Origin of the sequence: Bacillus sp. FDAARGOS_1420 (assembly GCF_019344915.1) — a bacterium.
Classification (GTDB): domain Bacteria; phylum Bacillota; class Bacilli; order Bacillales; family Bacillaceae_G; genus Bacillus_A; species Bacillus_A mycoides.
In genome coordinates this window covers 57,672-288,357 of the sequence record NZ_JAHWJB010000002.1, presented here as the reverse complement: position 1 = coordinate 288,357, position 230,686 = coordinate 57,672, and the positions used below count along the sequence as shown (strand labels likewise).

General features: G+C 35.4%; 223 protein-coding genes, 14 pseudogenes and 2 riboswitches (1 of these 239 running past the window's edge). Of the genes and pseudogenes, 60 read left to right on the top strand and 177 right to left on the bottom strand.

Going from position 1 to position 230,686, the window contains the following annotated elements; translation table 11 throughout:
- Positions 1 to 304: 304 nt before the first annotated feature.
- From I6L50_RS35845 to I6L50_RS11655, 8 genes are all read right to left on the bottom strand, one after another.
- On the bottom strand, positions 305 to 517 hold the full coding sequence (locus tag I6L50_RS35845; RefSeq protein WP_219301607.1) for an S-layer homology domain-containing protein: 213 nt from the start codon (positions 515 to 517) through the stop codon (positions 305 to 307).
- An 85-nt stretch (positions 518 to 602) separates the two neighbouring features.
- A complete protein-coding gene (locus I6L50_RS11685; protein ID WP_219301605.1) occupies positions 603 to 1,280 on the bottom strand; it encodes an S-layer homology domain-containing protein in 678 nt (225 codons plus the stop codon).
- Positions 1,281 to 1,357: 77 nt separating this feature from the next.
- The gene (locus I6L50_RS11680; RefSeq protein ID WP_219301603.1) at positions 1,358 to 2,266 is read right to left on the bottom strand and encodes a DMT family transporter; all 909 of its coding nucleotides are present in this window, start codon (positions 2,264 to 2,266) and stop codon (positions 1,358 to 1,360) included.
- 219 nt (positions 2,267 to 2,485) lie between these two features.
- Positions 2,486 to 4,213: a methyl-accepting chemotaxis protein gene (locus I6L50_RS11675; RefSeq protein WP_219301601.1), complete on the bottom strand. Its 1,728-nt coding sequence runs from the start codon at positions 4,211 to 4,213 to the stop codon at positions 2,486 to 2,488.
- Positions 4,214 to 4,351: 138 nt separating this feature from the next.
- A complete protein-coding gene (locus I6L50_RS11670) occupies positions 4,352 to 5,626 on the bottom strand; it encodes a M48 family metallopeptidase (protein WP_113937638.1) in 1,275 nt (424 codons plus the stop codon).
- 232 nt (positions 5,627 to 5,858) lie between these two features.
- The gene (locus I6L50_RS11665) at positions 5,859 to 6,158 is read right to left on the bottom strand and encodes a hypothetical protein (RefSeq protein WP_219301599.1); all 300 of its coding nucleotides are present in this window, start codon (positions 6,156 to 6,158) and stop codon (positions 5,859 to 5,861) included.
- Between the two features lie 31 nt (positions 6,159 to 6,189).
- Positions 6,190 to 6,546, bottom strand: a complete 357-nt coding sequence (locus I6L50_RS11660) for a hypothetical protein (protein ID WP_219301597.1) — start codon at positions 6,544 to 6,546, stop codon at positions 6,190 to 6,192.
- Position 6,547: 1 nt separating this feature from the next.
- A complete protein-coding gene (locus I6L50_RS11655; RefSeq protein ID WP_219301595.1) occupies positions 6,548 to 7,396 on the bottom strand; it encodes a CPBP family intramembrane glutamic endopeptidase in 849 nt (282 codons plus the stop codon).
- A gap of 139 nt (positions 7,397 to 7,535) precedes the next feature.
- Between I6L50_RS11655 and I6L50_RS11650 the strand changes: the two genes are divergently transcribed.
- Positions 7,536 to 8,237: a response regulator transcription factor gene (locus tag I6L50_RS11650; protein ID WP_219301593.1), complete on the top strand. Its 702-nt coding sequence runs from the start codon at positions 7,536 to 7,538 to the stop codon at positions 8,235 to 8,237.
- A 9-nt stretch (positions 8,238 to 8,246) separates the two neighbouring features.
- A complete protein-coding gene (locus I6L50_RS11645) occupies positions 8,247 to 9,992 on the top strand; it encodes an ATP-binding response regulator (protein WP_219301591.1) in 1,746 nt (581 codons plus the stop codon).
- Between the two features lie 309 nt (positions 9,993 to 10,301).
- Here the strand turns inward: I6L50_RS11645 and I6L50_RS11640 are convergent, their stop codons facing one another.
- On the bottom strand, positions 10,302 to 11,204 hold the full coding sequence (locus I6L50_RS11640; protein WP_219301589.1) for an AraC family transcriptional regulator: 903 nt from the start codon (positions 11,202 to 11,204) through the stop codon (positions 10,302 to 10,304).
- Between the two features lie 137 nt (positions 11,205 to 11,341).
- Here I6L50_RS11640 and I6L50_RS11635 point away from each other — a divergent pair, with 137 nt between their 5' ends.
- Positions 11,342 to 11,827 (top strand): RNA polymerase sigma factor, encoded by a 486-nt coding sequence (locus tag I6L50_RS11635; protein WP_002168921.1) that lies wholly within the window; start codon positions 11,342 to 11,344, stop codon positions 11,825 to 11,827.
- A 5-nt stretch (positions 11,828 to 11,832) separates the two neighbouring features.
- Positions 11,833 to 12,954 carry an anti-sigma factor gene (locus I6L50_RS11630; RefSeq protein WP_219301587.1) on the top strand — a complete coding sequence of 374 codons (1,122 nt, stop codon included), beginning with the start codon at positions 11,833 to 11,835 and terminating at the stop codon, positions 12,952 to 12,954.
- Between the two features lie 67 nt (positions 12,955 to 13,021).
- On the opposite strand, the gene I6L50_RS11625 is transcribed toward I6L50_RS11630, so the two are convergent.
- The 3 genes from I6L50_RS11625 to I6L50_RS11615 all read right to left on the bottom strand — a co-directional run bounded on the left by I6L50_RS11625 (position 13,022) and on the right by I6L50_RS11615 (position 16,330).
- Complete coding sequence (locus I6L50_RS11625) at positions 13,022 to 13,633, bottom strand: hypothetical protein (RefSeq protein ID WP_219301585.1); 612 nt, start codon at positions 13,631 to 13,633, stop codon at positions 13,022 to 13,024.
- A 484-nt stretch (positions 13,634 to 14,117) separates the two neighbouring features.
- The gene (locus I6L50_RS11620) at positions 14,118 to 15,095 is read right to left on the bottom strand and encodes an HD domain-containing protein (protein WP_219301583.1); all 978 of its coding nucleotides are present in this window, start codon (positions 15,093 to 15,095) and stop codon (positions 14,118 to 14,120) included.
- A gap of 128 nt (positions 15,096 to 15,223) precedes the next feature.
- Positions 15,224 to 16,330, bottom strand: coding sequence for a metallophosphoesterase (locus I6L50_RS11615; protein WP_219301581.1), 1,107 nt, complete (start codon positions 16,328 to 16,330; stop codon positions 15,224 to 15,226).
- A gap of 297 nt (positions 16,331 to 16,627) precedes the next feature.
- Here I6L50_RS11615 and I6L50_RS11610 point away from each other — a divergent pair, with 297 nt between their 5' ends.
- A complete protein-coding gene (locus tag I6L50_RS11610; RefSeq protein ID WP_219301579.1) occupies positions 16,628 to 17,173 on the top strand; it encodes a TetR/AcrR family transcriptional regulator in 546 nt (181 codons plus the stop codon).
- A 54-nt stretch (positions 17,174 to 17,227) separates the two neighbouring features.
- Here the strand turns inward: I6L50_RS11610 and I6L50_RS11605 are convergent, their stop codons facing one another.
- From I6L50_RS11605 to I6L50_RS11515, 20 genes and pseudogenes are all read right to left on the bottom strand, one after another.
- A complete protein-coding gene (locus I6L50_RS11605; protein ID WP_219303689.1) occupies positions 17,228 to 18,076 on the bottom strand; it encodes a hypothetical protein in 849 nt (282 codons plus the stop codon).
- Positions 18,077 to 18,230: 154 nt separating this feature from the next.
- The gene (locus I6L50_RS11600; RefSeq protein WP_219301577.1) at positions 18,231 to 18,668 is read right to left on the bottom strand and encodes a WapI family immunity protein; all 438 of its coding nucleotides are present in this window, start codon (positions 18,666 to 18,668) and stop codon (positions 18,231 to 18,233) included.
- Between the two features lie 254 nt (positions 18,669 to 18,922).
- Positions 18,923 to 19,852 carry a hypothetical protein gene (locus tag I6L50_RS11595; protein ID WP_219301575.1) on the bottom strand — a complete coding sequence of 310 codons (930 nt, stop codon included), beginning with the start codon at positions 19,850 to 19,852 and terminating at the stop codon, positions 18,923 to 18,925.
- A 67-nt stretch (positions 19,853 to 19,919) separates the two neighbouring features.
- A complete protein-coding gene (locus I6L50_RS11590) occupies positions 19,920 to 20,099 on the bottom strand; it encodes a Wall associated protein (protein ID WP_219301573.1) in 180 nt (59 codons plus the stop codon).
- A 315-nt stretch (positions 20,100 to 20,414) separates the two neighbouring features.
- A pseudogene (locus I6L50_RS11585) lies at positions 20,415 to 20,555 on the bottom strand (Imm44 family immunity protein); the annotation flags it as partial.
- The gene (locus I6L50_RS11580; protein ID WP_257475385.1) at positions 20,515 to 21,330 is read right to left on the bottom strand and encodes a hypothetical protein; all 816 of its coding nucleotides are present in this window, start codon (positions 21,328 to 21,330) and stop codon (positions 20,515 to 20,517) included. The gene I6L50_RS11580 and the pseudogene I6L50_RS11585, both read right to left, overlap by 41 nt.
- Positions 21,331 to 21,460: 130 nt before the next feature.
- Positions 21,461 to 23,128, bottom strand: a complete 1,668-nt coding sequence (locus I6L50_RS11575) for an outer membrane protein assembly factor BamB family protein (protein ID WP_219301571.1) — start codon at positions 23,126 to 23,128, stop codon at positions 21,461 to 21,463.
- Complete coding sequence (locus tag I6L50_RS34815; protein ID WP_257475415.1) at positions 23,116 to 23,187, bottom strand: HNH endonuclease; 72 nt, start codon at positions 23,185 to 23,187, stop codon at positions 23,116 to 23,118. Before I6L50_RS34815 ends, I6L50_RS11575 begins: the two co-directional genes overlap by 13 nt.
- 12 nt (positions 23,188 to 23,199) lie before the next feature.
- A pseudogene (locus I6L50_RS34810) lies at positions 23,200 to 23,268 on the bottom strand (HNH endonuclease); the annotation flags it as partial.
- A gap of 150 nt (positions 23,269 to 23,418) precedes the next feature.
- Positions 23,419 to 23,610: pseudogene (locus tag I6L50_RS11565) on the bottom strand (hypothetical protein); the annotation flags it as partial.
- 383 nt (positions 23,611 to 23,993) lie between these two features.
- Positions 23,994 to 25,067, bottom strand: coding sequence for a sulfate/molybdate ABC transporter ATP-binding protein (locus I6L50_RS11560; RefSeq protein ID WP_002125843.1), 1,074 nt, complete (start codon positions 25,065 to 25,067; stop codon positions 23,994 to 23,996).
- 12 nt (positions 25,068 to 25,079) lie between these two features.
- The gene (cysW, locus tag I6L50_RS11555; RefSeq protein WP_219301567.1) at positions 25,080 to 25,937 is read right to left on the bottom strand and encodes a sulfate ABC transporter permease subunit CysW; all 858 of its coding nucleotides are present in this window, start codon (positions 25,935 to 25,937) and stop codon (positions 25,080 to 25,082) included.
- Between the two features lie 11 nt (positions 25,938 to 25,948).
- Positions 25,949 to 26,776 carry a sulfate ABC transporter permease subunit CysT gene (gene cysT / locus I6L50_RS11550; RefSeq protein WP_002011198.1) on the bottom strand — a complete coding sequence of 276 codons (828 nt, stop codon included), beginning with the start codon at positions 26,774 to 26,776 and terminating at the stop codon, positions 25,949 to 25,951.
- A 21-nt stretch (positions 26,777 to 26,797) separates the two neighbouring features.
- Positions 26,798 to 27,853 (bottom strand): sulfate ABC transporter substrate-binding protein, encoded by a 1,056-nt coding sequence (locus tag I6L50_RS11545; RefSeq protein ID WP_002011197.1) that lies wholly within the window; start codon positions 27,851 to 27,853, stop codon positions 26,798 to 26,800.
- A gap of 223 nt (positions 27,854 to 28,076) precedes the next feature.
- The gene (locus I6L50_RS11540) at positions 28,077 to 29,111 is read right to left on the bottom strand and encodes an S-layer homology domain-containing protein (RefSeq protein ID WP_219301565.1); all 1,035 of its coding nucleotides are present in this window, start codon (positions 29,109 to 29,111) and stop codon (positions 28,077 to 28,079) included.
- Between the two features lie 96 nt (positions 29,112 to 29,207).
- Positions 29,208 to 29,459, bottom strand: coding sequence for a hypothetical protein (locus tag I6L50_RS11535; RefSeq protein WP_002134875.1), 252 nt, complete (start codon positions 29,457 to 29,459; stop codon positions 29,208 to 29,210).
- 184 nt (positions 29,460 to 29,643) lie between these two features.
- Positions 29,644 to 31,176, bottom strand: a complete 1,533-nt coding sequence (locus tag I6L50_RS11530) for a fatty acid--CoA ligase family protein (protein WP_219301563.1) — start codon at positions 31,174 to 31,176, stop codon at positions 29,644 to 29,646.
- A 177-nt stretch (positions 31,177 to 31,353) separates the two neighbouring features.
- Positions 31,354 to 31,779, bottom strand: a complete 426-nt coding sequence (locus I6L50_RS11525) for a hypothetical protein (RefSeq protein ID WP_219301561.1) — start codon at positions 31,777 to 31,779, stop codon at positions 31,354 to 31,356.
- A 252-nt stretch (positions 31,780 to 32,031) separates the two neighbouring features.
- The gene (gene lplA / locus I6L50_RS11520) at positions 32,032 to 33,021 is read right to left on the bottom strand and encodes a lipoate--protein ligase (RefSeq protein WP_219301560.1); all 990 of its coding nucleotides are present in this window, start codon (positions 33,019 to 33,021) and stop codon (positions 32,032 to 32,034) included.
- 9 nt (positions 33,022 to 33,030) lie between these two features.
- The gene (locus I6L50_RS11515; protein WP_219301558.1) at positions 33,031 to 33,765 is read right to left on the bottom strand and encodes an MBL fold metallo-hydrolase; all 735 of its coding nucleotides are present in this window, start codon (positions 33,763 to 33,765) and stop codon (positions 33,031 to 33,033) included.
- A 203-nt stretch (positions 33,766 to 33,968) separates the two neighbouring features.
- Between I6L50_RS11515 and yhfH the strand changes: the two genes are divergently transcribed.
- Positions 33,969 to 34,097: a protein YhfH gene (gene yhfH / locus I6L50_RS11510; RefSeq protein WP_000567010.1), complete on the top strand. Its 129-nt coding sequence runs from the start codon at positions 33,969 to 33,971 to the stop codon at positions 34,095 to 34,097.
- A 39-nt stretch (positions 34,098 to 34,136) separates the two neighbouring features.
- Here yhfH and I6L50_RS11505 read toward each other — a convergent pair whose 3' ends face one another.
- Positions 34,137 to 35,150, bottom strand: coding sequence for a LacI family DNA-binding transcriptional regulator (locus I6L50_RS11505; RefSeq protein WP_098167236.1), 1,014 nt, complete (start codon positions 35,148 to 35,150; stop codon positions 34,137 to 34,139).
- 194 nt (positions 35,151 to 35,344) lie between these two features.
- On the opposite strand from I6L50_RS11505, the gene I6L50_RS11500 reads away from it, so the two are divergent.
- Together I6L50_RS11500 and I6L50_RS11495 are read left to right on the top strand one after the other, a co-directional pair.
- A complete protein-coding gene (locus I6L50_RS11500; RefSeq protein WP_219301556.1) occupies positions 35,345 to 36,286 on the top strand; it encodes a helix-turn-helix transcriptional regulator in 942 nt (313 codons plus the stop codon).
- Positions 36,287 to 36,377: 91 nt separating this feature from the next.
- Positions 36,378 to 36,899 (top strand): DinB family protein, encoded by a 522-nt coding sequence (locus I6L50_RS11495; RefSeq protein WP_219301554.1) that lies wholly within the window; start codon positions 36,378 to 36,380, stop codon positions 36,897 to 36,899.
- Positions 36,900 to 36,976: 77 nt separating this feature from the next.
- On the opposite strand, the gene yknW is transcribed toward I6L50_RS11495, so the two are convergent.
- The 3 genes from yknW to I6L50_RS11480 are packed head-to-tail and all read right to left on the bottom strand — an operon-like array spanning position 36,977 to position 38,230.
- A complete protein-coding gene (yknW, locus tag I6L50_RS11490) occupies positions 36,977 to 37,654 on the bottom strand; it encodes a YknW family membrane protein (protein ID WP_219301552.1) in 678 nt (225 codons plus the stop codon).
- A gap of 24 nt (positions 37,655 to 37,678) precedes the next feature.
- Positions 37,679 to 37,981: a DUF2087 domain-containing protein gene (locus I6L50_RS11485; RefSeq protein WP_219301550.1), complete on the bottom strand. Its 303-nt coding sequence runs from the start codon at positions 37,979 to 37,981 to the stop codon at positions 37,679 to 37,681.
- Between the two features lie 36 nt (positions 37,982 to 38,017).
- Positions 38,018 to 38,230, bottom strand: a complete 213-nt coding sequence (locus I6L50_RS11480; RefSeq protein WP_088038801.1) for a hypothetical protein — start codon at positions 38,228 to 38,230, stop codon at positions 38,018 to 38,020.
- 343 nt (positions 38,231 to 38,573) lie between these two features.
- On the opposite strand from I6L50_RS11480, the gene I6L50_RS11475 reads away from it, so the two are divergent.
- Positions 38,574 to 39,293 (top strand): hypothetical protein, encoded by a 720-nt coding sequence (locus tag I6L50_RS11475; protein WP_257475384.1) that lies wholly within the window; start codon positions 38,574 to 38,576, stop codon positions 39,291 to 39,293.
- An 83-nt stretch (positions 39,294 to 39,376) separates the two neighbouring features.
- Here the strand turns inward: I6L50_RS11475 and I6L50_RS11470 are convergent.
- The 5 genes and pseudogenes from I6L50_RS11470 to I6L50_RS11455 all read right to left on the bottom strand — a co-directional run.
- Positions 39,377 to 41,887, bottom strand: a pseudogene (locus I6L50_RS11470) (YhgE/Pip family protein); the annotation flags it as partial.
- Positions 41,888 to 42,030: 143 nt separating this feature from the next.
- A pseudogene (locus I6L50_RS11465) lies at positions 42,031 to 43,161 on the bottom strand (RNA-guided endonuclease InsQ/TnpB family protein).
- Positions 43,161 to 43,289 carry a hypothetical protein gene (locus tag I6L50_RS34805; protein WP_257475345.1) on the bottom strand — a complete coding sequence of 43 codons (129 nt, stop codon included), beginning with the start codon at positions 43,287 to 43,289 and terminating at the stop codon, positions 43,161 to 43,163. Before I6L50_RS34805 ends, I6L50_RS11465 begins: the two are co-directional and overlap by 1 nt.
- A gap of 513 nt (positions 43,290 to 43,802) precedes the next feature.
- Positions 43,803 to 44,027, bottom strand: a pseudogene (locus I6L50_RS11460) (YhgE/Pip domain-containing protein); the annotation flags it as partial.
- A 206-nt stretch (positions 44,028 to 44,233) separates the two neighbouring features.
- Entirely contained in the window at positions 44,234 to 44,806 is a 573-nt protein-coding gene (locus tag I6L50_RS11455) for a TetR/AcrR family transcriptional regulator (protein ID WP_061688996.1), read from the bottom strand.
- Positions 44,807 to 45,239: 433 nt separating this feature from the next.
- On the opposite strand from I6L50_RS11455, the gene I6L50_RS11450 reads away from it, so the two are divergent.
- Positions 45,240 to 46,082 carry a hypothetical protein gene (locus I6L50_RS11450; RefSeq protein ID WP_219301546.1) on the top strand — a complete coding sequence of 281 codons (843 nt, stop codon included), beginning with the start codon at positions 45,240 to 45,242 and terminating at the stop codon, positions 46,080 to 46,082.
- Between the two features lie 48 nt (positions 46,083 to 46,130).
- On the opposite strand, the gene I6L50_RS11445 is transcribed toward I6L50_RS11450, so the two are convergent.
- The 6 genes from I6L50_RS11445 to I6L50_RS11420 form a co-directional block, all read right to left on the bottom strand.
- The gene (locus I6L50_RS11445) at positions 46,131 to 46,430 is read right to left on the bottom strand and encodes a hypothetical protein (protein ID WP_219301545.1); all 300 of its coding nucleotides are present in this window, start codon (positions 46,428 to 46,430) and stop codon (positions 46,131 to 46,133) included.
- A gap of 112 nt (positions 46,431 to 46,542) precedes the next feature.
- Positions 46,543 to 48,909 (bottom strand): DUF6359 domain-containing protein, encoded by a 2,367-nt coding sequence (locus tag I6L50_RS11440; protein ID WP_219301543.1) that lies wholly within the window; start codon positions 48,907 to 48,909, stop codon positions 46,543 to 46,545.
- Positions 48,910 to 49,126: 217 nt separating this feature from the next.
- On the bottom strand, positions 49,127 to 50,548 hold the full coding sequence (gene hemY / locus I6L50_RS11435) for a protoporphyrinogen oxidase (protein ID WP_219301541.1): 1,422 nt from the start codon (positions 50,546 to 50,548) through the stop codon (positions 49,127 to 49,129).
- Between the two features lie 19 nt (positions 50,549 to 50,567).
- Complete coding sequence (hemH, locus tag I6L50_RS11430) at positions 50,568 to 51,503, bottom strand: ferrochelatase (RefSeq protein WP_113936582.1); 936 nt, start codon at positions 51,501 to 51,503, stop codon at positions 50,568 to 50,570.
- A 14-nt stretch (positions 51,504 to 51,517) separates the two neighbouring features.
- Positions 51,518 to 52,564: a uroporphyrinogen decarboxylase gene (gene hemE, locus I6L50_RS11425; protein ID WP_219301539.1), complete on the bottom strand. Its 1,047-nt coding sequence runs from the start codon at positions 52,562 to 52,564 to the stop codon at positions 51,518 to 51,520.
- Positions 52,565 to 52,753: 189 nt separating this feature from the next.
- Positions 52,754 to 54,871 carry a transglycosylase domain-containing protein gene (locus I6L50_RS11420; protein ID WP_002011154.1) on the bottom strand — a complete coding sequence of 706 codons (2,118 nt, stop codon included), beginning with the start codon at positions 54,869 to 54,871 and terminating at the stop codon, positions 52,754 to 52,756.
- 127 nt (positions 54,872 to 54,998) lie between these two features.
- On the opposite strand from I6L50_RS11420, the gene hmoB reads away from it, so the two are divergent.
- Positions 54,999 to 55,502: a heme-degrading monooxygenase HmoB gene (gene hmoB, locus I6L50_RS11415; RefSeq protein WP_219301538.1), complete on the top strand. Its 504-nt coding sequence runs from the start codon at positions 54,999 to 55,001 to the stop codon at positions 55,500 to 55,502.
- Positions 55,503 to 55,601: 99 nt separating this feature from the next.
- Here the strand turns inward: hmoB and I6L50_RS11410 are convergent.
- From I6L50_RS11410 to I6L50_RS11355, 12 genes and pseudogenes are all read right to left on the bottom strand, one after another.
- Positions 55,602 to 57,013, bottom strand: a pseudogene (locus I6L50_RS11410) (PH domain-containing protein).
- The gene (locus I6L50_RS11405; RefSeq protein ID WP_219301536.1) at positions 57,006 to 57,482 is read right to left on the bottom strand and encodes a PH domain-containing protein; all 477 of its coding nucleotides are present in this window, start codon (positions 57,480 to 57,482) and stop codon (positions 57,006 to 57,008) included. The pseudogene I6L50_RS11410 and the gene I6L50_RS11405 overlap by 8 nt, the downstream one beginning before the upstream one ends.
- A gap of 74 nt (positions 57,483 to 57,556) precedes the next feature.
- The gene (locus I6L50_RS11400) at positions 57,557 to 57,853 is read right to left on the bottom strand and encodes a protoporphyrinogen oxidase (RefSeq protein WP_219301534.1); all 297 of its coding nucleotides are present in this window, start codon (positions 57,851 to 57,853) and stop codon (positions 57,557 to 57,559) included.
- A 249-nt stretch (positions 57,854 to 58,102) separates the two neighbouring features.
- Positions 58,103 to 63,016 carry a SpaA isopeptide-forming pilin-related protein gene (locus I6L50_RS11395; RefSeq protein WP_219301532.1) on the bottom strand — a complete coding sequence of 1,638 codons (4,914 nt, stop codon included), beginning with the start codon at positions 63,014 to 63,016 and terminating at the stop codon, positions 58,103 to 58,105.
- Positions 63,017 to 63,075: 59 nt separating this feature from the next.
- Positions 63,076 to 63,168: riboswitch (cyclic di-GMP riboswitch) on the bottom strand.
- Positions 63,169 to 63,339: 171 nt separating this feature from the next.
- A complete protein-coding gene (locus I6L50_RS11390; protein ID WP_219301530.1) occupies positions 63,340 to 63,876 on the bottom strand; it encodes a TetR/AcrR family transcriptional regulator in 537 nt (178 codons plus the stop codon).
- 417 nt (positions 63,877 to 64,293) lie between these two features.
- Positions 64,294 to 64,539: a CPCC family cysteine-rich protein gene (locus tag I6L50_RS11385; protein ID WP_219301528.1), complete on the bottom strand. Its 246-nt coding sequence runs from the start codon at positions 64,537 to 64,539 to the stop codon at positions 64,294 to 64,296.
- 170 nt (positions 64,540 to 64,709) lie between these two features.
- Positions 64,710 to 65,147 (bottom strand): hypothetical protein, encoded by a 438-nt coding sequence (locus I6L50_RS11380; protein WP_141531514.1) that lies wholly within the window; start codon positions 65,145 to 65,147, stop codon positions 64,710 to 64,712.
- A gap of 192 nt (positions 65,148 to 65,339) precedes the next feature.
- On the bottom strand, positions 65,340 to 65,993 hold the full coding sequence (locus tag I6L50_RS11375; protein WP_219301526.1) for a DUF975 family protein: 654 nt from the start codon (positions 65,991 to 65,993) through the stop codon (positions 65,340 to 65,342).
- Between the two features lie 202 nt (positions 65,994 to 66,195).
- Positions 66,196 to 67,635, bottom strand: coding sequence for a PH domain-containing protein (locus tag I6L50_RS11370; RefSeq protein WP_219301524.1), 1,440 nt, complete (start codon positions 67,633 to 67,635; stop codon positions 66,196 to 66,198).
- A complete protein-coding gene (locus I6L50_RS11365) occupies positions 67,628 to 68,104 on the bottom strand; it encodes a PH domain-containing protein (RefSeq protein WP_219301522.1) in 477 nt (158 codons plus the stop codon). The genes I6L50_RS11370 and I6L50_RS11365 overlap by 8 nt, the downstream gene beginning before the upstream one ends.
- A gap of 83 nt (positions 68,105 to 68,187) precedes the next feature.
- Positions 68,188 to 68,358, bottom strand: coding sequence for a hypothetical protein (locus I6L50_RS11360; RefSeq protein WP_002188645.1), 171 nt, complete (start codon positions 68,356 to 68,358; stop codon positions 68,188 to 68,190).
- 2 nt (positions 68,359 to 68,360) lie between these two features.
- Positions 68,361 to 68,945 carry a TetR/AcrR family transcriptional regulator gene (locus I6L50_RS11355; protein ID WP_113936596.1) on the bottom strand — a complete coding sequence of 195 codons (585 nt, stop codon included), beginning with the start codon at positions 68,943 to 68,945 and terminating at the stop codon, positions 68,361 to 68,363.
- Positions 68,946 to 69,044: 99 nt separating this feature from the next.
- Between I6L50_RS11355 and I6L50_RS11350 the strand changes: the two genes are divergently transcribed.
- A complete protein-coding gene (locus tag I6L50_RS11350) occupies positions 69,045 to 69,242 on the top strand; it encodes a sporulation protein YjcZ (protein WP_257475383.1) in 198 nt (65 codons plus the stop codon).
- Between the two features lie 197 nt (positions 69,243 to 69,439).
- Here the strand turns inward: I6L50_RS11350 and I6L50_RS11345 are convergent, their stop codons facing one another.
- The 6 genes from I6L50_RS11345 to ecsA all read right to left on the bottom strand — a co-directional run bounded on the left by I6L50_RS11345 (position 69,440) and on the right by ecsA (position 75,099).
- Entirely contained in the window at positions 69,440 to 70,141 is a 702-nt protein-coding gene (locus tag I6L50_RS11345) for a LutC/YkgG family protein (RefSeq protein WP_219301520.1), read from the bottom strand.
- Entirely contained in the window at positions 70,122 to 71,552 is a 1,431-nt protein-coding gene (locus I6L50_RS11340; protein WP_219301518.1) for a LutB/LldF family L-lactate oxidation iron-sulfur protein, read from the bottom strand. The genes I6L50_RS11345 and I6L50_RS11340 overlap by 20 nt, the downstream gene beginning before the upstream one ends.
- A gap of 15 nt (positions 71,553 to 71,567) precedes the next feature.
- Positions 71,568 to 72,293, bottom strand: coding sequence for a (Fe-S)-binding protein (locus tag I6L50_RS11335; RefSeq protein WP_219301516.1), 726 nt, complete (start codon positions 72,291 to 72,293; stop codon positions 71,568 to 71,570).
- Positions 72,294 to 72,430: 137 nt separating this feature from the next.
- Positions 72,431 to 73,138, bottom strand: a complete 708-nt coding sequence (gene ecsC / locus I6L50_RS11330; RefSeq protein WP_002011122.1) for an ecs operon protein EcsC — start codon at positions 73,136 to 73,138, stop codon at positions 72,431 to 72,433.
- 13 nt (positions 73,139 to 73,151) lie between these two features.
- On the bottom strand, positions 73,152 to 74,363 hold the full coding sequence (locus I6L50_RS11325; protein WP_219301514.1) for an ABC transporter permease: 1,212 nt from the start codon (positions 74,361 to 74,363) through the stop codon (positions 73,152 to 73,154).
- Complete coding sequence (gene ecsA, locus I6L50_RS11320; RefSeq protein WP_061674035.1) at positions 74,356 to 75,099, bottom strand: ABC transporter ATP-binding protein EcsA; 744 nt, start codon at positions 75,097 to 75,099, stop codon at positions 74,356 to 74,358. Before ecsA ends, I6L50_RS11325 begins: the two co-directional genes overlap by 8 nt.
- Before the next feature lie 700 nt (positions 75,100 to 75,799).
- On the opposite strand from ecsA, the gene I6L50_RS11315 reads away from it, so the two are divergent.
- The 3 genes from I6L50_RS11315 to I6L50_RS11305 all read left to right on the top strand — a co-directional run bounded on the left by I6L50_RS11315 (position 75,800) and on the right by I6L50_RS11305 (position 77,662).
- Entirely contained in the window at positions 75,800 to 76,234 is a 435-nt protein-coding gene (locus tag I6L50_RS11315; RefSeq protein WP_001016832.1) for an HIT family protein, read from the top strand.
- 208 nt (positions 76,235 to 76,442) lie between these two features.
- Positions 76,443 to 76,805 carry a YtxH domain-containing protein gene (locus tag I6L50_RS11310; RefSeq protein ID WP_002011120.1) on the top strand — a complete coding sequence of 121 codons (363 nt, stop codon included), beginning with the start codon at positions 76,443 to 76,445 and terminating at the stop codon, positions 76,803 to 76,805.
- Between the two features lie 299 nt (positions 76,806 to 77,104).
- Positions 77,105 to 77,662 carry an HTH-type transcriptional regulator Hpr gene (locus I6L50_RS11305; protein WP_002134805.1) on the top strand — a complete coding sequence of 186 codons (558 nt, stop codon included), beginning with the start codon at positions 77,105 to 77,107 and terminating at the stop codon, positions 77,660 to 77,662.
- A gap of 5 nt (positions 77,663 to 77,667) precedes the next feature.
- Here the strand turns inward: I6L50_RS11305 and I6L50_RS11300 are convergent, their stop codons facing one another.
- Positions 77,668 to 78,003 carry a DUF1878 family protein gene (locus I6L50_RS11300; RefSeq protein WP_002134804.1) on the bottom strand — a complete coding sequence of 112 codons (336 nt, stop codon included), beginning with the start codon at positions 78,001 to 78,003 and terminating at the stop codon, positions 77,668 to 77,670.
- 118 nt (positions 78,004 to 78,121) lie between these two features.
- Between I6L50_RS11300 and I6L50_RS11295 the strand changes: the two genes are divergently transcribed.
- The 4 genes from I6L50_RS11295 (at position 78,122) to I6L50_RS11280 (ending at position 82,913) form a co-directional block, all read left to right on the top strand.
- Positions 78,122 to 78,316: a hypothetical protein gene (locus I6L50_RS11295; protein WP_000172693.1), complete on the top strand. Its 195-nt coding sequence runs from the start codon at positions 78,122 to 78,124 to the stop codon at positions 78,314 to 78,316.
- Positions 78,317 to 78,763: 447 nt separating this feature from the next.
- Positions 78,764 to 79,633, top strand: coding sequence for a peptidylprolyl isomerase PrsA (gene prsA / locus I6L50_RS11290; RefSeq protein ID WP_219301512.1), 870 nt, complete (start codon positions 78,764 to 78,766; stop codon positions 79,631 to 79,633).
- A gap of 295 nt (positions 79,634 to 79,928) precedes the next feature.
- The gene (gene helD / locus I6L50_RS11285; protein WP_219301508.1) at positions 79,929 to 82,265 is read left to right on the top strand and encodes an RNA polymerase recycling motor HelD; all 2,337 of its coding nucleotides are present in this window, start codon (positions 79,929 to 79,931) and stop codon (positions 82,263 to 82,265) included.
- 84 nt (positions 82,266 to 82,349) lie between these two features.
- A complete protein-coding gene (locus tag I6L50_RS11280; RefSeq protein WP_219301506.1) occupies positions 82,350 to 82,913 on the top strand; it encodes a hypothetical protein in 564 nt (187 codons plus the stop codon).
- 102 nt (positions 82,914 to 83,015) lie between these two features.
- On the opposite strand, the gene I6L50_RS11275 is transcribed toward I6L50_RS11280, so the two are convergent.
- The 19 genes from I6L50_RS11275 to I6L50_RS11190 all read right to left on the bottom strand — a co-directional run bounded on the left by I6L50_RS11275 (position 83,016) and on the right by I6L50_RS11190 (position 98,354).
- Positions 83,016 to 84,272 (bottom strand): FtsW/RodA/SpoVE family cell cycle protein, encoded by a 1,257-nt coding sequence (locus tag I6L50_RS11275; protein WP_219301504.1) that lies wholly within the window; start codon positions 84,270 to 84,272, stop codon positions 83,016 to 83,018.
- A gap of 7 nt (positions 84,273 to 84,279) precedes the next feature.
- A complete protein-coding gene (locus I6L50_RS11270) occupies positions 84,280 to 84,687 on the bottom strand; it encodes a PadR family transcriptional regulator (RefSeq protein ID WP_016128876.1) in 408 nt (135 codons plus the stop codon).
- Between the two features lie 4 nt (positions 84,688 to 84,691).
- Positions 84,692 to 85,225, bottom strand: coding sequence for a sigma-70 family RNA polymerase sigma factor (locus I6L50_RS11265; protein WP_219301502.1), 534 nt, complete (start codon positions 85,223 to 85,225; stop codon positions 84,692 to 84,694).
- A gap of 105 nt (positions 85,226 to 85,330) precedes the next feature.
- A complete protein-coding gene (locus tag I6L50_RS34800; protein ID WP_257475382.1) occupies positions 85,331 to 85,522 on the bottom strand; it encodes a HEPN domain-containing protein in 192 nt (63 codons plus the stop codon).
- A gap of 13 nt (positions 85,523 to 85,535) precedes the next feature.
- Positions 85,536 to 85,634 (bottom strand): HEPN domain-containing protein, encoded by a 99-nt coding sequence (locus I6L50_RS34795; RefSeq protein WP_235661821.1) that lies wholly within the window; start codon positions 85,632 to 85,634, stop codon positions 85,536 to 85,538.
- Between the two features lie 64 nt (positions 85,635 to 85,698).
- Positions 85,699 to 86,034, bottom strand: coding sequence for a nucleotidyltransferase domain-containing protein (locus I6L50_RS11255; protein ID WP_002087180.1), 336 nt, complete (start codon positions 86,032 to 86,034; stop codon positions 85,699 to 85,701).
- A 526-nt stretch (positions 86,035 to 86,560) separates the two neighbouring features.
- On the bottom strand, positions 86,561 to 87,334 hold the full coding sequence (locus tag I6L50_RS11250; protein WP_219301500.1) for a VanZ family protein: 774 nt from the start codon (positions 87,332 to 87,334) through the stop codon (positions 86,561 to 86,563).
- Positions 87,327 to 87,659 carry a PadR family transcriptional regulator gene (locus I6L50_RS11245; protein WP_061674045.1) on the bottom strand — a complete coding sequence of 111 codons (333 nt, stop codon included), beginning with the start codon at positions 87,657 to 87,659 and terminating at the stop codon, positions 87,327 to 87,329. The genes I6L50_RS11250 and I6L50_RS11245 overlap by 8 nt, the downstream gene beginning before the upstream one ends.
- Positions 87,660 to 87,774: 115 nt before the next feature.
- Positions 87,775 to 89,457, bottom strand: a complete 1,683-nt coding sequence (gene glpD, locus I6L50_RS11240) for an aerobic glycerol-3-phosphate dehydrogenase (RefSeq protein ID WP_002064106.1) — start codon at positions 89,455 to 89,457, stop codon at positions 87,775 to 87,777.
- A gap of 133 nt (positions 89,458 to 89,590) precedes the next feature.
- The gene (glpK, locus tag I6L50_RS11235) at positions 89,591 to 91,081 is read right to left on the bottom strand and encodes a glycerol kinase GlpK (protein WP_219301498.1); all 1,491 of its coding nucleotides are present in this window, start codon (positions 91,079 to 91,081) and stop codon (positions 89,591 to 89,593) included.
- A 12-nt stretch (positions 91,082 to 91,093) separates the two neighbouring features.
- Positions 91,094 to 91,915, bottom strand: a complete 822-nt coding sequence (gene glpF, locus I6L50_RS11230) for a glycerol uptake facilitator protein GlpF (protein WP_070141165.1) — start codon at positions 91,913 to 91,915, stop codon at positions 91,094 to 91,096.
- Positions 91,916 to 92,142: 227 nt separating this feature from the next.
- Positions 92,143 to 92,703: a glycerol uptake operon antiterminator GlpP gene (gene glpP, locus I6L50_RS11225; protein WP_000394293.1), complete on the bottom strand. Its 561-nt coding sequence runs from the start codon at positions 92,701 to 92,703 to the stop codon at positions 92,143 to 92,145.
- An 80-nt stretch (positions 92,704 to 92,783) separates the two neighbouring features.
- Positions 92,784 to 93,233: a helix-turn-helix domain-containing protein gene (locus tag I6L50_RS11220; RefSeq protein ID WP_219301496.1), complete on the bottom strand. Its 450-nt coding sequence runs from the start codon at positions 93,231 to 93,233 to the stop codon at positions 92,784 to 92,786.
- Between the two features lie 221 nt (positions 93,234 to 93,454).
- Positions 93,455 to 93,655, bottom strand: a complete 201-nt coding sequence (locus I6L50_RS11215; protein ID WP_002087191.1) for a sporulation YhaL family protein — start codon at positions 93,653 to 93,655, stop codon at positions 93,455 to 93,457.
- Positions 93,656 to 93,732: 77 nt separating this feature from the next.
- Positions 93,733 to 94,605 (bottom strand): alpha/beta fold hydrolase, encoded by an 873-nt coding sequence (locus I6L50_RS11210; protein WP_219301494.1) that lies wholly within the window; start codon positions 94,603 to 94,605, stop codon positions 93,733 to 93,735.
- A gap of 239 nt (positions 94,606 to 94,844) precedes the next feature.
- Positions 94,845 to 95,036: a Phr family secreted Rap phosphatase inhibitor gene (locus I6L50_RS11205; RefSeq protein WP_219301493.1), complete on the bottom strand. Its 192-nt coding sequence runs from the start codon at positions 95,034 to 95,036 to the stop codon at positions 94,845 to 94,847.
- Positions 95,036 to 96,130: a response regulator aspartate phosphatase gene (locus I6L50_RS11200; protein WP_219301491.1), complete on the bottom strand. Its 1,095-nt coding sequence runs from the start codon at positions 96,128 to 96,130 to the stop codon at positions 95,036 to 95,038. The genes I6L50_RS11205 and I6L50_RS11200 overlap by 1 nt, the downstream gene beginning before the upstream one ends.
- Before the next feature lie 257 nt (positions 96,131 to 96,387).
- Positions 96,388 to 97,365 (bottom strand): ring-cleaving dioxygenase, encoded by a 978-nt coding sequence (locus I6L50_RS11195; RefSeq protein WP_219301489.1) that lies wholly within the window; start codon positions 97,363 to 97,365, stop codon positions 96,388 to 96,390.
- 44 nt (positions 97,366 to 97,409) lie between these two features.
- Positions 97,410 to 98,354 carry a ring-cleaving dioxygenase gene (locus I6L50_RS11190; protein WP_219301487.1) on the bottom strand — a complete coding sequence of 315 codons (945 nt, stop codon included), beginning with the start codon at positions 98,352 to 98,354 and terminating at the stop codon, positions 97,410 to 97,412.
- Between the two features lie 666 nt (positions 98,355 to 99,020).
- Between I6L50_RS11190 and I6L50_RS11185 the strand changes: the two genes are divergently transcribed.
- Complete coding sequence (locus I6L50_RS11185; protein ID WP_000272495.1) at positions 99,021 to 99,200, top strand: DUF4177 domain-containing protein; 180 nt, start codon at positions 99,021 to 99,023, stop codon at positions 99,198 to 99,200.
- 502 nt (positions 99,201 to 99,702) lie between these two features.
- On the opposite strand, the gene I6L50_RS11180 is transcribed toward I6L50_RS11185, so the two are convergent.
- The 4 genes from I6L50_RS11180 to I6L50_RS11165 form a co-directional block, all read right to left on the bottom strand.
- Positions 99,703 to 101,130, bottom strand: a complete 1,428-nt coding sequence (locus I6L50_RS11180; RefSeq protein WP_219301485.1) for a serine hydrolase domain-containing protein — start codon at positions 101,128 to 101,130, stop codon at positions 99,703 to 99,705.
- A 414-nt stretch (positions 101,131 to 101,544) separates the two neighbouring features.
- A complete protein-coding gene (gene yhaM / locus I6L50_RS11175; RefSeq protein WP_002011096.1) occupies positions 101,545 to 102,489 on the bottom strand; it encodes a 3'-5' exoribonuclease YhaM in 945 nt (314 codons plus the stop codon).
- Positions 102,490 to 102,530: 41 nt separating this feature from the next.
- Positions 102,531 to 105,455 carry an ATP-binding protein gene (locus I6L50_RS11170; RefSeq protein ID WP_219301483.1) on the bottom strand — a complete coding sequence of 975 codons (2,925 nt, stop codon included), beginning with the start codon at positions 105,453 to 105,455 and terminating at the stop codon, positions 102,531 to 102,533.
- Positions 105,452 to 106,693 carry a metallophosphoesterase family protein gene (locus tag I6L50_RS11165; RefSeq protein WP_219301481.1) on the bottom strand — a complete coding sequence of 414 codons (1,242 nt, stop codon included), beginning with the start codon at positions 106,691 to 106,693 and terminating at the stop codon, positions 105,452 to 105,454. Before I6L50_RS11165 ends, I6L50_RS11170 begins: the two co-directional genes overlap by 4 nt.
- A gap of 253 nt (positions 106,694 to 106,946) precedes the next feature.
- Between I6L50_RS11165 and I6L50_RS11160 the strand changes: the two genes are divergently transcribed.
- Positions 106,947 to 107,132, top strand: a complete 186-nt coding sequence (locus tag I6L50_RS11160; RefSeq protein WP_000539551.1) for a YhzD family protein — start codon at positions 106,947 to 106,949, stop codon at positions 107,130 to 107,132.
- Between the two features lie 27 nt (positions 107,133 to 107,159).
- On the opposite strand, the gene I6L50_RS11155 is transcribed toward I6L50_RS11160, so the two are convergent.
- Positions 107,160 to 107,522 (bottom strand): hypothetical protein, encoded by a 363-nt coding sequence (locus I6L50_RS11155; protein WP_002064091.1) that lies wholly within the window; start codon positions 107,520 to 107,522, stop codon positions 107,160 to 107,162.
- A gap of 154 nt (positions 107,523 to 107,676) precedes the next feature.
- On the opposite strand from I6L50_RS11155, the gene I6L50_RS11150 reads away from it, so the two are divergent.
- Positions 107,677 to 107,817, top strand: coding sequence for a YflJ family protein (locus I6L50_RS11150; RefSeq protein WP_000273535.1), 141 nt, complete (start codon positions 107,677 to 107,679; stop codon positions 107,815 to 107,817).
- Positions 107,818 to 107,890: 73 nt separating this feature from the next.
- On the opposite strand, the gene I6L50_RS11145 is transcribed toward I6L50_RS11150, so the two are convergent.
- The 4 genes from I6L50_RS11145 to I6L50_RS11130 form a co-directional block, all read right to left on the bottom strand.
- Positions 107,891 to 108,289, bottom strand: a complete 399-nt coding sequence (locus tag I6L50_RS11145) for an Ig-like domain-containing protein (protein ID WP_219301479.1) — start codon at positions 108,287 to 108,289, stop codon at positions 107,891 to 107,893.
- Between the two features lie 100 nt (positions 108,290 to 108,389).
- Positions 108,390 to 108,824, bottom strand: a complete 435-nt coding sequence (locus I6L50_RS11140; RefSeq protein WP_113936624.1) for a hypothetical protein — start codon at positions 108,822 to 108,824, stop codon at positions 108,390 to 108,392.
- 163 nt (positions 108,825 to 108,987) lie between these two features.
- Positions 108,988 to 109,632 carry a response regulator gene (locus I6L50_RS11135; RefSeq protein WP_113936625.1) on the bottom strand — a complete coding sequence of 215 codons (645 nt, stop codon included), beginning with the start codon at positions 109,630 to 109,632 and terminating at the stop codon, positions 108,988 to 108,990.
- On the bottom strand, positions 109,622 to 110,839 hold the full coding sequence (locus I6L50_RS11130) for a sensor histidine kinase (RefSeq protein WP_219301477.1): 1,218 nt from the start codon (positions 110,837 to 110,839) through the stop codon (positions 109,622 to 109,624). The genes I6L50_RS11135 and I6L50_RS11130 overlap by 11 nt, the downstream gene beginning before the upstream one ends.
- A 570-nt stretch (positions 110,840 to 111,409) precedes the next feature.
- Between I6L50_RS11130 and I6L50_RS11125 the strand changes: the two genes are divergently transcribed.
- The 4 genes from I6L50_RS11125 to I6L50_RS11110 all read left to right on the top strand — a co-directional run bounded on the left by I6L50_RS11125 (position 111,410) and on the right by I6L50_RS11110 (position 114,945).
- Positions 111,410 to 112,402, top strand: a complete 993-nt coding sequence (locus I6L50_RS11125; protein WP_219301475.1) for a zinc-dependent alcohol dehydrogenase family protein — start codon at positions 111,410 to 111,412, stop codon at positions 112,400 to 112,402.
- A 117-nt stretch (positions 112,403 to 112,519) separates the two neighbouring features.
- Entirely contained in the window at positions 112,520 to 112,825 is a 306-nt protein-coding gene (locus I6L50_RS11120) for a hypothetical protein (RefSeq protein ID WP_219301473.1), read from the top strand.
- Between the two features lie 181 nt (positions 112,826 to 113,006).
- Positions 113,007 to 113,687: a FadR/GntR family transcriptional regulator gene (locus I6L50_RS11115; protein ID WP_219301471.1), complete on the top strand. Its 681-nt coding sequence runs from the start codon at positions 113,007 to 113,009 to the stop codon at positions 113,685 to 113,687.
- Positions 113,688 to 113,757: 70 nt separating this feature from the next.
- On the top strand, positions 113,758 to 114,945 hold the full coding sequence (locus I6L50_RS11110) for an MFS transporter (RefSeq protein ID WP_219301469.1): 1,188 nt from the start codon (positions 113,758 to 113,760) through the stop codon (positions 114,943 to 114,945).
- Positions 114,946 to 115,064: 119 nt separating this feature from the next.
- Here the strand turns inward: I6L50_RS11110 and I6L50_RS11105 are convergent, their stop codons facing one another.
- Positions 115,065 to 115,376 carry a YbjQ family protein gene (locus tag I6L50_RS11105; RefSeq protein ID WP_000637510.1) on the bottom strand — a complete coding sequence of 104 codons (312 nt, stop codon included), beginning with the start codon at positions 115,374 to 115,376 and terminating at the stop codon, positions 115,065 to 115,067.
- A gap of 203 nt (positions 115,377 to 115,579) precedes the next feature.
- Between I6L50_RS11105 and I6L50_RS11100 the strand changes: the two genes are divergently transcribed.
- Positions 115,580 to 116,050: a hypothetical protein gene (locus I6L50_RS11100; protein WP_219301467.1), complete on the top strand. Its 471-nt coding sequence runs from the start codon at positions 115,580 to 115,582 to the stop codon at positions 116,048 to 116,050.
- A 268-nt stretch (positions 116,051 to 116,318) separates the two neighbouring features.
- A complete protein-coding gene (locus tag I6L50_RS11095; protein WP_113937363.1) occupies positions 116,319 to 116,432 on the top strand; it encodes a YjcZ family sporulation protein in 114 nt (37 codons plus the stop codon).
- A 163-nt stretch (positions 116,433 to 116,595) separates the two neighbouring features.
- On the opposite strand, the gene I6L50_RS11090 is transcribed toward I6L50_RS11095, so the two are convergent.
- From I6L50_RS11090 to I6L50_RS11055, 9 genes and pseudogenes are all read right to left on the bottom strand, one after another.
- Positions 116,596 to 117,447 carry a P-loop NTPase family protein gene (locus I6L50_RS11090; protein ID WP_113936632.1) on the bottom strand — a complete coding sequence of 284 codons (852 nt, stop codon included), beginning with the start codon at positions 117,445 to 117,447 and terminating at the stop codon, positions 116,596 to 116,598.
- A 461-nt stretch (positions 117,448 to 117,908) separates the two neighbouring features.
- Positions 117,909 to 118,346, bottom strand: coding sequence for an NUDIX hydrolase (locus I6L50_RS11085; RefSeq protein WP_001202613.1), 438 nt, complete (start codon positions 118,344 to 118,346; stop codon positions 117,909 to 117,911).
- A gap of 75 nt (positions 118,347 to 118,421) precedes the next feature.
- On the bottom strand, positions 118,422 to 119,078 hold the full coding sequence (locus tag I6L50_RS11080) for a uridine kinase family protein (RefSeq protein ID WP_219301465.1): 657 nt from the start codon (positions 119,076 to 119,078) through the stop codon (positions 118,422 to 118,424).
- 379 nt (positions 119,079 to 119,457) lie between these two features.
- Positions 119,458 to 120,227: pseudogene (locus I6L50_RS35840) on the bottom strand (collagen-like protein); the annotation flags it as partial.
- Positions 120,228 to 120,761: 534 nt separating this feature from the next.
- Positions 120,762 to 121,391: a collagen-like protein gene (locus I6L50_RS35835; RefSeq protein ID WP_374108421.1), complete on the bottom strand. Its 630-nt coding sequence runs from the start codon at positions 121,389 to 121,391 to the stop codon at positions 120,762 to 120,764.
- Between the two features lie 21 nt (positions 121,392 to 121,412).
- Positions 121,413 to 121,731: pseudogene (locus I6L50_RS36000) on the bottom strand (collagen-like protein); the annotation flags it as partial.
- A gap of 552 nt (positions 121,732 to 122,283) precedes the next feature.
- Positions 122,284 to 122,895: a DUF2812 domain-containing protein gene (locus I6L50_RS11065; RefSeq protein WP_219301463.1), complete on the bottom strand. Its 612-nt coding sequence runs from the start codon at positions 122,893 to 122,895 to the stop codon at positions 122,284 to 122,286.
- Positions 122,896 to 122,911: 16 nt separating this feature from the next.
- Positions 122,912 to 123,226 carry a PadR family transcriptional regulator gene (locus I6L50_RS11060; RefSeq protein WP_219301461.1) on the bottom strand — a complete coding sequence of 105 codons (315 nt, stop codon included), beginning with the start codon at positions 123,224 to 123,226 and terminating at the stop codon, positions 122,912 to 122,914.
- 141 nt (positions 123,227 to 123,367) lie between these two features.
- A pseudogene (locus tag I6L50_RS11055) lies at positions 123,368 to 125,107 on the bottom strand (S-layer homology domain-containing protein).
- Between the two features lie 822 nt (positions 125,108 to 125,929).
- Between I6L50_RS11055 and I6L50_RS11050 the strand changes: the two are divergent.
- Positions 125,930 to 126,760, top strand: a complete 831-nt coding sequence (locus I6L50_RS11050; RefSeq protein WP_044741177.1) for a VanW family protein — start codon at positions 125,930 to 125,932, stop codon at positions 126,758 to 126,760.
- A 391-nt stretch (positions 126,761 to 127,151) separates the two neighbouring features.
- On the opposite strand, the gene I6L50_RS11045 is transcribed toward I6L50_RS11050, so the two are convergent.
- The 3 genes and pseudogenes from I6L50_RS11045 to I6L50_RS11040 form a co-directional block, all read right to left on the bottom strand.
- The gene (locus tag I6L50_RS11045; protein ID WP_219301459.1) at positions 127,152 to 129,536 is read right to left on the bottom strand and encodes an immune inhibitor A domain-containing protein; all 2,385 of its coding nucleotides are present in this window, start codon (positions 129,534 to 129,536) and stop codon (positions 127,152 to 127,154) included.
- 419 nt (positions 129,537 to 129,955) lie between these two features.
- Positions 129,956 to 130,090: a hypothetical protein gene (locus tag I6L50_RS34770; protein ID WP_257475379.1), complete on the bottom strand. Its 135-nt coding sequence runs from the start codon at positions 130,088 to 130,090 to the stop codon at positions 129,956 to 129,958.
- Positions 130,087 to 131,199: pseudogene (locus tag I6L50_RS11040) on the bottom strand (response regulator aspartate phosphatase). The gene I6L50_RS34770 and the pseudogene I6L50_RS11040 overlap by 4 nt, the downstream one beginning before the upstream one ends.
- A 221-nt stretch (positions 131,200 to 131,420) precedes the next feature.
- Here I6L50_RS11040 and I6L50_RS11035 point away from each other — a divergent pair.
- Together I6L50_RS11035 and I6L50_RS11030 are read left to right on the top strand one after the other, a co-directional pair.
- Positions 131,421 to 131,756 (top strand): AbrB/MazE/SpoVT family DNA-binding domain-containing protein, encoded by a 336-nt coding sequence (locus tag I6L50_RS11035; RefSeq protein ID WP_061674074.1) that lies wholly within the window; start codon positions 131,421 to 131,423, stop codon positions 131,754 to 131,756.
- A complete protein-coding gene (locus I6L50_RS11030; RefSeq protein WP_061674075.1) occupies positions 131,756 to 132,139 on the top strand; it encodes a type II toxin-antitoxin system PemK/MazF family toxin in 384 nt (127 codons plus the stop codon). The genes I6L50_RS11035 and I6L50_RS11030 overlap by 1 nt, the downstream gene beginning before the upstream one ends.
- A 196-nt stretch (positions 132,140 to 132,335) precedes the next feature.
- Here I6L50_RS11030 and I6L50_RS11025 read toward each other — a convergent pair.
- Positions 132,336 to 133,136: pseudogene (locus I6L50_RS11025) on the bottom strand (LLM class flavin-dependent oxidoreductase); the annotation flags it as partial.
- Between the two features lie 81 nt (positions 133,137 to 133,217).
- A riboswitch (SAM riboswitch) is annotated at positions 133,218 to 133,324 on the bottom strand.
- Between the two features lie 255 nt (positions 133,325 to 133,579).
- Between I6L50_RS11025 and I6L50_RS11020 the strand changes: the two are divergent.
- Positions 133,580 to 133,786, top strand: coding sequence for a hypothetical protein (locus tag I6L50_RS11020; protein WP_219301457.1), 207 nt, complete (start codon positions 133,580 to 133,582; stop codon positions 133,784 to 133,786).
- Positions 133,787 to 134,014: 228 nt separating this feature from the next.
- A complete protein-coding gene (locus I6L50_RS11015) occupies positions 134,015 to 134,572 on the top strand; it encodes a DUF4352 domain-containing protein (RefSeq protein WP_219301455.1) in 558 nt (185 codons plus the stop codon).
- Positions 134,573 to 134,794: 222 nt separating this feature from the next.
- Here the strand turns inward: I6L50_RS11015 and I6L50_RS11010 are convergent, their stop codons facing one another.
- Positions 134,795 to 135,145 (bottom strand): SH3 domain-containing protein, encoded by a 351-nt coding sequence (locus I6L50_RS11010; RefSeq protein WP_219301453.1) that lies wholly within the window; start codon positions 135,143 to 135,145, stop codon positions 134,795 to 134,797.
- A 236-nt stretch (positions 135,146 to 135,381) separates the two neighbouring features.
- Positions 135,382 to 137,133 (bottom strand): dihydroxyacetone kinase subunit DhaK, encoded by a 1,752-nt coding sequence (dhaK, locus tag I6L50_RS11005; protein WP_219301452.1) that lies wholly within the window; start codon positions 137,131 to 137,133, stop codon positions 135,382 to 135,384.
- Positions 137,134 to 137,460: 327 nt separating this feature from the next.
- Here dhaK and dhaS point away from each other — a divergent pair, with 327 nt between their 5' ends.
- Complete coding sequence (gene dhaS, locus I6L50_RS11000) at positions 137,461 to 138,027, top strand: dihydroxyacetone kinase transcriptional activator DhaS (RefSeq protein ID WP_098324526.1); 567 nt, start codon at positions 137,461 to 137,463, stop codon at positions 138,025 to 138,027.
- A 19-nt stretch (positions 138,028 to 138,046) separates the two neighbouring features.
- Complete coding sequence (gene dhaQ, locus I6L50_RS10995) at positions 138,047 to 139,045, top strand: DhaKLM operon coactivator DhaQ (RefSeq protein WP_219301450.1); 999 nt, start codon at positions 138,047 to 138,049, stop codon at positions 139,043 to 139,045.
- A 335-nt stretch (positions 139,046 to 139,380) separates the two neighbouring features.
- Here the strand turns inward: dhaQ and I6L50_RS10990 are convergent, their stop codons facing one another.
- The 3 genes from I6L50_RS10990 to I6L50_RS10980 all read right to left on the bottom strand — a co-directional run bounded on the left by I6L50_RS10990 (position 139,381) and on the right by I6L50_RS10980 (position 141,599).
- Entirely contained in the window at positions 139,381 to 140,010 is a 630-nt protein-coding gene (locus I6L50_RS10990) for a LysE family translocator (RefSeq protein WP_219301448.1), read from the bottom strand.
- A gap of 181 nt (positions 140,011 to 140,191) precedes the next feature.
- Entirely contained in the window at positions 140,192 to 140,845 is a 654-nt protein-coding gene (locus I6L50_RS10985; protein ID WP_219301446.1) for a DUF2306 domain-containing protein, read from the bottom strand.
- 124 nt (positions 140,846 to 140,969) lie between these two features.
- A complete protein-coding gene (locus I6L50_RS10980) occupies positions 140,970 to 141,599 on the bottom strand; it encodes a VanZ family protein (protein WP_219301444.1) in 630 nt (209 codons plus the stop codon).
- Between the two features lie 244 nt (positions 141,600 to 141,843).
- Here I6L50_RS10980 and I6L50_RS10975 point away from each other — a divergent pair.
- The 4 genes and pseudogenes from I6L50_RS10975 to I6L50_RS10960 all read left to right on the top strand — a co-directional run.
- Positions 141,844 to 141,945 (top strand): annotated as a pseudogene (locus tag I6L50_RS10975) (TetR family transcriptional regulator); the annotation flags it as partial.
- Positions 141,946 to 142,139: 194 nt separating this feature from the next.
- Positions 142,140 to 142,451, top strand: coding sequence for an ArsR/SmtB family transcription factor (locus I6L50_RS10970; protein ID WP_002087249.1), 312 nt, complete (start codon positions 142,140 to 142,142; stop codon positions 142,449 to 142,451).
- 286 nt (positions 142,452 to 142,737) lie between these two features.
- Positions 142,738 to 143,913: an MFS transporter gene (locus I6L50_RS10965; protein ID WP_219301442.1), complete on the top strand. Its 1,176-nt coding sequence runs from the start codon at positions 142,738 to 142,740 to the stop codon at positions 143,911 to 143,913.
- A gap of 550 nt (positions 143,914 to 144,463) precedes the next feature.
- A complete protein-coding gene (locus I6L50_RS10960) occupies positions 144,464 to 144,565 on the top strand; it encodes a YjcZ family sporulation protein (RefSeq protein WP_000505688.1) in 102 nt (33 codons plus the stop codon).
- A 154-nt stretch (positions 144,566 to 144,719) separates the two neighbouring features.
- Here I6L50_RS10960 and I6L50_RS10955 read toward each other — a convergent pair whose 3' ends face one another.
- From I6L50_RS10955 to I6L50_RS10945, 3 genes are read right to left on the bottom strand one after another with little or no spacing between them, the layout of a single operon-like run.
- On the bottom strand, positions 144,720 to 145,091 hold the full coding sequence (locus I6L50_RS10955; RefSeq protein WP_219301440.1) for an ATP synthase subunit I: 372 nt from the start codon (positions 145,089 to 145,091) through the stop codon (positions 144,720 to 144,722).
- A gap of 22 nt (positions 145,092 to 145,113) precedes the next feature.
- Complete coding sequence (pssA, locus tag I6L50_RS10950) at positions 145,114 to 145,647, bottom strand: CDP-diacylglycerol--serine O-phosphatidyltransferase (protein WP_219301438.1); 534 nt, start codon at positions 145,645 to 145,647, stop codon at positions 145,114 to 145,116.
- 45 nt (positions 145,648 to 145,692) lie between these two features.
- Positions 145,693 to 146,151: a MarR family winged helix-turn-helix transcriptional regulator gene (locus I6L50_RS10945; RefSeq protein WP_219301436.1), complete on the bottom strand. Its 459-nt coding sequence runs from the start codon at positions 146,149 to 146,151 to the stop codon at positions 145,693 to 145,695.
- Between the two features lie 524 nt (positions 146,152 to 146,675).
- Between I6L50_RS10945 and I6L50_RS10940 the strand changes: the two genes are divergently transcribed.
- The gene (locus I6L50_RS10940) at positions 146,676 to 147,224 is read left to right on the top strand and encodes a DUF4352 domain-containing protein (protein WP_219301434.1); all 549 of its coding nucleotides are present in this window, start codon (positions 146,676 to 146,678) and stop codon (positions 147,222 to 147,224) included.
- 127 nt (positions 147,225 to 147,351) lie between these two features.
- On the opposite strand, the gene I6L50_RS10935 is transcribed toward I6L50_RS10940, so the two are convergent.
- Positions 147,352 to 147,588: a hypothetical protein gene (locus tag I6L50_RS10935; protein WP_002087264.1), complete on the bottom strand. Its 237-nt coding sequence runs from the start codon at positions 147,586 to 147,588 to the stop codon at positions 147,352 to 147,354.
- A 199-nt stretch (positions 147,589 to 147,787) separates the two neighbouring features.
- Between I6L50_RS10935 and I6L50_RS10930 the strand changes: the two genes are divergently transcribed.
- The 4 genes from I6L50_RS10930 to I6L50_RS10915 all read left to right on the top strand — a co-directional run bounded on the left by I6L50_RS10930 (position 147,788) and on the right by I6L50_RS10915 (position 149,564).
- A complete protein-coding gene (locus tag I6L50_RS10930; protein ID WP_000540380.1) occupies positions 147,788 to 147,934 on the top strand; it encodes a YjcZ family sporulation protein in 147 nt (48 codons plus the stop codon).
- A gap of 289 nt (positions 147,935 to 148,223) precedes the next feature.
- On the top strand, positions 148,224 to 148,565 hold the full coding sequence (locus tag I6L50_RS10925) for a PadR family transcriptional regulator (protein ID WP_113936656.1): 342 nt from the start codon (positions 148,224 to 148,226) through the stop codon (positions 148,563 to 148,565).
- Positions 148,558 to 149,040 (top strand): hypothetical protein, encoded by a 483-nt coding sequence (locus tag I6L50_RS10920; RefSeq protein WP_219301432.1) that lies wholly within the window; start codon positions 148,558 to 148,560, stop codon positions 149,038 to 149,040. Before I6L50_RS10925 ends, I6L50_RS10920 begins: the two co-directional genes overlap by 8 nt.
- Positions 149,037 to 149,564, top strand: coding sequence for a permease (locus I6L50_RS10915; protein ID WP_113733431.1), 528 nt, complete (start codon positions 149,037 to 149,039; stop codon positions 149,562 to 149,564). Before I6L50_RS10920 ends, I6L50_RS10915 begins: the two co-directional genes overlap by 4 nt.
- 42 nt (positions 149,565 to 149,606) lie before the next feature.
- Here I6L50_RS10915 and I6L50_RS10910 read toward each other — a convergent pair whose 3' ends face one another.
- Positions 149,607 to 151,082, bottom strand: coding sequence for an MDR family MFS transporter (locus I6L50_RS10910; RefSeq protein ID WP_219301430.1), 1,476 nt, complete (start codon positions 151,080 to 151,082; stop codon positions 149,607 to 149,609).
- Positions 151,083 to 151,224: 142 nt separating this feature from the next.
- Between I6L50_RS10910 and I6L50_RS10905 the strand changes: the two genes are divergently transcribed.
- On the top strand, positions 151,225 to 151,800 hold the full coding sequence (locus I6L50_RS10905; RefSeq protein ID WP_219301429.1) for a TetR/AcrR family transcriptional regulator: 576 nt from the start codon (positions 151,225 to 151,227) through the stop codon (positions 151,798 to 151,800).
- Between the two features lie 454 nt (positions 151,801 to 152,254).
- Here the strand turns inward: I6L50_RS10905 and I6L50_RS10900 are convergent, their stop codons facing one another.
- The 6 genes from I6L50_RS10900 to I6L50_RS10875 form a co-directional block, all read right to left on the bottom strand.
- On the bottom strand, positions 152,255 to 152,914 hold the full coding sequence (locus I6L50_RS10900) for a PspA/IM30 family protein (RefSeq protein ID WP_219301427.1): 660 nt from the start codon (positions 152,912 to 152,914) through the stop codon (positions 152,255 to 152,257).
- 2 nt (positions 152,915 to 152,916) lie between these two features.
- Positions 152,917 to 153,462 carry a hypothetical protein gene (locus I6L50_RS10895; protein ID WP_219301425.1) on the bottom strand — a complete coding sequence of 182 codons (546 nt, stop codon included), beginning with the start codon at positions 153,460 to 153,462 and terminating at the stop codon, positions 152,917 to 152,919.
- 238 nt (positions 153,463 to 153,700) lie between these two features.
- Positions 153,701 to 154,360: an NAD-dependent epimerase/dehydratase family protein gene (locus I6L50_RS10890; protein WP_219301423.1), complete on the bottom strand. Its 660-nt coding sequence runs from the start codon at positions 154,358 to 154,360 to the stop codon at positions 153,701 to 153,703.
- Positions 154,361 to 154,371: 11 nt separating this feature from the next.
- Positions 154,372 to 155,010 carry an SDR family oxidoreductase gene (locus tag I6L50_RS10885; RefSeq protein ID WP_219301421.1) on the bottom strand — a complete coding sequence of 213 codons (639 nt, stop codon included), beginning with the start codon at positions 155,008 to 155,010 and terminating at the stop codon, positions 154,372 to 154,374.
- Positions 155,011 to 155,079: 69 nt separating this feature from the next.
- Positions 155,080 to 155,988 carry an alpha/beta hydrolase gene (locus I6L50_RS10880; RefSeq protein ID WP_219301419.1) on the bottom strand — a complete coding sequence of 303 codons (909 nt, stop codon included), beginning with the start codon at positions 155,986 to 155,988 and terminating at the stop codon, positions 155,080 to 155,082.
- A gap of 54 nt (positions 155,989 to 156,042) precedes the next feature.
- Positions 156,043 to 157,176, bottom strand: coding sequence for an NADH-dependent flavin oxidoreductase (locus tag I6L50_RS10875; RefSeq protein ID WP_219301418.1), 1,134 nt, complete (start codon positions 157,174 to 157,176; stop codon positions 156,043 to 156,045).
- Between the two features lie 285 nt (positions 157,177 to 157,461).
- Here I6L50_RS10875 and I6L50_RS10870 point away from each other — a divergent pair, with 285 nt between their 5' ends.
- Complete coding sequence (locus tag I6L50_RS10870; RefSeq protein WP_219303687.1) at positions 157,462 to 158,007, top strand: TetR/AcrR family transcriptional regulator; 546 nt, start codon at positions 157,462 to 157,464, stop codon at positions 158,005 to 158,007.
- Positions 158,008 to 158,175: 168 nt separating this feature from the next.
- A complete protein-coding gene (locus I6L50_RS10865; RefSeq protein WP_219301416.1) occupies positions 158,176 to 159,063 on the top strand; it encodes a DMT family transporter in 888 nt (295 codons plus the stop codon).
- A 224-nt stretch (positions 159,064 to 159,287) separates the two neighbouring features.
- Here I6L50_RS10865 and I6L50_RS10860 read toward each other — a convergent pair whose 3' ends face one another.
- Positions 159,288 to 160,055 (bottom strand): TSUP family transporter, encoded by a 768-nt coding sequence (locus I6L50_RS10860; protein WP_219301414.1) that lies wholly within the window; start codon positions 160,053 to 160,055, stop codon positions 159,288 to 159,290.
- 110 nt (positions 160,056 to 160,165) lie between these two features.
- Here I6L50_RS10860 and I6L50_RS10855 point away from each other — a divergent pair, with 110 nt between their 5' ends.
- Positions 160,166 to 160,951 carry a TrmB family transcriptional regulator gene (locus tag I6L50_RS10855; RefSeq protein WP_219301412.1) on the top strand — a complete coding sequence of 262 codons (786 nt, stop codon included), beginning with the start codon at positions 160,166 to 160,168 and terminating at the stop codon, positions 160,949 to 160,951.
- Positions 160,952 to 161,114: 163 nt separating this feature from the next.
- Here the strand turns inward: I6L50_RS10855 and I6L50_RS10850 are convergent, their stop codons facing one another.
- The 8 genes from I6L50_RS10850 to I6L50_RS10815 all read right to left on the bottom strand — a co-directional run bounded on the left by I6L50_RS10850 (position 161,115) and on the right by I6L50_RS10815 (position 166,764).
- A complete protein-coding gene (locus I6L50_RS10850) occupies positions 161,115 to 161,282 on the bottom strand; it encodes a hypothetical protein (protein ID WP_000169779.1) in 168 nt (55 codons plus the stop codon).
- Between the two features lie 44 nt (positions 161,283 to 161,326).
- Positions 161,327 to 162,613, bottom strand: coding sequence for a replicative DNA helicase (gene dnaB / locus I6L50_RS10845; protein ID WP_219301410.1), 1,287 nt, complete (start codon positions 162,611 to 162,613; stop codon positions 161,327 to 161,329).
- The gene (locus I6L50_RS10840; protein ID WP_219301408.1) at positions 162,610 to 163,467 is read right to left on the bottom strand and encodes a DnaD domain-containing protein; all 858 of its coding nucleotides are present in this window, start codon (positions 163,465 to 163,467) and stop codon (positions 162,610 to 162,612) included. The genes dnaB and I6L50_RS10840 overlap by 4 nt, the downstream gene beginning before the upstream one ends.
- Positions 163,468 to 163,663: 196 nt before the next feature.
- Positions 163,664 to 163,990 (bottom strand): nucleoside triphosphate pyrophosphohydrolase, encoded by a 327-nt coding sequence (locus I6L50_RS10835; RefSeq protein WP_219301406.1) that lies wholly within the window; start codon positions 163,988 to 163,990, stop codon positions 163,664 to 163,666.
- 50 nt (positions 163,991 to 164,040) lie between these two features.
- Positions 164,041 to 164,784 (bottom strand): MerR family transcriptional regulator, encoded by a 744-nt coding sequence (locus I6L50_RS10830; RefSeq protein ID WP_016126637.1) that lies wholly within the window; start codon positions 164,782 to 164,784, stop codon positions 164,041 to 164,043.
- An 8-nt stretch (positions 164,785 to 164,792) separates the two neighbouring features.
- Entirely contained in the window at positions 164,793 to 165,044 is a 252-nt protein-coding gene (locus tag I6L50_RS10825) for a hypothetical protein (RefSeq protein ID WP_016126636.1), read from the bottom strand.
- A 3-nt stretch (positions 165,045 to 165,047) separates the two neighbouring features.
- Positions 165,048 to 165,386, bottom strand: a complete 339-nt coding sequence (locus tag I6L50_RS10820; protein WP_219301404.1) for a DUF4870 domain-containing protein — start codon at positions 165,384 to 165,386, stop codon at positions 165,048 to 165,050.
- 265 nt (positions 165,387 to 165,651) lie between these two features.
- Entirely contained in the window at positions 165,652 to 166,764 is a 1,113-nt protein-coding gene (locus I6L50_RS10815; protein WP_219301402.1) for a site-specific integrase, read from the bottom strand.
- Between the two features lie 690 nt (positions 166,765 to 167,454).
- Here I6L50_RS10815 and I6L50_RS10810 point away from each other — a divergent pair.
- Positions 167,455 to 167,799: a YopX family protein gene (locus tag I6L50_RS10810; protein WP_180233547.1), complete on the top strand. Its 345-nt coding sequence runs from the start codon at positions 167,455 to 167,457 to the stop codon at positions 167,797 to 167,799.
- A 70-nt stretch (positions 167,800 to 167,869) separates the two neighbouring features.
- On the opposite strand, the gene I6L50_RS10805 is transcribed toward I6L50_RS10810, so the two are convergent.
- From I6L50_RS10805 to I6L50_RS10730, 16 genes are all read right to left on the bottom strand, one after another.
- The gene (locus tag I6L50_RS10805) at positions 167,870 to 170,878 is read right to left on the bottom strand and encodes a TrlF family AAA-like ATPase (protein ID WP_219301400.1); all 3,009 of its coding nucleotides are present in this window, start codon (positions 170,876 to 170,878) and stop codon (positions 167,870 to 167,872) included.
- A gap of 252 nt (positions 170,879 to 171,130) precedes the next feature.
- Positions 171,131 to 171,895 (bottom strand): DUF6602 domain-containing protein, encoded by a 765-nt coding sequence (locus I6L50_RS10800; protein ID WP_180233548.1) that lies wholly within the window; start codon positions 171,893 to 171,895, stop codon positions 171,131 to 171,133.
- 183 nt (positions 171,896 to 172,078) lie between these two features.
- A complete protein-coding gene (locus I6L50_RS10795; RefSeq protein ID WP_219301398.1) occupies positions 172,079 to 173,326 on the bottom strand; it encodes a hypothetical protein in 1,248 nt (415 codons plus the stop codon).
- Positions 173,327 to 174,027: 701 nt separating this feature from the next.
- Positions 174,028 to 174,537 carry a hypothetical protein gene (locus I6L50_RS10790; RefSeq protein ID WP_142341562.1) on the bottom strand — a complete coding sequence of 170 codons (510 nt, stop codon included), beginning with the start codon at positions 174,535 to 174,537 and terminating at the stop codon, positions 174,028 to 174,030.
- Positions 174,538 to 175,206: 669 nt separating this feature from the next.
- Positions 175,207 to 175,983 (bottom strand): hypothetical protein, encoded by a 777-nt coding sequence (locus I6L50_RS10785; RefSeq protein ID WP_219301396.1) that lies wholly within the window; start codon positions 175,981 to 175,983, stop codon positions 175,207 to 175,209.
- A gap of 379 nt (positions 175,984 to 176,362) precedes the next feature.
- Positions 176,363 to 176,914, bottom strand: a complete 552-nt coding sequence (locus I6L50_RS10780) for a helix-turn-helix domain-containing protein (protein WP_219301394.1) — start codon at positions 176,912 to 176,914, stop codon at positions 176,363 to 176,365.
- Between the two features lie 312 nt (positions 176,915 to 177,226).
- Positions 177,227 to 177,601 (bottom strand): hypothetical protein, encoded by a 375-nt coding sequence (locus I6L50_RS10775; RefSeq protein WP_219301392.1) that lies wholly within the window; start codon positions 177,599 to 177,601, stop codon positions 177,227 to 177,229.
- A gap of 56 nt (positions 177,602 to 177,657) precedes the next feature.
- Entirely contained in the window at positions 177,658 to 178,047 is a 390-nt protein-coding gene (locus I6L50_RS10770) for an exonuclease domain-containing protein (RefSeq protein ID WP_219301391.1), read from the bottom strand.
- A gap of 253 nt (positions 178,048 to 178,300) precedes the next feature.
- The gene (locus I6L50_RS10765; protein ID WP_219301390.1) at positions 178,301 to 179,410 is read right to left on the bottom strand and encodes a P63C domain-containing protein; all 1,110 of its coding nucleotides are present in this window, start codon (positions 179,408 to 179,410) and stop codon (positions 178,301 to 178,303) included.
- A gap of 253 nt (positions 179,411 to 179,663) precedes the next feature.
- Positions 179,664 to 180,095 carry a hypothetical protein gene (locus I6L50_RS10760; RefSeq protein ID WP_219301388.1) on the bottom strand — a complete coding sequence of 144 codons (432 nt, stop codon included), beginning with the start codon at positions 180,093 to 180,095 and terminating at the stop codon, positions 179,664 to 179,666.
- Between the two features lie 26 nt (positions 180,096 to 180,121).
- Entirely contained in the window at positions 180,122 to 180,394 is a 273-nt protein-coding gene (locus I6L50_RS10755) for a hypothetical protein (RefSeq protein WP_219301387.1), read from the bottom strand.
- Positions 180,395 to 181,216: 822 nt separating this feature from the next.
- On the bottom strand, positions 181,217 to 183,661 hold the full coding sequence (locus tag I6L50_RS10750) for a restriction endonuclease-like protein (protein WP_219303686.1): 2,445 nt from the start codon (positions 183,659 to 183,661) through the stop codon (positions 181,217 to 181,219).
- The gene (locus tag I6L50_RS10745) at positions 183,636 to 186,176 is read right to left on the bottom strand and encodes an McrB family protein (protein ID WP_219301385.1); all 2,541 of its coding nucleotides are present in this window, start codon (positions 186,174 to 186,176) and stop codon (positions 183,636 to 183,638) included. Before I6L50_RS10745 ends, I6L50_RS10750 begins: the two co-directional genes overlap by 26 nt.
- 88 nt (positions 186,177 to 186,264) lie before the next feature.
- Positions 186,265 to 187,239 carry a tripartite tricarboxylate transporter substrate binding protein gene (locus I6L50_RS10740; RefSeq protein WP_219301383.1) on the bottom strand — a complete coding sequence of 325 codons (975 nt, stop codon included), beginning with the start codon at positions 187,237 to 187,239 and terminating at the stop codon, positions 186,265 to 186,267.
- Entirely contained in the window at positions 187,236 to 187,913 is a 678-nt protein-coding gene (locus I6L50_RS10735) for a response regulator (RefSeq protein WP_219301381.1), read from the bottom strand. The genes I6L50_RS10740 and I6L50_RS10735 overlap by 4 nt, the downstream gene beginning before the upstream one ends.
- 19 nt (positions 187,914 to 187,932) lie before the next feature.
- Entirely contained in the window at positions 187,933 to 189,522 is a 1,590-nt protein-coding gene (locus I6L50_RS10730) for an ATP-binding protein (RefSeq protein ID WP_219301379.1), read from the bottom strand.
- 225 nt (positions 189,523 to 189,747) lie between these two features.
- Between I6L50_RS10730 and I6L50_RS10725 the strand changes: the two genes are divergently transcribed.
- Entirely contained in the window at positions 189,748 to 191,070 is a 1,323-nt protein-coding gene (locus I6L50_RS10725; RefSeq protein ID WP_219301377.1) for an MFS transporter, read from the top strand.
- A 515-nt stretch (positions 191,071 to 191,585) separates the two neighbouring features.
- Complete coding sequence (blaIII, locus tag I6L50_RS10720; RefSeq protein WP_002016516.1) at positions 191,586 to 192,533, top strand: class A beta-lactamase BlaIII; 948 nt, start codon at positions 191,586 to 191,588, stop codon at positions 192,531 to 192,533.
- A gap of 120 nt (positions 192,534 to 192,653) precedes the next feature.
- Here blaIII and I6L50_RS10715 read toward each other — a convergent pair whose 3' ends face one another.
- From I6L50_RS10715 to I6L50_RS10680, 8 genes are all read right to left on the bottom strand, one after another.
- Positions 192,654 to 192,812 (bottom strand): hypothetical protein, encoded by a 159-nt coding sequence (locus I6L50_RS10715; RefSeq protein ID WP_002087303.1) that lies wholly within the window; start codon positions 192,810 to 192,812, stop codon positions 192,654 to 192,656.
- Between the two features lie 144 nt (positions 192,813 to 192,956).
- Positions 192,957 to 193,118, bottom strand: a complete 162-nt coding sequence (locus I6L50_RS10710) for a hypothetical protein (RefSeq protein WP_219301375.1) — start codon at positions 193,116 to 193,118, stop codon at positions 192,957 to 192,959.
- A gap of 287 nt (positions 193,119 to 193,405) precedes the next feature.
- On the bottom strand, positions 193,406 to 193,930 hold the full coding sequence (locus I6L50_RS10705; RefSeq protein WP_193652648.1) for a hypothetical protein: 525 nt from the start codon (positions 193,928 to 193,930) through the stop codon (positions 193,406 to 193,408).
- Positions 193,931 to 194,174: 244 nt separating this feature from the next.
- The gene (locus I6L50_RS10700; RefSeq protein ID WP_219301373.1) at positions 194,175 to 195,146 is read right to left on the bottom strand and encodes an ABC transporter ATP-binding protein; all 972 of its coding nucleotides are present in this window, start codon (positions 195,144 to 195,146) and stop codon (positions 194,175 to 194,177) included.
- Positions 195,139 to 196,131, bottom strand: coding sequence for an ABC transporter ATP-binding protein (locus I6L50_RS10695; protein ID WP_219301371.1), 993 nt, complete (start codon positions 196,129 to 196,131; stop codon positions 195,139 to 195,141). The genes I6L50_RS10700 and I6L50_RS10695 overlap by 8 nt, the downstream gene beginning before the upstream one ends.
- 27 nt (positions 196,132 to 196,158) lie before the next feature.
- Positions 196,159 to 197,010, bottom strand: coding sequence for an ABC transporter permease (locus tag I6L50_RS10690; protein ID WP_219301369.1), 852 nt, complete (start codon positions 197,008 to 197,010; stop codon positions 196,159 to 196,161).
- A 6-nt stretch (positions 197,011 to 197,016) separates the two neighbouring features.
- Positions 197,017 to 197,967, bottom strand: a complete 951-nt coding sequence (locus I6L50_RS10685; RefSeq protein WP_002125592.1) for an ABC transporter permease — start codon at positions 197,965 to 197,967, stop codon at positions 197,017 to 197,019.
- A 147-nt stretch (positions 197,968 to 198,114) separates the two neighbouring features.
- Positions 198,115 to 199,701: an ABC transporter substrate-binding protein gene (locus I6L50_RS10680; protein WP_219301367.1), complete on the bottom strand. Its 1,587-nt coding sequence runs from the start codon at positions 199,699 to 199,701 to the stop codon at positions 198,115 to 198,117.
- A 473-nt stretch (positions 199,702 to 200,174) separates the two neighbouring features.
- On the opposite strand from I6L50_RS10680, the gene I6L50_RS10675 reads away from it, so the two are divergent.
- Complete coding sequence (locus I6L50_RS10675; protein ID WP_219301366.1) at positions 200,175 to 200,513, top strand: hypothetical protein; 339 nt, start codon at positions 200,175 to 200,177, stop codon at positions 200,511 to 200,513.
- A 107-nt stretch (positions 200,514 to 200,620) separates the two neighbouring features.
- On the opposite strand, the gene I6L50_RS10670 is transcribed toward I6L50_RS10675, so the two are convergent.
- From I6L50_RS10670 to I6L50_RS10640, 7 genes are all read right to left on the bottom strand, one after another.
- On the bottom strand, positions 200,621 to 201,133 hold the full coding sequence (locus I6L50_RS10670) for a hypothetical protein (RefSeq protein ID WP_002030070.1): 513 nt from the start codon (positions 201,131 to 201,133) through the stop codon (positions 200,621 to 200,623).
- Between the two features lie 147 nt (positions 201,134 to 201,280).
- The gene (locus I6L50_RS10665; RefSeq protein WP_219301364.1) at positions 201,281 to 202,258 is read right to left on the bottom strand and encodes an ornithine cyclodeaminase family protein; all 978 of its coding nucleotides are present in this window, start codon (positions 202,256 to 202,258) and stop codon (positions 201,281 to 201,283) included.
- 168 nt (positions 202,259 to 202,426) lie between these two features.
- Positions 202,427 to 203,479, bottom strand: a complete 1,053-nt coding sequence (locus I6L50_RS10660) for a proline racemase family protein (RefSeq protein ID WP_219301362.1) — start codon at positions 203,477 to 203,479, stop codon at positions 202,427 to 202,429.
- A gap of 295 nt (positions 203,480 to 203,774) precedes the next feature.
- The gene (locus tag I6L50_RS10655; protein WP_078184551.1) at positions 203,775 to 204,236 is read right to left on the bottom strand and encodes a VOC family protein; all 462 of its coding nucleotides are present in this window, start codon (positions 204,234 to 204,236) and stop codon (positions 203,775 to 203,777) included.
- Between the two features lie 249 nt (positions 204,237 to 204,485).
- Positions 204,486 to 205,688 (bottom strand): L-2-hydroxyglutarate oxidase, encoded by a 1,203-nt coding sequence (lhgO, locus tag I6L50_RS10650; protein ID WP_219301360.1) that lies wholly within the window; start codon positions 205,686 to 205,688, stop codon positions 204,486 to 204,488.
- A gap of 57 nt (positions 205,689 to 205,745) precedes the next feature.
- Positions 205,746 to 206,684, bottom strand: coding sequence for a glutarate dioxygenase GlaH (gene glaH, locus I6L50_RS10645; protein ID WP_219301358.1), 939 nt, complete (start codon positions 206,682 to 206,684; stop codon positions 205,746 to 205,748).
- Between the two features lie 528 nt (positions 206,685 to 207,212).
- On the bottom strand, positions 207,213 to 207,566 hold the full coding sequence (locus I6L50_RS10640; protein ID WP_001225455.1) for a DUF3870 domain-containing protein: 354 nt from the start codon (positions 207,564 to 207,566) through the stop codon (positions 207,213 to 207,215).
- A gap of 308 nt (positions 207,567 to 207,874) precedes the next feature.
- On the opposite strand from I6L50_RS10640, the gene I6L50_RS10635 reads away from it, so the two are divergent.
- Positions 207,875 to 208,021, top strand: a complete 147-nt coding sequence (locus I6L50_RS10635) for a YflJ family protein (RefSeq protein WP_002010895.1) — start codon at positions 207,875 to 207,877, stop codon at positions 208,019 to 208,021.
- 153 nt (positions 208,022 to 208,174) lie between these two features.
- Here I6L50_RS10635 and I6L50_RS10630 read toward each other — a convergent pair whose 3' ends face one another.
- From I6L50_RS10630 to I6L50_RS10605, 6 genes are all read right to left on the bottom strand, one after another.
- Complete coding sequence (locus I6L50_RS10630) at positions 208,175 to 209,128, bottom strand: TRM11 family SAM-dependent methyltransferase (protein ID WP_219301356.1); 954 nt, start codon at positions 209,126 to 209,128, stop codon at positions 208,175 to 208,177.
- Between the two features lie 173 nt (positions 209,129 to 209,301).
- Positions 209,302 to 210,891 (bottom strand): N-acetylmuramoyl-L-alanine amidase, encoded by a 1,590-nt coding sequence (locus tag I6L50_RS10625; RefSeq protein ID WP_219301354.1) that lies wholly within the window; start codon positions 210,889 to 210,891, stop codon positions 209,302 to 209,304.
- Between the two features lie 220 nt (positions 210,892 to 211,111).
- Positions 211,112 to 212,161 (bottom strand): M42 family metallopeptidase, encoded by a 1,050-nt coding sequence (locus I6L50_RS10620; protein ID WP_219301353.1) that lies wholly within the window; start codon positions 212,159 to 212,161, stop codon positions 211,112 to 211,114.
- Positions 212,162 to 212,410: 249 nt separating this feature from the next.
- On the bottom strand, positions 212,411 to 212,737 hold the full coding sequence (locus tag I6L50_RS10615; protein ID WP_002125566.1) for a nucleoside triphosphate pyrophosphohydrolase: 327 nt from the start codon (positions 212,735 to 212,737) through the stop codon (positions 212,411 to 212,413).
- Between the two features lie 17 nt (positions 212,738 to 212,754).
- The gene (locus I6L50_RS10610; RefSeq protein WP_113936682.1) at positions 212,755 to 213,075 is read right to left on the bottom strand and encodes a hypothetical protein; all 321 of its coding nucleotides are present in this window, start codon (positions 213,073 to 213,075) and stop codon (positions 212,755 to 212,757) included.
- Between the two features lie 137 nt (positions 213,076 to 213,212).
- A complete protein-coding gene (locus I6L50_RS10605; RefSeq protein ID WP_219301351.1) occupies positions 213,213 to 214,001 on the bottom strand; it encodes an enoyl-CoA hydratase in 789 nt (262 codons plus the stop codon).
- Positions 214,002 to 214,330: 329 nt separating this feature from the next.
- Between I6L50_RS10605 and I6L50_RS10600 the strand changes: the two genes are divergently transcribed.
- A complete protein-coding gene (locus I6L50_RS10600; RefSeq protein ID WP_002186616.1) occupies positions 214,331 to 215,725 on the top strand; it encodes an O-antigen ligase family protein in 1,395 nt (464 codons plus the stop codon).
- A gap of 88 nt (positions 215,726 to 215,813) precedes the next feature.
- On the opposite strand, the gene I6L50_RS10595 is transcribed toward I6L50_RS10600, so the two are convergent.
- Positions 215,814 to 216,845, bottom strand: a complete 1,032-nt coding sequence (locus I6L50_RS10595; protein WP_113936684.1) for a hypothetical protein — start codon at positions 216,843 to 216,845, stop codon at positions 215,814 to 215,816.
- Positions 216,846 to 216,854: 9 nt separating this feature from the next.
- On the bottom strand, positions 216,855 to 218,312 hold the full coding sequence (locus tag I6L50_RS10590) for an MBOAT family O-acyltransferase (protein WP_060752223.1): 1,458 nt from the start codon (positions 218,310 to 218,312) through the stop codon (positions 216,855 to 216,857).
- Positions 218,313 to 218,538: 226 nt separating this feature from the next.
- Here I6L50_RS10590 and I6L50_RS10585 point away from each other — a divergent pair, with 226 nt between their 5' ends.
- Both I6L50_RS10585 and patB1 read left to right on the top strand, forming a co-directional pair.
- Positions 218,539 to 219,954 (top strand): MBOAT family O-acyltransferase, encoded by a 1,416-nt coding sequence (locus I6L50_RS10585; RefSeq protein ID WP_113936685.1) that lies wholly within the window; start codon positions 218,539 to 218,541, stop codon positions 219,952 to 219,954.
- A gap of 75 nt (positions 219,955 to 220,029) precedes the next feature.
- Complete coding sequence (gene patB1 / locus I6L50_RS10580) at positions 220,030 to 221,220, top strand: secondary cell wall polysaccharide O-acetyltransferase PatB1 (protein WP_219301350.1); 1,191 nt, start codon at positions 220,030 to 220,032, stop codon at positions 221,218 to 221,220.
- Between the two features lie 229 nt (positions 221,221 to 221,449).
- Here the strand turns inward: patB1 and csaB are convergent, their stop codons facing one another.
- Positions 221,450 to 222,553 (bottom strand): polysaccharide pyruvyl transferase CsaB, encoded by a 1,104-nt coding sequence (gene csaB / locus I6L50_RS10575; protein ID WP_219301348.1) that lies wholly within the window; start codon positions 222,551 to 222,553, stop codon positions 221,450 to 221,452.
- Between the two features lie 165 nt (positions 222,554 to 222,718).
- Positions 222,719 to 224,239 carry a putative polysaccharide biosynthesis protein gene (locus I6L50_RS10570; protein ID WP_219301346.1) on the bottom strand — a complete coding sequence of 507 codons (1,521 nt, stop codon included), beginning with the start codon at positions 224,237 to 224,239 and terminating at the stop codon, positions 222,719 to 222,721.
- Between the two features lie 274 nt (positions 224,240 to 224,513).
- Here I6L50_RS10570 and I6L50_RS34765 point away from each other — a divergent pair.
- A pseudogene (locus I6L50_RS34765) lies at positions 224,514 to 224,741 on the top strand (hypothetical protein); the annotation flags it as partial.
- Between the two features lie 88 nt (positions 224,742 to 224,829).
- Here the strand turns inward: I6L50_RS34765 and I6L50_RS10560 are convergent.
- A complete protein-coding gene (locus tag I6L50_RS10560) occupies positions 224,830 to 226,308 on the bottom strand; it encodes a SulP family inorganic anion transporter (RefSeq protein WP_219301344.1) in 1,479 nt (492 codons plus the stop codon).
- 233 nt (positions 226,309 to 226,541) lie between these two features.
- Here I6L50_RS10560 and I6L50_RS10555 point away from each other — a divergent pair, with 233 nt between their 5' ends.
- Positions 226,542 to 227,012: a hypothetical protein gene (locus I6L50_RS10555; protein ID WP_002087340.1), complete on the top strand. Its 471-nt coding sequence runs from the start codon at positions 226,542 to 226,544 to the stop codon at positions 227,010 to 227,012.
- Positions 227,013 to 227,162: 150 nt separating this feature from the next.
- On the opposite strand, the gene I6L50_RS10550 is transcribed toward I6L50_RS10555, so the two are convergent.
- A complete protein-coding gene (locus I6L50_RS10550) occupies positions 227,163 to 228,011 on the bottom strand; it encodes a MerR family transcriptional regulator (protein WP_219301342.1) in 849 nt (282 codons plus the stop codon).
- Positions 228,012 to 228,090: 79 nt separating this feature from the next.
- Between I6L50_RS10550 and I6L50_RS10545 the strand changes: the two genes are divergently transcribed.
- Both I6L50_RS10545 and I6L50_RS10540 read left to right on the top strand, forming a co-directional pair.
- The gene (locus I6L50_RS10545) at positions 228,091 to 228,723 is read left to right on the top strand and encodes a GNAT family N-acetyltransferase (RefSeq protein WP_113936693.1); all 633 of its coding nucleotides are present in this window, start codon (positions 228,091 to 228,093) and stop codon (positions 228,721 to 228,723) included.
- A 199-nt stretch (positions 228,724 to 228,922) separates the two neighbouring features.
- Complete coding sequence (locus I6L50_RS10540; RefSeq protein ID WP_219301340.1) at positions 228,923 to 229,528, top strand: DedA family protein; 606 nt, start codon at positions 228,923 to 228,925, stop codon at positions 229,526 to 229,528.
- Positions 229,529 to 229,685: 157 nt separating this feature from the next.
- Here the strand turns inward: I6L50_RS10540 and I6L50_RS10535 are convergent, their stop codons facing one another.
- Positions 229,686 to 230,686 carry the 3' portion of a fatty acid--CoA ligase gene (locus I6L50_RS10535; protein WP_219301339.1) on the bottom strand. It continues 556 nt past the right edge of the window, so the window shows 1,001 of its 1,557 coding nt (coding positions 557-1,557); its start codon lies off the right edge, out of view — the gene reads right to left on this strand; the stop codon is at positions 229,686 to 229,688.

Below are 230,686 nucleotides of genomic sequence, written 5' to 3'. Positions count from 1 at the left end.
GCTCTAGTTTCTCTGTTTGATTTTCAAAAAGGATAAACAAAAGCTTTTGCAAAGATGTTATATATACAATATTCTACTATCTACTAATCAAGTCCTTCACTTATAAAAATTTCACTTTATAGACAAAAAAAGCGCAAATATCATATTTGCGCTTTTTTCAATCTTCATAGATTAATCGTTTGCGTAGAATCTATGAATTGCATTATTTAAGAACTTCGCATACTGTTCACGGGTTACAAGTTTTTCTGGTTCAAATAAAGTGAAACTTTAATCAGTGGGGGTTTTGTTCATCCCCCATTGATTATTAGCTCTCACCAATCGGGCGTTTACGGGCAGCAGGGCTTCCACCTAACTTCTTTGCTCCATCTAAATTTTGAGGTGGGAGTTTTACTGCCCACAAATAGCGGGATAAACCATTACCAGTTCCAACTATAGCTTTATTAGATTGTAAAGTGCTTATCGTATCTTTAGCCCTATCGTTTTCTGGTATGTCAGTAAATGTATGTTTTTCTTTCACTTAGAAAACCTTTATTTCTAAAAACTTCACCTTTCAGACAAAAAAGTACAAGTATAATCTACTTGTACTTTTTTTATACTCTTATTTATTCCCATTTCCCTGGTGAATTATAAATTGCTTGTTGTAAAAACTTAGCGAATTGCCCACGTGTAACGAGCATTTCAGGCTCGAACTTACCATCTCCGGTTCCTACCACGACTTTATTAGACTGCAATGCACTAATTGCATCTCTTGCCCAATAGTTTTCTAGTATATCTGTAAATGTATGCGGATGCTTTGCTTTTAACGTATATGCTTTCGTTAGAATTTGTGCTAATTCTGCACGAGTCAATGTTGCTTTCGGACGGAAATTCCCATTTTCGTCTCCTTTAAAAATACCAAGGCTTGTTAAATGTAAAATTTCGTAAGGGAACATTGTTGATTTCCCACTAATATCTCCATATGGATTCTCTTCAAATGGACTTCTTTTTAAATTGAGTGCGCGATGTAGTACTGCTGCTGCTTGTTCACGTGTTATATTATCTTCTACCCCAAACTTACCGTTTCCATATCCATACATAATACGGTGATATACTAAATTCATAATTTCATTATAAGCCCAATGATCATTTGCTAAATCATCAAATTCTAGCATAATATCAGGTGGAGGTGGAGATTGTTGAATTCCATCTGTATTTGCTGAAACAATATTACAGCTAACAAATATCCCCCCTATTAAAGTTAATGATGTCGCTATCTTTAATAACTTTTTCATCTCTCTCATCCGCCTCTTCCTTTATTTTCCCACTTTTATATTGCACAAAAAATAAGAAAATTCTCAATACGATAGGAGGTAATTTTTCACACTTCATAATACGTATTTTCTTTTACCACCACTTTTTCATCCTTCGTTTTTCGAAAAGTAAATGCCATTCCTACAAATATAAGAATAATCCCTACAATTTGCATACTAGTCGGTCTAAAACCGGTAAAGATCGTATCTAACAAAATTGCAACAGCAGGATCTAAAAACACTAATACAGAAATAAGTCTCGTCGGTAAATCTCTTAAACTGTCAAAAAACAAGTAATATACAAACCCAGTATGTATAAGGCCTGTCGCTGTGATCATCATCCAGTTCATCTCTGTTAATCCTTGAAATTTCCCGAAATCTACGAATGGTAGCAATAAAAATATGCCTAAAAACGTTTGTAAAAAGGTCATCGCATATGCGCTCGTATGCTGAATCCCCTTTCCTAGTAACGTGGTAAAAGCATAAAATAAAGCCGCAAGAAGTGCCCATACCATTCCAGATGACATTAATTTCTCAAGCGACATACTACCGTCCACTCCAGCTACTAGCACTGTGCCGATAAAACAAATAACAATGGACATAACAGCAAATACTGTAAGTCTCTCTTTAAATACGATACTACCGATCATTAATACGATAATTGGAGCGAGATGATACACTGAAATCGCAATTGTAATCGACATGAGTTCAAACGCTTTAAATAAAAACACCCAGTTAAAAACGAGAAATACGCCACATGCTAATATTTGCACAATTTCTTTTTTATTCCATTTCTCATTTTTATATTGTCCTGTCGCAAACCAACATAGCGTTAAAAATAAAGTCGCACAAATACAACGAATAAATACTAATTCAAAAGATGGTAAACCCGTTTGGACAGAAAAAAATCCAATCGATCCGAAAATAGACATCGAAAGGATCATTTTTATAGCCGGCATTGATTTTGAATGAAACAATTTTCTCCTCCCCCTACAATCATCTCTTTATAAACTAAAAATTCTAAAAACATTACATATCATTATATATCACAATTGAAAAACTGTAAAAAAATAGAATGTAAAGAGTAGAATTCACACCAAATTTTCATAATAAAAAAATCATCCTTTATTTCTTATAAAGGATGATTTCTTTGCTATTTATTCAGAGGAATTTCACTATATACAAACTTAAATATACTATTTTTGAAGAGTAAATTGTGAAACAATCTGCTTTAATCCTCCTGCTACGCTATGCAGATGCTCAATTGAAACTGAGATTTCTTGAACTGATTTTTCTTGCTGATGAATAGACTCTTTTACCCTATCAGTTCGATCAGATGATCTTTGGGAAATTTGAGCCATGTCTTCTGCAGAAGCAGAAATCTCCTCACTACTCGCTGCAATTTCATCTGTAGACATAGATACAGTTTGAATTTGATTAGATACTTGCTGCACTTTTTCAGTGATTTTTCCAAATACTTTTTCTGTATTCATCACTACTTGTGTACCTGCCTGTACCTCATTATCTACTTTCCCCATCATGTCTACCGTATGGTTCGTTGTTCCCATAACTTGAATAATAAGTTTCTCAATTTGTTTTGCAGAATCACTAGATTGTTCTGCTAATTTTCTTACTTCATCTGCCACAATTGCAAATCCTCTACCACTTTCTCCAGCACGTGCAGCCTCAATTGCGGCATTTAATGCTAATAAGTTAATCTGAGAGGTAATACCTTGCATAACATCAATGATTTTAACAATCTCTTCTGATTGTTCCTTCATAGTCTCAACTTGTTTGACACCGCTATGTACTGAATTTTGGATTGTATCCATCTGTTGAATCATTTGTTTCATTAATTTGTTACCACTCTCTGCATCTAATGCTGATTGAGCAGACAATTCATTCACAGAGGATGATGTATTCACTATACTCTGCATTCCTTGTGTCAACTCTTCCATCGCACCCGCAGTTTGCTCCATTGCTTGCATTTGACTCTCTGCACCATTTGCAACTTCTTCAATATCTATAGTGATTTTCTTCGCTGCACCACTAGATACTTCCGATGCAGATACTACTCCGTCTGCATGTTGGAATAAAAGCTGAATATTATTATCTACTTCTTGCATATTTGCTCTTAGCCCTGCAATCATCTCGTTAAAATCACTTACTAATAAGCCCAATTCATCTTTAGCATTATAATCACCATATACAGTTAGATCCCCTTCTTTTGCTCTTTCCATCATACGACTAACCGTTTGTAAAGGAGCAACTATAAGCTTGCTAATAATATAACTTACTATACATATAACGATTGTAGTAACTACTGCAAGAATGATAAAAGTAATAACGGACTGATCTATCATTTTTTGAGAATCTTTAAATACTTGATCAGCTAAGTTTGAAACATATGCTTCTAGATCTACCGCATAACTAGCTAACTCTACTCCCTTTGGTTTTAATTCCTTATGAAATTCGTTTACCAGCTGGGGTTCGTTTGTCACCTTCGCTTTTTCAAACAACTTTTTATATGTATCCATATAACTTGGCAAAGATTTCTTCATCTTCTGAAACAGTTCATCCTCTTGCTTACTTAAATTAACGCCATCATCATATTCTTTTAATAAAGAATCATATTTCTTTAGATCCTTTTCAACATTACCAATAATCCCCTCTTTATTTGTCCCCTCATTTTGTGACACTGTAATTAATTCTAGTAAGTTATATTCTAGTGAATTTTGTGTACGAAGCATCCCTTCTAATAAAATTGCTGAATTTTGATAATCATCTACGACAATTTCCGTATCATACTTAATCTGATTAATTGAATTAACTGCTACACAACTCATAATTACCATGCCCAAAACTGCTAATGAGATAAGCGAGAGTAATTTATGTTTCACTTTTAAATTTTGTAAAAAATACATATTTCCACCTTTATTCCTTTATATATAGATTTTTAGAATTTTATAGCTTATTATTTACAAAATCACAATAAAAAGCAATGATAAATATTCCCATTCTCAAACTTATATTTTTATAGAAAGAAAGAAGTAGCATAATCGCTACTTCTTTCTTTCTTTTTTCTGTTTTTCATATTGTTCAAACGTATGAATTCTTTCGAAAATTGGTGGATGTGTATATAAGAAAAACTTCACTAACGCAGGCGGATTCACTTGGCTTAAACTTGTTTTTGATAAATATTGAAAAGTTTTCACACCTGATTTTCCATCTTTCGTCATGTCTAGAGCGTATTGATCTGCCGCCCGTTCCTCTATACGAGAAACGTAGTTTGTTGCTGGTTGTGCTGCAAAAGATAATAAAGAGGAAATTAAGAAAAATAAAGGTAAAATTGAGAAACATGCTAATTTTGGAATTTGCAGTGTATCTCCCCATTTTCGAATACACATATTTATAATACGACTAATTAAATACATACCTATAAACGATAGCAACACATAGCTCGCAACGCCCCAATATATATGTTTCATTACGTAATGTCCCATTTCATGAGCCATTATAAATAAAATCTCTTTATCTTTTAATTGCTTAAGCGTCGTATCCCACATTACAATGCGAGAGTTAAGGCCAATTCCCGTTACGTACGCATTTAACGAATTCGTTTTTTCCGACATATTTACTTCATATACGTGCTTAGCTGGAATATCAGCTTTATCTGCCATTGTCAAAATTTTCGTTTCTAATTCTTTATTTTTTAGCGTCGAGAAATCATTGTAAAGTGGATCAATAATAACAGGTTGCACGAACGTTAAAAAGATTGTAAATGGTACAGAGAGCGCCCATCCTGCTAACCACCATCTCTTCGGGAATTTACGGATAAGCCATAAAAGAACTGTAACAATGAGTAACATAGTCGCATAATTCACCCAAAAATCGATAACATGATCTTTTATCCAGCTTTGTGTACTTTGCGTGGAAATGCCGTAATCAACGGACACTTTACGCCCGATCCACTGCATCGGTAATGCAAGAACTGTTGTTAGTAGTGATAAATAAAAGAAATAAATCGCAACTTGTAAGACATTTATTTTGGTCGTTTCCTTCGACCATTTCTCAAACTTTTTTGAAATACCGAGCACGAGTACAAATAATAAAATAATCCATTCAAGAGGCGTCGCTAAAAAGAACAGTAAATTTTTCACACGCGAATAATCTTGACTTAGCGTAAGCTCCCTCGCATTCATAAAAGTTTCTGGATCTGCACTCGTTCCTTTATACATGTCCGGAATGAGTTCATGATTCCATCCAAATAAATACCAATATATAAGTAATGCAAACCCAACGTACAAAAAAAGCGACCACCCAATAACTTTCCTCACGCTATTCCCTCCTCTATGCTGCCTGTCTATTATTATTGTAAGTTCGTACTTTCAAAATTAGAACAAGCTAATCGTGATAATTGTTCTAGCTCGTTCAATTTACAAAAAAAAACTCTTCTATTACAAGAAGAGTTTCACCTATTTCCTTCGGCTCATAATCTAGTATAAGAAATGTACTTACAAACCAGTGCCTTTTACATATCGTATATATTCATAGTCCTTAAAATCCTTCTTAAGGAAGTACATCTATTAACAAACTAAAATCTTGCAAAGAAAATGAACTATATTTCATAATACCTTGTACAGTTAAAAGTAAAATAAGACCCATCACACACATATAATTAATACTTTCTTCATGCTTTTTCTCAGCAACTACTCCGCCCGTTATGCATAGAACCCCTAATAAATGGAGAGCTAAATACATAAAGAAATACGCTTCCTCCCAGCGAAAAATAACATTGACTGTCGTTATCAGCACTATACTAAGCACAATCAAATAAAAAAACTTATTTGATGATATTGTTTCATTCATATAATTTTATACATCCCTTTCAAATTTCGAATTAATGATGTTTCAAGGCTATAAAGTAAATGATTGCTTTCATGCCATAAAACAAAAGGAAAGCCACCATTACTTTCTCGAATACTTTATGAACCCACATATACTTCTCTTCATTTTTTTTGAAGATGCGCTTCATCATTTCTTCTACAATTAGACCAAATATTAGTAAAACCCCTAACACAATAAGAAGAGAAATAATATTTTCTTTTACATGAGTACTAGAAAATAAGTAATACTCTGGAAACACAATTGTATCTACTACAGGTTGCACCCAATGACAAACGCTTTTATCACACATATCTGTAAGAGACGTAGACTCTATAATGTCTTTCAATATTTTTTCAATCGTCTTCTTCATCTCATTTATCCCCCACTACGTCTGAAAAACGCTTTTCCTGCTCTACATATATAGCCGGCATTTCTTTATTCCAATATTTGCGGTTAACAAATAAAAAGATGAGTACTAAGTTTAATCCCGTTATAAAAATAATAAGTCCTGGAAAGAACGTCGTATAATTTGAGAAATCTGCAAAACTCATTATCTCTTCTTTATTTATTAGAAAAGAAACGCCGATTACAAGCGCATTGTTTAACATATGAATAGCAATTGGCATGAGTAAGCTTTTCGTACGAATATATACGATTGATAGTACGATGCTAAACACAACTGCACCAAGGAAATCAACATGTAAGCAAGCAAATAAAAGTGCTACAACGACCATTGCTATACTAGTACCCCATTTCGCTGCAAAACGCTGTAGTAAAAATCCTCGAAAAACAAATTCTCCGACAATAGGCGCGATAAATACAACCCTAATAAATTGAAATACATATCCCCCGGTACTATCTATAATCGGTTCATGCAAGGCATTCATAATAAAATCTGGTGTAATCCATGCAAAGCTGTACATATATAAAATAAGATAGCCGTAACTAAACATACAAAGCATAATCGCGATGTACAAAACTTGCACTAGGTTAAATGTTTCGTTTCTATTAATAAATAATGAAAATGAAACACGATGCTTTCTATATCCGTAAAAAATCCATATTATTGGAAGGATATAAAATATAAGCATATTTATAAAAGATGAATTTTGTATATGAAATGTACTTTCTAGCAATTCATTACTGCTTCGTGCTATTAAAATTAATAGTGCAAATACAATTAAAAAATATCTAGCTCGCATCGTTTGAAACGGATTCACATTCATCTCCTCCCCATGTTACTTTTATCATATCATTTGAATCTTAATTTTTTGTGAAAGAAAACCTTAAAATTTTCTTAAAAATTCCATAAGTTACAAAAAGATGATATGATATTCGAGGAAATTAGGAGGGATTCATATGTATCACGCAAATATTCTACTCATTGATGATGAAACAGCAATTTTACAATTACTAACTACCATTCTTGAAAAAGAAGGTTTTTCTCATATTACAACTGCAACATCTGCGGAAATAGCCTTATCTCTCACCGAGCAAAACAATTACGATTTAATTATTTTAGATGTAATGCTTCCTGGACAATCCGGTTTTGACATTTGTCCAATCATTCGCCAAAAAACGGATTGCCCTATCTTCTTCCTAACAGCAAAAACATCTGATGTAGATAAAATTTCCGGATTTTCATACGGTGCGGATGATTACATTACGAAACCATTTAATCCACTAGAAGTAGTCGCTCGTATGAGAGCTCAACTCCGAAGACATATGAAACAAAACATACAAGAACAAAGAATATACTCCTTTTCTTTTGGGAGATTTGAAATTGACCAACATTCTGCGGAACTAACAGTAGATGGAAATGTTGTCGAATGTTCCGCTCAACTCTTTCAACTACTACTATTCTTTTGTGAGAATCCGAACTACGTATTTTCGAAGGAAGAATTATATGAAAAAGTTTGGGGAGCACCTGCCTATAATGGAGATGATAATACTGTTATGGTTCACATTCGAAAACTACGTGAAAAAATTGAACAAGATCCAAGTAAACCAGAATACATAAAAACAGTTCGTGGACTTGGCTATAAGTTCATTACAAAGTAGGTTAAAGATATGAATTTTAATAAACGACTTATAATCCAGTTTATTTTACAACACGTTTTTGTCTTAGTTACGTTACTTATCGCAGTAATTGCTTCTTTTTCTTATTTAATTTTTCTTCTTAATAGTACTTTATATGAACCTAATATTTCTGATTATGATACCTTTACAATCTCCGAATATATTTCTTCTGAAGACAATAACATTACTTTAAAATCTGAGGTAAAAGATTTAATAACAGAAAAGAGTGATTGGCTTCAAATTGTAGATGAAGATGGAAAGGTCCTTTACAACTTTAATACGCCTAACGATGTTCCGACCTCTTACACAAAGACATCCTTACTTACGTATTTACAGAATAGTAACAACAACAATATTTATAAATTTAACTATTGGGAAATTAAATTAGAAAAGAAACCAGTGATCGTTATTTACGGTGCCAAACTAAAAAGTAATGCATTACTAAAAACGATACAACAAGGACACCCTTCTTTGTCATTAAATGAATTTGCATTAACTGAACAAGAAAAACACTTACTTTCTAAAGAAAAAGCAACACTGCAAATATTTAATAACAATGGCGAAGAAGTTTTTTCCTATCCAACTGGGAAGAAAAAAACATTTTCGGCTATAAAAACGGCTCTTAATGAAAAAGAACCGTGGAATTATAAAGAAAATATATCCAGTTTTTACGATTCAAATAGCGGTCATCTCGTCGTTGTATCCGCCCCAAACGCTCATTATTATCCAGATGATGAATTAGATGATATATTTACCAAGAAACTTCTAATCGGATGCAGCTTAATCCTCCTTATTGTGTTTGTTTATTTAGTCATTCTTTCAATTTGGTATGGAAATAAGTTTGGAAAGCCTTTATTACACACGATGCGCTGGCTTAAAAACATAGCCGGAGGAAAATATGAAGAACCTGTTAGTAAAAAAGGCAAACCAGTTCGGTTTCGGCGCTCCGGTAAAGAAAAATGGTCGTTCCGTATATTCAAAGACGTTACAAACTCACTAGAGCACCTTTCTATTACTTTGAAAAAGAACGATGCAATGAGAAAAGTACTGCAACAAACACGTGAAGAGTGGATTACCGGCCTGACGCATGATCTAAAAACACCGCTTAGCTCTATATACGGCTATGCATTATTACTAGAATCGAAGCAATATAATTGGACGGATCAAGACATTGAAAAATTTGGCCATGTAATGAAAGAAAAATCTCAATATATGACTACATTAATTGACGACTTAAGTTTAACATATCAATTAAAAAATGATACGCTTCCTGCGCAACACGTAAATGTTGAAATTAATCAGTTCGTCCGAAAAGTACTATTACAATTTATTAATAACCCGACACTACAAAATCAAAACATTGAATTCGTGCCAAGTTCAAGCAAAATCCAATATTTTATTGAAGAAAAATGGTTCCAACGTATTATCGAAAACCTACTCGCAAACGCTGTAAAACATAATAATGAAACGACAAACGTAATCGTAAAACTTTCGCAAAATGCAAATTCATTTACACTATCTATTTCAGATAATGGAAAAGGCATGGATGATAAAACGAAAGAACTTCTATTCGAGCGATATTACAGAGGAACGAATACAGAAGAAAGCAACATCGGAACTGGACTTGGTCTCGCCATTACAAAACAGCTCGTTCATGCCCATAACGGAACGATTTTCATTGATAGTGAACTTGGAAAAGGAACGACGATTATACTTGTGTTTCCGTTTAGTTCGTAGAAAAGGCGCTATATGGCGCCTTTTTTTCTTTTCTGGGGGAGTTCCACGGTAAATGAAATTATATCGGCGATTTTTTAAATATATCGGCGCAACTCAAAATATATCAGCGATTTTTCAAATATATCGACCGTAACTCGAAATATATCAGCGATTTTCAAGATATATCGATTTGTCGACAAAAATCGTCAAATGTAGCAATCTATATTATAAGAGGATCTGTGTTTCATACTCCTTACAAAAAACAATTCAATATTCCCCCCCCGTATTACGGATAAAAAAGCGAACCTCTCTGGCTCGCTTTTCCTCCTATTATTTCTTCTTCACTGGTATCCAAAGCTCAACTTGAGCGAACTCACTTTTATCTGCATGGCAACGCTCATCGTATTGTTCAAACTCTGTAACTCCGCAATGTTCATATCCTGAATGCGGAAACCATTCTGAGAATACTGCATTCCACGTTTGGTGAATAGACGATACCATTTCTTCATGAGGAACTTTTGGCGTTGTAAATACTGCATATGTCGCCGCAGGGAATGTACGCTTTGCAACTGCATTTGGTACATTTTCAAAGTCTGTAACTTCCATTCCGATAATATAAGTGAAGTCCCCTGTTTCTAAATTAAAATCAGTACATAATCCAAGTTCTACCCATTGGCTCGTATCTTTACGATTCGGAATCGTCGTTCCAAGATCTTTTTGTAAATATTCTTGCCAAAATACTGGGATATCTTGATGGTTTTTTCCTTCTTTACTTGTCGTCTTCAGCTCATAACCCGCCATTAAAAATTCTGGTTTATTTACAATACGATATTCCATTTGTATGCCCCCTAAATATGGATTTAATTTTCTTTGTTTTACATTCACTCTATAATACATTGGTGTTTCAATTTCTTGTTTTCGATATTCACTTGGTGTCATTTGAAATAATTTTTTAAAGGCTCTCGTGAACGTTTCGTGAGATTGAAAGCCATGCTCAAATGCGATATCAATAACTTTTTCATCCGTATGAGAAAGTTGATAAGCTGCCCGGGCTAACCTCCTCTTTCGAACATACTCCATTACTGTATCGCCTACTAACGCCTGGAATACACGATGAAAATGCGACTCAGAAAAACCTGCAACACGTGCTAAATTACGCAGCGTTTGTTTTTCCATTACATCTTCCTCAATATAATCAATTGACCTTTGAATTTGTGTTTCATAGCTTTCCATCTCTGTTCACCCGCCTTATATGTATTATGATAAAAGAGAATCCTATCCAATTCTTGACGTTTTTTACTATAATTCCATAAAAAAATGTAACTTTTTTATATGTATTTCGTTGTTATATATGAAGGGAGGGAAATGTAGTGAAACGCAAACAATCATTAGAAGAAATTTACTCAGAGCATATGCAAGATTTATTTCGCTATCTTCTCTCCCTAACCGGAGATTCTCATAGTGCTGAAGATCTCATGCAAGAAACATTTTACCGGATGCTCGTCCATATTGACTATTATAAAGGAGAAGAAATTAGGCCGTGGTTATTTACAATCGCCTACAACGCCTTTATCGATTGGTACCGAAAAGAAAAGAAGTATAAAACAACGCAAATTGAAGAATTCCATTTACCAAACGTGCCAAGTACAGAGCACTCTTATTTCGTAAAACATGAGATTACGAGTTGGTTACAAAGTATATCCTCTCTTCCGCTCGAAAGACGAAATGTGTTACTACTACGAGATTACTACGGATTCTCTTATAAGGAAATAGCAGAAATGACTGGTCTCTCGTTAGCAAAAGTAAAAATTGAGTTACACCGAGGAAGAAAAGAAACGAAAAGCATAAAGGAGTGATACAGATGGGTTGTGCAGAGTTTAAAAAACTGTGGAAGAAATATGAAAAAGGAACGCTCACACATGATGAACAAGAGCAGCTAGAAAGTCATATTGAGACTTGCGAAGAGTGTGAAGTGCATTTGGATGAATTACTTGCGAAGACCGAAGCCGTTAAGAAAAGGTTACCGCCAAAAGATCTTAAAGTTCCTTTTTGGAGAATTAAGTGGAAACATCGGTTACAAACGTTTGGTTTTATATTATCCATTTGCATCGTTATATATATAATCGGCGGGGTATTATCAGCCTTTTATTTTCAAGCTAATAATGATAAAAGGCTAGAAGAAATTAGAGAAGTTCCTTCGCTTGCACTTGAAGCAACTATCCCAAATAGCCGTGTTATGGGGGGCGGAACAAGTGTAGAAGCTTTTTTCCGTACGAACAGCAGCTTCGATTTAGTAAGAACCGTCGGTAAAAAAGAAATGCCACTCGGTACAGTAGAAACAAAAAGCTTCTTATCATCTGTAGATGTCACGAAACAAACTTGGATGAATCCGTTCTATCAACCAAAACTCTTCTTTGTTCATCCCAAAACAAAGCAGGGTGATTATTTAAAGGATTCCTCAAAAAAAGTATGGGATACACTTGCAAAAGTACATGATGGAACCGTTGCAGAAGTAGCAATTTCTTTTGATAAAACTTACACTTTAAAAGAATTAGAACCGCTTTTATATAGCATATTCGAAGCACAAGAACTCCCTCCAACTCCTGTATGGTACGCTTTAGATACGGGACAAGAAAAAACAAATGTAGAAGATTACATCCTACATGGCGGGGAAGCTATAGGATTTCCAGAACACGTAAGATTCCTTAATAGTGAAACAGACACGCAGAAAACACCAGAAGATAAAGTAATCGAAATGATGCGTATTCTTTCTACACATAAAAAAACGGTAAGCAAAATAGCTGCGTTTCCTGAGAAAGAACTAAACTTAGATAAACGTTATAAATATGTAAAAGATAACGGCGTAAAAGTATACGGCATTGTCATTACGGGGCCGTCGAAAGAATTATTAAAATTACAAAACTCCCCGCACGTACGTTATGCGACTCTTGGAGATATTGAGGTTTGGAATTGGTTTGATTAGTGAAAATGAAAAGGTTGCGTAGAAAATAGCAGCTATTTTCTACACAACCTTTTTAATAATTTAAAACCTATATTTCACTAACAGAATCCGTGAATAAAGCGTGGAATACGTTAACTTCCCCCATACGTAAACATTCCGTTTCTATATCAGGAATTGTAGTTCTAGCAACCTCTCGTTCTACTCTTACAAATCCTTTTGTATTCATTAGTTTTTCAAATTTACAAATGGTATCCATTTCTATATCAATGATTTCAAAAGCCCACTCTCTTAACTCTTCATCATATGTTGTTTTTAATACGTAGTAATAATAATATTTATCAAGTAAGCTAACAAAAACACCTAAATCAAGGCGCTCGCCTCTTGATTTTCTTATCCAATCAATATCATCATTTAACATCGGTTCTTTTCCGTTTAGTAACACATTATATTCTAGACAATTATATAGGTTTAAATCTGTATAGTCTGACACGTGATAATCACAAAATGTTGACTCGATTAAAGACAAAATTTCCTTTTGAGAGCTTTCGTTTTTTATAAAACTCTCTTTTAAGGATACAAACTTTTTATGCTCTTTGGACTCCTCGTACAATCCCTCTTCTTTCACAATATTTTTCGGAAAGAATTTGTAAACTGTTTCTTTTAATTCACTCATCATTTCAGGTTTTGCCGTTTTAACCATTCTGTAAATCCTCCTATGCTAAAAAGAATTCTCACCGCAATAAAGAATTATGACCTAAATATGTTATTAATTAACAAATAAATTATATTAAAATAAGCAATATGATTCAATTCTGTTTTTTTAAAATTTTTCTGTTATAATGGCTGATTCCGAACATTTTCTTTATCATAATATGAAAATTACAACAAAAAACGACAAAAAACTTTAAATTACCTTAAAAAATATAACAATCCATATATAAAGAACGAAAGATCCTAAAGCAATTATTGAAAAATATATTATTTTTGTCACATTAAAAATTAGTACTTTTTTCACAAATTATTTTTGGTGGAAAACTTTACAAGTTTTATTTTTTACTATAAAAGGAATTTGTCTGGTAAAATAAAGTAGTATCGTAAAAATGTAACACATTTCCGTACGAACAACCCTTTAAAGCGAAAAGGTGTCATCATAATTGATGACACCTTTTCCTATTACAAATAAACTAATTAGAAATCACTTTCACATACATCCCTCTTATCGCCTTTTCATAAGCGATATCGCTCATCTGTCTTATTTTTTCCGATATAACAGACGATCGAACAACTTCACCTTCACGAAGTAATGGAGGATCAATAAGACGCACTTTATTTTTCTGATGTAGATCATACTCATTTCTATTTTCTTTTACTTCTATACTTGGATGAACTTTTCTTAATAAAGCATCTACTTCTTGATCTTTACATAGCTGTAATTTCGTAATAAGCTCATGATCTTCAAGAAGAAAATCATCTGGATGGATTATCTTTTTATGAAGAGCTAATTTTAACGTTTTAGCTAACATATCGTTTCCATAAATATTCATTGGTTTCATAAAGAAATCAATTACTTCTTTGTAATACGTCTTCGTAAACCACTCTGCCATTTCGATACTTTGAAGAACCATTTTCCCATTAACTTCGATTAAATCATTTAAAAAGTCTTGAGCTTCTTCTAAAGAAATATATCCATATGTAAACATATCTCGTAATGTGTAATCCACTCGGTCTGCACATAATTCTGGCGCAGATCTTTCAAGTAATGTCCACTTCGAATCATCTAACAAAATATCTTCATAGTTATAACCATGTTTTGAAAGAATCGCCGAGATTTCCGAGTTTTTCACGACAGCACTAAATATTTCTTCATGATAACTTTCATTTTCGTTATCAAAAACATAATCAATCACATGAGAAAAAGCAGTATGCGATACGTCATGCAGTAAACCAGCAATCTGTTCTTCTACTGAACCACCAAGCTTTTTAATTAACAACATAGCACCAACTGAATGATCAAAACGTGTTACATTCCATTTCTCATTCATTAAGTAACTTGCTCCGGCTTGATGAACCCCTTTCAGCCTTTGAACAGGTTTACTTAAAATTAGTTCTTCTAACACTTTATCTACTTTAAACTCACCGTATATGACATCTGATATGATCACTTAAAATCCCCCTTTTTAAGCAGCGTCTTCTATTTGTTTTAATTCATTTGTTTTTATTGAGCGCTCCTTATATGGAGCCTTTTTTCATTTTTAAAAATAGAGAGCACTCAGCTCTCTATTTCACAATCCTATTCAAATGTAACTTCAACCTGCACAATCTCGGATCTACTTCCCAGTCTAAGCGGTGGTCCCCAGAATCCAAACCCAGAAGAAACAATCGCGTGGAATGCACCTTTTTGTGCGTATCCCCAGTCTAGTTCGTACATTCTTCTCGTCACAATATGGTTCGGCGCCATTTGTCCGCGATGCGTGTGACCGGATAGTAGTAAATCAACGCCAGCATCCGCTGCTTGTTTCAATTCAAATGGTTGGTGATCCATTGCGATAACAGGAAGCGATTTATCTACCGTACTCATTAGATTTTCAAAGCTTTGACGATCACGCTCTGTTTTATCCCTTCTTCCGACGAGATAAAAATCATCTTCAATTGTAATGACTTCATCTAAAAGAATACGAATATCAATCTTATCCATCTCTTGTAAAAACTCAGGAACAGCTCGTCCGTAATATTCATGATTTCCTAACACACCATATACGCCTAATGGAGCTTTCATCTGTTTCATGATTGGTCCCATATTTTTTTGAATGAACACACCTGGATGATCGTCGATAATATCACCAGGCAGTAAAATAATATCGGGTTTCATTTCATTTACATGACGAACGAGTCTCTTTAAATGAGCAACTCCAGACAGTTTACCGAAATGCATATCAGAGGCCATCGCAATGCGTAAACTTTTACGCCCTTCTACTCTTTTCGGTATGTGCACTTCGTACTTTCTTACTACTGGACTATATGCGTTGAATACTCCATATGCAAAGATAAAGATGAACACGAGTAAAACGACCGTTCCTGTCCAAATAATTGCCGTCTCTTTCTCCACTGAAAACTGTAATAATAAGACGGCAATATCGGCTAACGGCAATAACATAAGCGCGTATTGTATAACCGCAAACCAAATTGAACCGACCGTTCGCAGGAAAGGAAGGAATTTAAACACTTGTACGAGAATATACGCATATGAAATGAAGCCAACTACGAAAGCGTAATATCCCCAAGATTCCCAGCCGAACACCGCATGAAGCCAAACCCATCCGTTCCAGCCGATGTAAAACATAAGTAGTGTGTATACAATTAAAATAGTGAATATATTGAGATAACGAAAACTTTTCACAGCCAGCCTCCTTATTGATTTCTTCTATTATAACTTGTTATGTGCCTAGAACGTAAATAGTAAGCAAATCAAAGTTATTTTCCTCTTACTTGTAATCTTCCCGCATTATCATACGCTTCTCTTTGTAACCGCTATATTCAAAGCACCTTTATTTTTCAGTTTTACACTTGCGAGAGTTAATACTCACGTGTATATTTATAATAAAGTGAGCATGAATCCGTTTCAATGACCACATTTAATTATTCGAGTATTAATACACACATTACAAGATTTGTGTATTAAAGAACGGAGGAACATATGGAGAAAATCGATAGAAGAATTATAAAATCACAAACCGCCATTCAATCTGCATTTATAGAAATGTTAATTGAAGATGGCTTTGACGGAATTACAGTAAAAAACATTACCGAAAAGGCAAATATCGGGAGAAAAACTTTCTACCTACACTATCTAGATAAGTACAATTTATTAGATAAAATTGTCGATGATCATTTAGAACAATTAAGAGAAATATGCGATATAAAACAAACAAAAGGTTATATAGAAGGAACTGTCATATGGTTTGAATACTTCAGAGAACATAAACCATTTTTCGCAGCGTTATTTAGAAGCAACAGCACATTATTATTTCAGAAAAAGTTACTAACTTTTATCATGGGTGAACTAGAGAAAAAACTAAATACAAATACGTCAGTAAATCAAAACATTGATAAACACATCGTTTTAAAATTTTTAGGAACTGCTGTAATGGGCATTTTAGAATCTTACGTATTAGACGAAATTGATAATGATATTGAGTACGTTGCGACGCAGGTTGGAGAATTGATGAAGAGGAATATATAACGGTTATGAAAAAGTGCACCCAGATTGTTGGGTGCACTTTTTATATTTATCACCTCACATATTAATTGCATCAACAAAATACAGCCTATCATCCGTCTGAAAATACATAACAGATCCGCGGCTGTAATAATTAACAAATTGAATCGGCTCACCTAGTTCATTACAAGGATTACTATCATACACATGATTATTATTTAAATCATAAACAACCAACTTTTTATCTTGAGTAATGAATACTACTTTATCTTGAGCAACCGCAAAACTTTCTGACCATATTTCCATCGTTACATTTATTTCATTCCACAACATATGAAAATTTTTATCTTTCATTTGAACTAAAGGAAATTCTGAATAATAATAGAGCCAAACGTCTCCATCTATAACGTTCATTGCATAGCAATCATCTATAGGAGGTACATTAAACTTTTCTACATATTGATCATAATTATTAAAAATCAAGTGACCTGTAGAGTCAAAAGCAACTATCCCGTTTGCTCCAATCGAGGACTCTCCAAAAACTCCTTCATCACAATAACTAATCCATATATCTTCGTTCACATCAACCTGACAATCTTGAATCCCTTCTCCGGCATAAAACTTACAATGTTCACTTCCGTCCGCATTATAAATAACCGCATTATCCTCTTCATAATTAAATATAAGTAACCATTTCTCTCCGATTCGTTGCATACATCGCACAGATTCAACATCGATATCTACGTTTAAATTGAATTTACTTATATTCACATTATTTTTATCCAAATAAATAATACAAGGTTGATTCGTATTATCTTGTACTAGTAAAATCACATTTTGTTTATAATCCAAACTCACTTTTTTTAACTGATAAGCTTCAACAATATCCTTAAAACTTATTAACTCTTTACATACAATATCTTTCATATAGATGAAAATCCTCTCATTGATTCTAAACATAAAAATAAGCGTCAAACTTCTATACTTTTAATAAGTTTGACGTTCGCTCTCAATTATTATTTTAAATACTCCCCTTTCATTCTCCTAATCCCACTCCCAGATTGGTGCGGCAGAAAAACCTTCAAGACTCATTTCCATTGAATTTAAAAGTATTTAAAAATGAAGAAAGCTGACTTTTAATACTAAGTATATATTCATGGAATTCATATATATAACAACTTAGCGTGCTATCTCCTTCAAGCTCTTTAAAACTAACTGAAATTTTGAAAGATGTATCAATATCCAAGTGACAAGTTAAAGATAACTCATTTGATTCTGATTTAAAATGTACTGTCCCAGATCCCAAGGTATATATTTTTTGGAGGTCTTTGTAAAAGTGATATATATCATTATTGTCAAAATAAAATGATGTCGTTTTCACTTTGAAACCAGAACAGCCTAGTTCGCATTCTCCTTTGAAATAAGCTCCACCAAAATAACTATCTCCTTCACCTGAAAAGTCAGTTATAACAATCTTGATGAAATTATCATCCTGCTCGCCTATATGAAAACATTCCATTATTTACACCTCCCTATAATACGTATAACAGCTTGGCTAATAAATAACTAATCTAAAGTATAATTGTGGAAAATTTATATTTATAAGTTCATCTAATCTCTTATTGGTAATGAAGGTGTCTGACCTTTTTTTGCTTTAGAATTATAATGATAGTATAGCGTTTATCCTTATGTTTTTATAGCCAACAAAAATTAATGTGTACAAAAGAGAGAAAAATCTACATCAGCTTTTCTCTCTCTCAATCACTTCTCTATTTATTCTCCCTCTTCTAAAATCCCATATTGCTCCCAACAAAATATTCGTTTCCCTTTAACAGCATATATTGTTTGATCTCTTGAAAAAATATACTCAAATTGAATAGAATTTCCATCGCTATCTACTGTTAACGGAGTTGCTAATTTTTTATTTACAAGTGAATATGCATGTATTTGATTGTTATCGACACCAAAGATAATATTATTTTGCACTTTTAAATATAGTGATGTATGATTCAATGTTGTTTCATATAGAATAACTTGTTCGCATCGTTCTTTATTAATCTGTGTGAATGAATACGTTCCTTGCTCGTTATAGTAAGACATTAAAATATCACCTGTCTTCTGTATATGTATTGCTGTACAATCACAGGCAGATCTCTTTATTGAATTATTAAATTCATTAGTAATTAAATCGCCATTCTTAGAAAAAATAGCTAATCCGCTCTTTTCAAATTTATTAATATCATATATATTTTCCCAATCTATCGAATCAAACTCTTCATCTGAAATAAACAATTCCTCTACAGAAGTAAATATACCTTCTTCACTATACCCAACCAATAAATGTTCTTCTTCATCAACTTGAAAATATTTTATTCCATTTCCTAAGTAATATGAAGCAACGATGTTTCCTTTTTTATCAAAAATTGTAGCCGTTGTATCTTCCTTTTTCTCAACGAAACTTTTAACCAAAATCCAATTTTCTCCTAAAGGTTGAATGAAGTTAAAATATTGATTATTTTCTATAGTATATTGTTTCAAAACGCCAGATTTCAACGAGTGTATAATTTTATAATAATAAAGGTCTGTAACCTTTTTATCCAATACTAAAATTATAATATCTTGTTTATTTCCCGTTGTAATGTAGAGAATTTCTCCTTCTATATATGAAAAATCCATCTGCTTATTAAATACTAGTTTTTTCATAACTAACAGACCTCCAATGAATCAATAACAATCTAATTCCTATCACTCCTGGAAACCTTCTTTTTATTTATACTTTTACAATCGATCCAAGCTGCTTCCCATCACTGAATGTTGCTGTTACAGACTTTATTTCTTTTCCACTCTCTACAACTTTAACACTTGTACGGTTTCTAAAACTATCATATATGCAAGATTTACTTCTTCCCTCTTGTAATGTCGCGTTTAAAACGTTAGTGCATTGGATCATAATCCATAAAAAAAGAAGAACCTACGTCAGCTCTTCTTTCTAAAAATCATTTCTCTATTTATTTCCCCTCATACTTCACACCTTCTCATGAAAGTTCTCCAGTAAAGAATAAATAAACTATTATAACGCCTAAACCTATCGAAAATATTCTAAACAAATAATAACTTATAGTTAGAATAATTGGAAACGCGCTTGTCAAACTGAACAATGCAATAAACATACGATTTTCTTTATAACTCTTTTTATCTATTTTTAATCCTAACCATATAAAACTAATACCTATAAAAAAAGCACACAAATCTAAAAGAAAATCTATCATAATTCGAGAAAACTCGCTTTAATATCAAAAACTTGTAAAATATCTTGTTCTAACTTTATTGCATTAAAATCAGACTTCGCCTTTTCCCCTAGTATTCTAATAGATTGAATAATGCTTTTTAGTATCAATATACTCTTCCTTTGCAAACACAGCCCCTTCCATAATAGAAATATTCTGTGCTCCCTGTTCCATATCTATATTTAAAATACATTGATATAAAATATCCTCATCATTTAATACTAAGTCCGCTTTTATATGAACATCCGCATTCCCGAATTCAAATATATTTGTAACAACAGACGGGCGAACCCAAGTCTCGTCTTGATAGTCTACACTTTCATTCTCGTAATCCCACTCCCAGATTGGTGCGACCGAGAAATCTTCAAGACTTAACTCTTCTATCGGTTTTCCATTAGTTGAACCCACCAGTGATCCTGCCTCTTTAACTATTTTAGGAATAAGATTACTAAAGTACATATTTCTCTCATCCGTTATCGATTCCTTAATAAGGGGATATAAATATAAAGTAGCCATCGTTCTTAAACCATTACTCGCTCTTAATTCTAATTCCATTGCTATAGAAAAAGTCCTTATAGATAAATAGTCAATTTGAATATTCCCATTCAAAATCTCAAAGGATTGTCCTTCAATATTTATCTTTGATCCTTGAAAATCAAACTCTTTATAGTAATAACTTTGTTCCTTATGAATAAAATCAGGATACTTATTTAAATATATATCCAAAAAATCATCTTCTACTAAAGTCTTATATGTTGGACATACAATTTTAAACTGTAACTTTCGAGATTTAGAATCCACAACAATAAAGTTATCCTGTATTATACAATACACCCAAGGTATATAAAGTTGATTTCCCTCTATTATAAGCTTTGAAGGCTCTCGTTTTAGCATTGATACCACCTCTTAATCACCTTCCATTATTCACTATTTTCGATAGATATTAATTCCCACCGTTTTTTTTTGTAAAAAGAGAAGCTGCACAGTTTGAACTATACAGCTTCTCTTTTTTCTAAATACCTTGTTATTTTTCGCGTACTTCAAACACATTTCCACTAATACAAGTAAAATACAATAAGTTATTTGTTTTAATTACCTCATATATGGAATCAGAATCCAAAATAAACTTTGGTAAATATAATGTGAATTCTACCTTACCAGATTTTATGTCTAAGCATTTTACTTCAAGTTCATTTGAAGACATATAGATCTTACCCTCCACATATCTCGGAGCTCTTATCACGTCATGTTCAAACCTTGTTTCCCACTTAATTTGGTTATGTACTAAATCTATACAATATACTCTTCCATTATCCATAACTGCAACACACATATTATCAACTAAGTTAGGTTCAAGTTGTATTTCACCTGATAATAAACATTGATATATTTCCTTACCATCGTCTACTCCAAAGAATTGAAGACATATTTTCGTTTCTTCATCCTCCATATCATATATAGACCTAACCAAACCTATCTTTAAGTTATCAGCTATCACATATAAATAATCCTCTTCTTCAATCTCTATCTCAAAGATTAATTCTGGTGATTCTTTTTTCAAATCCCACCTTTGAACACGCTCCATTCCCACTATTAAAGCCATATGATTTTCTATATATGTAGGCGTATTGGGGCGACAATCAATATTTTCTCTCCATAAAATATTACTATTAAAGTCAACAGCTGTCATACAAACTATATAGGGATCAATTATTTCTCCGTCTTCATAACATTCTCCTATCAGAACATAATAATCAGAAAACAGTCGCACCTTCAAATTTTCTCCACCAATTCCAGTATATACAGTCTGTTTCTCTTTTCCTGTTTGAATATCTAATATGATGTTCAAACCATAATCCATCACAACCATTACGTCTAATACATTATTTGGTAGGAGATAAACCCCTTTTATTTCTCCTTCCAATTCTAACTCCCATAATTTCTTTCCATCTTTTGCAGACATGCACACAAGTTTTGATTCTTCTTCTTCTCTACTAATATCTGCTACAAAAACCTTATCATCTTGTTGACAAAATACAATTCCACTCTCAACAAAATTGAGATGTTCCGTCCAAAGTGTTTTTTTATTCAACGTGTCTATTTTACTAAACTTATGCTCTAGTCCATTTCCAACATATAAAAAGTCGTTGTCTCTTGAGAATTGAGGAAGAATTTCTATATTCCTTTCATTTTTTAGGTCACTCCAACTTATTTCATAACAACTTTCACTTGAATATTCCCGATAAACATTCAAGTTTCCAGTAGTAATGAAGTCCTCATCTAGCTTTTCTAAGTCAATTATCTGTTTATAAGCGGCATTCAACTTAAAATCTTCTGGTACTTTACTAATTAATTTCTCTATATGCTCCTTACAAAAATCAAATACAACATTAAAAAACTGTACTCTTTCAACTGAAATAATTTCTTTACTACTTCTAATATTGATCATATTTTCTTGCTGAATAAATCTTAAAGTCTTCTCATAGTTATCTAAGAATAATGTAGCCTCTTTATACTTTAAAAGATCTACCCACTCATCAAAAAATTGTATTAAGGGCTCTATAATATTAGTCTCTTCTTCATAAATGATTTTTTCATCTATGAGGAAAATTATTTTACCTCTTAGCATTTCCAACTCGTCTTCATTAAAATATTCCAGTTTTATATTAAATCCTTCTTTTATTTTCCCCATAATGCCCTACCTCCAGTATGGCCAGTTTTTTGATGTGTCCAAGTATTAACTAATTGCATGTCTCCTGGATTTTGATGGTGATGCCACGTATAACCTTTTGGATTTTTTCCAGACCGCATTAGTTTTAACTCAGCTTTATTAAACTTACTTTGATATTTCTTATATGCCTCTTTATTTAAATAATCAAATTGGGATGCATTACTTTTTTTCCATTAAGATTTTGGAAGGCTCATAGTAATTTTAGGCTTAAATTGAGGAAATCCTTTTTTATCAAATGTCACCTTCGTTACTGGATGTGGAGCAGGTAACCCTTTCTCTTCTTTCTTCTCCACTTGTGGACTTTGTTCTGAATTTGGAGATGGTGTAAACGGCGGTGCCGTTTCTGCCAATCCATTCAGCGGTATAGAAGTAACCATTAATGCAACTACCATGAGTTGTATTAAGTACCTATACCATCGTTTCTTTACTTGCTGTTTTTCCATACATTCGCATCAGTTTATTTCTTACCATTAAGAATTTAATGAATTTTAGAAAGAAACTCAATTGAAAAAATGGAAGATTTTAAAAAAAGATATCAATTCCAACTCTTTATCGACAATTTTCCATTTTCTATTCCATAATTCATTACATTGAATTAAAATATATTTATATACAAATGATCATTAAACAAGGTGTACTATCTACCTTATTTACGTTTAATAAATAAGGGGAATACAAGAAATTAAACCCATAAAATCTCTTTCCTTCATTACCTATTCCCCTTAATATACCAATCAGCAGCATCAATTTTTCCCTAAAAATCCTTATCCAAAAAACAAAAAAATGCAGCCCCTATACATACTCATATAGGGACTGCACCTTATTATTAAATAACAAAATCCTCTGGAATAAACACTTTCACTTCTCTCGGATGTACGTATACAAACTCACCTGTTTGAATGCCTAGTTGTCTAAACTGTTCTTTACTAATTTCTGCTTCTAGATACTCATCTGTTCCGTCGCGCTTCAATTCTACATATACGACAGGGCCAACTGCATGTGAGTATGTTACTTTCGCCGGGATGGCATCTATACTTTGTTTCGTACGATCGATTGATAAGTGATGTGGTCTTACGTATCCCACTCCGTCTACGTTTGAAACGTGCTTATGCTCTGGTGCTTCTAGCTCCACTGATCCTACATTTAGCTTACCTTTATGAACGCGGCCGTGAAATAAATTCACGTTTCCTAAAAAGTCGTATACGAACGGGCTTGCCGGTTTTTCATATACTTCTTCCGGTGTTCCCATTTGTTCAATGCGCCCTTCATTCATTACAACGATGCGGTCCGCAACGTCTAACGCTTCTTCTTGGTCATGCGTTACGAATACGCTCGTAATTTGAAATTCGTCATGTAGTTTCCGGAGCCATCTTCGCAATTCTTTCCGTACTTTTGCATCAAGTGCACCAAACGGTTCATCTAACAATAAAATTTTCGGTTCGACTGCAAGTGCCCGGGCTAGTGCGATACGTTGGCGTTGTCCGCCAGATAATTGCGCTGGATAACGTTTTGCGAAACCATCCATTTTTACTAGTTTCAATAGTTCTGTTACTTTTTCTTTTATTACTTCAGCTGAAGGTCGTAAGTTTTTCTTTCTTACTTTTAAACCGAAAGCGACATTTTCAAATACATTCATATGTTTAAAAAGTGCATAGTGCTGGAAGACGAAACCGACTTGCCTGTTTTTCACGTGAATATCAGTTAAATCTTCTCCATCAAATGAGATCGAACCTCCATCCGCTTCTTCTAGTCCTGCAATAATTCGTAATAACGTCGTTTTCCCAGAACCTGATGGGCCTAATAAGGCAACAAGTTCTCCTTTTGGAATATCCAAATGAATGTCTGTCAGCGCTTGAAATGTACCATATTGTTTTGATACATTTTGAATTTGAATACTCATCGCACTCACTCCTTATTGTCGTTTTTCCATTCTCCATTCAATCCAGTTTTTTATAACGAGCGTAAAAACTGCGATGAGTGACATTAAAGTCGCCACAGCAAACGCTGCTGAAAATTGATATTCATTGTACAAAATTTCAATATGAAGCGGCATCGTATTTGTCATGCCGCGCACGTGACCAGATACAACGGAAACGGCGCCGAATTCACCAATGGCCCGGGCATTACATAAAATCATGCCGTATAAAAGGCCCCATTTTATATTTGGCAATGTGACGCGCCAAAACATTTTCCATCCGCTTGCGCCAAGTGATAGAGCCGCTTCTTCTTCACTCTTCCCTTGCGCCTGCATAACCGGGATTAATTCACGCGCAACGAACGGAAACGTAACAAATATCGTCGCAATGATAATGCCAGGAACAGAGAAGATGAGCTTTATCCCGTGTTCCATTAACCATCCGCCAAGAGCAGCACGAGGTGTGAAAAGTAAAACGAATACTAATCCTGCAATGACTGGTGATACAGCAAACGGCAGTTCAATAAGAGATAATAATAGTTGCTTTCCTTTAAACTGAAACTTCGTAATAAGCCAAGCCGCTGCTATTCCGAATATCGTATTCAGCGGCACAACGATTAAAGCAACGAGAAGCGTTAACCTGATTGCCAAAAATGCTTCTTGATCTGTTACAGCGGCAATATATACATCAATTCCTCGTTCGAACGCTTTCATAAAAATTGTCACGAGCGGCAGTAATAGAAAGAGAGATAAAAATAAAATTGTTATCGTAATGAATAAAATGGGTACAAACTTAGATTCTTTTTTAACTGCTACGCTTTTTACTATTTTCTTTTCTAATAATGTTGGTTCCATTTTCTCCCCTCCTATTCGCTTTTCAATTCATGCCTTCTGCTCCAAGTTTGAATCATATTAATAAATAGTAGGAAAAGGAGAGAAATAATAAGCATCACAGCCGCTACAGCTGTTGCGCCTGCATAATCATATTGTTCTAGTTTTGTCATAATCATAAGCGGTGCGATTTCTGTTTTCATCGGCATATTACCTGCAATGAACACGACAGATCCATATTCCCCTAACGCCCGAGCAAAGGCGAGTGAAAAACCAGCAAGCAAGGCCGGGAATATTTCTGGCAAAATGATTTTTACAAATATTTGAAAGCGTGACGCCCCTAAGCTAGAAGCTGCTTCTTCTACTTCTTTATCAATACTTTGCAGCACTGGTTGCACCATTCGCACGACAAATGGTAAGCCAATAAACGTAAGCGCCACAATAATGCCGAGCTGGGTAAAAGCTACTTTTATATGAAACACACTAAATATTTTTCCAATAAATCCATTTTCCGCATAAAGCGTCGTAAGTGTAATACCAGCTACAGCAGTCGGAAGAGCGAATGGTAAATCGATTAGTCCGTCTAATAACCGCTTCCCTGGAAATGTGTAGCGAACGAGTACCCAAGCAATTAATAAACCAAAAATGGCATTTACGATTGCCGCTGCAAGTGAAGTTGTGAAACTTACTTGATACGAATGCAACACGCGCTCACTCGTTATAACCCCAGCAAACTTCTTCCAACCTAGCTGCGAAGTTTGAATAAATACGATAGAAAGTGGTATAAGTACGAATAAACTCATATATAGCATTGTAAATCCAAGAGATAATCCAAACCCTGGTAAGACACGCTTCTTCCTCATATAACGTCACCTCATCCCCCCTTATTTTTTATACATTTGATCGAATACGCCGCCATCATTAAAATGCTTTTCTTGTGCTTTTTTCCATCCTCCAAATAGTTCATCGACTGTAAATAATTGAACTTTCGGAAATTGTGATGCGTACTTTTCTGCTACTTTTTCATTACGAGGGCGATAAAAGTTTTTCGCCGCAATTTCTTGCCCCTTTTCTGAATACAAATATTCAAGATATCCTTCTGCTACTTTTTTCGTTCCTTTTTTATCAACGACTTTGTCTACAACTGCTACTGGCGGCTCGGCAAGTATACTAATCGAAGGTGTTACAATTTCGAATTTATCTTTTCCAAGTTCTTTTTGTGATAATAACGCTTCATTTTCCCAAGCGATTAACACATCACCAATTCCTTTTTCAACGAAAGTCGTCGTTGCCCCGCGTGCTCCTGAATCTAGTACTTCCACGTTTTTATAAATTTGACCGACAAACTCTTTCGCTTTATCTTCACTATTGTTATATTTCTTCAGTGCATATCCCCACGCACCTAAATAGTTCCACCGTGCTCCCCCAGATGTTTTCGGGTTTGGTGTAATGACAGACACACCTTTTTTCGTTAAATCATCCCAATCTTTAATTCCTTTCGGGTTTCCTTTTCTAACAAGAAATACAATCGTTGATGTATACGGAGTAGAATTATCCGCAAGTCGCTTCTGCCAATCTTCTGCTAGTTGTTTCTTCTTACTAATCGCGTCAATATCATAAGCGAGCGCTAGTGTTACAACGTCTGCTTCTAAGCCGTCAATAACGGAGCGTGCCTGACTTCCAGATCCCCCGTGTGATTGCTTTACATTTACTGTTTGACCATGCTTCTCTTTCCAATACTTCGCAAAGTCTTTATTGAAATCCTGATATAACTCACGCGTTGGATCATATGAAACATTTAAAAGTTCGACTGTCTTCTTATCTGCACTTCCTTCAGAATTGTTAGTGGATGTTGCCGAACCACACCCTGACAAAAGGACAAATGCTGATAATAAAACACCTGTACTTTTCATTAATGCTGTCTTACTCCACTGTTTCATATATAAAGCCCCCTTAGTTTGTACAATAGAAAAAGGCACACAATCTATTCACAAAAGTGAACGTTGTGCGCCTTCAGTTTCTCTGATGAGCTTCTATTGTATTCTGTTTGATTTCTTTCCATTTTAATTCCGTAATTCACATGTGTCAACTTGGAATTTAGAATTATTATATAAGAAACTTCCTACAAGCTAAAAATCAGCGGGAATGGAATCCCACTGATTTTTAGCTTGTAGGAAGTTTCTTTAACTTATCTGTCTTCGCAATAAATTGAGCTGCTTCTGCGCGGCTTACCGATTTATCTGGAGCCCAACCATTATCTGTTCCAACTGAAATATTTTCTTGGATTAAAATATTGGCATACTTCGCGCCCCAATGATTTTTTAAGTCCGCAAATTCTTTTGGTAATTTAATATTTTCATTTCTTTCTAATTTATATGCATTTACTAGCATAGTAGCCATTGATGCACGGTTAATTAGTCCACTCGGATTGAAGTTACCCTGCTCATCACCTTTTACAATACCAGCTTTTTCAACTGCTGCGATATAAGGTGTAGCCCAATGATTTTGAGCATCGCGGAATGATGGCTTCGCATCTTTATTAATTTCTAACCCTAAAACAGTAGCTAATATTTTTGCTGCTGAACCACGATCGATATTTTCAGCTGGTGCAAATGTACCATCTGGCTTACCGTGTACTGCCTCTTTGTCTACTAAATATTGAACTGACTCTTGTGCCCAAGTCGGTACATCTGAGAACTTAGATTTTTTTTCAATTGCACTCGCATCGATTTCAAACTGCACTTGATATTTATGATCATATTTAATTGCTGGAATTAATATATGCATTTGCATATTATATTTTTTCGAGAACTCATCGATTTCAAATTGAACAACTTTCGTACCATTATTTGTTTTATCTTCAGAGATCACTTTCACATCATGGAATGTCCCTAATTTATTAGTATCTTCTACTTTAAGATACTGGAAATAGCTACTATCTTGCACTGTTAACGTAACAATTTTTTTGTCACCTTGAATTGTTACTTTTGCATTTTTTAAATACGTAGAAGCAACAGATGTTTCATTCGTTTGATCTTTATACGTTTTTAAAATAACGTCATATGTACCATCTGCAAGTTTACTAGCTGCCTTCATTTCAATCACATCTGCTTTTGCAATTGGCGCCATAATACCGCTAAATGGAACTGCTAAAGTTGCGGCTATAACGAATGCATTAATATATTTTTTCTTAATCATTATCAACATGACATCTCCCTTTATATAAATATACCCAACATAACTATCATATTGATAATGATTATCAATATCAAATAAAAGATTAAACAAATACTCCTATTTATTACACAAATATGCTTTCCGATCATTTTTAAACAATAAATAATGAGCAGTATGCACTTTTCTCTCTAAATAATCTAATGAATACGTACCCGATGGATCCACTAAATCCCCAATTGCCCCTGAAAGGTGATCAATTACCTTTTGCAATGTTTCTAAGTTCTTCTTTTCATTCTTCATATTCATTTCATCCATAATGTCACAAATAAGATATTGTACTTTCCGTAAGCGTAATTCCTTCTGCTCCATACATATCTCCTCCTTATTAGTCATATTACGGTTTAAATATATGGGCTTATAGCTTAACCAATTCTAAAAAATAACGTGAAACTTTAATGAGTAGGGATTTTGTCCATCCAAACTAATCCAGCTTTTTTGGACAAAAAGATATCCATCTCTATACATGTAGTCATAGTGATGGATATCTTTATTTTTATACTTGCAATGCCTTCTCTCTCAAAGCTCTTCTTAACAATTTACCAGTTGTATTCTTCGGCAATTCTGTTAAAAACTCAATGCTCATTGGCACTTTATATTTCGCTAAATGTAACGTGCAGTAATGCATAAGCTCTTCTTCTGTTACGCTCGTTTGCTTCAGAACGACGTAAGCTCGCACTGCTTCTCCTAAGTTTTCATCCGGTACACCAATTACGACAACTTCAGCCACAGATTCGTGAGTATATAATACTTCTTCTACTTCACGAGGGTATACGTTATAACCACCAACTAGGACGATATCTTTTTTGCGATCGACGATATAGAAGTAACCTTCTTCATCCATTTTCGCTAAGTCACCTGTATATAGCCAGCCGTCTTTAAGTGTCGCAGCTGTATCTTCTGGCGCATTATAGTAACCCTTCATAACGTTAGGTCCGCGAACAATTAACTCCCCAACTGCACCAACAGGTACTTCTTCCCCAAGTTCGTTCACAATTTTATTTTCTACGTGCCAAATATTTGTACCAATCGAACCTGGTTTACGAGGACGATCTAATGGATTAAAACAAGTAACTGGTGATGCTTCTGATAAACCGTATCCTTCTGAAACGATAACGTCAAAACGTTTTTCAAAGTTTTGCAGAAGCGCAACAGGCATTGACGCACCACCTGAAATACAAAGACGAAGCGTCTTCACATCTTCTGCGCTTGCTTCTTCGAATAAATATAAATAATTGTACATTGTCGGTACACCAGCAAAAATCGTTGGTTCGTACGTGCGACAAATACGGAATACTTCTTTCGGACTAAATTTCGGTAACATTAAAATAGTCGCCCCGTTCACAATCGGCGCATTGACCGCCACTGTTAAGCAAAATACATGGAACATCGGCAGTGCCGCAACGACGCGATCGTCCGCAGTATATTGTAAATACGACGCCACATCGCTTGCATTACTATATAAATTTTTATGTGTTAACATAGCGCCTTTTGGCTTTCCAGTTGTACCTGAAGTGTATAAAATAACAGCTACATCTTCTTCATCTAGTTCAGGACCTTCGTAAGTTACATCTCCAGTTCCTACAAAACTAGTAAACGTTTTCATTTTTTCAGTTTCTGTATGAGTAAAATCTGATGAGGTTTCGCATATGATGATATTTTCAAGTGAAGGAAGTCTTGTTGTAAGAGATTGTATAACAGGTAGAAGGACGTCGAGTACGATGATTGTTTTTACATCTCCATTTTGTAATATGTAATGTATTTCGTCTGCTGTATAAATTGGATTAATCGGAATGACAGTTGCTCCAGCTTTCATCGTTCCGTATAAACCGACTAAAAAATGTGGTGAATTGCCTACAGCTAATGCGACATTGTCCCCTTTTCCAATGCCCATTTTTGCTAAATTGCTAGAAAACCTAGTGACCACTTTGTTTAATTGGTCATACGAGACCGACTGATCCATAAATATGTATGCCGGTTTATCCCCCTTATTTTTTGCCGTTTCAGCCAAAGATTGAACGAGATTCACACAAATCCCACCTTTATAAAATTTAGAATATTTAAAAATTCTAAATTAATTATATTAAAAGAAAATTAAAGTAGCAAGTGATATTCTATTAATCGAATATACATAAACCACTTTCTTCCAGAATACTTTAGTAAGATACGAGAATTATATGTAAAAAAAACAGGTACAAACATATAGTTAAACTATAGCTAAAATCATTTTAGGATAATATGCACTCATCTTCTCTCTAAGTTTTTCAACTTCCTCTTTATTTAAAGCCGTATACTCTCCATACAAATTGAGAGCGTCCGCTCCATTTTCATGCAAGTAGACTGTAACATATAATGTCGGCAATCCTTTATTGTCCCCATCTATCGACAAGACAAGATCTGGCGTTTTACAAACGGTACTAAACGTTTCATTTCTTTTCCATTTCTTATTTTGAAACATAGTTTGTATATCATCTATCTTTCGTTTTTTATCTGTATGCGTATAATATATGACATTATCCTTCGCTGGCTTTCCAATAGACAAAGTCGTACGGTTTGAAGAAGTTTCATCGTTACAAGCTGTCATTCCGACGACGAAGCTGAGCAGTAATACAACATACATTACCCTCTTCATTTCAATCCGCCTCCTTTTGAATATATATATGCCTTTATGAGGGGCAAATGTCCTGTGATTTTATGGTATATGAAATTATATCGGCGATTTTTCGAATATATCGAACGTAACTCGAAATATATCAGCGATTTTCCAAATATATCGACCGTAACTCAACTTATATCAGCGATTTTTAAAATATATCGACTTATCGACAAAACGCAACAATCTACGCAAAAAAGAGGCTGCCCGTTACGGCAGCCTCCCTCATTTTTAGAAGAATAAATGTAAGAAATCTTCTGTTGTAATATTACCGAAGTAGCGTACGATATCTACGCCTTCTAAAGCTACAGTGAATGTATCTTTATCAAATTGTACGCCTGTTAGACGCTCTTCAATGTCATGAACATCTAGTGATCCGAAGAAGTCACCGTAAATTTTACATTCTGTTACTGTTCCTTTTTTCACTTCAAGACGAACGTCAACTTGTCCAACTGGGAAGCGGTGTGAATGTTGTAAGTTGAACTTCGGAGATTTTCCGTAGTTCCAATCCCAATTTTGGTAGCGCTCTTCAGAAAGTTTATGGATTTCTTTCCAATCATTTTCTGTTAATTCGTACGTTGGAATTTCTGTTTCTCCTTCGAAAATTGTTTCTAGAAGAAGTTGTCTAAACTCTTCTGTCGTCATTTTTTCGTTTAAGAACTCTGTAATATTCGCAACGCGGCTACGGATTGATTTAATGCCTTTTGATTGAATTTTATCCATTTTCACTTTAAGTGCTGATACAACGTGATCGATTTCAGAGTCAAATAGTAACGTACCGTGACTAAACATACGACCTTTCGTTGAGAACTGCGCGTTACCTGAAATTTTTCTACCTTCAGCTAAAATATCGTTACGACCACTTAGTTCTGCATTTACGCCTAATTTACCAAGCGCTTTCGTTACAGGCTCTGTGAACTTTTTGAAGTTGCTGAAACTATCTCCGTCATCTTTCGTAATAAAGCTGAAGTTTAAGTTTCCTAAATCATGATATACTGCGCCTCCGCCTGATAGACGACGAACGACATGAATACCTTGTTCTTTTACGTAATCTGCATTAATTTCTTCTACTGTGTTTTGGTTTTTACCAATGATAATTGAAGGTTCGTTAATGTAGAACAATAAATATGTTTCGTTAATATCTAAATTCTTCACACAATATTCTTCAATCGCTAAGTTTATTCTAGGATCTGTAATCCCTTTATTATCAATAAATAACATCGTATCACCTCATGAATTCCAAACGTAGCCACTATGCGCAAGCGTAATATGGCCCCTGAAAATTTGTTTTACTTCTGTTACTAAATCAGATGGGTTGCCTGTATGCGGTAAATGCGTTAATAAAAGTTCTTTTACATTTGCATCTTTCGCAATACTTGCTACTTCTGTACTATTCATATGCCCTGCTTTTGCAGCCTCTTGATGTGCATACATATTACACTCACAAATGAAAAGATCAGCATCTTTTGTGAATGGAATAAATTCAGGAATATAACTGGAATCAGCGCTGTATACAACAACATCATCGCCAGCTATAATACGCATCGCAAAGCATGTAACAGGATGAACAGTTTTTAAGAATGAAATGGAGAACGGTCCAATTTGAAGTGTTTCTTCTGGATTGTACGCGATTCCTTTCGTATGCGGTTCATGCGTTAAAGAATGGAATCCATTCTCATCAAACGTATGACCGTATATTGGTAACTCCGGTAGTTGTCCTTTTGTCACACTCGTAATTAATCTTGCATATTGCAGCACCCCAATGTCTGCAACATGATCGTGATGATAGTGCGACAGTACAACTGCATCTATATGAGATGGTGTTATATATTTTTGAAGCTGTGCTAGTACACCACTACCACAGTCGACAAGTAAACGAAAACCATCGTGTTCAAACAAATACCCCGACGTTGCTTCTCCCGCTTCTGGAAAGCCGCCCCAAAAGCCGACAACAGTCATCTTCATATGTATCCATCCTTTCTAAAACCGCGTAGGAATGCCGTTTTTCTCCGTACTTGAGAAAGTTTTTTACTTACATCCTACATTGTTAACTATAATCCATTTCCTAAACTTTTTCATTAATTTTCACTTTTGTTATAAAACAGTTGTTGACTTTTGTTTTTTGTACTAATACAATGATAGTAAGAAATGGAAATGGAGGGATTGACATGATCGATCAACCAATGGAGTTTTTCCGAAATTTACCGACGAAAACTTGTGCTCATTGCGGGAAGGAAATTGATGAGCAGCACGAAGCATACCATAACAAATGTGACGATTGCGTTCACGAAGAATAGTAGTTTGTAAACATAAAAAAACCTAGCAGACATAGTCTACTAGGCTAATAACATCTTATCCTTCATCGTTGAACCTTTCACCAAGAGCTCCAGTTCAAACTCATATAATTCTTTTTGTCGATAATTTTTCGTATGGATTTTATCCATCATTAAGTCGACAACTTTTCGGGCCATCTCGTCGATTGGTTGTTCAATTGTCGTAATACCTGGCTCTGTAATCTGCGCTAAAATTTGATTATCAAAACCGATCACAGCGAGATCTTCTGGAATACTCCAACCATGGCGTTTCGCCTCTGAGATAATTCCAGCTGCAACCTCGTCGCCTCCTGCCAAAATCGCGGTAGGATTTTTTTTGTCCTTTAATACTTCATTGAATATTCGTTTTCCATCATCCCAAGAGAAAGCGTTTTCAAGAAAATCGATCGCTTCCACTTCTCTACTCTTTTCAGTAATAGCGCGTAAAAAGCCCATTTTTCGCTGTTGGCTCACTACTTTCGTTTCGTTGCCACGGCAAAAAATCAGATTACGATATCCTTGTTCTAATACATGATTGGCAGCTATGTATGCACCCTGTGCATGATCGAACTTCACTGTTGGAACATTTGCTTCCTCAATATATTCATTACATAACACGATTGGACCGTGTTGCAAGTATGGCTCCACATTCTCCCATGGATTTTCTAGTGAACATAGAATAATCCCATCTACTTGTTTCGTAGATAATAATTGTAAATACTCCATCTCTTTTTCCGGTAAATATCTTGTTTGACAAATAATCAGTTTATATTTATGTTCAGAAGCAGCAATCTCGATTGCTTCAATAAATCTACTAAAAAAAGGATTTGTAATCCTTGGAACAAGCACCGCAATTGTTTCTGTTTTTTGTTTACGAAGCCTTCTCGCCGCAGAATTAGGAACGAAGCCTAAATGCTTCATTGCTAATTGAACCCTTTTCTTCTTCTCATCTGAAACATATGGATGATTATTGATCACCCTAGAAACCGTTGTCCTTGATAACCCCGCTAATTTCGCCACGTCCTCGATAGTCGACACGAAATTTCCCCCTTTGCATGAAAACGTTTTCTTATCCTGATTATATAGTATATTATTGGAAACTGCAATATAGGTTCTTATGATTTTACTATATTAATATTATACATAGGGAAAAGTCTGTTAATGGCAGGGAATTACACACTACTTTTAGAATTTCACAATAAGAATATTTATAAAATAAAGGATGATATTTCATGAATCGGACGGATCGTTTATTAGCTATATTAATTGAATTACAAAGAAAACAAACTGTCACAGCACAAAGCTTAGCTGAAAAATTCGAGACAAGTATACGCACTATTTATCGAGATATGGACGCACTCAGCGAATCCGGTGTTCCCATTTTTTCAATGCCTGGTCACGGCTATTCATTAATGGATGGTTATTTCTTACCACCCATTCAGCTTACGCCAGAAGAGGCCGTTACTCTTTTATTGGGCGGTGATTATATTGAGAAAGCTTTCACCTCTTCTTTTTCTGTACATGCGCAATCAGCAAAAGAGAAACTTGAGATAGTCCTCCCTACTGATCAACAAAAGAAAATTGAGGAATTGCGAGGAACTTTCCGTTTCCTTTCTCCTATATTTTCAAACCAGCAAGCCGAGCAAGAAAAACTAGAGAGCCAACTTTTCTTGTTACAAGAAGCTATTCAAAGAGAGCAATCTATCTCTTTTTCGTATCGTAAACCGAGAGAAGCTACAAAAACAAAACGTACCGTTCATCCTTACGGTTTAGTCAACATTTCTGGAATTTGGTACATCGTTTCTCATTGTTTACTGCGAAAACAAATACGTAATTTTCGCTTAGACCGTATGGATACATTACAGCAAGAACAAGAATTTTTTACAAAACCGAAGGACTTTTCTTTACAAGACTATCAACCTGAAAACAATCGTACTGTTACGATCCATTTATTATTCCCAGCCCACATTGCACATAAAATTATTGAATCACGATACTTTTTTATAGATTCATACGAGCATAAAGATAATGATTTTCACGTCTTTTTGAAATCAAGAAGCATAGACGAAGTATTTCAATGGGTATTAAGCTGGGGAAGCCAAGTGCAAGTACTAGAGCCAAAAATTCTTTCTGAGAAAATATATGATGAAGTAAAAAAAATGTTAAAACTTTAATTTTTCATTTTACTACTGACATAATGTTGTCAGCATCCCTCCTTTATTGTAGGTATTAACAAATACATTTTCTTAAAAAGGGGATAACAATATGAACAGTACTGTTATGTTAGAGAAATTCGAAAGTTTAGCAACGTATTATGTGAAGGAATTAGACAAATATACGATTGAACAATTTAGAAAAAAACCTTCTGAAGAAGAATGGTCGCTCGGTCAAATGTATAACCATCTGCTAGCTGCTGCATATATGCAATTAGATGCAATCGAGAAATGTAAAACTGAAACACCATCTGTAGCTAACAAAAAAACGGATATGGGTGAAAAAGTATATATAATGGGGGCTTTTCCTGACATACAAATAAAAGTGCCAGATTATCCGGGATATACACCCGAAAATCGAACTACTAAAGAAGAAGTACAAGAACATTTTCTGGAGTTAATTACAATTGTTAAAGACATTAAACCAACACTTACTTCTATTCCAAATGATTGTAAAGTAGAGCATCCTGGGCTTGGTTACTTAAATGCGACAGAGTGGTTCCAGCTTATTTCTATGCATTTTGCACATCATCTTCGTCAGAAAGAAAGATTGGAGATAAAAGTTTTAGTGTAAAGAATGATAAAAGGTGGTTTGTCCATATCCAAACCACCTTTTTCATACAAGCTTATAATTATACTTCCCACCTATCCTTACGCTTTAGATATTTCCTGCATAAACCCAGCCATGCTCGCTAATAAACTAGTGAAAACGAAAAGTACAATAATAAGAGGGATAAGTTTGTCTTTATTTAAATTCGTTATCGTTTTTAAACCTATTCCTAATAAAACGTAATACCAAATATTAAATATATCTATTCTTTGAGCAATTGTATGCAAGATCATATTATCTGTCGCTATTGCACCTAAACCTGTATAAGATATCTCATACCCACTTAGAGAAAATGCAATTAATCCGTTTAAAATCATCCCTAATCTTAATACAAACGAAGCATAAATGATTATTGGGAATGTTTCTTTATAGTTAATATCAACTCCAAAGAAAATCATAATGTTCTTATAGAATATAGGTGCAAAAAGTATAGCTACGATTCCACTGACTGCTGAAAATCCAAATGTAGTAAAGAAAGTTATGTATTTCGGAGCAGTAAATCCCGTTTTATCATGAAACATACTGAGTGCAGGATTATTTAAAGAATTCCAAGACATTAAGGCACTTGAAATTATAATAAGCACAATTAAAAGAGCTAACGGGAAAAATATATTTCTTTGATTCTTCATCCTTTTGAATTGTAGTGTTGGTGAAGTGAATATCCCAATAATCGATGGTTTTCCCGAAATCTCTTCATGCATAAGACTACTAGCTTGCAAGAAAATTCCCCTTCCTTATTACACTTATAACTCCTCCCACTTCGTCCACACTTCTCTCCCGTTTATATGGTACATATTATCCTCACGATCCATAAATCCATGCACTATGAATTCTCGTCTAATCGTACAAAAATCATCATGATATTGTTTTATGAATGTATTAATTTCTTTTTCTGTATATTGATTTTCAGCGTTTAACTTGCTCACTAAATACTCTAACAATACTAGTTTTTTCTTCTTTTGACCTGGAATCGATTTTAAACGATCCTCTTTATCGAAAAAATTGCGAATGGTCGTATCACGAAATTTCATTTGGCTTTCGGTCATTTTGTTGTCCTCCATCAGTTTTTATGTAATAAAACTTTATTGTTTGTCCTTACTATTTTTCTTCATTCTTTTACTTACAACATCCATAAAGTAATACCCAATCATTAACACGTAGTAGAATGTAAGTATTCCAAATGTATCTTTCATACTTGTATATTCTTCTTTATGAAACAAGATAGGTGAAAGGGTGAAAACAAGAAAGAAGATTAGCGGATATAAGATAAAATAGTAAGTAAGGTTTCCTTTCATCGTATCATCTCCTCTATTCTAGTTTTCTCTGTAAATTGTTGTAATTCCTTTTCTTTTGTTTAGACTGCAATCAGAAGTTAAAAGCAATAGCTCCAAAGACAAATTGTTTGAGCCTCTAGAATAGCCGAATTAATGAAGAAAATAAAAAATCTATTTTCTAAAACATTGGTGTTATTGCAAAGGACTTTTGTATTATAAATGTATAGTAAAAAATTTATAGGAGTATAAGTAAATAGAATACGAAATTGTTGATGACGGAAAAATCCCAAGAAACATTCATTTCCATTTATGAAGAGGTTCAAATTTCGAGTTAGTTTTAAATATAATGAATGGAGAATACATAATGGACAATTTATTTAATCAAATTGCAACTTTTTTTAACATATCATTACCTCAAGAAATGATGAATGCTTTCAAAAATCCAATCTATTTGCAGCACAAGAATGACTTTTTAATACGCTTATTATCCTTTGAAGAAGCCATGGAAGTGTATTTATACCTACATGAAGATGTTACTATTTCAGAAGTTTTCCCATTATGGACAGATGATAACTCCAATTATGTAGGTGTTTACATGTTAGGGCCGCTATCAGGCAGAGTTTGTTTTATAGACCATGAAGAAATGGATTTGTCCCCAGTATATCCTAATGTACAAACGTTAATAAACACTCTATTAGAAAGTCCTGAAGTCGATTGGTATGAACTTCCAAAATATTATCCTTGTTCCAAAGAAAATACGGATGAATTGCAAATACAGCAAGATGTACACACCATTAAAGAATTGAAAAACCTTCTTAAACAACCTGAATTAACTGAAGAAAAAAGAGCTCACTATTTATTTTTAATTATGGCTTTAACTCCTTACGCGCAATTGCATGAAATACTTCCCCTCTTGGACGACCCGGATATGTGGGTACAAGAGAGAGCGGCTGAAATTCTAGGTTTCCATAGATACGTACCAGCTAGCGAAAAACTAAATTGGGTTAAAGAACATGGACAACATAACGGGAAATTGGCAGCTGAATTAGCATTAAAAAGAATAAAAATGGAATTAAAGAACTAAAATAAAAAGAAACACTAACATAGTAGACTGACCTATACAAACGATAAGTTAAAATAAAAAAGCACCGAAAAGGTGCTTTTTTTCTACGCTTCAATCGATTGATTCTCAGCAATATTTTTAAACTGTCGTTTGTGCATCCAAGTTAATGAAGCAATTGTTCCAAGTGATAATAAAACGATAAAGATCATTAATATCCCTATATTTTGCCACATGAAGTTAAAGTCTCCGCTTGATACGACTGCTTTCAATCCTGATACAGAATATGTCATCGGTAACCAAGCATTGAATGGTTGTAAATACTTTGGGATCAACTCTAGCGGGAATGTTCCAGCACTTGTTGTAAGCTGAATAATTAATGTGATGATTGCGATGAAACGCCCTGCATCACCGAATGCTGTTACTAAACATTGAATTAATGAAATAAACGCTAAGCTCGTAACAATACTAAAGAGTATAAAATATGGAATACTTTGTACTTCTACACCTAACCAGAATAGTAATATGACATCTGCTACTATTGCTTGAATAATACCGACTGATAGTAAAACACCAAACTTACTAATAAACCAGCTGAATCCTGATTTCGGAACGCCGACTGTATCGCGTAATGGGTATACGATAGATAATAGTAATGCCCCAACGAATAAACCGAGTGATAAGAAATACGGTGTGAATCCTGTTCCGTAGTTTGGAACTTCCGCCATTTTCTCCGTCTTCACTTTTACAGGGCTTGCAAACATATCATACGTTTTATCCGTTCCTTTCACTTCACCAGTTTTCTCTGCCCCTTCGCCAAGTTTCTCAGCAAGTTCACCTGAACCATCATTTACTTTTACGAGGCCATCTGTTACTTTCCCTGATCCATCTGCTAGTTTATTTACTCCGTCGATTAGCTGGGTTGAGCCAGTGGACATTTTATTTAGGCCACCATTTAGAGTACCTAAGCCAGTTGTTACTTGACTTGAGCCATCTGCTAATTTAGTTACTCCTACTGATAATGTGCCTAAACCACCTGTTACTTGACTTGAACCGTCCGCTAATTGATTTATTCCACCTGCCATTTGGTTTGCTCTTACAGATAACGTACCTAAACCGCCTGTTACTTGGTTTGAGCCATCTGCTAATTGATTTGCTCCTGCAGATAATTGACCTAATCCAGCTGTCACTTTTCCGGATCCGCTTTGTAATTGCGTTACTCCATCAATTAATTGAACCGATCCATCTTTTAATTTATCAGCACCTATTTTTACTTTATCTAATCCCTCACCAAACCCATGAAACTTACTAACAAATTCATTTTGTGCGTAAGTTAGTTTCTCAACACCAACTGCCAGAGTTTTCACCCCTGCTGGATTTGGTAATTTGTTTTGCAATCCATTTGTTGTTTGATGTATTTCGCCTGTTAATTGTTTTACTTCTTCATTTAATTTATTTGTTCCACCTGCTACTCCGGCAGCTTTTTGCTGAACTGTCGCTGTACTTTTTACAGCACTTGTTATGAATGGTTGTAACTGCTCTTGATATTCTTTTGGTAAACTTTCAATTTGCTTTTGTAAATTCGCTACCTCTTGCGCTGCATTTTTGGCATCTCCTGCTGTTGATTGTGTAAGTTCATTTAACTGATTTACATTCGCCCCAGCTCCATCTATTTTCTCATTTACTGTATTTAATATAGAAGGAACTTTCGACTGCATTTCCTCTAAGCCTGCGGCAGACTTTTGTACGTTACTATTTAACTCTTGCAATCCCTTTTGAATTTCTTGAGAACCTTCCTCTAATTGACTTTGCCTTTCAGCAAGTTTTCCCATACCATTTGATAGGTCAGTTGTTCCTGTTTGTAATTCACCAGATTTACTTACTAGTTTGTTCAAGCCACCAGTCACTTTCTCAGATCCATCACGCAATTCACCCGTTTTGCTATTTAACGTATTTAAACCGTTCGTTACTTTTCCTGATCCGTCTACTAATTTTCCTATACCTGTCTGCATTTCACCTGTTTTGCCATTTAGCGCATTTAAACCGTCTGTTACTTTTCCTGATCCATCTTGTAATTTTCCTATACCCGTTTTGCTATTTAATGTATTTAAACCTGCTGTCACTTTCTCGGATCCATCTTGTAATTTATTAGATCCATCTGCTAATTTCCCAACTCCATCTTTCATCTCTCCAGATTTCCCTTGAAGTGTATGGAGTCCATCCGTCACTTTACTTGATCCATCATGCAACTCACTAGCTCCATCATGTAACTTATTCGCTCCGTCCGCTCCATCTGCTAATCCTTTTGAGACGTCTTTAATGGAATCAAACATTTTCTCTGCATATGTTTTCGTTAACGTACTTGATACTTCACCTTTAATTTTTTCAATGGCTGTTCCGCCAATTTGTGAAGATAAGAAGTTCAAGCTTTCGTTTGGAATGTATTCTAAGTTTAATGGTTTGGGATCATCTTTTAATAACGTTGTAGCATTACTTGAGAAGTCATCTGGAATGCGTACTAACATGTAATACTTTCTACCTTCCATTCCTTTTTTCGCTTCTTTTTCACTTACAAATTCCCATTTGAAACTTGTATTATCTTTTAAGTTATCAACGAGCCGATACGATAAACTTAACTAAATCTATACAATTCAATCAAATTTACACAAGTTAGTGCTTCAAAGTGTTCTCGCAACCCCAAAGGGACGAGGGGTATAACACTCCACACGAGGCAGTATCGTTACCTCCTATTATCAAGCATTTATTTTACCCATCTTGATAAATTTATCGCAGCATTTAAATCTCTATCGTGGTGGCTATTGCATGAAGCACAACGCCACTCACGTATTTTTAAACTCCACTGTCCTTCTAGTTGAACTAAATGGTCGTATTTAACTCCGCAACATGAGCAAATCTTGCTTGAGGCGAACCATTTATCAGCTTTTACATACTCGATGCCATATTTCTCACACTTGTATGACAAACATTGAAAGAAGAAGTTTAATTTTTGAAATGAAAATGCTTTCGATAGTTTTTTGTTTTTTAACAGGTTTGAGATAGATAAGTCTTCCACAACAATCCTCATTGGTTTGGTTTTCACCAACTTAGCTGTTGCTTGATGGATATGGTTATTTCGGATATTCATAATTTTCCTAGATAACCGCAGGTGCTCCGCTTTCGCTTTTTCATATCCGGCAGATTGAATTTTTACACCTTTTTTAAATCTCCTAGACATATCTCTTTGCGCTGACTTTTTCCTTTTCAAAAGTTTTTTAACCTTAGCATCTTTATTTATATTTCGTTCTTTCATACCATTAGAAGCCACAAACAGCTCTTTTAAACCAACATCCACACCAATCGACTCATTCGTTAGCTCTTGTAATTCAAAGTCTTCTTGGAACCCTACACTAATCCACCAGTGACGACCGTCAAAGGTAACTCTTGGATTGGATGGCTTTTTGTTTCTTGGTAGTTGTTGGCTTGTTTTCACTTCTCCAATAGACTGAATATGAACTACTTTCTTTCCTATAATCAGTCTTTCATAATTGGCATAAAATCCTTGGATTAAATCTTTTTTGGATTTATAAGAAGTGTGATAACCATTTTGGTACTTTTCGAACGAATTTTTTCGCGCTTTGTCAAAATCTTTTGAAGCCTGTTTGGGAACTTGTGCGTTGATATTTTTTAACCACTCATATTACTTTCGCTTCTTGATCTTTGTAAATCGTTTCTGTAAAGCTAACTGTGAAACAGATTTTCCAAATAGCTTATAGTATCTATCACTCATTCTTTTACAATAGTTATAAGCAAATCTTGCAGCTCCAGCATGGTTTCTAAGCACTTTTTCTTGTTCAGGCGTTGGAATCAGTCTGACTTTCTTCGCTAATATCATCAGAATTTAACTTCTTTAATGAAAGATTTGTTCTTCTGAATAGTAGCGTGTTCCACCAGCATTCTCCTAAGACTACCAGGATACAAACCTGTTAATTCCGATACTTGACTAACTCGTGAAAATTTCATTATTATTCTCACCTCATTGAACCAAACATAGCACGTACGTTCGATAAATTCAATAAAGTTTGATAGATTCAATAAAATTTATCTTGTTCAACTAAGGGCGCAATTCCTTAGCCAGTTCTCTTATGAACTTCTCATGTTTTCACATGAGCGCAGACTATATGTTTATCTACTTAGAGATAGAGGATTTTTCCACCACCATAGGCTTGTGATGTACTCTCGTCAGTTATACGAGATAGTCGTTGAACGTTCATCTTATCCATTTTGACTTAGATGATTCGAGGCGGAAGACCCATTGTTCTAGTGTTTAGGATTTAACCTTGCACCATCTGATTGATTTTTTCTGCTTTCGCGACATTCACGCTCGCCATTTCTAGCCACGTTGTAGTTCAATCAGCTTTAGGGATTGCCCGCAGTTAACCCTCACTACTAGCCAATCACTTGACTAGCAGGGCTTACTGATATATTTAATTAACTTTAGTTTTAATTGGTTAAATAAATCGTAACAGTTAATTACCCTTTTCCGACCTCAATTGGTTTCCCATCAAATACTGCACCTTTATCTAAATTGACTACCGCTACTGGCAAATCATCTAACTGTTTATACGGATCCCAAAAGGCCCATAAAAACATACCTGCATATAAAATCGGTACAAATAAAACCGCAATGATTGGGATTAATATTTTTTTACTTTTTATAATCTCTGCAAATTCTTTACTAAGCAACTTATGCCATTTCATAATTTATCCCCCTTTTCAAAAATGACCAAAATGTATTTTTAGTCATTTTTACCCAAATAAAAAGGCTATATCTGTTCATACATATGCCTTATCCCCGAATTTATACTATGCACATTTTCATCTACATGATTATATTTAACCATCCTCCTTATACGATTGACCAATTTGTTCAATTGGTCAATTTTTATAATATTAAAAGGATTATCTTAATTTGACAATCCTTTTAGTAAATAAAGTTCGAATAATTCCGATATTTTTTCTTTTTCTAACGGTTCATGATTTTTTTCCCAATCAAAAATAAGCGATACGTATAAGCGAAGCATAATAAATGCTGTAATTTCTGGATCACATTTGCTAATTTCACCTTTTTCAATCGCAATCTTTAAATACGATTGAATGACAGAAACGATTTCCACATCTACTTGTTGCATCACTTCTTGTACTTCTTTCGTTCCCATATCACGCTCTTCTTGAATTAACTTAATCATGAGCTGATGTTCTTTTCTGAATTCTAATATGCTATATAATGCTCTATGTACATTTTCAAAAAATGAAATATCTGAACGAATTGCATTTTCTGCAACTTGCTTCATCTCTGTAATTAAATTAGAAATAATTTCACCAAATAGTTCTTCTTTATTTTTGAAAAAAGTATAAATTGTTCCTTTTCCTACATTCGCTAACTTCGCAACTTGATCCATCGTTGTTGCTTTATAACCGAACGCTGAAAAAGACTTTGTTGCAGCTTCAATAATAGAACGTTTTCGATCTATCGCCACATCGTCACCTCCAAAAATGACCAATTGGATAATATAGTCAATCAGTACATCTTTGATATTACCACACGCTTACATTCTATACAAGTTCTCTTTTTTATTATTCCCAGTATAAAAAAATTCCAGTCAATCTATATAATACTGTCATAGTGTATCAGAAAAAAAGGAGAAAGGAAAAGATGTTCTTCAGATATAATTTTTATGAATAACTTTTTCTTATTTCAGTTTAGAAAGCTTAATTTTGTCTAAACTAGAATTCAATATGTCCTTCCTTTTCCTTTCACTCTGACAATTTTCTTCTACAGTTAAACCTTACCTAACAACAACAAAATTCCTCTTTTTCTAATAAACAAATAAAAAAACAAGAAAATCCTTACATTTAATAGTAATATAGAAAGTAGACAGATTTATAAAAATAGTGGAGGCTTTTTCAGTCATGATGCGTGCGCTTCGTTTAAATATAAGGCAAGCTTTTTGTAATCGTGTTTCTTTAATTATTATGTTTAGTGGATTAGCTCTTATTTCTATTTATCATTATTATTATGTAATTCGTTATTTAGGAGACGCAACGAATGGGGCTATAGCAACTGCATTTAAATGGATCGGGTTTCGTAATAATGAAATGGATATTTATTTATTATTAATGCCTGTTATTGCAAGTTTACCATTTAGTACGAGTTATAATTCCGATAAATCCGATGGTTTCAAAACTTTTATAAGTAAGGAAATTTCCCTATTCTCGTATTCCTTTACAAAGTATATCGTTACATTTTTCTGCGGTGGATTTCTTTATACTTTACCGTTCATTCTTTCTTTATTACTTTGCAAATTAACAATTCCAAATGGAGATCCAACTGTCGGTACTAGCATGATAAATGGCAACGGAATGTTCGCAGAGTTATATTTCTCTTCTCCCATCACTTATGTTTATCTATATATTGGGATTAATTTTTTATTCGCTGGTTTAATGGCCCTCTTAGGTTTAGCAGCGTCCACATGGTCACAAAAGGATTACATGGCACTTCTATTCCCATTGGCAGTTACTTCCATTCCCTTCGTCCTGCTAAATACAATATTCCCTACAATAGGCGGAGCACCTATTCACTTATATGATCCAAAACAGCCATTACACGGGATGTCACCATACATTTTACAATGTACATTTTTCTTCCTTGTCAGCTTATTTATGTACATAAAAGGATTACAACGGGACAAAAAAAGATATATGAGAAGACTTCAAAAACGAGATCGATGTAGAAAAGCTTTTCAGCCATTGTAAAAACCTAATTTCCTCACGTTATCTTAGAAATTAGGTTTTTTTATTCATTTACGGCGTACCAGCCAATCCCCACAAAATAACAACAGCCGCAAAATAAATTGCTTTAATAGCTACCACTAAACATAATGCAATAATTGCATATTTACTTAATTCTCTTCTTGCACCGATTAAAGTAAAAATAATCGCCAAACTAAACGTTATATAGGAAGTTGCGGTATTTATTAAGTAATACATACTATCTAGATTCTGTGTAAGCCCTGTTACATCAGCTACAAATTGGAGCATGACGATCGTACTAAAAAAAATTGCAAGCTGATTCATTAATTTCCCGTTTATTCGGGCTACCATATGTCTACACCTCCTCGTATTAAAGAATGAATATTCAATCTATTTTATCATGAGAATTCCTAATAATGTAAAAGAACGCTTAGTATATTTCTAAGCGTTCTTTCTCGACTATTTAAGAAGCCTTCTTCAAATCAATTTGAACAAGTACTGGATCGTGGTCACTTACACGTCCATGTTCTTTCATAATGTTTGAGTTTAAGTGTACAGGGTCTACAATTGTGTGCGGTGCGATGTTGTTTGTTACTAAAATATGATCTAGCACTTGTGCATTACCTTCATGAATGTACGTGTAGCGGTTCTCTTTCGGCACTGTGTTTAACATATCTTTTAATATCGTTCCCTCTAGTGCTTCTAAAGGTTTAGAGAATTCAAAGTCATTCATATCACCTAATACAACAACTGGTGCATTTGTATTCTTTTTCTGAATACCTTGTACGAAATGATTCACTTCTTGTGCTAATTGAACTCGTTTTTCTTCACTCTTTAATACGAGCGGCTGCACTTTTCCAAATGGCGTTGCATCTCCTAGTTTTGAGTTTAAGTGATTTGCAACAACAACAACGTTTTGTCCTTGGAACGTAAATTCTGCCGCTAACGGTTTACGTGTACTTTCAAATAAAGGATTTTCGTCTCCAATACGAACTACATTTTTATCTAGTAACTTCGGTACTGTCGCTAATTTCACACGAGATGGGTTATAGAAGAAACCGACGCGAATATTCGCTCCAGGTGCCCCGCCGTCTTGATTGTTGTTCGGCGCAATTTCTACATACTCATACTTCGGTCCACGAATTTCTAATACAGCATCAATGATACGTTTTGCGCTTAAAGATGCATCAGTCGTACCGTCATTGATTGATCCATTATTATCTTGCATCTCTTGGACGCCGATAATATCAGGCATTTTTAAATTATATTTAATAGAATAAGCTAACGCTTTTACTTTTTCATCTGTTGTTTCTTTTTTGTTCGCTGAGAAGTTTTCAATGTTATATGTAGCAACTGTTAACTTATCAAGACGCGGCTGAATATTTGCCCCTACTTGCTTAAATCCGCCGTCCACTACAGATGGTAATTCCGTTACTGGCGAAATACGGAACGAACCGTAGTCATATCCTACTACGCCTGTTATATCTCCAGTGAACGTATCGCCTACTTTCGCGACATAATCACGAGGTACTTTTACAGAAAGGCGCTCTGGATTTAATTGCTCTTTATCTAATAAAGGTGTACCATACTTCGTTACTACTTTATCTCCGCCATTTTTTACTGTTACATATAAATTACCGTTTTTCTGCGGAGCGATAATTTTTGGCGTTGGCATCGTAACGCGCATGCCTTCTACACTTTCATAAAAGTCGATTGCATCTTCATTTGGATCAAATAGACCGAATGCATCATTATCGATAATTTGATCAGGGATTTTTACACCGTTTTCTCCTAATACAATCGGCGCTGGTAAAGGTTGATCTTTTGCGATTACTGCAACGCGACTCGCCTTAATTTCCGTCGTCGTTAAGTCTGTTTCAAATCGCTCTGCATATCCAGGCCCAACATATTCTTCTACTTCTCCATCAACTTGGACAAGATCTCCTATTGCTACATTCGTATCTTTTTTGTATACGTAAATACCTTCAGAAGTAGCTGGATCATTATCCGGCTGATTATCTTCTATATAAAAACCATTTTTATCAAGCGCTGTGACAACGCCTTCCACATTGTTTACTTTCTTCCCATTGTAAGGAGAAATATGTGATTTCCCTTGAATATCATGAATACGAACTGGTTCATTTGTTACGATAATAAATGAAAATGTTGAAACTGCTGAAGAAGTAAGCCCTTCTTTTTCTGCGATTGCTTTCACTACACTATTTTCATTCACTACAATTTGTCCGTTATAACGAACACTTTTATTTGTAGGATTAGAGCCATCCAACGTATAGTAGATTGTTGCTCCTTCTGTATTCGTTGTTAATGTTACCGCTGTTCCTTTTGCAACTTCCCCACCATTTGGTGATGCCACTACATCGCTAACGCGGTTTTGTTCTTCTCCTTGAAACTTATGAGCTGTTACTGATTTTAAACCTGGGCTACCGAAATATAACTCAAGCGTCCCTGTCAACCTAACTTTCTTCCCGATATTTTCAGGATGGTCTTTCACATTTACTGCCGATCTCACATCGCCTTTTGGCAATTGAACAGGCATGATTTTGTCTGGATTCGTTTCGTTTGGCGAATCGGCAATTGCCACGTTTGTGTCGTCAAACTTAGCCGGATCTTTCGTGTATTTAGAAGGACTTTGCGTATACCCAACGATATATCCTTCCACTATCCCCTTCGTTTTCCCTTGCTGCTTAAATACTTGAATTGCTTTCTCTACTGACATAGAAGTAGTTTCTTCCGCCTGCGCTAAAGTTCCAGTAAATGAAAGCAATAGCAATAATGATAAAAAGATACTTAACAATTTCTTCACAGCCATTTTCCTCTCCCTAATTCATATTTTCTCAGCATTTCTATCATATCAAATGATTCGTTATATAGAACTATATTTCGACAAGTTTTACACAAAATTTATTTAATTTACAAGTTTTCAAACTATAATACAAAATAACTTATATAGCTTTATTGACTAAAGGTATTTTATCCAATAAACAAAACGCCTTCAATATAATTGAAGGCGTTTTGTTTGAAATATTTTAATGTGCGACTAATTCAGTCTCCATTACTTTCTCTAAATGAGTTAGCACACACTTTGCAGCTCTCTCACCTTGCTCAATACAAGCCGGAAGACCAGAACCAGCGTAAGAACTACCTGCCAAATACACACCTGGCAATTCTTCCTCCATAAATGTTGTGAGCTTTTTCATTCGCTCTTTATGGCCTACTGTATATTGAGGCATCGCTTCTTTCCAGCGGCTTACAATTGTAAACTCTGGATCCTCTGTAATATCCATTGTCTTTTGTAAGTCTTCGAGTACGAGCTGCACAATTTCTTCGTCAGTTTGTTCAACAATCGCTTCATCACCTGGGCGTCCGACGTAACAGCGAAGAAGCGTTTTTCCTTCTGGCGTTGTATGTGGCCATTTTTTATGTGTCCACGTACACGCTGTAATCGTGTAATCACTATTTCTTGATACGACAAATCCGGTACCTTCAATATCACGCTGAATTGCAGACTTTGGGAAAGCAAGTGCCACGTTTGCAACTGATGTAGACGGAATGTTACGGAAGAAACGAAACTGCTTATACTGCGCAAACATAGATGGCAATACTTTATGCGGCGTCGCAACTACAATCGCGTCTGCTTCCATTTCTTTTCCGTTACTAAGCGTAATCGTATAACTATCACCAAGTTTTGCAACCTTTTCGATACGAGTTCCCTTCATTACCATATCATTAGGAATCTTCGCTTCAAGAGATTCTACTATAGATTCTAAACCGGTTTTCACAGTTTTAAAGATTCCTTTTTTCAATTCAGCCTTCTCTTGCTTTGGAGCGAGCGTACGCATACCGAGTGAAATACTACGGTGCTCCTGTTCAATTTGATAAATTTGAGGGAATGTTGACATTAAACTCATTTCATCAATATCCCCTGCATAAATACCAGATAATAATGGCTCAATTAAATTTTCAACGACTTCATTTCCAAGGCGATGCCTGAAAAACTGCCCGAGTGATTGATCAGAAACTGGTTTTGATCTAGGCATTAATAAGTCAAAACCAGCTCTTAGTTTACCAATTGGGGAGAACAATCCGGAAAATAGAAACGGCGTAATTTGCGTTGGAATTCCCATCATTGAACCGCTCGGCATTTTATGTAACCGATTGTTTACGAGAACGAACGATTGACCGGCCTTATTATTTACAAGTTCAGCATCAAGTCCTAATTCTTTCACTAACTTAGCTGCGCTCTTTTTTCTTGCTAAGAAAGAATCAGGGCCACGCTCAATTGTAAATCCATCTTTTTGAACGGTTTGAATTTTCCCGCCAAGTTTACCAGACGCTTCTATAAGCAATGCATCTATCGGCAAGTTTTTTTCACGAATTTCTTTTTGTAAGTTATACATTGTTGTCAATCCTGTGATGCCACCGCCGATGATCACAACTTTTTTCCTCAAGTAAGCTCCCCCTTTCTACTTACATTACAGATTCTTTTTTCTTTAATACAACATCTGCTAAACAGTCGATAAATGCGTCCGATGCGTTTGGCATTTCGGGACGATAATATTTCGCGCCAATTTCATCCGTTACAACTTTACACTCAAAGTCATTGTCATATAAAACTTCTAAATGTTCCGCAACAAATCCAACTGGTGCATATACGAATGAATTGTAGCCGTGCTTTTCATTTAATTCTCTCGTTAAATCTTGTACATCTGGACCAATCCAAGGATCTGGTGTATTTCCGGCACTTTGCCAGCCAACTGCATAATTTGCTACTTCAGCACCACGTGCAATATAGTCAGCTGTTTCGTTTAATTGATCTGGATATGGATCGCCAAGTGCGATAATTTTTTCTGGTAAGCTATGTGCAGATACGATTAACACTGCTTTTTCACGTTCTGCTTCTGACATACCGTTATATATACCTTTCACTGCATCGACCCAATACTGAATAAATTTCGGTTCTTTGTACCAGCTATCGATGCCGTGAATTGTTAAGTTCCCAAGTTTTCCTGCTTCTTCTTGCGCTCGTCCTACATACGACTTCACGCTAAAAGTAGAATAGTGAGGGGCAAGAACGAGTGCAATTGCATCTTCTATTCCATCTTTATGCATAGCTTGTACTGCATCTTCAATGAACGGTTCAATATGTTTTAAACCAAGATACATGTGGTACTCTACTTCATCTTGAACTTCATTTAAACGCGTTTCTAACTTTTTAGCTTGCTCTAATGTAATAGTAGCTAAAGGAGAAATACCACCAATTGCACGGTAACGCTCTGTTAAATCTTCTAGCATTTCAGGACTTGGCTTTCTTCCTCTGCGAATATGTGTATAGTAACGTTCAATATCTTCTTCTTTATATGGCGTTCCGTATGCCATTACAAGCAAACCAATTTTCTTTTTCATACAGACAATCTCCTTTACTTCGCTAACTGTTCTTTAGAGTACTCATGAATAAATGTAGTTAAGCGTTTTAATGTATCTGGATTTACTTCTGGGAATACGCCGTGACCTAAGTTAAAGATATAACCTGGCTGCTTCATCCCTTGATCTAAAATACCTTTTACATGTTCTTCAATAACAGGCCAAGGTGCTAATAAGAATGAAGGATCCATATTTCCTTGTACCGCCTTCTGAACACCACGTGCGCGTGCTTCTTCGATCGGTAAGCGCCAATCTAAACCTACTACATCAAGCGGTAAGTCGTGCCATTCATTCACTAAATGTGCAGCACCTACGCCGTGCATAATCATTGGAACACCCACCTTACGAACTTCTGCAAAAATACGCTCCATCGCTGGTTTAATAAATATGCGGTAATCCGCTACATTTACTGCTCCAACCCAAGAATCGAAAATTTGAACCGCTTTTGCTCCTGCATTAATTTGCGCTTTCAAATATGTAATAACCATATCTGCAAGCTTATCCATTAAAGCGAACCAAGCTTTCGGCTCTGCATACATAAACGCTTTCGTATTATGATAATTACGAGAAGGACCGCCTTCAATCATATAGCTCGCTAACGTAAATGGAGCTCCTGAAAAACCGATTAACGGTACATCTAACATTTCTGTCGTTAATAAACGAATTGTATCTAGTATGTAAGGTACGTCATCTTCTGGATTGATTTCCCCTAATTTTTCTACGTCTTGTAAAGAACGGATTGGATTATCGATAACTGGACCAATGCCAGATTTAATTTCCACATCAACACCAATTGCAGGTAGTGGTGACATAATATCTTTATAAAGAATTGCTGCGTCTACGTTATATTGATCAACTGGCAACTTTGTAACGTAAGCGCACAACTCTGGATTATGTGTAATTTCAAATAAAGAATAGTTCTCTTTTATCTTTCTATATTCCGGCTGTGAACGACCTGCTTGACGCATATACCATGCTGGTACATACTCTGTACGTTCCCCCCTACATGCTTTTAAAAATGTCTCATTTATAGTTCTTACCAAGACCCTAGCTCCCTTCCTTACCAATGCTTTTTCTTTAAATATGCTCTATTCCGATATTTATCTTTTTTTACTATACAGCTTGTAAAAACAAAATGCATAACATTATGTACGTTGTTCATTAAATTGACACAAACGTTCGTAAAAACGTTTACTATTTTCACAACATTCTTATTATAGCACAGAGAAAAACTACGGTTTAGCTACTTTTGACTTTTCTCCTTCACGGTTCGTTTGTGTGTTATATGGCACAACGTAAAAACTTGGTTTTGAGAATATATTAATAAACTTTTCCTCATATTTCCCTGTTCCTTTTGCCGTTCCAACGTGAGTATGAATTCCTTTTTCAACTTTATAAATCCGGTACATAATTCTCTCATCAGGAAGCGGCGTCCAGCTTAGTTTCATTGCAAATAAACCGAAAGGACTAAATGCTAGTTTTGCTTCCACGTTTTGAATCTTATCTAAACGAATTGGCAGTCCAATTGTTTCAACACCTTTTGGCCTATGAAAACTCGCTTTATCTTGTATATTTGCTTTCGTTAAAATCTTTTTAAATAACATCGTTGCAGATGCATTTCCATCTTGTAATTGATGCTCTTTATCGGTGCGGTCATAGCCAATCCAAACTGCACCTACTAAATTCGGTGTATATCCAACGAACCACATATCACGCGCACCATTGTCATCATTCGGCAATGAAGTTGTGCCTGTTTTTCCAGCTAAAGCTCCATTATATACGCCAGCTTTCGCCGTACCTTCTTTCACAACTCCTTCAAGCATCTTTGTCATATACCATGCCGTTTGCTTCGAAAAGACTTTCGTTTCAGCTTTTGATGATTCTCCAATGACCGCCCCGTGTCTATTTAACACTTTATCGATAACGTGCGGTTCAATAATATTCCCGTTTGCTAAAAAAGATCGGTACATTTTGACAAGATCAAATGGAGACACACCATTTTTCAGCCCGCCAAGTGCTGTGCTTAAACCTGAGTCCGCAATATGAACATTCCCTTTCTCTAAATATTGCTTTCCCTCATCTACCCCTAATTCATTTAATAAAGATACAGCTGGCACATTTGCTGATTCTAATACCGCATCGTACATCGTCATCTCTTTCGTATACTCATGATTATAATTTCGAGGTTCATAACCTTCAAACGAACTTTTTTCATTCGTTAATAAAGAATATGGATTATATTTCTTCGTCTCAAGTGCAGGTCCATATACGATAAGCGGCTTTAAAACAGAACCAGGCTGCCGCTTTGCAAAAACGCGATTAAGCCCTCTCGGAACATACTCTCTTCCGCCAATCGCGGCTTTAATTCCGCCAGTCTGATTATCCATTAATAAAAATGCACCTTGCGCCCCGTTTTCTTTACCAGGGAAATTTCTCGCATCTTGAAACTGGTTATATGCTACCTTTTGAACTTTTTCATCCATCGGTACGACAAACGTATATCCTCCGCGCAGTACTTCTTGATGCGATAAACCATATAAACGCGCCGCTTCATCTATAACCATATCGATATACGGCATATATGCGAGTTCACGTTCATCTGAATTTTTATAAAGAGCGATTGTTTTCCCTTGGTAACGAACACTATCTTCCGCTGTTAAATAGCCTTGTTTATGCATAAGTGACAAAACAAGATCACGGCGCCCTTTACTCTTTTCTAGGGATAAGTACGGTGAATAGCCATTTGGCGCTTTCGGAAGCCCTGCAAGCATAGCTCCCTCTTCCACTGTTAAATCTTCTACATTTTTATTAAAATACAACTTTGCTGCCGCTTGAATACCATATGCCCCATGACCGAAATAAATATGATTCATATACATTTCAAGAATTTGCTGCTTCGTATATTTTTGCTCTAATTGAAGAGAAATTGCGACCTCTTTCAATTTACGCGTAAATGTTTTTTCGCGAGTTAAAAAGACATTTTTAGCTAGTTGCTGCGTAATCGTACTACCGCCTTCTACCTTCTCTCCAGCTAATGCGTCTTTATAAAGCGCCCGAAATATAGAAGGGTAATCAATTCCTTGATGCTCATAAAAGCGAGAATCTTCCACAGCAATAAATGCTTGCTGCACGTACTTTGGAATTTCTTCAATCGGCACGAGCTCTCTATTTTCTACATATAACTTCGTAATTTCTTTTCCTTTCTGGTCAACGATACGTGATGAAGAGTGGAAAACAAGCTGCTTTTCATCCATCATATAGCCACCAGTTAACACAATAAGTTTATAGAGTACAATCGCTACTACGAACGTTGCTACCCCGCCTAATAAAGTCCACTTTGCTTTCTTCATACATCGGCCTTCTTTCCAAATGATGGTACATTTATTATTTGAAAAAGAAGTATCTTTATGTATATAATCTTCGAAGTTTTTTAAGAAAATTGATATAATAGAGACAAACCATAAAGGGGGCATTAAAATGAAGGCTATTATTTCATACGAAACACCTCTAGAACAAGCACATTTCACTGCAAAAAATAACGAAAAAGATATGTTTTATAAAGAAAATACTGAAGAATCTGTGGAATCCACACTTCAGTATGACGTATTAGACGCTGTTGGAGAATTTAAAGGACAACCTGGCTACATCGTTTGTAACAACATTTCTGTAACAGACGAAGGTCGCCCAGTATTTGAAAACCGTTTTAAAAAACGTGCTGGTCTAATCGAAAATGAGCCTGGCTTCCAAGCAATCCGTGTTCTTCGCCCATTAAGTAACGATACATATGTCATCTTAACGATGTGGGAAACTGAGCAAAACTTTAAAGACTGGACAGAATCACGTTCATTCGAAAACGCTCATAAAAAACGTCCTGCACAAGCAGAGGGACAAGCTCAGGCTCAGGCGCATCCACATGCAGAACAGCAAAAAAGCATTTTCTCTCGCCCGTCGTTCGTGACTACTTTTGATGTGTTAGTTTAATTTTCGGAGTTCGGAGTCGGCGGTATATGAAATTATATCGGCGATTTTTCGAATATATCGACTTATCGACAAATCACGACACAAATAAAGGAAACACCATTACACGGTGTTTCCTTTTTCTTTGTACCAATTATATATGCGAAGCGCGTCTTCTTTTCGCATATGCTTCACTTCATAACCGCGCCCAGCTACCGCTACAGGAGTAGTACATAATTCATCTTTCTTTTGAAAATACGATTGATTATAGCCCACTGCTTGAACATGTCTTCGTCGCATCATTCCTGTATATTTCGCAAAATCACGGTACACGACCGTTAGTTGATTTTCTCTTATTGCATAGCCGCCACTTTTATATCTAGCATACGCAAGTAACGAAAACACGATAAATAACGGTAAAAGAACAAATAAAGTGATATATTGTTTAAAATATATACTCACGCCGACAATTGGAACCGTGAGCTGATACTTATTAACCAGCCTATAATGAAATAACGACGCAACGCTGTTTTTGGTAAGTGAACGATCTCCTCTTCGATTTCATAAGGTAACTCTAAATATGTGAGCAGGTGCTGTACATCTTTTTTCTTCATAAAAGGATGCAGCATCACTTCGTTACTTGCTGCTCCAATACTTTGAATTGCTTCCACTTCAACAGCACAATAACCAAATGGTTGGCGAAAAATACCTTCTTTCACAGTAATCGCTTGAATGCGGTGCAATTTTAAGACAAACTCTTTCTTTTCAAATAACCCTTGAACGATACAAATCTCTTCCCCTTTTCGCTCAATTTTAAAGTTTGCATATTTTAACACATATCCCGCCGTAGAAACAATCCATGAAATCGCCATTAAAATTACTGCAATTACAATTAGTTTATAGACACCATTCCCCATCACATACACTTCTATTTTATTTGTGAACCTTTCCGGAAGAACAAAATTAAACTTTGTGTAAAGAAGTACTAGTCCAGAAAACACTAGTCCCAACCGACCAGATGTAATCGCTGCTGCTAAAACTTCTTTCGATGTTAACTGATAAACCGTCTTGCTTTCTTCCTCTTCTATTTCTTCATTTACAGTAACTTCTTTCTTATGTAATAAAGAGATTAAATGTTTTGCCTCGTCTTCTTTAATACCAGCTAACATCACTTCTGGCTCACTACCGCCGCCCGCTACTTCTATGTTTAACTTCGTAAGCCCAAGTAATTGATAAATAACGTTAGAAGACGTACTAATATTTTGCACACGGTCTTTATTTAAATAACTTTCCTTCTTCACAAAAACACCGTGTTTTATATGTAAAATATTATTCTCAATCCAGTACACTTTGAAATACCATTTGATTGCTGAAAAAATAGCCATAATGAATAAAACAAACAAAAGGAAAAGATAAAATAAATACCAAGGTTCCACTTGTTCGTCAGGTTTAAATAAAACAAGAATAATAAGTGGCAACAAACTCGCAACCCTAATACCTAATAAAATCGTAATCGGATGTTGCCTCTTATACATCCTCATCACTCACTTTCGCAAGTTCTCCAATTTGTCTTTTCAATTGTTCTGCTTCTTCTTTCGTTAAACCAGGAATACTATGAGAAGTTGCCGCTGTTGAAATATGTAATTCTGCTAAATTATACTTTCTCATAATCGGTCCTTGTTCAATCGTAACGTGCTGTACACGGATCATCGGAAGAAGTACGCGTTTTACAACGAACATTCCCTTTTGAATCTCAATCTCTTCTTCATTTAATCTGTAACTATAATAACGTTGACGTAAATTTGGAAATACAAAATAGTCGAGTGGTATGTATATAACTGCTCCTGTCACTAACAATCCAAACAACCAGCCCCACCAGTTAAAGTTAATCATAAAAAAGAAATACGCAATTACGACTGCTAGTATAACTGCCGCCCCAATTAAAGCATGAATTCTCCACACTTTTAGCATATTAGAATGAATTTCCTTTTCTAACGGCTGCATCTCATCACTCCAATTATATGAATTTATTAATTATATATTAGTTGTTATATACAGTTTTGTAAAATTATAGTTTCTTACATTGTGTCGAGCATTTCTTTAAAATTCCCTTCATTAATGGAATACACCTGAAACTGAATGTAATCTATCTCATTCGTATTAGGGCGAGCGTATGGCAAAATGTTAAATTTAGAAGCAGATCTTCCTAACATATCCACAATCATTAGAGAAACGTCAATATATTCGAAGTCTACACGGAATACTACTGCTTCTCCCGTAAATTCATACTCTTTAATCGCGTCATAAGACTTATTCGCACTAATTAACATCACTTTTAATAGTTGGTTTAAATTTTCTGGTTTAAAATTAATCATATACGCAGCTCCTTTTTTCAATAAAATACTATGAAAACAGTGTAATCTTATAATTTCATAGCCTCACACATTCATTATATTAAAAATAAAGCTAGTTTTTTATAATTTTTTTGATATAATTACTTACGGGAAACGGGAAGAATTTTGTCTTCCCTTGTGTTTTTATTTGCATCTAGTACTTTTGCTAGATGCTTTTTTTTATGCTAAAAAGGTACCCTCAAATACTTTGAGGATACCTTCCCACTTTTATTATCTCTGTTGTTTTCTACCTAATACGAGTAACCCAAAACTCATCATTATAAGAAGTGCTCCCATATATGGTTCCACAGGCATTTTCTGTCCTGTCTTCGGTAATTCTTTTTCAGGCTTCTCTGGATTCGTTGTTCCAGGTTCCTCCGGATTTGTTGTTCCAGGCTTCTCTGGATCTGTTGTTCCAGGCTTCTCTGGATCTGTTGTTTCCGGTTTTTCTGGATCTGTTGTTCCAGGCTTCTCTGGATCTGTTGTTTCCGGTTTTTCTGGATCTGTTGTTCCAGGCTTCTCTGGATCTGTTGTTTCCGGTTTTTCTGGATCTGTTGTTCCAGGCTTCTCTGGATCTGTTGTTCCAGGTTTCTCTGGATCTGTTGTTCCAGGTTTCTCTGGATCTGGTTTTTCTGGACCTGGTGGTGCTAAATGACTCAATTCGTTTAATACTTCTAATTGAACTGAATTTATCATTCCTTTTGTAATTTCAAATGGAATTGGATTAGTTAATTTTTCATATCCTTTTGGTGCTTCTACTTCTACAAGTGTGTAGTTACCTACAGATAGATCTGAGACTTTTGCTTTTCCTTCTTTATCTGTTGTTACTCTCGCTACTACTTTACCTTTTTCATCATGAACTTCAAACACAGCTCCTGATAATATATTCTTGCTTTCAGCAGCCATTTTTGTAATTTCCACTGAACCTTTGTCTAACTGTTCATTCTCTACTTTCAATGATAAAACTTTCGTCATACCTTTTGTAATTTCGAATGATACTGGTTCTGTTAGTTCTTTGTAACCTGGTAAGCTTTCTTTCTCTACTAATTTGTACTTACCTACAGATAAATCTGAAATTGTTGCTTTTCCTTCTTTATCTGTCGTTACTTCTGTTACTACTTTTCCTTGCTCATCTTGCACTTCGAAGACTACGCCTTCTAATGCTTTTTGGTTCTCTTTATCTACTTTTGTAATTTCTACTGAACCTTTGTCTAATAGTTCATTCTCTACTTTCAATGATAAAACTTTCGTCATACCTTTTGTAATTTCGAATGATACTGGTTCTGTTAGTTCTTTGTAACCTGGTAAGCTTTCTTTCTCTACTAATTTGTACTTACCTACAGATAAATCTGAAATTGTTGCTTTTCCTTCTTTATCTGTCGTTACTTCTGTTACTACTTTGCCTTGCTCATCTTGCACTTCGAAGACTACGCCTTCTAATGCTTTTTGGTTCTCTTTATCTACTTTTGTAATTTCTACGTTACCCTTGTCTAACATTTCGTTTTCTACTGTTAAAGTAAGAGATTTTGTCATGCCTTTTTCAATTTGGAAAGTAATCGGATCTACTAATTGCTTATATCCTTTTGGTGCTTTTACTTCTACCAACTTGTATGTTCCAACTGATAAATTAGTAACTTGTGCGTGTCCTTTTTTATCTGTCGTTATTTTAGCGACTACTTGTCCTGCTTCGTCTTGAATCTCAAATACGGCATCAGCTAAAGCATCTTTATTTTCTTTGTCTACTTTTGTAATTTCTACATTTCCTGTATCCACTAATTCATTTTCGACAGTTAATTGTAATGCTGTTACTCTACCTTTTTCAATTTCGAATGAAATTGGTTTTTCTAGCGGTTTGTATCCAGCTGGTGTTTCTACCTCCACCAACTCATACTTTCCAATAGATAAATCTGAAACGTTTGCCTTTCCATCTTTATCCGTTTTTACTTTTGTTACTACTTTCCCTTTTGAATCACGCACTTCAAACACAACACCTTCTAATGGTGCTTTACTATCTTTGTCTATTTTCGTGATTTCAACATTCCCCGTATCCACCATTTCGTTTTCTACAGTGAACGCTAGAGATTTTGTCATACCTTTTGTAATTTCAAATGGTACCGGCTTTTCTAATTTTTTGTATCCTGGTAAGCTCTCTACTTCTACCAGCTTGTACTTTCCTACAGATAAGTCTGAAACGTTTGCTTTTCCTTCCTTATCTGTTGTTACTTTTTTCACCTCATTGCCCTTCTCATCTTGGACAACAAACGTTACTCCCGCTAACGGCGCCTTATTATCTTTATCTATCTTCGTTATCTCTACGTTTCCCGTATCTACCATTTCATTTTCTACTTTTAATGATAGTACCTCGGTCATGCCTTTTTTGATTTCAAATGATACTGGCTCTGTTAGTTTCTTATAGTCTGGTAAACTTTCAACTTCTACTAGTTTGTATTTCCCTACTGATAGGTCTGCAATTTTTGCTTTCCCATTTTTATCTGTTGTTACTTTCTTTATTACTTTTCCAGCTTCATCTTGCACTTCGAAGACTACACCTTCTAATGCTTTTTGGCTGTCTTTATCTACTTTTATAATTTCTACTGAGCCTTTATCTAACTGCTCATTTTCTACTTTCAGTGATAAGACTTCTGTCATACCTTTTGTAATTTCGAATGATACTGGCTCTGTTAATTTTTTGTAACCTGGTAAGCTTTCCGTCTCTACTAATTTGTATTTTCCTACTGATAAGTCTGAGACATTCGCTTTTCCATCTTTATCTGTCGTTACTTTTTTTACCACTTTTCCTTTTTCATCTTGCACTTCGAAGACTACGCCTTCTAATACTTTTTGACTGTCTTTATCTACTTTTGTAATTTCTAATGAGCCTTTGTCTAACTGCTCATTTTCTACTTTCAATGATAGGACTGTCGTCATACCTTTTTTAATTTCAAATGATACTGATTCTGTTAGTTTCTTGTAACCTGGTAAGCTTTTCGTCTCTACTAATTTGTACTTTCCTACTGATAGATCTGAAACGTTTGCTTTTCCATCTTTATCTGTTACTACTTTTCTTACCACTTTATCTTTCTCATCTTGGACTTCAAATTCGACACCCGCTAATACTGCGCCGCTTTCTTTGTCCACTTTTGTAATTTCTACATTACCTTTGTCTACCATTGCATTTTCTACTGTTATTGGGAATATGCCGTCCCCTGTTACATTTACTTCGAACTCTGTTTCTTTTAATTGGTATCCTTCGGGCGCTTTCGTTTCTTTTAAAATATATTTCCCTGGTGCTAACGGTTTAGAAATTGCCTTACCGTCTTTATCTGTAACAATATGTTCAACTACTACACCGTCTTTTACTACATCAAACTCTGCATTTGCTAATGCTTTACCACCATTTTCCGAATCAATTTTCTTTAATTCAATTTGACCCTTTTGCATGGTATTTTTAATTTCAATTGTTTTTGTTTCTCCAGCTTGAAGTGTAACCTCTACCGGACTTGTTAATTTTTGATATCCTTCAGGTGCTACTTTTTCATAAATTTTATACGTTCCAGGTGCTAAAGTTTGAGGGGCTGAAAAACCTTTTTCGCCTGTTTTCAGTACTGCAACAACCTTATCCTCACTATTTCGAACTTCAAATTCGGCACCTGTTAACTCTTTATTCGGATCCTCAGCATCTATTTTATGAATAGCTACTGTACCTTCTTTTGGAGGTTCCGGCGGCGTAACCGTTACTTCATTCGATGTTAATTTCTTATCATCATAATGTAACTCTGCTTTATTAGGAACCTTCTTATCTACATAAGAAGATAAGTCTGCATCAGCTTTAATTTTCGCCTTAATATTCAAGTTGATTATCTGGTCTTCATACGACTTATAGTCAAAGCTCTCACCGAACGTAAATGTTACTTCACTTTTTTGTTTATCTATCGTTAGTGTTCCTTTAGAAGTAATATCTTGGCCATTTTGATCATACACTTTTGCCTCTAATACTTCTAATACATCTTCTAAATCATCACTAATTACCATAGATGTGTATTTAGGCGGATCGTTTGGTATATGCGTACCAACTTGATATTGAATAGGTTGATCCATTTGTGTTAACTGCTGATTCTCTACAAGCTTACCATTCTCATCAACTATATTCTTTTCAATACTAGGTGGATTATCGTCGCCTGAACCGGTTCCTCCCCCACCACTTACGAATACTTCTCCTACTTTTTCTTCAGTTTTAATATTTTTTCCTTCTAATTTCACTGTATTTTTATGAGGCTTTGCAGCGGGATTGGTAATCTTTGTTTTATATCTTAAAATATAACCTTTTGAACTGTCTGGAAATTCAATTGTAAATCCAGTTTTCGTTGTATTGATTTTAATTTTAGATAAATCTGCTGGCTTAATATTTGTTGCTGCATAGCCATCTTCAAATACAGCCTCTTCTAATACTACGCTGTCTGTAATTAACTCATGCCCAGGTCCTAATGTGTCTGTTAATTTAAGATCTTGCATTTCTGTTCCAGTTGCATTTACATATACTGTCCAGTCTGCAATTGAAGGATCTTCCTGATTATAAGAACCCCATTTCAATAGATTATCTGTATTGGGCTGTGGCTTCGGTCTCTCTGTCGTATTATTTACACTTACTTCTTTATTTACGATTTGACCATCAACGTTAAATTCTAATGGGATTTTTTGAACACCATCATATGCTTCTAGAGCAAAATAGAATTCTACGAATAAAGAACCTTTAATGTTATTCTTTCCTTCTACATAATCACCCATAGTACACGTCAATAGACCCTTTTTCATCTCACATGTACCAACTGTTTTTCCTTCAGCATCTTTTAAAGGAAAACTCATATTCATAAGATCTTTTCGAAATTCTTTTGGCATATCAATTGTGAATTGATCTCCACTTTTTATCTGTTCTTTAGCTGACCACTTCACTTCTACTTTCATACCATCTGAGGCCTGATATGGTTCAGATGTCGTGCCATCAGTACGGGAAATGCTAATATCATCCACTGGACTTTTCATCACAGCAGCTTGAATAACTGGAGCCCACACATTCAGCACTGAAAATAATACTAGAAAAACTAATGAAACCATTGAAATGTGCCTTTTAGTACTTTTCGCTTGCATATTTTCCTCCTTGAATATTATATTTATATAATAAAAAAAGATCGTCCGATTGCATCAAAAAGTGCAACCAGACGATCTTAGTAACCAATATATATTACCGTAGACTCTAAGCTTTGCGGCCTATCCTTTCGAATAGTGTGCTAAAAATATTTTCTATTATTTTTTGTTTCATTTTCCTTTTGAACCAAATATTACTATACCGTCTGGACGGTTATAATTCAACACCCTATACAATTGTTCTATTATTCTAATAAAAAAAATAATTCCCCGCCGGATTAAATACACCAATGGGGAATTATTTTTCATTCTATAGTTTATATATTCTATTTATAGGAAGCGTTAATAAGGGCTTGAATCACTTTTCCTCTTAATTCAGGGCTTAGTCTTCCGACCCCTAAATATTCCGAATACCATAATCCATCAGCTGCTAATCTAATAATTGTGGCACAAACAGAATCCATTTCATCATTTTCTATTTTAGTTTGCAATTGCTGAAATGCTTGTTGTAATGGCTCAAGCAATTCAGGTTTTAGCATTAATGCTGCCATCATACTACTACACAACTCTTCTGTTCTTTTCTCATTACTTAATCTTTCCTCTATAAACGAACGAACCCACCTTCCTTTCTTCTCTGTGTCTTCCGTTACCTTATTATAAATAGCACCATGATACTCCTCTGTCCCTTTAAGTATCATGCCTTCTATTAAAGCTTCTTTATTTGAAAAGTGATACAATAATCCACCTTTACTTACACCTGCCTCTTTTGCTACTGCTTCTAAAGTTAACTTAGCTACTCCTTTAAATTGAACAATTTGAGAAGCGGCGGCTAAAATCCTTTGCCGTGTTATGCTCGTGTTCATTCCTTTTTAAACCCTCATTTCTACTAATTCTATCTAAATACGTATTTTATTTTTAATATTGTTCAGTACTACTAGGTATTTTTTTATTCAATATAGGCTTCATTATCTTTGAATTGTTAGTTGCTTCTTCTATTAAAAATTTCCATATCACAATATGATAACATCAAATACGCAACGTTGACTATACATCTATACTTTTATGTTCATTCCTAATATATCCATAAAATGTGAAATGCCATTTTAACGAGTTGATTTCCTATCCTTTAGTTTTCAAGCATTTTTCAAAGCTGGTCTTCCTACCACCCTATCAGCTTTATTGTTTTATTTTATAAGACGGTGCCAATTCTTTAATCACTAAATAAAAAATGTTATTACTTCTCTTTCTATAAGTAATAACATTTGCTACCTATAAACCACTTAACAAATTCCTCTCCAACTAGCATCCTTTATATCTTCGTTAGTCGGTTTTCTAACTGATTCAACAAAGCATTCCTCGCAAGCACCAAATACAATGAAATTTCTCTGTGCTTGTCTTAACGAAACTTCATTCGCTCCGCCTTCAAAGTCATGATCGTTAAACTGAACAGGATCATCTTCCCAATAACATATGTTACAAATTTCATATGTACCTGGTGGTTCTTCTTCTAATGTTTTACCCCGCATTAACGGGCAGTAAAACTCCCACCTCAAAATTCAGCTAGTGCAAAGGAGTTAGGTGGGAGATCAACTGCCCATAAAAGCCCGATTGGTTCAACTAATAATCAGTGGGGAATGAACAAAATCCCCACTGATTATTAGTTGAACTTTATATCCGCAGCATGGACAAGTGTATTTCATTTTGTCACTCCATTATTAACTGATTTTTTCTCCCATATATTTCGGCCCACAAAGAATGTAACAGCGCAAATCATAGTTATTCCCATGAAAAGAGTATTAGAATCTTCGTATGTAGTTGGAATCCCTACCGTTACGAAAACAATACTAAAAGCTAAAAGCAAATATAATAATAAAGATATAATATAGCTTAGTTTAAAACGTAAAATGATACCTCTAAACAATAGCTCACCAAGAAGACATCCACCTAAAATGATAGGTACTCCGAAATACAATGTAAGGACTCCCATTTGCGCAGTAGATTGAATTATCTTTCCAATTATGTTCGGCGAAGTCATCTCATCATTTTTTCCCATCCTATCATATAAATCAAGTGCCGTTGCTGAAATAAAGAAACTTAATATAGAAAATGAATACGGAATTAAAAATTTGCTCAATCTCATTCACCTCACTTTTCCCTTCACATATATTATTCATTATTTTCTATCATTTTACATAAAAAAATAACCCTCTATGATAAAACATAGAGGGAAGAGCTTTGAAGTGAACCCGAAAACAGAACACATATCAAAACACCTAAACCGTCTGTTCCCTATATTCTTTAGGCGACAAGTGGTTTAGGTGGTTTATTAGAAAGTAGTACCTTCTTTTTTATAATATTCTTTTGAAATCTCTTCATAAAATGCTGCCGATGTCGCGTAGAAATAAGGTGCAGACCATAAGAAACCGATTCCTAAAGTAAGAATACTTAAAAGGAACCAGCCAAGGAAGCTTAAGCATAGTAAAAAGTAATCCATTTTATGTCCATTCATCATATGGCGACTTTCGGTAATCGCTTGATTCGCTGTGTATTCTGGACGATCATTCAAAATAAAATACGTCATAGAATAAGAAAATGATTTAATAATACCCGGAATAATAAGAAGTAATGTCCATAGCATCAAGTATACATACATTAGTAAATATGTTAAAAACGACTTCATAATCTTACTTCCATCGCTAAACCATCTAAATAAATCACCAATGCTAGCACTAGTCTCACGGATTACATTTAAAACAAGATAGTAGGCGCCTATTGTTAACGGACCGATAACAAGCATTGCAATAATACTTACTGTAAGCGAATCACTTGCTTCTTCCCAACCCCAAAACATCGAGAAAACACCTGTAATTAGAAGTTCAACAGCTCCAATAAGGATTCCGACTAATAAGGTTGCCCCTACCGCTAATCCCCATTTTCCTTTTAATGCATCAAGTGCTTCTCTTTTTAACTGACTTATCATATATAGCCTCCTAATACTTTTTCTATATTAGTATACCATTTATATCAAAAATTCCACAGATTTTCCTGAAATAGAAGTATACTACCTTTTTTTCTGATACGTATTGAGAAATGTGAGCTGTATTTGCACCCATATATGAATCAAACTACTCATTTCTCCATAACAAAAAAGCCTGCCTTTCATACTAGGCAAGCCATTTCATTTAATCCTCACATATTCTCTTCTTATACCAATCCTGCATTCTCTCCGCATCCTCTACTCTCGTATGCTCTAGTTTATAATTCGATGATGCACTAGAAAACGTATACGTACATAAATCCGCTCGGCGCTGGAAATATGATTGTGTTTTTTCAATTGATTGGACGTGTCTTCTTCTTACAAGTCCTGTATGTTTCCCAATACTACGATGTATAATCGTAATTTGTTCTCCGTTTACACCGTAACCATTTGTTTTAAATGTTGCGTATCCAAGTGTAAAGATGAGGGTTGCGAGCGGAATTAATGCCCACATGATGAAGTGCTTTTCAAAGTATATACTTATTCCAATAAGCGGGATTGCTAGCATTGCGAAGAAAATGAAACTATCAATTAAATAACGGCGCAAGGCTGCTTTTGGTAATGCAATAATGTTTGTATTCAGTTCATATGGCAATTGTAAATGAGCGAGTAACTGTTGTACGCGATCTTTTCGAATAATCGGATGCAGCGTAACTTTGTCCTTCTCTTCTCCCAATCCCTTACTTTGAATAACTTCGACTTGCACAGCACAATAACCGAACATCTGACGGAAAATACCTTCTTTTATCGTAATCCCTTGAATGCGGTGTAACTTTAGTACAAGTTCTTTCCTTTCAAGTAATCCTTGAGAAATACGCACTTCATCGTTTTTTCGATTTACTGTGAAATTACCATGTTTTAACGCGTAACCAATTGTAGATATAATCCACGAAAGGACGAGTAAAATAGCTACCATGTAAATCCAGCCGTATATATCATGATCCATTACATATGACTCTACGCTATTTTTTATCCATTTCGGAATGTACTCATCTACTTGGTGATACACGAAAAAGATTAATGAGAATAATAGTCCAAACTGACCAGATGTAACAGATGCTAATAAAATTTCTTTCAAAGTTAATTTGTACTCTGTCGCTTGCTTTTCCTCTGTCATAACTTCTTTTTCTACTACTTCTTCTGATGTTTCTTCTGCTTTTACTTCTGGAGTTGGCTCATTTAGTAAGAAAATAAGCTCCTTCGCCTCATCTTCTGTAATACCAGCTAGGCTTACTTCGGCATCATCGCCTCCGCCAGCTGTTTCGATTTGAATTTTCTTTAAACCGAGCATTTGATATAACACGTTTGAACTTGTATTAATCGTTTGGACACGTTCTTTATTTAAGTAGCTCTCCTTCTTCACAAAGAGCCCTTGTTTAACATGTAATACGTTATTTTCAACCCAGTATGTTGTGTAATACCATTTCTCAAACGCTGAAAAAACGGTGAGTAAACCGAATCCAGCGGGAATTAAATACCAAAATGGAAACTTTCCATTTAAACTAAACATGAAAATAAGTAATGGTATAAAGTCTGTTATTTTTAATTCTAATAACATCGTAATGGGATGCTGCCTCTTATACATCCTCATCACTCACTTTCGCTAATTCTGCGATTCTCGTTTTTAACATTTCCGCTTCATACATCGTTAAGCCTGGAATGCTATGAGAAGCTGCCGCTGTTGAAATATGTAATTCTGCTAATCCATGTTTTCTCATAATTGGCCCTTGTTCAATCGTAACGTGCTGTACACGAATCATCGGTACTAATACGCGCTTTACGACGAAAAGACCGTGCTGAATTTCAAGCTCTTCTTCATTTAATTGATAGCTATAATAACGCTGACGCAGTTTCGGGAATAGGAAGTACTCAAATGGTGCTAGTGCAACTGTTAACCCGATCAGCACATACAAAATCCACGCCCACCAATCAAACTTTATCATAAGGAACAGGTAAACTAAAATGACGAGAATACCGATCCCTTCCTCAATTACAGCACGAACTTTCCACACCTTGATCATGTCAGGATGAATTTCATTTTTCAATGGATCCATGTAACCACTCCAAATCTATTAATCTAATATATGAATTGTCTCAATCTATATTTTACATAACTTTACATAAAATTGAAAATTTATTATTTATCCTCTTTTTTCTCAGGAATAAAATATCCGAACCAAAGCAGCCAAACTAAACTAATTAACGCGAACCAACCTTTATCCGCTTGGAAAGCTTCAATCATACCTGGGATTTTATAAATTCCAATTAACCCCAGAAAACCGAGCCACCAGTTTTTCTGCATTTTCATTTTTATTCTCCCTCCTTCATTACGTTTTTCACATTTTGAATCCAAATTTCTTTATACTTTAACTGGAATCCTATTAATATGTAATTACTCATATTATCAATAACGAGCGCTAACGTATGCGCGTTTTCTTCAGTTGCATGTCGTGACACAACACCAAGTTCCACACCTTTCTTTAATAAATCGTGGAATCCATTTAAAAACTCTTCTTGTATTTCAAATAAGCGTTTCTGGTACTTTTCATTTCGCGTCGCAGTTACGATGAATTCATTTATAACGCGTAATATGCCTTCTTGACCTCTATACTCAGACAACATATGTAAACCATCTGCGATTAACTTTTCTGCAAAGTTTTCTTTCGTATATTGTTCTTTATCGAAGTAACCCACGAAATAATATCCAGAAAAAATCTCTTCAAATAAAAAATCAACTAGCGCTTCTTTAGACGGAAAATGATAATAAATAGCTGGCTTTGATATACCTACTTCTTTCGCAATCATTGAAAGACTCATCTTCTCAATGCCATGCTCTGCCATTAGTTTAAATGATGCCTCTACAATGTGCTGCGATGTTTGTAAATTCTTTGTCATACTATACCTCACTTATTTTTACTTACCGGTCGGTAAGTAAATTGTAAAATGAAAATGAATGATTTGCAAGTTAATTAGAGTTTTAAAAGGAACTTCTTGATGAACCTAGAAAAATATAAAGTAAAAACAATGTATAACGATAAGGATGGTTTTCATATGGGATCTGGCGGTAAAGGTGGTAGCGACGGTGAAGATGGCAAAGATGGTAAGAGCGGTAGTAGTGGGCTTTTATTAATCATTCTGCTCTTTATCGTATTCATTATAATTGGAGCTAGTTATAGTGTGTTTAGCTTCTAAGAAAAGACACAATTCAGTTAGTTATAGTAGCGTAGAAAACTGAAACAGAGATTAAAATTTTCCTTCTTAAGGTTTCTTCACCAGTAAGGGCACGCAAAATAAAAAGCCCCGGTTATATTTAACAGCCAGCGCTTTCTATTTTCAGTACTCTTATAATGTTTCAGCTATATTTCGCGCTCTGCCGCACACGTAAATCATTATTGATCATCCACAATAATATACGCTGTTCTAATTGGCCCATGTACACCTACGACAAGGTTCATTTCAATATCCGCACTATTTGACGGACCAGAAACGAAGTTCACACAAGCCGGCAAGTTTTCTCCCGCTTTACTTTGATCATGAATCAGTTTTGTAGCTTGGGTTAACCTTGGTACAATCGTACTTTTAGGAACGATTGCAATATATGACTCCGGAAGAAGACTCACATGTCTTCCTTTTAACCCGTCATTAAATAGTACAACGGTTCCTGATTCTGCCAAAGTCATATCACTGAACGTAATGCCAAGGTCAGCAGCTTTCGCAAATTTTATGTCCTCTTCTTTATGTTCTAATCCCCATGTACGAAAATGTGTTGTTCCTTCATTGCTGAAACATGGTGTAAGACCATACTCATTAAAGCGCTCATCATTCGAACATATAACAGATTCGATATTCCAATCTTTTATAAAAGACCCCAATGTTTCAACAAGATTTTCCTTTGTTGTTCGCTTTACTTCTGTATGAATGACTTCGCAGTGCTCTATTAACTTTAGTACAAGTTCGTCTTGCGCCAGTCCGTCAAAAACAGTCCACTGCGGGGAAAAAGACCAGTTCGGTTTTTCCACTGCTTCTGGACGTTTCCTACCAAGCTTTTCTGATAACTGGAGTAAAAATTCCTCACGATTTTGGATGGCCATCATTGTTCTCCTTTTCGTGTTTTTCAAACCACTCTCGAAACGGTTGTTTTTTCGGAACTGGAAAATCTCTCGCATCCGTCCAAGCTTTTAACGGTCCAATTCCACGCTCGATCTTATCCCCTTTTGCAAGAGGTTTTAATGCATACGGAGCGCTCTTCGCTGCAAAAGAAAATAGTCTAGGACTCTTCACCGCTTTTTCAAAACCTTTCATAGCCACGTTCCAAGCTACAGGTGATCGTTTTTCTTCTACAATGCGGCTGCGATGTTTAATTAATAAGTCATGTAACGGGATTTTCACTGGACACGCTTCTGTACAAGCACCACAAAGGCTAGATGCGTAAGGCAAATCCTTATATTCATCATATCCCCCTAAAAGCGGTGTCAACACAGCTCCAATTGGTCCTGGATAAATAGAGCCATATGCATGTCCACCAATATGCCTGTATACAGGACACACATTAATACATGCCGCGCAACGAATGCACTGAAGGACACTTTGGAATTCTGTTCCTACAATATCGGAACGACCATTATCAACAATGACTAAATGAAATTCCTCAGGTCCATCTTCCCCGCCAGGCTCAGTTAACCCTGTAATATAACTTGTTAACTTTTGTCCTACAGAACTTCGGCATAGAAGTGTTACTAAAACATCAAGCTCTTCCCATGTCGGAACAATACGCTCCATTCCCATAACTGTAATCAACGTTTTCGGAAGTGTCGTAGTAAGTCTTGCATTTCCTTCGTTTGCTACGATAGAAATTGATCCAGACTCTGCAACAGCAAAGTTACATCCAGTCACTCCTATATCCGCTGCAAAAAAATCATCACGTAAATAATCTCTTACAAACCTCGCCATTTCCGTAGGATCAGATGTTCCAGTGTAATTTAACTTTGTTTTAAATATTTCACAAATGTGCTCTTTATCTTTGTGAAGGCATGGAACAACAATATGCGAGGGAGGATCGTGGTCGTTCACTTGTAGAATAAATTCAGCAAGATCTGTTTCTAACACTTCTGCTCCAGCTTCTTCAATCGCTTCATTTAAACTAATTTCTTCTGTTACCATCGATTTTGATTTCACAATTTTTTTCGCGTTTTTCTTTTTTACAATCTCTTTTACATATTCCCTTGCGTCTTCTGCAGTCTTTGCGAAATAAACGAAACCACCGTTTTTCTCAATATTTTCACTCAGCTCATATAAATAATAATCAAGGTTTTCTAATGTATGCTTTCGAATTTCTTCTCCTAAAGCTCGCCATTCCTCCCACTTCCCAAGACTCTCAGTGGCTTTTAATTTCTTGATTCTCAGACCATCTTGCGCTTTCCTGACAGCCTGTCGCATAAATTGATCCCCAATGCCTGTTTCAGTACGCTTATGAAAGGGATCGTTCCCTATTCTCATTCCCATCTCTATATCCCCCTCTTATTTTCGATCTTCATTTAATACTTGAGCAATATGTTTTACATCAATCTGATAACCATTACGTGTTAAACGTCCTTTTATATTCATTAAGCAGCTACAATCCATCCCAATTAACAATTCCGCACCGGTTTCCATAATATGCTTTACTTTTTCTTCAACCATTTGCTCAGAGATTTCTGGCATTTTCACCGAGAATGTCCCTCCAAATCCGCAACAATCATAATTATGCGGCAATGAAACAACTTCCAGTCCCTTTACACACTTTAATAGTTTTTGCGGTGGTTCCTTAATCCCCATTAATCGGCTCATATGACAAGATGTATGAACCGTTGCTTTTTTATAAAGCTCTGCACCTAAGTCTTCTTTCCCTAATACTTCAACTAGAAATTGTGTGAATTCATATGTTTTATTTCCAAGTTCAGTAGCTTTTTTCTTCCAATCCGCTTCGCTTTCAGAAAATAAGCTAGAAAACTCGTGAACCATCATAGCGCAAGACCCCGATGGTGCCACAACATATTCTGAACTGGCAAAGGCTTCAATCATATGCTTTGCAGCTGTTTTTGTTTCTTTCACATACCCGCTATTATAAGCAGGTTGTCCGCAGCAAGTTTGAGTTTTGGGAAAATCAACTTCACACCCTAAATCTTCAAGAATTTCCACAACATCTTTCCCTACTTCTGGATAAAAAATATCTGCAACACAAGTAATAAATATTGATACTTTCATATTTTGCACCCCTAAATACAGTAAAGTAAGCTCAAGTAACTTTATCTGTATATTATTGGTAAAAAAATTAAAAATATGAATAAAAATAAAAAAAAGCATCCTAAATGTGTAATTTAGGATGCTTTTTGTAAAACAAATTAATTTCTATTAAGCAAGCGCATACGATAACAATTCATCGTTACTTCCCCAAGCCTTTGCAATAATTGATAATTTGCGTATGCTCCGACCGGGGCACCGATGATCGGGACGAGTTGAAGCATTTTTGCTAAATCGATATAGTCTCGGTATTCTGTTTGGAACTTTTCCCAGTCCATATGATTTTCTTCTTCTGTATCCCACGTTTCAATCGCTTTCCATACTTCTTTTCGGTAATCGTCACTTGAAAAAGCAAGCTGGAAAACGTGAAGAATAAAAAGGCGCTCTTCTTTTTTACTCGTATCAAATCCGTACAATGTTGCTGCATCAAATAAAAATTTTATTTTAATGGTAAGTAGAAGCGGAAAATCAGCAAGACCGAGGAGAATACCACCTGCTCCCGTTCCTGCTCCTTCTGCCGCTGCGACTTTTTTGTACTCATCCATTTTTTTACGTACTTCATCGTCTCTTCTTTGCAGTGACCAGTTCGTTTCTTTTAGCTTCGGTTTTATGAAGTTTGATCCAGCACTAATTGTTTGCACCATCATCCGAATCGTTTCTGTTAGTACCTTTTGCACTTTCGCGGGCACTAGTTGTTGCACTTTCACCTGCACTTTTTTAGAGAACCGTGTCATCATAGAAGAATCTTTCATGAATGTAGCTTTCCACTGCTCCAATTCTTTTATAACCTTCTCTTCATATGTAATCATAGGTTCATTCCTTTCAGTTTAAACGCTCAATGCGCTTTGCACCGTATTGATAAACGAAACCGATACTAAATAATATGCTTACGACAAATAAAATGCCGGTCATTATGAAATCTTTCGTCGCAAGTGCAAATATAATTGTAAATACAACACTACCAATGATAAGAATCGCATTTAATAAAGTAAGGAAATCTCTCTTCTTCTCGTCTTCCCCTACCGGATATAAATCAAGCCAAACTTTCATACGGTGATGTTTCCAAAGGGTTAAGAGCTGGTAGCCGATTAAGTATAAGAAAACAAGGCTTACGATAAAACGTCCATATAAAAATGGGATAAAGTAAAGAATAATCCCGCCAAGAACGAGTAAACGCATATATAATCCGAAATAGTTACCCGATCTTAAAAATGTTCTCGTATATAAGTATAAATATGTACGTTTTTCACCGATCATCGAAAGAATGAAATCAAGCCATTTCCTACGTGATACTCTCTCTTTTAACGCTGGTACATCAACGAACATGTTCGCAATGCGGTACAGCAGCATCATTTTTTTACCTTCTTCAGAAATTAAATACTCCCAGTTTAGCGGCTTTCCCTTCACCTTTTGGTGCATAACGGCAAGGTATAGCGCCATTAAAAAGACAATCACACCGGTAAAAATGACTGAAGTACGTTCTACAAGGACGTACACAAATAAGCCGTTTAAAATAAAACGAATAAACCAATCCGCTCTTTGTACATTTTGATCTGTTAAAAATGATTTTTCCCACGCTACGAATAAATTCCACGCTTTTACAATGACAAACGCAATTACAATCCATATGTAATTGGCACCTGTTTGTTTCATTTGCTGGAAGTATAACGGGGCAAGCGCAGCTGCTACCATTGCGATTATGTATAACTGAATCATAAACGTAAAAAGAAATGCCTTCGTAAAGTAAGGCTTTAACTTTTCTTCAACTGGCAGCAAATACACGAGGTCTGCTTCTTTTAATAACGTTTGGACTGACCCAGCTGTTAATACAAGACCAAGTAAGACTGCCATAACGACCGCTGTCGGAAACGAAGGTGTTAACGTTTGTAACCATTGCTGGTAATAATACGCTCCTGCACCGATGATAAATACGAAAATAAATTTCAAATGATCATTAAATACGTATTTACTATATGTACGAACTTCTTTTAGAAAGTGCCGAAATCGTTCTTTCCATAACGCTGTGCTATTCATAATCTTCTTCCTTCGTTAACGCAATATAAATATCATCAAGCGTTGCACCAGGCATATTAAACCCGGATTGAAGTTCTGATAATGTTCCCATCGCTCTCACTTCACCTTGATGCAAAATAATGAATGAATCACAATAGCGCTCTGCTGTCGCTAAAATATGTGTACTCATTAAGATACCCGCACCACTCTTTTTCATTTGATCCATCATTTGAAGAAGTGATTGAATCGCTAACGGATCAAGTCCAACGAAAGGTTCGTCTACAATGTAAAGTGATGGTTCAACTAAAAATGCACTCATAATCATCACTTTTTGTTTCATCCCTTTTGAGAAATGAGACGGAAACCATTTTAAGCGATTTTTCATGCGAAATTCATGTAATAATTGTCCTACACGTTCTTCATATTGTTTTTCATCTACACCGTACGCCATCGCTGTTAATTTCAAATGCTCTTCTAACGTTAACTCATCATATAATACTGGCGTTTCTGGAATGAAGGAGAAACTAGAACGGTACGCTGTCATATCATCACGAATTGTTTTCCCGTTAATTGTGACAGTTCCTTTTTTCGGCTCCATTAAACCGATGATATGTTTAATTGTCGTACTTTTCCCGGCTCCATTTAAACCGATCAAGCCGACAAGTTCGCCTTTATTAACAGAGAACGAAACATTTTGCAGTACAGGTCGTTTCGTATATCCTCCTGTAACATTTTCTACACGCAATAACTCGCTCATACGACACCACTTTCTTCATTGATATTCATTCTATATTCATCTTACCAAAAATTGTGCTGTACTACATAGTATCGATGTCTCCAAAAAAAATTAAAATTTCTTCGCATATATTTTTACGAAAGCGGACATCATAATTAAGGAAGAAGGAACACACTTGAAAAAGCAACCACCAATTGATGAGTACAACAACATAGTGAAGTCATCATGAAATGGGGTGTCCAAGTTGGACAATGAAATTTACACATAACCAGATAATTTGTTTCATTTTCGAAACGGGGTGTCTCCGAAAGAGCATATACTGTTTTAAAAAATAAACAATTTCATTTAATACAAGATTGCAATTCATTTCACTTGAAAATGGGGTGTCTGCGGCAGAGACTTTAGCCGATTTACCGTGCATTTCTTAAATAAATGAGGTGTCTGTGAAAGAGCATATACTGTTTTAAACACTAACAATTTCATTTAATACAAGATTGCAATTCATTTCACTTGAAAATGGGGTGTCTACGGTAGATATTTCAGCCGATTTACCATGTATTTCTTATATAAATGAGGTGTCTGCGAACCGTAAATTATAAAAAATGCTTTTTCAATCCCTCTTCAGAAAACAGGAAGCTGAGTCAGCTTCCTGTTTTTCGTGTTTGTTCTCCTATGTAATTATGGTAAAATACGGCTAAGACCATTTGAAAGGATGAGATCGATGAATCATACAGCGGACAATTGTATTTTTTGTAAAATCATTGACGGGCAAATCCCTTGCTCAAAAGTATACGAAGATGAACATGTACTTGCATTTTTAGATATTAGTCAAGTAACAAAAGGACATACTCTTGTTATTCCGAAAGTTCACAAACAAGACATTTTTGCGTTAACGCCAGAAATCGCATCACATATTTTTGCTGTCGTTCCAAAAATCGCAAATGCAATGAAAGCAGAATTTAATCCAGTTGGCTTCAACCTACTTAACAATAACGGCGAGAAAGCTGGACAAACTGTATTCCACTTCCACCTTCATTTAATTCCACGCTACGGTGAAAACGATGGTTTCGGTGCTGTTTGGAAATCACACCAAAATGAATATACAATGGAAAATTTACAAAACATCGCAAGTACAATTGCAAATAGTGTGAAATAGTGCCACTATAATAAGAAGTAATACATAATAAGCCGATTCCTCTGGCATTTATTGTATGGCTTCTTTCTTCACAAAAAATGCCGGGGATATGATTTTTTGTGCATAGCATGTACAAGAGAGAAAAGCTCACTTTTCTTCCCCTTGTCTTAAAGATATGCACACTTTTATACATCATGAATACGAACGAAAAATAAGGAGGTTTCCTTTTATGTCAAAAGCTAAATCCTTTATTACAGGTGTACTTTGCGGCGGAGCAGTTGCTGGGCTAGCCGTTCTTTTCTCAACTCCTTCTTCTGGTAAAGCTATGCGCGGTAAGCTGAAAGAAAAAGGAACTGATATTAAAAAAACATTAGCTGATATTACAGCTGATACGAAGTTATTAAAGCGTCAAATCGTTGAAACTGCTTCAGAAGGTAAAGAAGTATTCCAAGAACTAAAAGACGATATGCATGACACGCTTTCTAACTGGAAACAAGATATTTCTCAAAACAAACGACATATTGAAAAAGAAATTTTAGACATTCAAAAGTCAATTGAGAAACTACAAGAAGCCGTTCCAGAAAAAGCGTAAACATATTCCTGCTTAGTTTTTTGCATATAACAAATATTTTTCATACGAATTGACCTTAACACGGCATATCACATAGATATGCCGTGTTTTTATGCATTTACAATATATGTTATCCCTTAACATGTAAAGACAACACATGTATTCTCGACTCATAAAACGCTTCCATAGTTATGCATGATTTGTATAGAATGTTATTTTTCCGAAAAATTTTCACAATTCTCACAAAAAGACTTTATTAATTTTTATTTTACTGGCATAATAGATAATAATGAAAAAAGAATGTTAAAGTGGGTGAGTAAATGAAAAGTGGAGAAAAAAATTACTCGGTAAAAGAAGCGATGATTTTCAGCCAACGTATTGCTCAATTATCGAAAGCGTTATGGAAATGCGTAGAGAAAGATTGGCAACAATGGATTAAACCTTACGATTTAAACATTAATGAGCATCACATTTTAACCATCGCTTATCATTTAAAAGGGGCTTCTATTTCTGAGATTGCTAAGTTTGGAGTTATGCACGTATCAACGGCGTTTAACTTCTCTAAAAAGCTTGAAGAACGCGGCTATCTTATATTCTCAAAAAAAGAAGATGATAAACGAAATACGTACATTGAAATTACAGACAAAGGGGAAGAATTACTGCTTCGCTTAATGGAGGAGTATGATCCTGAAAATAATTCTGTTTTTAATGGAGCACTTGAACTTCGTAATTTTTATGGTAAGTTCCCAGAAAATATCGAACTGATTGCAATCCTGCGTAATATTTACGGACAAGACTTCATCGATATTTTTGAGAAATCATTAGAAGATATTGAGGAGAACTTTACGGAATCCGATCAAAAGTTAGTTAAGAAATAATCTATTTATTTTTTCGCAATCATGCTTAAGAATTCATTCATAAGCGGCTTAAATAAACCTTGTTTTGCTAGCGCTTCCGCAGTTTCGTGTACTTCGAGCTGATGTGGAAGCGCTTTTTCAAATTGATCTAATAGCGCATCAAACAATAGAAGGCCTTCTGCTTTCTCCACTACATATTGTTCGTTCAGTTTTTCACAAAGTTTTAGTATACGTTCAATGTCTTTTTTACGAGCTTTTTTCTTTATGATTAAAGAATAAAATGGACACTTTTCTTCATCAATCATTTTAAATAGTAGGTCTACGTAGTATTCAGCTTGTTCTAGTCTTCTTACAACGTCCATTTTCTCCCTCGCTTCCTAACACAAAGTCTTCTATTTCTGAATTTTGTAACACGAATAAAATATCGTATGATACAATATATAAAGTATATGTATTTTAGCCAAAAGGAGGTCTCGCCTCATGACTCTTATAACCGTTGTTTTTGTTGCATTCGCACTTCTTGTTATATTTTACACGAATTTCATGACACATACACTGTGTGAGCGAAAACAAATATCTGCGAGCCGCCAGCCCGGTGTCTTTCGAGTTATTAATGTATGTATTACCATTCTATTAATTTCTAGTTATGTAGAAATTATATTTCATGGAAAGTGAGGAAGGAAGCCCCTTCCTCATTTTTTTCCTCTATAAGCAAATTATACCTACTATAACTAATAAAATAAACAGTACAAGTAATAAAATAAGTTTTGAATTCATCCCCCATCCCCTCCTCTTTTCTGTATATGCGACATGCGCCCAATATGGTACCCTTTCAAAATCTGACACAAACTGGTTAAAATTTCTTTATCAATAGGAAAACCCGTCGAAATATGATATATTAAATTTTGTACATATTGCTTATACTATGAAACAAACGACACGCATCTAAACTTTATCCTAAAGCCTCGGTAAGCCCTGTTAAGCGTGCTTTTACATATAAAAAAAGCAAAGACATCAGTGAGACTTAATCAGGTTCTTATGAACGAAAATAACCTATCATAAGGCGTTTCTTCATTCGTATGGGATAAATTAAAAATACATAATAGTAGGAGTGTTTATTGAATGAAGAAAGCTATGCTTGCCTTAGCCGCAACAAGTGTAATCGCATTATCAGCATGTGGAACATCATCATCATCATCAGACAAAATTGTTACATCTAAAGCTGGTGACATCACTAAAGAAGAGTTCTACAATCAAATGAAGACACAAGCTGGTAAACAAGTACTAAATAACATGGTTATGGAAAAAGTACTTATTAAAAACTACAAAGTCGATGACAAAGAAGTAGACAAAAAGTTCGATGAAATGAAAAAGCAAGTCGGTGACCAATTCGATACACTAATGAAACAACAAGGCCTTAAAGAAGAAACAGTTAAAAATGGCGTTCGCGCTTCATTAGCTCAAGAACAAGCTATCGAGAAAACAATCACTGATAAAGAATTAAAAGATAACTACAAGCCTCAAGTTAAGGCAAGCCACATTCTTGTAAAAGATGAAGCGACTGCTAAAAAGGTTAAAGAAGAACTTGGACAAGGTAAATCTTTCGAAGAGTTAGCGAAACAATACTCTGAAGATACTGCTTCAAAAGAAAAAGGTGGCGACTTAGGATTCTTCGAACATGGTAAAATGGTTAAAGAATTCGAAGATGCTGCTTATAAACTGAAAAAAGATGAAGTAAGCGAGCCTGTAAAAACACAATTTGGTTACCATATCATTAAAGTAACAGACATTAAAGAACCAGAAAAATCATTTGAGCAATCAAAAGCTGACCTGAAAAAAGAGTTAGTTGCGAAGAAAACACAAGATGCTCAATTTATGAACGATCTTATGATGAAAGAAATCAAAAAAGCTGACGTAAAAGTTGACGACAAAGATTTGAAAGATCTTTTCGAAGAACCAAAAGCTGACGCTAAAAAAGACGAAAAGAAATAATGAAGTGAAAAAAGCTTGGGTAGCCCCCAAGCTTTTTTATTTTGTAGTAGTTTTTTTGCCGATAAATCGATATACTCCCTCACCTTACTCCATTCAACACAAAAAAACCTTGGTTTCGTGCAACACGAAACCAAGGTTTATCTTATTATCATTGATTAAATTAAAAAACTATGGTAAATTAGTACAGAAACGCATTCACTAAAAATAAAATAATGTATTTATCCGTATCTTAATTGTACACCAAAACACATCTTCAGTCAACCTCTATTTTTCACTTTTAAAGGAGTGCTTACGTATGAACAAAAAACTTGATCAAGAGCAAAAACGATTGGATACCGTAATAGAAACGATTACGGAGCAAATTGATAAACTGGAAAGCGACACTGGCAGACGCCGAGCAGAAGTAATCAACATTCGTAAACACTTCTGGGATGATGTTAAAGTTAACACTGATACTTTTGACGATTATCTTGAAACAGTTATCAACTTAAGACAACAAGCTCAGTCACTAGCCGTAACACAAATTACCCATAAGCACACCTTTAATCGACTTGCCGCACTACGCCGTATGCATAAAGCACCTTACTTCGGACGAATTGATTTCAAAGAAGAAGGCGAATCTGGCGCAGAACAAATTTATATCGGGGTCGCTACACTTACAGATGCAAGTGGAGAAAACTTTCTTATATACGATTGGCGCGCACCTATTTCAAGTGTTTACTACGATTATCCACCAGGACCGGCTGAATACAGCACACCAGGAGGCGTAATCTGCGGTAATGTAGAGAAAAAATTACAATATATTATTCAAAATGGCGAGATTGATTCAATGTTCGATACGAGCCTCACAATTGGAGATGAAATTCTGCAACAAGCGCTCGGAAAAGGAACAAACAAACATATGCAAAGTATCGTTGCTACGATTCAGCGCGAGCAAAATGAAATTATCCGTCACGATGAAGGGCGACTACTTATCGTTCAAGGAGCTGCTGGTAGTGGTAAAACATCAGCTGCCCTGCAGCGAATCGCCTACTTACTATATAAATATCGTGAATGGCTAAAAGCAGATCAAATCATTCTCTTCTCCCCTAACTCCATGTTCAACAGCTACGTATCTAACGTACTGCCAGAACTCGGCGAAGAAAATATGCAGCAAGTTACATTCCAAGAATATTTAAACCATAGACTCAGTAAGTCATTTGACGTTGAGGATCCTTACGAGCAATTAGAATATATGTTAACTGAAACGAATAGCGCAAATTATAAAACTCGAAATGCGAGCATTCGATTTAAAGCATCTACTCAATTTTTCGAGATGATTAGAGCGTACAGACAATCTCTTGAATCTTCAGGCATGCTATTTAGAGGAATGAAATTTAGAGGAAAACTGATTGCCTCTGCTAAAGAAATTACAGAGCAATTTTATAATACTGATTCCTCCCTCCGCTTCCATAATCGAATTGAGAAGTTAACGGATTGGCTAAACAAACAAATAGACACAATTGAAAAAACAGAACTGAAAAAGCCTTGGGTAGAAGAAGAAATTGAACTACTTAGTAAAGATGAATACCAAAAGGCTTATAAATATTTACAGAAAAAAGGCGAGTTTGACGACAACTCCTTTAATGATTTTGAGAAAGAAACGAAAGTACTTGGACGTATGATTATCCGTAAAAAATTGAAGCCGCTTCGTAAAGGTGTTCAAACATTGCGCTTCATCAACTTCACAGGCATATATAAACAACTCTTCACAGATGCATCATGGGTTGCTGGGGAAAAACCTAAAGAATGGGACGACATTTGCTCATTAACTGTGAACATGCTTGATGAAGGAAAGCTACATTACGAGGATGCGACTCCATTTTTACTTTTAAAAGAATTAATTGAAGGCTTCCAAACGAACAGATCGATTAAACACGTACTTGTAGACGAAGCACAAGATTATTCTCCATTTCAGTTCGAGTTTTTAAAACGTCTCTTCCCTGCCGCAAAAATGACAGTACTCGGAGACTTTAACCAAGCGATATTTGCTCATGCGAGTGAGACAGTTAATTTCAATACACTTACTAGCTTATACGGATCAGATGAAACGAACGGCATCAACTTAACTCGTAGCTATCGTTCAACAAAACCGATAATTGAATTTACACGGGACCTCGTACCTGAAGGAAAGAACATTAATGCATTTGAACGTGACGGTGAAAAGCCTACAGTAACTAAAGTTTCGGATTACAGTGAGCTGCATGAGCGTATCACTTCCAAAGTTGCTGAACTACAAAAACTACAGCACAATACGATCGCAATTATATGTAAATCCGCGGCTGAAAGTGCCGCTGCATACGAGGCACTCAGTCATATCGAGAATATTAAACTTGTGAAAAGTAACTCAGCCGAGTATGAGCAAGGCATCGTCGTTATCCCTGCTTATTTAGCGAAGGGTATCGAATTTGATGCTGTTATTATTTACGATGCTTCTAAAGATGTGTACAGCGATGAGAGCCTACGTAGATTGTTCTACACTGCTTGTACGCGCGCAATGCATGAATTGCAGCTTTATAGCGTTGGTGAGGTTAGTCCTTTTGTAACAGGGGCTGCTTCGGAGAGTTTTGAGCTTGTAACGAAAACACCTTGATGATTCAAGGTGTTTCTTTTTTATGCAGGATTTACACCATCAAAGTAGAATATACCATTTTAGAAAAAGCTAAGGAGTGACAAGATGAACCATTATTTTATTGCTATTTATGACGGCGTGTTTCCTACCGAAAAATTACATAACATTTTACAATCTCCCCCTACTTTTACCGCCCTAAACGTCCGTCCTTTTGAAATCTCATCACCAAGACCTTTCACATTATTAGTTGGTGCAGAGCACGATGCACTCACAACTGGTCTTACAGATACATACCATTTATTAACGAAAGAGTTGCAAAAACTAGAAGAACAAGAAAAGTACTATTACGTATACGATTATAAAATTAGAAAAACTATCGATAACCCGACCGAAAAATGTTTTCCATTAGCCACGATCCATATAAATGTTACGAAATTTCATAAGATGATTCAAAAAGTAAAAGACTTAAAACGCCCAGTATTTGCAGGTTATCACATCACTTCTCATGATGCAGACATTCTTACACTTGATGTACTTTTATCTTCACCTTTATTAGATCCTAGCACTTCCGAAAAAGATGCGGAAGAATACTCCTATTTACAACAACTAACTGAATCAATCTCTCGTTCTGAATTATGTATTTCTATTAAAGAAAGTGCGCTTATTTAGACACGAAAAAGAGGGTTATTTATCATAACCCTCTTCTACTATCTATTTACGTTTGTACTTAATCATAATAATGCATTCTTTTATATGCAACTTATATAAGTATCAAGGTGTTTTTCTCATTCTAAACGACATATCTTTACGCCGATATACACTCAGCACGATCCCCATTATAAATGCATGAAATAGAGTTGGTATCCATCCGTAACTAATAAAAGGTAATGATATAGAAAAACGTGGTAATATCCCGAGGATCATGCCAACGTTACAAATAAAATGGATTACAAAAAGAGTCACTCCGCCAACGAGAAGCAATTTACCATAACCATCATTTATTTTATAAGCTATGTTCATTATTCTTACTGCAAAAAGAGAAAGAATAATGACAAGAACTAGCGCAAGTACATATCCATAATAGTAAGTCAAACTCGCGAATACAAAATCAGTATGGGCAGCAGGGATAGACTTTATATTTCCATATGTACCAAACCAACCTGCTGAAGACATCGCCTCTTTTAAACGTAAATCCCATTGATCATGCGCTGGGTTTATAAACCCTAAAATTCTAGCTATCCGGTATTCTTTTACAGCAGACCAGGAAAATAGATCCCTAATAATCAATGGTAAAATAGGCAATATTGTAATGAGCCATGCCGTTTTCTTTCCTAGCTTACTCCACCAAAGCATAACAAATACCATCGTAATGTAGATGAAAATTGGTAAAAGAATTGATGTGGTTGAAAATAGATATAAAGAAAATACGTACAACATGAGAAGATGCATAAACTTTAACCTACTATTATTGAAAAAAGAAGCCCAAGCTAGAAAGAAGAATGGTATCGTCATTAAACAGTCAATTTTGATGGGGCCAATTTTTATTATTGCTTCCCCAATCACGTAACCAGTCGGAAAACATTTTATCATTAACAAGATAAGTACACCGATTGTATAAAACAGCCACCCGAGCCTCTCTAACTTCCGATAATTAAGTAGCATGATCCCAACAGCTGTTGCAATGCCGAGAATAACAAAAATTACTTTGTTCATTAATAAATCGTTCGTATGCCCAAGAGCGATTATTGGCAAAAACCCTAACCCCATCGCAGCCACTAATAAAATAAGTAAGAACCAATCCACCTTTGGCTTATGAAGTTTATTAAGTTCTTGTCCTAGTTTAATCGGACTTCCCATTTGTTCCACAGCTTTATTTTCAGCAATTTCCTCACTTAACCCTTTTTCTATCCATGTGTTCTTTGCCTGTTTTAAGTGAAAATCTAGTTCGGTTGCTACAAAGCTCTTTGCTTCTTTTGATTTAATATGATTCGTAACCTCGCTTACAAAACGCTCCCCTTTTTTATTCAATTTCGCCTCACTCCTGTACTAAGCCTTTTAATATAAATTGTACCTTCGTAGCATTTTTTTCTGCCTTTCGCAGCATCTTTCTTCCTTTATCATTTAATTGATAATATTTCGCTCCTGCATGATCCCAACTCGATTGGATAAAACGATTCTGTTCTAGACGATGTAATACGGTATATAAAAACCCTTCATTTCCTTCGAATTTCCGAATCCCTCTCCCTCGTAGTAACTGTGACAATTCGTATCCTGTTTTTTCATTACTGAGGAGTTGTAAAATCGCTAAAGAGATGTCCTCTTCCTTTTCGTTTGACGCATTGATTTTTTCGCGCACCTGCTTTCGATGTTGATCAGAAAAACTCAAATGTTTAAACGTTGTATTCTCCATTGATTTTCGCAGGCCTTTTAATCGATCTTCCATTTGATTATTCCTCCAATCCTTTCTTCAAAAGCTCCTTCGCTTTTTTCAGTCTCGTTTTTATCGTATTTTCTTTCACTTCTATTACGATAGCAATCTCTTTAATTGATAGTTCTTCATAATAAAATAGATAAATGACCTCTCGGTATTTTATCGGTAAATTCATTACTGCAGAAGCCAATTCACGGTCCTTCTCATTTTGAATGACAGTTTGTTCGACACTATCATTTTGAACCCCCATATAAGCAGCTTCATCCTCTGTCACGATCACCTTTTTGTTATACCAACTTTTTATGTAGTCCTTACATTGATTAATCGCAATTCTCCACAACCACGTTTTCACATTCGATTTCCCTTTGTATGTATGAAGAGATTTATAACATTTCACAAATATATCTTGCGTTACATCCTCAGCGACTTCTTTATTGTTCACATATGAATACACAAGCTGTAAGACTTCTTGTCCATATTTGTTCATTATTTCATCGATAAGGAGTTCCTTATCTTCTATTTCAAACGCTTCTATAGTTAATTCATCCACATCATTTCCTCCTTCCCATATATTAGACGACGCACTGTATGGAAAAGTTTTATAAATTCATAAAAAAACGGTTGGAAATGTCCATACCGTTTTGTTCATCCTCTACTATTTAATTTTTTCTAAAACAAAACTTTTAATATTCCCCGCACTTTTTATAGCTTGCGATACGTCTGTTTTATTAAGTTCTTCAAAATAAGGATATCTGACTTCAATCGCATAACTATTTAACTCTGCACAATCATCTATTAAATCATTGAACTCCATATTAAATTCAGCACATTCCTTTACTAACAGCATTAAATTATGCGTTTTAGGCGGATGAAGTTCTTTTAAACGTTAAATACCCCTTTAGATATTTCTCAGCACACTGTTGACAATGATAACAGATAATTGCAAAAGGAATAGGCATTAAAGACAATAAATGATTAGAAACTCTAAGATCTGAATCTGCAATTTCAAACCATAAATTTGCCTCACTGAAATTTTTCATACAATACCTTACCTTCTTCAGCAATCTTGTATTCCATTGTTACAGGATTACCAGAACGCTCATTAAATTCTTCAGAACCGTAAACAAGTAAATCGACTGGTGTTTTCATTACATCGAATATACTTAAATTCAATTTCTTTAAGGCTTCTCTTTTCCTCTTACCAATACCATCAACCACTACACACAAATCAAAATCACTATCCTCATTAGGCATACCGTAAGCATGAGACCCAAATAAAATAATTTTATTAACATCAGAAAGAGAGGAAGTCATTTTATCTACTAATTGATTTAACTCTTTTTGAACATTAGTATTCATTCCATTCACCACTTTAAATTAATCCTTCTCAATAAATCCTAGCTGTAGAAGCAAATTAATAAATTGATTCATTTCAACTCTAATAGACTACTACAATTGTTAAGTTATTCAAACGATATAATAATACTTATTATACCTTTCGTATCCATATCCTGTTAAGCAACAAAAATCTACACTCAGTTAATTTCAGTACACTCTGTACAAATATAATAAAACAAAAAACCGCATGAGGACTCTCCCTCACGCGGTTTATTTTTAAGCTAACGCAGCCGCCTGTTCTTGTTAATCTACAGGAATTACAGCATCTCTTAATGCTTTTTCTAGTTCAGCTGTGTATTTCATTCCAATGCTATCATCATTTATGGTGCCAACAAAGACGGATTATGCATTAGTTTCATAACAGTATGAATAAATAAACACCTATTACGAGTATAAAAAATCGGCTCACTACATAATACCTATGTTTTCAGTGATACTCTATTACCACCGAACTAAATGTATATAATTTTAACTACATGATAGCAAGTTAATTTTCAAATATCTTCTTGCGCATAACCCTAAATTTATTATCCATTTGTATCATGCTTATAAATAAAAGATATCCTATCGATGCACCGAGCATATTTATAGCAATCCGCCACACATCAAAAACATCAGACAAAGTTAGTAAATGTAATAACTCCCAAGCAAAAAAGGTCATAGCATACCACTTACAAGCTTTCTTATAGTTCGTCACTTTATTGATCAACACTGGAACGAAAAATCCAAATGGAACTACCAATATTATATGTTGCAAAACAGTTAACCAATACGTTGAGTTCCCCCAAGGACCTGGATGTGCAATAAAATCTTTAATTTGCCAAAGTGTTATTCCAAAAAGTTGTAACAGCGTTTCTAAATCAGATATATGTAAAAATTGCTGCCAAAATTCAATAGGATGATAGACAGTTCCACCTGTCAAACTACGAACAGAGTCAAATGTAGAATTTGAAATAAACGCTCCTAAAAAGACAATAAAACAAATGATTATATAAGGAATACATAAAATTTTTGATACTACCTTTAATGGCCTAGGAACTTCGTATACCGATTGATTAATCTCTAAACCAATAACTTTTGATTCGCCAAAAGTTTGAATCGCTTTATACACCGCTTCTTTTTCATTCATACCTTGTTCCATATATTCTTCTTTCAAGCTGTTCAAGTGATCATATATTTCTAGAAATAGCTCATCCTGTTCGATATTACTAAGTTCTGAATAAGCTAAAATGGACTTAATATACTCATCAAATTCACTCATAAATAACTCCTTTCTGACAAGTTTGAATTAATGATGTTACACGCTCCCAAGAGTTCACTTTCTTCTGCAATTCTTTTTTCCCTTTACTTGTAATAGTATAAAATTTCCTTTTCATCCCATTCTCAGATTGATTCCAATAAGATTCAAGAAATTCCTTTTTTTCTAATCGCTTTAAAGCTGGATACAAAGTTCCCTGCCCCATACTATACAAATCTTCACTTGCATCCTTTAAACTTTGGGCTATTTCATATCCATACGTATCACGTTTTGCAATGATAGAAAGTAATAAAATATCTATACTTCCCTTCAAGATTTCTTTGTCCAACAATACCACCTCCTTATATACATCGTATAACAACATATGTCGTTATACAACACAATTGAAATAATACCCCATAAAAAAAACCACCTAAAGGCTCCCCTTCAGGTGGTTCTCTATTTTACGCTAACGCAGCCGCCTGCTCTTGTTGATCTACAGGAATTACAGCGTCGCTTAGCGCTTTTTCTAATTCAGCTGTGTATTTCATTTGCTCTTCTTTGCTCCAGCCTAGTTTCGCAGCCATGTAGTTGATTACTGCTTCTTTCCACTCGTATACCCAGTGGATGTTGAAGAATACAGCGCCTCTGCGGCGTACGAAGAAGTCAACTGGTTTCGCTGTCATTTCGTAATCCATTGCGTATACAAGTGGGATTAGAACGTCTAGCGGCATGTTGTATTCTTTCGCTTCGTCTTTATGTTTTTTCGCTAAGTCAAACAGTACGTCAACGTTAGAGCCGTAGAATTTCGCGAATTTTTCCGCTTGTGCTGTCGTTAAACCATATTTCGTACCTTCGCCTGCTTTTTTCGCAACAAATGCTGGGAATCCGTGTGAACCACTTACATGACCACCAGAGATTGGCATATGTTTCGTATCGCTCTTCTTATATGCGCTATGGCCTTCTTTTTGTAATAGATTCGTTACGTAGTCTACTACCATTTCAGCCATTTTGCGGTATCCTGTTAATTTACCGCCCGCGATTGTAATTAAACCAGATTCAGAAGTCCAAATTTCATCTTTACGAGAAATTTCAGATGCATTCTTACCTTCTTCATAGATTAGCGGACGTACACCAGCCCAGCTTGATTCCACATCTTTTTCTGTAATTTTTACACTTGGGAACATGTAGTTAATCGCATTAATGATATATGTGCGATCTTCTGTTGTCATGTGCGGTACAGCTGCGTCTTTATCATAGAACGTATCTGTTGTACCTACGTACGTTTTTCCTTCGCGAGGAATCGCGAACACCATACGTTTATCTGGTGTATCAAAGTAAATTGCTTGCCCTAATGGGAAACGTTTTTGGTCAATTACTAAGTGAACACCTTTTGATAACTGAAGTACTTTACCTTTTTTCGAGTTATCTTTTTCACGAAGTGTATCTACCCAAGGACCAGCTGCGTTTACAATTTTCTTACCGTAAACTTCATATACTTCTCCGTCTAGTAAATCGATTACACGTACACCGCATACTTTTCCATCTTTATATAAGAAACTGTCTACTTTTGCGTAGTTAACAGCTTTCGCACCATGCTCAATCGCTTCTTTCATTACTTCAATTGTAAGACGCGCATCGTCTGTACGATATTCTACGTAGTAACCGCCGCCTTTTAATCCTTCTTGTTTTACAAGAGGCTCTTTATTTAGCGTTTCTTCACGGTTAAACATCTTTCTGCGCTCACTTCGTTTTACACCTGCTAAGAAGTCGTATACACGAAGACCAATTGATGTACTGAATGACCCGAACGTGCCGCCTGTATGGAACGGAAGTAACATCCACTCCGGTGTTGTTACATGGGGACCGTTCTCATATACGATCGCACGCTCTTTCCCCACCTCTGCTACCATTTTCACTTCAAGTTGTTTTAAATAACGTAAACCGCCGTGTACAAGTTTCGTTGAACGACTTGATGTACCTGCTGCAAAGTCCTGCATTTCAAACACAATTGTTGATAAACCGCGTGTTGCCCCATCTAATGCAATACCAGAACCAGTAATACCTCCACCAATTACGATCACATCTAACTCTTGTTTATTTACTCCGTTTAATACGTCTTTACGTTGTTTACTTGAAAATTTCATGGTAATTCCTCCCTTTGATAACGAAAAAAGAGACCACAAGCTCCGCTATAGATTTCGCCTCTATAGCGTGTTGTGGTCTCTCCAAATCTCCTACCGAATTATTAACTTGTCATCATTATAACACTGTTTATGATTATTTGAAAGCTTTAGTTGCTTCAATTGCTTTTTTCCATCCAGCATATAGCTCTTCGCTTGTTTCCGCTTCCATCGTTGGTTCAAAGCGTTTGTCCATATGCCACTGTGCTTTAATTTCATCTTGGTTTTTCCAGTATCCAACCGCAAGACCAGCTAAGTATGCTGCACCTAAAGCTGTCGTTTCATTGATCACTGGACGCTCTACAGGAACATCTAAAATATCACTTTGGAACTTCATTAAGAAGTTATTCTTAACTGCCCCGCCATCAACGCGTAATGTATTCAGTTCAATACCTGAATCTGCTTCCATTGCGCATAGTACATCTTTCGTTTGGTATGCTAAAGATTCTAGCGTTGCACGAATGAAATGCTCTTTCGTCGTACCGCGCGTTACACCAAACATAGCGCCGCGTACTTCACTATCCCAGTATGGTGTGCCTAGTCCAACGAATGCTGGCACTATGTATACACCTTCAGTTGATTCAACACGGCTAGCGTACACTTCGCTCTCGCTCGCATCTTTAAACATACGCAGTCCGTCACGTAACCACTGAATTGCAGAACCAGCTACGAAAATACTTCCTTCTAATGCGTAATTCACTTTACCATCTAAACCCCATGCAATTGTTGTTAATAGGCCATGCTCAGAAGCTACTGCTTTTTCGCCTGTGTTCATTAACATGAAACAACCAGTTCCGTAAGTGTTCTTCGCCATACCTTCACCGAAACAAGCTTGTCCAAATAATGCTGCTTGCTGGTCACCAGCTACACCTGCGATCGGTACATTTTGACCGAAGAAGTGATAATCAATTGTTTCTCCATATATTTCAGATGATTGACGTACTTCTGGAAGCATGCTCTTTGGTACTGTTAACATGTCTAGAAGCTCATTATCCCACTGTAAGTCGTGAATGTTAAACATTAATGTACGTGATGCATTTGAGTAATCTGTTACGTGAGCTTTCCCGCCAGACAATTTCCATACAAGCCATGTATCAATTGTTCCGAATAATAACTCGCCGTTTTCTGCTTTTTCTCTTGCACCTTCAACGTTATCTAAAATCCATTTTACTTTCGTACCAGAGAAGTATGCATCAATTAAAAGCCCTGTTTTTTCGCGAACCATCTCGCTATAACCTTTTTCTTTTAACTCATCACAAATTTCAACTGTTTGACGAGATTGCCATACGATTGCGTTATAAATTGGTTTTCCAGTCGTTTTATCCCATACAACCGCTGTTTCACGTTGGTTCGTAATACCGATACCAGCGATTTGTTCTGGCTTCACATCTGCTTCGCTTAAGCAAGTTGCGATAACTGCTAAAATAGATCCCCAAATTTCTTGTGCATTATGCTCAACCCAGCCTGGCTTTGGAAAATGTTGTGTAAACTCTTTTTGAGCTGAATGAACGATTTTTCCTTCTTTATTGAAAAGAATTGCGCGTGAGCTTGTTGTTCCTTGGTCTAATGAAAGAATATATTTTTTCATATCAGTTTCCCCCTATGCTACTTTTCTACTATTTGTAGTAGCTCCACTTTTTTTACTTGTCATATAAGAGATTGCTAGTACAATCACAGTTGCAATAATTACATAAATAAGTGCTGAATTTTGTTTTCCTTCAAATACAACTTGATGGAATAATCCTGCAAGTGATCCACCTAAAATTGGACCAACTACTGGAATCCATGCATACTTCCAATTTGAACCGCCTTTTCCTGCAATCGGAAGGAAGAAGTGTGCAATACGCGGACCTAAATCACGAGCCGGGTTGATTGCGTATCCTGTTGTTCCACCTAATGATAAACCAATACTTACAATTAAGAAACCTACGATAAATGGATTTAAACCATCTGCAAATTTATTTGCTCCAATTGCTAATATACCAAATACTAAAACGAATGTTCCAATCATTTCACTTAAAAGGTTTGTAAATGTGTTCGGAATTGCTGGACCTGTTGCAAATACACCTAACTTTGTTCCTGGATCTTCTGTTTCTTTCCAGTGTGGTAAGTAATGTAAATATACAAGAACTGCCCCGATAATTGCCCCAATCATTTGTGCTGCGATATACATAGGTACGTCACTCCATGGGAACGCTCCCTTAAACGCAAGTCCTATCGTTAAAGCCGGATTCAAATGTGCCCCACTAATTGATCCAACTGCATACGCTGCCATAGCAACCGCTAGACCCCAACCCATTGTAATTACAATCCAACCAGAATCTTTCGCAAACGATTTCTTTAAACTTACACCAGCGCAAACACCGCCACCAAGTAAGATTAACAACGCAGTCCCTATTAATTCCCCTAAAAATGCTGACATAAAATCCCTCCACAATCAATTTAAATGCTTTCGAAAAGTGATAGAGGTAAAATGAATGGCCATTCGTTTTTTTCAAAAGAAAAAGATCCACAGCTTACATGCTTCTATATAATATATATAGAAACAATAAAATGTGGATCTCTTCTTTTCTCCGTCACGTTTATTAACTTGTCTATAATGTTAACCCTTAATGAAAGCGGTGTCAACAGAATTTTTTCACATTTTCGTCACTTTTTTTGGTAATGTTTCCATAGTTCTTTTTTCGATGTCGTAATTGCTGTCGCACCAGCATTTAACGCTCTTTCAACGTCTTCTACCGTTCGAATAAAACCACCTGCTAAAATTGGTACACCTGTACGCTCTTTCACCTCAGCAATGACACCCGTTAACGCACCAGGAAGCACCTCTATATAATCCGGCTTCGTCTTTTCTAGCAAATTACAGCTCTTTTCCATTGCGCTAGAATCAATTAAAAAGATGCGTTGAATGGAGACGACACCTTTTTGCTTCGCCTTCATAATTACGCTCGCCTTTGTCGATAATAACCCGTACGGTTTATATTCTTGGCATAAAAACTCCGTCGCATGCCCATCACTTTGTAATCCATGGATCAAATCCACATGTAAAAATACTTTTTTATTATGCTGCTTCGCAAGCGACACAACACTCTTCAATTGACCGACATGAATATCTAAAATAACAATATACTCATACGAACTATGTAATAGCTTTTCCAAATCTTTAATTTGCCTCACTGCCGGCAAAATCTTTTGCTCATGAAATTCCATTCTATATATCCCCTTCCTGTCTATTCTTTATAGTACACAATTTGAGTAGAAAGAACAGCTAGTGCGGGGAATTATTTCCTCTATCTATATATTTTCTTCAACTTATCAGAAGCAGTGCCACCTATGACCATTAATATGAGGGGTAAAAAATTCATTACATACGGTGCATCTGCTACAAGTGTAATGCTTACTCCTGCAAACTTATTTAACATCCATACAACGATTTTCGTAATAAACAAAAATACTCCCAGCATGAATAGACTATCAAAAAATACCTTCCATTTTGGATACGCCAACTGCTTACTATCCTCAATTACCTTCTGCGTCAACTCTTCGTCACTCCTCAACAACTCATCAATCGTAATACCGAACAGATCGCTTAAATGAATAATAATTTCAATGCTCGGATAGTTCTTTCCCGTCTCCCATTTCGAAACAGACTGCCTGCTTACATGAATTTTTTCAGCCAAATCATTTTGCGACCAATTTCTTTTTTCCCTTTCTTCTTTTAAATGTTCGCTAAAAATCATACTGTGTTTATCACCTCTCTACGTCTAGTATGGTCAAATAAATGATGAAGAGTAAAGCTAGTTATCGTTGCGTAACCTGTGCAACTTGTGCGTTACACTTTAAAATGGCGCCATTTCATACTCTATGTCATGCAGATTTCATATGTTTTTCTTCTATAATAATTTCCCGAACAATAAAAAGAAGAGAAATAAAATACTTTTCTCTTCTTCAAAAGTTTCTATTAAAGCAATACCGAATCTTTATCACTATCCTGATTACGTTTCTCTCGTTCTTCTTCTAAGCGCTTCATATATACTTCGCCTTCTTTTTCGATAAAATCATTATCCATCTCTTGCTCTTTTTTCGAAGTATATAAAACCATGTAGCCACTTAGTACAATCCCAATGATTACAAGATAAATCCACCATGGTAAAGTTTCCACTTTCGTTCATCCCTTTCCTTAGACAAGCCTTATTAGTTTCACTTTATGAGGAAAGAAGTGGATTTATGCTTAAAATTTTATTGTGGATTCTTCGCGAAGAACGCTTGTACATATTCCATAAACTCTATTGGTTCCTGGCGAAACGGTGCATGGTATCCTTTTTCAATGATATGGAACGTACTATTTGCAAATAGCTCGTGATACAGTTCACCATTTTTCCAAGAAACACTCTTGTCGTGTCGTCCCCATATAATTAAAGTCGGTACCTTGATTTTATCGGCTTCCATCGCAATGCGGCGCTCTCTCATTTTCGTAAGCTGATCATAATGCTCTTTATCATCGCGACTATTTTTCACTGCATTTTTATTATAATCCGTAATCTCTGTTACAGTTTGTAAGTCTGTCGATAGTGGCGGTACTTCATAACTTTCCTTTTGCTGGAAAGATTCAATCCCTGTAGAATCCGCTAAAACGAGATGCGTTACTGCATCCGGATATAAATACGCTAAATTCAGAGACATCTCCCCGCCCATCGAATGACCAAGTACTGCGAATTGATCGTATCCGAGTTTCTTCATTAACTTATAATATAAATTCACTTGCGCAGGAAACGAATACTGAAAATCAACCGGCTTAGAAGAACGCCCAAACCCTAAAATATCAACCGCGATAATCGTATGATCCTTTACAAGTTCCGGATAAATATCATTAAACCCATCTGAAGAACCACCGAACCCGTGAAGCATAAGTAAAGGCGGTTTCCCCTCACCAATTTGCTTAAAATAAATCGTCTGCCCATCAATCTGCGCCATACTCTCTTTCGTATTCAGCCTCATCATCACAGTATTTTTCACTTCTTCAACCTTCGCAATCGGCTTATCAACGAAGTTACATACTATTAATAAAACAAGAACAATACCGCTAATCATATAAAACTTAAACCGTTTCAAAATCCCCGTCTCCTTTCTCATGTTGCTATTTAAAGTTTTTACATTTTTTGGTTATTTTATGTTCTTTTTTAATTGTAACCACTTTAGTTACAATTATATTAAAAAAATATAACTCATTTCTATTAATGATGGTTATTTTGTAACTATTATAGTTACATATTTAAAGTAAGTCAATTCTTTTCTCTACATGTCCTAATAACAAAGAAAGGGACTTCATGTTGAAGTCCCTTTCTTTGTTATTAGAGTTGGCTTACTCCGCCGTCTCCTCTATTATCTGCTGGTGCTCCGCCGTCGCCTTTATTGAAGTTGGCTGGTGCTCCTCCTGTGTCTCCTCGAGAAGCGTATTGATTTGATTCAGCAGAACTGTTTAAACCTATCGCTAAAGTCCCCAAAAGTGCTAGTCCAGTTATTACTCCACTAAGTTTTTTCATTATTTCAAAGCTCCCTTTTCTAAATATTTTTTATTCGCCTTATTATTTATATAAAAATATTTACTTGCTTTGATATGATTATCTTCTTCATAAAATTGCATTGCTAATTTTTCACTGTATTCTTTTACGCATTCTAAGAGATTTTTACTTTCAAAGTACGCAATGCCTTCTAATATAATTTTCTCCATTTCATTCGCATTAGAGCCTTTATTTAATTTTTCCAATATCATAAAGCGATATTGAAATTCTCTATTTTTTAATTCATTACATATTTCAATTCCCAATGCAATGTATCTTTCTGCTAACTCAGTTTTACCCAATTTACAATACTCTTCAGCCACTGTAAAAATCGCTTTATAATGTTTAGGTAATTTCTCAGCAACTTCAGAGGCATGACGAATTGCTAAATCAGATAGATTTTGAGTGCCATATAACCAACCTAAATTGTTTCTAATCATCAGAACGTACTTTCTATGATTTACTCTTTGGAACACATCTAAAGCAATATTAAAACTTTCTTCTGCTAATTCAAATTGCTTTAATTCCACGCAACATAAACCATATATATTTTCACATAATGCAACATTAATTTGATACTCAGGATGATTTGAAAATTCTGCTTTTGCTTTTTGAATATGGTGAATAGCTTTTACTTCCTGATACGTATGATAGTAAAATTCGCCTAAACGATAATTAAATTCTGCTTTTTCGCAAGGATTTTGAATATATTTTAATAATGTTTCTGCATGTTCAAATTCTTTACCAGCTTCCTCATAATTTTCAATCATTCTAAAATAAAGCGCTTTAAACAAATGATAACAATACGCTAGCATACCTTCTTGCGGAGCTTCAAAAGATTCCACTTGATTAAAACTACCTTCTTTAATGGAAACCCAATCACTCAAAACTTGATATCTGAAGTTCAATAACGCATGATAAAGCAATACATCCTGATCCACGTCCAACCCACTAATCGTACTATCAATCTCTTCTTTCATTTCCGTAGCTTTCTCTATGTTTTGCTGCAACATTACACGATACCAATTATCTAAAGAATGTTTCATTTGCTCCTTCGTTACTACATCTGTTCCCATACCTTCGCATCCCCTTTTCTCCAAAATTACAAAATTAGGATATTTATACAATTATTCAAATTGTATATTATCACCCCTTTTCTATGTATTGAAAAATAATTGTCAGAAAATTTATAATTTAAATGAATTATACCAAATATTTCTATTTTAAAAACTTGAGAAACATTTTTCAGAAAATTTTATAGATCAAATAAAAAAGCAAGCAGTTCCAGCGATTCGCTAAAACTACTTGCTCTCCTACTTATTATTTCTATTTTTTACTCTTTAATAAATTCCTTCGTACTTCTCACTGTATCAATCGGACGAACTAACTTCTCAATTTCTTCACGCTTTGGCTCTAAAAACGGAGGTAAAGATAATTTTTCTCCAAGTGTTTCATATGGCTCATCTCCCATAAAACCAGGGCCATCTGTCGCAAACTCGAATAAAATTTGCGGCGCAACTCTTGCGTATAATGACTCAAAGAAGTGACGATTTACATAACCAGATGAAGGGAGTCCAACTCGGCTTAGTCGCTCAATCCACTCTTCTAATACAGCGCGATCCTCTACGCGGAATGCGGCATGATGCACTGTACCAAAACCTTGTTGTGCTTCAGGAAGAACTGTATTATGTTCTACAATGACAGAGGCACCGTTTCCACCTTCACCTACTTCAAATAAGTAGAACTCTCCTTCTTGAGCAATCTCTTTAAATAATAGAACTTTTTCTAGCACCTCTTTGAAATAACTAAAGTTCGCGATACGAATAAATACAGGTCCTAAGCCAGTAATTGCATATTCTAATGGAACTGGACCGTTTTGCCACGGTGTACCTGACTCTATCCCATTATCAAGTTCATCTGAGATTAATTGATAGTGTTGATCGTCAAAATCAACGAAAGAAAGAGTTTTCTTACCAAATTGTTCTTTAATTCCTGTATGCTCCACTTCAAGACGATCAAAGCGTTTCACCCAATACGCTAACGCTGCGTCAGTTGGAACACGGAATGAAGTTTTTGAAATCTCATTTGTACCGTGTACTCCTTTTGGAACACCTGGGAAATCAAAGAATGTCATATCTGTTCCTGCACTACCTTTATCGTCTGCAAAGAATAAATGGTACGTTTGAATATCATCTTGGTTTACTGTTTTTTTAACTAAACGCATTCCTAAAACGTGAGTGAAAAACTCATAGTTCTTTTCTGCACTACTTGTAATTGCTGTAACGTGGTGAATTCCTTTTAATTGGTTCATTTTATATTCCTCCAATGGTTTTAAATTTTATATTTTCTCTTCTATTATTTCTCTTCAATAGGTGCTAATTTCGCTTCAATTTCTGCTCGCTGATCTTCTAAGAACGGCGGTAAATCAAGTTTTTCTCCTAAATGTTCTACATCGCCATCAACTGTAAATCCTGGTCCATCTGTCGCAATTTCAAATAGGATTCCGTTTGATTCACGGAAGTATAAGCTTTTAAAATAGAAACGGTCGATAATGCCTGAAGAATGGAAACCTTTTTTTATTACCTGTTCTTCCCAATAAGCAAGCTCTGCATCGTTTTTTACACGGATTGCTAAATGGTGAATGCTACCGCGGCCCGGCTTTTCAGTAGGACCATCTAAATATTTCACAACGATCTCTCCGAAGGCTTCCCCTTTAATAGACTGGAAAATCGCTTCTTCGTCATTTCGGCTAACTTCTGTATAACCAAATATGTCTGTTAGTGTACTTGCCAGTTTATCCAGTCTACGCACTGTCATTTCCACAGAACCCATTCCTTGAATTTGATGTTCAGCCGGAACTTCGGATTTCTCCCACGTTTCCCAGTGCTCTACTTTTTCTCCGTTTGAAACGAGTAGTACGAGACGCAGACCTTCAGCATCCTCAAATTGCAAAGCAGGACGATTTGCATATGTTGTCATTTCACTATGTTTCACATCAAATTTCTCAAATCGTTCTTTCCAGTAATGTAAGCTTTCCTCTGAAGGAACGAGTAATCCAATTCGAGTAATTGCATTTGTACCACGGTACGTTTTTCCTACTAAAGGCATTTCAAAAAATGATAATTCTGTACCTGGACTTCCTGTTTTATCTCCGTAAAATAAATGATACATGGACGGATCATCTTGGTTTACCGTCATTTTCACACGACGTAAACCAAGCACATTTTTATAAAAATGGTTATTCTCACTTCCGTTTTTTGTGACCATTGAAATGTGATGATGCCCTTTAATTTCATACATTGATAATTCCTCCGCTTCATTTTACTAGTCAAGTGATACCTAAAAAATAATATTTCCAACAAATAATATGGTTATTAACTTTTCAATTTATGCTCATTATGTTTTTATAGCTTAGTCGTATTTTTTTATTGAATAAGCTGCACTGAATCCATTTATAAATTACTTTGTTTTGTAAATCGAAAGCAACTGAGTGTATGTTTTTCATATGACTCAATCGCTTTCGTTACTATCACTTTACAACTCAAGTGATTAAAAAGCAAGTGATTTATCTCAAATTCGAGATATTTTTTTATTGCATAAAATTTTGGACTACAAACACAAGAAATTCTTGGTTTGGAGACATTATAAAATTCATAAGTTGATGGATGTAGGATATCGCCAGCATTAAAAAAACAAGCTAAGAAGTATGCAAGGTTTTATACCGTTTTTCAGCTAATTCAGTAACAAACAGAAATCTTAAAATCCCCTTCAGGATAGGAATGTATAAAAAAATGTATAGATCCATAGAACGTAAAAAGGAGGTTCCCTTATGAGAGCAGGGTTCCTCTTTGTCCTTGCTACCGATAATGTTACGTTATATTAACTGAATGCGAATACCATATACATCCAAAAATCATAACAAATCGATTCTCTGAAATGGTACAATTAGGAAAAGGGGGGAAGGATATGTACGATTACAAATTCGTGAAAGTCGAAGTTAATAACTGGAAAGGGGAACCTAAAGAAGATTATAAGCGTATTATTGCCGAACATGCTGAAGACGGTTGGAAATTTGTTCAAATCTTTGCACCATCAATCGCAGGATACGCGCAATATTTTGAGATTATCTTCGAACGAATCAAATAACCCCTTTCGAGAACGAGAGGGATTTGCTTTGAATAACATACAAAAAGAACTGAAATATTTGGGAATCTAATTGTTCTCAATTTAACTTATAAGACAAATAAGCTAATATTAATCAACTTCCAATATCGAGAATTATGTAAATAAGCTGCCCATATGGACAGCTTATTGTATTTTTTCTGAAATGCTGGCGGTACTCAATTTAAAAGTTGATATGCCCCCATTCTAGTGGCAAGATATGTTTTATTAGTTCTTCGTTACACCCATGCGTACTTCTTAACTATTTTATTTCATTTTTAATAAAGTGAAACTTTAATCAGTGGGGGTTTTCTTCACCCCCCACTGATTATCAGCCCTCACCAATCGGACTTTAATGGGCAGCCCGACCCCCACCTAAATTCTTTGCTTTCGCTGAATTTTGAGTTGGGGGTCTTACTGCCCATTAAAGCGGGATAAATTGAAATTTAATGACTTAACATTATGCTTATCTTAGGAGCGAGGTATTTTATCGGTGAGTGTATACAAACCATGTAATGCTTGCTGTTAATAATGCTGACGAAATCAAAGCTGTAAGAACACTATATGTTTGCCACATAAGTATTGTTGACCAATCGAAAGCACAGCACAGTATACACAGGGCAATCGTAACGATCAGGAAAATAACTGTTACGGTTATTCTCTTTTTTGTCATTGGCTGCTGCTCATTCGTTTTCCTTCTGCGTAATCCTAAGAGAAATAGCAAAACGGCCAATAGGCAAAAAATAATTGTGATAGACGACAAAATGATATCCAAAAGCTGTGTGCCGCTTATTTCATATGACTGAGTTAGATTGCCTTCCAATATATCTTTAACTTTTAGTACCATGTTTGTATTGGTATTTGCGCCGTTGCTCAGCAAGGAGACGGCTGTTCGTTCATTTAGCAGTATAACTACTTCGGTTCTGAAATTTGGATTGCCCCCAGTGTGTTCTATAATCGTTTGTTCGGCGTTTACGGACCAGCCTGCCGCATAATACATACCGTTGACAGCCGAAACAGACATATCACCCCTATGTGATTTTTCGATAACCATGTGAAATATTTCGGGTATGTCCTGCACGATCCCCATCTGTATGCCCATCCAACGCGCCATATCTTTTGTATTAGAAATGATGTAGCCTGCGGGTTTATTCCCAGCATAATCCGGAGCTTTAAATGGAGTTGTCATAAAAAAGGAAGAACGGTAGCCCTGTGCCAACTGTCCAGTGGCTTGAGCATCTTCTTTATAAACATACGTCTGGTTAAGACCTAACGGCTGAAATACCTGTTCCTTCATAAAGTCTTCATAGCTTTGTCGCGACACAATCTCAATAACCAAACCCAATACGTCATAATTAACGGTTCCATAGTTATACTGTTCACCGGGAGGGAACGCCAATTCAGCATCCACGAGCATTTCCACAGTCTTTTGCAACATATCCGGTGTATTGCCTTGTGGAATATTTTGAGTATGCCTAATATTTGTTAGACCACTGGTATGGTGAAGAAAGTTATTTAGTGTAAGACTTTGCATATCAACAGGTTTCCCTTGATACTTTAACGTAAACCAAGGTAAATATTTTTGGACAGGGTCAGTCATTGAGAGCAGCCCTTGCTCTTCCAACAGCATAATACCCATACCGGTAAAAGCTTTACTGACCGAGGCTAACTCATAGAGTGTATTTTCACTTGCAGACAACCCCTTTTCACGGTCTGCATACCCTGAAGAAAAGTAGAACACTTCATCATCAGCAAGTATTGAGATTGACATTCCCGGCACACCTGATATACGACAGGCATCATCTAGCAACGCTTGTATTGCCGCAGATTGCGAATCTGACAACGCATAACTTTGTGTTGCAAATCCTGAGAATAATATAAATATCGTTAATACAAAAACAATAATCTTTTTCATAAACTCTCCTTTTTGGAAAATTATAAGAGAATAATATAAAGTGAACCTATAATCAGCCCTCACCAATCGGACGTTTACGGGCAGCCCGACCCCCACCTAACTTCTTTACTCCAGCCAAATTTTGAGGTGGGAGTTTTACTGCCCGTTAATGTTGGATAAATAACCTCCTTTTACAACTACGAAACTAAATTTTAATGTATCTTTCTATTCACCTGTATAATATCAAATAATTACGAATAGTTACACTTGAACGAACAGATGGATGTAATTTGAAACAACTTTAAAGAGCCTTGCTACGTAGAATGTAGTAAGGCTCTTAGCTTTTTAATAATCAAAATTCAATAACTTTATTATCATTATACAACAGCCCCACTAAGCGTATTAACACTTAATGAGGCCATTCTATTCACAATCTTAATTATGGAACGTCGGCTTATAGAACGAACGATTATCAAGTGCAAAGACACGTTCTGTGTATTCGCCTGGTTTTGTACGTCCTAATGCGCGGTCCATCATGTTCATTTTTGCATCTAAGTTATCGATGTAGTGCAGAATTTCTGCTTCTTTTACTAATGGTGGTTTTGGACTACCCCATTCTGCTTTTCCGTGATGAGAAAGGACGATGTGCTGAAGGATTAACACTTCCTCTGCATCGATTTGTAGTTCGTCTGCTGCTTTACCAATTTCGTTCACCATGATAGAGATGTGGCCAAGTAAATTTCCTTCTAACGTATACGTCGTAGAGATCGGGCCAGATAGTTCGAATACTTTACCAAGGTCGTGTAAAATAACGCCCGCATATAGTAAGTCTTTATCTAACGATGGGTATAGAGCTGATATAGCTTTCGCTAAATCTAACATTGATACAACATGGTAAGCTAGTCCAGATACGAACTCGTGATGGTTCTTTGTCGCTGCTGGATATTCTAAAAATTCGTTTTGGTGCTTATTTAATAAATGTCTTGTTAGACGCTGTATGTTCGGGTTTCTCATTTCAAATATGTATTGCGTAATTTTCTCAACCATATCTTCTTTTTTTATTGGAGCTTTTTCTACGAAATCCGAGATATCTGTTACTTCATTTTCATTCGCAACACGGATTTGTTTCACACGTAATTGAATACGTCCTTTGTAGTTTAAAATATCTCCAGCTACTTTAACGATTGTTTCCGCTACATATTGTTTCTCAACTTCTGGTGATACATCCCATAGCTTCGCTTCAATATCTCCACTTGGATCTTGTAAGATTACTGTTAAAAACGGCTTACCATTGCTTGCGAGACCTTTTGTCGCTGTTTTAATTAACAAGAAAACATCGACTTGTTCACCAACTTCATATTCTACAATTTTCTTTTTCATTCGAATTCCTCCACCAAATCAGTTACTTTTAGTATAGCATACTACAACTCATTTTCTTTACGCTTACGCGTTAATTTTATAATCTCATTTTCTGTAAAATACGTGAGTAAATGCGCATGGCATGTAAAGAAGATAACTTGTCTATCTTTCGCAATTTCTTTTATAAGTTCAATCGTTCGATTCGTCCTTACCGCGTCAAAATGTACGAAGCTATCATCAATAATAAATGGATAGTCATGCTCAAACGTTTTCGCTAGCGCGAATCGCAATGATAAATATAACTGCTCCGCTGTCGCTTGGCTTAGTTCATGACTGTAAAAACGCATACCATCGTTACGTTCGACAATGAAAGGTTCCGCTTCTGACGGTGAGAATATTTTACTATATCTTCCGCCTGTTAAATACACGAAATACTCTTCAGATTTTTGTAAAATACGCGGAAGATGCACTTCATGATAATACTGCTTCGTTTTCGTTAATACTGTCTTTGCGGCCGCATATGCAGCCCACTTCTTCACTTGTTCACGCACTTGTGATTTTTTCATTTCCCACTCATGTAGTAAATCACCGTACGTACTGCCTTCTTCTAAATTCGCAATTTCTATTCGATGCTTCGCAATACGCTCTGTCAGTTCTTTTTCTTGCGCCAGACAGCTTTGCGCGGCTGTAATTTCTTGCTTTAATTTTTCATCATAACCGTCAGCCTCATAATGCTCAGCTAATGACAAACTCGTTAAGCGCTGTTCTAACAAATCAATTTGAGGTAATAAACGCCCCATTTGCTTATCCGCATCTTCACGTTTTTCTGCCCGCTTACCTGCTTCTAAAAACATCTCTTCATCAGTAGAATCTGCAATATGCCATAAGTTATCTCGTTCTACTAAAAGTTGTTTTAATTGCTCTTGCATGAACTCGAATTCTTCTTGCCATTCCGCCAGCTTCTCTTTTAGCTGCTTACAAGTTTGGCGCTTCTCTTTCTCATTTTGCATACGACTTTGCGCCTCATGCAAATTACTATACTCTTTACTACCGATAACAGTTTCTAGTTTATGCTCAAAGTGCGAAATCATTTCATATAATGAAGATTTCCGCTCGCCTTGTTTATCTAGCTCACGATATAATTGCTGCATTTTTTCAATCCGCTCAAACGCTGGCAACATGTGCGCATATGTAAAAAATTGAGGGAACATATAGCGCGTTTTATACGCATCTACTTGTTCTCCTATTTGGAAAGTTTCTCTCTCCCATTCTTCATAAGATGAAACGACTTTATCATAAGCACGTTCCATTTGTTGTAATTTATAAGACTCTCGCTCAAATAACTTTCGAATCTCTTCATCCTTTTCTAACTGATAACGAACCGACATCGCCTCTTCACTTTGACGCCCGCCAGCACTTTGCTGAAGAGTAAGAAGCTCTTCTTGTAATCCACCCGAAGGATCTTTATATAAAACGAGTGCTAAAACAATCCCTACAAAAACAATAACACTAATAAATAACAGCACGCGGTTATCTATAAATAGACTCGTGAATAAAACAAGCGTGTTAATAAGAAGTAAAAGAAGACAAACTCTTTGCCACTGTTTTTTCTTTTGCTGAGCTGCCCCTGATTTCTCTTCATACTTACGCTTCATTCTCTCTGCGCCCATACCTAAAAATGCCGCATCCTGAAATGATTTTTCTTTCTCAACTAACGTATTTCGTTCTTCATCAGCTAACATTTGCTGGCTGATTTGTCTTATATTTTCTTCTTGCTCTTCTAATTGCTCCTGAGCCGTTTTGAAACGTTCATCAAGCTGCGTTTTTTGCGTTTCTAACTCTCTCGCTTTTTGCACCGTTTGTGTAATTAATTCTTTCGTCGCTAAACTTATATCAAATGAAAGAACAGTCTCTTGTTCAAAAGTAGCGCCAATTTGTTGCTGTAGTTCTGCGATTTCTTCTTTTATATTCGCAATACTTCCCGTCATATCACGCATTTCTTGGCGTGCATTTTCATAAGACATATGCTGCATACGAAGTTCTTCTACGTAACTTTCTTTTTGTAAAAATGCTTCATGTATTTCTGTGGAATCAATTTCTGATTGCACTGTTTCTATCTTTTTTTGAAGCGAATCTACTTGTACTTGCAGCGGTTCTATCTTTGCCTTTACCGCCTCATAGCGCGCCATTCCGTTTACAGGAAACTGCCCGTTCTCGCTTTTCAACACTTTCTCGTGCGCACTCTTTTCAATAACGAGAGGCTCAAGCGCCGCTAATATTTCATAATCTTGCTTTCGTTTTTCGGCACTCTCTTTTTCCGCACGAACAGAAGCAAGCTTCTCTTCACTTTCTTTTAACTGCTCGACCTGTTTTTCATACGTGCCAATTTTCCCTTGCCACTCTTTCATCTTCTCTTCAAGTTTCTTCATCTCTTGCAGTGACACATTAATTTCAGGATTACGACCACTCGGCTTAAAGCGCTGATTCATTTCTTTTTCTAATTTTTTATCTAACTGCAATAACGCATCGCTTCCGACTGCACTTGCCGAAAATAAATAATTACCGATATCCGCTTCGCCGAGCTGATGAATATTTTGCAAACCATGCATATCAAATGAAAAAACAGAATCAAATAAGCTTTCATTCACACCGCTTAATATATCGTTTAAAATATCTTCGCCGCCAGTTTTCCCATCTTCAAAATAAACGGTCACCTCACCAACTGCCGTCTTTGGCAATCGTTCAATTTTCAAACGGCTGTACTTTTCTGTTTGAACAGTAACTGCTCCGCCATACTTCCCGCCTTCTTTCGGCTCATAGCGGCGCTGTCCTCTCGTTGGAAAACCGAATAAAATACTTTTCATAAACGAGCGAATTGTCGATTTCCCCGCTTCATTTTCACCGTACAGTACCGTCAGCATTGACAGATCCATTTCCACATTTTCTAGTTTTCCATAGCCATAAATATGGAGTTTTTCAATTCTCATTTTTTATCCCTCTCTTGCTGGAATAATTGCTCTAAAATAATATTTTCCGCTTCCTTTTGAATCTCTTTCTTCTCTTCTTCCGTAAAAGCTTCAATACTATTACGCGCCACAGGAGATGTCCAAATGGTGCGCAACACTCCGTCCATATTTGTGAAAGCTTCTAACTCTTTCAGCACACTACCGACGAAATGATTTTCTTCTTTCAAACGTTCAATTTCCGCAAAAGAAACCGTCTCATTTTTCCACTTCATCGCATATACGAAATCTTTTCGCTCTTCTCCCGCTGCTAAAATATGAAAAATCTCTTCCACGCGCTTGTCTTCACGCAAATAAGGAGAAAGTGGTCCCTGTCCTGTAAATATGACAGTTAAAAGCATACCTTCCTCTTCTCTTCTGCATTCATTCATCGCACTTGACGCGCTCGTCATAAGGTCATCAACAGTTTCCAGTCCATCAATATTCACTTCTATCTCATCCCATACAACATCCGCCGTATGGAAAAATGAACATTGCGTTCCTTGTTTCGTGAGTTCAATCAGGTACGCACCCTTTTCTCCTGTTTCCTTACGATGACGTCCTTGTATATTGCCTGGATAAATCATATACGGCTCTTCTGATAAAATTTCACGTTTATGTATATGGCCAAGAGCCCAATAATCAAACTGCTTTTCTTTCAGCTCACGAATTTGAAACGGTGCATAGCGATTATGCTCTGCATCTCCTTCCACACTTCCGTGAAGCATTCCAATATGAAAAGGCGCATCACTCATTTTCGTATATTGCGCTGTCATATTATCCGTTACCGCTTGCTGCAAATAACTAAACCCGTAAATAGAAGCTAATAGCTCACCATTTTTATAAAATGACTTCTCTTCCACATAAGGCTCCGTAAACACATGAACATTTTCCGGAAACTCAATCGCTGCCCAGCTTCCCCCTAAATGATCATGGTTACCGTGAATAATAAAAACAGGGATATCGTACTGCGACAGTCTCTTCATTTGCTCACGCACAAACACTTGCGCCCTCAAACTTCTCGTCTCCGCATCATACAAATCCCCGGCTAGCAATACGAAATCAACGCGCTCTTGAATCGCTTTATCAACAATACGCTCGAACGATTCAAACGTACTCTGCTTCATTCTCTCCCAAACAGACTGCGCAACATTCATCTCCATCCCTTTAAACGGACTATCCAAATGCAAATCAGCCGCATGTATAAACTTCACTTGTTTCACAGATAACGATCCTTTCTATAGTTCAAAAGTTTCATCTTATCAACATTAAAATTGCTAAAAACTAATAATCGTCGGAGATAAAAAGGCTCCCCGATTAGTTCAACTAATAATAAGCAGGGGATGAAAAAACTCCCCTGCTTATTAAAGTTTCACCTTATTGTAACACGCAATGTCATATATTTCTTTGCATATTCTAGTGATTTATGTCAAAATAGTTATAAGATTCTGATTTTTATTATTGGAGGGAATTTTCATGGGAGTATACGTTCTAACAGTCTTTGAAAAAGATGGTTCAAAAGCATTAGATGAATCATTCGAGGCGGCAACTGAAAAAGAAGCGAAAGCAAAAGGTGAATCTATTTTACAAGAGAAAGGATTGTATGAAAAAACACATCGCTGCACATCTTCTGCAGGTAAGCTCGTTTTATTCCAGCGCTAAAAAAAAGAAGCGTCATCCGCTTCTTTTTCACTCTACTATATCTTCGTCACACCACGTAAACACCACATCTAGAATGCGATTACCGATACGTACGCGCTTATTCCATTTTCCTGTTTGGATCTGATGTTGCAATTCCGCTTTCATCTTTTCCGTCCAGTCGTGAATCGTGTCACTACGGTCGTACGGATATACGCCTGGAAACTCTTCCTGCAGAAGATGCAAGCTCTCTGCATCAAAATGAAAATGGAAGAAGTAGTTTGCTGTAAGCGATGGTTCTTGCAATCGTAAAAAATGATCATCAACTTGCTTTCTATTTCTATAGAAAGTAAAGATATTCACTTTACCGCTCGTAATTTGGTCAATTTGAATTTCGTGCTTCTCTATAATCACGTCTTGCCCACCTCGTTATATACTATCCTTAGTATATATGTCTTTTGCAACAAAGTTAACCATTTTCGCGCGAAATTCATTTCCTTCATTATATTACCTGTACCTCCAAGTACAATCAGAACTACTAAAAACAAAGTTGAAGGGGAGCGATTTCATGTATTTCGGAAGCAAAGGTTGGTATGTAAAAGAACTTAAAAAATTAGGGATTCGTACTTACGAAGGTAAAAAACTAGAATCTTATCGTACGCATATTTTATCTAGTTTACTTGAGAGAATGAAGAAAGCTTCGGCTTAATAGATGTAGGAAGCAACAAATTGTTGCTTCCTTTTACTTTTATTTAGTAAATAAAAACTGGAATCATTATAAATTAACAATCTGCCTTTACTATTATACTATCTTGATAAAAACCACCTAATATCAACTGAACCTTTATTATCAAATACTCTTCCAGATGATTATTCGTATATATTTTAAATTCTCCATACTCATTAACCCGTCCACTTCCAACAAGCATATCGCCGCTCGTTATGACAATTGTTGCATAAGGTTCCGCATGGCCCGATACATAATTATCACCATATTTCACAAAATCTATCGTTATTTTCTCATAAATATTACTAACTGAATCTATACATTTCTTTTCATACAAATTAGCATTTAGTTCTTCGGTCCTCGAAAACGCTCTATTCCTGCTAACCTTTTCTGAAGAGAAAGCAAAACTCCCCAGCCAACTAAACCTATAAAATGTAGTAATAGGTAGAAACATCTGTGTTAACTCCCCCATTTCTTATCAACTGCAATCTTTGAATGAATTTACAGCAATACGTTTTATGTTGGGATAAAAGAAAACAGCTTTGATTTTCCATTCAATTTCGCACTGTTAATTTGTACAGAACACATAGAATACTGGTTTTCACCCCAGATGTAATGACAACACTACACAAAAGAAACCACGGTCCATTAAATGTAAATCCACCTTCAAATATATTAATAATAATTATGTTACCAATTATTAAGAGAATCCATGAAATGAAATACTGTTTTCCATTTGTAATATATAAAATTTCATCCTCATAACAGACTGTAATTCCCCCACCTTGCCAAACACCAATAGCGAAAGAAATAAGCGTAACTGCCAGTAACTCTGCTTGTAAATCCCTAGTCATTGGTTGCGGCGCCATATAAGTAATAATCCCTATCATCATGAGAAAAGTTATAATATCTATCCAGTTTAATTTTCTTTGTTTGCTTTGCAGCCAAATAAAGAAAATTAATACAGGAATTAAAAGCAAAGTTTCCATTTAATTATTCTTCTTCCTTTCCTACATTAGAAACGTCTATAATTGTAATGCAATTAGATTGTTCTTAAATCTCTCATACTTTCTGAAGCATAACATGAGAAAGAAATAAAAAAATCGTACAAAAGGGCAAGCCTATAATGTACGATTGGGCATATATAATGTTTTAAAAATGAATTAACTTCCTTTCAATAGATACAGCTACTGCTTCTGACCGTGAATTAACACCTAATTTATTGTATATATTTGTTAAATATGCTTTTACCGTTCGCTCAGCTATTCCCATATCAAATGCAATTTCTTTATTCTTATATCCGCGCGCAATAGCTTTCAGCACAAACAATTCTTTAACCGTTAAGTTATTTTTTGCAACCTTATCAGCATGTACTTCTTTCCTTTTATACTTCACTATCTTTTCCATAATATTTGGTTGTAGTAAAATCTCACCTCGAATAGCCGCTTCCAATGTTCGAAACAAATTCTCACGATCCGTATCTTTTAGCAAATATCCTTTTGCCCCTAACTCAATTCCCTTTAACATTAATTCATCTTCGTTATAAGTAGTTAATATAATAATCGGCGTATGATTTTGTTTTTTATTTAAAGCCTCAATTGTTTCTAAGCCACTCATTTTAGGCATATTTAAATCCATTAAAATGACATCAGGTTTCTTTTTTTCTATGAAAGAAAGAGCTTCTTCTCCGTTTGCAGCCTCACCTATAATTTGAAATGAATCACTCGTTTCTATTATTAATTTCAGACCCTCTCTCACAACGAAATGATCGTCTACAATTAATACGTTATGCTTCATGGCTATCTCCTTCTTTATTTATAGGCACTTGAATATACACTTTCGTACCTTTCATCTTTTCACTCAATATATGTATTTCTCCCTTAATCAATCGAACACGCTCATTTAAGCCAATTAAACCATAATGTCCAGGATTCTTACCGATATATCCAGTGTCAAAACCAATTCCATTATCTTCAACTTCAATAGTAAGCTTTTCAAGGTTATCGATATATTCAACTTTTAAATTTACATCTGTTGCCTGTGAATGTTTTGCGATATTCGTTAAACATTCACTAATTACATATAAGCAGTGCTCTTTTACTACGCTTGAAATATACGGTGGACTTTGGATAGTAAATCTCACATGTATAGACGTAGCTTCAGAAAAACGTTGAACCTCTTCTTTTACTGCTCCATTAAATGAATTAGTAGTATGACGCAAATCATCAATAACCAACCTTGCATCATGTAAAGTTTGTCTCGCTCTTATCATAGTTTGTTTCATAATCTCTTGAGAGCGTCCTGTATTCCCCTTTTGCATATGGGCATCTATTGCTTCCAATTGCATAATTAAGCTTGCTAAACCTTGCGCTAACGTATCATGTAAATCTCTTGCCATACGCTGCCTTTCATTAGCTAATGTCAATTCTTCCACTCTCATATATGCAGACTCTAACTCTTGAATATAGCTCTGTATACGATTACGTGCATCAAATTGCTGCTTATTAATGTAAGAAAAAGGAATAATAATTGCTAATACTAAAAGAAACATAGAGATAAGAATAGCTAATTTATTCACACCATAATTGATACTAATTGCAGCACAAAATATTGCATACATAAAAGTAAAAACTGCCATTACTTTAAATATATTGTTATAAACATATAAACTTTGGGCGATTAAAATAGGAGTTAATCCAACAAAAATCGCTATCGAAGCATTTGTTGCAATAAATGCAGCCAAAAACACAATGAAAAGTTGTACAAAAAAGAAGTACAACAATTGCCTATTCTTTAATGAACTCGCATACCAATGAAAAATAGTATGAATAACAATGACTATTGTAAAGAAAAAACTATCCATAGAGAAAATATTATTACGAAATTCTAAAAGCATTGAAGCTAGATATACGAGTGTAACCCATAAAATAATAAACCTTCTTGGAATAAATACCACTTCCAATACATTTGTATCCAAATCTATATTTAAACTTATTTTTTTCATATCTGACCTCCACTATTACATTATACAAGATGCAACTTACATTTTGATAAAGTGAAGGCTTTTACATACAGCCCGACTCCCACAAATAGCGGGATAAGTCACTGATTCCTCTTCATCCTCATTACCAAATATAAATATTAAATATTGTATATTAAAATATATTGATGTTTATGTAAGATTATTATTCAGCAATTATCTACAAGAATTCTCACATAAATGATCTGTACATCAAAAACAAATTGATACACAGATCATTTGTGTGAGAAATTGAGAAAACTTCAAACGAGAATTATGTACCCTAGCAGAACAATAATGGTACATCTATCTCAAGTTGGAAAAAGACGCTCACAAGGGCGTCTTTTTTTATATTACTATATACCTAATAACTTGTTCAGAAAATCGATTCTACAATGCTACATAATTAATGTATATTTTAACATTTGCACAATCAAAATCTCCTCAAAGTATAAACGACGACTTTCTGTTCCCTTTTATTTAGTGCTAATGAAATAATCATTTAAACTGAAAATGCTATAATTAACCCAATCAAACTAAGGGGGAACAACTATCTTGCACGGAAAATACATTCAATTTCATAAGTTTGGTAACCCAAAAGATGTATTACAAGTTGAATTTAAAAATATAGAACCATTAAAAGATAATGAAGTTTTAGTTCGTATGTTAGTTAGACCGATTAATCCATCTGACTTAATTCCAGTAAGTGGAGCATACTCACATAGAATCCCTTTACCTAACATACCTGGTTATGAAGGTGTTGGTATTGTAGAAGATGTAGGTGCGAGTGTTTCTAGAGACCTTATCGGTAAACGCGTATTACCTTTACGCGGAGAAGGTACTTGGCAAGAGTTCGTTACAACATCAGCTGATTTTGTAGTCCCTATTCCTGATTCAATCGATGATTTTACAGCGGCACAAATGTATATTAATCCCCTTACGGCGTGGGTCACATGCACAGAAACGCTAAACTTAAAACAGAATGACGTTTTATTAGTAAATGCTTGTGGATCCGCTATTGGTCATCTTTTTGCTCAATTGTCACAAATTTTAAACTTCCGATTAATTGCAGTGACAAGAAATAGTAAACATACAGAAGAATTACTTCAGCTTGGTGCCGAATATGTAATTGATACTTCCACTGTCCCGCTTTATGAAACAGTTATGGAGTTAACAAACGGGCTTGGTGCAGATGCTGCGATTGATTCTATCGGGGGACCTGATGGAAATGAATTAGCTTTCTCCTTACGTCCAAATGGGCGCTTTTTAACTATCGGCCTTCTATCAGGTATACAAGTAAACTGGGCAGAGATTGTCACGAAAGCAAAGGTGCACGCGAATATATTTCATTTACGACATTGGAATAAAGAAGTGTCACCATATAAATGGCAAGAAACGTTTCGTCACTTAATTCGCCTAGTGGAAAATAAGCAATTACGTTTCATGACAGTCCATTCTACGTATGACTTAGCAGATGTAAAAAGTGCAGTTGGTGTCGTTCAGTCTGCTGAGAAAACAAAAGGTAAAGTGTTTTTGACGAGTGATTAAATACAATTGAAGAAGTCTTTTTGATCGGCCTTTTAAATAGATTAGATAATACATTTAGGAGCACGGAATTGTAAGTATCTGGTATAATTCTATTAAAAGGCGAAAGGAGATTCTAACATGTGGTTAATTACGGTAATTGCGCCTGTTGTAATAGTCGGAGGAATTGTATTATATGTAATTAAAAGAATGAAACATAAATATAACGAAGGCAAATTAGGTAAGAAAAAATCAAAAGGTGCTCAACAATTATTAGATAGTTTAATACCTATAGGAATGCTTTTAGGGTGTTTAATCGGTATAATTGTCGACATATTTTTCCCGGGTTATTCACTGTTTACAGTTGGTTTAGGGGCTGGAATAGGCTATTTATTCGGATTTTTTGCCTATGAAATTTATAGCAAGACAGGAAACGATTTTTCATAATCAAAAACAAACACAATTGTAGAATAAGCGAGGCCAGTACATATTAGGCATATAAAATATGTACTGGCTTTTCATTTATTCATCAACGTTATCCCCTTCCACTTCCACTACCTAAAAAATAACATTGTCAACGGAACTTAAATTGGTTATCATAAAAATGAATATAACAGGAGATGAGCAGATGAATATAAACGAAAAGAAATCTTTTTCAAAAGTTTCTCGACGGAAATTAGTCGATGAAGTGTTGGAACGTCTACAAGAAAAAATCTTTTCTGGCGAGTATGAAGTTGGTGATCGCCTCCCTACAGAGCCGCAATTAATGGAAGAGTTAGGTGTAGGGCGTTCGACGCTGCGAGAAAGCATAAAGATATTAGTACATGCCGGCATCTTAGAAGTTCGACAAGGACAAGGTACTCGTATTGTCTCACTAAATACAACACAAGATTCATTTGAAAAACGATTGCAAGCAGCTAATATTAATCATGTGTATGAAGCAAGAAATATGTTAGATAAAGAAGTAGCGATGTTAGCGGCACAGCGCCGAAGCGAAGAGGATCTTTTATATTTAAAAGGACATTTGAATAAAAGAAAAAATGCCCTTCAAGAAGGAAATTATGTAGCATACATAGATGCAGATATTCAATTTCATCTAGCAATTGCAAAGGCGAGTAAAAACGAAGTTCTACTTGATTTGTATCAATCTTTCGTACCTGCCCTTCGCCACATTTTAAGCCAATTAATATTAAATACAGCGAACTATGAAGATAACTCTGACATTCATGAAAAATTATTCCAAGCTATTTTAAAACAAAATGCCGAAGAGGCTCGAACATACGCTGTTCAAAATTTGGAGCTGAAATAAGCTCCTTATATATTACACTAAAACATCAGATGATATACTCAATAACATCTGATGTTTATGAGAGGAGAAAATGAAATTGAAACATCAAGAACGAACTTATTTGTATATACTAGCACTATTTTTTGTTTCCATTAATTTACGTATCGGAATTACATCTATTTCACCTTTATTAGAAACAATCCGACAAGACTTAAATATAAGCAATTTTTCCGTTAGTTTTTTAACAGCTATTCCTGTTTTTTGTATGGGGACATTCGCCTTACTGACTGGGAAGGTAATTAAAAAATTCGGAGCAGAAAAAGCAATTATGGCTTGTCTTATTTTAATTGGCTTTGCTACATGTATGAGGGCTTTTACCTCTTCCATTTCCACATTATTCGCGAGCTCTTTATTTATCGGCATCGGAATTGCACTTGCAGGTCCGTTACTATCAGGTTTTATTAAAGAAAAATTCCCTACGAAAATTGGCTTAATGATTGGCATATATTCAGTAGGTATGGGAACTGGTGCTTCTTTAAGTGCAGGGTTAACGATCCCTTTACAACATGTATTAAAAGAAGATTGGAATATGGCACTCGCTTTTTGGGGTGTACTTACTATTATCGCTATTATATTTTGGTATCCGGTTATGAAACGAAAAAAGAATACGAGTACACAAGATAAAAAGCATAATAGTTTACCTTTAAGAAATAAAAAAGCATGGTTGTTCACAATCTTTTTCGGACTACAATCAGGAATCTTTTACTCCATTACAACTTGGCTTGCGCCCGCAAATCAAAGTATGGGTGTCAGTAGCGAACAAGCTGGTACTCTCATAACTGTATTTACAGTTATTCAAATGATATGTAGCTTTTTAATTCCAACATTAGCGGATATTTATAAAAACCGAGCACTTTGGTTATTAGGGAGTATATGCTTCGTACTCGTAGGTTTATCGCTTATGATTTACCCACTAACTACACCATGGATCCCTTCTATTTTACTAGGCATCGGGCTCGGCGGCGTATTCCCACTCGCTCTCATGCTACCGCTATATGAAACAAAAACTTCAGAAGATGCGAGTGCATGGACTGCTATGATGCAGTCCGGAGGATACATTATGGGCGGATTCATTCCTGTCCTAGCAGGAATCGCTCGTGATTATTTTAATAGCTATACGCAAGTTTTTATTATAATGGCACTTTTAAGCTTCCTTTTATTCCTATTAACTTTAGTCATGAATAAAAAGAAAGTAGAAGCAAAAGATCTTATAGCTTAAATAAAAAGAATGAGCTTTTTCCTAAAGGATCAAGCTCATTCTTTTTACTTCTACTACTTGAAAACAAAAAAAGCCCCTCAAAGCATACGCTTCAAGGGGTGAGCCTGTTTTTTATTTAATTATATACGTACAGCTGTACCACTTACAGCAACCATTAACATTCCATCACGAACAACTTCATAATCTACGTCAATACCAACGATAGCGTTCGCACCTTTTTGTTTTGCAAGTTCTTTCATTTCATCCATCGCGATATCACGAGCTTCTTTTAGCTTGCTTTCATAAGAACCAGCGCGGCCACCGACAACATCACGAACGGAAGCGAATAAGTCGCGAACAATATTTGCACCCATAATAGCTTCACCATTTACAATATCAATATACTCAATAATTTCTTTACCTTGGATTCCAGACGTTGTTGTTACAATCATGACTGACACTCTCCTAATAAGTTGTAGTTTTTAATGTGCTTTCTTATGTCTTTATTATGACATGGAAAAAGTATCTAATCTATTGAATTACCTTACAGGAGTGTGACAATTTTGTAAGGATGAAATATTATTTTACCTTTTCCTTACAATAACCACCTAAGTTAACAGAATATTGTTATAATTAAATTAGAGGAGGAGATAAAATGAAAAAAATCACTTACATATGTGCTCTAAGTGTTCTATCTTTCACTTTAATAGGTTGTACAAGCACTTCTACTACAAATAATACTCCAAAAACTAAGCAAGAAAATACGAAAAATGCCATTCAATTAAACTCTGCAGACATTACCAACATTGAGATGTTTAGAACAACAAGTAATACTAGTTCCAAATCTCAAACAGATAACGAGGAAATGATACAATCAATCGCTTCAGCAGTCCAAAACGGAACACCAAAAACAATCACACTAGATCAAAAAAAGAGGGCATCTGCGCATTCTACTATAACCGTTACATATAAAGATGACTCAAAAGAAGAGTTTCTTGTGTGGGTTGATAATAAGGAACAAATTACGATTGCTAAAGATGAGAAGAAAGATAAAGTTGAAGGTGTTACGGTGAGTATTAAAGACGCTAAGATAATGAAGGATTTTTTTAAAAATGATAAAACGTAAAAGGATCCCCATCAACTTAAGGATTCAAAATCAGCACAAAATTTTGTTCAGAAACACTATAAAATTCCAGCCTAATAGGTCTGTGGCGAGACCATATATTATTAAACTTAAAATGTTTCAAATCGAAGGAAGACACCTTATAAGGTGTCTTTTCTTTATTTTCAAAAGGACCTGCTCAATTCATGCTTAAAAACATAAAGTAAAGTGAACCCGTTAAAATACATGAGTGACCCCTTGTTTTATCCTCTTATCTAAAGGAGGAACTATTATGGGCTTTGGTGGTAGTTGTGGTAGTTGCGGCGGCGGCTTCGCTGGAGGATTTGCTTTATTAGTTGTATTATTTATTTTATTAATCATAGTTGGAGCTAGCTGCTTCTGCTAAAAAACTATCGGAAAAGACACTCATGTGAGTGTCTTTTCTTCATGAAAAAATCCCCGTGCTAAACAAAAAATAAAATAAGCTGCCCATATGGACAGCTTATTTACATAATTATCGAAAGCGGAAGTTAAAAATTCTTAGTTTCTTGCTCAATTAAAGCACTACATTAATCTAGAAATTCAAGTAATTTCAATTTTTCAATTATCATTGACTTATATTTGATAGCTTCATACTGTGAATTATCAATTTTTGTCTTTTTTATATTTAACATATCAAATATTTCTCTTTCAATATCTCTTCTTGCTTCTAAAACTTTAATTGTTCCGTCTAAACCGTGATAGCCTTTCATTTTCGCATACCCTTGATTTGTATAATACTCAATAAATCCAGCAGACCATTCTTTTGCCCTTTCATTAAATACCTTTCTGAATGAGAATTCCAAATCATCTTGTTCTATATAAAACAATACTGGATTTAATTTCTCTATGATTTTCGCTAATGCATTAATATAACTTATAACTTCCTCTTTTTTTTCACCATATTTAACCATTCCGATTGTTAATGGATTTTGTATGAAGCAACATTCAAAAATATAAGTTTTATTTTCGTTGTTGGCTATTTCAACAAAATCCCTCCATTTTTCAGTTATTAATTCAATATTCCTCTCTAGCGGTAATTCATATATATCATTTTTGAAAATGGTATTTAATAAACTTTCAGGAAAATTAGAGCCGTATTCATTTTTAATTTTTTTATATGGCAATAAATAATTGTTTCCTCGCTTCGTGACTCTATCACTAATTACTCCCCTAAAATTACCACTATTCACTAACAAACTTTCGAATTCACTTTTATCAAAACAAGATACCCCATCATAATCAGCAGGGTGGTCTGGATTCCCTTCAAGAAATAACTCAACGTCAATATTTTTTTCAATTAGAATATCGTAAAGCAAGTTTGCAGTGGTGGATTTCCCAAAGCCAGGAAGCCCTTCTACTATGATTAATTTTGTATTCAAAAAAATCTACACCTTTCTAAGACAAAATAAAAAGTTTTAAATTAAAAATAAATTGTCCACTGAACTCATCCTCACCTATTTTTTCTAAATTTTACCATCTGAATAATGCGGTAGTAAAGAAGTTTTTCTTGTATATCGTATACATAATCGGTTGACATAACGTCTCATTATTGGTAGCAATAATAAGGAGGAACCCTAATCTCACAAGTAAATCTCCTTTTTTTGTTCTATGGATCTATGCATTTTTTTATACATTCCTATCCTGGCGCGGTTTTAGGGTTCTCGTTTGTTATTGGATTAGCCGAAAAACTGTATAAAATCTTGCATGCTCTTAGCGGGGTACCGCCAACAAAACACGATTTCGTACGCTAAGAAAAAAGCCTTGCTACATAGGTAATGTAGCAAAGCTTTTTTAAGTTGTTTAATTCTCGCTCCACGATCGGCTTTAACTAACACTTTAATTATTTTAACAGCCTTTTGTTTAATTCCCACAAAGCCGTTTTGTTACTATCCCATTTTAAAAGCGTTACGGCTTCCTCAAAGCACAGCCATTTATAATTGAAGTGTTCTTTAGATAATTTAATATTTTTTGTAGGAACTTTAACTCCAAAAGAAAATTCTTTTATTACATAAACATCTTCGCCCCAAAGAAATTCACCAACTACATCCTCTACTGGTAGTGAAGACACAGAATCCAGTTTTATATATGGACTTTCTCTTGTAATACCAGCCTCTTCAAACGCTTCTCGTTTTGCTGATTCAATAGGAGTCTCACCATCTTCTCCACCACCAGCTATTCCTTGCCAATAACCATAATCACTTCGATTAAAAATGGCATATTGAATGGAATCATCAGTTTTTATATAAGGAAATATCAATACTTGATACGGTGCTCTCATTGCTTAACCTCCTCTCGAAAAAATATGAACAATTTATTCAATAACTTGCTATTTTAGTAAATAAAGTATTTGCATTTAAACTTTATAAAACTCAAATGTATTTTTTTCTAAACATATTGTTTCATTGGAATTTTTGATAATAATATCAAAACGTTGACTATACTGATGCATAAACACTTCATACTGAATCCGACGTTCTTCATGAGACTTCCTTAAGTAATTAATATCGGCTCCTCTTTCAATAATATCACGGCTAGACCTTCTCATTAATTCTGTTTCTCCATCTGTATAGAAGTAAATTTTCAAATCAAATAAATTTGGATTAATAAATGCGACACTCATTCCTTCTACAATCGTCACCTTATTTTTCGAAGAAATTAACTCACTTTTCATATAATGTGTATCCATTGTATAAAAATCTAAACCCGCTCTTACCATTTGAACATCTCTTTCTAACGCAGACAAATGATGGGCTGATGGATGACAAGCTGTCATTTTATCATAATGATTTTCATTCTGATATGTATAGTGGATATTTGTATACTTTCGTACATTTGAACTAATAATGTATGGATCTGTATTAATATAACTCACTTTATTTTGATTTAATTGGTTTATGAGCTTATTGGCGAACGTTGTTTTTCCGGCAGCACCGTGTCCTGAAATGCCAATAACAATCTGTTCATTGGTCATACTGATCCAATTTATAATTTCTTGTAATAACTTTTTCATTATTCTCCCCCTGTTACTAATACATCCCCTTATTTAATTCATCTTAATATAGAGTTATCCTACTGTAAAATCATACATGAAGCAAAAAAATGGTATGATTATCCATCATATCATCTCTATTTTTAAAAAACTATATTAATTTTCAAAGGATTTTATTGTTATTTGGGATAGTACCACATTGCCATCAACCTAAGAAAACAGGTCACCCCCAAAACGATAAATAAGCTTTTTCATTACAAGAAAGCCTAAAAATTTCGTTCTGAGGGTGTAATAAAACCTTAGCTTGATAGCGATGTGGCGAGACCCCCAATAAATAAAAAAAAGGAAGAAGAATTTTGATAATCCCTCTCCTCTTTTTTATTTTTAAAATATGGCTTTATTAAAAATTTTGAAAACATGAAGGACATGGTCCACCAGTAGGTTGAAATACAACATTATCAACAAAAGCTACTGTCGGTTCTTCTCCTGTATTAATAGCAATATTTTGAAAAGCAATACATGCTACAGTTACATCCGAAGGCACACACACAACAAGAGTATATTGTTGAAAAAAAGATGGTGGTGGAGGCGGTGGTGGTTGAGTTGGTGGCGATTGATTATTTGCTGGTATAATATGTGGAATATTCAATGGACCCAAAATTGTAGAAGCTGGAGGACATCCCTGACCAAGTTCTGGGAAAGATACAGAAGCTATAAGAAATGCACCCTTATTCACATTTGCAGCAAAAGAAAGTGTATAACAACAACCTGAGTGAACATCTACTATCTGATTAATATTTTAGCTGCCTCTATAGATGCAGCTAAAATACTAAACGTTCCATCTGAAAGAAAACGACCACTATGAACGTTTGGAGGACCAACCTCTATAGCCCCAGATTGGTTCCAACCTGGAATTGGATCCCCAGCTATTGCTGGTTCATCAAACCCAGGGTTATCAAGAAGATTTGTACATGGACAACATGCCTCTGCTGTTGGTCCTGTTGGTCCCGTTGGTCCTGTTGATCCTGTTGGGCCTGTTGATCCTGTTGGTCCCGTTGGTCCTGTTGATCCTGTTGGGCCTGTTGGTCCCGTTGGGCCTGTTGGGCCTGTTGGGCCTGTTGATCCTGTTGGTCCTGTTGGGCCTGTTGATCCTGTTGGGCCTGTTGGGCCTGTTGGGCCCGTTGGTCCCGTTGGTCCTGTTGGGCCCGTTGATCCTGTTGGGCCTGTTGGGCCTGTTGGGCCTGTTGGGCCTGTTGGGCCCGTTGGGCCTGTTGATCCCGTTGGGCCTGTCGATCCTGTTGGGCCTGTTGGGCCTGTCGATCCTGTTGGGCCTGTTGGGCCAATTTCAGGTACAGGTAACGGAGGAAAAAAACAATCACATGGAATATCAAACCTCTTTTTAAATCTACTCACTTTTGCACCTACCTTATTATTTCACCCACTTACACCTTATAATTTATGAATAAACAACTATAAAAGTATAAGAAAAAAACCTATAAAGTAAGAAAAAATCATTAAATCCCAATTTCTTATTTCACGTTTCTATACATTTGTCATAAATATATAAAGGAACATTTATTCACTTCAAACAGCTTTCAATAATGAATAAGATTAAAATAGTCTCTTATCAATAATAGATAAGAGACTATTTTATTTTTTCTATTATAATAAAAGCAAACCAATTAGACATAAATACAATTTACTTCAACTTAATTGAGTAAATTGTATTGAAGCATTTATTACATTACTTCCATCTTCAACCGAAGGTAAAACATCCATTGTATTACCAACATTACGAATTGTTACAGTTGCTCCAGCTGGTATCGTTAAAGTAGAGATACCAGGAACTATCATATCAACATTTTGAGGTCCTCCTTGTACCGAAGATCCATATACAGACGCACTTTGAACCACACCATTAATTGTTATTGCATAAGCACTACTTAAAGATGCACTAGGATTATTAGTTGTTGTCAAAATTTCAAAATTAACATTATAAATACCACCTGTATTTATAGTAATAGTAGATGTACCTACAACATGTAAGATACCTTGTAAAATACCATTTGAATTAAATAAAACATCTTGTCCTGATAATACAGTTTGATCCACATTGTTATAAACTTGACCAAAATTAGAAACAAACGATCCTGTTGGTCCTGTTGATCCTGTTGGTCCCGTTGATCCTGTTGGTCCTGTTAATCCTGTTGGTCCCGTTGGTCCTGTTGGTCCTGTTAATCCTGTTGGGCCTGTTGGTCCCGTTGGTCCTGTTGATCCTGTTGGGCCTGTTGGTCCCGTTGGTCCTGTTGATCCTGTTGGTCCCGTTGATCCTATTGGTCCCGTTGGTCCTGTTGGTCCCGTTGATCCTGTTGATCCTGTTGGCCCTGTTGGTCCCGTTGATCCTGTTGGGCCTGTTGGGCCTGTTGGGCCTATTGGGCCTGTTGGGCCTGTTGGGCCTTGTTGGGCCTGTTGGGCCTGTTGGGCCTGTTGGGCCCGTTGGGCCTGTTGGGCCTGTTGGGCCTGTTGGGCCTGTTGGGCCTGTTGGGCCTGTTGGGCCCGTTGGTCCTGTTGACCCTGTCGATCCTGTTGGGCCTGTTGGGCCAATTTCAGGTACAGGTAACGGAGGAAAAAAACAATCACACGGAATATCAAACCTCTTTTTAAATCTACTCACTTTTGCACCTACCTTATTATTTCACCCACTTACACCTTATAATTTATGAATAAACAACTATAAAAGTATAAGAAAAAAACCTATAAAATAAGAAAAAATCATTAAATCCCAATTTCTTATTTCACATTTCTATACATTTGTCATAAATATATAAAGGAACATTTATTCACTTCAAACAGCTTTCAATAATCAATAAGATTAAAAGAGTCTCTTATCAATAATAGATAAGAGACTCTTTTTTTACTTTTAAATATCATTATAAAGACAACACCAAAACTCAACTAAAAACTCTATATCACAACTAATTCTTTTTATCAAAACGTTTAATATTTATATAATGTTTTATTATTAAAGTTAAATTTCATAAAAAAGGAGCTATACTATACATGTTCAAAAACATACATAATTTTTTTTGCAATTTACATAAAACTCGATTCATTTTACTAATGACTATAATTGGAAGTAGCGTCATATGTCCATCAAGCTAACCAAGCACACCATTTACAAATTCAAAAGAATCCCCCTCAAAGCATCAGCTTTAAGGGGGGCCTCCTAGTATTTTCTCTCTTCATACAATCGATTTGCTTTATATGAGAAAAAGAAAAACATACCAATCGCAGCTGGGATAAACAACCATGAAATGCCCCTCATTAATGCAAATGGTGTTTCAAATAAGAATGATCCTAAAAATGCTGCGCCGTGCATATCCCATAATCCTGGTGTATAGTATAGGTCTTTCGGATTTAAAATCGCTCCTAGATCAATTGTTTTATTAAACATAAATAGGATTAACAGCGGCAAATAACATATTGCTAATTCTAGAAATGTCTTAGATAGACGCTTGTACTTCCCTGCTCGTGACATTTGATCTGAAAAAATGTTATCTTCACTTTCTTCATCTACCTTTTTAAAATATTGCGTACCAGACCACCATTTACCGGCTATATGCTTCCAGCCACTATCTTCAAATAACGTACAATAATTAATAAAATCACTTCGTCTATTAAATACTCTATGATCTATTTTAATTTTCGTATCTTCCGGTTCTGCGATTTTAAATCTATAACCGAATGCATTACTTTTTAGTTGATAGCCTTTCCAAGCCATCTCTTCTAACCATTTTTCCTCTTTCTCAAAGTCTAAAAAGAATTTCAATCTCCACATCTTCGCTTCCCCCTAACTATACATTTAATAAGTTTTTTGTAACCCCAATAATGTGCTGCATTCTCATAAAGTCTAAATGTAATACTTCTTTCCCCCGCTCAGTAATGACATACACTTTTCTTCGTTTATCTTCACTTTTTACGGATTCTATTAATTGTTGCTTTAATAAATTTTCAACCGCACCATACAATGTACCCGCCGCAATTTTCACTTGATGATTACTAAGTTCCTCCACCTTTTGCATAATTAAATATCCGTGTGCTGGCTCTAATAAAGCTAAAAGAACGTAATACGTTGTTTCCGTTAATGGTAAATTTTTATCTCTATTCATAAAGACCTCCAGTGTAACGATAAATATATAGCCAAACTATATAGTTCAACTGTATAGTTTCATTTTATACAGTCAGACTGTATATGTCAAATTAAGGTATAAAAAAATAACCTAGATCCCTTAAATGGATCTAGGTTATTTTTAATACATAAACGTAATCGTCACCAAAGAATACCCTTCTTTTGCATTATACGGCTCAGCTTTATAAGAAACACGGTTCGCTCCTTGCGGATAACCGATTTCTCCAATTACTTTTTTCACATCTTGCAATGCGCCATCCATTGATTGTTTATAAAGAATTTCAATCTTTGCTGACTTTGTGCTATAACGTTGCTGCATTTTATTTTTGAATTCATTATAGTTATTTGCGATATATTCATTTCCTAAATAATTTAACTTTGTATCTTTCAATATTTACTGATATGCAGGTGCTTTCGTACCACCTGTCGCAATTTTATTTGTTAATGTACTATAATAGTTTGTTGTAGCTTGCGGATAGTCCCCTCGGTTCCACACGTGATTCTTCGCAATTTGCTCATCTGATAAGTTGAAATAAGAATATGTTACGCGGCCTTGTTCATCTGGCACCGGATCATCGAATGTTGTATCAAGGTGATACCATTTGTTTTCGATTTTCACCAAGTTCCAAGCATGAGGCTGACCGTCTCCAGTTCCTACTACAAAATGATTCTCAATTCCAGCTTCTTTTAATAATTGATAGGTTAATAGTGTGTAACCTTGGCAAACGGCAGAACGATTCGCGAGTGCCTCATATGCTGTATACGCTTTATAAGACGTATCGTAAGAAACATGTTTTACAACATAATCATGAATTGCCTTCACTTTTTCATGATCATCCATTCCCGTTTGAATAATAGAAGAAACGATCGCTTTCGCTTGTTTCATCACATATTCTGTTTGTTCTTTCGTTTCACGATATGTAATCTTTAACGTAAATGTATAATTTCCAGGGGATCCAGAAAGTCCATATGAAACATTCGACCTATTATAATTTGTATACTCATTTTTACTTGCGACTTCTTTATACGCGTTAAAAAGTGTATTCATCACTTCTTCTGTATTACTATTTTTCGTTTTATATGGAAGTGTAATATTCGTTTCATACGTATTAATACGTGTTTGCACTTCATTTTTGAATGCTGCTAATAATGCCGCATCTCCTGTATCTTGCACCGCAACCTCAGGCTTTTTATATTTCAATGCATTATATAAAAACTGTGCATACTGTTCACGCGTTACCGTTTTAGCTGGTTCAAATTTCCCGTCTCCTGTACCAGATGCAATCCCGTTTGACTGCACGGCACTAATCGCATTTTCTGCCCAAAATCCATTTGGAACATCATTAAATGTATGTTTTTGTTTAGCTGAAACTTGGAACGCATTTTTAATAATTTGCGCCATTTCTGCGCGGCTAACAGAATCTTTCGGTCTAAAACCGCCATTTCCATCACCTTTAAAAATCCCCAATTTCGTTAACGTTAAAACCTCTTCCGCAAACATTGTAGAACCTGAGCGAATATCTCCATACGGATTATTTAAAGTAGACCCATCTTGTAATACATAACGAGCAGCATCATTACTAAACGTACCACCTTGCTTATTTGGTACTAACACACGATAAATTAAAGCTGCAACTTGCTCCCTCGTCGCAACATCACCAAAACCAAACATCCCATTTCCATAACCTGAAATAATATTTTTGCTCGCTAAGTCTTTAATCGCAGGATAGGACCAGTGCGATGTAGGTACATCGGAAAAAGTACCCGCTTCAGCAGCTTTCATCTCACCAATATTTGTATATAATAAAGCGCTACCAATAAGCGTTAATGACGTAATTGATTTTAATAGTTTTGTGTACATAATGCATTCTCCCAATATTTTCTCTATTTGTGTTATTTTTTGTCGAAAAATCTAAAAAACTATGACAAGAAACATTATACAATTAAAACTTTTCGGAGGATATATTAAATTTTTAAATATGCAAAAACTCATATTACTATAGTAATTCGTACTAATATTATGTTGCAAATATATAAAGTGAAACTTTAATCAGTGGGGGTTTTGTTCATCCCCCACTGATTATTAGCCCGCACCAATCGGGCGTTTACGGGCAGCAGGGCTCCCACCTAACTTCTTTGCTCCAGCCGCATTTTAAGGTGTGAGTTTTACTGCCCACAAATAGCGGGATAAATAAAAAGAAAGCACTAATGTAACATTGTAAATATACATATCGCTTTTTGAGCCTTTATTCCGCTAAAATGTAGCCTAAAAAACAATGCTATCTCCATTAAAATCACAATATAATCCTGAGAACATACCTTTTAACATGATTCATTGTAATTAACTTAACTTTTTATTTGCTAAGAAACTTTGCAACAGAACCTAGCAAAGTCTCAAAAAACAACTTATTATCAATCAATATTTAGTAAAAATATATTATTTCTTTAGAATTTATTTAATTTTCATTATTTTTTATTTAAGGTTATCCTTTATATTTATAATGTGTTTATTTGAATTTATCATATTGAGGCAGAGTTTCACATGACTATAAGCAATTTAAAAATGGAAAAAATAAAGTCCCCATTAGATTAATTATCCTGTTCTTTTGCTTCTTTTATCTATTTATGTTAATTATTATGCAGCTAAAAAAAGTACAATTTATTGATGGAGAGAGGAAATAAAATGAATTTAGTGAACTTACGTCCTAAACAGCGGTCTAAGTATCGCATTCTACTAGGGACATGGTATTACTCTACAAAGAGGTACATTCAGTGGTTAGCAGATGGAAAAACATATGCAAAAACATTTCAACAAGAAAAGTTACCCTATACAGCGATTCAGCACCGAACGATACTACTTCGTAAGCTCAAAGATGTAGATATGTGGTATCAACAGAATAAAGTTGTTAATTTGAAGATTGCTATTAAACAACTAAATGGTATCGTCATTAGACCGGGAGAAACATTCTCTTACTGGCGTTTAATAGGTAAGCCTACGAGGAGAAAAGGGTATGTAGAGGGCATGATACTACACTATGGATCTTTTCAAGCAGGCATTGGAGGAGGGCTTTGTCAGCTTTCAAATTTAATATATTGGATGACCTTACATACACCATTGACAGTAACAGAGCGATATCGTCATAGTTTTGATGTCTTTCCTGATTCCAAGCGGACCCAACCATTTGGAAGTGGAGCGACTTGTTCTTATAATTATTTGGATTTACAAATCAAAAATGAAACGGACCAATCGTATCAACTTCACCTTTATATTACAGATAAGCATTTAGTCGGTGAGTGGAGAATTGCCCATCCGCAGCTTTATCAATATGAAGTATATGAAAAAGAACACTCAATCCAATCTGCATACTGGGGTGGTTATATACGACATAATGTTATTCAACGTAAAGTATATAATCAACAGAAACAGTTTATAGAAGACCAATATGTAACGGAGAATCACGCTATAATGATGTACGAACCATTATTAGCTTATAATAATGAGGAGGGTAAGTGAAGGTAACATTTGTGTATTAAGTATTTTTTCTCATGCATTTCAGTTAATTTGAATTATGCTAGATTGTAATTTGCTGATTTATTTCTACTTTTAAAACTAAAGCGACATGCTACATAAATCTATTTTGATTTCTCGACATATAAATCGCTGCTATGCAGAATATAACAGGACCACTACTGACTTTCTCCCTTTGTTTTACATCTCTCATGTGGAAGGAAAAGGAAATTATCTCGCGATATCATTTCTCGTTTTTATTGAAAATGAATTTTATATCTTCCTTTCCAATGAACTGGTTCCTAAACTAAACTGCCACGTTTCTAGAATAAGAAAAGAGCTGTCCATAAGTCAGTTTCACCAACTTATGAACAGCTCCTCTTAGTTTCACCTTATTCTATCGATGAATCCAAACTGCACCTGCAGATTTGTCTTCAGCTTGACCTACTACTTCAAACTTCAATCCTAGTTTCGGCAACTTACGTCCTGCATCTGGAATTGCACTGTTGATGTACTGCTTAGAGTCATCAAATTTTGCAACCCCTGGTAATCCTTTATAGTCAAAGATACCGCGAGTTGGCGAATCTACTCTCCATGCTGGCGTTTGATCAAATGAGAATGCCGCATCGGCGATTTGATAACGCGTACTGCTCTTCACAGTCGGTTGTCCGTTTAATGTACCTACGATTGCCTCTGGATGAGAATCTACTACTCCTAAGAATCCTTCACCTGGATGAACACCTACCCAGTTATCTGTAAAGCTTTGATCCGCATACCATACAACCATTCCTGTATTAAAGACTGGACCACGCGCATGTTGTAACGCCGTGTCAGAACCAGCGTAATTTCTCCACTCTACATAGTAGTTATTTTTTTTCTGTTCCAATCCGTTAGATACAGTAAATCCTTTTAATGTCATTGCTGGTTGACCTTCTGCATCATCTGAGAAAACAACTTTTCCATCTACAGTTAATGCAGCATTATCTAACGCAAATCCTTTATAAGCTACTGCAATATCTGTTACATACTCAAATTGCAGTTTTACTTTTTTTCCTTTAAATTGGCTTAAATCGTATGATTTATCAACCCACTTACCATTAGTTGTATCCACGCCGTCTTTTACATCTTTTTCGCCCATTCTATCAATACGTGTCTTCGTTCCATCTTCTGCAATCGCATATACGTCAAGGAAATCATACTTCGCTTCAAGTTCGTAGAATGCCTTATAATCGAACTTAGCATTCGTTGCATTTGTTAAGTCAAATACTGGTGTCTCAAGTGTTGTATGAATGTCATTTCCTTTTGTGCTGTAATAAAACTTCTTACCAAATGCCGCTTCGATATTTTTAATATCTTTGTCTGGCAAGTTAACACGAACGATTCCTGGTCGTTTTGATTTTGTAACACTTTGATCTAAATATGTTGCAACACCGACTCCCGTGCGAAGTTTATCATAATCTACCTCAACGATATTCGCCCAGTTGCCATTCATATTCTTTTGGAAAAACTCTTTATTTTGTGGTGAGAAACTTGTTGGCTCTGTTCCTGCAATTTTTCCAGCCCAGCTACCACCACTCATAATAGACCATGACTCAATAGGTTCACCTTGTCCTGAGTACTTCGTATCGTACTCATCTGGTAAGCCTAAATCATGACCATACTCATGCGCAAACACACCAACCGCTCCATCTTCAGGCTCGATTGTATAATCGTATGCAGCCATCTTTCCGCCCCAATTCGAAACAGAAGATTTTGTGCCATCAATCGCATATGGTTTTGATCCAAGTTTTGAACGATGAGACCAAATTGCATCATCTTTCAATTTACCGCCGCCAGCTTCTTGACCCACGCCAGCATGTACAACCATTAAATGATCAATAATGCCATCTGGCTCGTTTTTATTTCCATCACCATTTTGATCGTATTGATCATATTGGTCATAATCAGCTAAGTTAATTCCTTTTGCTACCGCTGCTTTTAATGCTTCTTTCACAAGATCGCGCGGCCCTAAAGGACCTTTGTTATCATGACCAGTGCCCGCATCCGCACCATAATCTGAAGCTTTCCCTGGAACAGTAAGCCATTCCGTTACAGTTCCATCAACTGTGTAGCTGCCGCCAGATTGTTCTTCATAATATTGTTTAAATGTATTAATCTTCGATCCATCAAATAACGTAAATGGTTCATCACCAAATAACATTTTTTGATAATGTTCACGATTAAAGTCCTTAGAATACATGTATCCTGGCTCTTGATCAATATTGTTATGCTTAAAATCGCTAAATTCTACAAGTAAAACAAGCACTTTATCTTTTCGAACAGCACCGTTGTACTCTTCTTGCTTCGCTGGTGCAGTAGGGACTTTTCCATTTAATTTACTAGAATTCAATCCCGCACCTGGTCCAGCTACTGGCCCTACTGTTGGCTGCTGCGCCTGTTCATTTCCCTTCATTTTTGCATCTTTTACTTTTTTCATAAAATCAGAAGCTTCTTGCGTAAGACTATCTCCTGTCAAGATTTCTTTACCAGGGTTTTCCCCTTTCTTTTTCTCAACATATTTTTCGACAGCCTTTGACGTCTCAGCTTGTGATGCAGATTGATCAATTACGCCCCGTTGTTTTAGCGCTTCTGCCAAACGCTCCTCCGGTATTAAATGCTCATCTATTGGTAGAGATGATGGCGAATCAGCATACGCCGCATGACTTCCAAAAGCAAAACTACTACTTAGTACTGCCGCTGTTGCTAAAACTGATAATGGTTTTAACTTCTTATTCTTTTTCAATGCATTTCCTCCCCAGTGTCTGCGAATTATCGTTTTTTTTGCCGATAGCAACATAATATTCTCTTTATAGAGAATATTCAATGTTTTTCAACAATTAAATATTGAGAAATATTTTTTTGTGCAGGGTGGAATGCGTAGGATAAGAAAATACAAAACTTCTACTAGTTTATGTTTTGCACATAACCATAAAGTGGGGTCACTCGTTCTTTTGTTTTGATAGCGATAGAATAGTGCTAGGAAAGGCAAAGAAATAACAAACAGCCCAAGTTCCTCATTGGAACTCGGGCTGTTTGTTATTTGAATGAATACTTTCCATAATGAACGATTACATTTCAAGCCAATTTACAGAGTTCCTTTCCTAATTCCTTTATATTAAAAGAGCGCCACCCTAATTCGGATAGCACTCTTTATATTTGGCATCAACCACCATAATCTCCTACTGACATACTTTGAATCACATTTTTATGCTGTTTCACATCTTTCTGTCCTACTAATCCTAATGAAAACGAAAAGATTGTAACGATCCCCATCACACTGATCAATACTTTTTTCATTTTAATGCCCCCTTGTCTTGTGCTTTCTTTCTAAATTTTGTACCCAAGTAAAAATACTTACTAGATTCCATGTGCTTTTCTTCCTCTAAAAATCTCACCCCAAGTGCCTCATAGTATTCTTGGACATTTTCATATAATTCTTCCCTCTCAAAATAGCGAATTCCTTCTAACACTATTTTTTCAAATTCCGTTGCGGGGTAATTATTATTTAATCCTTTTAGAATTATAAAGCGGTGATAAAATTCCTCTTGCTTGATTTCCTCTACAACTTTTAAACCATTTTCAATAAGTTCATTCGCTAGTTCTACCTCTTCTAATTTATAATGTTCTAATGCTTTTGCAAAAATCGCCTTATAATGATTTGGATTCTTTTCTACTACTTCAGAAAGATAGCGAATCGCTAAAGGCGATAGGTTTTGATTTGAATACATCCAACCTAAGTTATGGCGCACCATCAATATAAACTTTTCTTCTCCAACCCTTTTGAATTGGTCCAATGCTGCTGTGAAATATTCTTCAGCTAATCCCCATTCCCTCAAATGAATACAAGCTAATCCCAAAATATTCTCACAGAACGCCACGTTAATTTCGTAGCCACTTTCTTCAGAATACATTTCTTTCGCTTTTTTTCCATATTCAAAAGCCTTTAATCCTTGCTGTATATCATAGTGGAATGTAGCCATTTTAAAATAAAATTCAGCCTGTTCTAACGGATCGGAAATATATCTCAAATACTCTTCAGCTTGATCATAATACTCTTTTGCTAAATGCAAATTACCAAGTTCATTTGCGTGAATCCCCTTAAAGAAGTAATAATAATACGTTAAAGGATTATCCGTAGGCTTCCCAAATGCATCTATTTCATTAAAACTATCTTCAGAAACCCCTAAATTATTAATTAAATAATTGTATCTAAACTCTAGTAAGGAATGATATAGAAATAGACTTTAATCCTGCGCCTCTACTTCTGCCTCCTTCTTTAGTTGAGATATTTTAAAGTCAATTTCCTTTTTCAAGCGTTCCGCTTCTGGAATACGTCTTGATCTGATTTCTATGTACCATTCATTTAGCAATTCTAATACTTTCTCTTTCGTATTAGCGACAACCATATCCCCCTCTTATTCACAATCAAAATACTCACTACCTTAACGATAACAGAAAATTCTAATTTATTTCTCCTCATAATCCGTTATTAAAACTTTCTCAACATTTATCACACAATTATAAGACCACATTGATTTTCTCTTCATGATTTTCAAAAATCATGTATCATTCTTTCGTTTTTTGTATATACATAAGTATATACATTTTTTAGCAGGAGGTGATACAATTGAACCATAGTAATACAAATAATAGCAAAGGGATGATTCATGTGACAGTAGTTGCTGAAGCTATCGCAAAAGGAACTATCCGAACTTGGGGGAATAGCCTCGCTGTTCGAATCCCATCGGAAGTCGTTAAAATGGCTAAGTTTAAGGATGGAGTTAAAATTGATTTCCACGTTTCAGATAACGGAGAAATCGTTTTACGCCCTGCATCATATCCTGAAGCCGATGATCAAGAAGGTCTAAGAAAATTGTTCCTATCCTTGCGTGGATCTTCTAAGCCAGGTGTACGTAGTCATGAAGAAGAACTTTATGAACCAATAGGAGATGAAGAAATTTAATGGCTATTTCAGGAAATGTAGTTCGCGGGAGTATCGTTTGGCTTAATCTGTATCCGAAAGCTGGAAATGAACAAGCGGGATATCGCCCTGCAATCGTTATATCAGACGGGCTTATCGATGATAAAATCTCTAGTTTAGGTATTATCGTTCCCACAACTTCAAAAGTAAAAGGCTACGCTTTCGAAGTTCCCGTTCCTTCAGGTATACCAATGAACGGCGCTTTAGTAGGAACGCCATATACGAATCTCTCAGGTGTAGCATTAACAGATCATGTGAAGTCATTAGATTTAGCTGCAAGAAACGCAACTGTTGTTGGTCATATTGACCCAAACTCTGATTTCTATAAAAAAGTCGTAACATATGTAAGAGCAATGCTAGCATAGCAACAAAAAGGCATTTTGATAAATATATCAAAATGTTTTTTTATCAAAATCGCTATTTGTGGCTAGTAACCACCCCTAAACCCACCTGCACTAATTGTAAAGCCTGTAGCAAGTAGGAGTGCAATTACTTTATTTTTTTCATTCCAAATGTCTTTGCTGTATTTTGTTATAATAAAATATAATAGTTTTATATGTTACCCGCGTAACCTAAAGCATCCTCTTTCACATCCGTTATGCGTCTCCATTCCTCTAACGCCTCTTCTTCTGTATCACGACAAATGACGTAAGCCGCGAGCCCGAATGACTGCAATGGCTCCTCGGTGACTTTCTTTCTACGATTCTTCATATCTTCTATTTTCACAGATACTTCTTCCACTGTTCCCCCGTGCATTACATATGCACCCGTGTGGTTTACGATTACCTCTTTTCCTCGCTCACTCTCACCACCTACATAAATCTTAATGCCTTGTTTCTGCACAGGTTTTGGACTTAAATGTGTATGATGAAGCTCATAAAAGTTCCCTTTATAAGAAAACTCTTCTTCTTTCCAAAGCTCCTTCAAAACTATTACAAATTCCTCTGTGCGATCATACCTTTCATCATGTGCGGTAAATACTCCGCCATACTGTCTCGCTTCTTCTTCCCACCATGCTGAAACTACATTCAATGTAAAACGGCCATTACTTAATTGATCAATATTTGCTGCCATTTTCGCTGTAACTGCTGGATTGTGGAAGCCAGGTCTTACAGCTGTCATAATCTCTAATCTATCCGTTACTGCAGCAAGTGCTGCCGCAGTTGTCCATGCTTCTAAACTTGGTGCTGAAACACCTTTTATATCATTTAAATTTAATTCCGCAATAAGTTTTGTTGAAAAGCCTAATTGTTCTGCTGCTTGCGCTGTTTGTTTTGCATACTCAAACGTAGGCTGCATAGATTCATCATCTACATTTCGAAGCCATCCCCCAAAAATCGGTAACCAAAAACCGTACTCCACTACCTATTCCCCTTTAACTTTTAGCCATAAAAAAAGCTACTCTTATCGAAATAAGAGTAGCCTTCTTGACTAAGTGAACCGCTCTTATCTTTCAGGTGTTTTTTCACCTGCAGGATTTGGCACCTTTCGTCTAAAACGAGGTTGCCGAAGTTTCATAGGGCCCGTCCCTCCACTTCTCAACATAAGAATTGTTTGATTGTTTTTTATTTATTATAATCATCAGAATAATAAAAATCAATCTTTTAATACTTATTTTTCCGATAAACATTAAATGATATATGAAACATCATATTGTTATAGAGATTTATAGGGTGTTGTTTTACTTGCGGATATATAAAGGGGTATGTTGTATCATGTCGAAAACATCATTTATAACTAAGTTGCTTTACTTCTATCTTAAAAACACAGAAAAATAAATATCAATCAAATGAGGTGTTAGTAACATGAAAAATAAACGATGCGAGAATTGTGGTTCTACTACATTTAAAGAAGGAAGAGTTGGATTTGCTTATCATGCATATGTTTGTGAGGATGATTCTAGTAGGCTTTTTTCAGTGGGGAAACGTTCCAAACTATTAACTACATTTTGTTTAGAGTGCGGTGAGGTGAAATCATTTAGAGTTGAAAAACCGGAGATATTTAATGAATAAAATAATACTAATTACATATTTACAGTAGGAATGATAACAACGGACGATTTCGCTACAACTAGAGTAAATACACCAATCATATTAATAAAAAACAAGAATAAGGTGTCTAAAAGACCCCCTATTTTGAGCCAATAATGAGACATTATGTTAATCTTAATCTTAATAGAATCGCTTTATAATATGTATAGTTGCACAGAATTGAGAAACTTAAGGAGACAGATCAATTTTATGAGAAAACCATCCATATTACTTACTTTAATTCTAGTATTAGTCAGTGTTACGGCTGCTTGCACACAAGATAAACAAGAGAGTGCCGTTGAAAATGGTCCAATAGAAGAACCAGCCGCAAAAAATGTAAATGAAGAATTAATAAATTTTGAAGAAGAAGAGAAAGAAGATATTAGTCGCTTGGAACAAGGTATTTTATTAGTTGGTGAGAGTGCTAAAGGAGGCTATTACTTGGCCACCGTTCAAAGTGCATATTTAAATGCTAACAACGATTCCGTCGTTGTTAATATCTCTGTAAAAAATGTACGAGGTCAAATGATTGGACTATCAGAATTAAAATATAACTTAAAAGATGAAAAAGACGGAAAGGCCTATGAAGGCAAGGTGATTGACCAAAACCCTTCTGATATACAAGTTAAACCAAATGAAACAGTAGAATTGAAAATTGCTTTTGAAGTACCAGGTACCACAGATGAATATATGTTTTATATTGAAAGCTCTTTAGACCCTCTAGAAACAAACTGGAAAATTGATAAGCTGCAATCACAAAAAAACTAAGTCTCAAATACAATTTGATTGAAGAAATCTCTCAAATAAGCAAAAAGCACTGAAAAATTTGATATAGATACAAATGAATAATATATAAATATAAAACCATCGATTTAATGAATCGTTGGTTTTTTTCAAAAAAAATGCTCCATTAAAAACTAGGAGATAAAAAAGAACTAATCCCTAGAAGAGATTAGCTCAATACATCAAAAGCTATTATAGTACATAGTTTTATGAGCAAACGTTATATAATGTTGTATGGGATACATAACCTGTCATCCCTTTATAGGTAACTTTTAACCACTGTTTAGAATTACTGTAATGACCTTGAACATACTCACCTGTTACCCATGTTCCAGTAATTTTCTCACCATTATTAAATGTATGTAAGACAGGTGATCCAACAGTGTAACCACTGCGCATCTTTGCACCATATACACCTACCGTACCTCCCTTTGCGCAAGCTGCTACTACAGTTTCATTTTCAGTGGTATTCGTAGCCGCGAAAGCAGAGCCGTTAAATGTAAACAAAGTAAACATAAAAGCTGTTAATAAAGTACAAATAGATAAGCGACGTAACAAAATAAATTCCCCCTTTTTTTATAATATATTTCTTCACAAACGATTATCTTAAATATTCTAACTATTTTCAATATATTCATGTTGAGAAATATTAGGTGTAGCTTTGAAATAAGGTTTTATCAAAAATATTAACAAACTCATATTTTACAGAGAGAGCACCGAAAGAAGTCTTCTACATATAATCAACTAACTATATAAAAGTCCCTCCGCCTTAAGGCAGAGGGACTTTCTAATTCCTATTTCAAACTACCCGCAATCTCCGTAAAGATAACTCCAAGTGCATGCGCACCTGCGTCTGGATAGCCTAAGCTTCTTTCACCAACTGTACCGGCGCGGCCCATGCGAGCTACGATTTCTTTCGTGTACTCTGCTCCTTTAACCGCTGCTTCTGCTCCTTTTTCAAAGGCAATTTTCATGTCTACTTCGTTTGAAGCGCTAGCTAACCAAGAGTCTACACATGGAGCAAGTGCATCAACAAGTGTTTTATCACCAACTACTGCTCCTCTACCGAACGATCTTTCACCGATAGATTGTATGCCGTGAAGTGCCGCTTGCAGCATTTCAGCGAACTCTTTGGCTGTTAACTCACGTTTTTCGCCTGCTGCTTTACTAGCTGCGCGGAATGCTCCGCCCCAAATTGGACCAGAAGCGCCGCCACAATGTTCCATAATAATCATTGAACAACCGTCAAGGAATGATCCGATTGTTACGTTCTCTTGATCTACAATAGAATGCCACTCACGTTTTAATTGCTTAAATCCTTTTGCAACACTCATTCCGAAGTCTCCGTCACCTGCATGTGTATCTAACTCACAGAACGGTACTTCATTTTTAATAATAATATCACTCATTTTATCAACGAGATAAATCATGTTATTTAATGTAATGACATGATTTTTAATAACAGCGTGCTCTTCCGCTGTTTCTATTTCAAAGGAAACTTCCTTCTCTTCTACATCTTCAAGCACATTCACGTACTCTACACTCTCAACTGGTCCATCTACTTTAAACGCTGGTGTATTACACTCTTTCGATAACAACGTTTTTAACTCGTCATCTAATTTCATCACTGTTAAAGACATACCAGCCATATCAATACTCGTCATATAATTACCGACGAATACTCTATTAATTTTAATGTTTCTAGCAGCTAATTCTCTCGTAACTGCATTGTTAAATAGGTAAAGTTCTTGCAGTGGTGTTCCGCCAAAACCATTTACTAGAAGTGCGATTTCCTCACCATTTTTTACTCCTAAATCTTTTATTAAATCATTTGTCATACGGTTAGCTAATTCATCTGCTGACAGCGTTTTTTCACGTTTAATACCTGGTTCACCGTGAATACCTACGCCGTATTCCATTTCATCTTCCGCAAGTGTAAAAGTAGGTGATCCGCTCGCTGGAACTGTACAAGAAGTTAACGCTAAACCGATTGTACGCACGTTAGCCGCTGCTTTTTCTGCGATAGCTTTCACCGCTCCTAAATCCATTCCTTCTTCCGCTGCTGCGCCGGCAATTTTATGCACTAAAATAACTCCCGCAACACCGCGGCGTCCTACTGTATACAGGCTATCTTCTACCGCAATATCATCGTCTACTTTTACGTAGTCGACTTCAATTCCATCTTCAGTCGCTAAATGTGCACCGTTTTTGAAATTCATAATATCGCCGCTATAATTTTTAATAATTAATAACGTACCTTTTTTACTAGCTGTTTCTTTAATTGCTTGATAGACCTGAATTTGCGAAGGAGAAGCAAACACATCTCCGCACACTGCCGCATCTAACATTCCTTTTCCGACTAGTCCTGCATGTGCTGGCTCATGACCGCTACCGCCGCCACTAATTAACGTTACTTTATTTTCGTTCATTTCTTTCTTCTTAATCACTTTATATTTTTTCAAAAGCTCAAGCTCTGGATGAGCCATCACCATTCCGTTACACATTTCCATTACTAATGTTTCTGGTTTGTTTATAATCTTTTTCATTGTGATTCTCCCTCAATTCCTTTAATATATTGTGATATATTTGAAATCTTCTTCTTACTACTCATGTTAAAATGAAAGCGTTTTATAGTAAACGGACAAAATGGACAATCTGTCTAAAGACACCGCTCTCATTTATCCCGCATTAACGGGCAGTAAGACCCCCACCTCAAAATGCAATGAAAGCAAAGAAGTTAGGTGGGAGATCAACTGCCCGTAAATGCCCGATTGGTGAAGGCTACTAATCAGTGGGGGATGAACCTCCCCACTGATTAAAGTTTCACTGTATAGATAAGATTTTCATATTACTACATTCTAGGGATGATTAAGATGACCTCTTCTATAATTTCTAAAAAGATAATCGCGAATTCATTGAAGTATTTAATGGAAACAGAGTCGTTTCATAAAATATCAGTGAGCGATATTATGTTACACTGTCAAATGCGTAGGCAAACTTTTTATTATCATTTTAAAGATAAATTTGAACTATTAAGCTGGATTTATAGAGAAGAAACGAAGGAAAACATTATCGACTTTCTCGACTATGAAACGTGGGAAAACATTTTCGATTTATTATTTGATTACTTTTATGAAAATCAAAAATTTTACCGAAATGCATTTAAAGTCATTGAGCAAAACTCGTTTAATCACTATTTATTTGAGCATACGAAAAACTTATATATGAAAATTATTGATGAACTATCTGTGAGCTGTGGATTCAACCTTTCTGATGAGACAAAAAATACGATTGCCTCCTTTTATAGTCACGGCTTCGTTGGGACGATAAAAGATTGGATTGAAAGTAAATGTGAAGTAGATCCGTCCATTATGTCTTCTCTCATGAAAAATATGATAAACAATCAATTACTACTATTACTCGAGCAATCAGCAAAGTAATTAAAGGGTGGCAAAAGCAATGAAAAAGATTATGAATGATGTACAAAATATCGTTCAAGATATGATGCATGGCTTTTATTTTGAACATAACGACAAAGTGAATTACGATGAAACAAATAACATCATTTATGTAAAAGATATAGAAAAACTGAAACAAGACGTTGTTATCATAAGCGGCGGTGGTAGCGGACATGAACCAGCTGATATTGGTTATGTAGGAAAAGGCATGCTTACGGCGGCCGTAAACGGCAGTATCTTCACTCCGCCTACAGTCGAACAAATTGTGGTGGCAACTCGCCTCATGCCAAAAGATAAAAGTATTTTATTCATTATTAAAAACTTTAAAGATGACGTAGAAAACTTTTTAGCGGCAGAACAAACCGCAAAAGAAGAAGGAAGAAAAATTGACCACATCATCGTAAATGACGACGTTTCAATTGAAGATGATGCTTCTTTTAATAAAAGAAGACGCGGCGTAGCTGGCACCGTTTTCGTTCAAAAAATACTTGGTGCGGCTGCTCTTAATGGTCACTCTTTAGAAGAACTAACAGTACTTGGGCAAGCTGTCATCAAAAACTTACACACATTAGGAGTCGCACTTTCACCTGCGAATGACCCAGTGAAAGGAAAAGCTTCATTCACATTAAACGATGATGAAGTGTTTTACGGCGTTGGTATTCATGGCGAAAAAGGTTACCGCAAAGAAGCACTATCCTCTTCTGAAATATTAGCGATCGAACTTATGAACAAACTAAAAAGCATTTATCGCTGGAGAAAAGGTGACAACTTCGCCATCCTCATTAACGGACTAGGTGCGACACCATTAATGGAGCAATACATTTTCGCAAATGACATTCGCCGTTTATGTGAGCTGGAAGGATTACAGATTACATTCGTAAAAGTTGGTACCCTTCTAACTTCTTTAGATATGAAAGGTGTTTCGCTTAGTTTGCTTAAGGTGGAGGATTCTGATTGGGTGAAGTGGTTGAAAGAAAGTACGGAAACTGCTAGTTGGTAATACAAATAGGATGGCTTCAATTGGCCATCCTATTTTGTACGTATATTTATTGAAAGGCAACTTCTCTTACTTTCCATATGCCATCACGTTTAAACATTAAAAACTCTTTAACATTCCTCACCTTGAAATATCCGCTGTGCTTACCCCATTACTATTAAGCTAAACTCGTACAACGTCTATTAAAGTATAGGTTGTTTCTTGAAATAAATTTTTAGATAACTCAAAATAACAAGCAAAAAGTCCCTTCAAAGTTAAAGGGACTTTTTAGTATGTAGAAATTAGCCTAAACTTAAGATTACATCTCTTGAAAGGGGGCATTTTTATGTTATTCAGGTTTATTGAGGAGCTTTTGTTTGAAGCAACTTTAACCCCATACCAATAAAAATCAGTCCTGTTATCTTATTTAGAATCATTCCTACCTTTTGGTTTCCTCTTAATTTTTTTGTAACATATGAAGAGAAATAAGCAACAAATAAACACCATAATAGTCCAGTTACTGTAAAAGTAAGTCCTAAAATGATAAAAGGCATAGGACCTGAAGCCTTTGTATCTATAAATTGCGGAAGAAACGCAATAAAGAATAAAGAAACTTTTGGATTCGTCAGACTTGTTAAAAGTCCTTGTACATATATCTTTCTAATGTTCAATTTATTGGATGTGGCCTGGAAAGCTACATTTGTCTTATCAAGTATCATTTTAATCCCTAAATATACAAGATAGATAACACCTATAACCTTAATAGCGTTAAATAGCACAATGGATTTTGTAAGTATAATAGATAAACCAAAAGCAACCAACAACGTATGAACTAAAGAACCAGTAATAATACCAAAAACAGAATACACACCTGCTTTTCTACCTTGTGAAATACTTCTCCCCACAATGTACATGGTGTCTGCACCAGGAATTAAATTCAATAAAATTCCTGTTAGTAAAAACACTTCATAATTAATAATACCGTACATTTTAGCACCTCTATCTATTTTTTTGGTGCCCTTATTGATATTAAATTAAACAGACGAAAAAAGAAAGTATTTTCTATTTATTCAATAAAATTAGTGGATTTTTGAATCTACAAACGAAATCCAGCTATTAAAAAATTCAATTACTGAAGAATTCTGCCCTCAATATTACAGCAAATTTACATTAAAAATGTAAATCCTCATTTCCCTGGTATTTTCCTTTATTAAGTCTTTTTCTTATGAATAATTCTGCAACAATTAAATTAGGTACCCACGCTAACCAAGCAATAATAGCGTAACTAAGTTCAAACCGCTCTATTCCAAATAGAACTATAAACAGCGGTAGCCAAATTCTTAATGTAACTGCTCCAAAGGTTAAAGAATAATTTCTAATCATCCAATTCCGATGCTCTTTAATTTTTTTATTCTTAACTCTATGTAACGCTTGATATGCTGATGTTAGCCAAAATACAGATAACAAACCGAAACCTAGCTTCGCTACCAATCCTCCCGTAGCATAAAAGGATAGATATAATCCAGAAATGCCTCCTAATAATATACCAACCAGATAGATTCTCCCAACTATTCGATGACGGTTGATATTCCTTTCTCTAAATTTAGTGGATAATGTAAACGGGCCAATTACTAATGCTACTATACTAGTTGTAATATGTATAAATAGCATCATATACCAGAACGCACTTAATTTAGATCCAAACATAAGCTTCACTTTTACAAGCCCTGTTTGAAAACCATCCATAATAAAATATTGGACAAAAATATAACTAGCTACTAAAAAAGCAAAACAAGTAACTACAACCCAAATTTTCCTGTTCAAATTTTACTGCCTCCTTATTACATTAAGGAATTAGATTATTCATTACTGTTCATTCTAGGGAAAATTTAAAAAGCCTTCTTTAATGATCTATTCAGCACATTGTTTTTATAATCGAGATCGTAGCTTACAGATCTCCAGGATAATAAATGAACATCGCACCTACAAATGAACACACTAAACAAAAAACAGCTTCGTATTTTATGACGAAAGAAGACTTCGTATCAAGCTTTTTCCCCTCTCTTTTCAATATCATTTTAAATAATGCTGTATATAATACTTTATATAATACATACCCAACAATCGCCCCGAGGGTATTCGTAAATAAATCATCAATATCTGTAATTCTATTATTTAATAATTGATTTAACTCAATTGCCAATGAAAAAAAGAATCCCGCACATACGGTGTTTTTCATTTTTCTAAACTGCGGCCAAATAGTAGGTAATAAAAAACCGAACGGCATAAACAGTACAATATTCAAAAGATACGTCGTACTACCTGCCGTATCAAATAGAGTCAAATTAATTTGATTTACACGAATCCACGTTTCATATCGACTTATATCCCATACAGTCGCGATCTGAGTCACCTTATACACTAGCGAAAGATAGAACAGAAAAATATATACCCATAGAAAATGCCGAATAGATACATTTCCTTTCGCTTTAGAATACAATCCAATTTGAAACACTACACAAAAAATAATAGTAAAAAAATAAGTATACAAATAACTCATCAAAACTCCTGTATGCATGTAGAATCCCCTAACTTTACATTTTCATCTATGACTTTGTCGTTTTTAGTATCCTTCTTGATGTAACTCATTTATAGGATAGGAAAAACTTTTAAAATAAAAAGTGGGGTAAACATAAAATTTTTCTTAAATCTTCAGTTAGGTTTTATTATTACTCTTCTTAGGAATCCGCCATTGATAGCTAGGCAACAACATGCTTAAACCTAACAATATTATCATTTTTGCACGTAATCCTCGTAGTACTTTAACCGATGAAGCATATATAAAATCATGTGAATCGTTTGTTCAGTTAAAACATGAAATTAAGAAATATATGACGTACTATAATCACTCTTGCTATCAATAGAATTTAAAGAAGATGACTCCTGTTTGCATACCGAAATCATCTTTTTTAGGTTGCCTAACTTTTTTTAGAATGTCCTTTACAAAGGGTACAGATTAAGAGCACCTCATTCCTATTTAAGGGGATCACATATACCTTCTCCCCTTAAAATCACCAAAACCCATTTACAAATCTATAAAAGTAGATATAATATCCTTATGGAACCTTTATTAATTTATAAAGCATTGTCAAATGAAACAAGATGTCAAATTTTATCATGGTTGAAAAATCCAGAAAACCATTTCGATGAAAAACCTTATCTAGAGCAAGGCCTTAGCTTTCAAGTTGGAGTGTGCGTAGGAGATATCCAGCTTAAAACTGGCTTAGCCCAATCGGTTATTTCTAGTTATTTATTAACTATGAAAAAAGCAGGACTACTAGACTCTGACCGAATTGGAAAATGGACCTACTATCGCCGAAATGAAAAAACAATACGAGAGTTTTCTGAATACGTTCAAAACGAATTATAAAATGAAAGCTAATAATCAATCTGCATACTAATTGATTATTAGCTTTCACACATTCTGCTTTTTACGGGTATCCAATTACTTTTTATAAGATTCCACTACCTATAAAAGCAAGAAACATAGAAAGGAGAAAATTTTTTAATATATCATATCTAGTTATTTAGATATCTGTTATTGTATTTTAAATTACATAGTCCTGATAAAATTGGCATCCAATCATACTTGTAATAATGCTTCTTTGTTAATGAATTTACTTTCAAAATACTGATACGAATGGAGAGTTTTATAAATGAAAAAAGTAAATCCTTTACTTATTCTGACACTCGCAATAGGTGTGTTCGGAATTATTACTACCGAGATGGGGATTGTCGGCGTATTACCACAAATCACTCAAAAATTCGGAATTTCGACTACACAAGCTGGATTTTTAGTAAGTATATTTGCACTAGTTGTTGCTATTTCTGGTCCGTTTTTAATTCTGCTCGTCTCTAGTATTAATCGTAAAATAATTTTATTATCAGCAATTTTTGCATTTGTTATTTCAAATATAATCTACGCTTATACAACACAATTTGAAATCATGCTTATTTTTCGTATTTTACCGGCAGCACTTCATCCACTCTTCTTTTCAATCGCTCTTGTAACAGCTGCTAAACTTGTCCCTCCAGAAAAGAGCGGTCAAGCGGTTACAAAAGTTTTCATGGGAATTACTGTTGGCTTTGCTCTAGGTGTACCACTAACCTCCTACCTTGCAGACCAATTTTCACTCGAAATTGCTTTCTTATTCGGAGCGCTTGTTAACACTCTTGCATTCATTGGAATACTAATCCTACTTCCTTCTATGCCCGTTAAAGAAAAAATGTCATTCGGCAAACAAATTCGTATACTCGGCAAACCAGGATTATGGTTAAATATTTTAACCGTCACATTCCTTTTTGCAGCCATGTTTTCCGTATACAGCTACTTCGCTGAATACCTTGCAAAAGTAACTTCCATGAATGGATCTCTCATCAGTATCATGCTGTTCATATTTGGTATCGTTATGATTTTAGGCAATCATTTATTTGGTAGTCTCCTGCAAAAAAGTATAGTAAATACAGTAATATTATTCCCTATCCTATATTCTATTGTTTACATATTGGTTTATTATTTAGGTTCCTACCTTGTTCCAATGATTTTTATCGTATTCATTTGGGGAATCGTACATGCTGGCGGATTAATTGTTGGTCAAACATGGTTAATAAGCGAAGCAAAAGAAGCACCTGAATTCGGTAATAGCCTATTCGTTTCATTCTCAAATCTCGGAATTACTTTAGGAACAACTATTGGAGGCTGGTTCATTTCAAACTTAGGTATTCACCAGCTTATTTGGAGCGGATTTATATTCACACTACTCTCATTTCTATTAATTATAATAAAACTAAAATTTTTCAATTCTAATAGCCAAGCTTCATTATCAAGCTAGTACATTTTCAGTTTCAAATTTGATAAAAAAACATTATAAATTCTTCTCATAAGATTTTATAATGTGAAAAGTATAATGATCAAAGCCTTTAGCCATAATTACGACTAAAGGCTTTTTTGTATGAAAGAATAAACAGCTATAAATCTAAAAGGAGCTAGTTTTATGGAACATAATCAAAATGGAGTACTTGCTTTAATTGTTTTGTTTTTAGGATTAGTGTTTTTCGTTAGTGGAATGGTTTATCATTTATGGGGTTCTTATTAATTTCAACTTTTAGAAAGATAAATAATTCAAAAACTAAAACGTGTATTGTAATTATCGATATGGAATATTTCCAAAAACAAATTAACATGGTAAAATAATATTTGGACGGGAGTCCAATATTATTAAAATTAAGATGGTTCAAGTCGGAGAAAGGCACCTTAGGGTGTCTTTTCTTTATTTTCAAAAGGACCTGCTCAATTATTGCGTAAAAAACATAAAGTAAATTGAATCCGTTAAAATACATGAGTGACCCCTTGTTTCCCCTCTTATTAAAGGAGGAACTATTATGGGATTTGGTGGCAGTTGTAGTAGTTGTGGCGGCGGCTTTGCTTTATTAGTTGTATTGTTTATTTTATTAATCATTGTTGGAGCTTCTTGCTTCTGCTAAAAAACTATCGGAAAAGACACTCTTATATGGGTGTCTTTTCTTTGTAAGAAAAAGTTCTCTATAAAGGAAGGTTTTTAGGTTTTTAGGTTTTTAGGTTTTTAGGTTTTTAGGTTTTTACATTCAAATCATTCAAATTAGTTATTTACACAGCTCTTTATTCCTCCACATCTCTCATACTGTAATACCCTAAATTAATAATAATTAAGAAATACCCACCCATAATTCCAGCAGCAAATGTCCACATGAATTCATGGTGTTCAATCTCATACATAATAATCGCTCCGAGTATTGCGGCTGCAAACCGATTCATCATGCCAAGCATTGGTGCTTTTTCTTTTTTTACAATGCTATCTCCGAACTTTTCAATACGCCTCCCTAAAATCCATACGCAGTACATACTAACTAAAAGGCCGATGCTTATCCCTACAAACTGGGCTCGAAAAGGTGTCATCAACCATCCCAGTAACATCACGCCTAGCAAACAATATATTTGTATGTTGAATGATCTTAATGCCATACGAATCATGTTATGCTCCTTATCTTTCTCATTAATCCCATCTTTCGGACTTCAAGCTTTCCGATATATCTTTTTTAAAATGAGGGAATTTTATTTTACTCACCATTAAATAAGCGAGTATGCATGTGCCAAACGCCACGGAAACTGGATTATTCAAAAAGCATAAAATGAGAAGACACATTGCCGCAAATGGAATGGGCATTCCGATAAATGTCGGAGGTTTGCTTTGTTGCGTGTTAAATCTCGCAAGTCGAAGCATGCCACAAACACTGTAAGCAAGCGCACATAACATCCCGATGGACTGCAAATCTTTTAAAGCGACACTATATGCAAGAATAGACGGTGCTACACCAAAAGTAACTAAATCCGCAAATGAGTCTAACTCTCCACCTATTTCCGAAACAGCATCAAGTTTCCGAGCGACCATGCCATCAAAAAAATCAAATAACATTCCTGTAATAATAAAAACTGCCCCCAAATACATATCGTGAACGAAAACAGCATAAATAGCCAAAAGCCCACATACAAAATTTGCTATCGTGATCATATTTGGTATGTAACTCATAACAGTATTTTCCTCCTTTCTAATAATCCCTTCATGTAGACTTTCTTACTCATTAGAATCAATAGCCTTCTGTTTTTCTTCCAATATAACTTTATTTATTTTCGTTAACGTATCAGTCATTTGCTCTAAAGCATTTATATCGATTTTAGAAAAGTATTTCTCAATTAATACGTCATCTAACTCAGACAACCGCTCTATATACTTACTACCGTTTGGACCAAGTGTAAGGAAATACTCCCGTTTATTATTAGGGTTTACTTGTTTCGAAATCATCTTCTGTTTTTCCAATCTCGATAAAACTTGGCTCACAGCACTTTTCGATATATTAAAAGTACTCGCAATATTATTTGCTGTCGTGTTTTCATTTGAATTGATATAAAATAGCATGCTCTCTTGCTGCCCTGTAAGGCCGAACTCATCCTTTAACTCCTGAAATAGTAAAATGTAGAAGTCATTGTAGGCTCGATTCATTTCATTAATTACTTCTTTATACGATCTAGTCATAGCATTCTTCCTCCAGTCATGCTGTTATTTTATTTCGTTTCGTTATATAGTTTAGTTAACTTAACTAAACTATATTATACCTTTATGTTCGTGTAAAGGGAAATATCGCTCCATACTTTTCTACACAATTTGTGTAAATTATGAAATATGGTATGATCCTTTACCTTGTCTACTGCTTTTAATAGATCAAATCCCAACATAATATACTACATCTGTCATTCCAAATAATAAAACGTACCCATTATACAAATTCCATATAGACCCATTACTGGTTAAAATGTTATAATTAAAACACCCTACATAGTTACTCATGTTCAGGATGAGAAACTAGCGTCTTATTAAGTAATGCGCATAACTTAAATAAACAAGACACTGCAAAGTGTCTTGTTTATTTGCATCAAGTTTCCCCTTCATCCCAAAACCAATATAATAAAATGTAACATTTAATACATATAAAGAAAAATACAGATTTATTAAATCATTATGGCACCCATGAAAGTACTTTTATTTTGGAGGAAGAAACTATGAACAAAAAGTTAGTAACATCATTATTATGTAGCACATTCTTATTTGGATTATCAGCTTGCAGTTCACATGATACATCTAGCAGTAACACGAAAAACGAACAGGAGACTTCTAAAGAAACAAAAAATGATGAACTTAGCAACAAGGATCCTCAAAAAGAACTTCCCACCCAGGGAGATTCTTCTGATGTATACATATCAATACACTCTGCCGATTCATTAGATGTTATAGGTAATGGAGAAGTTAAAGCACAAGGTGTATTTAAAGTATTAGACGTCGCAGTTTATAATCGTCAAGAGGAACCCATTACACTAAATAGCAATAACTTTAAATTAATTGACGGAACCGGAAGAGAATATCACATTTCTAATGAATCTCAATTAGTACTTAAAGCTGCAAATACTGCTACATTTAAATTTGGTGTTCTTAATCCTAATGAAAATTCGGAAGGGAACATTGTATTCGATGTACCGAAAAATACGCAGGGATTAACTTTGAAAATTAATGGAGATATGCTGGATAAAGGGATCGAGTTAAAGGCGGAATAGTCAAAGAAAATACAAACCACCTATCACAACTTATACTAACATAACAAAAAGTACAGCCTCTGTATTAACTACAGTAGACTGTACTTTTTCATTTGTGATTTTGTATAACTCACTATAACAGGCTTCCTTAGTTCTTTTGAGAAGATGCTCTCCAATCACGAAAAGATGTTGGAAACCCAGAATGTCCACGTTGCTTTGTAACAACTGGTTTCTCTTGAAGAGTAGTTGATTTCTCTTCAAGAATAGTTGGTTTTTCTTCAAGAATACTCAAAGCTGTTTGCATTTTCTCCAGCTGTTCTTTTAAAGCTTGCTGCTCAATCTTTAAATCCGTAAGTAAACGTAATATCATCTCAGAATTAGCCATAACGATCTCCTTTCCCCCAATGCACAGAATAAAATACCATATGTAATAAGCGGAATACTCGTGACAAAAATACGCTCGTCAACTCTTTTAAAATACCGAGTACTTTTATTTTTCAAAGGGACCTGCTCAAGTTTATCCGTAAAAACATAAAGTGATATAAATCCATTAATATATGGACTTTATGGAAGGAGGAGTTAATATGGGCTATGGTGGTAGTTGTGGAGGCTATGGTGGTAGTTGTGGTGGAGGCTGTGGTTTTGGCGGTGGATTCGCCTTACTTGTTGTGCTCTTTATCTTATTAATCATCGTTGGAGCTAGCTGTTGGGGCGGCGGATTCGGCTGCTAATAAGAGGCACTCTTGAGAGTGTCTTTTTTTTATTTCTCAATATAGGGCTAACATATATGTGTTACTATCAAAGTGCGAGATTCCCTAAGCGTAATATAGTAGTTTACCAACTATGAAAGCCACTGTCACAAGAAAACAGTAGGCTTTTATTTTGTTATTTAACAAGATTAAAACAGGAATTGCCATTTCCCCTCAGTACCATTTTAAAATTGACATAGCACTTCATGCACCATATACTGTTAACAACAGTATACTGTCATTAACAGTATATATTTTAGGAGGTATATTCATGAAACATACAGGAAGACATACAGGTGCATTTCTTTTGTTATTTTTAGCAGAAGGTGATAACTATGGCGGACAGCTACTTCAGAAATGCGTGGAAGAACTTCCGGTCAATCCAATCGATAGTGCCATCCTTTACCGCACGCTGAAGAAATTAGAAAACGAAGGCGCTATTGAATCTTATGTAAGTACATCCGTTCCAGATAAGCCGAGAAAGATGTACAAAATTACTATAGCCGGAAAAGAACAATTAGCGGATTTTCAAATGGATATTGAGGAAAAAATGAAAAACTTATCATTTTTCTTAGACAAATATAAAGACTTAAAAGAATCTAATCATGATTAATGGTGCTATCCTTTACACTTTGGCCATTATTCTTACGGGGATTTCTTTTATGAAAGATCGGAATAAAACGAAAGCTGCCCTATTAAAATCATGGAAAATATTTCAAAACCTCCTCCCTGCCATGCTCTCCATTATGCTTTTCGTTGGACTATCACTTTCTATCTTAACGCCGTCCTTCATCTCTTCCATCATTGGAGAACAGTCTGGATTTTTAGGTATTATTTATTCAGCACTACTCGGATCTGTGGCACTTATCCCAAGCTTTATCGTGTTCCCACTTGGTAATACGTTAGTACAGCACGGCGCAGGTCTTCCTCAAGTTGCGGCACTCATGTCTACACTAATGTCAGTAGGAATCACAACCTTGCCGATGGAACAAAAGATATTCGGACAAAGCTTTGCTTACGCTCGTAATGCATCTGCATTACTCATGTCACTCCTATTCTCATATATCATTTGGGTGGTGATGGTATGAACGAACTAAAAAGATATCGCTTCTTTTTCATTCTGCTGATTGGACTTATCATTCTAACTTTTATAAACCAATCTTTAGGATGGAGCGCATTACAATTAACGGGGAATAGCATTTTAGATATGTTGTTTCTACTCCCCCCTGTCCTAGTATTTGTAGGGTTACTTGATCAGTGGGTGAAGAAAGAAACACTAATGAAATACATGGGAGAAAAGTCCGGCATATATGGAATATTATTCTCTCTATTATTAGGCGGTATTGCAGCTGGTCCCCTCTATGTTGCCTTTCCGATTGCAGCACTACTATTAAAAAAAGGCGCCAGCATTAGGTACATCGTATTTTTCTTAGGTGTTTGGACAACTGCGAAATTACCGATTATGGTGTATGAATTTTCTTCATTTGGAGCTACCTTTACGCTCATTCACATTTGCTTCGGTCTGTTGTTCTTCTATGTAATGGGCATCGTTTTTGAGAAGTTTTATGATCAACGGCAGTTGTTGCAGTATGATATTACGAAAGAAATGTAAAAAGACATCTTTAATCATAAAGATGTCTTTTTACTATGAACCTTAATTCTCGTTCTGTAAAACCCTCGCTGCCTTTACTTCCTTTTTCTCTTCTTTTAAGAACAACGATACGATAAAAGCAATAATGATAAAGATTAACCCTAGTGTAAATGCACCTTGGAATCCAGAAGTTAAACCGTTTAACTTCTCCACTGGGTCCATTGGATTTGCTGAGCTTTCCATATACTTAGTTGTTCCTGAAGACATTTTCGAAATAAAGATAGCTGTACCAATTGCGCCAGCTACTTGCTGCAGTGTATTAAACAGTGCTGTTCCGTGCGGATATAAATCTGGTGTTAATTGATTTAATCCATATGTTTGTGCTGTCATTACAAACATGAGTCCGACCATTAATACGCTATGCATGACAATAATTTGTACCATTGATGTGTCAGGAGTAATGCCTTTAAATAAGAACATTGCAATCCCTACTAACACAATGCCGGGAACGATAACAACTTTCGGACTAAATTTATCAAATAGTTTACCTGCGATTGGTCCCATTATGGCGCTAATAATACTTCCCGGAAGCATTATTAGTCCTGATTTAAATGCTGTAACGAGTAACACTGTTTGCAAGAACATCGGTAATAAAGTCATCGTTGAAAATAACGACATCATCACAATGACGATTAATCCAACTGATATTGTAAACATCGGAACTTTAAATGCGCGTAATTCTAAAATTGGATTCTCAATTTTTAATTGTCGAACGACAAAAATACATAATGATATAAGCCCAACAATTAAAGTGCCATACACTTTCGGATCGGACCATCCTAAATCACCCGATGCACTAAAGCTATACACAAGCCCACCAAATCCTAATGTCGATAAAAGGATAGATGGATAATCTACTTTTGGCCTTGTTAACTCTGTAACATTTTGAATGTACTTCATCCCAATCATAATTGAAATGATCACGATAGGAATAACAATGTAGAATAACCAGCGCCAATTTAATGAATCAACAATTACTCCTGATAATGTAGGACCAATTGCTGGAGCTGACATCATCACAAGTGTGATTAATCCCATCGTCGCACCGCGCTTTTCAGGTGGACAAATAATTAAAATCGTATTCATTAATAACGGTGAAATTAACCCCGTCGCTACAGCTTGGACGATACGGCCGACTAATAAAACGGAAAATGTCGGTGCAAATCCCGCAATTAATGTACCGACTAAAAACGTTACCATAGCGATCAAAAACATTTGTCTCGTTGTGAGCCATTGCTGAAGTAACGCTGTAATCGGGACTAAAACCCCAACCACCAACATGTAAGCTGTAGAAAGCCATTGAATAGTTGAAGCTGTTACGTCAAATTCTTTCATTAATACCGTTAACGCATTACCAAGTAACGTTTCATTTAATAATGCAACCATTGCACCTAAAAGTAATGCAATTAAAATCGGGGTATGTTTCATATTAGAAGTATCAACTTTGCCACTTGCGGGGCTCTTAGTTGTTATATTCATTTGCAGATTCTCCTCCTGTTTCTTACTTAAAAAGCTTTAAATATACCGGAACACATGTAATATAATATACATATGTAGATTAAAAAGGGAGAATCAATTTAAAGCCATTGTATATTTAATCTACACAAAAGGAGAATTGTAGATGAACGATAGTGAAAAACAACTTGATTTACGTATTAGACGTACACATAAATTACTATGGGATTCCTTATTTGAATTAATGACGCAATCAAAACAAAAATATAGTTCCATCACGATTAACCAAATATGCGACCTTGCGATGGTACACCGAACAACCTTTTATAAACATTTTGAAGATAAAGATGCTTTATTAGCATTTGGATTTAAACGATATGGCGAGATGATTACTGAAATACCGCTTTTAGATCGATTAAGTAAACCATTTCAAGTGATGGAACAATTTCTTCACCATGAAGAAATCGGTAAAATATTAGAGGCGCAAATGTCTGATGAACAATTTATTAGCCGTATACATTATTTAAGTCATGAAACGAGAAAACAAGAAACGGAAGCGTTAAATCAGCTGTGCAAAAATCATACGATGCCAAATGATTTAATCATTGAATTTTATTCAGGGGTAATCACATCATTAAGTGCGTGGTGGTTTCAAAATGAAAGAAAAGTTTCTGCGGCAGAAATGGATAGGCACTTCCATCAACTCATTAACCGGGATATTTTTCAGTTTGAAAAGGAATAGTGTTACAAATTTCCGCTCATGTAATCAAATTGACCACAAAATAGGAATATGATATATTTTCCGTAGAATACTATATAAGTGTGACATCGAATAAAATGGCATATAATAAAAAGAAGAGATGCGCTAACATCTCTTCCTTAACTGCTACCGTATAGGGTGGTAGTTATTATAAGTTATTTCTTTTTACGAAACCCACCCTTTTGCTTGCTACGGCGCGGAGTGGGTTTTTTGTTGTCCTTATCCAGAAGTTGCTTTCACAAACTCTTTTACAAGATCAAACAAAAACTCCATATTATCACCTCCTTTCCTTCCAAATAGAAAGAAGGGATAACCATCCACCCTCTCAATATGCAGTTAAATATATTTTACGAAACGATTGTAAAGATATTATGTAAACAAAACAAATGAAATTTTACATAGAAAAAAGCCCATATGAAAATGGGCTTTTTGCATACTATTTATTCTCTTTTAACTTCTCTAACTCCCGCTGTACTTCTTCTTGTAAATTTTGATCTAACACTTCTTGCTGATTCGGAGACTTTAAATTAGAAAAATAGTTACTAGCAGCTGTTTCGGCTTCTAGCTTTTGCACATACGATTCAATGCGCGTGAAGCCTTTCGCTGTACTTTCTGTATGGAACGAGTCAATTGCTCTGTTGCTTTCTTTGATTGCTTGCGCCGCATTTAACCGTGAAACAAGAACTAGCTCTTTATATTGCAACTCTCCATATTTCCTTTGCAATTTGTCAATTTGTTCATAAATCGTTGCTGTTTGCTCTTTTGTTATTTCGTACTGCTTACGATATAGTTCCGCTTTTTTCTCATTCACAATTTTTTCTTGCAGGGCTAACTGGGCCATCTGATCTTCTTCGCGTGATACGGCAAGCTCAGCTTGGCGAGTTCTCTTTGCAATAAGAGCATCCGTTTCTGAAATTAATGTTTCATATTTCTTTTCTAAATAATATTGATGAGAAAGTGCTTTTTCAGCCTTCGTAATTTGCTGTTCTGTTTCGCGAAGATATTGCTTCAACATGCTAACAGGTTTTTCTATCTTATCTAACGTTTGATGCACATCCGCCACTACAATATTTTTAATACGTTTTAAAATACCCATTATTACTTCTCCTCCTTACGAATATTGCGTTCCCATTGATCTAAAATATCTACTTGTTTTTGCACTTGAAAATCGCTGTATACATCTATATGAGTCGCCATTCTTTTCTCTTTAAACTTTTTATATGCCCAAACAATCGCTGCAACAAATGCAATCATCGGAAGGACCGGTAATAAACCAATAACTAGGAGCAATATGCCTGTCCATTTTTTAATCGCATTCCCTTCAGACTTACGAATCATAAACCAGCCGAAAAGAACAAATCCAAACGCTAACAGGAATGGTATAAAGAATAAACCTTCAAACTCTTTTTCATGGTGTTTTTCATGATGCTGATTTCGCTCAAAGTTATTAAACTTTTCTTTTTGTGTAACGAAAGCTTCCCTTTCTTTATCGTGAGAAACAGTATATGCCGCTTGCTTACGCTTCTCATGATCCCACCTTTCAAACTTCATACTATGTAATCCAAACAATAGTAATGCCAGAAGTAACGGCAGGATCAAAATCCATTTTAACCAACGTAATTTTTTACGTTTATTCTTTTTCATCTGTTCACCACCATCTATCATTCGTTTTGAGATAAGTAAAAAATGTATTACCTCCCTTTACCTTTGATACATATGAGTGTAAAACTTAGACGTGAGAAGAGAATGAAAGAAACATGATGAATATATGAGAAATATCTAAAAATTTTCTCATAATTATTCCAAAACGAAAGAACCCAACTTCTCCATATCAAATAGAGAAATTGGGTTCTTTTTCATTATTTCTATTCACTTTAGAAACTCACATACTAATCTTCTTCAGATTTGAACTTTCAATAATTGAATGGGTATACCCATCTTTCCCAACTCGCACCATAGCTCTTCCCAATTGCTCAGAAGTTATAACACTGCCGAGCCTCTTCAAAAGAGGATTAAAAGGCTTCATAATATCATACATCAATTGATATGATTTCGTTTTTGATTTCACACCATTTGTCGGGATAATTAATCCTGGTCTAAACATATACGCAGATTTAAACGGTAAACGTAATAACTCATTTTCCGTTCGTCCCTTCACTCTCGCCCACATCGTACGTCCTGATTCTGTACTATCTGTGCCGCTACCGGATACGTAAATGAATGTCATGTCTGGATTTAATTTTGCCAATGTTTTCGCGGCAGATAACGTTAAATCATACGTAACTTTCGTATACTCATCTTCTTTCATGCCTTGAGAAGAAACACCTAGGCAAAAGAAGCATGCATCAAATCCAGTTATTTTTTCTTCAATGGACGATAAATCAGCCACATTTGCAAGCTCAATTTCAGTTAATTTTTCATGCATCTCATTCGTACGTTTTCTACCGATCGTTACGACTTCTTTTACTTCATCATTTAATAAACTTTCTCGTAATGCGCTCTGACCGACCATACCTGTCGCTCCAAAAATTATAACTTTCATTTGCATCCTCCTTATAAAAAGGCTGGTTTATCACCATCTGTATTCGGTTTGTTTACACCTAAGTTTCCGCCCACATGTAAATCTGGTGACTCTGCTAATGTAACGACGAAAGCTGCAACACTTTTACGTGATACTTCCGTTCCTTTATACGGATCACCTTTTTCCGTAATTTCATATTCCACTTCATCATAATCCGTTAACCACGCTGGTCGTAATACGGTGTAATTAAGATTGGAAGCTTCAATTACATCAACGGATTTTCGGTATGGCCCTAAATATTGACCAATCGTACGATTATTCCATTTCCCGAACTCTCCTGGCACTTCATCATAAATACCGAGTGAGCTAATGAAAATAAGACGTTTCACTTCAATCTCTTCCATCGCACTCACTACCATTTTCGCCTGCTCCTCTAAATCATCACCAGCTAAATTTGCATACACTACATCTTGATTTACCATTGCTTCTTTTAACGTTTCACGATTTAAAACGTCACCTTCAATAATGCGAACACGATCAGACGCATATTGCTGTACTCTATCTGCATTTCGTAAATATAACGTTAACTTTGCATCCGTTTCATTTAAAAATAAATCAATCGCATAACGCGCAATTTGTCCGTTCGCTCCAAGAATTAATACGTTAGTCACATTCAAAACTCCTTTTCTCATTTTTTATGAGGCAGTAGAAAGTATTTCTACTGCCTCGCAAGAATCAAATTACAAATGCTTACCAAGGAATTCCGTTGCCTTCACTACAGCTTGATCCACATACTCTGGAATATCATACAGATCAAAGTGAGATCCACCTTCCAAAACGACTAATTCTTTCGGTTCGTTTGCTAATTCATATGCTTCTTTACTTTGCCAAAGTGTCCCTGCTTTACTTCCTGCAACTAATAGAAGTGGCTGCGTTAATAAAGTGCTAATTTTTTCATCAATTGCCGTAAACGCTAAAATTTTATCAAAGCTTGAAAACAGCAGTTTATTTACTGAATTCGGATGCTGCGCTCTAGCTGTTCTGTAATATTCATATCCTTCAGCTGTTTCTGAATCCGTATTTTCATCGATTTCATGCGGTACGTAAGAAAGATACATCGGTTCCGCACCATTTGCTTCAGCAGTACGTTGTTTTGCGACTGCATCAAGCGTCTGAATTGCACTAGATATCGGAGCCTCACCAGTCCATCCTTCGCGGAACGTTCTTCCCATATCTGCTGCGCTAATTCCTACAACAGCTTTAATACGACGTTCAGTTTGTGCTGCATGTATCGCATAACCACCACCAGCGCAAATACCAACTACACCAATTCGCTCTGAATCAACGAAAGAAAGTGTCGTTACATAATCTACCGCCGCTCGCACATCTTCTACTCTAGATGTTGGATCATCAAGATAGCGAGGCAGCCCTTCACTTTCCCCTTGATAAGCCGCATCGAAAGCTAACGCAACATATCCTTCATCAGCTAACTTCTGAGCATAAAGACCAGCTGTTTGTTCTTTCACTCCACCACCCGGATGTAAAACGATAAGAGCTGGGTATTTCTTGTTATGATCCATTTCGTTTGGTAAATGAAGATTACCAGCCATATTCAAATTATATTTTTTAAACGTTACTTGTTTTTTCATATTAACCTCTCCATTTCATACTCGTTTTTATTTTGTATAAAAGCATCTTCACAATTAATCTTCGATAGTAAACCACGGACCTGAAGCTTGAATGACATTCCACAGCTTTTCTGGAAGCTCAAGTTCGCTTACTGTTGATTTCTTAATAGCAGTTTTTATTTCATCTTCTTTTCCGTCTTGTACTTTCTCTACCCAATCTGGATTCATAATTAACCCGTGACCAATCGCCGCAAGTGTGATTCCTTTTTCTAGCGCTAACGAAGTATCATCTGGTGTTACCATAGAACCAGCTGCCATTAACGGAATTCTGCCGTTTACATGCTCAGTGATTAATTCAAGGTACGTTTTCTCGCCTACACTATCCACTGGTTTTGCAGTAAGAGCACTCGCTAATGAAGCGTGAACATAGTCAACATCTGCTCGGGTAAGATGATTGATTAACTCATACGTATCTTTCATTCTTAAAGCACCTTCTTGCGGTTCGTCAGGTGAGAATCTGTAACCTAATGCGAACGGCTTCTTAGCGTGCTTTTTAATAACGGATTGAATTTCACGAACAACTGCTAGCGGGAAACGTAAGCGATTTTCTAAAGAACCGCCCCACTCATCTTCACGTCTATTAAAGAATGGTGAGAAGAAGTTTTGTAATAAAAATCCGTGTGCGCCATGAATTTCAACGCCGTCAAAACCAGCTTCAATCGCTCTTCGCGTCGCTTCTCCAAAATCACGAATCACTTCTAAAATTTCATCGTGCGAAAGTTCTCTTGGTAATACAGATGGTGCAAACGGAGAAGCTTCTGTTTCTAAAGCACTTGAACTTACTACATCCCCGCCCGGCGTGAAATCAGGTAATGCTTTGTTCCCTGCATGGAAAATTTGAAGGATAGCCGGAGCTCCGCCGCTCTTAGCCGCATCCGCTAACTTACGTAAACTCGGGATAAACGTATCGTCATAAGCTGCGAACTCATTCGTAAAACCGATACCGTTCGCCTGTACGTGTGTACATCCCGTAATAACAAGCCCCACTCCGTCCACTCTCTTTTTGTAATATGTTACTTCTTCATTTGAAATCGTATAATCATCATTACCCGCCCAAGTTGTCATCGGCGCCATCACGACTTTATTTTTCAGAGTAACGCCAGATTTAAATGTAAATGCTTCAAATAAGTTGTTATATTTCGGATTCATAATTGACCTCTTTCTCGTTGTTTTTCATATATAAAATTGTCATTATTTTGTTATTTGTTCTTTTGAAGAAAGTTACTTAGAGCACGAAATGTGACTTCTATCCCCCACTCCCATTAAGAAATGACACTCGGAAGAATTAATGCGCGTTGATGTATTATCTCTCCCGTGTGTATAATATAAAATGAAAAAGAGATGTTTTCAAACGTCAATTTTAGTGAATTCACGCATTAATACACACATCCATAAAAATTGTGTATTAACTATGAGGAAAGTTTGGTGACGACAATGGAAAAAGTCGATAGAAGGATCATTAAATCAAAAGAAGCAATAAAAAACGCTTTTATTGAACTAATGGCCGAAAAAGGATTTGATAAAATTACAGTAAAGGACATTTGCAGCGGAGCAGACGTTGGAAATAGAACGTTCTATCTTCATTACCTCGATAAATTTGATTTACTTGATAAACTCGTTATAGAACGTATAGAAGCACTAAAAACACTGTGCGCTCCCCTCCATGATTTAAGCTTTAGAGAAGCTTGCATCGCTTGGTTCGAAAACATGGAACAGCACTACTTCTTCTTCTCAACGATGCTAGCTGGAAAAGGAGCTTCCGCTTTCCGCAAACACTTCTTCGATTACATCATCGAACAAATAAAAGATGACGTAGATATTAAAGAAGGAATAAACAAAGGATTTAGTGAAGACATGATCATTACATTCTTCGGATCCGCTATCGTAGGAGTCGTAGAGACATACTTTATGAAGGGACTTCCTGATCCGCCGGAGGTTGTTGCGGAGCAACTGGGAATGTTGCTAGATAGGAACCTTTAAGTAAAAAAGGCTATTGTATAAACCGATTGAGCCGGATTATACAACAGCCTTTTTCTTATGGAATAAAACGTCGATAAATTTTCGTTCCAAATATTCAGAATTAACATTAAAATAAACGATAGGGATAGGGGTATGGAATCATAAATTATACATAACGAGGGAATAGAAATGAAAATTCAATTAAAAGCTGATTTAATGCTACTACTAGTTACATTTTTTTGGGGTGCATCCATCCTACTTACAAAGCTTGGACTTGATGGCATAGAAGAATATAATTTAATCGCATTACGATTTATTATTGCCTTTCTTTTATCAGGTTTAATATTTTACAAACACTTATTCAAAGTCAATTTTAAAACTGTAAAATATGCCTTTATACTAGCTTCTGTTTTATTTATCGTTTACATTTTTGCGACATTCGGTACAAAGTATACAAGTGTATCTAATGCCGGTTTCTTACTATGTCTCACAGTCATTTTCATTCCGATATTATCAGCTATATTTTTAAAACACATTCCTGAAAAGAAAGTTATATTAGGAATTGTGTTAACGATAATAGGAATTGGCTTATTAACATTAACTAGTGAATTCAAAATCGGTAACGGCGATATATTTTGCATACTGTCTGCCTTATTTTATGCCATTCATGTCATCATTACTGGAAACGTAACAAAACATGTGAACTCGATTGCGCTCGGGGTCATACAACTCGGTTTCGTCGGCCTATTTAGTCTTATTTTTTCATTAGTGATGGAAACCCCAAAACTTCCTAGCACGATCAACTCATGGCTAATCATATTAGCCTTAAGCATATTTTGCACCGCAGTCGCATTCATCGTGCAAGTTATCGCCCAGCAATACACGACGCCAACACATACGGGACTTATCTTTTCATTAGAACCTGTCTTTTCAGCAGGATTTGCCTTTGTTTTCACAGGTGAAACACTTACAGGGAAAGGGTATTTAGGGGCGACACTTATATTGTTAAGTGTGGTGATTGCTGAGGTGGATTTTAAGGGGTTGTTGCGGGTTAATTATAAGAAGAATATAGAGTAAACATTTCACTATGATCAATAAACATACCCCATAAAAATATGAGTTTATATCATTCTCTTCACTTAGATTTTCTTTTAAATGAGACTTTTTTAGATGCTATCTTCGAATAAGGTAGCATCTAAAAAATGTTAAAATAAATTTGCCCCTAGTATCTTCTTATATTTTATGTAGCCTTCATATTTGACCTTTTCTACGTTCTTTGAAGTAAAGATGTTCAAAATTACTTACTGAATATAGTCATACAGATTTTTCGCTAACAATAAACAAGTTACTGTAATGAAAAGAGCACGAACATACCCGCTTCCTTTTTTTATAGCAAATTTGGAGCCAACAATCCCTCCAGCAATTTGAGCAATCCCCATTATAAAACCATACACATAGTTTACTTGCCCTACATACATAAACATCAACAATGCACCAACATTACTTCCTAAATTAAGAAGCTTCGCATTACCTGCTGCTTTTAAAAAATCATACCCAATAAATAAAAGAGAAAACATTAAAAATGAACCTGTGCCAGGACCTAAAAATCCATCATAAAAACCAATAGTAAAAACAAAAAAAGTAAAAATAATGACGTGTCGACCAGACAATTTCTTATGAGTGGAAATACTACCCCAATCCTTTTTGAATATCGTATAAATAGCAACCGCACCAAGCATAATCAGCATCAATGGCTTCAGTACTTCTGGGTTCATTAAATGAACGGTCCATGCCCCTATTATGGAACCTATGAAAGTGAGTGGAACTAATTTAAACGCCGATTTCAAATCAAGATTACCAGAACGATAAAACACAATATTACTAGTTGCACACCCCATTGTCGACGCTAGTTTATTCGTAGCTACTGCACTTGCTGGATTCAGTCCTGTAAATAATAAAGCGGGTAAGGCAATGAGTCCTCCACCACCTACAACTGAATCAATAAATGCAGCTAAAAATCCAAAAGCAATCAAAATAATTAATACTGATGGGTCTAAATAAAAATCCATACTATTAACCTCCCCTTTAGTCACTATCCGAATAGTAACTAATAATTTGCTAAATGTAAACAGTTATTGTAACGTTGAAATATAAAAGCAAACATCGGAGGACGAAAAAAGTGGACTACATAGTGCAACAGCTTAAAAAAATTGGTTTTAATGAATATGAAGCTAAATCTTATGTATCTCTTGTTAAACAGGGGCCTGTCACAGCCTACCAAGTGAGTAAAGATTCGGGTGTCCCTAGAGCACGAATTTACGAGATTTTGGGTAACCTTGTAGAAAAAGGAATTGTCATGAAGGAAGAAATAAATGATACCACTCGCTATTCACCTCTACCGGTTGAAGTCTTTTTACAGAAGGCTCAATCAGAATGGCAGTCTACTTATGAAGGAATCAGTGATTCATTAAAAAAACTAGAAACTTCCGAGGAAAAAACAGATAATCGAGTGATTACGTTAAAAGACAATAAAACAATCATTAGCTATTGTCAGGCATTAATAAAAAAAGCAGAACAACGTATTGTCATTTCAATGTGGGATGAGATGTATGAAGCGTTAAAAGAGGATCTATCTGAAGTAGCTGATAAAGTTACAATACAAGGTATTACCCTGCATGTTGAAAATCCCATTAAAAATCTAGAAGCCCATCGCATAACACCTTATACAGAAACCTTGTCTACAGAACATTGGTTTATTTTATCGATAGATTCTAAAGAGATGATTTATGGACCATCACTTGAAGAGCGTAATATTGCTTTTTATACAGATGATCCCGTTCATATATACCTATTAGAGGATTATGTATGGCATGATGTTTTAGTAAATCGACTTGTCCGACGTAGCCAAGATGATTTGCAGCAATGGATTACGACAGAGAGAAAATCCTTCTTTATGGAAAAATAAGAAGCATATTCAAGAGCAACCCCAAAAATTTGCGTATTAAACCTAACAACTTCTCCGTACAAAAATAGCCGACTATTATATAGTAAATAGTCGGCTATTTTTATATAAATTTATACAGACGCTGCCATTTTCCCTTTGCGGAATATTCCCATTAACCCAGCGATTAATGAGATAAACGCTTCTCCCATTCTTTCACCTTCTCAATTGTTACATCTAATTTCTTAGCTACTTCTTCTATACTCATTCCCTTAAAGAGCATTCCAGCTGCCGAAAGTGCTTTATCTATTTCTTCTTGCTTCTCTTGCTCATATAAACGACCTACTTTTGTCAACCGTAACCACTCCTTTACCTTTTTATATGCCTTCTTCTATTTTATTATCCACTCTCCACAAACCGCCCAAACTCCTTCAAAAATCTCAGCTTAAAACTACCCACAGGCCCATTCCGATGCTTCGCCACATGGATCTCCGTCATCTCTTTTTGCATCGTTTCCTTATCATAATAATCCTCACGATACATAAGCATAATGACATCCGCATCTTGCTCAATTTGTCCCGTCTCTCTTAAATCTGATAAAAGCGGGCGCTTATCTTGACGTGATTCTACTGAACGAGACAATTGCGACAACGCTACTACACAAACATTTAAATCACGCGCTAACAACTTAAGCTTACGTGAAATTTCACTAATCTCCTGAAATCGATTGCCCTTATGCTTCGGATCGCCCGTAATAAGCTGCAAATAATCTACAATGACTAAAAGCTTTTTATCACCGTGCTTCCTCTTTAACTTACGAGTTTGCATCCAAATATCTTGCACTGTAACGCCTGCATTATCGTAAATCTCAAGTGGTAATTCCCCGATCTCCGCAAACGCCTTACTCACCTTTTCCCAGTCTTCCATCGCAAAACGGTGCTTTGGATTTTTCAGCCTACCTCCTGACACTTCACCTACGCACGACGCCATCCTTTTTAACAATTGCTTACTACTCATTTCTAACGAAAACAATCCAACCGCCGCTCCAGACTTCGCCGCATGCAGTCCAACATTTAACGCAAACGCAGTCTTCCCCATAGAAGGACGCGCTCCAAGAACAACAAAATCACCTTCCTGCAATCCGCACGTCATTTTATTTAACGATATATAACCAGTTTCAATACCAGTATTCTCTTTCGTATCTTGATGAAGCTCTTCATATAAACCAACTAACGCATCCTTCAAATCAAACTCACATACACAGTCCTTTTCCTCTAACTCACAAAGTTCCGTAATCGTCTCACCAATAATTTTCTCATTCTTCTCCGCAATAAGACGCTCTCCCATCTTGTGCCCAAGAACGCCAGCCTGATACATTTTCCAAGCACCTCGAACAAGCCCCTCATAATAAGAGAAGTTGGCAGTTGTAGGCACACCATCCATTAACCCTATAAAATACTCCATTCCCCCGATCCCCTGCAAAAACTTCGGATCCACCCTAGAAATGAACGTCACAAGATCAATCGGTTGCCCCTCTTCTTCCATTTTTCGCATCAGCTGAAATATAGACTTGTGCACTGGCATAGAAAAATACTGCTCCGTCAAACGGCACTCCTTAATAAGCTCCCCATCAAGTAATAGAGAACCTAACACCGTCTGTTCCGCCTCCACGTTTTGAATACTCATGGCCGCCACCCGCGTTCCGCTAAAAAGCGCTGCAACTCTTCCTCTGACGGCACATTCTTCTCCCACTCCTCACACTTCGCCAAAAAATTCTCCGTCTCCCCAGTACTAACAAACGACTCCATCTTCCTAAACCTCGACGTATCCGCCTCAACCTCAGACACCTTCGTAAATCCTTTCCCGTGCCACCCTCTCAAAATCCCCTTCACATAAGCAACCGTCCGCTTATTATTCTCAAACGCAATTTGAAGAGCCTTCAGCACAAGCTCCTCTGACAAATCATCCATCCACGCACTCAGTTCCTCTACCGTATGAGGGGACAAACTACCGAAATTTTGTTCATAAAAAGAAAACACGCGACTTCCCGTCTCTTCCTCTGTAACCTCTTCTTCCGCCTCTTCACAAACTGGCTCAACATCATCCACAGCCAAATCACTCGGCATACCGAAATGCGCTAAAAGCATCGGAACATTCAGCTCCTCCTCTACGCACTTCTGAAGAAACATATGTACAAACTCCTTATTCTTCACACCCTTAAGCTCACGAAGCACACACTTCTCCACATTCGTATTCGTCACCGGATTATAACGAAGCCAATTCAAAACGAATAACTCCCGAGTATCCGCATCATAAAGAATCTTCCCATAATCAATGAAGCGCTGCACAAGCTTATCAACAGTCTCCCGATTATAACCCGTCTCCATTTCAGCTAACCGCTTCGGAAACGGAAAAATCCCGCACTGCGTCGTCTTCGAACAAGTTAATAAGTAAACATAAAAATACCGCTCCTCCGGCGTCAAATCTAAAACAAAATCATCCTGCCAAAAATTCACCTGCACATTACGATACACCGCCACCCTAATTCCTCCTGTCCCGATTCAAAAGTGAAAAATTCTTCTTTGTACTATATATAGGAAGGAGGGGTGGGTTTTTGGCGTGTTATTTCAAATTTTTTTTGACTACTACTACGGTGTTTGTTGGTGTTTTTGTTTTGTTGTGTTTTTTCTTAGTGATTTATTACTTGGTAGGGGCTTTGTAGGGGTATGGGAGGGGCTAGTTATCAGTTACTTCGATTAAGAAGACTCGATTTTGGAAGCCGCCTCTTTCTTTTGCTTTCTTTTTACGGATTGTATTGATTTCTTCTAGTGTTGTGCCTTCGTATTCGGCTAGGGCGTTTATTAGTTCTAGCAGGTCGGATAGTTCTTCTAGTTTATGTTCTTTTGTGTCTGCCTCTAGATACTCGGTTAGTTCTTCTTGTGTTTTCTTGCAGATTTCTTTTATGTATTCGTCTTCAGGTAGAATTCTTGTTGTGGGTGTTTTTCCCTTAGCTTTTATTATTTGTGGGATTTTGTTTCGGATTAGTTTGTTGTAGGTTGGCATGTGGGTTCCTCCGTTAGTTTTTCTTCTATTATAATGGAAAAGCAGTTTAACTAGGTGTTAAACTGCTTCATTGCTTCTTTTATATATTTTTCTTCTCCGGTTGTGAAGAGGGCTGGGAGTTCGGATAGTGGGAGGTTTGATTGTTTAATTATGTCCTCTATATCACTTTGAGATGTATCAAGATAGTTCGTTACCTCTTCTATTAAATTAAAAAATTCCTTCAAGGTAACTTGAACATCTTGATGACTCGGATCCTTCTCTTCTACCTTACACTTTTTCAACTTCCCTATCATATCCATAAATCGCCGATCAAATTTTTCTTTTAATTCCTTATTATCATAAAACGCTCGAACACTATCCGTTGAAAAGTGTTCCTCTAACCATTCTTTATTTTCTTTCTCCCATATGAAAGTTTGCAAAAACGAAGAAAACAAAGCGATATCCACGCGTTCTTCCTTTTGAAATTTCTTCGTCATCTCATCCATATGTGAAAGCACCTTCGCAATTCTTTCTTGCTCTACCAAAAGCACTTCCCTTTGAAAATGCATTTGTCTTAAAAATTCTTCTGTCTCTATATCACGCTGCAATATAATATTTTGAATTTCCCCAAGCGAAAACCCAAGATGCTTAAACGATTGAATTTGCTGCAGCACATACAAATCATCTGTCGTATATAACCGATGTCCACCCTCAGTATAATCGCTCGGCTTTAATAAATTAATTTTGTCATAATAACGAAGCGTCCGTACCGTAACATCCCCAACACTTGCAAACTCACTAATCATCCACGCCATATCATCACCTACTCCGCTAACTTCTCTTTCACATACTGAAGCATATAAGAAAAGCTCATCTCATTCCGCCTACAATATTGAAACAAACCTACAACAAGCAATACAAAAGGAACATTCCTTCTATAACGATGTTCATACTCACTAATACCGTCATAAAAGTACTCATACTTTCTTTTTCGTAAAATAATATAAATCGCAATAAACAACACTGCGGCCATAATAAAAATTCGCTTTCTCCTTATCTCCACTTCTTGTTTCATCACCTATTCTCCTTCCACTGCGTACTTATCTTCTTTAAATAACGGAATTCGAATGAAATAACGATATGGCTCGTCGCGTATCACTTTCCACGCAACCATGATCACTTGAACTACCTCAAGAGCAAACACAATCCAAAACAAAACATCACTAATACGCGAACTAATATTAAATAGAAGAAAAATTAACAAATGAAAATTGAACGCCTTTCGGCAATGATATTTGTACACTTCATTTTTACGTGCCAGTGTAATGTACATGAGTAGTGGTGAAAAAATTCCTATTGCGGCTGATAGTAGTAACATGATGATGGAATTTCTTTTTTCTTTTGTGGTGGTTTTCATGATTGGTTTGGTCCCTCCTTTTTGATTTGTCTTCTTTAGGTTAGGGGGTGACGTTGGGGGAGGTGCAAGAGGATTATATAGATTAAATTTAGTAACACCAATATAAATAAAATATGACCTTTATCTTGACAGGGTGGAGGTCGTGAGTTCGAGCCTCTCCGGGGTCATATAGTCTGAAACCGTGTCAAATTAACGCTTGATGCGGTTTTTATTTATTTACTTTCATCCTCTATAGAGCCAGTGGTCACAGAATTGGTCACATTACCTACAAAATCTCTTCTATTTTATTAACTGCATCCTCTTGCATTGTTGGCAATACATGTGAGTATGTGTCTAATGTGATTTTGATGTTACTGTGTCCTAAGCGTTCAGAAATCACCTTCACGTTCACACCTTTAGCCAATAACAACGTTGCATGTGTATGACGTAAATCGTGAAATCGAATCCTTGGCACAGCCGCTTTCTTAATCAAAGCGTTTAGACTTCTTCTAACATTAGCAGGATTGATTGGCATTCCAGTAGGAGTACACATCACCAAGTCATTGTCTTGGTATTCCTCACCTTGACTCAGCTTCTCTTTCAATACGACTGCTCTATGCTTCTTTAGCTTCGCTACTGTTGATGCAGGTAATAGTACCTTTCTTAAACTTGATTTCGTCTTTCCTCCAAGCAAGAACGTCTTCCCATCATGGCTTAACGTTTGGCTAATAGTTAAATGTCCCTTTTCTAAATCAACATCTTTCCACCGCACCCCTAGTAATTCACCTTGCCGCATTCCAGTTACAAGAGCCATATGAAAGACCATGGAATACCTGCTATCCTGTGCAGCTTTCAAGAACAATTGGATTTCTTGTTCATTCCACACAGTTAACTCTTCCTTATCACCTTTAGGTAACTTGGTTTTAACCGCAACATTTTTACTAATTATCTCCAAATCTATTGCATGTTCAAGAGAGTTCCGAATAATTTTGATTATTTTTTCAATTGTCCCTCGCTTTAAACCTTCGTCTCGTAATGAATTAACGTAGTTTTGCATATGCAATGATGTTAACTTGGCTAGTTTGATATTGCCTAACGAAGGGATGATACGACTGTTTAGATACCCTTTTAGTACTTTTGCGGTTTGAATACCGACACTGTGCTTCTTTGTATTAAACCAACTCTCCAGATACTCACCATAAAGTAGCTTGCTAGGTTCTACATATGTTCCAATATGAACTTCTGAGAGTAGTTTTGTTAAAGCATTTTCAGCTTCTTTTTTGGTAGTAAATCCCCTTTTCTTTTTTTGTTTCCTTTGACCTGTTAATGGGTCAATACCAATATCTACAATATAAAAATACTTTCCTGTTTTCTTATCTTTTTTGACGCTTCCTTTCATTGTTAAGAGCCTCCTTGGAGTCCTTAACTGTGCTGTATATGGTAATTTTATTATAGCCCATACTCTTATTATGGACTATAATATTGCTCCATACCTACATACAGGCAACTAAATATTATTTGCACATGTTTTTTAACAGCTAGAACACTAATTAATAATTAACTGTCTGCATATAAAAACTCAATCATGTAGCATTAATGGATTAAATACCAATGCTTCTCGTCTTCAAAATTGCTTCTATCCTTCATAAAACTTTTGTTTTTTAACGATAAACCAATAAAAAAGTCTGCTAAATTACAAAAAAATAAAAACATTATGATAATATCTCTTGTATGTACATAGTACATTATAATAAGCACAATTAAAAATGCTATAACCTCTTTATTTATTGGTATTATTCCATCTTGTATATACTTTAAAATCCCCGTATAATTCTCTAAAAATTCTTATCTAAGATATTGAATCCTTTCTAACATTGTGGAAAAATGCCAGTTGAACTTTTATTCAACACTTTTTTCTTTGTTCTTCTGCTTTCTTAAAGTTTTTAAAATCTTTTATTATTTAAAAACCTATTTCTCTTTTTGGAATAAATTTAGCCGGCTATAACTCTGTATACGGAAGCCAATATCGTTTGATGATATGTAAATAATTAACATTAACTACCTAAGGATTATTAAACGAGGTGATGAGGTGAACACATTTAAACTAAAGGCCTACGACAACTTTGAAAAAAAAATTTATGATATCATCGAAATTAATTTTGAAAAAAAAGAGGTAATTGTTTCGTTTAGAGGTGGTTTAAGAAATCGATACAACCTAGAAGATGTGACAATCGTACCTTTTATAGGTTTAGTGGATAAAAACTCAAATGAAATTTATGAAAGGGATTTACTGAAAAAAGATAGTGAAGAATATGTCATTACTTATGATAGTATTAACTGTACATTTATCGGAATCAATAAATGGAATGAAAATGAATATATAAAAAAACTAATTGCCTTAGGATTTACTGTAAGCGGCCGAAATTCACATTGATACTATGAAGAAACCATCAAAATAAACCTAAAGCACAGTCCTGCTAAGATATGCTTTAGGTCCAATTGGATTATATAAAATATTTTGATTCTCTATTTTTAAATGCAGGTGTGGTTCCTTCTAAAATGTCAATAATCTTTGAATTTATAACAGGATTTTCAATAGAACCTGATTGATATTTAATCTGGTTCTTATTTGATTTATCCATACTTGCATGAATAATTTGTTCTGCATCACACACTACAGCTAGATTTGGATTATGTGTAATAATTATGATTTGTCTTCGATTTTTTGCTTCTTTAATACAAGGAACTAATAAATTGAATACCGTTTGGTTATCCAAATTTTCTTCCGGTTGGTCAATAATTAATGGAATATCATCATTATCCACTAATAGGTAGAATATTAGAAGTAACGAACCTTTTTCGCCTGGAGATAATGTTTTTAATTCTTTGTCTCCTAACCTCAAACTATATGTAGGTTGTAAATAAGATAAAGAATATAGATGTTCATAAATCTCTTGTAGGGATACATTTTTTATAAGTTGAGATTGTATATTATACGTTTCTGGCTCAGTCTCATCTTTTTTACTTAGAGAAGAAATAATTTCATTAACAAATTGTACAATAGAATCAGAAGTATTAAAATCATATTTCAATATCAACTCATTTAAAAGCTTTCTTCCTTCTTCCTTACCAAGAAAAACTCCTTTTACACCTTGATTAATAAAAGATAAAAATTTATCAGTAAACCCCTTAGTTTCTAAAGACACTTCAAAATTCAATTGGAATTTCTCATCATTTAATGGGTGTTCAGAAATAAAAGTTTGAACAGGATTATATAACTCTTCATAAACAGCCTTTATTCCCATGATGTTTTGATGAATTTCCTTTAACTTTAATTCTCTATTTTCCTTTAGCTGCTGTAGTTTTCCTACAACTTTTTCTTCTATTTCTGTTTTTTCTTCTTTTAAAATCTTTAATTTTTTATGTAAATCATCCAATTTCCGAGTCCAATCAGCTAACTCTTTTACGTACAATTGATATTTTCTTTGTGGTTCGTCAAGCTGCGCTTGTAGCTCTCTAATTTCTTCCTCTACTTTATTTTTTTTAGTATAAAGGTTCTGCTCTGATTCATTAATCAATATATTGTTAAGCCGTTCTTTCTCAGACAGAAACTCTTCTTTACTTTTTTGCAATGCATCTGTAGTAAGTGTTAAGGATATAATACTCTTAATATCAATTTCTAAAGCATTTGCTTCTTTTTCACAACTGGAAACAAAAGCATCATACTGTTTTCGAAAGTTTGTTATATATCCTTCAATTATTTGAATATAAGAGAGCTTTTCTTCAACTTCTATTTGTTTTAATGATTGCTCGCTAATGAATTCGGTTATTTGTTGTAAGTTCGTATTTAACTCACTAATCTTTTTAGTTACTTCTGATATTCTTCCTTGAACTTCAGGATTCCCTTCAGCTTTTTCCACTTCTTTTGGTTTAATCTTTAAGTGAACCTCTATTTCCTCTTCCTTGTTTTTGATTTGTTCACGTGCCGACTTTTTATGTGCACTTATACATAGCTTTTCTGTTGAAATAATTGTTTCATTGATGGTCGCAACCTCAATTTTCAGTGTCTCAATATTTTTCTTAAATGTACTAGTCTTTGCACTAATTAATGCGTTCAATGTTTTTTGCTTCAATCTATCTTTTTCAGATACGTGCGAATAAATAACTTCTTTTAATTCTTCTTCAAACTTTTCATCATCTAAATTACATAGTTTTTCAATAAACTGTTGCGGGAGATATTTTACCTTTTCAATTTCATGTTGTAATGGATTTTCGCTAAGATTTCTTTTTTCTAGTAAATCACTTTCCCATTTCATTTCCCCATAAAAACTCGTAGAAAGATTGTTTCTTCTAAATTTATCCTTAGTTAAAAACGAAAATTCCGCATGATTTTTGGTATTACCCATTAATCCTATAATATCAGCAATGGCACTTTTTCCGTTCCCCTTATTACCAATTACCGCCACTAAGTCATGATTCAGAGGAATTTCTGAGTCAAACCACCCTTCATGTTTGGCCTCCTCTATTTTAGCTATTTTAATAGAGTGTATGTATTTGGTTGGATTCTTACAAACCTTATCTAACTTGAACGGCATATCACCTACAAATACACGACTTTCAAATTCGTTTCGAATTTGTTTTAGTCCATCAAACGTCGGGTCACACTTAAACCAAGTAAAACATTTACCTAGTCTGTCTTTGTTTTCTGAATCTGAAAAACGATGAGCATCGCTGCAATCCAATAATCTTGAATTCACATTATCTTTTAGCAGACTCTCTTTCGCTTTTTTAAAATGTTCTACACTTTCACTCGAAGTAAATACAAAGTCACAATCATTTATAATGGTTTTTTTATCAGCAATAGAATGGTCTGACCATTTAATATCTGCCCACTCCGTTTTCCCAACAGCCGTAAGATATTTATTTTTAAAATATGTTCTAGAAAGAACCTCTGAAATCTCCCTTATATCTAAATTAAGATTATTAAATCCTTCAATAAGGTCACTATCATAATATTTACGTTGTTCCTCAGGAACTGAATCTTTTATTTGCTTCCCAAATTTCTCTAAACTATTCCTGGTTATTAAACCATCCCATCGCATACTTTCATGCTCATGACTTAATGTGTATTTAGAGGTAAGAGCATTTAAAAACTGAGATTGAATAATATCTGGCTCTATTGCATTTGAAAAAATAATATGATAATTAACACGGCTTAAGTGACTCTTTGTACCACCAAACTTATTTAATCTTAGTTCAATTACTGGCAAGATTAAATCTATATTTTGAAGCCTTCCATTTTTTTTATACTCAAGTACCTTTATATAACCATCTAGGAAAATATAATCATTAATACCTATTACTTTTATTTCAGGAGGTAACCTTTCTAGGTCTGAAATATATTTTTCCCAAACATCATCTTCAGCAGCACAATTGTATTGATGAACTAAAGATTCCGGTGTATGCACATGTAAATCCCATTTTCTCCATAGTGACCCTCGGACATCATTCATTTTATTATCATCTCCAAATTATTAATACCTACATCAAAATTATACATGGTTTCAATAAAAATTTAATAATTCTAAACATCAAGTTTATATACATCCATTAGAATGCCAAATTACTCTCTTTTTTCAAATTTACAACATCGCATATATTTATAAAGTCATCATTTCATCGATGCTTAATTATTATCTTAAATGGAATATGGATTCTTACCTTGTCCCTTTACGACTCAGGCCAACAATATAATACATTTATAATTAAAGTAAATCACTCCCTATTAACAAATCAATTATTAATGAATCCTCTTTTCCATTTGGCGTTCTAATTGGGTATAGAAACCATGATTTATCTAAAACCTTCTCCGGGGCTACACATTCAATTAGATTTGATATAAAATAAGAAAAAGAAAGTTCATGAATATTATAGAAACTATAAACCTCGTCAATTAGATGCTCATTTTTCTCTCCGCTTTTCCAATACTTTATGAATATGTTCTCACCAATACATAGATGATTGACCAAGCCCTTACTTTCATAAAATGCCTGCTTTAAGTTTGAATTTAATTTACTTCTTTTTATCATTATACCTCTTTTTTCGAAAGCAAAGACCCCATTAAACTTAGATTGAGTTGCTAATAATGCATTTTGTGTTGCCTTACAAATTACTTCTTTTACGTCCCCACTCTCTAGAGCTGTTTTAACCTCAATTAAACCTCTCACACTCTCTGGTGTAGTTATAATAAAGTCACCTTCACTAAACAATAAGGGGTATGTATTATCATAAATGATTATATCTATTTGGCTTGAGCGTATTAATTCCCCTCGCTCATTCGTAATAATAAAGCCCGTACCCAGACTTAAATTCCTTGGAAGAAAGCGACCTATCACGTTCTTTAAGATAGATTCCTTATACCTCCCTTCCTCTCCCCAATGGGCATCACCGATTAAATTTTTCACCCTATTCTTTATCGTAATTAATTCTCGGGATAATGTTCTCTGAAACTCTTCTATACCTTTATCCATAGTAATCTCCTTTATATTCTTTTAATTCGTTTTTTAAAAATAATGTTCACCCTAATCTATTTAAATTATTATGGACTTCTTTAAAGTTTAGACACTTAATACCCTAGAATGAGGATAGTACAAACATCTCACTAATACCTTTATTGGATTCCCCCCTTCCTCTCTAATAAATCAATGAATGGGTCAGCTCATAAAACTTTTAAACATATCCTCAATACTTCTTTTATTGCTCGTTTCCTTATTATTAATTTTTTCTTTTTCTCGTTGGACTACTAGTTTAATAGGATATGGCAGTTCATTTATTCCTATCTCATTCTCTACTTGATAGATAAGTTTACTTTTTAATTCATTAAATATTGATACAGATGCTGGTGAATTAATATCTTTTGTTAAGTTAAACATTTCACTTAATATCAAATCTTGTTCAACATTCCCTAACCCTTTCCAAACACTAGGCTTAATAAACCAATGGTCAGAACCGTATAACATCCATTGTTCAATCATACATATAATAAATAACTCATTTTGCATATTATATTTCATATAATTGTCGATGAATCTTTTATATCTAATAGGACCTGACATTATTAATACCGTATCATCTTCCGATGGTATAATATTAATGACTACAGGGACATAATCTATCGCACTTCCTTTTGTTACATAAAAGTTTCCAAATCCAGACAATGTAACTGGGAAGGTTTTATCTATTTTTATTGAATAATTATGAATCCTGCTACTTCGTTCTTCTTTAATATCTTTAATCATGTTATTGTATAAACTTCTAGCTTGACCTAATGCCGCTTTAACTGTTTGGTTAATTGTACTTGTCACATTCATTCTTGTATCCATGCTCATATTCATTAAAGTCTGAACATGGATTTCAACGTCTCTTTCAACTCCTTTTTCAACAAGCTTATTCCTAAAATAAGTTTTTTTTATGTCACTATAGTTCTCTTTCATATCGGGATAATTTCTCACACCATGCTCTAAAGAGTATATTTGTCGGCAAATTGTTCTAAACACTTGAAGTCTTACATCCGCTTCTTCACATATTTCTTTTTTCTTTTCAAAAACACTAAAAATACTTTCATGTTCACTACAAAATCCAGGAAAAGTTGAAGCGACCCCGATATGCTTATTGGCCATTTTTATCTCGCCCTTATACAGATTCGGATGATAAACAAAATTGTCATCTGCTATGACTTTTAGTGGACCTGATTTTTGTATTGTATGCGAGCCAGCAATTGTTAGGGATTTACACCCTTTATACATACATCTTTGGTTATCATTCCAAGTTTTAGTACTTTCACTATGGTATCTGTAATAATTACTACTAAAGTTAGGCATATCTTCTACTAAAACATTACTATTATTATTAAATTCATCTAATATGGTATCCATTACTTTTTTAAGTATTTCTTCTTTCATGCTGTCTCCCCCCATCACATTATTTATATTTTTTCTTTTAAGTCATTCCCCTCACAGTTTCGTATTATCAGAAACTGCCTTAACTACAGCGCTTTCTTAAAAATCCAAGATTACTAGTCACTATTCCTCAACTCTTCGAACTAAAGTTACAATGTCACAGATTTTAAAACTAATATCCACTGAATTTAAAATACCTTCGGAAACACTAACCTCTAGCAGATTAAAATCCCTATGCAGGACCTCATATTTTCGCTAGATGAACTTAATATGTCTCGTAACATTGGAAGTACTATTAAACAAATTGAAAATCGTGAAAGACAAAAAGAACGACTTTCCCCTCCGAATCAATCTAGATAATACTTCTAATGAGTTCTACATAGCTAAACCTGTGAGTCCATTTGATATACTATTAGAGCGATAAAACCCTTAATTCTAATTGACATAGATTTAGAAGACCTAGATAATGAGGAATCCCTACAGATATTCAAAGATATTTATAAGCAATATTATGAATTGCTTTAATCCCAAAGACTATTAAAATCAAAATGTTATTAAATACATCTCTCTAAATATTTGTGTAGTAACTACACACAAAAAAGGTAGCTAACTGAATGTACTAACTACCTTCTTTTATTTACTTTCTATACTTGCACCTTTATATAAAATAAAAGTTTAGTATATAAGAAACCTATTAAGAGAATTTATCCTTTAATATAGCGCATCATCCCTTTAAAGATGCTATGTATATTATTTGTTACATTAATTAAAAAGATTTTTCTATGTTCAGCAATAAATATCGCTTTATATACGCTTATTGGAGGATTTATGAAAATAAACATAGATTGCTTAAGTACGTAGCCTTTTGAATCCTCATTTATTCCACGTGTTTGCAATAAATCTCCCATCGCTAATAAGAAAAGTACTAGTATAATTGAAACAGTTAGTAGTGAATAACCTACATCTAAACCTATTAAATATGCAACAATAATAAGATAGATACAACTAATTATTCCTGACCAAAAATATAGCTTAAAGAATTTATCAGACTCAGTAGATGTACTCTGACCATCGGCTAAATGTTTTATTTCAGTTACCCTATATATACTACTACAAATTGAAATACCAATTACAATTGACCAGGTTAGTAATGAAATTTCTATTAGATAGTGTATAAATAAACAAATGCAAATACCTATAAACCAGATAATCATGTTATGGACACCATTCTTCAAAGTTCTTACACCATGTCTTCCAATATGACCCTTGTTAATTTTTGTAAAAAGAATCGTACTCATGATTATAGTACAGATAAAATAAAGACCTGTAATTATACTTAAAACTTTCAAAACATACCCTTCTTTCCCTGTGATAAAAGTTTAAAATATTCTAATTGCTAATTTGTCATATTCAATAAACATCCCTCCTATAAATGTCTAACCCTAGATTTAAGAGACAGATTTTATGAAAACTCTCACTAGCCATCATTATTAACATTTAGGTCTCTTGATTATTAGATTAATCCTTGGTGGATTTTTCTACCAAATGCGTGTAATTACACTAACTAATACATAAAAGCCTACTCCTTTAAATACACATAGGAAAATCATACCATATTGATACAAAAAAGAGCAGCACTCATTTAAAGCTGCTCTCATAAGAGTTTAGTGACGTTAGTCTGTACCTACTATCTATGTTTCTCATTCATAAGCAACACATATTATAGAATATATCCCCTTATATTACATTCTGATAATGTTGTAGTACTCAAAATAAAAGACGGGTTTTATTAATTGTTCTGTAATTGATTTGATAAACTCCAAAGCCATGCCCAATCAACTTCTCCAATATACGAAAAAGTGAGAGCCTTAATCAAAAGCCTCTCATTCCTCTGATACTCCAATGCCTCCATCTTTAAATTTATTTTTATCTGTCTTGTAATGAAGCTCTGCAAGCGGAACAGCCCATTTAGCAGTATTCTCTTTATGAATCCATCGTGTACAATAATTCTTTGTAGTTGAATTATTGATTTGAAAGTGTATAAAGTATAAAATTTCCTCTTCATGCAACAATTTAAGGTATTCTACAACCGACTTTCTGTTTATCCCCGTACTCTTTACAATAGTATTAATAGCAATATACGATATCGGAACATTCTTATCTGTGCCTGTGCTATCATAAAACATATTACCGATTACATTAAGATAGGTTGCAAATATCTTAGGCTTATAATCGCTTTTCATTGCAACTATCTTTCGAATATCTTTGTAAAACACTTTGGCGAAACCCCATTCCTCATCCTTTCCTATTGGTTTGATAAAGTAGTTGTTAGCGGGTTTTAGATGGTTCGTTCTATGCTCCATTACTATATCTTCGTAAATCTCAATATATCCCATCTCTTGCAATCTGAGTAAGGATTCTTTTGTTCTTGCCTTTGTTAAACTTTGTTCTGTACTCATACCAATGAATCTCATCATATCAGTAACTCCAGTATAAGCTACTCCTTGAAAGTTGTTTGCCAATGATTTAATGATTACTAAATGATAAACATCTAATTCACCATTCTTGCCTAGTTTCTTAGTTTCCATTAATGACTTAGAAACCTTAATAAACGATTCTTCTCTTTCTTGCTTTGTAGTTGATATGGTTTTGGAACTCACTCTTATATCCCCTTCTAAATTATATTTTAACCTTCTACACCCAATACAGAGTTCAAAGAAACCTATTGGTGGGAGGCAAAAGGAGGCTTTGCCGATTTGCCCCCCTACATTTGTATCTATTATAATATCTTCTATCTAGTAATCTTCTATCTATTCCCCCTCCGAAATCACCCGATACAGCTGAAAAATACTAACGTTTTCAAAGATAGGGGGATACCTGATTTTTAGGTGTATTTTTACTTTACCCCACTTAATTTTTAGGTGTATTTTTACACACGCAACATAAACCACACCTAAATTTTAGGTGAGTTTGTTTTTTATAAAGAAATATCAGATGTTTGTTATGCAAAAACATCTGATATAAAAAAAATTTTCTGGCTCATTCCTTTCTAAATCTCTCAGCCATTTCGAATGCTCTTTGTTGCTTTTCTCCCAGTAAAATAATTACTAATTCATTTATTTCTTCTTTATTTTCATCAGCTCTGCTCAGTACATTTACCAATTCTTCAAATATTAAATAGTTTTTTACACTATGTGGATTATAATCTACATCACCTATTCTCCCTCCCCCTTCAAATAATTTTTCAATCTTTAATAGAAGTTTTTTATCCTCTATTTTTTTTGATAGATTATTTATTTCATTTTGATGTGACCAATAACGATATTGCTTATCTTCTTTAAGCTTGTTAATTGATTGATAATATTTCAACTCAATTGTTAACCGCTCTACCTCATTCAAATCAGTTTCACCTTTAACAAAATATTCACAAGGCAAATCAAAAAGGTCAACTAATTGTTCTAACCGTTTTTTGGGTATTTTCCTTTTCCCTTTTACCCAATCATTAACAGTTTGTGAAGCTACACCTAATTCTTTTGAAATATCTGTAAAAGACATGTTAAACTTTCTAGCCACATATCCTAAAACACCCATAGTATCAGCTCCTCGCTTATTAAAGACTTCATTTTAAGTCATTTTATTATAAAATAACTATACAAAAGACTTCATTTTAAGTCAATATTACTTTGTTTATTTGTGTCGAAATGTTTAATATTAGAGTTGTATATTTTTAGATTTTTAAAGTTAATATAGTACTAATTATTCTTCTCGTATCGGAAATTTTCACTCCTTGCTCGGTGTGGGTTGAGCTGCTTATCCCATCCTTCTTGAATATAGTTATATAAAAATGGAACTACTCAAACAAAAAGAGCAGCCATTTGACCGCTCTCTTATCAACCAATTTAATTATTTATCATTACTTTTTACATATAACCCCAATCTTTCTTTTGCACTCTCACATGCTGTTTCAAAAAATCCTTTAATAACCATTATTTGTTCTGGATTCAGCTCGAATCTAGACATTATTTGTATCCAATTTGATTCCTTGGTAAATCCCTCCCATGTAAGGGCATATTTGTTGTAACTGATCATTACATGTACAATCCAACGAACTAGCCTTTTCCTTCCATTTACATTTAATTCTCCTCGGTAGAATAAAGCTGATGCGGCGCTTCGTTGATATGACCTATTTACATCAATTCTTTCTGCAACATTCCTAAACAATTTCACAGTATTTCTAACATCAGTCCTTGCACGATGAGCTGAGCTTTTCCCCTCCATTTCAAGCCCATTACTTCCATTGCATATTTAAGATTAGAAGTATTTTCAAAAAATCCTCAAATGCATGCATGGTACATTACGTGTTGTAAATCTATGAATCTAGGCATATACCACTCAATATTATGAAGAATACAATCATTTTTAAGAAAATTAGAATCAGCATTCCCCCAAGTTACTATTACACATTTCTCTTCTACAAAATAATGAAACCATTCGAGCATTTCGGGGAATGTAGGTGCGTCTTGTACCGTTTTATCACTAATTCCAGTTAATGTCTCCGTATATGTAGAGATGGATGTACTTAGTTTTACAAGAGAAAAAAATTCACCAAGTACTTTTAACGTTTTAGAATCTAATTTGAATGCAGAAATTCCAACAATCCCTGTTGGCTTATTTGTTCTATATCTTCTAGCATTTGCCTCTAAATCTAATACAATGTAATACAAAAATCCCCGCTCCTTAGCTCAAAATCCTTATACAACTTCGTCTAACCGCAAACCTTGCAGGTATTGTATAAGTCAAAACTGTCACTTGTCATAGGGGGGAAATCCTTTTATTTCTATTAATACTACCTTAAATTCTGTTAATGATATTCTCTTTCTCACCGTAACTTTTCTAAACAAATAGAGAGCCGCCGTGACTACTCTTTCAGTAGAATAAGTCATATTACCAATCCGTTGCTTTATCAAATCATACTTTTTAAACGTCATCAATGGTAATCTGATAAAAATCTTGTTTCATTTTCTGTATTCGAGTAATTTTATCCGCATAAACAAGCTTAAATTTATCTTTAAAATCATCTTTATCAGATGAAAGCTTCATGATAGAAGTGAGCCCTTCTAAATGACTCCGAAGATATTGAATTCCATCATCCGAGAGATGTTGGAACAAGCGGAATTTACGGTCAACACGTCCAGTTTGACTATTGTGAATAAGAGGATTCATTTCGTCTAATTTCTCAAAAACACTAGGTGGTAACATATCATACACATAGGTTCGAGTAAACCCAGCAAAAAATTTGGGTCTTCTCTGTGTAGTCGGGTCATATGGCAGACCATAAATGCGAAAGATTTGTTCAAAATATTCACTATGAAATTCTTTAGAATACGGTCTTAACTCTTCAGATATGAACTCCTCTAATAAAATTTGTAATTCATCTTTTCCTCTAATACTCTGATAATTTGTCGCTTCGTCGATGAGAGCAGTAATTCCTACTCTTGCAAGGGAACGGAGTAATATCTTAGCCTTATTTAATACATGTTGTTGTGAAGCGGTAATTAATTCCCTTTTCTCAGCCTCCATGTATATATCGCAGATTATTGGAATAGTATTTGCATCATACCACTTTCCAGTTTTCCCATTAAACTGAGCAACATCAAAAGGTGTAATAGTGTGTAGATGTTTTGGATACATATCCATTAAAAGTGCTGCTAATACTTTAGAACCAATAATAGGAGGAAACCCCTCAAGCCTTGTTTCACCTTTCCTTTTACGGTCAAGCGCAGCAAATAAACTGGTGTCTTTAATAACTCGTCGACCATCATTTAATACCGAACATTGTAGTTTAGTATCACCTATATACAAATCCGCTTCAACTACTACAGCTCTTGGGATTTCAACAAAATGATTGTAACTCAAATCATTGTAATACTTCTCAACGAGTTCTTGCTGCTCTCTATTGAAATAGCAATCTCCATTCTCATGGATAGCAACATAGACTTTCTCTTCATCCATTACAAAATAACCGACTGCTTTTGCATGAGGCATCTTTAGACACTTCTCAACATAGCCATGTTTTTTTATCTCCACACAGATCCCTCCTTTTTAGGTCCAGCTTTTTAATATATTCTCTCCAGTAAGGACCATATTACAAAATTACGAGTTTCAAGGAGATAAAATTCATAACGCATAGAAATTTGTTCAGAATGAAAAGATTCTTTCGTCTATACAACAAATATCATTACACATTATTGCTTCTCTCCCAAACAGACAGAGAATATTCTTAACAACCCTTTGATATATTTAATATCCGTACATTCCTGTAGAATAAAGGTTTTGCGTATTAATCAGAAAAGCGAAGTTCTTTAAGCAACTCTACCAATAATTGTTCACCATCCAAATCTCGAAAGTAGACACCATTATCATCTAACTCTGAGATTCTTAATTGTAAATCCACTCTTACTTTCGACAATTCCTTGATAACAACAGATTTTTGTTCTAAAGAAATTTCTTCAGCTAACGTAGTATCTACTCCTAACATTCTGTACTCTAACTCTTCTTCTCCAATCTCGTCTGTTAGAAAGAAATTTATCAGTTCCTTATACCGCTCCCAGTGAAGTTCTGATTTAATAATAAGTACTGTTGTTCTTATAGGGTTAAAATCAGAAAAGATTTCACCAAGGCTTACACCTGTATTCTCCCAAAAATCTGTACTATACTGATAAAACCGTGATTGCTCCTTTAATACTTTCATAAATAAATCCATTTTCCTCATTTATTTCCCCCCTCCCTTATTTTTCACTAGTCCCATGCACCTTTTATAACCTTAATGCCAAGCCCTTCTTCTGCAACTAACACTAGGGCTTGATGCATCGTAATTCCATTTTCATTTATTTTTTTGCTAAGTGGAGAATCATTCCACACCGCAAAAAATTGTTCTTCATTTAGCGTTTCCATGTGTTTCTTAATTAGCATATTTAAATCATCAATCAAGCTTTGGATGTTATCAAAATGTTTCTTAACGTATTCTTCAACTACCTGTTCGTTTGATTGCTCTTCATTATCAATAGACATTGTATATCCCCTCCTAAAATTTTTTATTTATTCCCAAAAACCTCCTTTCATTTATTATATTATAAAACAAAAATTAATTATTTTCAAAATATTTAAAATAAAAATAATAAATAAAAATCCGCTGTAATACTGTATTAGTTATACAGTGTCACACTAACACATTAACTTTACGCTGTTAAAAACACCCCTATATAATTATATTTAAATAACAATCATTTATTTTCATTTCAAATAAAAAACCACAATAATATTTCAAAATCTCTATTATAAATACCGTCCCACCTTATCCTCTAATGCTAAAAAAGCAAAGTATTCCCTCGATTCATACCTTTTTGTATCGTGTGATTTAGGGTACTATGTACCCCTGCTTTAGTAAAAAGACTATAAAAATGTGGAAAACAGCCCCCCCCTCTACGCAAAAAAGGAATGAGTCACCTCATTCCCTTTACCATTATACGGACAGTTAAGGACATAATTTTGTGGTCACAGAATTGGTCACAACCCTTTCTGTTTCATTAAAATTCCGTTTATATAAACCCATGAAAATGCCTTTAAATCAACGTTTCTCCCGTAGCTCAGCAGGGAGAGCGCCACCTTGACAGGGTGGAGGTCATCATTTTAATTTTACATCCACTTTATTTACAAATAAAAAGAAGAGTATATACCCCATATGCTCTTCTTCCCATAGCTAACAATACACTTTATCCAACTAATATTTATCTATAATATTTAAATGTTTCTCCACTTCACCTAAAATCATTAGTTCCATGCAAAAATAAATTTGGCCTTTATCCATGACTTAATCACCTTTGTATCTAAGTACTATTCTTTAACATTTAGCACTTCTAAAACCTCCCTAAACAACACCGAACTCCTACCAACAACCAACTCCAAAGCAATCTCTTTAACTCGCCCATCTCTCCCCACCATAACAACCTCATTCTCATAATCAAACCAAATCTGAACATCCTGCACATAATAGTTCTTAACAGAAGATGCCTCATCTAAATTGTTATGATCCAGCTCAACTTTAACTTGCTTCGTGAAACGGCGCAGTGTTTTCCAGAGTGTTCTTTCTTCTCTTGATTTCATAAAGAGCTCTGGGAGTTCTTGTACTTCTTTTAATAACGACATAGTTGTTATTGTGTATGTTTGAATTCCATATCCTACTGGGCGAATGAGACGATCTAGCTTTTTCCATGGCTCTAGTTCGAAATGTACATACTCATCGTTTTGTTGCATGTAAATGTGTTTGATTTTGGCTACGTATTGAATTCCGCCTTTTTCTCCGTGCCATTTTTTCGGTGCATATAATGCTATGTAATTTGCTTCTTGCCATCCTGGTTTTAATTGTGTGACTGGTAACTGGTATAAGCCATTCTTTCTATATGTTTCATAGTCACTTTCAGTTTTCACGCTGCCCACTAATACTTTTTCTTCTAGTGAAGAGTGCCATTCTTCTTTTGTTCCTCTTGGAAGAATGCCTTCTCTTATAATTTCTTCTGGGCTTTTTTCAATGAGATGATCTAGAAATTGTTCGACCAGTCTTGTTGCGTTTGGTAAGAACGGGAAGCCGCCGATATTTACTTTTTCGATACTTTTATAAAATGGATGGTTCTCATATGCTTCCTCTTGATTCCACGGGAATAGTACGTACGCTCCGTAAGCTGTTCGTTCAAATGGTCCTTCTTGTTCTACTACTAATGCGTCTCTGTAACGGTGCATTGTATTAATGTCTTCTTCCATTGGACCAGGGGTACCATACTTCCTTTTGTAATGAGATCTTTCAGCAAAATCAATTCGATATTTCGCATCAAAAATGTATTGGTATTGATAGCTCTTTCCCTTTTTCTCAATAGCGAGCATCGTATCTGGCTTTTGTGTAACTGTTGGCAGTCTACCGTTTCTTTTCTGGAAGTAAAGTTCGATTACCTCATCTGTCTCCGGATGTTTAAACGTTCTTTTCGCGGTTTTACTTTCATCTAGCGTTACGTATAAACCGTCTTGTTTAACTTGAATAACGTCTTGGTGAAGCGGTATATATTTCTTTGATAGAATTTGTCCAAGCTTTAAATACGTCCAGTATTCGTATAACCTAGCGACATCTTTTACCGACATTTTGAAAATTTGTCCTCGCAAGGTTAAACCTCGCGATAGCATTAAGAAGATTTGATACGCCTCTCTATATCCTGCCGCCATTTGGATAACGAGTGAAAAGACTGAGCGATCTAATTTTCCGATTCCTCTCCAAAATGGATCGTTCAATTCATTTTTCATTCGATATTTCATATTTTTCACACGTTCTAACAAGTCTTCATCAGTTACACCACGTGTATATCTAGACTTTGGTTCTAGCGCCTTAAGAAGATCATCTATTTTATGTACGACTCTTTGAATCATCCATTTAACAAATCGATTTTCCAGCGTATCATAAGACACTTCCTTATAAGCCGTAATACCTTTAGTCGGTATACTGCTTTCTCCTTGCAGCAAGTGTGGTCGCTTTCGCAAATAATTCATTCCGACAGAATCCAATTTACGAATTTTTTCTCCTCGTACTAGTTGATGTCTGGTCATAAGCATATGATGCGGTTGTCTTTTAATGTGAGAGATCGACTTCATAAATCGCTCAAAGGAATCATTTAAAATACGATAAAATTCACTCTTCGATGGATTTGTAGCGTAAATTGCAGATGCTCCTAAGTAAGTTCTCTTTAGTAAATGAAACGCTAAATTATAAATTTCATCATTTACTTCATCTAATAAAGCTCTGTAATCATCCTTATAATCAAGCTTTGCCGGGAAAACTTCAAATGTAACAGTTAATAAAGTATCTTTATCATCTTTAATTTCAAATGTTGTATTTCCTACTTCATTTGGAAATGAAAGATTCCCCATTAACACATGAAGTGAACCCATTTGAATGGAACTAACTTGCTTTCGAAAACCCGGGTGTTCATGATAAAAGGAAAACTGTTGATTCTTTTTAGGAACAACAACAAGCTGATAACTTCTATTTTCAAAAAAGATTGGCGGGTGTTCGTTCCATTCTTCTAACCCCTGCAATCTCGCATCAAATACCGAAACGGATTCCGCCTTCCCGTCTACATGAAAATACATCATTTCATCCGCGTTCATAGCGTGATATTCTTTTAAACTCTCGTATTTTTCATGGTAAGGGTTTCCCTTAATCGTCAATGATAGCTCCTCTGTTTCAATCTTAACTAGCTCTATTTCATTATTAGATCCAGAAAGAGGTGAAACCATCATACTCGAACCTCCTTAACATATGAGACAGCTTGTTAGCTGAACGAGGATACTTAGCATATGAAGCATCGTTATTGCCACTATCATATTCTTCATTTGCACATAATACATACAACTGCTTTAATACCTCTTCTGTTCTTCCATCGCTCCCTGCAAGACGCGGTAAAATCTTTTGATATATTTGATAATCAAGTGCTTCATCGAATGACAATAACTTTCCTTGTTCGTTGTATGCCATATAGAAACAAATTTCATCTCGTATACGATACCCAACTTGAGCTCCAACTGATTCAAGTGTTTTATTTATTTCTATTAAAACACTTGATATATTTCTCACAAGCTTTTCGTTTTCTTTAAAACATTCTTTTAGATGGAGATACTCGGTTGCTAAAGAACGATTAGAAACAATTTCAGCTTCTTTCTCTTCTATATCCATTAAGAAATTAAAATAATCCAAGTTAACGGTATTAAATTCAATTGTATTCGCACGATCTAATACTTTCTTACTTAATGGATGTGTCGTTTCATCCATATTTACAGTTCCAATAATATATACATTTGATGGAATCGTAATGTGCTTATTAGTAATTGACTCTGGAAGAACTGGTGACGTAACAATTTTTCCATCTTTCCATTTACGACTCTCAATTACACTTAAAAAGTCACTAAAGTAGTATTCCACTCGAGCTAAGTTCATCTCATCCAACACTACAAAATACGGCCTATTTGGATTTGCATCTGCATTTTCAAGAACTTTAATTAACGGTCTTTCTTGAAACTCCCCTTGAAGGTTCACATAACCAAGTAAATCAGAGCTATCACTCCAATCAGGTCGAACCGGAATAAGCGTAAATTGTCCATTCTCTTCCGTTGCTCCTAAACTCTCCGCAAACCACTGAACAATTTTTGTTTTTCCTGTTCCTGAAATACCTGATAAAATTACAAACGGCTTCGTTTTTAACGAAAGGAAGAAATTAACAAGATCCTTTTTCTCATAAAAGAAACCTTTACTTTGAATATAAGAAGACACATGATCGATAATAGATTGCTGATCTAAATACACTTCTTTCCTCTCATAAATCGCTTCATACTTAATGCCTTTCTCTTTATAGTTAATGAATCCCTCATAGTAGTGAAGCATTTCTTTTAAATCTTCTACTAACTCAACCTCACCTGGCATTTTGTTCACATCGTATACAATGTAGGCAGCTGTTGAATTTGCATAATCCATCGCTCTTGAACTTGTACCAAGGAAAATACTATCGTCTTTCTTCACCTTTTTAGACATATGTATATGTTGACGAATTTCTTGCTTAATCCTCTCCATTTCTTTGCTAGGCGTATCTTTTACTCCTTGTCCTATAGTTAGATACAGTCTTTCCATATCTTCACTAAACAAATAAACAATATAATATCCCCGCTGAGTCGATGTGGTGATATCCTTATGCATAATAGCAATCCACGGAATAGATGCCCAATTACCTTGTCCAACCGATCCAGTAACGATGTACTTACTGTGATTTATAAAAGGTAAACACTTAATCTCTGTCGTTATGTCCTTTCGAACCAATTCAGCCAATTTATGACCTTTTGCACTCCCCTTTTTTGCATCTAGATAACCATCCGTTACTCTTAAAAATCCTTCACGCAAATTACTGTTCATACTACCGCCCTTTTCTCCATCATCTTTTACATATCGTTCAACAGGAATCCATTCATCATTAACTAGTCCTACTTGTTCAAACCAATCCAGTAAGTTATTCGTACGCTTCCTCGCCACCGATTCAACCATCAAATTATCCCCTAATGAATTTCGGACAATCGTCATTCCCAAACCTACTAAAGCTTCTCTCTTTTCACCCTTTGAATACTTCTCTAACAATCCAAGAACAAATAAAGCATGACGGAAATATTCCTGTCTTAAAACTAGCTGTGCTATATAGGCATTCTTATCTTCCGATTGAACATATTCATTTAATAAAAGCTGATTCATTTCATGAGATTCATTCAAAAAGCCTAATAATCTCAAATCTTGGCGTGCGTTCGATTTTACTCTATATAAATTCTCATCCGTTTGTTCACGTAACGTACTTGGATTATATGTACCATTCATTATCTCTTCTAAAAAGAGCATGACTTTATCATATTTTTCACTTGGTAGGTTATCGGTTTGGAATTCTTTAAATGTAATAGCTCGCGATCCAGTCACATTCACAAATGGAAACTGAGAAAAAAAAGCTACCAAGAAAGCATTACATTCTCCCGCTTGCCCAAAATCCTCATGCTTTACCTTACGAACATCAATAAGTTTTCCCCAAGCATTCTTAAGAATTTCAAAACTCACTTTAAAATAAGATATTGCTGTCTCGCCCTTTTCATATTGCTCAAGTGAAAGTTTAGTTTCAACGTATAACCCTTCATCATCCTTATTTATAATCAAATAAGATTTATTACCTTTTATATCTTCAACCTGTTTCTTTGATTTAGCCAATTCTATTATGAGTCGATCCAACATTTTTATCCCCACCGTTACAATAAATTACAATTACTACTATTTTACCAAACTATGTATAAAAGAAAAATCATACACCATACCGTATGATTTAATAATTTCTATTATTCCCCACTAACTCCCTATACTCCTGACCACTCTCCTCAAGAAATATCCTACTCTCCCCACTATTCTTATAAAAAGAATTCCAACCCCTCTCCCTCAAAATCCCCTTCCAACTATCACTCTCCACCATCTTTTTAATAATACTATCCCAATAAGCAACCTCTTCCTCCGTCATATCTTTCGGTCCCATAATCCCTTTCCAGTGCTGGAAGACAACGTCGATTCCTTGTTCTTTCCACGTTGGGATTTCTGGTAGTCGGTCTAGCCGTTTTGGTGCGGATACGGCTAGTATTTTTATTTTGCCAGCTTTGTATTGTTTTTCGGCTTCGGATAGGGTCATGGTTGCGGCGTTTATTTGTTTGTTCGTTAGGGCGTTTATGATTTTTTCTTTGTTTTCGTAGACGAAGAATTGTAGTTCGGCTGGGTTTATGCCGAATGCTTTGCTTACTTGTACAAAGGATAGGTGATCGTCGTTTCCTAAGCCGTGGGCAACACCGATTTTGAAGTTTTTCTTGTCTTGTTTTAGTTGTTCCATTAGTTCTTTTGCGTGGTCTATGTTCGAATCTTTTGATACGACAACGACTTCCCAGTCTGACGCTAATGTCGCGAGCGGCGTGAAGTCTTTATATGTTAGTTTACTGTGGCCTAGTAGGTTGTTCGTTATGAGTAAGCTTGAGTTAATCGCCAGTACGTGACCGCCTTTTTGTTTCGTATATTTCCAGCCGACGTCACCGCTGCCACCTACTTTGTTTGTGACAGTGATTGGTTTTGTGAAGATTTTTTCTTCTGTTAGTGTTTTTTGCATTGCCCGTGCTGTTAAGTCCCATCCTGCTCCTTGAACGTTTGGTGCAACGATTTCTACTTCTTCTATGTTCACTTTATTCTTGTGCGTTTTTTCTACAGAACAACCACCTATTACTCCTGTTATGATCCATGTACATAGTAATAATCGCTTTTTCATAGTCCTCGTCCTATTCGATATTTTCGTTCTGGTCGTCCGATAATGCCGTATGTGTACTCTACTGTGCATTCGTTTGTCGCTACTAAGTATTCTAAATATCTTCTTGCGGTTGTTCTGGAAGCTCCCATTTGTTCTCCCATTTCTTCTATTGTAATTCCCTCTTCGAATCCTTTTATAATCCCTTTCACCTTTTGAAATGTTAGTGGATCAACACCTGTCGGTAAGTTTTTTATTTCTTGTGTTTGAGGAGTACCGAAGAAGTTATCGATTAGTGCTTGATTTACTTCATTGTTACTATGTAATAATTGCTTCTTTCTTTTATAGTCTTCAATGGTGCGAACAAATTTATCTAACGTGACCGGTTTTATAAGGTAGTTGCTTACGCCATTTCGAATTGCTTTTTCTAACATATGATTTTCATTTGCCGCAGTCACCATAATAACGTCAACGTTTGGAAATTCGGCATGGATTTTCGGCAATAAGTCTGTACCAATTCCATCTGGTAAATAATTATCTAATAGAAGTAAATCGATTTCTTCCTTTTGTAGTAGTTCCATCGTTTCTTTTGCGTTCAATGCTTTTCCGACCACTTTTACGTCCTTTATTTTTGATAAAAACTCCTCTTGAATTTGCGCTACGCGGAAATCATCTTCTGCAATTGCAACCTTCAACATATGCCCATCCCCCTGTTTGTCATGTACTTTCTCTCAATGTTTTCGGAAGGTAAATTGTAAAAATAGCTCCCCCATTTTTCTCGTTTTGAATTTCAATTGTTCCTTGTAGTAGATCTACCATTTCTTTCACGTTTGCTAGCCCGTAACCACGATCATTTCCTTTCGTTGAAAATCCTTTTTGAAAAATGGTCGTGATTTTTTCTACCGGTATCCCTGCTCCACTATCTATCACTTCAAACACAATGTCGTGTCCAATATCCGTAACAAAGAAGGAAACATTCTTCTCCTCTTGTGCACTCACCGCATCAAACGCATTGTCGATTATGTTTCCAAGGATCGTAATAAGGTGTGAAACTTTTATATGATCTGGTAACGGATTAAGCGCACTATCTTCTTCAATATGAAAATCAATTTTCTTCTCAGATGCTGTTCCGAGTTTTCCTAATAAAATAGCTTGTACTTTCGCATCGTGAATTTGATGGAATAAAATATGATTTTGGCTTTGATGAATATTAGATTCTTGTTGAATAAATTCAATCGCTTCTCTGTAATGTCCTAACTGAAGTAATCCTGATAAGACGAACAGCTTATTTGTAAATTCATGCGTTTGAGCGCGTAAGTCCTCTGAATACTTTCTTACCTCAGATATTGTATTAACAAGGTTTTGCAGTTCTGTTTTATCTCTAAAACTACATACAACGCCTACCGTACTGTTATTTTCAAGTATCGGTGTCATGTTTAAAATAAACACTTTATCTTGAAACGCAATTTCTTGATCGTTTTCTAGCACTCTTTCCATATTAAAATCTGGTAAAACTTTTGAAATGTGCTGCTGCATATAATCATCACTTACATGCAACATCTCTTCTGCCGACGTATTCATCATCGTAATAAAACCGTTTTGATCAATAGCGATAATACCTTCTTTTATAGATAGTAGTATCGCGCTTCGTTCCCGATATAACGCTGCGATTTCATTTGGCTCTAAACCGAGTGTATCTTTTCTGATACTACGCGCTAAAAGTACCCCACCAACAATTCCAACTAGTAATACCGCTAAGGAAAAGAGGATAATTTCTTTCGTTCTACTCAATATGTTAGATTCAATACCTTTTATTAAAAACTCTACTGTGACAACGCCTACTACTTGATCGTAGTCTCCGTTATGAACAATAATAGGTGCTTTCGCCATTAAGGCCGGGCCACTTGCACCATTTCCTTCGAGTGTATAATAGCCACCAAAAGTGAGTGCTTCATAGTTATATGGATTGTTACTCTTTGTACCAATCAACTCCGAATTAGGATGTGAATACATAACCCCGTAGCGATCTTCTATAATTACATAATCCGCACCAGCTTGCTCGCGAACTTGTTCCGCAATGGATTGAATGGTACTTTTATGCTCGTTATATTGAAAAGCTTCTTTTATAGCTGGCATAAAAGAAAGAGATTTAGCCGTTTGCAGTGCTAGCTGCTCTACTTGGCGCTTCGTATCAACGGACTGAATGTAAACAAATATTCCCGCTAATAGAAGAACAACAAATAAAATTAACGCAATAATTAGGCTTACTATTTTCGTTTGTAATGACACTTTGCGTGATTTCTTCATACTTCATATCCTTTGATAAAATATTCAAAACTATCAATCTCCTTTTTCTATTATTATGACAAAACTAATAATGAAGCAACTATAAAAACTCTCCATGTACATAAAGTACAAAAAGAATAAAATTGTCATAATATTGAGATTTCGATTAAAGAACAGTACAATTCAACTACATTGAACGCGCTTTCATAATTATCATTTTATTTATAAGCAAGAGGAGGAATTATTATGGCTCAAGCAAAATCTAACCGAGTCGCCGGCAATATTTTCAAAGGTTCTGTCGGCAATTTAATTGAATGGTACGACTGGTACGTTTACTCTGCTTTCGCCGTTTATTTTTCAGCAGAGTTCTTTCCTAAAGGAGATCCAACGAGTCAGTTACTGAACACAGCAGCTATTTTCGCAGTCGGATTTTTAATGCGCCCTATCGGAAGTTTATTAATGGGACGCTATGCAGATCGGCACGGTCGCCGGGCAGCATTAACGCTTTCCATTACAGTTATGGCCGGTGGTTCTTTAATTATTGCCTGTACACCTAGTTACGAAAGCATCGGTATTATGGCACCAATTATTTTAGTTCTTGCTCGTTTACTTCAAGGGTTATCACTTGGCGGAGAGTATGGAACTTCCGCAACGTATTTATCTGAAATGGCTAGTAGTGGACGCCGTGGTTTTTATTCAAGTTTTCAATATGTAACGCTTGTTGCTGGACAGATGGTTGCGTTAGGCGTTCAAATTGTTCTTCAGCAATTACTAAGCGAACCAGATATGAAAGCTTGGGGATGGCGTATTCCATTCATTATTGGTGCAATGGGAGCAGTAGCTGTATTATGGCTTCGACGTACAATGGATGAATCAGAGCAGTTCTCAAATATGGAATCGAAAAACCGCGAAAGCGCAGGAACCGTTCGCGCTCTTATGAAACACCCGAAAGCAGTATTAACAGTAGTCGGTCTAACACTAGGAGGCACTGTCGCATTCTATACGTACACAACATACTTACAAAAGTTCATGGTAAACACAGTCGGTCTTCCGAAAGAAATTGTAAGCTGGATTAACTTTGCCGCACTACTTATATTCGTTGTACTTCAACCAATTGCAGGGCTATTATCCGATAAAATTGGACGCCGCCCACTATTAATGGCTTTCGGTATTCTCGGAACGTTACTAACAGCTCCAATCTTCTTCTTTATGGAAAAAACGACAGAACCAATGGTAGCATTTTTACTCATGATGGTCGGCCTCATTATCGTTACTGGTTACACTTCCATTAATGCGATTGTAAAAGCCGAACTCTTTCCAACTGAAATTCGCGCACTTGGCGTAGGTTTACCATATGCACTAACTGTTGCGATATTTGGCGGAACAGCTGAGTTCATCGCTTTATGGCTAAAAAGTATCAGAATGGAATCACTATTCTACTTCTACGTAGCTGGATGTATCGCAATAAGCTTTATTACGTATTGGCGTATGGATGAGTCATCGAAGACTTCGCAGATTGAGGCGGAGCTTAATGGTGGGGATAAACTAGCTAATAATAAATCTAGTTAAAATTATGTATTCTATGTTCTTCGTTTATCTGAAAAAGCATAATTCACTAATACGCAATTTAAAAACCTCTACTTATATGTAGAGGTTTTTGTATGAAGAAAAAACACGTAGTTCCATTGTTATTTTACAAACCTCAAATTCTTCCTCCTCTTAAAGTGGAACAAATTTATTACTTAGAGTGTCTAATAAGTGTATTTCTAATATGAGTTGTCCAAATTGGATACAACATATCCCGTTTGACATCTATTTTTATGTCTTACAAAAAAAGAAAGGACTTATTATTACCAAAAGTAAAAAATATGTATTGTAATACTTTCACAGGTGAACCATTACAAGTGAAAACAAAAAAGAAACACCCCAAACCGTGATTTATCAATCATATAAACGTTTTGGATGTCCTTTAACCTGTGAAATTTTAGCTACAGTAGTATTGTTACCCTATGCCATCTTTAATTGCATTGGTATTTAGAATACCTAGACAAAATCCATATATTCTTGAAAGAGGTTGAAAATTTATGTTCGTTTTAAACAAGTTCTTTAACATTTTACATTACAAAAAGATTGTGCCTGTAGTATTACTTTCATGTGTATCACTTATAGGCTGTTCCAATAGTAACACTCAATCTGAACCACCTAAACAAACGAATCAAGCTAATCAAATTAAACAAGAAAATACAGGTAATCAATCTTTCGCTAAACTTGAAAAAGAATATGATGCTAAGCTTGGTATTTATGCACTGGACACAGGTACAAATCAAACTGTTGCTTATCATTCAGATGATCGTTTTGCATTTGCATCTACATCTAAATCATTAGCTGTGGGCGCTCTTTTACGCAAGAACTCATTAGAAGCTCTTGATCAAAGGATTACGTATACTCATGAAGATCTTTCTAATTATAATCCAATTACTGAAAAGCATGTTGATACAGGAATGACGTTAAAAGAACTTGCAGATGCTTCTGTTCGATATAGTGACAGCACAGCACATAATTTGATTCTTAAACAGTTAGGGGGGCCCTCTGAATTTGAAAAAATCTTGAGAGAAATGGGAGATACTGTTACTACTTCAGAACGATTTGAACCTGAATTAAATGAAGTGCATCCAGGAGAAACACATGATACTAGTACACCAGAAGCGATAGCTAAGACACTTCAATCATTTACATTAGGAACTGCACTTCCAATAGAAAAACGTGAACTATTAGTAGATTGGATGAAGAGAAATACAACTGGAGATAAATTGATTCGTGCGGGCGTACCAAAAGGATGGGAAGTGGCTGATAAAACAGGCGCTGGATCTTACGGAACAAGAAATGATATCGCAATTATTTGGCCACCAAATAAAAAGCCGATTGTTCTTGCTATACTTTCTAATCATGATAAAGAAGATGCTAAATACGATGATAAACTTATTGCAGACGCAACCAAAGTCGTGTTAAACACCTTAAAAGCTACGGAATAAATGATAATAGGTTAAAAGTTTTCTATTTTAGGCGGGTGTTTTCATCAAATAAAAATTTAATAGTGTCCCTAAAACATCTGGACTTTAATAGCCAACTAAAAAATGTAAACAAAAAGACCCTTAATCAGTCGTTTTGTTTGCATTTCCTTTTTCTAAAACTACAGAAAAGATAAGTACTATAGTTAACACCATAATAAACCTTACTTCACTTCCATCACTTACAAAAAATGAATACAAAGTATAAATTAAAATTAATATTCCATAAATAACTTTGTGCAATGAACTCCCCCCTTTTTGCCGTATATATTTTAGTGCAAAAATTTAATTCAAGCCCTATATCAAAATGAAAAGCACCTGTGATATACACAAAGTGCTTTTCTCTTGTCAATTTATCTATTTTCACTATATTTATCTATTTTCTTTTTATAACCCAAATTTCTTCGAATCGTACTTTTCTACAGTTTGCTGTAATTCATTTTGTTCATATGGAATATGTTTATCTGTCTGTACATCTTCAACATTTTCTCCACCTGTTAATAATCTCCTGTACTTAAAAGAGTGCCCTGTTAATACTGTTGTAATCATTTTGTATTGCCCTCCTTTTGTTTGATTACTTGTATCATAAAACAAGTATCTGAAGTTGATATGTAGTCTATCTAGAGTGTATGTAAATTTAAAAAATCTCTAATAAAATGTTTATGTTGTAACGTTACCACCAAAACTAGTGCTTCCAACACCATGATTTGAAGAGATAGTCCCCCATGTTCTAGCCTCAATTCCTCCTATAGTTCTATATTGAGTAAAACTAGTTAATCCCTACAATATAAAAAGAGCACCCCTTTTGGATGCTCTTCATTATAACTATATATTATTTAATTTCCTTCTTTTGTTGGTACCATTTTTCCTTCTTGAGAGTCTGTACCTTCTGTTCTTTCAACAGTTTTTGCATGTTCTGGTTTTTCAGGGGCTCCCATTTCAAATCCAGATTGAGAATCTGTACCTTCTTTTGCTGGTACCATTTTTCCTTCTTGAGAACCTGTACCTTCTGTTCTTTCAACAGTTTTTGCATGTTCTGATTTTTCAGGGGCTCCCATTTCAAATCCAGGTTGAGAATCTGTACCTTCTTTTGTTGGCACCATTTTTCCTTCTTGAGAACCTGTACCTTCTGTTCTTTCAACAGTTTTTGCGTCTCCTTTAGGAGTTGCTGGCACTGCATCTTTAGGTAAATCAAAGTTTTGTGAGAAAGACGTTGTTCCATCTGCACTCTGTGTAATTACTTGATTGGAACTATTTTCATTTGACTTTAAATTGTCCATTTTCGCATCATCTGCACCTACTGCACCTCCCGCTACCAATCCTGTACTTAAAAGTGCTCCCGCTAATAATGTTTTAATCATTTTTCATTACCTCCTGTTTATTTGTAATATTCATCAAAAAAGTATCTAAAGTTAATGTTTTAGTCATTATCTTTATCTACTTGCTTTTTGATTACATTTAGCATAAGACAAGAATCTATAGTTGATATGGACTGTATCTGGAGATTATGTAAAGAAAAATAGATGATCAATTGTTTAACGCTACAAGCGCTATCATATTACCAACTGAAATACCACCAGGTCCCCCCGATGCTTTTCCCCCACTCTAAAACAAATGACAAGCCACTTGATGCCCTTTCGCAATTTCCACCATCTTCGGTACTTCCTGTGCGCATTTTTCAGTGGCGAATTTGCAGCGCGTTCTGAATTTGCAGCCGGATGGTGAGTTGAGTGGGCTTGGTACTTCACCTTGTAGAATGATCCGTTCTTTGCCTGTGTTTGTTGGATCTGGTTCTGGCATGGATGAGAGTAGTGCTTGTGTGTATGGATGTGCCGGTTTTGTGTATAGGTCTTCGCTGTCGGCAATTTCTACTATGTTTCCTAGGTACATGACTCCGATTCGGTCTGATATGTGTCTTACCATGGATAGGTCATGTGCGATGAATAAGTATGTGACGCCTGTTTCTTCTTGAATGTCTTGCAGCATGTTTACGACTTGTGCTTGGACTGAGACGTCTAGTGCTGAGATTGGTTCGTCACATAGGATGAAGTCAGGTTTTACAGATAGTGCGCGCGCGATGCTAATGCGCTGTCTTTGGCCTCCGCTAAATTCGTGCGGGTAGCGATATAGGTGTTCTTCTTTTAGTCCTACTTTTTTGAGCAGGTCTAGAATGATTTCTTTTCTTTCTTCGGCTGTGTAAGAGCCATGAATGTTCATCGGTTCGCTAATAATTTGGAATACATTCATTGTCGGGTTTAATGATGCGTATGGGTCTTGAAAAATGATTTGCATTCTTTTTCTATATTCTTTTAGTTCATTTTCTTTTAGATCTACGATATCTTTTCCGTCGAATAGAATGTTACCTGAAGTTACATCGTGTAAGCGAATGATACTTCTTCCTGTCGTTGATTTTCCGCAGCCTGATTCTCCTACTAGTCCGAATGTTTCACCCTTTTTAATTGTGAAGCTTAGGTCATCTACTGCTTTTAATTGCTCTGTTTTTCTGCCAAATAGTCCCTTTTTAATAGGAAAATACTTTTTTAAGTTCCGAACCTCAATTAAGTTTTCTTCATGCATGGGAATCACCTACTATTTCATCGTTTAACCAGCACATAGAGCGTCTTCCGTTTCCGATTTCAAAATATGGCGGACGTTCTTTTTCACAAATGTCCATTTTATGTGGGCAACGCTCTGCGAATGGGCATCCTTTCGGCGGATGTAGTAAGTTTGGCGTTACACCTTGAATCGGCGCGAGTCTTTCTTTTACTCCGTTCGATATTTTTGGCAGAGAGTTTAATAAGCCTTTCGTGTATGGATGATTCGGCGATTGAAAAATATCAAGTACATGTCCTTCTTCCATAATAAGTCCGCCGTACATAACGATGACGCGTGTACAGTTTTGCGCAACAATTCCAAGATCATGTGTAATAAGAAGTAACGACATATTCGTTTCGTTTTTTAAGTTTTTCATTAAATCTAGTATTTGCGCTTGTATCGTTACGTCAAGTGCTGTCGTCGGTTCATCCGCAATGAGAAGGTCTGGGTTACAAGACATTGCCATTGCGATCATAACCCGCTGCTTCATACCGCCGCTTAGTTCATGCGGATATTGTTTTACTCTTTCTTCCGGTGAAGAAAGACCGACTTGTTTTAGTAAGTTGACCGCGATATTTTGTGCTTCTTTCTTTTTCACTTTTTGATGCCGAATAATTACTTCCGTCATTTGCTTTCTAATTTTCACAACTGGATTTAGTGCCGACATTGGATCTTGGGAGATGAGTGAAATTTGATTTCCTCTAATAGAGCGTAATTCTTTTTCCGATTTAGAAAGCACGTTTTCATTTTGAAAAAGAATCTCTCCTTCTTTCACTTTCCCCGGAGGCGTAACGAGGGCCATAACAGATTTCGCCATAACGCTCTTTCCGCTTCCCGATTCGCCAACAATCCCAACGACTTCACCCTTTTTCAAACTAAATGAAACGCCGCGAACCGCTTCTACTTCGCCGTCTTCTATGAAAAAAGAAGTCTTTAAGTTTTTTACTTCTAATAGTTTTTCAGACACGCTTTTCACTCCCCCTCACTTAAAGCATTAGTTCTCATGATGAGCCCCTTTTGGTGCGAAAGCTTTTTTCAACGCTTCACCGATTACGTTAAAGCTTAGTACAGTTAATAAAATAAGGAACCCTGGGAAAAGTGTTAAATACCAAGCTTCACCTATGTATCCTTGAGCATTATTTAGCATGCTGCCCCAAGAAGAATCTGGTTCTCTAATACCTAATCCTAAGAAGCTAAGTGATGATTCCATTAAAATCGATGTCGCAATTGTTAATGTCGCTGCGATTATAATGGTTGATAAAATGTTCGGAATGATGTGTCTTACAATAATCATCAATGATTTTTGTCCGGATACTTTTGCATATAAAACGTACTCACGCTCTTTTACAGATAACGTTTCTGCCCTTACGATACGCGCGGTATCCATCCACGTTAATAATCCGATAATAAGAACAAGCGTTGTAATTCCTGGTTTTAAATACGCATTTAATAACAGCATTAAAAAGAATGATGGAATTGACATTAAAACTTCAACAATTCGCATTAAGAAGTTGTCTAACTTTCCGCCAAAATATCCACTAATTGTTCCTACTGCGGTTCCGATTGTAATGGAAACAACCATCGCTAAAAAACCAACGGCAAGGGAAACTCGTCCGCCATATAACGCTCTCGTTAAGTAATCCCTTCCGTAATCATCTGTGCCGAACGGATGACTCATACTCGGTTCTTGTAAACGATCTGGAATCGACATTTTACTAGGATCGTACGGTGATATGAATGCGAAAAGAGACGCGATTGTTAAAACACCCAGTATAATAACTCCCATTACTACAAACTTATTTTTTGTAAAACTATTTTTTATCGTTTGAAATCTCCTATTGTTCATTCCAAATCACCCCCTCATTCGAATGCGTGGATCTACTACGCCATATAAAATATCAGCAATTAAATTACCGAGAATTAACATGAACGATGATAATAATGTGATTGCCATAATAATTGGATAATCAAATCTAAAAATAGCATTCACCCCGAGTGAACCAAGTCCCGGCCATGAGAATACTGTTTCCGTAATGAACGCTCCGCCTACTAAACTTGGAATGGATAATCCGAAGATTGTAATGATCGGTATTAATACGTTTCGAAGTACGTGATTAAATAAAACTGTTTTCTGCGAAGCACCGTACGCATATTGAATTTGTACGTAATCTTCTTCTAATTGCTGAATTGTACTTGAGCGAATATATCTCATATAGACAGAGATGTTTTGGAACGCTAGCACCATGCAAGGTAAAATACCGTGCTGGACAATATCCAAGAAGGAATCTTGACCGACTGTGCGCATACCCATACTCGGAAGCATGTTCAATTTTAAAGAGAATAAATAGATTAATAGTAACGCGAACCAAAAGACTGGCATTGAGATTCCCACATAGGAGATGAAGTTCACAATGCGGTCAAAGAACGAGTTCTTTTTCACACCTGTAAATAATCCAAGCGGTATTGCGATTACAAATGAGACGAGTAAAGATGATCCCATTAACCCGATTGTTGCGGGTAATCTTTCTGTAATAAGTTCTAAAACAGGACGATGGTTTTGAAGTGAGTATCCAAAATTCCCTGTTAAAATATTTTTTAACCATAAAAAATATTGCACGTAAATCGGCTGATCTAGTCCTAAACTTTTGCGAATACGTTCAACGTCAATCGGACTCATATTCGGCGTTACAAAGTTTCGAACGGGATCGCCCGGCGCTAGTTTTATTAATAAAAAAGAAATAATAGAAATAACAAATAAAAGCGGAATCGCATTTAAAAGCCTCTTTGCAATTACTTTATACACAAACTTCCCCCCTCAAGATAAAGTGAAACTTTAATCAGCAGGACTTCCACCTAATTTTCTCGCATTCGCCAAGTTTTGAGGTGGGAGTCTTACTGCCCATTAAAGCGGGATAAAGAAGCTGATTTTCACCAGCTTCTTTACAGTTTCTTATTTCACTTCATAGATTTTCGATAGATCTTCAAACATTGTGACTGGAATTGCTTTTGCTTCTTTTAATCCATCAAACTTTTTATCTACTGCAATAACTGCTTTCGGATATGCGATTGGAAGATAAGGTAAGTCTTCTCTCGCTGTATCTTGGATTTTATGGTATAGCTCTGCGCGTTTTGTTTTATCTGTTTCAACCGCAGCTTCTTCCCATAATTTATCGAAATCAGCGTTTTTATAACGTGCATAATTGTATTCAGCATTACTTAAGAATAAACTCTTATATGAATCTGGCTCTGGTCCCATTATGTAACCACCGAATGTAATGTCATAGTCTTTATTCGCTTTATCTAAGCCTTTTTCACTTGCTGCACTAGCATCTAATGCATTCAGTTCAACTTGTAAACCAACTTCTTGTAATTTTTGTTGTGTATATAGCGCTAAGCTTTCCATAATTTTATTATTCGTTACATACATAACGCGTATTTTTTCTTTATCTTTCACACCAGCTTTTGCTAATAAATCTTTCGCTTCTTTTTGATCATACTTATACTCTTTAATATCTTTCGCATAATACATAGCGTCTGGCGTTAAGATTGAATTTGCTGGTTCTGCAAATTGACTAGAAACGAATGCTGAGTTAATCATTTCTTTCTTATCTAATGCATGTGCAATTGCTTGGCGCACTTCTTTTTTCTTCATAAGGTCTGTATTAAAGTTATAAGCTAAGTAGAATAATCTACCTTCAGGGAATGTCACCATTGAGAAGTTCCCAGTGCTATCTAATTTCTTAAAGTCTTGCGGCTCAATCATTTTCATATTGATTTGACCATTTTGAAGTGAAACGTTTGCCGTATTACGGTCTTTTACAACGCGGTACACGACAGAATCTAATTTCGCTTTACCAGCAAAATAATCATCGAATCGCTCTAGCGCAACATATTCATCTGACTTAAATTCTTTTAATTTAAATGGACCTGACCCTACAGGTTGTAGGTTTTTCTTACTCTTCACTAAATCTGCTTCACCTTCAAATACATGTTTCGGAATTGGGAAGAAGTCATTCATAACCCCTTCGAAAGATGCACTTACTTGTGGTAATACAAATTGAGTCGTTAGCTCATCCACTTTTTTCACCTCAAGCGGCTTTCCTTTAAAAATAAAGTTTTCACGGCTTGAACTATTTTGCTTCTCATCTAGAATAGATTTGAATGTAAATACAATATCATCTGATGTAATTTTCTTACCATCATGCCATTTCAAATTATCCTTTAATTTTAAAGTCCATGTTAATTGATCCTCTGAAGGCGTAAAGCTCTCAGCAAGAACAAATTTTTTCTTACCGTCTTCCATATGATACAGCGGTGCATATAAAGCTTGCTGTATCGTGAGCGAGACACGATCATTCGCATAAAGCGGGTTCATCGTATCTGGATTATCACTAACACCAACTGTTAACGTTCCTCCATCTTTCGGAGTCCCTGATTTACTAGTTCCTGCTTGCTTCGAAGAATCTTTCTCCCCTGAGCAAGCCGCTAATGCAATAAGTAATAGTAGGACAAATGGTAATGCAAACAACTTCTTCATATTTCGACCCCTCTCGACTATTTACACCTATAAGAAAACTCGGAATTAATACCGAGTTTTCTTATAGGTTTTAAATTACCACTACCCGTATGTATTGTCAAACTTTTTAGCAAAGATAGACAGTTTGAAATCTATTAATGAATTCTTGCGATAAAGTGAAACTTTAATCAGTGGGGGTTTGTCCATCCCCCACTGATTATTAGCCTTCACCAATCGGGCTTTTACGGGCAGTTGATCTCCCACCTAACTCCTCCGCATTCGCCGAATTTTGAGGTGGGAGTCTTACTGCCCGGCAAATAGCGGGATAAAATATATTTATGCGGGGGGTAAAATAAAAAGACCACGAATAGGTAGCCTCGTAAAATGAGTTGAAAAACTAGCAGCCTACAGAAAGTTTCTCTGAAATGGTTCTTATATATAATTGAAAATGTAGAATGAGATTAAAGATAAAAAAGCATTTTTAGGAGGTTATCATGACGTTTGATGAATTGAAAAAAAACAAACCAACAACCCCATGGGTTGAGCATGATGAAGATGGGGAATTTTTCACTGAAGAAAATATAAGTGCAACAAATAAGGTTCTTGACACTTACATTAACAATTTAGTGCAATTAGGCGAGAACCCAACCGAAGCCGAAGTAATGCAAGTTGTTAAAGAGGTAGTTATTAAAATAAATGAACTAAATATCGAACATGACCATTTTATCGAAACAATGGAAAGAGAAGATCTCTATGAATTTATCGATACAGCAGCACGAATAGCTGGCTTAGAATCCGAAGAAGACATAACAGAAGAATGGCGAGAATGGTAAAAAAGCTGCATACTTGATGTCTAAATTTACTCCTTCATAAAACTTTGTCCCCTATTCTCCAATTGGAAAATAAGGGACAAACAAAGCTAATCAAATACTGATATACATTAAAATCTCCATTCATTTCCCATTACTTTAAAATACAGTTTTTCAAACCCACTAAAATACTTACTATAAATACTTAACATTTCAATATATGTATGAATAACTTGACTTAAATCAAAATGAACACCATCTTTAGCTAAGTCATAGCTATCGTCTAGACTATACAATTCAAAGTATTCCGCCTCCCAATGCACCCCCCTGTTGACTAAAAGTCTAGTGGTGCATTTAATTGATTCTTCAATCGTCAGTTCATGTTTTTTTAGTTTTTCATGAATGACGGAAAGAGTTAACTTAACAGTGTATTCTTCATCAACTGTGCTACTAAACTCAAATAACTTCCCTTCAATATCATCTATCTTTGCTTTAGACATTAAGGATATCTCAATTATTTCATATGGCGGACTGTCACTTGCTTCAATCAATTTATCACACCATTGAATTACTTCAGCTTTACTCCACAACCCACAGCAAAGCCCTAAGCCATAAATACGAGTTAATTTCCGAACTAAATCCAAGGTTTCTCACCTGCAATTTCTTATATGCATTTTTGTTTAATTTTAACAGAATATATGATACATCACATAATTTCTTTGCAAACACTACACATTACAATTGAGATGCATACGCGCATTATAAACAAAAAGACCGCCCAAAAGGCAGCCTCACAACTGAATCGTAGTACCCACTCCACGTTCCATCGCTTTTTCATATAAGTATTTCGCCACTATTATATCTACTACTGCTAAACCTACTGATTTGAAAATAGTAATCTCTTCATCGTTCTCTCTACCAGCTTTTTCTCCGCTAATGATTTGACCAAGTTCAGCGTGGATGTCGCTCGCTTCAAATAATCCTTCTTTTATCGGAACTTGAAGGTCACCCGTTTCTTCTAGTGCTGCCTCTTTTGATTCGACTACTACTTTGTTTGCGTTCGCGATGGCGTGGGATGGTAGTTCTTGCATGCTCGGTCTAAATGAACCGACGGCGTTTATGTGGACGCCTTTTTTTAGTTTTTCTGAGAAGACTGGTGTGGATGCATTCGTTGTTGTGACGATGATGTCTGCTTCGCTTATTGCTTCATTTGGATTTGTGTAAACGTAAGCCGGTTTGCTGAATTTTTCTTGTATATATTGCGCAAATGCATACGCTTTTTCTTCTGTTCGGTTGTATAGGATGATTTTTTCAATATCCCTAACGGCGAGTACAGCTTCTGCAATTCCTTTCGCTTGTTCACCGGTACCGATAATGCATAAGGTTTTTGCGTTATGACGAGCTAAATGTTTTGTCGCTACTCCTGATAAGGCGCCTGTTCGAATCATCGTTAAGTACGATCCTTCTAAAAGTGCAAGCGGTTCTCCCGTTTGAAAGTCTGATAGTATAACGATCCCGTTTATCGTTTTCTTTCCTATCTTTTTATTATGCGGAGCTACCGTTACTACTTTTAAACCGAGCGCTTCGAGTCCTTCCGCTACTGAAGGCATAATTAATGCGGTATTTTGGCCGTTCGCAAATGGTAATGAGCCGCGAATTGGTGTGATCGTTCTTTCTGCTGAAAATTCTTTTAAAGCAAGCGCCGCGTATTCAATGACTTCCTTCATATTTACTAAGTTTCGTTGTTCGTTCGCGCTTATGACTAGCATATCTTTCCGCCTCCTCCTTCTACCCCGTATTAACGGGCAGTAAGACTCCCATCTGAAAATTAGGTTGGACAAAGACGTTATATGGGAGATCAACTGCCCGTAAAAACCCGATTGGTTCAACTAATAATCAGTGGAGGATAAACCCCCTCCACTGATTAAAGTTTCACTTTATCCTAACAAAAATCCCCGATTCAAATCATCCCTCGGATCTATAACAAACTGATGAAATCCTGTAATAAATGCATTCCCCGTTACTTTCGGAACGACAGCTTCATATTTATCTACCGCTGTTACCGACAATACTTCTCCCTCAAATTGGCCGTCAGTAATGCATTCGTGGATGAACATCTCTCTTTTTTGTAAGGCATCTTTTTCAAAAAGAGTTGCGATTCTTGCGGATGTTCCTGTACCGCAAGGGGAACGGTCTACTTGCCCATCAGCAAAGATCGTTACATTTCGTAAAGTAGCGTCTTTTCCTTTCGGTTCATCTGAGAAAATAACTCCGTATATTCCTTTTAAATCTTCTTCAAGTGGATGTTTTACTTCCATTTGACTTTCAATGTAGTCTTTAATTTTACCGCCCCACGTTTGAATTGCAGCTAAATCTTTAAAATCGACTTTCAAACCAAACTCTTTACTATCCACTACAGCGTAGAATGCTCCGCCAAACGCGATATCTACTTGAAATTCATAGTCATCTATTTTGATAGGAACGTCTTTCTTGTATACGAACGAAGGAACGTTTTCAAATGATACTGACTCTACTTCGCTCCCGTTAAATGTTGCGTACGCAATAACTTCCCCAGCAGGGCTATCGATAATGAATTTTTGTTTTTCACCTGTCACTTCAAACATACCTGTTTCAATTCCAACTGTAATAACAGCGATAATTCCGTGACCACACATCGTACTCCAGCCTTCATTGTGCATAAATAATACGCCAAAATCAGCATGAGGACTTGCAGGCGGAGTAATGATGCAACCGTACATTCCGTGATGTCCTCTCGGTTCATACATAAGAACCTCGCGAAGATGATCCAAATGTTCCATGCAGTATGCGCGTTTTTCTAATTGCGTTTCTCCCTTTACCTCTGGCACTCCGCCCGTAATAATTCGAAGCGGTTCCCCAGCTACGTGAGCATCAATTGTTGTGTATATTTTACTAACCTTCATTTCTATCTCTCCCCTATATGTTAATACTATTTTCATTGCAAGTATCATGCCAACGCATAGAGTATAAAGTGAAACTTTAATCAGTGGGGGGGCTTCATCCCCCACTGATTATTAGCCCACACCAATCGGGCTTTTACGGGCAGTTAATGCGGGATAAATCTGTATACATTTTTTAAAAAATACACACTACTGTCTACTTTTTTATACAGTAGGTGATTATTAGCCCCAAAACAAAAAAATCCCCCAAAAACTCAGGGGGTGATTTAAGCCATAGTTTTGCCACTTAGATAAGGTTATGGTTCCCTTTAAAATAGCGTTGCGAAATTCGAGTTAAAAATCAAATTTATTCTTCACTCTCCAAGCTTTCCCACTCACTCAAATACATGACGTCTTGTTTTACTTTTTTCTTTTCAGGAAGTAAACATAGAAATTCTAAAGAATTGCCGTCAGGATCGTAAAAATAAAGATTTGCAGTCGGTGTCCACGTTTGAACCATAGGCTCGGAAGGTTCAAGACCGAAAGCAGCCCTTGGGTTTATTCCTTTATTAAGAAGCCATTCTCTTGCATGAATGATTTCTTCATAGTTAACCTTGAATGCAAAGTGACTTGTATGGAATGCTTCTTCCGATACTTCCCAAATGCCCAGCATTTGTTCCTTCTTATTTTCTTTATCAAACCAAAAGAAAGCTACACGGCGTTCTTCAATAGTGCGAGCATGAAATAATCCAAGTTTAGTATAAAACTCTTTTGCCACTTCTAAATTTTTTGTTTTAACATGTGTTTCATATAAAGTACCTGGAAACAAAGCATATCCCTCCTTTATATTTTTAGAATCCTTACTATAAAGCCTACTTTAATAAACTAGAAATAGAAGTGATATCGTATTTCCTTTAAATATTTTTCAATTTCGTAGTCCTAATGCTGAGGAAAAACTACCACTGATTAAAGCTTCACTTTGTGAGAAGGGATTCTTCAAATTCATGATTCACGGTAATATTATCGTTCAAAGTGAGGCGGATTTATGACTCAACTCACTCGGGGGACACATTACCAATCAAACCCTAACCGCCACCACATCCGGCACTTGCCTTACAATCTCCTCACCAATCTTTATACTAGCCGTTGCCGCTGGAGATGGCGCATTACAAATATGCAGGGAATTGATACCAGGGATAATGCAGAAGTCATCAACCATATTTCCGTTCGATAAAATGGCTTGTGCCCTTACACCTGCATGGGTTGGTACGATATCTTTCTCTGTAAGTTCTGGTATTAGGCGCTGCAAGCTTTTTAGGAATGATTGTTTACTAAATGAGCGCACCATTTCTTTTATGCCTTCTTTCATATTTGGCATCGCCATTTTCCAAAAGCCTGCGTATGTCATTGTTTCCATGAAGTCTTTTATATCAAAGTCTGTTTTCGTATAGCCTTCGCGTTTGAAGCTTAATACTGCATTCGGTCCTGCATGTACGTCTCCGTTTATCATTCTTGTGAAATGAACACCTAGAAATGGGAATTCTGGATTTGGAACTGGATAGATTAAATGTTTTACGAGATGGCGTTTTTCTGGGACAAGTTCGTAATATTCACCACGAAACGGAACAATTTTCATATCCGTTAATATGCCTGTCTTTTTCGCAATGCGATCACTATGTAATCCGGCGCAGTTAATGAGAAATTTCGATTTAAATACACCTTGATTTGTTTCAATTGTTACGGCGTCTTTCTTCTCAGTAATACGCTCCGCCGCTGTTCCTAAATGTACTTCTCCCCCGCTTTCTTGAATTAAGCGAGCAAATGCATAACTTACTCCTTTATAATCAGCAATTCCGCAAGAAGGAACACGGATTGCCCCAAGTCCCTTTACATGAGGTTCAATTTCAGCTAATTTTTCCTTATCTATTTTTTCAATATGTAAATCGTTTTGTAAGCCCCTTTCATATAAGTTATGTAAAAGAGGAAGTTCGTCCTTTTCTGTAGCGACAATTACTTTTCCACACATGTCATAAGCGATGTCATTTTCTTTACAAAATTGAACCATAGCTGCGTTTCCTTCTTTAGCAAACTTCGCTTTATAACTCCCTGGTTTATAATAAATTCCAGAGTGAATTACACCGCTATTATGTCCAGTTTGATGATGTGCAAGTTCCTTTTCTTTTTCAATGATCGCGATTTTCGCACGAGGGAATTTTTTCGTTAAAGCCATTCCCGTTGAAAGCCCAACAATTCCTCCGCCAATAATTATAAAGTCATACATCCTACTTCCCCCTTAATATGATGAAAGGCAGGCCTTTTTTAAGACCCGCCGTACATATTATTTAGAAAAACAACCACGTTGACGCATTAGTTCTCTATATAAATCTTTATTTTTTTCAAATGCAGCTCTTCCGTGCATCCAAAATAAGTTGTTTAAAAGAACTAAGTCACCAATTGGTAATTTCAATGCATGTGTTGCTGGTGAGTTTTCAACAGAATATGATAAGTCTTTCAAATAGTTTGCTTGTTCAATATTATCTGGATAAGCGAACTGATCAATAAAGCAAATACATGGTGCGTTATTTACATCAAAAAATGTTTCACGATAGACGATTTCTTGCGCATTTTTACTTGGTGGTGCTTTATACGTAACTTTAACAGATGCGAGTGAATGATTTCTAAACTTTTGAAGGTCTTCCCAATCGTCTAAATGTAGTAAACGTGATTCCCCTCCTACTGCATTTTGCTCTTCAATTTTCATCATAAGAAGCCAATCTGTCGGCTCATCAACGAATGTACCGTCTGTATGCAGTGTAAACAATCGGTACGCTTGACGAAGGTAAGAATCACTACTATCCGTATCTTTCACATTAAACCTAGCATAATACGTTCCTGTCATTGCATCAAAGTTTGGCTCCCCGATTAAATGTGTTAATGCTGTTGCAAATTTCACATAGTCTGCTGGATCTGCCGTTTCACCTTGCACCCCAATCGTAAATCCGCCCGTTTCACGGTCATGAATAATGCCGCGAATGTTATCCATAAATGATTGCCCAAAAATCTTTCTCATTCCATCCGCAAGATTAAACCGAGAATAAGGAATATATTGCAGTGACTGCTCTGAATGCTCTTTTACCTCTTCAAAAAACTGCTTAAGCAATTGCTGGTTTAGCGTAATATGATATAAACGTTTATGCTCTGGATGAGGAACAATCTCATACCCCTCATATTTCTTTGCAAATTTCATCTTCGTATTTTGTTCTGTAATAATCGACATTTCAATTCCTCCCTAATTTAAATATGAAGAACGTATTGACGTTTTTTACAGACAGTTATCCTTATCTTCTTATGCTGAGATTCGGTCTTACTGCCCTAACATCGAAAAAGCCAGTCATACGTATCCACGACTTAAAATCGTAGAAACGTACAACTGGCTCATAATTACGAGTGTTCTTTAATCTCTTAAAGTACAATAATAATAGACAGTTTGTATGAAAATATTTGTAAAACAGGAAAGCAAGATCGAATATAGAGAAGGCTAATTTCTCGTATGGATCTTATTAATTAAATAATAATTCAAAATATTCTAACTGTCAATTCGTTTTTTATTATTTTCTCTACATACTTTATACATTTTAAAAATCCCCTTACTTTCTACGCACCCTCTTTTTTTCATCTCTTGTTTTACAACTTACACTTCATTTAACTTTTTCATAGTTCTTGCCTCCTCAATAAAATAAGCCAGTCGTATCTCTTTAAAAGAAATACAACTGGCTCTCGTTTATGGTTGTAAACTAGATAGTTTTTATGGTGTTGTTTCCTCGTACTCTCCTCTAGGCTGTTCATCATTTAAATAACTTACATATTGGCGATGTAAATCTTTCACCGCACTGACGATAGCATTTTGCGCTTTTCCTTGATAATGGTCCGTAATATCTTGAACGATTTCTTCAATACCATCTTGCAAACTATGCCCTCTCAACATTTGAGCGACGAAGTCTCTACCGTGCTCTGTCGCAAGCGTACATGACGCTTCAATAATAACGTGATATTTATGATCTGCCTCAATTGTAATCGTTAATGTTTCATACATACTGCGAACAGCCATACCTTTCGGAAGTCTCGAATGTCCTGCCATAAAAAAAGTCCCTTTACGCATATTTCATCCTCCATTACTATGTTAAGAGCCAGAAAAACAATGTACACATTTGCATTGAATTTTACTACCCTTATCCTTATAGCTCGTACTTCTGCTAAAGAAGCTCAAGTGGAAAGAAGTTACTCTTTTCATTTTCAAACATAAATCCGGGCTTACAGCGAGGCTAATCACTGTCATCCGATAATAAGTTAATCATATTAAAAATAAACTGAATATTCAATATTAAATTCCGCAAATTTCATGAATAAAAAAGAAAATTCTCTCGCCCCGGCACATATACTGTTCAAAAGAAAAAAGGAAGTGGTCTCATGTATTACGGAACGAAAGGCTGGTACGTAGCTGAGCTAAAAAAATTAGGTGTTCGCTATCATGAAGGACGAAAACTAGAAAGTTACCGCGCACACGTATTACGCAATTTATTAATCGCACAACAAGAGACAACGAAAGAAGAGTAATCTGATATCGGTTGATTCTCTGAATATATCAGCGATTCGACATAAAATATCGACTTATCAACAAATCCCGCCAAATCATCCCTCCACTCCACCAACCAATCACACATCAATACAAACCAAAAAAAGGTCACCCAAACGGGTGACCCTTCTTTCTTATTCACAAACAAGAATTTGTCTAGAAAATGATCCTTTTCTTGTGATACAGCGATCTGTAATTTCAAATCCTGCTTCATGGATCATGTCGTCCATTGTTTCCATCGTGACAACGACTACCTTTTTTGCAATGCGGCGCGCACTTGAGAGAATGGAAAACTGGTCTTCTGGTGTTGCATGCGTAAATAAGTCGTAGGGCATATCGATAATTGCAACGTCGTAGTTCTCAGTAATTTCTTCAATTGGACCTTTTGTTACTGTTCCTTCAAACCCGAAATGTACGATGTTTTTTCTCGTTCCAAGAACTACAAGTGGATTAATATCTCTACCAACGATGTTAATTCCCATAGAAAGTGCTTCTACTACTACTGTTCCTATTCCGCAGCACGGGTCAATCGCTCGTACTCCATCTGGGTTTGGTACAGCGATATTTGCGACAGCTCTAGCAACACGTGTGCTCAGTGATGTCGAATAGCTATGCGGTTTTTTTATGTGATGATACCAAACCGGATCACTTTCTACATAGTGTCCGAAGTACCAGCGTCCTCCAAGAGGAACAATCCCGAATACACGCTCTGGATTACGAACATCCGCTTCTCCTTCAATATGCATACCGAGGTCTCGTTCAATAAGGCGTCTTTCTCCATATTCAATTTTATTTTCTTTACCAAGATCATTGATTTTAACGAAGATAACTTTGAATGTCGCTCCTGCTAAATCAATTTGTTCCACTTGTTCTAAAATGCTTTCTAAGTCGTCCCCTTCATACATAACCTCGACGCGCTCTTTAATAAACGGACTTCTACTCGGAGCAATCTTGACTTCACTTTTTAAAATATTAACGTGAGACTCCATCCCAAAGAACGAGCGCATTTCCAAGTAACATAAAGCACGCTCCTCTTCGCGAAATGCATACGTATATATACATGCAGGTGTTTTACTATGATTACTCAATCTATTATCATCCTTTATCGTTTAAAATTGTTATGATCACAATTACTCGAATACCTTTTTTACGTAAAATTAAATGATATCATATGCTTGAAATAAAGAGAAACCTTTATAATTCATTTAATAAATAAAAGAGACTGCATCTCAGCAATCTCTTCTATCATTCTCTCTATTTATTAACGGTACGAAGATACGTCATTACCCATTGCTTCGTAGTAATCTAAAATACCTTGATAAATAGCTTCTGCTGCACTTTGTCTCTGTTCTGGTGTAGCAATTTTATCTGCATCGTTTTTATTATCTACAAATGCTAATTCTGCTAATACAGCTGGCATCGTGTTTTCTCTAATTACATATAAATCGCCTTTCTTCACACCGCGATCTTTTGTTCCAAGTGCATCTACAAGACGCTCTTGAATTTTCTCTGCTAATAAACGACTTTCTGATACATTCGGGTTTGTCCCTCTTGCTGTCGCTGATTCATAGTAGAATGTTTCTGTACCTTGTCCATTTTTACTTTCCGTACCATTACCATGGATACTTACAAAGATATCCCCATTATTTTTTTGAGCAAATTCTACACGTTTCTTTAAAGAATCAGAAGCACTTGTTCCTGGACGTGTATCATCTGTACGAGTGAATAACACAGTAAACGGTGTCTTTTTCTCAAATATTTTCTGTAATCGTAATGATACATCTAATACGGTTTGACTTTCTTTCTCATAATAACCAGGATTCCCTGAGTCAATTCCCCCATGACCTGGATCAATAATAATCGCTTTACCTTCTAGGAAGTTACCTTGCTTCACTGGGTTTAATTGATTTTTATCCACCCATTGGAAGCCAGCTCCCATACGGATACGAATCCAGCTATCTTTCTCTTCAATAACAGTTACTTGTTGTGCTTTATGTGTGCCTACCACTGTAGACGTATGTGAAGCTTCTTGATATGTAGTGAATTCTTGATTAATAGACTCTGTTTTTTCTTGTAATAGTGTCCACTTCTCACCTTTACTTGTTACAACCTTCAACCAACCGTCCGCTCTTTGCTCTTTCACTTCAAGCATTTGTGGCTTATGTTGAGTGTCAGTAATACCAGATGATAACGATGCTTGATGATATGTAATAAAGTTTCTATTCATATACATTCTTTTCGATGTATTTATTTTATTTTTATCTGCCATCGCGATGAACTGAGCTGCTTCAGCACGACTTACAGTACCGTCAGGATTCCAGCCATTTCCTGTACCCATTGAAATCTCTAAAGCTACTAAAATATTAGCTTGTTTCTTACCCCAATGAGGTTCCAAATCTTTAAACTGCGTTGGAAGTTCTCCAATAATTTTCTTATCTAATGAATATGCTTGTACAAGCATAGATGCCATTGATGCACGGTTAATTTGGCTTGATGGATTGAATTTCCCAGTACCATCTCCATTAATTACACCCGCTTTTTCTACCGCGGCAATATATGGTGCTGCCCAATGGTTTTGCGAATCTTTAAAAGATGGTTTCGCTTTTGGATCAATTGGTAAGCCAAGAACTGCTGCTAATATTTTTGCAGCTGATCCTTTATCTACTGCTTCAGATGGAGAAAACGTTCCGTCTGGTTTTCCATCAAGTGCTTTTTTCCCTACTAAATAGTCAACCGATTCCTGCGCCCATGTAGGAACATCCGAAAACTTTTTCCCTGCTGCGAAACTACTAACTGGAGACGATAATAAACTTGCGGCTAAAATACCAGCCGCGACTGCACGATACTTCATAAAAAATAATACCCCTCTCAAAAATCATTTACAATAACGCGTAATCTTAATATACAAATTATAACAAATTTGAGCGAAAAAAAATTAGTGCTCCTCTATCATTCTATAATACTAGAATCCTGTAGTAAACCTACTTTCTTAATATTGTACAATAAAATACAATTAAAGTATTTTTTATGCACAAAAAAGTGGCTGATTCATAGAATCAACCACCCTCTCACTATTCTACTATCATTTCTGATAACGCATATGCATAAACAAGTGCTTCTGTATGTGCAATCGAGCTTTCATGCGTACGCTCAAATGCGTGAGAAGAATCAATACCAGCTCCAATTAATGCATGTTTCACATCAAATCCAGCGTGAATCGCAGCTGATGCGTCTGATCCGTAGTAGGGATAAATATCCACTTTATATTCAATAGCATTCGCTTTCGCCAATTCAACTAAATGCTTACGTAAAGCGTAATAGTATGGACCGCTAGAGTCTTTCGCACAAATGGATACTGTATATTCATCAGATGTTTGTCCATCACCTAACGCTCCCATATCAATTGCTAAATATTCTACCGTTTCTTCTGGAATATTTGAGTTTCCACCGTATCCAATTTCTTCATTATTAGAAATTAAGAAATGTGTTGTATATGGCAATGTTACCTTTTCATCTTGCAATCTTTTAATTAATTTTAATAGAATTGCTACACTTACTTTATCGTCTAAATGACGTGATTTTATGTATCCACTCTCTGTAATTTGAACGCGTGGATCAAATGAAACGAAGTCTCCTACTTCAATTCCTAACTCACGTACTGCATCTGCTGAAAAGACACGCTCATCAATACGCACTTCAATATTTTTCTCATCGCGCTTCGCTTCCCCTGCATCTTTGTACACATGGACAGAAGTTTGATGCATTAAAATTGTGCCTGTATATTTCTTACCGCTTGACGTTTCAATTTCGCAATATTCTCCTTCTACAGAGTTCCAGCGAAATCCACCAATCATAGATAGACGAAGACGACCGTCAGGCTTAATTTCTTTCACCATTGCCCCTAACGTATCAACGTGTGCAGTTAATAAACGATGCTGCTCATCATTCTTTCCTTTAACCGTTAAAATAAGAGCACCTTTATTATTACGCTTCGTCTCTACATTCCACTCACTTACATAGTTTTCAATAAAACTAATAATTTTCGCCGTGTTTCCAGATGGACTTGGAATAGAGACAAGCTCCTTAATAAGTTCCATCGTTTCTTTCGTATGATGTGCCATTGTCGTTTCCTCCTCATTTTCTCTACTATTTAGTATAGCGAAATTACGATAAAACCTCTACTCATATAGCTTAATTTTCTAAATTATAATAAAATTCACTTTATCCTAATCTCAATGACAAAAAAGCACCGCATTATCTCCATTAACACTGTGCTTTTTCTATAAAGTGAAACTTTAATCAGCCCGACTCCTTCGCATTCGCCGAATTTTGAGTTGGGGGTCTTACTGCCCGCAAATAGCGGGATAAAACTACTCTTCCGAAACGTCCATTAAATAAATCCCTCTTGTAAACCCGCCGCGCTCTTCTTCTTTCTGCTTACGAATAAGCTCTACATCTTCCATTGTTGCACCTTCTGCACGCGCTAATGAAATAATAATTTCAAGTGCATCTGCAAGTGAATCTAGCGCATGTTCACGCTCTTTCATCGAAGCAAATTCACGAATTTCTTCTGTACCAATTTTCGCTAACGCTTGTATGTAAGCTTGTCCTGTTAATTTTTGTGCTGTATATGTTTTTCCAGACATCAAAATTTTCTCCGGGACACGATCTCTTACTAACCTGTTATAAGTTGACATCACTTTTCCTCCCACTTTTAATAACACCCAAGCTCTGTTTTATAGAAAAACCACTCTTTTTTCACACAAGCACTTAACATATCAATTCCTGATCCGTGCGCCTTTACTACCGGAAAGAAGTAATGCTCTGGTTCTTCTTTCTTATCGCCGTATAAGGTCCCGTACTCATCAGGAATCGCCTCTTTTTTCACATCCCGTTCTTTCTTCACTTCACCAGAGAAAGCAACAGCTGGATGTCCCTCAAAGAATAATGCAGTCCGTACCGCAAGAGATGGTGTACTATGCAAAGCATAATATGTAAGTAAAATAATAACGATAACACCGATAATTTTCTTCATTTATTACTCCTAAAAAAAGTGCTAACACAATTATACTAAAATGTGTTAGCACTTTCTTCCCTTTATCTCGAATTAACGGGCAGTAAGACTAATAATCCGCGGGGGATAAACAAATCCCCACGGATTAAAGTTTCACTTTATTCCCCTTTAAATGCTGGTAAACGTTTTTCTAGAAAAGCAGCAATACCTTCTTTATGGTCCGCTGTTTGTCTCATCGCATATTGACCACGCTTTTCGAGCTGAAGCGTTTGTTCTAAATTAGAACGATTTACTTCACATAAAATTTGTTTCGTTTGAATCATTGCCTTGATTGGTTTTTGTAACCATTCATTAATTTTTTGCTTCACAGCCGTTTGGAAATCCTCACCGATTACTTCGTCAATTAAACCGATATCTAGCGCTTCTGTCGCTGATAATTTCTTCCCTTCCCAAATGATTTTTTTCGTCATATTTTCACCGACGCGCTTTTGAAGGAAGAAATGGCCACCACCATCTGGAATTAAAGCGATTCCAATAAAGTTCATCGCAATAACTGATGATATATCTGCCATGACATAATCAGCTGTTAATGCGATACTTAATCCAAGTCCAGCAGTCGGCCCATGAATTGCACTAATAACAAGCCTCGGCATCGTATATAACGTCACAACGATTTCAGAAATTGTATTCATGATGCCTTCAAACTTACTTTCATCATTACTTGAAAGCATTGATTTAATATCTCCACCCGCAGAAAAACCACGGCCACTTCCACACAACACAACAACGTGAACAGAACTTTCCGCCACTTCTTTCAACTTTTGTAATAACTCTTTTAACGTTGGTTCATCTAATGCATTTAAAACCTCTGGACGATTAACCATAACCGTTGCTACGCGCCCTTCATATTTCACAACAACAGATTCTGTTTTACTTGTTACTTCCATTATATATACCCCTCTTTTCCACATAAAGATTATACTTATATAATTATAGAAAGCATGTTGAAAATCCTTCTTTTTTCTTAATTTTCTGTCTAATATTCTCGTAATTTGTATATATCTCCGTATAAAACATACAATTTCGTTAAAAAATATAGAAATTAAAGTCGGTTTATCCATGCTTTTCATCTATTTACCATTACAATGAAATGGTGTATTCTTAAGTTTGATTCAAAAAAACAAATATTGAAATTCATTCGCCTTATTATGTAAATAAGGCTTTTATCCCCATCTCTTGGGTATTGAACTAAAGGAATGAAGAAATGGAGGAATATATGGTTAATAAGTTGAAACAAACGGATAACTACTTCCCGCATTTCCTATTGCTATTCATTGTGTTTCAACCAATTTTAGATTTATTAACGTCTTTTTCAATCTATGTATTACACATGAGCGCAACAGTTGGAATCGTAGTCCGTTTCGCCTTTATGCTTCTTGCATTAGGTTATCTACTTCTTCATAGAAAACAACATGGGGCGAAAAAGTACATTCTCTATTTATGCCTACTCGGGATCGTACTAGCAATTGGTCTTGTAAATAATATGATGATTAAATCTCCAGTTTCATTTGGCGAAGAAGTGAAATTTATTTTAAAGAGCATATATCCAATTGTGCTACTGTTTGGATATATTATCGCCTTTAAAGAGTTAAAAAATAAAGAATATGCATTTCATAAAATCATTACATATTTCTTATATACAACTTTAATTTTAAGCATCACACTGATTGTTGCGATGCAAACTAGTACAGATTTCCCAAGCTACCCTCACTCAAAGATTGGTTCAAGAGGTTGGTTCTTTGCTGGGAATGATTTAAGTTCTATTTTTGCAATTATGTTCCCAATCGTAGTGTTATATTCGATTCATAAAACAACTTCTTTCTCGAAAATCTATTACTGGATTCCAACAATACTCGCGATGTATGCAAGTATTATGGTCGGAACTAAAGTAGGATATGGTGCAATTGTTCTAACGCTTGGCGTGGCACTTTTATTCTCATTCATTGAATATATGGTTCATCGCAAAAAAGAAGGAAAAGGATTCACATATCTCGTAAATACAGTTGTTGCCGCTATTATACTAGGAGGTTTAATTGCCCTTACACCGCATACTCCTATCGCAAAAAATATGGGCATCCACATGCAAATATACGAATACAAAAAATCAGTACAAGAAGAAAAGGATAGAAAAGAAGGAAAAATAATTAAAGAAGATCCTGACGCAGAGAAAAAACATGCAAAAGGTGAACTAACAGACTCTGAGGTCAAAAGTTTAATTTACAGTGATCGCGATAAGTTTTTAAAAGTATACAAACAATACTATAAAGACGCACCACTATCACAAAAATTATTCGGAATGGGCTATGCTGGTAACTATACGGTTAAAATTAAATTAATCGAAATGGACTTCCATGACATATTCTTTGCATTCGGAATCATCGGTTCTCTTATTTACTTCATACCATTCCTTTACTTCGGTATTAAATTATTACTCAGCATCATAACAAACTTTAAGAAAATATTAACTGTGAAATATATGCTACTAGCTAGTGCCGTTATACTATCACTTGGAATTGCCTTTATGTCCGGTCACGTACTAACAGCGCCGGCCGTTAGTATTTTCTTTGTTGTTATACTCGCTTACTTAATTGTTGATTTAGAGGTAGAATAAAGTGAAGCAGCCATCAGATCTCGGTGGCTGCTTCATTTTGGTATACAGTCTACTCGGCAAAGAATAGACCACATTTATGATCTATTTTTTATTGAAAAGACGCCTGAATCCCCTCCAACACCTCATCAATATTATCCTTCGTAATAACAATGCCGAAGTCTTTCGGGACGTTGCTATCTTCCTCATTTACAACTTTATGCGCAATCAACTTTCCAACTTCCGGTCTGAAATGATGCCCATCCATATAGTTATCTAAATTCGTTGTAACGGAATTAAGATACATGAAATGGTGCACTTCTCCAAATACATCTACAGCGTCATGAAGCCATTTTTTATAATCTTCCCATCGCCCTGATTGAATCATCGTACGGAACAGAGGCTCTGAAACAGGCGTTGTAAAAATATAAAACTTCGTGTTCGGATTATGAGCCTTTACTGTTCCTAATATTTCTTTCATATTTTGATACTCATAATTCCCGCCGTAAATCTCTTTACTAAACTTATCTACTTGCGCCGCTATTTGCGCATCACGTTCTTCTTTCGTATAATCGCGCATCGATTTTATATTCTCTCGATTGTACCGGTCAAGATTCGTAATATGATGGGTGGAATTTGCAATTGTATTCTTTGAATAAGTAATCCCGTCCATACTTACATACGATTTAATCGGATACAATAAACTTTGCGCCTGCTTAATATACGCTTCTGGTTTATCAAAACCAATTTCCCTATTTTTGTTCGTTCCAAGGAAATCTAAACCAAGTACAATAGACTCGAGTCCACTACCTTTTTGTTCTTTTGCATATTCAATATATGCGTCATACTCACGCGGATCTGTACTGCTTACCGCATAATTAAATGCGTTTAACCCGGTGAAGTCATTCTCGTTAATAAAAGTCGTTCTACTACTTCCAAGTATAACTCCATCATATGTAAACGGACGGTACGTTATATAATTTGTTTTCTGTTGTCTCTCGTTAAACCCGTACTGAACATCATTCCACTTATTTTTATGCGGGAATAACCAAAGTGAATCTATATAGCTATTAAATATCCCGACACCTGCCAGAGGAACAAAAACACATACAAAAACGAAAATAAGCCAATGTTTGTTTTTCATATTCTCCACCTAGAAATTAAAGTATAAAAACTCACTAATACTCGTTAAATGTAACACGCTATATACGAGCAATACTGCAGTAAATAAAGCAGTCCATACATTCGGACGGAATGAATCCTTTAACTGAATTGAATTTTTTAAGAAGAAACTAATACATAACGCTCCGAAAATATACGCTACCATTTTTGGATCTAATAAAGAGACATGGTACCCTTCACTAAATGAAACACCGTACTCTTTTAAAAATTGCAGCTTCTCTATTATAAATGCCGGGAATACGCTATTTGCTAATTCGATTCCATTTAGTCCGAACATTCCTTTTAACACTTTCACCGCATCATGCATAGATGTTGCCCTAAAGAATACCCACGTTATATTAATGAAGAAAAACGTAACGAACCAACCAGCAAAGGCTGGCATGCGCCCTCCTGCTTTACTCCATAAGCGATGAATAACAGAAGCCAAACCGTGCAAGAATCCCCAAAAAACAAATGTCCAACCAGCTCCGTGCCAAAGTCCACTTATTAAAAATACAATCATAATATTTACGTATGTACGCGTAATTCCTTTTCGATTTCCTCCTAGAGAAATGTATACGTACTTCGTTAAAAACTGGCTAAGCGTCATATGCCAACGATGCCAAAAATCTTGTATATTCACTGCTTTATACGGTGAATTAAAATTTTGAGGTAATTTAATATTAAACATTAAAGCGATTCCAATTGCCATATCACTATATCCACTAAAATCAAAATACAATTGGAACGTAAACGCTAACGACGAAAGCCATGCTTCGACAAATGTTAATGATTGCTGCACATCAAACCCTTCATGTACAAGGGGTGATAATACATCTGCAATACCTACCTTTTTGAAAATACCAACTGCAAATACAAATATACCAAGAACAATATACTTCGATTGCCAGCGCTTTTTGCTACTATCCGCAAACTGCGGCATAATTTGTGCATGATGTACAATCGGCCCTGCAATAAGCTGCGGGAAAAACGTTACAAACAATGCGTAATCAAGAAAATGACATGCCTTCGTTTCCCCGCGATACGTATCTACTAAAAATGCAATCTTTTGAAACGTATAGAAACTAATCGCGAGCGGTAACGTTAATGATAATAATGTAAAATGAGTTCCAATTAATGCATTAACATTTTGCAAGAAAAAATCATAATACTTGAAATAACTAAGCATTCCTATATTAAATATTAACCCTACCGTTAAAAGAAGTTTACTCTTATGTTTTACGAGCCTCATTCCGATAAAGTAGTTCACAATGAGCGACACTAACATAAGCGGTAAATATTTCACATTCCAATAACTATAGAAAAATAAAGAGGCCGCAACGAGCCAAGCTTTCGCTAATGTAGCATGTCCAAATTTATTTAATAGAAAATATAAAAGAAATGCTATCGGTAAAAATAAAAAAATAAACTCAAATGAGTTAAATAACACACCATCTCTTCCCTTCTAAACAAATCACAACTTATTCATCTTATCTTATCCAAATAGTGAGTGTCAAAAGGATTCCGCTCCCCTTTTCTTCTATTATATAGGATAATCATTTCAATCGAATTATTAACATGATAAAATATTAAAGGCACTTTTATTTAAAAGAATATATAATAAAAATGTCGGTTTTTTGCACGAAATGTATTTTGAAAAAAGTGAGGAGAGTCCTTTGGTATTTAGTAGTTCTGTTTTCTTATTTATCTTTTTACCTCTCGTATTATTTTTCTATTTTATAGTGCGTGCCGAGCTACGTAATTTCGTATTACTTGCATTTAGTTTAATTTTCTATGCATGGGGAGAACCACGATTCGTCCTCTTAATGCTCTTTTCTATTCTTTTAAACTACTGCTTCGGCCTACTCGTGCATCATTATGATAAACGAAAAAATATGAAAGTCACATTTTTAATTATGGCTGTGGTCGGAAATATTTTATTACTTTCTTATTTTAAATATATTTCCTTTTTCACAGATATTTTGAATCAAACTTTACATTTATCTATTCATGTGGAACCTATTCCACTACCAATTGGAATTTCATTCTATACGTTCCAAGCGATGTCATACGTCATCGATATATACCGTAAAGATGGCGCAGTTCAAAAGAATCCACTTAACTTAGCACTATATATATCAATTTTCCCGCAGCTTATTGCCGGACCAATCGTTCGTTACAATATCGTTGCTGATCAAATTAAAACGCGCATCCATTCTTTTGAACGATTTACAGAAGGTCTCCAAATTTTCATTCTAGGACTAGCGAAAAAAATGTTAATCGCCAATCAAGTTGGATTTGTCGCAGATAAAATCTTTGCCTTACCACCGTCTGAAATGAGCGCTGGAACGGCTTGGATTGGTATTATCGCCTATACACTTCAAATCTATTTCGATTTCTCAGGATACTCTGATATGGCAATTGGACTTGGAAAAATGTTCGGATTTGATTTCCCGAAAAACTTCAATTATCCGTACATCTCAAAATCCATTTCAGAATTTTGGAGAAGATGGCACATTACACTAGGCTCTTGGTTCCGCGACTATATATACATTCCGCTCGGCGGAAATCGTGTTTCCAAACTAGCAAACTACCGTAACCTCTTCATCGTATGGGGATTAACCGGTTTATGGCACGGAGCAAGCTGGACATTTATCGCCTGGGGATTATATTACGGCTTTATTATCTCGATTGAAAAAGCTGGATTTGAGAAAATATTAAATAAGCTATGGAAGCCGCTGCAACATGCATATGTACTAATCATCGTTATGATCGGTTGGGTCTTCTTCCGAGCTGATAACTTCGCATACTCGTTCCAATATTTAAAAGCGATGTTTGGCATAGAGAGGCAATCTTTCATCGATGACAACACAATGCTATATATACATGAATACATTATCATATTTATCATTGCCTTTATCGCAGCGACACCAATTTTGAAACGTGTTAAAAACATATTAGAACTTGCACCCAAAACGTATATATTCACGATGCAAGTTGTACGTCCTATATTATTACTAACATTATTTATGGTTTCGATTATGTATTTAATTAATTCGACGTATAATCCATTTATTTACTTTAGGTTTTAACTTATCCCACTATTTTCCGGGCAGTAAAACCCCCACTAATTAAAGTTTCACTTTATGTAGGAAGGAAAAGTTATTATGAAAAAATTGGGGAACATCGTCCTATTTATCGGTTTTCTCACCATTATCTTTTCATTTGGCATATTATCGCTTCTCAACACTGACCGAGCAGTTTCGCCCGTTGAAAATCGTCCGCTCGCTCAAAAACCAGCTCTTACAAAAGAAGCTGCCTTAAATGGTAGTTTCTTTAAAGACTTTGAGACATATACAAACGATCAATTAATCGGAAGAGATGATCTCATAAAAAATTATACACTTACCCAAATTAAAATGGGCAAGTCTCTCATTAACGATATTATTCTAACAGATGATAAATGGCTTCTAAAAAACCCTGCTTGGGCTACAAAATATAATGAGATTGACCAAGCTATGCCAGCTGTAAACGACTTATCTCAGTTTTTAAAAGAACAAAATATTGAGTTTTACTTTGCTTTACCACCGTCCAAAACGAATGCTTTATCATTTAAGTTACCTTCTCATATTCACACATATGCACAGGAAAATTTAAATTACTTTCTAAATAAACTTCCTGCAGACGTAAAGCCAATTAAACTCATGGATTATTTTAAGAAAAACTATACAAATGAAGAAATACAAAGTATGTACTTTAAAACAGACCATCACTGGAATATGGATGGTGCCTTCTTAGGCTATCAATATATAATGAACACAATCGCGCAACAATCTTCTATATATAAAGGAAAAGAAATAAAAAAAGAAGATTACACTCGTACGTGTGCTCCAAATAAACATCTAGTCGGAAGCTTTAACAACCAGCTTTACCAACTGATCGATGCGACTGGAGAAAAACTATGCTACTACACACCGAAAGACGGTTTCAACTTTACGAGCGTAGCTGCAAAAGATGTAAATGGCACAGTATATCGCACACTAGACGAGCTATACGGCGTAGAAAAGCAAAATGATACAACATCATACGCAGGCTATTACACAAACGACTATCCAGAAATCGTTATCGAAAACAACAATGCACCAAATGATGTACGAGCTTTAGTCCTAAAAGACTCATTCGCAAACGCAATCGTGCCTCACTTAGCACAAAGCTTCAAACACACATCTATCCTCGACCTTCGTCACTATCACGAAAAGGATGTATATCAATACATTAAAGACAACAACATTAACATGGTATTGTTTGTGTATAGTGATTCGAATTTGAGTGGTGATATGTTTAAGTTTAAACAATAAAAGAAGCCTCTTGTAAATTTACAAGAGGCTTCTTTATATTATTTCCGCTATTTTCTGGCAGTAACAACTTAAACCATTATAGATTACGACATTGTTATTATTTCACTTGTCCCTTCTCTTTTTTAATCACTACCTTCAAATACAAAAAGGAGAAAGAGATAGGAAATTTCCCTCTATCTCTTTTATTTAATGACAACGCACTAAATAAAAAGAGGAATGGCCTCTAATCCTAAGATTCCATTCCTTTTTTTATAGACTCTTTTGCATGTAAGTCATTAATAATATATTTGGAAGCTATGGAAATTTGCTCTCGCAATTCCTCCACCCTTTGCCCTAACGTTTCCTGTACATATTCTGTCTGCTCTAATTGTTTAATCGCCATACTATGTAATGTTTCTGTCGTCCATTCTCCATCCACATTCCCAATAATCGGCTGATTTACTTGTTGTAAAAACGAATCGATCTTTGGATCATATGAAATTCCAACCATAGGCGTGTTTGCAACTGCCGATAATATAAGAGCATGCAGCCTCATTCCTATTAAAAGAGAGCATTCTGATAAAATAGAGATTTTCTCATGAATATCCATTTTATAAGGGAGCATGTGCGCTTCTTCTCCCATCAAATTAATGATATCCCTTGATGCATTTTGATCAAATGGTCCATGCATCGGTACAAATAAAATATGGTATCCCTCTTGCTTAAGCTTTTTCAGCGTATCTGCTAACTTCTTCATATAATCTTCTTTTGCATCCCAGTACCTTACACTAACCGCAACGACCTTTCCTTGCAGCGCATGTTTTTGAAGCCAATCGGATTTCTTTTCTTCTGGCTGACAAGCTAATACTGGATCTGGAACAAGTTCGATGTCTTTCTTAATACCAATTTCTTTTAAGTACAAAAAAGAGTCTTCATCACGTACTGATATATATTCAGCCTTTGATACATGCCATTTCACTAATAAACGATTTTGCTTCTTCGTAATAGGTCCGATTCCTTGGGCGTAAATATAATACGGCTTTTTCAAAAAACGAGCAAGCCGCATAATACCTGTATAATATAGAATACTCCTAATACTCGTCTTATCTTGTAAGAGACTTCCGCCCCCGCTAATTAAACCATTACTTCTCTTTATTTCTCGGTAAATCGCTCTTATATCCCAGCGGTTTACTGCTTCTACACCGTACATTTTCCTTGTATAGTTGGGGTCATTTGAAAGTACAACAAGCTCAAGAGTAGGATCCTCTTCATGTAGCGCTTTAATAATTGATTGCAAAATTGCTTCGTCCCCAACATTATAAAAACCATAATATCCTGATAAAACTAACCGCACTCTTAATCTCCTCCAACATTTCGCAATCAACTCTTTTTGTAATTAAACAAATTGTTATCCATTCCTTGCCGAGGAAGGTTTGATAACTTCAAATTGATTTCTTTCACAAACATCTAACAAGTCATACCCATGTATAATATTGTTCATTTTCTATAATAAACGATTTTATTTACGTAAAAATGGAATTTGTTCTTTCGATATCCAGTTTAGTTTAAGTGCACATATGCCATATAACACTGAAGCTATACTTAGCGCTACAGCACTATATATCATTGCTAAAATCCTGGAATCTGTCACATTGATTAATGTGGACACAAAGTATAATACTATACCTAAAATACTAGATACTCCAATCACAGCCAAAAATTTCCCTATAGCTATTGAATAGGAAAGATCTTTTCTAATATAAATATGATTTGCGATACAAATCATTATATAAATAATTAGAGTACTATACGCTGCTCCATTTATACCGAATTGGTTTACTAGCGCTATATTTAATATAATTTTCACGAAACTTGCACCGATGACAATCCATGCTGCTCGCATCGAACGATTAATCCCTTGCAAGATTCCTATTGATAATACCATAAGTGATGTGAAATACGAGCTACCAATTAAAATAGCTAACATGCCACTTCCTTTTGTATCTGTAAATAATGCAACATTAAGCGGTACTGCAAGCGCCATAAGCCATATCGTTATCGGCATTGTTAAAACGTGCGCAAATTCATTTGTACGTTTTACTGTCAGTTTAGCTAAAGCTATATCTTTTTTTGTTAAAGCCGCTGTTAATAATGGAATTAGCGGAAATACTATCGCACTTGCAAATACAACAATTAATTGCGTAAATGCAAAACCACGGCTATATATACCAAATTGTTCCTGAATCGTTGTAGAAGATTCATGTAATACATGTGGAATTGTTACAGAATCAACTAAATTTAAAACAGGCATCGATAACGCTCCAATTGCAATTGGAATTGAAACGCGGAGTATGTTTTTTGCGTTTGCCTTAAAATCTTGTAATGAATATGTTTCGCTCTTATAGCGATACGTGCTTTTTACATATTTCATTCGCAAATATATGAGTGACGTAATAACACCAAAACAAGAACCGATCATCGCTCCGCCTGTTATGATATCACTACCTTTATTCCAATATACAAATATATAAGCAATTGTTAGCATAAAGAATACGCGAATCAACTGTTCAATTACTTGCGATACACCAGTAGGTATCATATCTCCAAACCCTTGGAAATATCCACGGTACACTGCCATATATGGTGCAATTAATAAAGCAAACGAAGTAACAATTAATGCTAGCCTCGTCTCTTGCCCACCAAGCATATTTGCAATGCTACTCGATCCAATGATAATAATTAAAAATCCGAGCACCCCAAATATAACACCGATAATAGATGCTGACGTAAACAATTTAGCTATTCCGTCACGATCATTCTTTTCATGAAGATCAGCTATTAACTGGGATATTGCTAGCGGAACCCCCGCTACTGATAAAGTTAAGGCTATCATATATACAGGAAAAACAAGGCGGAAAATCCCAAGTACTTCATCCCCTGCTATATTTTGCAATGGAATTTGAAAAAAACTCCCCACTACTTTCGATATAAACGTTGTAACGGTTAAAATCGCAGCGCCTTTTACAAACTTTTTATTCATCTTCTATCTCTTTTCTTTCAAATATGATCTAAATAAATATCAAGCCAGTATTCTTGCTTAATCTAGAGAAACTTCACTCTATTTCATTTAGTTATCATACCAAATTTCTTATATATTGAATACTCTCGTTCCAAATATAATATGTACAAAATAAGATTATTTCCATCCTGTTTTCCCTTAAATTTACTACTTTTACTTATTCAAGATAAACCTGTAATATAATGTAGCTTTTGTCAGTAAGAGGAGTGTTTACAACATGCTAAATTTAGTAAAAAATTCTCGAATTTCCCTTTCTTTAGAAAACGAGATACTAAAGCGCTTTGCATACGAAGAAGTTGAGAAAGTCGAAAAATCAGACGAAATAGGGCTTATTCAACCATCTTAAGTTTATGATTTCGTTAACCGTACACAATTAATTTGTGAAGGTAGCCATTTCTCAACGCGTGAATATAATTTGAAGTTAGACGATGTAATTGATGCTCAACGGATTTACAACATCCAGATATAAGGGTTTCTCACATAAACAACACATATCCAAATAAAAAGAGCCCTCACACTCTACAATACAGTTCATGTGAAGGTTCCTATTCCTATATTGTCTCAGCTTTCAAAAACTGTAGTTTCTCTTTTTGCTCATCATTCGCCATCATCATTATCGTCTTTTCAACATGCGGATGTACATGTTCAAGTGTCACACTCGCTCCTGCTTTATCCGATTGCTCAACAAAGTTTAATAACGCCATAGCTCCTGATACATCCATATAATGTACATCTTTCATACGCAAACTAACTGGTGACTTCACATCTTGTAAAGAAGCAAAAATACGATCTACTGATAGAAATGAAAGTGGTCCCTGAATCGTATACGTCGCTTCTTTTTCTTTTATAATAGAAGCTTTACGTTCTTTACACTTCACCATGTATATAATAAAGGAAAGAATAATGCCAAACGCAACAGCAACCATTAAATCGAATTTCACTGTCACAACCATCGTCACGAACATAACAATCACATCACCTCTTGGTGCTACATGTGCCTTCTTCATGCTTTCCCAATCAAACATCCCGATGCCAGTTAAAATTAAAATACCTGATAATACAGCAAGCGGAATATATTGTACTACTGAACCGAGTCCCATAATGAAAATAAATAATATGACACTATGCATACAAGCCGACAGTGCCGTCTTCCCCCCGCTTCTTATATTGACGATAGATCTAACAGTTGCACCTGCTCCTGCTAATCCACCGAACAAACCACTCGCAATATTGCCAATACCTTGTCCGATTAACTCTTTATTACTTTTATGACGTGTCCCCGTCACATTATCCATTACGACAGACGTTAATAACGAGTCAATTGATCCTAGTAAAGCTATACTAAGTGCTGGTAATACAAGTGCTAACATGCCATTTGCGTCTAAAGTCGGTACGTGAAGAGATGGCATCGCCTCTGGAATTGCACCTATCTTTTCAATCATCTTATTTAAAGAAAGAGTTCCTACAAACGGTAATTGCACTGTAATCCCTTGTAGCATAGAAGAAAATAACGGCAACGTTACTGTAACACCTACTAATGCTACTAAACTTGATGGAATGGCCTTAATCCATTTTCCAGAAACAATCATTACAATGATCGTTAATAACACAAGCAGAAAGCTATTTTGTACGTGCTTCATTTCACCTAAAATAATAATCAGTGCAATTCCGTTCATAAACCCTGAAACAACAGGATACGGAATGTAACGAACGTAAGAGCCGAGCTTACATACACCAAATAAGATTTGAAATAACCCTGCCATCATAAATGCAATAAAACTTGCTTCTAATCCGTGAGTTGCAATAACGCCTGTTGCAATAACTGTAATCGGCCCAGTAGGACCCGTTACTTGCCCCGGTGTACCGCCAAATAACGCCGCAAACAAACCTGCAAAAATTGCACCATACAATCCGACCAGTGCTCCCTCAGACGTTCCCGTTGCAGCAATACCAAATGCAATCGCTAGCGGCAAGGCAACAATCGCAACAGTAAACCCTGCTAAACATTCCTTTGCTATTTTTTGAAACATATAAATAACCACCTTCTTATAAAGTCCATGTTCCATTGTACATCTAAAACAAATCATTCGTTAGCGTATTTCTAAAAAACTCTTTACATTCTCGTGAAGTAAACGTCTACATTTACAAATAGCCTTCCAAAGTCAAACTAAAAAACAGCAATATGACGAATCTACCTTTGGAAACAAACTTGACTATGCTATAATGAACAAATTAAATCTTTTACTATATACTTGGAGGCACTATGCTAACTTTTGAAGAAAAATTATCAATTATTGAATCTTTCCCGGAATTAGAAAGAAAGAACGTATCATTAAAACGCGTAAACTTTCACTTTGAAGAAAGTCGTTTAGATAAAAAGAACGTTGTATATCATTTACACCCAAACGGAAACGGATTTGTATATGCATACTTCATTAAAGGTTATAAAACAGATGCTAAAGGTATGATTAACATCCGTGAGTTTTCAGAAGAAGAACTGCGTTCATTAATTGAAAAAGTAATTGAACGTCTATCACAGGAGCCAGAGGAAATTATAGCACCAATGGAACCTGCTGCAGAAGAAGAATGGAAGAACGAAGACGGTCATATCCTAACTCTTATTCAAGAGGATGACATGTGGAACGTTTACGCTGGCGTAAACTTAGACGGTACATTCAACTCTTATCCAGAAGCTGCGGAATACCTTGATGAAGAAGGTTTCTCACGCAAATAATACGTTCCTTACTACTAAAGAGGGCCGTCCCAGTTTTTTTTGGGATGGCCCTCTTTTTATTAATAGGTAGGCTATCATTGTCTTATTTTGTAGTTAAGCCGATATATTTAGGGTTAGGCTTTTGAGACAGTCCCCCATAAAATTATGGAATCAAAACTTCTTATTCTCACTATCCCCTATAAAAATTTGAATTTGACAACTATAAGACTCCGTATTAAAAAAATCATCAACTAACTCTACTTCAATAAAACTCGCCACTTCTATATTATTTTCTTTTATATATTTAATTATAGTATTTCGACGTTCTTCTTCATTTTCTTTACTATACGCTAATGTTACATATTTCCCGCCCGGTAATACTTTTATATTTGGCATCTCTTCCATATGTACATGATCTTGCACCTTATTAAAAACATACTTTGGCTCTACATCCCACTTTTCATTGACATTATATAGAATACCCATTTCCATTGACATCTTATCTTCATACTCTTGAATGATTTTCTCTAAATTAGAATAATACAGTAACTCTTGTAAACTCCCCACTTCTTTGCATGGCGCTACAATCACATTCCGCTGCTCAAAGAACTGAATACACACTTCATCACCTTTTAATATTTCCTGTGAACTCCCTACTTTCTCATTTAACCCATCAATCGTTTCAATTACCTCTTTCATTTTCTTTATATGCTCTTCCGCTTCCGCCCTCTTTAATTGTAAAAATTGCAGCAATTTATCCATATCACATTCCTTAAAAATCTCTTGAAGTTCTACTATACTGGTATTCAACTCTCTACAGCTTTTTATAATATCAATGTGAATGAATTGATCTATAGAATAATATCTATATCCTGTTGATTCATCAACATGTTTTGGAATAAGAATCCCCATCTTATGATAGTACCTTAACGCTTTTATCGTAATATCCTTTATTTTTGCAACTTCTCCAATAGAAAATAATGTTTTCACCTGAATCTCTTCCTTTTTATTTTTTCGCATGCAACTATTGACTCTCCCCTTAGAGGAGACCTTACTATTTATAATAAGTCATTTACATTAATAAAGGGAGTATACAATTATGAACACAGTAAAATATAGAAATCTTGTCAAAGAAGACTATGAGCCTATAAAACATTTAATTGGTGAGGCATTTGGATTTAATGAATTCATTACAGATAAAAAATTTTTAAATTCAATATTAAACTTCTACCTACACAGTTGCATTTTAGGAAGCTCCTTTAGTAAGGTAGCTGAAAAAGATAATAAAATTATCGGTGTCATTTTAGGCGATTCCGAAAAAGATAAAAACCGTTTAAAGAGATTCCATAATACTGTTAGCTTTGCCTTTAACACGCTGAAACTATTCATGACGAATAAAGAGAATAGAGAGTTTTTAAAAGCATTTATAAAAGTTCAAAAAACATATAAAGAACTAATTCAAGGAAAAGAAGATCATTTTCAAGGCTGTATACAATTATTCATCGTATCCGAAGAATCTAGAGGTCTTGGAGTTGGGAAATCTTTATTAAATCACTTATTCCAATACATGACAAAAGAAGAAGTGACATCTTTATATTTATATACAGATAATGAATGCAACTATGAATTTTATGACAGACAAAACTTCCAACGTATACAAGAAAAAGCAGTTAATTTTGGACCAAAAGAAGAAGATTTCAACGTGTTTTTGTACCGCTATAACTTTAACTAATAGTAACATTTACACTTCAATGCTCTTTGCTAATTAGCAAAGAGCTATATTAAGTATGATATCACTCGCGAGTGGTTGTCAAAAAATCATACTAGCTTAAATCCTCCAGCCAAACTCTTCTACTACTATTGTTTCAGTTCGATTAGCGTGAAAAAGAGGAAGATGTGTAACAACTTCAATTTAAAAAGGAGCGCACAACATGGAATGGATTCACGAATTATTTCAGCAATATGGGTATTATGTAGTACTTATTGGATTACTTTTAGAATATATTGCTCTTCCGTTTCCAGGAGAGCCAACATTAGCCTATGCAGGATTTTTGTCACATCAAGGTGATTTAAGTTTACCAATTTTAATTATTTTATCCTTTATTGGGACAAGTGTAGGTATGACATTCCAATACTTTTTAGGAAATAAACTTGGCATGCCTTTCATTCAGAAATACGGGAAATATGTATTTTTAACAGAACGAAAAATTAATTTAACGAAAATATGGTTTGATAAATACGGATATTTTCTAATCTTTATCGCCTTTTTCATTCCAGGCGTCCGCCACTTTACTGGATACTTTGCAGGAATTATCAACTTACCGTTTCGCCGCTTTGCGATGACAATTTATTCAGGTGCCCTATTTTGGGTATCCTTCTTCTTAATCGGTGGTTACTGGTTAGGGGAAAACTTAGAAGATATATTCATCGTACTTGAACAACACATTTGGAAAATTATCTTCGGTATTATTATCATTACGCTAATCACTCGATTTCGCAAAAACATAAAGCATGTGATTTTAAAAGGTATAAATTAAATCTTTCATCAACAAACTTATATGCGTACAAGAAAAATAAAAAGCGGGGACACATAGTCTCCACTTTTTATATAAAGCCCGTTCTCAAACTAAAAACACAAGAGCTTGACACTATTTCCTTATTAAGAAAGATAATCTTATTTGTAAAGATAGCTCCCTATTTTTTCGCGCCTTTTAACGACTCTCTCAGCACAAATTTTTGCAACTTCCCGCTCGCATTACGAGGAAGTTCATCTACAAATAAGTAATGACGCGGACGTTTATAGTCTGCTAATTCATCACTTTCTTTGCAATACATTTCTAAATCAGCTTCTGAAATATTTTTATCTTTCTTTACAACAACCGCAACGACACGCTCTCCCCATAGTTCATCTGGCTCACCAAGTACTGCAACATCTAATACACCAGAGTGACTATGAAGAAAATCTTCAATTTCGCGAGGATAAATATTTACGCCACCGCTAATTACCATATCATCAACGCGGTCTGCAACGAATAAATAGCCGTCTTTATCGAAGTATCCTAAATCACCAGAATGATACCAGCCTTTATACATCGATTTTGCATTTGCTTCTTCTCGATTATGATAACCAGCCATCATAGTTGGACCGCGCAAAATAATTTCCCCTACTTCATAAGGAGGCAACGTATCATCTGGCTCTGCTGGTCCATCTTCGTTCGGTTTCACAATTCGAATTTCATGGCTAAAGCACGGTGTTCCTGCTGAACCTGCTTTCGTAATTTGATCTTCTTCTACGAGAAACGCAACAACTGGTCCCATTTCTGTCATTCCGTAAATTTGAACAAGATCAATATAAAGGCGCTCTTTACATTCCTTCACTAGCGCCGGTGCCATTGCAGCCCCGCCATATACACCGATTTTCATTGAAGTTAAATCATACTTAGTTAGATCTTTTTGCAGTAACATATTCCACATCGTCGGTGCTGCAAAAAACGTCGTAATCTTCTCTTCTTGAATGGTATGTAATACTCTATCCGTATCAAAATGATGTAAAATAACATTCTTTCCGCCAACTTGAATGCGCGGTATGATTCCAGCATTTAACTCGCCACAATGATATAAAGGTGCTACCACAAGCCCGGCGCTATCCCTGTTATATTTTATGAAATACGTACAAATCATACTATGCTCAGCCA

Excerpts from the sequence above, each read along its gene's own strand:
- I6L50_RS11685 (WP_219301605.1), bottom strand. The coding sequence starts at position 1,280 with ATGAGAGAGATGAAAAAGTTATTAAAGATAGCGACATCATTAACTTTA.
- I6L50_RS11675 (WP_219301601.1), bottom strand. The coding sequence starts at position 4,213 with ATGTATTTTTTACAAAATTTAAAAGTGAAACATAAATTACTCTCGCTT.
- I6L50_RS11665 (WP_219301599.1), bottom strand. The coding sequence starts at position 6,158 with ATGAATGAAACAATATCATCAAATAAGTTTTTTTATTTGATTGTGCTT.
- I6L50_RS11660 (WP_219301597.1), bottom strand. The coding sequence starts at position 6,546 with ATGAAGAAGACGATTGAAAAAATATTGAAAGACATTATAGAGTCTACG.
- I6L50_RS11650 (WP_219301593.1), top strand. The coding sequence starts at position 7,536 with ATGTATCACGCAAATATTCTACTCATTGATGATGAAACAGCAATTTTA.
- I6L50_RS11645 (WP_219301591.1), top strand. The coding sequence starts at position 8,247 with ATGAATTTTAATAAACGACTTATAATCCAGTTTATTTTACAACACGTT.
- I6L50_RS11640 (WP_219301589.1), bottom strand. The coding sequence starts at position 11,204 with ATGGAAAGCTATGAAACACAAATTCAAAGGTCAATTGATTATATTGAG.
- I6L50_RS11630 (WP_219301587.1), top strand. The coding sequence starts at position 11,833 with ATGGGTTGTGCAGAGTTTAAAAAACTGTGGAAGAAATATGAAAAAGGA.
- I6L50_RS11625 (WP_219301585.1), bottom strand. The coding sequence starts at position 13,633 with ATGGTTAAAACGGCAAAACCTGAAATGATGAGTGAATTAAAAGAAACA.
- I6L50_RS11610 (WP_219301579.1), top strand. The coding sequence starts at position 16,628 with ATGGAGAAAATCGATAGAAGAATTATAAAATCACAAACCGCCATTCAA.
- I6L50_RS11605 (WP_219303689.1), bottom strand. The coding sequence starts at position 18,076 with ATGAAAGATATTGTATGTAAAGAGTTAATAAGTTTTAAGGATATTGTT.
- I6L50_RS11600 (WP_219301577.1), bottom strand. The coding sequence starts at position 18,668 with ATGGAATGTTTTCATATAGGCGAGCAGGATGATAATTTCATCAAGATT.
- I6L50_RS11595 (WP_219301575.1), bottom strand. The coding sequence starts at position 19,852 with ATGAAAAAACTAGTATTTAATAAGCAGATGGATTTTTCATATATAGAA.
- I6L50_RS11590 (WP_219301573.1), bottom strand. The coding sequence starts at position 20,099 with ATGATCCAATGCACTAACGTTTTAAACGCGACATTACAAGAGGGAAGA.
- I6L50_RS11580 (WP_257475385.1), bottom strand. The coding sequence starts at position 21,330 with ATGCTAAAACGAGAGCCTTCAAAGCTTATAATAGAGGGAAATCAACTT.
- I6L50_RS11575 (WP_219301571.1), bottom strand. The coding sequence starts at position 23,128 with ATGGGGAAAATAAAAGAAGGATTTAATATAAAACTGGAATATTTTAAT.
- I6L50_RS11560 (WP_002125843.1), bottom strand. The coding sequence starts at position 25,067 with ATGAGTATTCAAATTCAAAATGTATCAAAACAATATGGTACATTTCAA.
- cysW (WP_219301567.1), bottom strand. The coding sequence starts at position 25,937 with ATGGAACCAACATTATTAGAAAAGAAAATAGTAAAAAGCGTAGCAGTT.
- cysT (WP_002011198.1), bottom strand. The coding sequence starts at position 26,776 with ATGAGGAAGAAGCGTGTCTTACCAGGGTTTGGATTATCTCTTGGATTT.
- I6L50_RS11545 (WP_002011197.1), bottom strand. The coding sequence starts at position 27,853 with ATGAAACAGTGGAGTAAGACAGCATTAATGAAAAGTACAGGTGTTTTA.
- I6L50_RS11540 (WP_219301565.1), bottom strand. The coding sequence starts at position 29,111 with ATGATTAAGAAAAAATATATTAATGCATTCGTTATAGCCGCAACTTTA.
- I6L50_RS11535 (WP_002134875.1), bottom strand. The coding sequence starts at position 29,459 with ATGGAGCAGAAGGAATTACGCTTACGGAAAGTACAATATCTTATTTGT.
- I6L50_RS11525 (WP_219301561.1), bottom strand. The coding sequence starts at position 31,779 with ATGAAGAGGGTAATGTATGTTGTATTACTGCTCAGCTTCGTCGTCGGA.
- lplA (WP_219301560.1), bottom strand. The coding sequence starts at position 33,021 with ATGTTATTTATTGATAATAAAGGGATTACAGATCCTAGAATAAACTTA.
- I6L50_RS11515 (WP_219301558.1), bottom strand. The coding sequence starts at position 33,765 with ATGAAGATGACTGTTGTCGGCTTTTGGGGCGGCTTTCCAGAAGCGGGA.
- yhfH (WP_000567010.1), top strand. The coding sequence starts at position 33,969 with ATGATCGATCAACCAATGGAGTTTTTCCGAAATTTACCGACGAAAACT.
- I6L50_RS11500 (WP_219301556.1), top strand. The coding sequence starts at position 35,345 with ATGAATCGGACGGATCGTTTATTAGCTATATTAATTGAATTACAAAGA.
- I6L50_RS11495 (WP_219301554.1), top strand. The coding sequence starts at position 36,378 with ATGAACAGTACTGTTATGTTAGAGAAATTCGAAAGTTTAGCAACGTAT.
- I6L50_RS11485 (WP_219301550.1), bottom strand. The coding sequence starts at position 37,981 with ATGACCGAAAGCCAAATGAAATTTCGTGATACGACCATTCGCAATTTT.
- I6L50_RS11480 (WP_088038801.1), bottom strand. The coding sequence starts at position 38,230 with ATGAAAGGAAACCTTACTTACTATTTTATCTTATATCCGCTAATCTTC.
- I6L50_RS11475 (WP_257475384.1), top strand. The coding sequence starts at position 38,574 with ATGGACAATTTATTTAATCAAATTGCAACTTTTTTTAACATATCATTA.
- I6L50_RS34805 (WP_257475345.1), bottom strand. The coding sequence starts at position 43,289 with ATGAAATTTTCACGAGTTAGTCAAGTATCGGAATTAACAGGTTTGTAT.
- I6L50_RS11450 (WP_219301546.1), top strand. The coding sequence starts at position 45,240 with ATGATGCGTGCGCTTCGTTTAAATATAAGGCAAGCTTTTTGTAATCGT.
- I6L50_RS11445 (WP_219301545.1), bottom strand. The coding sequence starts at position 46,430 with ATGGTAGCCCGAATAAACGGGAAATTAATGAATCAGCTTGCAATTTTT.
- I6L50_RS11440 (WP_219301543.1), bottom strand. The coding sequence starts at position 48,909 with ATGGCTGTGAAGAAATTGTTAAGTATCTTTTTATCATTATTGCTATTG.
- hemH (WP_113936582.1), bottom strand. The coding sequence starts at position 51,503 with ATGAAAAAGAAAATTGGTTTGCTTGTAATGGCATACGGAACGCCATAT.
- I6L50_RS11420 (WP_002011154.1), bottom strand. The coding sequence starts at position 54,871 with ATGAAGAAAGCAAAGTGGACTTTATTAGGCGGGGTAGCAACGTTCGTA.
- hmoB (WP_219301538.1), top strand. The coding sequence starts at position 54,999 with ATGAAGGCTATTATTTCATACGAAACACCTCTAGAACAAGCACATTTC.
- I6L50_RS11405 (WP_219301536.1), bottom strand. The coding sequence starts at position 57,482 with ATGCAGCCGTTAGAAAAGGAAATTCATTCTAATATGCTAAAAGTGTGG.
- I6L50_RS11400 (WP_219301534.1), bottom strand. The coding sequence starts at position 57,853 with ATGATTAATTTTAAACCAGAAAATTTAAACCAACTATTAAAAGTGATG.
- I6L50_RS11395 (WP_219301532.1), bottom strand. The coding sequence starts at position 63,016 with ATGCAAGCGAAAAGTACTAAAAGGCACATTTCAATGGTTTCATTAGTT.
- I6L50_RS11390 (WP_219301530.1), bottom strand. The coding sequence starts at position 63,876 with ATGAACACGAGCATAACACGGCAAAGGATTTTAGCCGCCGCTTCTCAA.
- I6L50_RS11385 (WP_219301528.1), bottom strand. The coding sequence starts at position 64,539 with ATGCGGGGTAAAACATTAGAAGAAGAACCACCAGGTACATATGAAATT.
- I6L50_RS11375 (WP_219301526.1), bottom strand. The coding sequence starts at position 65,993 with ATGATAAGTCAGTTAAAAAGAGAAGCACTTGATGCATTAAAAGGAAAA.
- I6L50_RS11370 (WP_219301524.1), bottom strand. The coding sequence starts at position 67,635 with ATGTATAAGAGGCAGCATCCCATTACGATGTTATTAGAATTAAAAATA.
- I6L50_RS11365 (WP_219301522.1), bottom strand. The coding sequence starts at position 68,104 with ATGGATCCATTGAAAAATGAAATTCATCCTGACATGATCAAGGTGTGG.
- I6L50_RS11360 (WP_002188645.1), bottom strand. The coding sequence starts at position 68,358 with ATGAAAATGCAGAAAAACTGGTGGCTCGGTTTTCTGGGGTTAATTGGA.
- I6L50_RS11355 (WP_113936596.1), bottom strand. The coding sequence starts at position 68,945 with ATGACAAAGAATTTACAAACATCGCAGCACATTGTAGAGGCATCATTT.
- I6L50_RS11350 (WP_257475383.1), top strand. The coding sequence starts at position 69,045 with ATGAACCTAGAAAAATATAAAGTAAAAACAATGTATAACGATAAGGAT.
- I6L50_RS11345 (WP_219301520.1), bottom strand. The coding sequence starts at position 70,141 with ATGGCCATCCAAAATCGTGAGGAATTTTTACTCCAGTTATCAGAAAAG.
- I6L50_RS11340 (WP_219301518.1), bottom strand. The coding sequence starts at position 71,552 with ATGGGAATGAGAATAGGGAACGATCCCTTTCATAAGCGTACTGAAACA.
- I6L50_RS11335 (WP_219301516.1), bottom strand. The coding sequence starts at position 72,293 with ATGAAAGTATCAATATTTATTACTTGTGTTGCAGATATTTTTTATCCA.
- ecsC (WP_002011122.1), bottom strand. The coding sequence starts at position 73,138 with ATGATTACATATGAAGAGAAGGTTATAAAAGAATTGGAGCAGTGGAAA.
- I6L50_RS11325 (WP_219301514.1), bottom strand. The coding sequence starts at position 74,363 with ATGAATAGCACAGCGTTATGGAAAGAACGATTTCGGCACTTTCTAAAA.
- ecsA (WP_061674035.1), bottom strand. The coding sequence starts at position 75,099 with ATGAGCGAGTTATTGCGTGTAGAAAATGTTACAGGAGGATATACGAAA.
- I6L50_RS11315 (WP_001016832.1), top strand. The coding sequence starts at position 75,800 with ATGAATCATACAGCGGACAATTGTATTTTTTGTAAAATCATTGACGGG.
- I6L50_RS11310 (WP_002011120.1), top strand. The coding sequence starts at position 76,443 with ATGTCAAAAGCTAAATCCTTTATTACAGGTGTACTTTGCGGCGGAGCA.
- I6L50_RS11305 (WP_002134805.1), top strand. The coding sequence starts at position 77,105 with ATGAAAAGTGGAGAAAAAAATTACTCGGTAAAAGAAGCGATGATTTTC.
- I6L50_RS11300 (WP_002134804.1), bottom strand. The coding sequence starts at position 78,003 with ATGGACGTTGTAAGAAGACTAGAACAAGCTGAATACTACGTAGACCTA.
- I6L50_RS11295 (WP_000172693.1), top strand. The coding sequence starts at position 78,122 with ATGACTCTTATAACCGTTGTTTTTGTTGCATTCGCACTTCTTGTTATA.
- prsA (WP_219301512.1), top strand. The coding sequence starts at position 78,764 with ATGAAGAAAGCTATGCTTGCCTTAGCCGCAACAAGTGTAATCGCATTA.
- helD (WP_219301508.1), top strand. The coding sequence starts at position 79,929 with ATGAACAAAAAACTTGATCAAGAGCAAAAACGATTGGATACCGTAATA.
- I6L50_RS11280 (WP_219301506.1), top strand. The coding sequence starts at position 82,350 with ATGAACCATTATTTTATTGCTATTTATGACGGCGTGTTTCCTACCGAA.
- I6L50_RS11270 (WP_016128876.1), bottom strand. The coding sequence starts at position 84,687 with ATGGAAGATCGATTAAAAGGCCTGCGAAAATCAATGGAGAATACAACG.
- I6L50_RS34800 (WP_257475382.1), bottom strand. The coding sequence starts at position 85,522 with ATGCTGTTAGTAAAGGAATGTGCTGAATTTAATATGGAGTTCAATGAT.
- I6L50_RS34795 (WP_235661821.1), bottom strand. The coding sequence starts at position 85,634 with ATGCCTATTCCTTTTGCAATTATCTGTTATCATTGTCAACAGTGTGCT.
- I6L50_RS11255 (WP_002087180.1), bottom strand. The coding sequence starts at position 86,034 with ATGAATACTAATGTTCAAAAAGAGTTAAATCAATTAGTAGATAAAATG.
- I6L50_RS11250 (WP_219301500.1), bottom strand. The coding sequence starts at position 87,334 with ATGAGTGAATTTGATGAGTATATTAAGTCCATTTTAGCTTATTCAGAA.
- glpD (WP_002064106.1), bottom strand. The coding sequence starts at position 89,457 with ATGAAATTTTCAAGTAAACAACGTAAAGACGTATTAAACGGAGTAAAT.
- glpK (WP_219301498.1), bottom strand. The coding sequence starts at position 91,081 with ATGAAAAAATATATTCTTTCATTAGACCAAGGAACAACAAGCTCACGC.
- glpF (WP_070141165.1), bottom strand. The coding sequence starts at position 91,915 with ATGTCAGCATTTTTAGGGGAATTAATAGGGACTGCGTTGTTAATCTTA.
- glpP (WP_000394293.1), bottom strand. The coding sequence starts at position 92,703 with ATGGAATTTCATGAGCAAAAGATTTTGCCGGCAGTGAGGCAAATTAAA.
- I6L50_RS11220 (WP_219301496.1), bottom strand. The coding sequence starts at position 93,233 with ATGATTTTTAGCGAACATTTAAAAGAAGAAAGGGAAAAAAGAAATTGG.
- I6L50_RS11205 (WP_219301493.1), bottom strand. The coding sequence starts at position 95,036 with ATGAAAAAACTTAGTGGAGTAATAACTGGACTAGCACTTTTGGGGACT.
- I6L50_RS11200 (WP_219301491.1), bottom strand. The coding sequence starts at position 96,130 with ATGGGAACAGATGTAGTAACGAAGGAGCAAATGAAACATTCTTTAGAT.
- I6L50_RS11195 (WP_219301489.1), bottom strand. The coding sequence starts at position 97,365 with ATGAACCAATTAAAAGGAATTCACCACGTTACAGCAATTACAAGTAGT.
- I6L50_RS11190 (WP_219301487.1), bottom strand. The coding sequence starts at position 98,354 with ATGTATGAAATTAAAGGGCATCATCACATTTCAATGGTCACAAAAAAC.
- I6L50_RS11185 (WP_000272495.1), top strand. The coding sequence starts at position 99,021 with ATGTACGATTACAAATTCGTGAAAGTCGAAGTTAATAACTGGAAAGGG.
- I6L50_RS11180 (WP_219301485.1), bottom strand. The coding sequence starts at position 101,130 with ATGAAAAAGATTATTGTTTTTGTATTAACGATATTTATATTATTCTCA.
- yhaM (WP_002011096.1), bottom strand. The coding sequence starts at position 102,489 with ATGAAAAAGAAAATTGTAGAATATGAAGTTGGTGAACAAGTCGATGTT.
- I6L50_RS11170 (WP_219301483.1), bottom strand. The coding sequence starts at position 105,455 with ATGAGAATTGAAAAACTCCATATTTATGGCTATGGAAAACTAGAAAAT.
- I6L50_RS11160 (WP_000539551.1), top strand. The coding sequence starts at position 106,947 with ATGGGAGTATACGTTCTAACAGTCTTTGAAAAAGATGGTTCAAAAGCA.
- I6L50_RS11150 (WP_000273535.1), top strand. The coding sequence starts at position 107,677 with ATGTATTTCGGAAGCAAAGGTTGGTATGTAAAAGAACTTAAAAAATTA.
- I6L50_RS11145 (WP_219301479.1), bottom strand. The coding sequence starts at position 108,289 with ATGTTTCTACCTATTACTACATTTTATAGGTTTAGTTGGCTGGGGAGT.
- I6L50_RS11140 (WP_113936624.1), bottom strand. The coding sequence starts at position 108,824 with ATGGAAACTTTGCTTTTAATTCCTGTATTAATTTTCTTTATTTGGCTG.
- I6L50_RS11135 (WP_113936625.1), bottom strand. The coding sequence starts at position 109,632 with ATGAAGCATAACGTATTAATTGTAGACGATCATTTCGTTGTGAGAGAG.
- I6L50_RS11130 (WP_219301477.1), bottom strand. The coding sequence starts at position 110,839 with ATGAAAAAAATAAGTTTAAATATAGATTTGGATACAAATGTATTGGAA.
- I6L50_RS11120 (WP_219301473.1), top strand. The coding sequence starts at position 112,520 with ATGTGGTTAATTACGGTAATTGCGCCTGTTGTAATAGTCGGAGGAATT.
- I6L50_RS11115 (WP_219301471.1), top strand. The coding sequence starts at position 113,007 with ATGAATATAAACGAAAAGAAATCTTTTTCAAAAGTTTCTCGACGGAAA.
- I6L50_RS11110 (WP_219301469.1), top strand. The coding sequence starts at position 113,758 with ATGAAATTGAAACATCAAGAACGAACTTATTTGTATATACTAGCACTA.
- I6L50_RS11105 (WP_000637510.1), bottom strand. The coding sequence starts at position 115,376 with ATGATTGTAACAACAACGTCTGGAATCCAAGGTAAAGAAATTATTGAG.
- I6L50_RS11100 (WP_219301467.1), top strand. The coding sequence starts at position 115,580 with ATGAAAAAAATCACTTACATATGTGCTCTAAGTGTTCTATCTTTCACT.
- I6L50_RS11095 (WP_113937363.1), top strand. The coding sequence starts at position 116,319 with ATGGGCTTTGGTGGTAGTTGTGGTAGTTGCGGCGGCGGCTTCGCTGGA.
- I6L50_RS11085 (WP_001202613.1), bottom strand. The coding sequence starts at position 118,346 with ATGAGAGCACCGTATCAAGTATTGATATTTCCTTATATAAAAACTGAT.
- I6L50_RS11080 (WP_219301465.1), bottom strand. The coding sequence starts at position 119,078 with ATGAAAAAGTTATTACAAGAAATTATAAATTGGATCAGTATGACCAAT.
- I6L50_RS11065 (WP_219301463.1), bottom strand. The coding sequence starts at position 122,895 with ATGTGGAGATTGAAATTCTTTTTAGACTTTGAGAAAGAGGAAAAATGG.
- I6L50_RS11060 (WP_219301461.1), bottom strand. The coding sequence starts at position 123,226 with ATGAATAGAGATAAAAATTTACCATTAACGGAAACAACGTATTACGTT.
- I6L50_RS11050 (WP_044741177.1), top strand. The coding sequence starts at position 125,930 with ATGAATTTAGTGAACTTACGTCCTAAACAGCGGTCTAAGTATCGCATT.
- I6L50_RS34770 (WP_257475379.1), bottom strand. The coding sequence starts at position 130,090 with ATGAAAAAAGTATTGATCAGTGTGATGGGGATCGTTACAATCTTTTCG.
- I6L50_RS11030 (WP_061674075.1), top strand. The coding sequence starts at position 131,756 with ATGGCTATTTCAGGAAATGTAGTTCGCGGGAGTATCGTTTGGCTTAAT.
- I6L50_RS11020 (WP_219301457.1), top strand. The coding sequence starts at position 133,580 with ATGAAAAATAAACGATGCGAGAATTGTGGTTCTACTACATTTAAAGAA.
- I6L50_RS11015 (WP_219301455.1), top strand. The coding sequence starts at position 134,015 with ATGAGAAAACCATCCATATTACTTACTTTAATTCTAGTATTAGTCAGT.
- dhaK (WP_219301452.1), bottom strand. The coding sequence starts at position 137,133 with ATGAAAAAGATTATAAACAAACCAGAAACATTAGTAATGGAAATGTGT.
- dhaS (WP_098324526.1), top strand. The coding sequence starts at position 137,461 with ATGACCTCTTCTATAATTTCTAAAAAGATAATCGCGAATTCATTGAAG.
- dhaQ (WP_219301450.1), top strand. The coding sequence starts at position 138,047 with ATGAAAAAGATTATGAATGATGTACAAAATATCGTTCAAGATATGATG.
- I6L50_RS10990 (WP_219301448.1), bottom strand. The coding sequence starts at position 140,010 with ATGTACGGTATTATTAATTATGAAGTGTTTTTACTAACAGGAATTTTA.
- I6L50_RS10980 (WP_219301444.1), bottom strand. The coding sequence starts at position 141,599 with ATGCATACAGGAGTTTTGATGAGTTATTTGTATACTTATTTTTTTACT.
- I6L50_RS10970 (WP_002087249.1), top strand. The coding sequence starts at position 142,140 with ATGGAACCTTTATTAATTTATAAAGCATTGTCAAATGAAACAAGATGT.
- I6L50_RS10965 (WP_219301442.1), top strand. The coding sequence starts at position 142,738 with ATGAAAAAAGTAAATCCTTTACTTATTCTGACACTCGCAATAGGTGTG.
- I6L50_RS10960 (WP_000505688.1), top strand. The coding sequence starts at position 144,464 with ATGGGATTTGGTGGCAGTTGTAGTAGTTGTGGCGGCGGCTTTGCTTTA.
- I6L50_RS10955 (WP_219301440.1), bottom strand. The coding sequence starts at position 145,091 with ATGATTCGTATGGCATTAAGATCATTCAACATACAAATATATTGTTTG.
- pssA (WP_219301438.1), bottom strand. The coding sequence starts at position 145,647 with ATGAGTTACATACCAAATATGATCACGATAGCAAATTTTGTATGTGGG.
- I6L50_RS10945 (WP_219301436.1), bottom strand. The coding sequence starts at position 146,151 with ATGACTAGATCGTATAAAGAAGTAATTAATGAAATGAATCGAGCCTAC.
- I6L50_RS10940 (WP_219301434.1), top strand. The coding sequence starts at position 146,676 with ATGAACAAAAAGTTAGTAACATCATTATTATGTAGCACATTCTTATTT.
- I6L50_RS10935 (WP_002087264.1), bottom strand. The coding sequence starts at position 147,588 with ATGGCTAATTCTGAGATGATATTACGTTTACTTACGGATTTAAAGATT.
- I6L50_RS10930 (WP_000540380.1), top strand. The coding sequence starts at position 147,788 with ATGGGCTATGGTGGTAGTTGTGGAGGCTATGGTGGTAGTTGTGGTGGA.
- I6L50_RS10925 (WP_113936656.1), top strand. The coding sequence starts at position 148,224 with ATGAAACATACAGGAAGACATACAGGTGCATTTCTTTTGTTATTTTTA.
- I6L50_RS10920 (WP_219301432.1), top strand. The coding sequence starts at position 148,558 with ATGATTAATGGTGCTATCCTTTACACTTTGGCCATTATTCTTACGGGG.
- I6L50_RS10915 (WP_113733431.1), top strand. The coding sequence starts at position 149,037 with ATGAACGAACTAAAAAGATATCGCTTCTTTTTCATTCTGCTGATTGGA.
- I6L50_RS10910 (WP_219301430.1), bottom strand. The coding sequence starts at position 151,082 with ATGAATATAACAACTAAGAGCCCCGCAAGTGGCAAAGTTGATACTTCT.
- I6L50_RS10905 (WP_219301429.1), top strand. The coding sequence starts at position 151,225 with ATGAACGATAGTGAAAAACAACTTGATTTACGTATTAGACGTACACAT.
- I6L50_RS10900 (WP_219301427.1), bottom strand. The coding sequence starts at position 152,914 with ATGGGTATTTTAAAACGTATTAAAAATATTGTAGTGGCGGATGTGCAT.
- I6L50_RS10895 (WP_219301425.1), bottom strand. The coding sequence starts at position 153,462 with ATGAAAAAGAATAAACGTAAAAAATTACGTTGGTTAAAATGGATTTTG.
- I6L50_RS10890 (WP_219301423.1), bottom strand. The coding sequence starts at position 154,360 with ATGAAAGTTATAATTTTTGGAGCGACAGGTATGGTCGGTCAGAGCGCA.
- I6L50_RS10880 (WP_219301419.1), bottom strand. The coding sequence starts at position 155,988 with ATGAAAAAACAAGTAACGTTTAAAAAATATAATTTGAATATGGCTGGT.
- I6L50_RS10875 (WP_219301418.1), bottom strand. The coding sequence starts at position 157,176 with ATGAATCCGAAATATAACAACTTATTTGAAGCATTTACATTTAAATCT.
- I6L50_RS10870 (WP_219303687.1), top strand. The coding sequence starts at position 157,462 with ATGGAAAAAGTCGATAGAAGGATCATTAAATCAAAAGAAGCAATAAAA.
- I6L50_RS10865 (WP_219301416.1), top strand. The coding sequence starts at position 158,176 with ATGAAAATTCAATTAAAAGCTGATTTAATGCTACTACTAGTTACATTT.
- I6L50_RS10860 (WP_219301414.1), bottom strand. The coding sequence starts at position 160,055 with ATGGATTTTTATTTAGACCCATCAGTATTAATTATTTTGATTGCTTTT.
- dnaB (WP_219301410.1), bottom strand. The coding sequence starts at position 162,613 with ATGAGTATTCAAAACGTGGAGGCGGAACAGACGGTGTTAGGTTCTCTA.
- I6L50_RS10835 (WP_219301406.1), bottom strand. The coding sequence starts at position 163,990 with ATGCCAACCTACAACAAACTAATCCGAAACAAAATCCCACAAATAATA.
- I6L50_RS10830 (WP_016126637.1), bottom strand. The coding sequence starts at position 164,784 with ATGGCGTGGATGATTAGTGAGTTTGCAAGTGTTGGGGATGTTACGGTA.
- I6L50_RS10825 (WP_016126636.1), bottom strand. The coding sequence starts at position 165,044 with ATGAAACAAGAAGTGGAGATAAGGAGAAAGCGAATTTTTATTATGGCC.
- I6L50_RS10820 (WP_219301404.1), bottom strand. The coding sequence starts at position 165,386 with ATGAAAACCACCACAAAAGAAAAAAGAAATTCCATCATCATGTTACTA.
- I6L50_RS10815 (WP_219301402.1), bottom strand. The coding sequence starts at position 166,764 with ATGAAAGGAAGCGTCAAAAAAGATAAGAAAACAGGAAAGTATTTTTAT.
- I6L50_RS10805 (WP_219301400.1), bottom strand. The coding sequence starts at position 170,878 with ATGAATGATGTCCGAGGGTCACTATGGAGAAAATGGGATTTACATGTG.
- I6L50_RS10800 (WP_180233548.1), bottom strand. The coding sequence starts at position 171,895 with ATGGATAAAGGTATAGAAGAGTTTCAGAGAACATTATCCCGAGAATTA.
- I6L50_RS10795 (WP_219301398.1), bottom strand. The coding sequence starts at position 173,326 with ATGAAAGAAGAAATACTTAAAAAAGTAATGGATACCATATTAGATGAA.
- I6L50_RS10790 (WP_142341562.1), bottom strand. The coding sequence starts at position 174,537 with ATGATTATCTGGTTTATAGGTATTTGCATTTGTTTATTTATACACTAT.
- I6L50_RS10780 (WP_219301394.1), bottom strand. The coding sequence starts at position 176,914 with ATGGGTGTTTTAGGATATGTGGCTAGAAAGTTTAACATGTCTTTTACA.
- I6L50_RS10775 (WP_219301392.1), bottom strand. The coding sequence starts at position 177,601 with ATGGAGGGGAAAAGCTCAGCTCATCGTGCAAGGACTGATGTTAGAAAT.
- I6L50_RS10760 (WP_219301388.1), bottom strand. The coding sequence starts at position 180,095 with ATGAGGAAAATGGATTTATTTATGAAAGTATTAAAGGAGCAATCACGG.
- I6L50_RS10755 (WP_219301387.1), bottom strand. The coding sequence starts at position 180,394 with ATGTCTATTGATAATGAAGAGCAATCAAACGAACAGGTAGTTGAAGAA.
- I6L50_RS10750 (WP_219303686.1), bottom strand. The coding sequence starts at position 183,661 with ATGGTTTCACCTCTTTCTGGATCTAATAATGAAATAGAGCTAGTTAAG.
- I6L50_RS10745 (WP_219301385.1), bottom strand. The coding sequence starts at position 186,176 with ATGTTGGATCGACTCATAATAGAATTGGCTAAATCAAAGAAACAGGTT.
- I6L50_RS10740 (WP_219301383.1), bottom strand. The coding sequence starts at position 187,239 with ATGAAAAAGCGATTATTACTATGTACATGGATCATAACAGGAGTAATA.
- I6L50_RS10735 (WP_219301381.1), bottom strand. The coding sequence starts at position 187,913 with ATGTTGAAGGTTGCAATTGCAGAAGATGATTTCCGCGTAGCGCAAATT.
- I6L50_RS10730 (WP_219301379.1), bottom strand. The coding sequence starts at position 189,522 with ATGAAGAAATCACGCAAAGTGTCATTACAAACGAAAATAGTAAGCCTA.
- I6L50_RS10725 (WP_219301377.1), top strand. The coding sequence starts at position 189,748 with ATGGCTCAAGCAAAATCTAACCGAGTCGCCGGCAATATTTTCAAAGGT.
- blaIII (WP_002016516.1), top strand. The coding sequence starts at position 191,586 with ATGTTCGTTTTAAACAAGTTCTTTAACATTTTACATTACAAAAAGATT.
- I6L50_RS10710 (WP_219301375.1), bottom strand. The coding sequence starts at position 193,118 with ATGATTACAACAGTATTAACAGGGCACTCTTTTAAGTACAGGAGATTA.
- I6L50_RS10705 (WP_193652648.1), bottom strand. The coding sequence starts at position 193,930 with ATGATTAAAACATTATTAGCGGGAGCACTTTTAAGTACAGGATTGGTA.
- I6L50_RS10700 (WP_219301373.1), bottom strand. The coding sequence starts at position 195,146 with ATGCATGAAGAAAACTTAATTGAGGTTCGGAACTTAAAAAAGTATTTT.
- I6L50_RS10690 (WP_219301369.1), bottom strand. The coding sequence starts at position 197,010 with ATGAACAATAGGAGATTTCAAACGATAAAAAATAGTTTTACAAAAAAT.
- I6L50_RS10680 (WP_219301367.1), bottom strand. The coding sequence starts at position 199,701 with ATGAAGAAGTTGTTTGCATTACCATTTGTCCTACTATTACTTATTGCA.
- I6L50_RS10675 (WP_219301366.1), top strand. The coding sequence starts at position 200,175 with ATGACGTTTGATGAATTGAAAAAAAACAAACCAACAACCCCATGGGTT.
- I6L50_RS10665 (WP_219301364.1), bottom strand. The coding sequence starts at position 202,258 with ATGCTAGTCATAAGCGCGAACGAACAACGAAACTTAGTAAATATGAAG.
- I6L50_RS10660 (WP_219301362.1), bottom strand. The coding sequence starts at position 203,479 with ATGATACTTGCAATGAAAATAGTATTAACATATAGGGGAGAGATAGAA.
- lhgO (WP_219301360.1), bottom strand. The coding sequence starts at position 205,688 with ATGTATGACTTTATAATTATTGGCGGAGGAATTGTTGGGCTTTCAACG.
- glaH (WP_219301358.1), bottom strand. The coding sequence starts at position 206,684 with ATGTCGATTATTACAGAACAAAATACGAAGATGAAATTTGCAAAGAAA.
- I6L50_RS10640 (WP_001225455.1), bottom strand. The coding sequence starts at position 207,566 with ATGCGTAAAGGGACTTTTTTTATGGCAGGACATTCGAGACTTCCGAAA.
- I6L50_RS10635 (WP_002010895.1), top strand. The coding sequence starts at position 207,875 with ATGTATTACGGAACGAAAGGCTGGTACGTAGCTGAGCTAAAAAAATTA.
- I6L50_RS10625 (WP_219301354.1), bottom strand. The coding sequence starts at position 210,891 with ATGAAGTATCGTGCAGTCGCGGCTGGTATTTTAGCCGCAAGTTTATTA.
- I6L50_RS10620 (WP_219301353.1), bottom strand. The coding sequence starts at position 212,161 with ATGGCACATCATACGAAAGAAACGATGGAACTTATTAAGGAGCTTGTC.
- I6L50_RS10615 (WP_002125566.1), bottom strand. The coding sequence starts at position 212,737 with ATGTCAACTTATAACAGGTTAGTAAGAGATCGTGTCCCGGAGAAAATT.
- I6L50_RS10610 (WP_113936682.1), bottom strand. The coding sequence starts at position 213,075 with ATGAAGAAAATTATCGGTGTTATCGTTATTATTTTACTTACATATTAT.
- I6L50_RS10605 (WP_219301351.1), bottom strand. The coding sequence starts at position 214,001 with ATGGAAGTAACAAGTAAAACAGAATCTGTTGTTGTGAAATATGAAGGG.
- I6L50_RS10600 (WP_002186616.1), top strand. The coding sequence starts at position 214,331 with ATGGTTAATAAGTTGAAACAAACGGATAACTACTTCCCGCATTTCCTA.
- I6L50_RS10595 (WP_113936684.1), bottom strand. The coding sequence starts at position 216,845 with ATGAAAAACAAACATTGGCTTATTTTCGTTTTTGTATGTGTTTTTGTT.
- patB1 (WP_219301350.1), top strand. The coding sequence starts at position 220,030 with ATGAAAAAATTGGGGAACATCGTCCTATTTATCGGTTTTCTCACCATT.
- I6L50_RS10570 (WP_219301346.1), bottom strand. The coding sequence starts at position 224,239 with ATGAATAAAAAGTTTGTAAAAGGCGCTGCGATTTTAACCGTTACAACG.
- I6L50_RS10560 (WP_219301344.1), bottom strand. The coding sequence starts at position 226,308 with ATGTTTCAAAAAATAGCAAAGGAATGTTTAGCAGGGTTTACTGTTGCG.
- I6L50_RS10555 (WP_002087340.1), top strand. The coding sequence starts at position 226,542 with ATGCTAACTTTTGAAGAAAAATTATCAATTATTGAATCTTTCCCGGAA.
- I6L50_RS10550 (WP_219301342.1), bottom strand. The coding sequence starts at position 228,011 with ATGCGAAAAAATAAAAAGGAAGAGATTCAGGTGAAAACATTATTTTCT.
- I6L50_RS10545 (WP_113936693.1), top strand. The coding sequence starts at position 228,091 with ATGAACACAGTAAAATATAGAAATCTTGTCAAAGAAGACTATGAGCCT.
- I6L50_RS10540 (WP_219301340.1), top strand. The coding sequence starts at position 228,923 with ATGGAATGGATTCACGAATTATTTCAGCAATATGGGTATTATGTAGTA.